Consider the following 230,686-nt stretch of genomic DNA (forward strand, 5'->3'; position numbering starts at 1 on the left):
AATCAAACTGCAACCTTAATCCAAGCCATCAAAAAGTAATGGAGGGAACAAATTGAAGCTTAGTCACGTATTTGAGCAATTCCCTACTTTGGAATCCGAGCAATTATTACTGAAAAAGATTGAAGTCAGCAACCTTAATGAGGTATTTGGGATATATAGCAATGATCAAGTGTTTGAGTACTGTGGGATTATTCCGAAACATAATAAAGATACAGTCAAGAATATGATCGGCCATTTCGAACGTGATTTTACCAAAGGGGTGAGAGTGAAATGGGGGATTTTCCTCAAAAATAACCCTTACATACTGCTAGGTATCATCGAAGTTATGGATTTTAATCAAAAGGTGGATATGGTGACGATCGGTTACTTTTTGGCGGAACCTTATTGGGGCAAAGGGATTGCAGCTCAGGCCATTCAGTTAGTGGTGAAATATTTATTTGAGACTGCAGAAGTCAATCGAATTCAAGCTGAGGTTATGCCCTTTAATGAACGATCGAAGCGGGTGCTTTTGAAAAATGGCTTTACGAAAGAAGGCACGTTAAGGCAGGCGCATGTATGGTCAGGTAAAGGGCTGGTGGATCTGGAGATTTACAGCATTTTGGCAGAGGAATATTTTGCAAGCATCGGTAAGCCAAGAGTAAGCAATAGGATGTAATCCTGGTGAAAGAAGGGGAAAACATGGGCACTATCGTAGTTATTGGCGGGGGAGAGTTAATCGAGCTTGAAACGCTGGAAATTGATCGTGAAGTTGTGCAGCTAACTCAAAAGGCTAAGCCGAAGGTGTTATTTATTCCAACAGCCAGTAGTGATGCGCCGGGGTATTGTGATACTTTTAGCAAAGTATATGGCGATATTCTCGGATGTGAAATAAGTCACTTATTGCTTGTGAGCCAAACCTACACTCAGGATGAGATTACAGATTTAATTACAGCTGCTGATTTGATTTATGTTGGTGGAGGCAATACCCGAAAGATGCTGGAGATTTGGAAAAATACAGGGGTAGATACGCTTTTGAAAGAAGCTTATTCCTCTGGAACCGTATTGGCCGGGCTTAGCGCAGGTTCCATCTGTTGGTTTGAATATGGGCATAGTGACTCTGAAGCGTTCGACGACCAGGGGGAATGGCAGTATATCAAGCTTGCAGCCATGGGGATTCTGCCGGGCATTCATTGTCCGCATTATAATGAGGATATTCGGGTTGAAGATTTTACACGCATGGTTAAAGGTGGAGGTCTGCCGGGAATCGCGGTGGATAACAATTGTGCAATCATCTATAAAGATAAGGAATATAAAGTGATGTCGACCAGAGAAGAAGCTAAAGCCTACCGTGTGATTGACTCCGAGCAAGGTGTTGTCGTAACGGAAATAGAAGAACATCCAAGCTACAGACCTCTTTATGAACTGTATGGCGCGTTATGATTATTTTTGAAAAGCAAGAGATCAGACTGAGAACACTTGAGTTAAACGATGCCGCATTACTTGTAAAATGGCTCTCAGATCCCGTTGTACTGGAGTTCTATGAAGGCCGTGATCGCCCGCATGATTTGGAGCTGGTGAGGGAGCATTTTTACGACGAGCAAGCAGAAGTCACGCGGTGTATAGTGCAATACAAGGAGCGGGATATAGGTTATCTCCAGTTCTATCTTATAGATGATGAAGAATTAGAGGTGTACGGCTACGTGGGATTCAAAGGTCAAATCTTTGGGATGGACCAGTTCATTGGCGAGCCTGATTTATGGAATCAAGGAATTGGTTCACGGCTCATTAAAGAAACGGTTAAGTATCTTATCGAAATAAAACAAGCGGACAAAATTGTCATGGACCCGCAAGCCTGGAATAAGAGATCCCTTAGAGTATATGAGAAGATTGGCTTTGTGAAGAAGAAATACCTTGAACAGCACGAGCAACATGAAGGAGAGCTAAGAGATTGTTGGTTGATTGAATACACGAAGCAGGCGAGACAATAAATATCTTTTTAACAATCGGATAAGGAAGGTGCACTTATTAAACTACTGTTTGTCTGCAGCCAGAATCGCTGGCGGAGTCTAACTGCGGAGAAGATCTTTCAAGGAATTGATGGTCATGAAGTGAGATCTGCAGGGACTGAAGATCATGCCAGAATCAAAATTTCTGAAGGGCATTTGGGTTGGGCGGATGTGATTTTTGTGATGGAGAAGAAACATGTTCGAAGAATTCAAGATAAATTTAGAGGTTGTGTAATTGGCAAAAAAATAATTTGCCTGAACATAGCTGATGACTATAAGTATATGGATGAAGATTTGATCGGCCTTCTGGAATCCAGTGTATCCGAATATTTTCTGGAATGGAGCAACAAAAATGAGAATTAGAACAGAAACTGTGGCAGACTATAATGGAGTATTTCAAGTGAATGTTAAGGCTTTTGGTGATCGGGAAGATGAAGCGCGGTTGGTCGAAAACATTAGAAATTCGCAGGGGTTTATCCCGGAGCTCTCGATTGTAACGGAAAAGGATAATGAGATTGTAGGACATCTACTGTTAAGTAAGGCTGTAGTTCAAGATGGGGAGAAGTTATCTGATGTGATTGCGTTAGCCCCATTAGCTGTTCTGCCGAACGTTCAGAAGCAAGGAATCGGCAAGGCGCTGATCCAAGAAGGGTTAGAAAGATGTAGAACGCTCGGATATGAGCTTGTCTTTTTGATCGGGCATCCTGAATATTACCCGAGATTCGGATTTCAACCCGCAGGACTACATGGGCTTGAGTTGAAGCAATTTGAGGTACCGGAGAATGTCTTTATGGTCTGTGAGCTGAAGGAAGGCGTACTGCAGAGGATTAAGGGAGAGTTGAAATACCCGGAAACCTTTTTTTGAACTACTTCTTATATGTTCTTGTGAATCATGTTTGGCTGTGAACCAGTCGACATGATTTTTTTATAGGTAATTGACAAACATATAGAAGGTAACTATACTAAAGATAGTTAATTTGTAACTATAACAGTTACAGCGCGATTAGGAGGAATTTATAATGAAGACTAAAACAATACTTCAACCAGACACTCAGATCGGTCTGGTGCAGATTAGAGTAAGCAATTTGGAGCGTTCGCTCACCTTTTATCAGAATGTTGTGGGATTAAGCGTTTTACGGCAGACTGGCCGCGAAGTTGAAATGACCGCTGACGGTCAGAATGTGTTATTGATTTTGCGGGAGATTGAAAATGCGCGGGTGATCCGTCCTAATTCTGTGGCTGGGTTGTATCATTTTGCTATCCTTGTTCCAGATCGTCCCAGCCTTGGATTGGTTGTGCGTAATTTGATCTCTTCGGGGATTGAGGTGGGGCAGGGCGATCATCTGGTCAGTGAAGCACTGTATATTCAGGACCCAGACAATAATGGGATTGAAATTTATCGAGATCGTCCTAAGAATGAATGGAAATATGATGCGGAAGGGCATGTAATGATGTCCACTGATCCAGTGGATGTAGATGGACTATTGGCAGCTTCTGAAGGTTTATCATGGAACGGGCTGCCAGCAGGAACAGTGATTGGGCATGTACACTTTCATGTGGGGAATTTAAATAAGGCGAAAGCCTTCTACGTCGATTTGCTTGGTTTTGAACTAACAGCCAATTATGGAAGTGCTGCTATGTTTATCTCTGCTGGTGGTTATCATCACCATATCGGGCTGAATGTTTGGGCCGGACAGGGTGCACCTGCGGCTCCAGCTGATACTGTAGGGATTGATTATTTCACTTTAATTCTTGCGAATGAAGAGGAACGTAACGCTGTGGTGGAGCGAGTTCGGCAGGCTGGTTACGCAGTTACAGAAGTGAATGGAAATCCTACATTCCAAGATCCATGGAACATTGGAATCAGACTTGTTTTAGAAAGATAAATCTATATCCATTTTCGTCCATTTATTTTATAATATTGGAAATAGGTGGGCGGAAGGGTGAAGTTTGTTGGAAGCATTCAAAATGGCGTATATAATTCTCTGTCATAAAAATCCGGAGCAGGTCAATATGCTAATCGATAGTTTAACTAACGAGTCCGTAGAGTTTTTCCTGCATGTCGATCAGAAAAGTAATATTGAGGCTGATATTATTCATCGTAACGATATTCATTTTGTGGAAAAGCCTATTGATGTGCAGTGGGGGCATTACAGCCAGATTGAATGCATTTTGAAGTGCTTTTCGCTGATCAAAGAACATGGGGATTTCAATTATATTCACATCTTAAGCGGTCAGGATCTGCCTCTAGCTTCAAATGAAGTGATTCTAGATTTCTTTAAGATGAATGAGGGTAAGGAATTTGTGAAGTATTTGCAACTGCCTAATGCAGCGGAAACTTGGGGATGTTACGAGCGGGTCTCAGTTTATTATCCTAGGTTCCTCATCTCAAGGACCCGGCGTATGACAGCGATCAGAATGAGGTACATTAAACTAATTATGAGCGTTCCGTTTCTGCAAAGAAAATTAGGCGCTTTGCCGAAAGGTTTATATAAAGGCTCGAACTGGATGTCAATTACAGGTGAATGTATGGAATACATCTTGGATTTTACAAAAAGCTCTCCGGAATACGTCAGATTTTTTAGGAACACTTTATGTGGAGATGAAATCTTTTTCCATACGATAATTTTGAATAGCGTTTATAAGATGCATGTACTGAATGAAATTAAGCGGTATACAGATTGGGAAACAGGACCGGATTATCCTAGAACACTAACGATAGAAGACTATGATCGGATCACTCAACGGGGCACGGAATGCTTTTGGGGGAGAAAATTTGATCTCGATATCGATAGAACCATCGTTCAGGAGCTTCTTGATATAAATACTAAAGCGAAAACATCGTAAACTCAGGAGGACAATCATATGAAAATCGCAGTTGTTGGAGCAAGTGGAAAAGCTGGAAGTCGAATTACGCAGGAAGCGTTGGATAGAGGTCATGAAGTTACAGCGATTGTACGGGATGCATCTAAAGTAACAAATAGGAAAGCGAATGTCATCGAAAAGGATGTATTTGCGCTTACCACTGAAGATTTGCAGGGGTTCGACGTGGTTGTGAATGCTTTTAGTGCGCCGTTTGGACAAGAACATCTGCATGTGGATGCCGGGAATGTGCTTATTGAAGCTTTGAAGGCTTCGCCCGATACAAGATTGATTGTAGTTGGCGGTGCAGGAAGTCTATATGTAGATGAAGCCAAAACGCTTAAAGTAGCGGATACGAATGACTTTCCTGACTTCATTAAGCCAACAGCGACGAATCAAGCTAAGAATTTGGAGATACTACAAGGAACAGATTCACTCTCTTGGACCTTTGTTAGTCCATCTGCTAATTTTGCCATTGGCACAAGAACGGGCTCTTATGTAAAAGGTAAGGATAATCTTCTGGTGAACTCCAAAGGCGAGAGTTATGTCAGCTACGAAGACTATGCCGTTGCTATTGTTGATGAAATCGAACAGCCGCAGCATATTCGTGAACGGTTTACGGTGGGTTCAGAGTCTTAAGTGATAATTAAGAATAGCGATCATATATGAAAAAAGAAGACAGAGCCGGATTTCAGGCTCTGTCTTCTTTTGTACAATTACAGCTTTCCTTTTCCTTCTGCTAGTTCAGCAATACGTCTGTTTGCATCTCCGCGGTAGAGTCCGCCGTGATAACAAATGACCGTATCGATCTCATACTCAGAGAACTTGGTCAGAGAGGACAAAGCCAGCTCCATGTCAGGTGTGGCGGAAGGAGTGGGACCCTGTAGCTCGCCATTCTGAACGGTCAAGGCATCGGCAGCAATAAGTGTACGGCTATCATGATGGTAAAGACTGAGATGCCCTGGGCTATGGCCTGGGGTATGGATCACCGTAATTCCACCGGCAAAAGGTAACTTTTCTCCATCCACAAGCGTTTGATCCACTTTTCCTTTAGGAGGATGGGCTAATACAGAGAGGAAGGCACGCCGCCACTCCTCAGGTACATGAGCTGGGATCATAGCCGCTGCCGCCGCTAATGCTTCGGGAGTGTGCTTAAGGAGCATTCGCTCTCCTTGAATATAGGGCTGCTCAATTTCATGAGCCAGAACAGTAAGCTCTAGATCTTCTTCAGCCAATAGGGCAGGGAGGCAACCAATATGGTCTAAATCCTGATGCGTGATAATAAGGGTGCGGAGCTTCTGCCAAGGCACATCCGCTTCTTTTAGAGCCTCTTTGAAATTAGAGAGTAGACCCGGGAATCCGGTATCGACGAGTACGGCGGCATGTCCATCCCAGAGTAGCGTGGGGTAAATCGTGTCTTTTCCACCCATAACCTGCGCTGTAATCTCGAGCATTTCTATTCCTTGAGCAATGTACATAATATCCCTCCGTGATTGATAATAAGAGCGACGCCGTGAGGCTAATGCATATATTACTCAAAACTATAAACGAACACAATAGGTAAATATTTTATTATAACACAAATAAATATTTATGTCAATATATACCTGATGGAATTTTTGTGGAATTTGTAGGGGATTTTATTATTGAGAATCTTTTGCTAGATTTTGCCCTTGCCTAAAGCTTTGCGATATAATAATCAAATAAAAAAAAGGGAGTTGATGTGGTTTGGAGACATTTCTAGTTGTACTCGTCCTACTTGGGCTTATCGCAATATCCAACATCATAAACCGATTCATTCCCTTCGTGCCGATACCCTTAATACAAATTGGCTTGGGTGTAGTGGTCGTACTATTGCCTTTGGGTATACATATGTCACTGGAGCCAGAGTTGTTTTTCGTGTTATTTATTGCGCCGCTTTTGTTCAATGACGGAAAGCGAACACCAAGAAATGAGTTATGGAACCTGCGTGCTCCAATCTTAATGCTGGCACTAGGCTTGGTATTTGCTACAGTGCTTATCGCTGGATATTCCATTAACTGGATGATCCCCACCATTCCACTCGCAGCTGCTTTTGCGCTGGCAGCGATCTTATCGCCGACAGATGCTGTGGCGGTAAGCGCAATCGCTGGGAGAGTACATCTTCCCAAGAGTATTCATCGTATTCTAGAGGGTGAATCATTGATGAATGATGCCTCTGGTCTTGTTGCGTTTAACTTCGCTATTGCAGCAGCTGTTACAGGCATATTTTCTTTGCCGAAAGCCTCCATTAGCTTTGTGATTATTGCTCTAGGTGGACTAATTGTCGGAGCAATACTCGCGTTCCTCCTGATTCGGTTCAGCGTATTTATTCGCAGACTGGGGATGGAGGACATCACAGTGCATGTGCTGCTGCAAATCCTGACTCCTTTCATTGTGTATCTGATTAGTGAAGAAATTGGGGTATCCGGTATTTTAGCTGTGGTTGCAGCAGGCATAATTCATGCGGTCGAGAAGGACCGTGCAGTTTCGCCACAGTATAAGCTACAGCTGGTGTCCGCCAGCACATGGTCTGTGCTGCTCTACATCTTGAATGGCTTGGTCTTCCTTATTCTCGGGTTGTCGATTCCAGATGTTATTGAAGTGATCTACCGGGATACAGCTGTGGACAATCTTATGGTGATTGGTTATGTATTAGCGATAACGTTGCTGCTTTTTGTGCTGCGTTTTATATGGGTGTATGTGTTCTCCCTGGCTGGCGCCGGCCTGCAAAAAATGGAAAAGTCGTCTATTAAGTCTATGCTAATCCTGACAATTTCAGGAGTGCGAGGCGCGGTTACTTTAGCCGGTGCCTTCTCGATTCCTTTTGTGTTAGGGGATGGCTCACCTTTTCCTGAACGTGATCTAATTATCTTTATCGCTGCGGGTGTGATTCTGATGTCACTGCTGATCGCTAGTATCTTTTTACCAATTCTCGCAGGTAAAGAAGAGCCGGTTGCTGAACCGGGTGATACTGAGGTTGAGCAGGCGGCCAAATCTAAGGTTGTTGCCGCCGGGATAACCTTGCTTCAAAGTATGATGACAGAAGAGAGCAAGGAATCTGCATTGCCAGCTTTGAGTGAGTTTAAAGAAAAAGTTTATAGTCTTAACCGCGAAGATCAGGCGAATGACCCCGCATTGGAGAACTTCCGCCGACTTGGGGTTGAAGCAAGGATTGTGGGTCTGCATGCCGAACGCAAAGAGCTGAGCCAATTGCTGGCCAACAATGAGATTCCTGCCTCAGTGGCGCTGAAGATGGAAGAATTCTTGGATCATAGTGAAGTCTTTCTAGCCAGAAGTCTAAACTCTCAGATCAGAATCTCCATTACGGAGATTAGACGGCTGTTTGCGGGGATGTTCTCTGGCCAGAATGAAGGGGAAGCTAGTCAACTGATGCTGCAACAGGCTGAGTGTGCCAGAAAAGCTAAGATCTCTATGTCTCATGCAGCGATTGCTGCTATTAATGCAAGTAAGAATGAGAACAACCGTAAAGCAGCTGAGAAGGTCGCAGACAGTTACGAAAAGCTGATCTCACGCCTCCAGCAGGGACAAGGCTGGACTAAAGATGGTCTTGTTGATGATCAAAAGCTGGAATTGAAACTGAAAGCTATTCAGGAGCAACGGGATAAGGTCCAGCAAATGTACCAGGATGGAACCATTAACCGCAAGCTAGCCGGTAAATTACGCAAGTTCGTCGATCATTTGGAAACATCCATTTGGGAGGATTAGCTGTGTTGAACAAAGTAATGGGAGAAAGTTTGTTATTCACTGAAATTCGCGAAGAGCATCTGTCGGATGTACTCGATATTTATAACTATTACGTGCTGAACACTACGGTTTCTTTTCATACCGAGCCTTTAAGTTTGGACGAAATGCGGCAATCAGTGATGAATGATGATCCGCGGTTTAAATCATACGTTATATTATCCTGGGACAATGTTATTCAGGGCTATGTTCTGATTGCTAGACATAAGAGTAAGCCGGCTTATGATAGCTCTGGGGAGATCAGCGTGTATTTGAAACTGGCTTGTGTGGGTAAAAGAATAGGACAGCATGCCTTACGCTTTATTGAAGAGAGAGCTGCCGAACTGGATTTCCATGTGTTAGTAGCTACCGTTTGCGCAGAGAATGAACGCAGTCGCCAGCTTTTCTCAAAGAATGGATATGAACAATGCGCCTACTTCAAGGAGATTGGCTGTAAATTTGGTCGAAGACTGGATATCGCCAGCTATCAGAAAATCTTAGGGGGAACTCAAATATGAAACTTGCGGAAGCATTAGTGAACCGAAGTGATCTTACTCGTAAAATCGCGCAGCTAAAGCAGCGGCTCGATCGGGTCGTTAAGGTGCAGGAAGGGGAAGAACCGGCAGAGCAGCCGGAGGCTCTTTTGCGTGAGCTGGAAATAGCTGTTAACGAGCAGACGATTTTGATTCGAGCAATTAATCGAACGAATTCATCTGTGGCCTTCAATGAGAAGTGGAGTATTGCCGATGCCCTAGCCGAACGGGATAAAATGCTTCAGCTGCGGAAGCTTTTTAGCGATTTGCTTGAGCAAGCATCGATCACTCAGGATCGGTACAGCCGCTCTGAGGTTCGTTTCCAGAGAACGGTGGATGTCGCCCAGATTCAGAAGCAGATTGATGAACTGTCTAAGTCTTATCGGGAGTTGGATTTTAAAATTCAGGAGAAAAACTGGACGGTAGACTTACTTACACCGTAATAAGCTAAGCTTTATCACAGCAGAAGGTAACTGATCTTCATAAAGGCGAGCGCAACCCGCCAACAGGGAAAGTTGGACAAATTGACAGATGCCGGGCCAAATCTGACCAAATCATAACTTAGCCCCGTACTGTAACAACTGTAAAGAGTACCTATTAATGTAACTACCAAGCGCTGATTTATGTAAGAACGGTGAGGGCGGGGACGGGGATATTTTTGCTGTGGTTAGGCTTTTACATAACATGAAGTGGCTCTATTAGGATAGGTATATTCGTCATACATAATGTGAAATAATGTCGAATAAAGTTGAAAAAAGATGAATAAAATTTGCATTATCGTCCTGTTTTGCCTATCTTATCGCTCGTTATCTTGTATAATTTACGAATACGCACGAGGACTTCCTAAACCGCTGGTCTATTCGTATGTTGATTGTACAGGATGAGAGAGTGATTCATTGGCCGAGAAGGTTTAGTGGCCCTTGTCTCTTCAAACATTCTACTATTCCTTTCATGAAAGAGAGAAGTGACAAGTGACCATGAAATCAATTGCCTGGGTAACCGACAGTACATGTACAATCGATCCTGAGTTCGCCAAGAACAACCATGTGTATATTGTTCCTTTACGTCTGATTATTAACAACGAGTGTTATAAAGAAAATATAGATATTACGATCGATGAGTTCTATGAGAAAATGCGTCAGCATGATCAAGTAGGCAGCTCACAGCCGCCAATCGGTGAGTTTATCGAGTTATACGAACGGTTGAAGGAAGAATATGACGAGATTATTGCTGTGCATCTTTCGACAGGGCTTAGCGGAACATACAATGCTTCCATGCAAGGTGCTGAGATAGCGGAAGCTAATGTTATTGGAATTGATTCCAAGGTTGGCGCTTATCCGATTCGGGAAATGATCACGCGAGGTATTCATTGGCACAAGATGGGCTTTACTGCCCTAGAAATTAAAGAAAAGATAGAGAATATCATTCAAAATATGTCCTTCTACTTAATCCCTGCAAGCTTGTCCCAGCTTCACCGTAGTGGGCGTGTTTCTGGTACACAGGTAGTGCTTAGTCAATTATTGCGGATAAATTTGCTGCTGCGTTTTGACGAGGGTAAGGTCATTGTTGTGGAAAAAATCCGTACGATGAAGAAGACGAAGCAGGCGCTGTTAGATATCTTTAAACAGGATGCTGGACTTGTTAGCGATGTGTGCATCATGCATTCCAATAATTTAGAAATGGCGCTGAAGCTAGAAGAAGACATCAAAGAGATGGCACCTGATTTACGTACGGAGATTATGACTTACATTCCTGCCGTGGCTGTTCATGCGGGTGAGGGTACCGTAGGACTTTCTTGGATTAAAAATAACCGGATCAATAGTATTGATTCGGAGGTCGAACCTGTAGCAGTACTTGTGTAGATAGGACAGTAAACAAAGAAATCGCTTCTTGGAAGAGGGACGGATGATCCTCATTATACCAAGAGACGATTTCTTTTTTTTGAATCTATGAGATGACGTTGGTTGTATGAAGATTATGCTTTGCTTGCACGCCGGCGGAACATTTGTCCGATAACTTCACTCAGTACAAGTCCAGCTGCAATTGCGCCAGAGAGCATTAATGCCCGAACAGCGATTTCTACAGCCAGATTATAGTTTTCTTCCACAAATCTGCGCATAGCATCGTAAGCAAGGCCACCCGGAACAAGTGGGATAATACCGCCTACACTAAAAATAATAACCGGCATTTTGAAGGATCGGGCAAACAACTGGCTGACGATGCCCACAACTACAGTAGCTGCAAACGTAGCAACAACAGGCCCACACTCTACATCAAGGATCACATACACCATCCAGCCTACCATTCCAGCAAAACCACACTGCAGTAGAGCGCGCTTAGGCGCATTAAATAAAATACAGAAGGTTGCCGCGGCGATAAAACTGGTTATAAGTTGCAAAATCATGAAGGGCTAACCTCTTTCACATGGAGAATTAAAATAGTGATAGTACAAGCCCAATGCCTGTACCGATTGCAAAAGCAGTTAGAAAGGCATCGGCTCCTTTGGATATGCCTGAGACCAGATGACCGGCCATCAGATCACGAACGGCATTTGTAATGAGTAGACCGGGTACTAGAGGCATCACGGAGCCGATGATGATTTTGTCCATTTCTTGACCTATACCCAGCTTTACAGAATAGAAGGCTAGAAGTCCGATCAGGAAGGAAGCAGAGAACTCTGCAAAAAATCTAGTCTGCACAAGACGATGCAGGTAGATAACCGCAGCATAACCTAACCCGGAAATCGGCAATGCGGGGAGAGCATCCCACAAGCTGCCTTTAAACATAACGGTGAAGCAAGCGCCGGTAAGTGCCGCAGCTATGATTTGCAGCCATACCGGATACGCATGTGCGGCATCATCGACCTCTCCTAATCGTGTCCGAGCTTCCTCGGCTGTAATCTGACGCTCGTTCAGACGCCGCGAGATATCATTAACCTCCGAGACTTTCTGCAGATCTGTGGTTCGCTCGGCAATCCGATATAACTTAACGGGTTCCGTTCTATTTGTGGTGAACATAATAACGGTTGGCGTCACATAACTGTGTGCCCCTGGAAAACCGAGAGAAGCAGCCATACGTGTCATTGTATCTTCTACTCTGTAGGTTTCTGCACCGTTTTGCAGCATGATCTTGCCAGCAAGAAGACAGAGATCAACGATTTCATAATAGGTAGTGTTAGTGTTGCTCGTGCTTTCCAACTTCTCCGGTCCTCCCCTGGAATGTTACATATCTATGTGTATATACTTATGATTGTCGCTTCATTGTGTGAAAATAACAACCTCAATATAGCATTATAAACGATATGGGATATATTTTAATATAGTTTAAGAAATAAAATGTATAAAGATGCACTGTTTATTTATAGTGCCCGCCAATTTTTCCGGATCTGTCCTTAAGTTGTCCGGCATCTGTGAACGATGCGGCGCGTCCAATGATCGATTCTCCGTATTTATTCTTCAGCGCATCAGTGGCCCGTTCGAGCTCGCGGTAGCGGGGGCGCGACTCAAATAAGGTTAGCTGATATTGGCTTTCGTCAGACAGATTGGACAGGCTTAGATGAATTCGGCGCACAGGCTGACCTTCCCAATGCTGTTTGAAAAGAGCGAGGGCGGCCTCGTATACCAGCTGGGTTGCATTCGTAGGATCGCTCATCGTAGTCTGCCTCGAGAAGCCGCTGGGGTCATCAAAGCTGGCGCCTTGGCAGCCAACAGACACGACTGCACCATGCACCTTTAGTTTGCGGCTGCGCCTGCACACCAGCTCTGAGAGCTCCAGAATGATGGTCTTGATCTCTTGCAGTGTATAGTAATCCCGTGGCAGTGTCATTTGGTGCCCGACGCTCTTGGGTGCTACTTCATAGGTAGCGGGACTTACAGGGCTATCGTCGATGCCATTGGCAATTCGCCAATACAGCTCGGCATCGATATCGCATTTTTTATGGAATTTCTCCCGCATGCGCCATTTCAGCTCGCTTAGCGGCATCTGTGCCAAATGGCCTATCGTTGTGAGGCCCATGCTTTGGAAGTGCGCGGACATGCGGCGGCCTACCATAAACAACTCACTAATGGGCAGCGGCCAAAGTACATCTGGAAGCTCTTCCTGAGTGAGAGTAAATAGACCTTCCGGGTTCTTCTTGGCCCACAGGTCGCAAGCCATTTTGGCGGTAACCTTGGAATAACCTATACCGATACGTGCGCGCACACCTGTATTTCTGCGGATTAAGTCCTGAATGGTCGCAGCGATCTGTCTTGGGCTTCCGAATAAGCTGAGGCTGCCGGTGATATCAATAAACTGCTCATCGATGGAATAAGGTTCTACGAGGTCACTGAATTTGCGTAGAATGTCCGTGATTTGGGAGGAAACATCGATATATTGCTGCATATGCGGTCTGACGACGATTACTTCGGGGCATTTCGCGAGTGCTTCCTTCAAGGTCTCGGCGGTAGTAATGCCAAAAGATTTGGCTAACGGACAAGCGGCAAGCACAATCCCGCTTCGTCTAGCCGGATCTCCGGCGACAATAAGCGGTTTGTTGCTATATTGCGGATTAGAGGCCTTCTCCACGGAGGCGTAAAAGCTCTGACAATCGGATAACAAAATAACACGCTCTTTATTCATAGATTCACACTCTCCAGGTGAGGTAGAGATACGGTAGATGATTTTCTTATTATTATAATACGAACATATGATCGTGTATATTCATATTTTTTTCCATTTCTCTTCAGTCTCCAAGGTGCAGAGACCTGTGGCCACACCCCCAGCGATAATCGTGAGGATGGAGTGGAAGAAGGTTTCTTTGGAAATCAGGAGTCCCCCCGCGCCGATAATTATGAAATCTGTCAAAAAAATGATGAGTCCAAGATTAAGCGGGAGATACCTTTTGATATATTGAGCAAGCAGATCCGTTCCGCCTGTACTGGCTTTGAACCGCAGCATAAGCCCAAGACCCGTTCCCATTAAAAAACCGCCAATAATGGCGCTGGAAATGGAGCCGAACTCAAAATAATACAGAAAGTGGTACTGCAAAGGACCGAGAAGCTCAATCAGAAACGATGAGGTCAATAAACCTAATACACTATTGAAAAAGATATCGCGTTCCTTCAGCCAGGCTAACAGGAAAATCGGAAAGCTGCAGAGAAGGACAGCTATACCGATTTTGGCATCGGATAAATAATTGATGATGAGGGCTATTCCTATTATTCCCCCATCTAGGATTTTATATGGGACAAGAAAAAAATTAGTTGCTGCTGCAATGAGCAAGCTTCCGATCAGGATGATCGCGTATCTTAATAATGACTGCATATTTAACATCTCCACATTAAAGGCATGTCTTATAAATATGCTTGTCACTTCCAAAAAATTGCAGTGAAGCAAAAAAACTGATTTCGGGCCTAATCATGCGGACCCAGGAGACCCTATTAGGCAGATATAAGGCATTTTTTCGAGCTAACGGACCCAGTTGCAGCTATTCCCTCAAATATGGTTCAATTGCGGGCAAATTATGGGCAATAAGAGTTATGCAGTCCGAAACTTCCGCAAAATGGACGGAAAATCACAAATAGGTGCAGTGTGTTCCGTTAAGCTCAACAGATTTAAGTAACTCCCACCCATACATCACGCTAAGCCTCACCTTAGATCTCACCCCAAAATAGCTGCAATCCGATCCGTTGCGCTCAACAGACGTTAAGTTACTCTCAACAATACATTATGTGAGATCCCACCCACAAATAGGTGCAGTGCGGTCCGTTAGCTAAACAGACATTAGAGTAACTCACCGCCCAGCCTCCATGCGGACCCAGGAGCCCCTATTAGGCAGATACAAGGCATTTTTTCGAGCTAACGGACCCAGTTGCAGCTATTCCCACAAATGTGGTCCGATTGCGAGCAAATTATGAGCAATAAGAGCTATACAGTCCGAAACTGCCGCAAGATGGGCCGAAAATCACAAATAGGTGCAATAGGGTCCGATAGGATCAAGATCGAGCAAAAGGTAGCTGATTTCGAGATGTAGACAGCTAGGTTGTGCAACAGGTAACAAATTCTGCGCACGGAGTAGATAGGTTAAGCCATAGGTATCTAATTCCGCACGGAGTAGATAGGTTGAGTAACCGGTAGCTATTTCCGCACAGTGTAGATAGGTTAAGCCATAGGTAACTAATTCCGCACGGTGTAGATAGGTTGAGCCATAGGTAGCTAATTCCGCACGGAGTAGATAGGTTGAGCTATAGGTAGCTAATTCCGCACGGTGTAGATAGGTTGAGCCCTAGACAGCTAGTTTAAGCACTGGGCAGCACGTTTAGGAGCAAATTTGGCAGGCGGCGTTCTTTTCAGCAACTGTTCGGACTCAGTTGCCCTTATTTCCATGATTCCGCTCGTTTTGTCACACTATCGGACTCAGTTGCAGCTATTCGCTCAAATGCGCTCCTTTTCTGCGCAAATCAAGGGCAATAAGAGTCATACAGTCCGAAACTGCCGCAAAATGGGCCGAAAATCACAAATAGGTGCAATAGGGTCCGATACGATCAAGATCGAGCAAAGGTAGCTGATTTCGAGACGTAGACAGCTAGGTTATGCAACAGGTAACAAATTCTGCGCACGGAGTAGCTAGGTTAAGCCATAGGTAGCTAATTCCGCACGGTGTAGATAGGTTGAGCTATAGGTAGCTAATTCCGCACAGTGTAGCTAGGTTGAGCCCTAGACAGCTAGTTTAAACAATGGGTAGCACGTCTAGGATCAAATTTGGCAGGCGGCGTTCTTTTCAGCAACTGTTCGGACTCAGTTGCCCTTATTTCCATGATTCCGCTCGTTTTGTCACACTAACGGACCCAGTTGCAGCTATTCCCACAAATGTAGTCCGATTCCGAGCAAATTATGAGCAATAAGAGCTATACAGTCCGAAACTGCTGCAAAATGGATCGGAAATCACAAATAGCTGCAATCCGGTCCGCAACGGGGAGTGCTATGAATGGATGATTAAGCAGACGCGTCTCCGGGGGATACAGAGAGTAGTGTGATGGCTATACGGTGAGTTACTTGCTGATAAGCTTTGGAGGGTCGAGCCGCATAATCAGCGTTGACCTATGGTAAGTATGAGTGCGCCACGCCTAGGAAGGTAAACTGGTAAAATTATTGCAAGAAGCAAGAAGCAAGAAGCAAGAAGCAAGAAGCAAGAAGCAAGAAGCAAGAAGCAAGAAGCAAGAAGCAAGAAGCAAGAAGCAAGAAGCAAGAAGTACGAAGTAAGAGCAGCAGAAGGATTTAGGACGGATCACGGGTACACAATAAATGTGCCAATCGGAGTACTGCTCCATCACAATAGTTACCTAAGTTTCTCCGAGCTAGAGGAGCATCTCGCGTCCAATTAATCCAAAGCTGATCACGTAAGCCAGCAGCACAGAAGAAAGCCAGCAGCACACAAGAGAGCTACAGCAGCGCATCGCATTAACAACGAAAACAGCACGCCTCCAATTATGAGACATGCTGTTTTTGCCGTTATCGGGAATACCGCTTGCGGAAGCGAAGCGGAGAGATTCCGATCTGCTGAGTAAAGCGACGCGAGAAGTAGGCGGTGCTCTCGAAACCGATACCTTCTGCGATCGCAGCTATAGGCATCTCTGTCTTAAGCAGAAGCAGCTTGGCCTGTTCCAAACGGTAATCCGTTAAATACTCCATCGGAGTCAGTCCATATACGCGTTTCATGCAGCGGGCAAGGTAGTTATAATGAAAATGCAGCGCATCCGCAAGAGAGGCATTGGAGAGAGGCTCCGCGTAATGATTGCGGATATAAGTCTCTGTCCTCTCGGCGATCTCTACCGCATGACTTTCTGAAGTATCATGCTGCGCTAGATCCATCATCCGCAGCATTTCTTCAAAAATCCTTTGCTGCTCCCAAACTGCACTGGAACGTCTTCCAGTGGACAGCTGTAAAAGCTTCTCAGCTTGTCCACTCCGTTTAAAGGGATCAGGAAGGGGACCAAACTGCGGGATGCGAATGGTATATGGATGAGTAAGAAACTGCCGGAAATGTGTCTCTCGGTTGATATACACGGGCTCGCCATCAGAACTTGACCAATCTGCGAGGGTATGAAAATGAATCCAAATAAACGAAGTCAGCTCCTCGCAAGACTTAACGGAATAATGATAGCGGTCAGGCAGCAGAAGCAGCGTATGCCCAGCCGCAACCTGCCATTGATTATGCTCTTCACCGATAAATAGGCAACCTTGCTCTACAATAATCAGATCAAATAAGCCGATATGGCTTCTATTTGGATGCTGCTCTCCGGGTTGATATACAGTGTGATTGCATTCCAGAAAATATGGAAAAGGCGGCGCTGCGAAATGTACATAGGAAGGACTCACGGTGTTCTACCTCTCTTTTTATCGTAGTGCGAGCTCAAATTGTCCTTGAAAATAGGAGTGTGAAATAGTACAAAAAAGGGGTTGCTTCTGATTATATTTTTTATCTATTGTACGCTCTATAATTGTAATTAGCGAGTATAAAATAAGGCTAAGGGGAAGATGATGATGAATAAAACGATCCAGGATCAGCAAGTTGTAAAAGATCAATCCGTTAGCATTAAAGATGATTTCTGGGGAAGTTATATAAAGCTGGTTCAGGATGTTGTAATCCCGTATCAATATGAGGCATTGCACGACAAAGCAGCGGGAGCTGAGCCCAGTCATGCCATTGCTAACTTTGAGATTGCTGCGGGCCGGAAAAGCGGCGAATTTTACGGCTGGGTTTTTCAAGACAGTGATGTAGCCAAGTGGCTGGAGGCCGTAGGTTATTCCTTAAGCATCAAACGTGATCCCGAGCTGGAGCGTCAAGCGGATGAAGTGATTGGCCTCGTTGGAGAAGCGCAGCAGGAAGACGGGTACTTAAATACTTATTTTACGATAAAAGAACCCGGCAAACGCTGGACCAATCTGAACGATTGCCACGAGCTGTACTGTGCTGGGCATTTCATTGAGGCAGCCGTTTCTTATTACGAGGCTACAGGCAAAAGAAAGCTGCTCGACATCATGTGCCGAATGGTTGATCATATCGATTCTGTGTTTGGTCCGGAAGAAGGGAAAATGCGGGGATATGATGGCCATCAGGAGATTGAGCTTGCGCTCGTTAAGCTGTATCGGCTCACAGGTGAGGAGCGGTATTTGAAGCTCAGCAGCTTTTTTATTAATGAGCGAGGTCAACAGCCGAATTTCTTAAAGCAACAATGGGATAATCTGGGGAGTATCAATTTTTTCACAGGTCAGAAGGAGAATTTAGATTTAAAATATTACCAAAGTCATCTTCCGGTAAGAGAACAGGAAGTGGCTGTAGGACACGCTGTGCGTGCGGTTTATATGTATACTGCTATGGCTGATCTAGCCGCACTTACGGGAGATGATACCCTTCGCGAAGCATGCGAGAGACTGTGGAATAACATCACTACTAAGCAAATGTACATTACTGGCGGGATCGGATCTACGCATCGGGGTGAGGCTTTCACCTTCGATTATGATCTGCCTAACGATTCGGTGTACGCAGAGACTTGTGCATCTATTGGGTTGATCTTTTTTGCACAGCGGATGCTGAGAATATCGCCGGATGCACGTTATGCCGACGTCATGGAGCGGGCGCTTTATAACAATGTGTTGGGTTCAATGGCACAGGATGGTAAGCACTATTTTTATGTGAATCCACTGGAAGTATGGCCTAAGGCATGCAGCTGCAACCCAGATAAACATCATGTGAAGTCCGAGCGTCAAGGCTGGTTTGGCTGCGCTTGCTGTCCTCCGAATGTGGCGCGTCTGCTGACTTCGCTTAATCAATATATCTATACGACCCATGGTGATACGCTCTATACGAATTTGTATATTGGCAGTGAGCTGACAACAAAGCTGGGTGGAACAGATGTTGCGATTCAGCAAGAGAGTAACTATCCATGGGAAGGTACAGTCTCGTTGAAGATTAATCCTGCAGCGGAAGCCCAGTTTGGGATTGCCTTGCGGATTCCATCTTGGAGCCAAGGAATGGAGATCAGAGTCAACGGTGAAGTAATGAATACTGCTGAGAACATCGAGCAGGGATACCTCGTTATCCGGAGACTGTGGAGAGCAGGAGATGTAATCGAAGTACATGACCCTATGGAGGCACATCGTATCTACGCACATCCGAATTTGCGTGCAGATGCTCAAAAAGTAACGATTCAGCGTGGACCTCTTGTGTATTGTCTTGAAAGTATCGATAATGGTGAGCCGTTAAGCTCGATTTCTTTAAAAGAAGGCAGTGAACTTACTGCGGCTTTTGATGAGACATTGCTCGGCGGCGCTGTTGTTGTCGAGGCAGAGGGGCTGCGTGTAGATAAAGAGGGCTGGAATGGTGGACTTTACAGCAGAGTAAAAGCACCAGTTCAAACCGTTAAGGTTAAGGCGGTTCCGTATTACTTATGGGGAAATCGTGGCAGTGGTGAAATGAAGGTATGGATTCCGGAAGCCAGCGTTTAAGTTATCGGTAGACATAGATCTCGGGAATGACTGTGTTTTATCAGTATTTTCCAAGGGGGACAGCTGTAATTTACAGCCTGTCCTTTTCTTTTTGCAAAAAGGAGAACACACGCGAAATGGCGAAATTAGAAGAAACATAGAAATATTCTTAAATCCTATAACAGTGGAGGCGGGCTATATTTATAATCATGCTCCAGAGGGTTATACTTGTCCCTTTTGTTTGTTGGTTTCGGGCATTGAAAATGAACATGTGCGTTCTAAGCAAGCGGATATTATTTATCAAGATCATTACATAACGGCTTTTATTGCTTCTCATTGGTATCCGAATAATGAAGGGCATGTTCTAATCATCCCTAATCAGCATATCGAGAATATTTACACATTGGATGTTGAGATCTCAAACCGGATACATGAGCTGGAAATTGAAATTGCTAAAGGTCTTAAAGAAGTTTATAAATGTGATGGCGTTTCTTCTAGACAACATAATGAGCCGGATGGCAGCCAAGATGTATGGCATTATCATCTACATATGTTTCCAAGATATCATGGGGATGATCTGTATGGTACTTATGGGAAGTTATCGGATGAGACAGCAAGAAAAAATTTCGCCCAATTATTAAGCGGATATTTGAGCAAAAATAAGAACATTGGGGCTTATTAAGTTGAGAGGGGGAGAAGTATGAAGCCAAACTTTTTCGAAAAAGTTATAGAGTCAGAAGAAGAGTTAAGGTCTTTATTTGGGTACCCAAGCGAATTGGTTAACAACAAAACCATAACTTTTATAGATCATCATTGCCGTGATTATATCTCAAAATCCCCAATGCTTTTTATGGCTACAAGCGGTTCGTCCGGTGCTTGCGATGTCTCTCCGCGCGGGGACGCAGAGGGTTTTGTTCACGTGTTGGATGATAAACATTTAGTGATCCCTGAACGCCCTGGGAATAGACGGTTTGATTCTTTGCGGAATATACTTGAGAACCCAAAAGTCGGTTTGATATTCATCATTCCCGGACTTGAAGAAACATTAAGAATAAATGGGCACGCGAGTATAGTTAAGGATGAAGAAATATTGAAACCTATGGAAGCGCATGGTAAAGTCCCGGTCATTGGAATAGGCGTGGAAGTTGAAGAATGTTATATGCATTGTGCAAAAGCCTTTAAGCGGTCACATTTGTGGGATGACGATTATTGGCTTGCGAAAGAAGTATTGCCTAATCCATCAAAAATACTGGCGCAACATGCCCGCAAACTTGGAGTTACTCCAGAGGATATCTCGAAATCACTAAAAGAAAGCTATGAAAAACGGCTATATTAACATTTTCGACTTAGAAATGGAATGGGATTTGCCCTTCATTGTATGCTATATTTGATCTGGATAAGGCAACTGATCATTTTACAGATAATATTGGAGGCATCACAATGAGTAAACGTTATCGAATGACAAGAGCAATGCAGAATGATGGAGATTCAGCACCAACCCTATCTTTAGAAGAGTGTAAGCAATATTTCGCATCCAAACCTGATTTCACCTATACATCAGTTTTTACAGTAACAGGTGCCACTACCATGTCGATTGAGGGAGATTTCTTTATGTGGAGCTATGGTGATACAACAATCCCATTTAGACATTATCAGGGCGATATTTATGTTTCTGGCGCCAATGAAGCCGTGATTCCTAGAATGCTTGAGGTTGCGAGTGATTTAAGAGCAGATATTGTGGAAGGGTAAAAAAAGATGCCCCCTGAATCCTTCAGGGGGCATCTACTGTTAATTTTAGATCCGCTCCGCTCAATCGTTCAAACGAACGGTTGAGCGGATTTTTTATATTAACCCAGTTCTACAACTACTTGGTGTACAGCACCGTCTCCAACAGGAGTGATGATGTTACCTTCTACAGCTGCGCCATCCAAGGTAAGACTAGCTACACCTTTGGATACATGGTTCGGGTTCTTGATTTGAATCACATAAGTATCTCCACGGAAGACACGGGTGATTTCAAAGCTGTCCCACTCTGTAGGAATACAAGGATCGATCTTCAGACCATTGAAGTCCGCTTGAATACCAAGGATAGATTGTGTAATCGCTACATAGTTCCAAGCAGCAGTACCAGTCAACCAGGAGTTTTTAGCTTCCCCGTGGCGAACGGCATCTTTACCTGCGATCATTTGCGAGTATACATAAGGTTCAGTACGGTGAATTTCGCTGATATCCTCCAAGTAAGCAGGAGCAATTTTAGCGTAAATTTCAAACGCTCTGTCGCCATGTCCAAGTACAGTTTCAGCGATCATGATCCAAGGGTTATTGTGGCAGAAAATACCAGCATTTTCTTTGTAGCCCGGAGGGTACGTAGAAATTTCACCCAGGTTCAGATAGTACTTGGAATATGGTGGCTGTTGCAATACGATACCGTATTTAGTATCCAAATGCTCTTGCACGGAAGTCAGAGCTTTTTCAGCTTGACCATCTTCCACACCGATACCGGCCATAACACAGATACCTTGTGGTTCGATGAAAATCTTACCTTCTTCGTTTTCTTTGGAACCGATCTTGTCGCCATAGTGGTCATAAGCGCGCAGGAACCAGTCACCATCGAAACCGTGAGTCAGTGTGATTTCACGCATGTTGTCAATCTTAGCTTCTGCATCCGTAGCTACATCATTAAGTCCGCGCATCCGGCAGATTTCTGCATAGTCCGGTCCAACGAAGACGAACAGACCCGCGATAAATACGGATTCCGCTACGCGACCTTCGATGTTGGCAGTAGTTTGGAAAGATTCGCCCGGCTCTGTAGAGAAGCAGTTCAGGTTCAAGCAGTCATTCCAGTCTGCACGACCGATCAGCGGCAAGCCGTGAGGTCCGAGATTGTTAGTTACATGCTCGAAGGAGCGTTTCAAGTGCTCAAACAGAGTAGCCGTGTTATCCGGATTGCTGTCAAAAGGAACCTGCTCATCGAGAATCGAAGTATCGCCAGTTTCTTTGATGTAAGCAGCTGTGCCAAGGATCAACCAAAGCGGGTCATCATTAAAGCCGGTACCGACTTCATTGTTACCTTTTTTAGTGAGTGGTTGGTATTGGTGATAGGCACTGCCGTCTTCAAATTGTGTAGCGGCAATATCGAGAATACGTTCTTTAGCACGTTCAGGGATTTGGTGCACAAATCCGAGCAAGTCTTGGTTAGAATCCCGGAAGCCCATACCACGGCCAATACCGGATTCAAAGTAAGAAGCGGAGCGGGACATGTTGAAGGTAACCATACATTGATATGGATTCCAGATGTTAACCATACGGTTCAACTTGTCGTCGCCACTTTGGATTTGATATTTGGACAACAGGTTATCCCAGTGTGCAGCCAGTGCAGCCAAAGCGGCGTCCACTTGAGCGTCTGTAGCAAATTGCTCGATCATAGCCTCTGCTGGTTTTTTGTTGATTACGTTCAGAGATTCCCATTTGTCTTCTTCTGGGTTTTCAATGTAACCAAGGACAAAGATGAAGCTTTGCTCTTCGCCTGGCTCCAGAGTAATGTTCAGGGCGTGCGATCCGATAGGGGACCAGCCGCTCGCTACGGAGTTAGTTGGTTCACCTGCAGCAACAGCTTGCGGGCTTTCCAGACCATTGTACATCCCTACGAAAGCTTCGCGGTCAGTATCAAAGCCGGCGATTTCTTTGTTAACAGAGTAGAAAGCGTAGTGGTTTCTGCGCTCACGGTATTCTGTTTTGTGATAGATAACGGAACCCTTCACTTCAACCTCACCAGTGCTGAGATTGCGTTGGAAGTTAGTCATATCATCTTGTGCATTCCAAAGACAGAATTCTGCAAAAGAGAACAGCTTAACGGATTTCTTCGCGGAACCCGTGTTTTTCACTACAAGACGATGTACCTCAGCATTATGACCCATAGGTACAAAAGCAAGCTGGTTTACAGAGATGCCGTTGCGTTCACCAGTAATGGAAGTGTAGCCAAGACCGTGACGGCATTCGTAGAAGTCCAGATCACGTTTTACTGGCATCCAGCCTGGAGTCCAGAAATCACCATCATCATAAAGATAGTAGTAACGGCCGCCAGCATCCATTGGGATATTGTTGTAACGGTAACGGGTCAATCTTCTGAGACGAGCGTCTCTATAGAAGGTATAGCCACCAGCAGTATTAGAAATAAGTCCGAAAAATTGTTCATTACCAAGGTAGTTAATCCAAGGGTAAGGTGTTTTTGGTGTGTTAATTACATACTCTTTACGAGTGTCGTCAAAGGTACCGAATTTCATGTGAGAAAGTCTCCTTTCGATTGTGAACGCGCGTTTATAAGTTTCGGGAAAAATTCCCTCGAGGGAAGGGATTCTTTCCGTTGTTTCTAAAAGATAGTATTAGGCAGTGATTTCGAGAACCAATGATAGCAGCTTCACAGAAAAATATGTATTCTTCAGTGAATGATGAATCTGTGCTACTTCTTCGGCGGTTGACAGGAATCTCTCTCCACTAAACGAGCTGGAAAGCTGATCGTGCTGAAAGTCGGCTGCTGCGAATCACACAGCTCGATTACTTTTTCCACTGCAGCCTTGGACATTTCATAAATCGGCAAGCGTACAGAGGTCAGCTTAGGCTGAATACGGGATGCCAGCTGAATGTCATCAAAACCAGCAATGGAGATATCCTCAGGGACAATGATTCCGTGTTCGGAGAACGCTTCCATCGCTGAAATAGCCATGTCATCGTTGGAAGAGAAGAAGGCAGTCGGCAAAGGTTCACCAGAAGCAAGCAGCTTCTTGACCTCTTCATAAGCCGTCTCTTTCAGAAAATCACCCTTTAGGATAAACTTCTCATTCATAGGAAGACCATGTTTTTTTAGCGTATCCTCATAGGCCGTGTAGCGTTCTCGACCAGAGTACGTATTCATTTGCCCGCAGATGATGCCGATCTCTTGATGGCCTAGGGAGATTAAATGTTCAATCACTTCTGTGGTGCCCTCGTAATCTTTGGAGTTCACAATGGCCAGATGATTGCGGTCAAGATGCTCCGACATAATCTCTGAGATATCATAATCAATCAGTACAAGCGGAGAATCGAGTCCCACCATTTCGCGGACGATATTAATATCCTTCTGAGTGCCGACAATTATACCACCGTCAATCCGTTTTTGCAGAAAAGCTTGTTTTACCTTCAGAAAATCGTCCGGAGAGTATACCGTATGAATCAGAACGTAACATCCGCGGGCATTCGACGTGTCGACTACGGCATCGACGAATGGTGCAAAGTAATTGTTCTGATAAATTCGGGTAGTGTTCTCTTTCTCGTTCATACTGATGGCGAACAATCCGATGGTATCGGTTTTCTTACCGGCCAGAGCCCGTGCAAAGCTGTTCGGTTCGTACTGATGTTGCTCAATCACCCGCAGCACTTTAGCCCGGGTTTCTTCAGGAACATTGGAATAGTTGTTGATCACGCGGGATACCGTACTTCGGGAAACCCCGGCCAACTTAGCAATATCTTCGCTGCGCATGTTTCCCCTCTTTTCATAAACGCGCGTTTATGAGTTTATTGTAAGCGAAAGCATCGTATAAATCAATCGTAAAAAAAGAAATTTTGCGATCAAGTTAATAAAGGGTGACCTATTTTAAATAGAAGAAGAATCCTACCAAATAATGATAGAGCAGAATAACTAGAAATAGTTTGTATAAGTTTTTTGCGGAGAAAGTGCATTGAAAGCTATGAAAGTCATGCTACTATTGTGATAAAGGTTATTGAGAATGATAATCAATGACAATAAAGCATAGGAGTGAAGGGATCAATGGCAAGATGGGGTCAGAAGTTTTTGTGGGCAGCGGTACTTATAATGGCAATCACCGCGCTGGCAGCATGCGGAACGAATAACAATACTGCGAAAGAAAACGTTGCTAAGACAGAGAATGCAGAGGAATCTACCTCAGCGAGCACTAGCGCACCAACTGAAGGAAGTGGAAATGCCGCAGAAGAGGGTGCAACCCGGACGATTGCCGGGGAATTCGGGGATGTTGAAATTCCAGTTAAACCGCAACGGGTAGCCGGGATCTATGTAGAAGATTATTTGAAGGCATTGGGCATTACCCCGGTGGTTCAGTGGTATCATCCAAGCTGGGGCAAACAGGATTATTTAAATCTGGATGTGCCAGAATTCGATATCACGGGTAGCGTGGAGGCATTATTGGAAAAAGACCCCGATTTGATTATTGTGGACGGAGGCGCTGATGCGGCGAGGTATGAACTATATTCCAAGATAGCACCAACTTATCGTCTACCTGAGTCGGTGTTGCAAGACTCAAGACAAATGCTTACAGCTATTGCAGATGCCCTTGGTATTCCGGAGAAGGCGGAATCCGTCCTTGCAGCGTATGATCAGAAGGTGGCAGAGGGGAAAGCTAAGCTGCAACAGGCCCTGGGTCAGGAAAAAGTAGCGGTGATCCGGCTTAACGTAGCGGATAAAACCTTTGCTCTATTTGGTGTTAAAAACCGCTATACCGGTGTGATTTATGATCAATTTGGGCTGACACCCGTGCCTATGGCGGCAGAAATGACCGAATTTCAATCTGTTATTTCTGAAGAGCTTATTCCTCAGCTCGACGCGGATCATATTATTGTGTTCCCTGATAATGGGGGCTGGGATACTGAAGGGAATCAGGAAGCGATTCAAATACTTGAGGGTCCATTGTGGAAGAGTCTGCCTGCGGTGAAGAACGGGAATGTCTATAGAATGGAACGTTCCCACTGGCAGTCCGGTGCCATCACAGCCAATTCGATGAAGCTTGATGACTTGCTGAAAGCTATGGTGAAATAAAACGGTAGCCGTCGTAAGGAATAGCATAAAGAAGGTCTATCAGCATAGTTGATAGACCTTCTTTTTTATTCTAAACTATAGTAAAGTGAATGAAAATGGTTCTCAATTGGAGGGCGCTAGAATGGCAGAAGATTTACAAGACAGCAATAAAAAGAGGCTATTCTATAGCTTGATTAACATAGAAGCCCAATCCTTATCGGTGAACGGACAGACCTTAGTGTTTCAAGATCATACCCTGATCATTGTATCGGAAGGACAGGGATGGTTAGAAGCCGAGGAGAAGCGTTTTCCCCTGGAAAAAGGTGTCGGGTTCTTGTTCGAACCGGGGCTTATAAGCAGAATCAATGCCGAGGAGCGAGGACTTAGCTTTTATAGGCTTACTTTTGAAGTAATCGAAACCGGGGGAAGTAAGCAGAGTGGAATGGAAAAGGGGACTAGAGAAGGAATTCTCCGGTCTGGTCCGCTAAGCTGCAGACCTTTTTCACAATGTGCACTACTGCTTGAGGCTATCTATCATAGTCGCAGAAGTACGGAAGAGATTGAATGGTTCGCAGGCCATACCCGCTTTCAAGAGTTACTGCTGCTGATCATGCGGGCAAATTCCTCTGTCATCCAGATGAAAGGAGCCCATGAGGCGGTGCAGCGTTCCATCCGCTATATGCAGGAACATTATAATCACGCCATAACCGTCGATCAATTGGCTGAAGTGGCAGGCGTTACACGTGCACGCTACACACAGATTTTTAAAGAAGTGACAGGGCGGATTCCCTTAGAGCATTTGAACGGACTTCGTATTGAAAGGGCTCAGCAGCAGTTGCTGCTTACGAATGACCGTATGCATGATATCGCGTTATCCGTAGGATATAGCAATGAGTATTATTTTAACCGGCGTTTCAAAAGATCGGTGGGCGTTACGCCCGGCCAATACAGAAGCTTCCATCAGGAAGGGCTGCGGGTGTTCGCTCCTTTTCTGGAAGACTATCTGCTGGCTCTGGATATTACACCGGTGGCGCAATATTCTCACGCTCAGTGGGGGAAGCAGGAGTATCTGTCCCTCAACGATGTGCCTGCGGTTGATATTTCAACTGGCGATTGGCAGGAGCTCTCCCAGTACATGCCCGAACTGATCCTGCTGGATGATGGCTTTCAGCGTTGGCACCTGGATGAGTGCAGCCAAATTGCTCCGTTGTTCAAGCTGCCTTTTCATCAGGAGGATTGGCGTGCCACGTTATTTTCTGCAGCAGCCGTCTTTGGCAGAACGGACCGTGTCCAGGAAGTGATCGGCAATTATGAGCATCGGGCGCAGCAAGCCAAACGAGTGCTAAACCGTTCTGTCCAAGGGCAGACTGTAGCATGCTTAAGAATATCTTCCTACGGAATCAATCTCTATGGATGCGGGCAATTGGGTTATACAGGTAGCGTACTCCATCATGATTTAGGTTTGCAGCCCCATGAATTGGTTCCGAAGTTGACCCGTGGACAGAAGCGGGTGAGCCTAACAAGAGAAGAGCTTGCGAGCCTGACTGCAGATCATTTGTTCATTACCTTTGATCGGCAGGAAGGAGAAGGACGGGAACTGCTGGATACACCGCTTTGGCGCAGTCTGCCCGCTGTGCGTAGTCGCTGTGTATATGAGGTGGATTTTATGGCCTGGATGAATTACGGGGTATTGTCGCATCAGCGCAAGATTGAAGATGTGCTAAGAGCGTTAGGGTAAGTGTCAGAAACTAGTCCAGATAAAAACGAGGATAATAAGTGCCACTATACTGCTGAGGCGAGTCATTAATAAATAGGCATCACTGGGCTCTACATCGCCTTTCATCATCCAGCCATAGCGCATGTACCATCCCAAATGAGGAAAGAAGATATTAAGCAATGCTAACAGTACAAAGAGGAATATAAAAATGCCCATGATTTATCACTCCTTTATCTAATGTATACGCCAGACTATACGGAGCGTTCCCCAATTTATAAGTGAGTTTCCATATATTATTTAAGCATACGCACGCGGTACGAGTCAGTGCAAGGCAGGTCAGAGGAGATTTAAGCCTGAGAAATATTGTAAGGGATACCCTAGCCACCTTGACAGGTGGTTGGGGTATTTTTGTGGCACTATTCAAGGCTGTGTTATCGAAGGCGAATGTTTAGAGGCGTGCTTGTTGTGTTTACATAACAAAGAGTTCGGAAAATATAAAAATGTATTTCTAAAAATAAAGGAGGAATTGATCGATGTCTAACCAATATACGATGCAAGATCCTACCACTCAGTACACTAAGGCTGGACCGGAATTTCAGCAGCAACAAGAGGAGCCGGGTTTGCAGAAGAAAATGAATCCAGTACCTGATACAGGAGAAGATACCTATAAAGGAACCGGGCGTCTGACCGGACGTAAAGCGTTAGTTACGGGAGCGGACAGCGGTATAGGTCGTGCTGTTGCTATTGCTTTTGCGCGCGAAGGTGCAGATGTTGTTCTATCTTATATGCCTGAGGAAGAGGAAGATGCAAAGCAGGTGCTCAAGCTAGTGCAGGAAGCGGGTCGTACTGCAATCGCCATTCCAGGTGATCTGAAGGATGAGGCATACTGTGAACAACTCGTCGATACTACGGTTAAGGAGCTAGGTGGAATTGATATTTTAGCCAATATCGCGGGCAAACAGCAATTCGTCCCAGACATCGCTGATCTCACTACGAAGCATTTTGACGATACATTTAAGACGAACGTGTATGCCATGTTCTGGCTGTGCAAAGCTGCAGTGAAGCATATGCAACCGGGCAGCACCATTATTAACACTTCTTCTATTCAAGCTTATAATCCCTCGCCGATCCTTTTGGACTACGCGACTACCAAGGCGGCTATTAATACATTCAGTAAGTCTCTCGCTCAGCAAGTAGCCGATAAGGGAATTCGCGTCAATGTAGTGGCGCCAGGTCCTGTATGGACACCTCTTCAAGTTGTGGGTGGGCAACCGGAGGAAGTGCTGAAGGAGTTCGGTGCGAGCACACCACTAGGTCGTCCGGGACAGCCTGCGGAGATGGCTCCGGCATATGTATTCCTGGCTAGCCAGGAATCTAGCTATATCAGTGGCGAAACACTGAATGCGAACGGCGGAACACCAACTCCATAAACCGCTCAGCGGAATGTTGATATTGTAAATACGGCGAATCATTCAAAAGTACCCTGCTAATTTTAGTGCGGGGTGCTTTTGTTTTTATATATAGAAAAGAGTATTATCGAATTCGAGGCTTTTTCTCCCATTATTTTCATAGAATATGATCTATACTGATCAAGATTGTCGAATACATAGGTTTCCTGCGATTACCCAAGAAATAATTTGAACGGCTCTAAGTTTTAGGGGAGACCACAGAAAGAATTAGGAGATGTATGATGCGAAAAAAGAAACTAGCAATCCTCACAATTTGCTGTGTCTTATTCATGGCGTGTTTTCAATCGGGATCTGTCCTTGCGGATAAAGGAAACGGAACAGTAGTAGATAGTGGAACCAAGGAAAGGCTGATGGAGAAGTATGATCTTGTAGAGCCTGAACCCGCAAATCCAGCAGCGCATGGGAGTCAATACGATTTTGGAATTAGTAACCCTATTTCTTTATTGGTCAGCATCAGTAGGCTGTATTTGTATCCATATGTTTTTGCAGCACAGGAAATAATTAATCATTTGATCGATCAAAGCGAAATTAGTTATTAGTTACTTGTATGTCCTTCAAAATATAATCCCAGCTATCATAATCGTTCATATCCTCAGGAACTTCTAACACACAAATATTATTAATATTCCAACTTAATTCTTGTACCGAGGTTGCTTCACGAACGGGATTAAGAATAAGAATAATAAATTCGTTCGGTTTTAATAAACCAGATAAAATCGATTGTAGCTCTACAGCCTGTTCATATGAGGCGGACCATCTAATGAATAAAGTTTTTTTACTGGTGATTAACTTGTCCCAAAATCTATTAATTCGTAATTCCAGCTTCGCTTTATACGAAGGATAGGTTGTAGACCAGTGTTTACCTTGGTGGATTGGAAAATCATGAACGGAGATAATGTTATATAAAGTATCCTGAATAAAATAGGATTTCACTAATGCATTTTTGTTCCAATTAGGATAGACTGGTATTCCATCCTCCAGAAAAAAATGTGTTTCATCAAGGATTTGCAGATTTATTAATTCCATGAAATTTTGAAATCTATTCTTATACAGTCTATTTACATCAGCTAATGAATAAGAAACCATCCAGTCGAGTGGCATGGAGAATTTCCTCAAGCTATTTCTTTGCAGATTTATAGCAGGAGCACAAGACATCCCTAAGCTTACTATTAAATCATAGCTTTTTTTCACAGCTTGTAATTTCATGGACGCACCCATTTTCAATCAGATTCAGTTCCTAATAAATTATATACACCATTTTCTAGGAATGATTGGACTTTAAGTGTAATGAGATACACAGAAAAAAGAGAGCAGCAATTTCACTGCCCCCTAAACCTATTAGTTACGTTGTAACAAAATATATCCGCTAATGTTTGAAGTCTTTTTACGAAATACTACTTTAAAACCAACATCGTTGTCTAATAAGCAAGCCAAAGCGGTGTTAAGCAATCCATTGGGTCTCAAGCTAGGTCTGCAAGGCACGGCATTTCCAATAACACGCGCGGCAATAATCCTACGTGCTGATCCAGGAACCAAAGGATTTCTGCTCCAACTGATCAACACTAAATCAGGCTGACGAGTAGCCATGGAAGATCTACCCCTTTCTATTAAGTTTCTTTATATAAAATGCACCATAGATTTTAATGTGCTAAACCATAGCGGAGTAAGGAATACATAGGATCGAGTATTGAGAGGGGCGAATAATATGGACAAGGTGTTACATAAGATAGCTAATTTGATTAGCGGTGAGGCTAATAGAGTCATCATTGGGATCTCGGGTCATGGTGCATCTGGAAAAACAACGTTTGCTCATAATCTTTTAAAGCTTTTGCAGCAGGATGATGTGAATTATATTAATACAGACCCCTATATTGTTGAATCTAGTCTTAGAAAATACACTTCTATCGACTATGAATATAAGAATGAACATTACCACGATAAAGTGACAGCTTGTCATCCTGCTGCTCATTATATATCTGCTTTAGAGAGAGATATTCATATGTTGAGGGATGGGTTGGATTTTTACACCATTGGCACGGACTATACAAAAAGTATGTTCATATCTTCACAAAACAAGATAAATATTGTAGAAGGCATGAGCGTTGCTTTTACTGACCCAAATTTGTATGATCTGAAAATCTACTTATATACGGATGGAGAAACCGAGTTGGTGAGAAGGAGTATACGTGATGTTTCTGAAAGAGGAACGGATATAAATTATTTAAGAAAATCCCATGAACAGCGTAGGATGCAATATGAGTTGTTTATGCATTCTTATCATCATAAATTTGATATCGTTTTAAAAAACTCCAATGAAGAGTATGTTCTTGAAAAGGGAACGTTGTAAAGTCAACTTCATTCTCGTGGAGTAAAAACAGTGAACAGCGAATCAGGCAATATATTGTGTTGGTCCAGTCGGATATCAATAAAAAACACGGAAGCCGCTTTACTGGCTTCCGTGTTTTTGGAACTGTGTAGATGAACAGACGCTATTTATTTACCGCTGAGTCACCTATTGGAGTGAATGTATTCTCCACAGTAATGTTAGAGAACTTAGCATAGTTCAGTTGCTCAATCTTATTGGCAACATCATTACTGTCAACGGCAAATCCGACATATACCGAACCATCCATAGCAATAGTTCGCTCGCCAATTAGCTTCCAGTCTTTTCCGTCCGTTGATCCGTAAGCATAAAAAACATCTCCCTTACGGCCAAGTTTGAGCCAATACCCTTGCTCCACACCATTTATTTTGAACGGAATATCTGGAACAAGTTGAATGCCAGCTTTTTCAGCAGCTGATACGCTGTCTAAAGTTTCAGTTAATTCATCAAATCCTCCGCCCTTAATGTTTCTGCCCGTCAGATAAGATGACCAGCTGGTTTCTTTGGACAACTTCACATAGGAGATACCAAGGGCCGCCGCGGCACTGTCTTTATTCAAGTCATCGCGGATCATTAGCCCGGTGAAGGCATGGTTGTCAACGGCCCCGATTTCTTCGAGCTTCGCGGTAAATTCCATATCTCCGTTCATTTCTTTATACACGAAGTGGAAGTCATCTTTGGTTGCATTGTTCGCTTCAGAACGTTCTGTGCCACCTTCACTTTTTCCAAGCTTTCCGTTGCCTTTAACGGTAAGCACATCATTTGTCATACTTCCGGAACCCTTAATGTACGGATCACCGATATCTGCTGTAGTCCAACTCTTTCCAGCCAGGGAAGAGGTAGCGGTATTGACATGAATGTTAGCAGCTGTGGTCTGCGTCTCATTTCCTTGGGTATCGGTCACTCTTGCAGAAATATAGTAGGAAGCATCCGTTAAATTCTTGAGGGTATACGTATATGTGTTGCCTTTTTTGACTGCTTCCCCAAGATATTTAGAGCCATTATATACAGCAACTTTTTTTATTTTGTTTCCGGATTTAGGGGAAGCGTTAATTTTAACTTCGACCTCTTTCCCGGTAACAAATTGTGCATTGTTTTCTGGCGCCAAAAGCTTAGCAGCAGGGTTGTCGGCGACGTGTTTCATATCAACTAGACCGTTAATATAAAGCTCAAGCCAGGTGTAACCATTTTTAGTAACCGTTTTGTATGCATCCTTGATGCCCCAAATTTTATTTTTCTTTTCCCACTTGTCGTCTATTCCGTTTTGATTAGTGTCAAATTGCTTATCATATTGTGCCTCGATGACGCCAAAGTCTGAAATGTAACCCCCGACTTCATGTTCAGTGTTGATATATCTTCCCGAGTTCTGCTCGACTTCTGCCACAATTCTTGCATCGATCGCATCGCGACGCGGATAGGTAGCTCCGGCTTGTTGCAGAATGCTTTTTAATAGTGATTCATTTGCTTGCTTTACGCCGGTCTTAACATAATTATCAAATGCTTTATTGGTAATACCATGGTTAACTCCAGTACTGTCCGCGGAAAGATATGGTGTGGCTGCAAGGGTCGTCTTTTGTTCACCACTCTGTACACCGGAAAATTTCACATAATCTGAAGAATCATTCAGTAAGCCTGTGAGCTTGCCGTTAATTCTGTTTCCAGCGATGTAGAAACCGCCCAGCTTGGTAGCTTCACCGGCATCAATGACTCTGTTAGTTACATTATCTCTTGTACCTGGACCGGCAATTTCGATATTGTTCATAAAGTTAGTAAAAGTAAAACCTCCGCCATAAGTGCCGTTAAAGCCCCAATTGTAAATTACATTGTTCGAGAACTGAACAACCGCCACATGATCAGCATCTGCAGCACCTGCGTAACCGCCGCCTAGTCTTGGGTTTCGCGAGGTATGGTTCGCATACAGATTGTGATGGAATGTTGTTTTGTCTCCGCCTGAAATACCACCGTAGCCATGTCTTCCTTTGGAATGCCCGGATAGAGTCAGACTTTCGGAAATAATGGACCACTGGATCGTGCCATTTTCGCCTCTATATAAAGATAGAGTTTCATCTGTGTTCCAACTGAAGGAACAATGGTCAATGAGGAAGTAGCTGTTGTCTCTCCCCCAAAGCGCATCCATTGAATCGCTGCCATTATACACATTAGTGGCACCCGGACGGAAAGAGGTGTAGCGTATGATGATATTCTCTGAATTGCTGATATTGGTATCCCAACCTGCAATGGTAATTCCGTTGCCTGGAGCGGTTTGCCCAGCGATGGTCAGGTTTTTAATATTATTGAGACTTAACGTGCTCTTCAGTTCAATCGTTCCGGAAACATGAAAAACAATTGTACGACCCTCTTTAGGAGTAGATAAAATCCCATAGCGAAGGGAGCCTGCAATCGGTTTGTCTTTTACAGCGTAATCTTCAAGGGTAGTTACGATGTATACATCGCCTCCTCGACCACCGCTCGTATAGGCGCCGCCACCTTCCGCGCCAGGAAAAGCAAGAATAGAGGCACCCGCAAAACTTTTGTCTCCGTCTGTCTTCCCTGAAGCTGCAAGTGTGTGACCTCCTAAAAATGAAAACGCTACCAAAAAACTCAATAAGACACCCATAACCTTACCTGATTTTTTACTCTTCCATTTCATCTTTTTGACGTATAACATGGATACAGTCTTATCGCTGAATGCTGTTCCTGTTATACTTCCTCCTCTCAGTGAAATGTTACTGGTCTGCGACAAGTAGCTTACTGGTAATACTTTAAAACTTTTAGGGCGTATTTACCTGCCAAAAAAATCTTTTTTTGTGCCAACTATTGCTCTTTAGTTCTTGCGCAAACGAACAAATTCATATTATGTTCTTAGTATTACAGCAGCTATAGTGCTTGGCATTCCATGACGATAGGGAGAAAACCATGAATATTAAATATCAGCATCGTGACCAGGCGTTTCACTCCTTTATTTCTACCAATAACACTTATCCTCTTCATCTACACAAAAATGTAGAGATAACAATGGTTTTGTCCGGCAAAATCAATATCAACATCAATGGAAAAGAGTATGATTTGTCTGAAGGAGACATAGCGATTATTTTTTCCAATCAACCTCACAGCTACAAAACCATAGAGAAAAGCCAGATCCTGCTGTTCTTTTTTGACGCCACGTTTCCGGGGGATTTTGCGGGGGATTTGCTTAATCATGTTCCGGATAACCCTATAGTTTCGAAACAAAAGGTGCTTCAAGATCTGCTGGCAACCTTGTATAAACTATATAAAGAACAATGTGATGTTCGTCTGCTCAAGGCTTATACCTCTGTAGTATTAGGGCACGCTCTGCCGTTACTGCTAATGAAAAAAGTAGACTACAAAAAAGAAATGGATCTCGTCCCCAAAATCCTTGCTTACATCGACATGCATTTTTTAGATCACATAAATCTGGATACGCTTTCAAGAGAGCTTGGCATTAGTAAATTTATCATTTCCCGAATCTTTTCTGAGCAGTTTCATATTTCATTTCGTGATTACATCAATGGCCAACGGGTAGCCTTTGCTCATATGCTGCTGTTATCCACTACCCATCCGGTCACGGATATTGCGTTTGATTCCGGATTCAACAGTTTGCGCTCTTTCTATCGTGTTTTTAAAAATGAATACGGGATAACCCCCAATGAATTTCGCCGAAAAGTATCGAAGGAGTGTGTAGAATGAAAATGCTGAAGATGGCTTATATTCTATTTGACGGGATGACTACGTTAGATTTTGTTGGTTTTTACGATGCGGTTACCCGGATGGGAGTTCTAAAGGCGATAGAAAATGTATCGTGGGATTTTTGTTCCAACAAGGAAGAAGTCACGGATGATCGAGGATTGACGTTGAAAATAAACCAGGTTTCCCCGGATCTGTCAGCCTATGATTTGATATTTATCCCTGGAGGGTTATCCACTCGACAACTTAGATTCGATACTGATTTTATAACATGGATTCAGACTGCTCGAGAGGTTGAATACAAGGTGTCAGTGTGTACAGGGGCTTTGATTTTGGGAGCTGCCGGTTTCTTAAATCAGAAGAAGGCGACTACCAATCCTTCTGCATATGAACTATTAGCACCTTATTGTTCCGAAGTAGTTAAGGAACGGTTCGTAAGGGATGGAAATGTTTTTACTGGGGGAGGAGTAGCAGCTTCGATTGATCTGGGTTTATATTTCATAGAATCGCTTACTAATGAAAATGTAGTTCGAGAAATTCAAGAGAAGATGGATTACCCATATTACAAGACAAGTAACCCTTCCAAAGGGAAATCATAACTATAATATATGGGAATTAATGATATAATATCCATATGGTACTTTTTGATGGCAGGGACTTCAGCTGTTGTTAATGTAGTGTCAGTAAATAAAAGAAGAATAGTAATACAAAATATGAGCGGTCAAAATACAGTCACAATCCCAAAAGGGATATATAAGTTAATAGATGTAAATGAGGAGTACTTTATTTCATATAATAGTAGAATAGGGCAAAAGCCATTCTTAACCTCAATAGAACCAAGTGCGAAATGATAATTTGAAAAATCGGCTGTAAGTATAAAAAGCATAAAGATGGTGGGATTGTTTTGCGTGCAGTTAAGCCTATAATGTTATGGTTTATTTCGACGATTTTATTCACCCTGGCAGCCTTTGGATTGGAGCTTTGGGAAGGAAATAAAATAAGTACAACAGAATATTTCGGTTTTCAAAACATTGGGTTTGCTTTTATTTTTCTGATGTTCCTTTTTTCAGTTCTTCTTTACCCGGTTATACTGCTTCCTTTATCATGGGTTATTCGAAAGATAGCTAATCCTTTAATAAGCCGCATAATGATATTCTTATTGAGTGGTATTGCGGGATATGGTTTCTTTTACGAGGTGTACGATGAACGCTTTATACGGGAATACCATTTGAATAGTAGTACAGCTATTGTTTTTTTCGGAATTGCTGGTTTCATTTATGTTCTGGTGGATTACTATTTTGAGTCGCAAGCCATTAAAGCCGAACAAAATCCCTGCTAACCGTGGCGGCCGGCAGGGATTTTATTTTTAATCTAAGAATTGGGTAATTTGTCAACCTCATCAGTAAAGGCTTCCAAGTACTGGGTGAATATTCCTGTATCTATTTTGGTGGTTGCATCATTTGCAATAGGAGGCGTATCTTGGATTTGTTTGTACATACGATCCATCTCACCCGTGAGCTTAGTCCAGATGCTTTTAACTGAATCATATTTTGCATCAAGGTTGTTGATATAATTATCGTACTCCATTTTTTGGTTCATCGCTTTTGCTAATTGCTCGATTGTAAAATCTATATCTATTGTTTGACCCGTAGAGCCAGTTCCTGAACCTGCATACCAGCTGATATCAACAAATCCATCATTCCAAATATCTGAAACGACAAAATTACTGATTTCTTTAAGCGTCGCTTCAGGAGACTGTTCAGTTGTACCTGCATTACCTGAATCTGAAGTATTAATTACAGGTTCCTTAAAGAGTTTCCTCACTGCGTTAAATGCATCCTTGTCCTTGTCATTAGACGAATATCCCCAACCAACTTTATCATCCTTAATAAAAATGATAAGTTCGCTATTGGAGGAAGACTTCTCACCTTGGATAAGCACGAGTTTATCTTTTCCGCCATCTTTGTCCGTATAATCAGCTGTTTCAATTACTGTAGGATTCTTAAGTTTATTATTCTCGGGTGTCTCAGTAGATTCAGCCATTTGGAAAATGGGTTGTACATCTGGAAGTATATTTTCGGATACGAATTTCTTTTTCGCTTCGATATCTGAACCATTGAGGAAAATCTCCACATAGTTGAGAGCCAGTTTCTCGGAAGCTGTAAGTTTCTTTTTTGGCTCAGGAGTGGGCTCTGAAGGGCTGGCTGTTGCTTCGGACGGTGTAACTCCTGTAGACGTTGTATTTTTTTTCTCTGAATTTGTTGTGGAACTACCACATCCTGAAAGGATTACAATAGTTGCCACGATACATAAAAAAGCTTTTTTGTTCAATCTTATATCCCCCTAAATCTGCTAATAATTGCTAGTTGATTCTACCAGATATAGGAATAGTAATCTATGAATTTTAATTTATGACGGAACCAATATATTAGATTAGCGTGTTTTATTTTTCGGAGGTGAACATTTTGCTGAAAGTACTAAGGGTGTGCGGTATTTTATTCAGTGCAGCAACAATCATTCTGGGAATCACATTTTTCCGCGGTCAGGATCAAGTGATAATCTCTTGGACTATGCTGGGGATGTGCGGAGCTTTAATATTTAATGGAGCGGCATTGTATTTGAAAACTAAAGATAAAATGGCTGTGCTATCCTCGATTGTTGGGATTGTACTGTTAATAGTCTCGCTTACTCAGTTTCCTTTTTGAAAATTAAAAACAACCTCGTCAACCTTAATGGGTCGGTGGGGCTTTTTTACGTTATTTTCCTTTATATTTATTTCTTTTTCTTCTTTGTGGGTCCGATCTGGCGTCTTACCTTATCGTTCTCATCTACCTCAATAATATAAATCTCCTTCACTGTACCGGAGAGAGTAAACCATTCACGCATAGCTTCAACCTCAGTCATCGGTCCTAATATTCGTTTCCCCCTATAACATATAAAAAACACTCATACTCCTTAGTTTGTTTGCGGAAATGCAATAAATGCTTATAAAACAAATTATAAACCTGAGCGATGACTTTGTATGTAATAATTCATGCCTGGCGGGATATTTTTACATTGATTAACGAACGTACGTTTGGTTATAATACAAACAAATGTTCTTATCCTTGGAAGGTGAGTAATTATGCAAATAAGAATCGGTCAAACCATTGAAATAGTGTACCAAGATAAATCAGGTAAGATATCTCAACGTAAAATTGAAGTGAAAGGGATTCGTGGAGAATATATTCGCGCAACTTGCTTATCAACCGGAGCTCCGCGCGTATTTCTGGAGGCTAATATTCTTGCTTGGCAGCCTGTGCAAATGAAGCGACATGCTTAGTGACACCGCCCGAAAGCTACTAATGATCATGCGCCACTCTGCCGTGCATCATGCTCATATGCCAACTTTACAGGAGTTAGAAATCAAGAGTGGACGGACACCAAGTAAGATCATTAGTGGGCTTAGGGAATTAGTTAACGAAAAATATATAGAATGGACCCCGCACACTCCACCAGAGAGCGCCCGAATTATTGAAGGCTGGGAAAGGATTGACCCTAGGTTTAAAAAGAGAAAGTCAGAGCCACAAGAGCTCCAGTGGGGGATAGATGGTAGTAAAACGAATTACTGGACGGATTATTAGGAGGGCAACTTCATGATGAAAAAATTAGAGAACGTATGGGAGTGTAGCAGAATGATATTGCCGGAACATAAAAACCGGATTATAGATGACAATAATGAGCAGGAACGTCGTGAAAAACCCACTCTAGATCTACAGGAGATAGAGCGCTTTGAAAAATTGTTATATCGTTCTATGGAAGAGCACAGCCCGATTACACTCACTCTGTTTGATCCCATGGAGAATATATTAAAACGAGGTATCGTGATGAAACTGGATAAACAACAGGGAATTAAACTCCGCTGGTCGGAGGATGAGTGGGATTGGTTCAAGATGGAGGATGTTATTGCAATAACTACATAATTCACTTAATAAAAAACAGGTTAGGAGCAATCTCCTAACCCGCGCTGTACTTCTGATATTAATGTTCTGCTCCGTGGAATAAGACCACTGGTGAGGTACTTGGCAGTGCTGGCGCAATGCTGACGATAGTGAGGACCAACAATAAAGAGACGGCAAATTTTTTCACAGAGACTCAACCCTTTCTTTGAAATTTATTATTTTCTCTTCAAAATCTTTAATCTGAGTAGCATCAGCACATGAACGTAATGATTCGAAGTATACTACTGCTTGTTTAAAGATTTTATCAGAGTTTGTGACCTCTGCAGAATCTAATAATTTCATGCTATATTTGATAGCTGTATTATAATCTTGAATTTTTGTTTTATATCTGATCATATTAATAAAAAAAGTTTCTTGGTAGGAATTTATTATAATTTCATCAGCAGCGGTATCCTCAAATTTTGAAATTCTATTAGAGAAAAGAGCTAAATGAGATTCAATGTTTAAATCAAAATTAGTAGCTGCCTTTAACAAAGTTATTAGTCCTGGTAGAACTTCTTTAGAGTTGGATAAAAGGAACGAAACATAGCGATCTATGAATTGAATATTTCCAGAAAGCACTTCTACTTCTAAAAGATTTGGTTCTGATATGTACTTATAATAGGCTACCTCATTTAATCCTTCAGCATCTAATCCCTTGAACCAACTCAAATCGCTATAAGCTTTAATGTAAGTTCGAGCTTTATCATAATTTTCAATTTCTTTGTGGGCTAGTCCCAACATAAGCAAGCTGTATCCATAATAATAAATTAAAGGTCGTTGGTGTTTTAGTTCCAGTTCATTATTATGTGTGTAATTATTATAAATTTGAGTTATTCGGTTGAAAAAGGTATCTGCTAGTTTTAGAAGATTGGGCCAGCTTTCAAAAGAATATATCATTTTAAGAACTTTTACGGCTGGATCAAGATCTAGAAGATTTATATCTAAATCTAAATCGATATTTCCATCCAACAGCCTCACCTGCCTTTATTTTACATAATATACCTGTATTATACAATGTAATCAATAGATGGTCAATTAAGTGCTCCATATAAAAAATAGATGATTAATAGGGACCAATAAAGTAAATCTATCCATTGTTGCGCCATGATGTGTGCCTGGGTAAGCTTTGGCCCGATGGCACTGACACGTACTGCGTATGGCCAAAGTTTATTAAAAGAAAGTGAGGCGATCGGTGGAAATCAACTGTCTAGCGAACATATCGTCAGTTTGGGAGAGCCCGCGACCCATGCGGTCGCGCTCCCGTATTTCCGAGTTATTTTCGTCGAGGTATTGAAGTAACGGAAACGGAACGTTGGGCTGGTGAGGTTTGGTAGTAGTAGAATTACCGCTCTAGATGACCACATAAAAAGTCATATAGATTATGTAATGCTTCAAGAATAGCAGCAGCTACGACATAAACTAAAAGGTTGCTATTGATTAAATCATTTACCGTATTATGTTTTGTAAGTACAAACTGGAAGAATGTGTACATCGCAATTGTTGCATATGCAGCAACCTTGGAAATATTAAATAACTTATCAAAGATCATTAACAGTGCGTCCACCTCCTTAAGGAATAAATATTATCAATAAATACCTAATTTGAATATCTGTAAACAGAAGCTCAGAGCTGCTGGCAGAAGGCGGTTAAGCTCGATCCGGAATCGGCTGTGTCGAGATTTTATCTAGCTATCTTTTCGGTAAAGAGGTGTTAATTTACTGGTTTCAAAAAAAGAGGCTAGGAGAGTCTGTCTAGCCCTCTACGTTTGGAAGATGTGACAACAGTTGCTCTACTTAATACACAGTACGCATTTAGTTGAGCAACGTGAAGTAAATAAAAGGCCTACACCATAAAAATGTAGGCCCACCCATTAAAAGTTACTCTGTTACTAATTTTGAGAAAATGCTTAAATCAATAAACTTTCCTTTGGACATTTCGCACTTTCTCATTGTTCCTTCGAATGTATAGTTTAACTTTTGCAAAACTCTTATGGAATTATTGTTTTCGGGTTCGACTTTTGCTTCTATCCTGTTGAAATTTAAAGTGTTGAACGCATAATCCATCAGAGATTGAATGGCCTCAGGAGCATATCCCTTGCCCCAATAATCTTTACTAATATCGTATCCAATCTCTGCTTTAGCGTTTGAAGAATCTATAGAATTATAACCGCAGGAACCAATTATGCGATTTGATTCTAACTCGATTATGGAATAACGAATAGCTTTGCTTTCCAAAGACAGGTTATTAAGAATTTTAATCATTTCTACTGCTTGGCTTTCATCAGTGAAACTATTGATATTCATAAACTTTGTAACCTCAGGATCAGACCAAATGTTAAACAAACTAGCAGAGTCAGATAATTTCATTTTTCTTAATTTTAGTCTTTTGGTTTGTATTTCTGTAATCAATATATTACCTCCATTATCTATTTATTTTGGGGTTAAGATATCGATATCTGCGCATAGTTCAGTCCCTTCAATATTTAATTCAACACTATTATAACGTAAGAGTTTTTTTATGTCACAGTACGAAGATACAGATCATTAAAGGAGTAGGAGTATCCCTCCAAAGGTTATGACGAAGTAGACGTATATTGCGAAGTATAGATGCTATCTAGCGGTAATGCAGCCTATTTCTCTTTTGGCAGAAGTAATGTTCTTATAAAAGCGCCAATACAACCAGAAAGAATAATAATCATTACAACATTTAGTGATCTAATAAGTACTGAAGATGAAAAAATTAATTGAAGGCCTTTTTGTACGATGATAATTCCAAATACCAAAGACATGGTGATTAAGAATGTTTGGATAGATATTTTCATATCATTAATTCCTCTCTAAACAAATTACCAAAATCTAAATTTAGTTTAACAAAAAATGATTGAGTGAAACGTAGTACGAAGATACATGACATTAAGGGATAGAGGAGGTTACAGCAATCCTCTCCCAAAGGTTATGAAGAAGTAGCAGCCTATTGCGCATCAGGGAAGAGAAGGTCGTCGTTTTGATAACGAAATGATGTTTTTATCCTTATCATCACCATGGTCCGCATTTTCTTCTATCTCTTTTTTCTCATCGTGAAATTCAACAGGAGATTGGGCCGTGATGTAGTCAAATGGAGTGTAATTATTATTTGGTAATTTACTTGTAAGGATTACCTTTACAATGATGATTCCTAATGAGAGATAGAAAATCGCGCCTACTCCAGCCAACATGAATAGTACTAATCTCATTGTTAACACCGCCTTTGTTTGATTTTATAATCAAATGGTAATATTTACAAGAATCAGGCTGCTGAGTACTATTCATTCGACTGAGATTTGATGCACAGTAGGAAATTCTTGGGCCACTAGATTTTACAAATGGTGGAACCTTCGAACATACGAATGAAGTGTAGCACAATAGTCATACCTACACATGAAATGATTTGACAGTTATAAATATTAATTACTTTAAAGCATCACAGAAAGGTTGTTTTACAGACACCATACTCATATGGATATCCGATCTCATCTTTAAATGTAACCTCTGCACCATATCGACAGATACTGCTCTTAGAGACAGAACCTTTAATGTTGTATATTTCATCTACTGTGCTTCTTGGTAATAAGATAGGTTTTTAGATATATCAGTTTCTAACGGTAAGACCAATTTTTATGTAGTTACTACATTGAATAATAATGGAAAGTTAAGTTTCAAACGAAGCATCAGCTACCCCTCAGAAGGCAGATCAACCTGAACCAGAACCATCTGGTGTTCGCGCAATACTCACAATTACATTAATAACTGGTCTTGAAAAAGTCAGTGTGGCGGCGGTGCCCCGACTGCTGTATTTCTGTAACGTTTCCGCTTAATTGGCTTTGTCAGAAGCTTCATAGATTAGGCAACGAAGGGTCTGATCGGGATAGCGGAACTCCGCGATATAGCTACTTCCATCTTCCAACAACAGTTTAACATCCACCATTCCGCGTTTGTTGTTAAACTCGGTGTCGGTTAGATAAGCTTTGACAATGGTTCTTGTTTCTCCCTGTTTGTCCGTGATGACCTGCACGGCTTTATGAATCCAACTGGCATCCTTCTGGATGGTGCCGGCTGCGTCGTCGTCGATGGGAGTTCTCTTCAGTGCCAAATTAATGGCTGTCGTATCCTCTACGGCACCGGTTGTTGCATTAATCAACACATCATATTCCCAGAATACCTCGCCTGATCCGAGCAGGGTAAGATTCTTGTAAGGAGCAAAATGAACTGTCCAGGTTGGACGTTTGTTTATTCCCAGCTCAATCAGCATTCTCGATATTTTTAGCTTGGACACGTCGGCATCGAACAGCTTGCGCACACTGTCAGAGGCTAGTGCCTCAGCTTCAACCTGGCTGATTTTCTGAGGCTGAAGCTGAGGCACAGGCGGATTTCGTTTTGACACGAAGTAATTCAGCCGGTAGTACCAGTCAATCAGCTGTAACAGTTCCTCATCAGTCATACTCCTCTCCGGGTAGGTGTACGTATTGGTTTCTAAATCTAGATACATATCTGCTTGTCCAGCCTTTAACGGCAGCTGCTGCTTGGGGCGGAGGCCGTCATACACATACTTATCGTCCAACACTTGTCTGCGGTTGATTTCGGATTCGGTTTGTTCCCGACCTGAAATATGGGGATCTTCTGCCTTGTCTATAAAGTCATAGATTTGCTGGATTTGCGCCGCTGTCATCTGTTGATACAGGTCTTGTTGTATGGTGGATACCGGCGCCGGCGCCTCCACCTTTAGCACGGGTATCGTGCTTTCGCTCAAAGCCAGCCGGTTACTGCCCTGAATTGACGAACTGTTCTTGGCGAAAACTACGGAATTCATCAGGCTGGGGACGATCAGAGCACTGGCTGCAAGCACACCAGCTGAAAACAGGATAACAACTAATGTAGCGAACCGCTTTTTCTTGTTCAATCGGATTACCTCCATTGGGATCTAAGATGATGAATCTTTATACATCTTAACACCAAGTTATTATAGAATTAGGAGGATAGTTGTTATGGAGTTGTAAAAAGATCGGATACTTCCCCTTTCACCAAGGACAGTCAGGAGTTAATCTCAATTTTGTCCACGTTCTTCTTCAAGAGCCACAGCTACAATGCAAGAAGTGTCTTTACAATAAAAATGTGCCAGAAGCGGGAAGTGTTTACTTAGTGTCGTATTTACATCGATGTGATTAGTCATAACTTTTCACCTAATTGTAAGTATGATTCGTGGGATAATTACATGAACAACAATAAAGTTATTAAGAAGGACTTTAAAGCAGAAGAACGATTGGTTGCGAAGAAATAGATAGTTCGGAGAACAAGCAGTTTTTGTACTGATGAACAATAAAGATTTTCAATACAGAGAGACATACTTTATTGTGGGGAATCCAGCAACTCTATGGATACTCATACTTGGATTGGTTTCGTTTGGAACAAGATCCAATAGGTCATCTTATGGATTATGGTGGGATTGTAGAGGGGGATACACCGGATCTATTAAACTAGCTGGATCTCATTTTGTTTGGGAGTGATTTGAATTTAGAGCATGCATTAAATAACCTACGATATCACACTTCTTTAATCCGTTTGATCGCCCAAGAAGGAAAAGAAAATAAACCACTCTTAGTTCTTATTGTGAAGTAACCTGAAGAGTCGCTCTCCTGACAAAAACCAACATATGTCTCTCCACTGACTAAATGTATTTGTAGTTGTAATTCTGTTTCAATTGCGTGAAAAATCAGTGTGAGATTCATATTAAAGCCCCCTTGCATAAGATGATTATATTCATAAAATACCCACTTCATTGTTAATGAACGCAAAATAGTTGACAATTGACAATGTTGTAATATTTTAAGCGTGATTTTGGCATAAGCATGTCTATAACAAATACCCCGTCAATCACTTAAGGTTGATGGGGTATTTGTTATATTGATGAAAACTAACGATCCTTACCAGTGTTATAGAGCAGCATATATACTTCCCAATGAATTATATTAAGTTTATACAGTAAACTTTAATTCCTTTAGAATGATATTCAGGTGATTCCTAACGGATTTGTTTAATGGTTGTAAAGGCAAGGGAAGACTAGGACTTTTAATTAAGCCAATTATTTCAGCAGCTGCTGAAATCACTCGAAGGCTACCGTAGCTATTGAATAACTTCCAGATCGGTTCTAGTAATTTTGAAAGGTGTTGTGCTTCTTCTAAATGGCCACTTTGAGTCATTCTTGTGATATCTAGACATAACCTCGGAAATAAACCACCTAGCACTGAGTACCATAAGTCACAACCTGCACTCAAGCCTAGATATGCGGATGGATTCCCGCTTATTCCAAACGTAACATGGAGTGGAATGACAGCTCTGAGTTTTTCTACACGTAACTTGGCTTTATCAGATTCTGACGGTATGACGGGAATCTTAATGGAACAAACATTAGGTAACCTAGCAATTTTGCTGTGCAGCTCATCACTGAAATGGAAATGTGAAGTGACGGGATTATCATAAACACAAAGTGGAATGGAGAGTGAACTTGTCACATGCTCGTATAGAAAAAACACCTCTTCATCTGTTAGTGCCTGATAGGAGATAGGAGCCAAGAGTACTGCACTTGCCCCAGCTTGTTGTACATCTTCCGCTAATCGAAGTACTTCTGAAGTTCGAATCGCTCTTATGCTTGTCATCACGGGAATCCCTTCAGCAGAACTAACAGCAAGCTCAAGGACACGCAAACGCTCCCCTCTACTAAGATGCGCATAGTTTCCAGTTGATCCCAGTACACCAATTGAGTCTACTCCTGCCTTTACCAATTCTTTAATAAAAAAAGGGACCAATTTTAGAGGCTAGGTGTTGTTAGAAATTATGAGTTGCCACGTTTGTCCCGTAGCGATTTAGATTCAGAACAAACATAAAATAACCTGTCAAGCTTATGCCTGAAGGGTCTATTAGTGCTTATACGATAAACTCTGTAAATACTGGGCTTCGAAGCATGCCAGATTTGGTCCAGTTCCTCATTCTTACTTTTGCTTGTAGCCGGGACTCCAGATGTACAAACTCCGTATCCTTACCTTTGTATATCAAGATATCAAAGATGGCGTAATACGCTGGGAGTGTCCCAGTGAGTTGAGTTATTTTATCAGTTCGTCTCGCTTGAAATCGGCTCATAACAGATTCAAAATCGGATACTCACAGTACGAAGATACATGGACAGAGAGGGTTAATAGCCCTCCTCTCACAAAGGTTATGAAGTAGTAGATACATATTGCGACATGAAAAAAGATAAAAATGCTTATGCATCCTTATCTTTTTCAAGTAATTCTATTATTCTGTCTAATTTTTTCTCTATGCTAGTAGTTTTATCTGAAACCTTGTTTTTGGTTCCATAATCACCTTTTAACAGTAAAACCAAGGGAATTGCCAAAACAAATGCCAACGGTATTAAAAAAAAATATTGCAAGATAACACCTCATTAAAAGTTTTTATTTAATTATAACAAATTTCAAAAAAAAGACTCTCTCCCACAAGGAGGATATAAGAGATAGTTTGGCTGTACTGAACTTATAAAGGGGATGGATAATCTTCATTTCTTACCCATTAAAGATATACCATAGTAATCCATAAGCTATTCCGAAGTAAGCAATGACACCCAGTAAAGAGATGGATAAAAGAATAGTGATAACTTTCTTACCGTTCATAAAATTCACCTCTTATTTAATATATCACGGATTGAGGGAGGAACTGACGTCAACGTGGATTGAAATTATTTTTTGCTTTTATCGCTATCCTATCTTTTATTTCAGCAGCTGACAAAGAATCTATTCTTTACAAGCAACGTGGCATGCAATATGCAGCAATATGTGTTGCTTCAATTATCGCACTAGCTGCAGACATTATTTTTTCATAAAACCCAAATTTGAGAGGAGTAATTATAAATGAAAGTTCAGATAGCAGCACATTTCAATAAGCAAACGAAGGATTCCAAAAAGGAACTTTTATAGTTCCACGTAAAGGGTGATACATCCTCTGAAAACTCCTATGAATTCTATCGGAAGGCAGGATCAGATGTAATCTTGGAAATCGCTGAATCTCAAATGAGCATTGAAGAGTTCCGAGGTGATGACGATGAAGAGGATCGTGAGGAGTCAAGAGAAGGCGTACGAGGAAAGGTTAATCCAGAAGGTACGATTGAATTGGAAGACAAGGATCAACTAACCATTGAGGTGATCGCTGCCGCTGGTGAAAACGGTCCGCCGATACCTGAAGGTGACGATGATCTACCGTTCTAAGATGGTATACTCCCCGGCTTCGGTCGGGGGATTCTTAACAAAGGGGGGGATTGCCCGGTGCAACAAAGCTTCCTGCCAGAGATAGATAGAGAACGGACGCAAGCTGCGGTTGAAGCGGCTTTTGATAAGTATCGAGAGAATAAATTCCTAACTTTTGAGGAACGCGAAGCAGCCACGACAGCAGCATGGTCAACTACTCCGAGAAGCGACACGGGAACAACTTCGGACCAGACCGCGAATATTGCCATACACAATGTTGATAGTTTAGCAGCACGTAAGGAGTACTGGGAGAGAATTGAAAGGATTGTAAATAGGCTTCCACGAATGGAATCATTTTTGATTAAAGAAAGATATATAATAACCGAATATGATTACATCACGGATCAGAAGATATAGGCAAAGCTTCCCGATGACACTCCGCCCAAAGCATGTAAAGGAAATAATGAAATTGAGTCAAGCTAAGTTATATGAGTTTTTAGGGGACGCACATTTCATGTTGCAAAAGCAGGAAGGGAATTATATATCAGTAAAGCGGTATTTAGGAATTGGCTAGAGGGTAGAAGTGATGATATTTTCCCGGAGGACCTAGCGAACTGATATGAAAAGCAAATAACGATTCGTATCAAATTCGTATCATGAAGGATTTCAATAGAATGATAAGTGAATAGAAAACAAAAAAAGCCTTGAATATCAAGGCTTTCACGTATAGGACGGATGGGGTTCGAACCCATGACCCCTACCCTGTCAAGATAGTGCTCTCCCGCTGAGCTACCGTCCTGCGACGAAATTTATAATACCATATGAGAGAGTAGGATGGCAATTCTTTTTTATAATCAATATAGATGTAGAGTGGTGTTTTCTCTTATCTCCTCCGACTAAGTAGTTAATAGCTAGAAAGGGGATGACCCATCATCCCCCTGCACCGAGTCAGATAAAAAACGGGAGTAGAAATAGACTGCTTATTCCGAAAAAAGGGATACGGCGTGGATAGAAGCGGCGTCTTGGGTAAAAACCGGGCTGGAACCCGAATTGTCTATAGTTCGATTGCTCAGCAGCCATTCCGTTCATACGATCGACCATTTCGTTGCTGGGAACCGCAAGGGTGATATAGTTCTGGTCCACGTGAGCGATGAAGCCGTCAAAGGATTGACCATCAGTCGTTACTATACCTACATATTTATTCATGCAATTCCAAGCGACCTGTTGATGAAAATTTGTATTTGATTCCATGGATATCCTCCTCGAATGTTTCAATCCTGATAACAGTCTATGGTCCTTAGCCTACAACGTTCACGGCGTTTGCCTATATGTAGGAAGGTTAATTTTCAGGGATAATCACTGAGGAGGATTCGATTAGTTCTTTAATCAATACACATGCTTGTGCTGTACTTTCTAATCAGTATTATTCTTGGAGTTATTGGAATGAGCTTCAATGGAGTAGATAACTTCTTTTTTGCCAGTAAGCGGGGAGTCATTTATAAAATACAATTTGTCACCGCTCCGCTTTACGAATTTCAAAGTATCTCCTTTAAAAGGAACATCGTTATTTTCCGCGTATTCCTGATCCTTTGCTGTGAGTAGCTCCTTATACAAAAGGGTTCGCTCGCCTGTTTGGCGGTCGATTAAGGTAAGCAATCCATTCTGATTTCCACGAAGCAGTAAGATTTCTTTATCAATGCCTTCTACATAGTAAGCATCTTCCTCGCCACCCAGCTTTACAAGATCAAGAGTATCTATTACATTGCCCGTGCCGTCTTGGATGAAACGTAAGGTATTACCATCATGCAAGATTAGGTTGCCATCATAAGGTTTGAAATCCGTATCTCCTCTGAACTGGTAAGCGAATGTGGCCTTGCGTAGTAATGCACCATTTTTGAATATGAGTGTGATTTCGCGTGTATTAATATGAGGCTCTCCATAGGAATCAATAATCTTAATGACTAGCAGCCCCCCCCGCCGTTTTCTCGATCTTCATGCCTGCCCAGTCAAAGTTTGTTTGGAGTGAAGTGAGTTTTATCACCGTATCCTTGCCTTGTGAGACATATAAATCACCATTAGCCTTGACCAGCGTATAGGTACGCCCTCCATAGGATTCTGTAAAAACATTGTAGGTCTTCAGATTATCCGCTAAAAGTGTATTCGTTGTGGAGTCCAGACGGAGATGACTGCCTTCGAAAGCCTTAACGATAAAACGCGCCGGCACATATATCCCATCTTCTTTGGATTTAAAAGGTATTCCTCCTAGATCTACCGCTTTCCCGTCAAGCACGCCAGTTTGACTCCCGATTCGAACAGCAAAACTTTTAGTCCAGCCTTTGAACAGAGCACGTTTGCCGGATTTATCCCAGTCCATTTTTAAGCCAGCTTGCTCAGCGATCCCCCGAACATCTACGTAGATTACACCATTTTTGAGCAGCGCAGGTCCGCCAATGTTTCCGCCTGGAACGCCAAATTGGTAGTATACTTGCGAAGTATTAGCAAAGGAAGCTTGGGCGAGCGCAGGCGACTCCGATACAGTTAATGAAGAGTTTGCTGACACGGTGGCAGGGAGTAGAAGTGTTGAGAGCATTAAGACGGATAATCAAGCTTTGGAGTGAAAAGAGAGCATATGAACCAACCCTTTCTTTATCTGGCAGTAAAATTTATCCAAGATAGTTGGTTTGACGCTGAAACGTTTCTAAAAGTTGCATCGTATACATTCGGAAGGACTCTTTGTTGAAATACTAGCAGTTTTTTTAAAATTGAAAGATAAAGGAGCTTGTGATCTTGCCGCAAATGCAAAATGAGCAGAAAAAGAATACTTCTACTCCGCTGAAATGGTTGGGAGGCGGAGCCGCTATGCTCCTGTTAAAAGGAAAGGCGATTTTGTCTCTGCTGAAAATAGGTAAAATTGCCGGGCCGTTAATTTCCATGATGGTTTCGATAGGGGCATATGCTTTAATTTATCCGTGGGGGTTTGCCATAGGTATCGTCCTGCTTTTGCTTGTTCATGAATTGGGACATGTTATAGCCGCTAAGCGCATCGGGCTACCCGTCAGCGCTCCGCTATTTATTCCTTTTTTAGGCGCGTTAATTACTATGAAAAAACATCCGCTGGATGCGAAGACAGAAGCGTATGTAGCTTTTGGCGGACCGATTCTGGGTACTATTGGGTCTACTGCTGTTTTTGGAGCGGCATATTATATGGATAGTCCGCTTCTTTATTCCCTGGCTTATATAGGCTTTTTGCTTAATTTGATTAACCTGCTGCCAATCCATCCGCTAGACGGTGGACGTATCGCTACCGCGGTTACGCGCTGGCTGTGGCTTGTGGGTCTGGTCGGTGGCTTAGCTATAATCGTTTACTTGCGTTCGATTTTGTTCTTTATCATCTGGGCAATGTTTGCTTACGATCTGTATAACAAATTTGTGAAAAGACGTAACAACAACCGGCCGCAGTCTGTGACTAAGGGTTTCTTAATTCCAGTGGAGCCCTTGAGAGAGGCGGGTTACATGATTCCAGGAGCTGAGCATCGCCGGGATTTACCTTTTACCACCTACAGTGATCTAGAGAGACAGCAGTATGTTGTGGTGAGATGGGATCAGCTGAATTATTATGGCAAAGCTACACTGCCACAGCAATGTATTATTGAAAAGGTAAGAATTTCGCAGCTGGAGCAAGTAACGTTAGAGAATGGTCTTCATTTAAAAATGCATTGTGACATCAGCTATACAGTCCATGATAATGATAAGTATTACGATGTACCAGCCAGTACACGTTGGAAATATGGGACAGCTTATTTTGTTTTAGCAGGCTTTCTGGTTGGGATGATGTATTTAGTCCATTTGGTTGGAAACGTCAATCTCTAAGAGGGCAACTGGAATGAATAGCTCCTATTGTTTATAAAGCTCCTGAATCGTCAAAGCTGTAGTGAGTATAACTGCAGCTGCGGTGAAAGGAGCTTTTTTAATGTCTAAAATTGTGAAATGGGAAGTCGGCGTTTGCCTAGTGTTACTACTGGGTGTAGTGGGATGTTCTACGGCGAAACCCACAAAAGTTATGGAAATCAATGAGATGACCAATCTGGATGGCAAATCTAAAAGTCAGTATCCTCCGTTATCACCTGTGATGAAAGACGTATATAACCGTTCGATCCCTGAAGAAGTATATTCTGTGGATTAGTCTACTGAGAGGTTACGGATTCCATATGTAGGCTTTTCTTTCTAGTCATTATTTTATATAATAGACAACTATCGTTGGCTACATAGAGAGAGGAGTTTGCAACTAACATGGCGGCAGAAATCTTACGGGTAACTACAGAGGAACAGCTTCAGATGGGGCTGGATATCCGCACTAAAGTATTTGTTGAGGAACAAAAGGTACCGGCCGAGGAAGAAATTGACGAATACGATGCCATCAGTCCGAATGCGCACCATATTCTGATTATAGATGAAGGGGTACCTGTAGCAACGGGGAGATTGATCTATTACAAAGCAGGTACTGCTAAAATGCAGCGCATCGCCGTATTGAAAGACTATCGGGTCAAAGGATACGGACGTGTCTTGTTGCTGGCTATGGAAGAGCTTGCTCGGGAGCTTGGACTGGAAGCTTCAATTTTAGATGCTCAGTGTCAGGCAGAGAATTTCTATAAGAAACTCGGCTATGAAGTTATTTCTACGGAGCCATTCTATGATGCAGGTATATTACATGTACGGATGCAAAAAATGCTTTAAAGATTGGCGCACATAATTATTGGACTCTTTACGCAAGCTAGGATGTGCCGAATGATGGCAAATCCAAGTGCAAGGGGCGAGCTAAAGTGCCAAATAACGAACGAGAATCTTTCGTAGCTGTTCAAAAAAATGGGGATGGCGATTTGACAAGCTTCCAGACCTCTACAGGACGTGTGCTGGCGTATGACCAAGCCCTGCAAGAAGTACAGGCCGGAAATATTGCCGGAGTGAACGCTTTTAAAGGTAAGGATGGAGAAACTTATATCCGCGGAGATGCGGATGGAGATCCGACTAACAATCTGGATAATTTGCCGACATTTTCATAGTTCAACACGAAAAGCCGTACATACGTCAACAGACGTTTATGTACGGCTTTTTTTATATGCAAAGATCAGAGCTTATAATTCACATGCTGCTCTAAAAATTCCATCTCTCCTGTAAGTCCGACGAAATCTGGTTGTTCATCGCTATAATGCATGAGCTTGATCCGTTCGCGAACATCTTTAGGCAGAGACATCAGCTCTTCCAGCGTAGTGTGAACAACGCCTGTTCCGCCTAATTGGCAGTCATGCAGGATGATCCGGATCCCGCGCTCCCGCACAAGGCTAATCAGTAGATCCGGCTGAAAGGTCATGTCCGCACTATAAAAAATCTCGTTATTTATTAGAAGGGAATAACTGTTTTTGCCGGGAATATGCGGTGTTTGTACGATCTCTAATGAAAGAGTAGGAGAGAGGTTGTAGGTAATTTCAGGCTGCAAGGGCTTAACTTCGAAGATATCAGATAAGGAAGATACAGCATCTTCTTGGTACAAGCCTCCCTTTAATGTATTGTTCCACAAGGGCTCTATAAGTGTCTCAGGAAGCAGCAAGGTCATTTTTTTACCGTGCACATGCTTTAAGGTTAGCGCAAGCTCTTCCAGCCCTCCAACGTGATCCGCATGAATATGTGTAATGAGCGTAGCATTTACGTCATTGAAGGATTTTCCAAGTCTATGCATGGCAAGCGGGGCTGTTATCCCGCAATCAATCAGCAGGGTGTAATTTTCATCTAGCAGCAAGCCATTGTTGTTAAAATATTTTTTCGCAAAAGCATTGCCTGTTCCTAGCATTTGTAGGCTTAGACTCATAAGAAAGAACCCTCCTGAAATCGGTTATAGCTAATGTTTCTGCTTCGAATAAGACCATAATATCATTTTTCGCAAGATCAATGAAATATTTACCTAAAATTAGCGCAACTTGCTGAAACAAAGTAAGTATATATTAACAGCATGAATTATCTGGAGGGTCTCAAATGAATAGATGGAAAAAAATCACTTTGTGCGTGTTTGCTTTTTCCTTAATGGGTGGCTCATTATTATTCGCCGATTCCGTTAATCAGAAAATTAGAGTATGGAGCAACGGAAAAGAAATTGTAGACGGCGGTTATCTAATTGATGGAAAAACGTACATTCCTGCTAGAGAAACAGGCGGGGTTGTTACTTGGGACGGTTCTGGGAAAGTTACGATTCTTAAACCTAATGTCCATATTGTACTTTTTAAAGGGGATACGGTTTTTGGCAATGTCAACGTAGGCAAGCTGAAAATTAAGATATTAACACAGGTAGATAGCCTGACTGAAGAGATTTCAGCTGTGAAAGTAGCCATGACAGATCCGTCTGGTAACGTTAAGGATATTCAGTCGCAGGTGCTTGAAGGCTCACAGAAGGATAATTTCTGGTTTCCAACCTCTGAGTTTACTTATGACTTTAAAGAAGCGGGCAAATATCGGGTAGGCTTCTATATTAAGCCATCCAAAAATGCAGATTACGTACTTGTGTCGGAGAAGGTAATTACAGCGTTAAATTAGGTGTTCTAAATTGACCTGAACTAATCTAACGTGGTACGATACCAGATGTAGGATAATACAATTCAAAGTGAGGTATTACAATGAGCGATCACAAACATGAGCATGGTGAAGCATGCGGTTGCGGGCATGATCACGACCATGAGCACGAGGAGTTTGTGCTGACCTTGACGAACGAGCAGGGCGAAGATGTGGAAATGGTGCTTGTAGAAACGTTCGACATAGGCGAGAAATTATATGCTCTGTTGTTAGAGCGCGAGAATCCAGAAGCAGACGGCATTATTCTGCGTATGGAAGAAGAAGACGAAGAAATGGTATTGTATAATATCGAAGATGAAGAAGAATGGAAAGCTGTTGAAGAAGCTTACAACAATCTGCTTGCTCAGCAAGAATAGATTCTAGCGACTAAACTTAAGCTGTTCTATGTGAATGGGACAGTTGATGCTTATATACAGAAACCCGATACTCATTATGGTATCGGGTTTTTGTATAAATGATTGAAGTTTTTTAGGAAAAGATGGATCTTAGGATATAGGATCGGCTTCAACAATCACCTTAACATTAGTGATGCTGCGGTCCTCAGGACCTTTAACCGGCAGACCGATTTCGACGTGGTCGATAATGTAGTCGATATTATCCTGAGTAATGACTTCGCCAGGGAGGAGAATCGGTATCCCCGGTGGATATACATAGATAAACTCTGCAATGATGTACCCGGCAGATTCGCGGAACGGAACTAACTGAGTGTCAGCATAAAAAGCATCTCTTGGAATCAAAGCAAGCTGCGGGATTTCTGGAACCTGAACCTTCAGTTCATAGATTTCACCCTTGCTATAATGGATGGCGGACAACACCCGCAAAGCAGCTAATAATTTATCTACTGATTCTTGAGTATCACCTGGGGTAATAAGGCAAAGAATATTATACATGTCACTCAGTTCAACTTCGATGTTGTATTTCTCACGCAGCCAGTTTTCGGTTTCGTAACCTGTGATCCCTAAATGGCGAACATGAATGTTAAGTTTGGTTGGATCTAGATCGAAAGTTGCTTCAGTTCCAAGTATTTCTTTACCAAAACTGTACAAGCCTTCGATAGTGTTAATGGTCTCGCGTGCGTAGTTGGACAATTGGATCGTTCTTTCCGCCATTTCATGTCCGTTCAGCGCGAGATTACGTCTAGATGTATCGAGAGACGCCAATAAAATATATGAGGTTGATGTTGTTGTCAGCATGCTCATAATGGTCTGCACCCGTTGTGGGTTAATCAGCCCAGTCTTCGCATTTAGATTCAGTACCGAGCTTTGCGTCATGGAACCACCAAGCTTATGCACACTAGTGGCAGCTATGTCCGCACCGGCCTGCATGGCCGATACCGGCAGATCCTCATGAAAATGAATCAGTACTCCATGTGCCTCGTCCACCAGTACGGGTACCCCGTAACGGTGAGCCAGGTCGACAATCGAACGCAGGTCGGCACATACGCCGAAGTACGTTGGATTGATAACTAGAACTCCTTTAGCGTCTGGATGACGCTTTAACGCTCGTTCCAGCGCACTGGTGGTTATGCCGTGATCTATCCCGAGATTCTCATCCTGTACAGGCGAGACGAACACAGGCTTGGCTCCGGAGAAGATAATGGCCGACATTACGGATTTATGAATGTTACGCGGCACAATTATTTTTTCACCCGGTGAGCAGACAGAGAGGATCATCGTCATGATGGCATTGCTCGTGCCCTGTACGCTAAAATACGTATAGTCGGCGCCGAAAGCCTTCGCAGCCAGCTTTTGAGCCTCCTGGATTACGCCAGTTGGCTGATGTAGATCATCAAGCGGTGCGATGTTGATTAGATCTATGGATAGAGCGTTATCGCCGATAAACTCACGGAATTCGGCATCGGTTCCTAGCCCCTTCTTATGCCCGGGAATATGAAATTGAACTGGATTGCCGGCGGCATGCTTTTTTAGAGCTGTGAAGAGGGGAGTACGGTGTTGATTCATTTAATGCTGTCACAACCTTTCGCGAATAGTTAATTTTTAAGGCAAGCATCAGTATAACAAAACAATCTTCAGAATACTAGGATTTGGATGTGATAGAATGTCCACGAAAGCTGAACAACGGATGAATATTAGTTTAGCATCACCATTTATTGTGGAGATGTGGGTAATTATTTTTTTAGTTGAATTTGTTAAAGGTTCGCTGCTTGTTGCCTTGTTGCCAGTGTATATGGAGAATATACTGGGCCTGTCGGTGACAGTAGTGGGATTCGCTTTTGCCCTACAGTATTTGGGGGACAACGTCTTCCGCAGCCCTTCAGGCTGGGTTATGGAGCGCATAGGGTTCCGCTGGACGATGACAGGTGCATTGTTGCTGATTCTAGTAGCCATTGGCTTGATAATCTATGCCAAAACGGCCGTTGCGTTATCCATCGCCTGTCTCATTCTTGGGATCGGGACATCTCCGCTTTGGCCATGTGTGATGACCGGAATTACCGAACTCGCCGGATCAACCAAAAGCGGCAGCAGTGGTGCGGCCATGGGCGCTGTTGAGATGGCCTCTCTCGCAGGAACAGGAATCGGTCCAATTGTTGTGAATTTTTTAATGGATCAGGGTGGACAGAGTTATCATGTGGCTTTTCTGGTCTTGTTAGGTTGTGCTGCCGCTGTAGTTGTAGTAGCCCTTTTCTTACCTAAACGAATCTCTTCCAGCGGGTCTCATGCTGTCGTGAGGGACATGCATGGACTTGGCGGAGCAATGGATCGTAAAAAGCTTAGTCCGATAGAAAGTATAAAAAGAACGCTGCATCAGGTGAGAACTACCCTGAAAGTCAGCAGATGGCTGTACCCGGCGTTGTTCCTACAAGCCTTCGCCATTGGCTTGATGACGCCTGTAGTTACCTTGTTTGCACGTACAGAGCTGCATGTTAGTCCCAATCAATTCAGTTTGCTCCTCATTGCAGGGGGAGGGATTACAGTTCTTGCACTTATTCCCGCAGGCAAGCTGGTGGACCGCATAGGGACAACGGTGTTTCTGAATATAGGTTTTTTGTTAGCTGCCTTTTCACTGGCCTTTTTCTCTCAGGTTCGCTGGCTGCCACTTGCCTTTATCGCGGTGGCACTGGTCGGTATAAGCTACGCGCTTATCCTCCCGGCATGGAATGCCTTTCTGGCTAAGCAAGTACCTAAGGGAGAACGAGGGACGGTCTGGGGGTTGTTCCTGACACTCCAAGGATCAGGAATGGTAGCGGGGCCAGTATTGTCAGGAAGATTATGGGATCATGTAGGACATGGTGTCCCATTCCTGGCAAGTGCCATTGTAATGCTGCTGCTCTTCGGGCTGCATCTGCTTATTGTGCATAGAACGAAACAGAAATTTAAGACTAGCTGAGGAAAATAAAGAGCCGCTGATAACCGAAGAATGATCCGGTATATCAGCGGTTTTTTTAGAAAATTAGAAGGACATAAGATATAACGGAAGTAAGTTTCGAAGGTCTTCTGTATGACACTGTGCAGCTGAAGGACTAGAACGTCTATGCTCCAAAAGGACTAAAAGGCATTAAAATTCTCGCTCAGCGTTTGGAGAAAGGCTGTTGCGGGTAAAAATAGTCAATAAACCAAGTTACCGCTACATAAACTGAAGTATAAAATAAGATTAAGACGAACGCAAAAAGGAAGTTAACTCAAGAAGAGGTCCGGCAGCCATGATTACTCTGGAATTGAACTAATGAAGGCTGGCTTTACAGATGTGAAGCTGTTAGGGGGGAGTGCCGTGAACAAAAACGACGAGGTGGAATATTGTAACCTGGAACTGCGGTTCGACAGACAGCATATCCAGGACCTGATCAAGGATTTGATTCAAGAAGGTTATTCCCTATATTGGAGCGAGAATGAACAGGTCTTTGTGATTTCGGTCCGTACGGGTCGTAAGTTAGTGAAATTGCGGTTTCAAAGGATTAAAGACGGCTATAAGCTTGTGGGCGATTATATGATCCGTGATGCTCGCTTGTCAGAGTGGATGGAGAAATTAATTGGGGATATGCGCGGGCATGCTATCGTTAAGCGTTTCCGGGATCGGCAGATTATTATTGAAAATATTCTGTTTGGCGAAGTGATTCGCCTGGTTGAAATTTCTGGTTATCAGCAGCGTGTGTTATATCAGAAGGGACCTATGCTCACAGATGAGGAGCTGACAAGACTCTTTTATTCTATTGAAGGGGAAGAACGGGTTCGCCAGCGGAGAATTGAAGTGGATGAACAGTTGGATCGGTTAAATGATGCATTAAAGGCTGGAGATACGGTTCGCGCGGACAAATGTCGAGCTGAGCTTGCCTTTTTGACCAAGGAATTGTTTATGTTAGAATGGTAAGCAAGTGCCGGGCAAATGTTCTTTCAAGGCACCCTGTTCCTCGGGGTGTCTTATATTTGTATTGGAACTTGCAGACAGGGGTTCACTTCTGACGTTAAAAACGTTAAAATAGTCATTGTGATCATTTCTTGGTCTGAATTTGTCAATGAAATTGATCTCTATTCGCAGGGCAGGCTTTGCTGTCTCTGATAAAGGGTGGTATTCTTATACTGCGAGAAATGAATTTCACAAAAATATAGGGTGCAAAGGGTGGAGGACCAGATGGCAAAACAACAAATCGGCGTTATTGGCTTGGCGGTAATGGGCAAGAATTTGGCTCTAAATATCGAAAGCAAAGGTTTTTCCGTATCCGTATTCAACCGCTCCCCGGAGAAGACACATGATCTTCTTGCTGAAGCGGAAGGTAAAAACCTCGTAGGCACATTTTCTGTTGAGGAATTTGTAGCTTCGCTGGAAACACCGCGCAAAATTCTGATCATGGTTCAAGCTGGTAAAGCTACTGATGCTACCATCGAGCAACTGCTGCCGCATCTTGATCAAGGCGACATCATTATCGACGGAGGGAATGCTTACTTCCCTGATACAGTTCGTCGCAGTAAAGAGCTGGAAGAAAAAGGTTTCCGCTTTATCGGTACTGGAGTTTCCGGTGGTGAAGAAGGTGCTCTTAAAGGTCCTTCGATTATGCCAGGTGGTCAAGAAAGTGCGTATAAACTTGTAGAGCCTATCCTAACGGCAATCTCAGCCAAAGTGGACGGAGAGCCTTGCTGTACATATATCGGACCTGACGGTGCAGGACACTATGTTAAAATGGTGCACAACGGTATCGAATATGGTGATATGCAATTGATCTGTGAAGCTTATCAGTTGTTGAAAGATGTTCTAGGTCTGGATGCAAAAGAACTTCACAATATTTTCAAAGAGTGGAACAGCGGCGAGCTCGACAGCTACCTGATCGAGATCACTACTGATATCTTTGCTCAATATGACGAAGAAACCGGCAAACCTATGGTTGACGTTATCCTTGATTCCGCTGGCCAAAAGGGTACTGGTAAATGGACAAGCCAAAGCTCACTAGATCTTGGTGTACCTCTGTCCATGATTACCGAATCCGTATTCTCCCGCTTCCTGTCTGCTATGAAGGATGAGCGCGTAGAAGCAAGCAAAGTGCTTAACGGACCAGAAGCAATAACATTTGAAGGCGACAAAGCCGAATTCATCGAGAACGTGCGTAAAGCATTGTTCGCGAGCAAAATCGTATCCTACGCGCAAGGTTTCGCTCAACTTCGCGTAGCTTCCGACGAATATGGTTGGGATCTGAAATATGGCGAGCTGGCTAAAATCTGGCGCGGCGGCTGCATTATCCGTTCCCGTTTCCTACAAAACATCACAGATGCTTATGAGAACAATGCAGAGCTTAAGAATCTGCTTCTTGATCCTTTCTTCAAGAATGTTATGGACAATTACCAATCTGCATGGCGTAAAGTCATTGCTTCTGCGGTAACTTTGGGTGTTCCAGTCCCTGGATTCTCCAGCGCATTGGCTTACTATGACAGCTACCGTACAGAACGTTTGCCTGCTAACTTGCTTCAGGCTCAACGTGATTACTTTGGCGCTCACACCTTCAAACGCGTGGACAAAGAAGGCGTCTTCCACCACAACTGGATGGCAGCAGAATAATCTAATTGACTGAATGACAAGCGGCCCGGACGGCTTCACCAGAAATGGGGAGCCTTTCGGGTCTTTTTTTACTGGAAGAAGCGGATTGTCTAATGTTTTGACCCTGTGTTATGATATGACAAATATCGCGGTTGGAGGATAGTCATGGCTGGGGATACAGAAGAACTAAAAACGATGAGTCAGGAAGATAAGAACAAAAACATTATTTTAGTAGGGATGATGGCGACTGGTAAGTCAACTGTTGGTGCTATTTTGGCCGAGGAGCTGGGCTATGAGCTGGTTGATTTGGATCATGTCATTATTGAGACTGAAGGCAGAAGCATTGCAGAAATCTTCGCAGAAGATGGTGAGGAATACTTTCGAAGCGTAGAAACTGCGGTTCTAAAGCAAATGCTAGAGTCTGAGAATAAATTAATATCCACTGGTGGTGGCGCGGTATTGGCGCCGGGGAATACAGCCTTAATGCTGAGTAAAGGGCATGTGGTTGCGCTAACGGCAACTGAGGAAGAGATTATTGCACGTGTTAGCGGGGATGAGAATCGTCCGCTGCTCGCCGGCAATGCAGAAGAACGGGTCAGACGAATCATGGAAGATCGCCAGGATGCATACCTATTCGCGCATTACACGGTCGATACAACGGGACTGACTGCGGCAGAAGTGTCGCAACATATTTTAATGCATTACCGCGGTTGAGCTTTTAAGAGAGTGTCTCATTCCATTCAATCATACCGCCGCTAAGGTTCGCAGCGTTATAACCAAACTGCTGTAGATATTCGCAGACACGTTGGCTGCGGGCACCGGAACGGCAAATGAAGATCACTTTGGCGTCGCTTGGAATATCCTCAGTACGGTGTGGAATTTCTCCCATAGGGATATGTTGTGCACCTGGAATCATCCCAGAGGCCACCTCTTCGTCTTCGCGAACATCGATGAGTACAAGGTCTTCACCTGTCTCTATACACTGCCGTAATTCTTGCGGTGTGATTTGTGGTACATTATGCATGGGTTTGACCTCTTTTCATCAGAAGAATGGTTTAATGATAACACAAGAACAGAATACCCTGTCAAACGAGCATTACATACCCACTACATCTACTAAGGAGAGTTTATATTATGGACGTTATTGTTAGGCCAACGCCATCTCTACAAGGAGAATTTGGAGCCCTCTCTTCCAAAAACTATACGACACGTTATCTGCTGGTTGCGGCATTGTCTGAAGGAGTAAGTACGATTTATCATCCTGCACATAGTGAGGATAGCGACGCGATCCGTCGCTGCATAGCAGATTTGGGTGCTGTGCTTACAGAGGATGAGGAAAAGATTGTGATTCAAGGCTTCGGACGTCATCCAAAAGACGTTAAAGAACTTAATGTAGGAAATGCCGGAGCGGTGCTGCGTTTTCTTATGGCTGTGGCCGCGTTAAGTCCTGAGGTTACTTTTGTAAATACGTATCCAGACTCATTGGGCAAACGTCCGCATGACGACTTGATTGTGGCGCTGGAACAGCTAGGTGTTCAGGTGGAGCATAATGAAGGGAAATTGCCAATCACGATCCGTGGGGGTAAACCGGTTGGAGGCAGAATTACTGTCTCTGGTGCAGTAAGCTCCCAGTTCTTAAGTGCTCTATTATTCCTGACACCATTGCTTGAAGAAGATAGTGAAATTATTGTCCTCGATGATTTGAAATCGAAGGTTGTCGTGGGCCAGACCTTGGAAGTGTTGGAGCAGGCAGGTATTGTGGTGCACGCTGCGGATGATTACATGTCCTTTAAAGTTCCAGGTCGTCAAGCTTATGCAGCTAAGTCATATACTGTTCAAGGTGACTACCCAGGCTCTGCGGCAATCCTTGCGGCGGCTGCCGTTACAAAGTCGGATGTGAAAATCCACCGTCTTGCAGAACAAAGTAAACAAGGTGAAAGAGCCATTGTTGATGTGCTGCGGATGATGGAAGTTCCTCTTACTCATGAAGAGGGCACAGTACATGTCCAAGGGAACGGTATCCTAAAAGCTGTTGAATTTGATGGAGATGCTGCAACCGATGCGGTATTGGCCATGGTGGCTGCCGCAGTATTTGCAGAAGGCACCTCCCGATTCTACAATGTTGAGAATTTGCGTTATAAGGAATGCGATCGCATTACCGATTACTTAGCAGAATTAACCCGTGCCGGAGCTAAGGTAGAAGAACGCCGCGATGAGATTATTGTTCACGGCATGCCTGAAGGTGTCGAAGGCGGAGTCACCATTAATGCGCATTATGATCACCGCGTAATTATGGCACTATCCGTAGTGGGCTTGCGTGCGCGTAAACCTCTTTTGATTAAGGATGCACATCATGTGGCAAAATCTTATCCGCAATATTTTGATCACTTGCGTGCGCTTGGTGCGAATGTGGAGTGGGTACAATAGGAATAAGGGAGCTAGCGTATCTAGCTTCAGTTAAACAAGGATCAGTAAGTGTAACTATGGAAAGGGGCACTACTTATGAGCTTTGAGAATCCAAGTCGGGAGCAGATCGGAGATATCCTTGCTTCCGCAGGTAACATTGCTGTTGTCGGCTTGTCAGACAAAACAGACCGTACCTCTTATATGGTCGCGGGCGCCATGCAAAGCCGGGGATATCGGATCATTCCCGTTAACCCAACGGTGGATGGTGAGATCCTGGGAGAAAAGTGTTATCACACTTTAGCAGAAATTCCGGAGCCAGTGGACATCGTCAATGTATTCCGTCGAAGCGAACACTGCGCAAAGGTCGCGCAGGAGGCTGCTGACATTGGCGCACGTGTGCTGTGGCTCCAGCAGGGTATAGTTAGCGCAGAAGCCGCTGAAATCGCCGCTGAGCACGGTATGATCGCCATTATGGACCGCTGCATCAAGGTCGAAGAAGCGATCACAATGCATGGGCGTAGCCGGCAGTAGGGTTGGTCATATACTGTTGAACTGAACACTGAGTTAAGTGTGTGGTGATTACAGTTATCGTTGACCAACGGACGTAACAAGGAACTGACGAATAACGAACTAGCTGGTGAAGAATGAACTAGCTGATGAAGAACGAGCTAGCTGGCGAAGAACGGACTAACTGGTGAAGAACGAACTAGCTGGTGAAGAACGAACTAGCTGGTGAAGAACGGACTAACTGGTGAAGAACGAACTAGCTGTTATGAATGAGCAAAAGTGCAATAAACTAACTAGGTTTAAATTTATGACGCTGAGGTTATAGCAAACTTAGATGATGGAGATCAGCCAAAGTAAGAGGTATTGTGTAACAAAAGGTGCGATTTTTAATGTAACTCGCCTGTTGAGCTAGTTATAATGAGATTAGACGAAGAACGTCCTTTAACCGCTTTTTGCGGTGAAGGGCGTTTTTTTATTTTGTAGGGGAGGCTATAGGTTATGGAGTTTGAAGAAGCGCATGGTTTGTTTATCGACCAACATATGAAATCAAGAACAGGTGAAAGAAGAGGGAGGCTGGTTAGAGGCAATAATTTTGCGGAAAAGCTATTTTTGCAGAATGTATGGTGGCCTATGTTTGAGTCCCTAGACGATTTGCATCCAGAATACGAAGTATATGACTGGAATCGCAAATCACAATTTTTGGACTTTGCTTTTCTTCCGCAGACGGGCAGCAGCTTTGGGATCGAGTGTGATGGATATCAAAGCCATGTGAAAGATATGGACCGCGAGAAATTCAACTATTCAGTAAATCGGGACACTTTTTTGACTGGGATGGGCTGGAGGATGATTCATTTTTCTTTTGATGATATCCAGCAACGTCCCGAGGTCTGCCGGATGCTGTTACAACTGGTGCTGGCGCCTTACTTGGCGCGTAAATCTGCTAGCGTAGCTATTTTATCTGAGGAAAAAGAGGTTCTGCGTTTCGCTTGGCGTCTAGGTAAACCGGTTCGTCCAAAGGATGTGGCCACGCATTTCTGCATTAATTTCCGTACGGCGCGTCGATTGCTGCAATCATTAAGTGAGAAGGGGTTGCTGAAGCCGGTTAATCAGGGAGAAAGAATTCGGTATTATGAGGTGAAGGCTCTCAGACCAGATCAAATGTGGTAAGAGGATCTTTAGAGTCTGCGCAAGGGAATAATTGCACTTTGTACAACTAAATCGCCGAAATAGTTATCTAAATGCGAAATAGTTGTACTTTGTACACTTAAAACGCATCAAAGATTAGGTTAAGTGGGAAATCACTAAAAATAGTTGTATGAAGTGCAGTTAAAAAGGTGCTTAGAGTAACGTCGATATGAATAGTTGCACAAAGTACACTTAAACTCAGGTGGAATTCCTAACTGTGAGTTTAGGGTGTTGGAGATAGCTAATGGGGGGAGAAAAGTTCGATGTTATGAAGCGAATGCTCTGGGATCAGATCAGTTCAGACCAGACTAGACCAGACCAGACCAGACCAGACCAGATCAAATCCAATCCAATCCAATCCAATCAGGTATGCTAGGGACATCTATGGGATAGCTGCGCAAGGGAATAATTGCACTTTATACAGCTAAATCGCCGAAATAACTATCTAAATGCGAAATAGTTGTACTTTGTACACTTAAAACGCATCAACGATTAGGTTAAGTGGAAAATCTCTAAAAATAGTTGTATAAAGTGCAGTTAAAAAGGTGCTCAGAGTAACATCGATAGGAATAGTTGCACAAAGTACACTTAAACTCGATTCTGACTCTGTAATATTAATAGTCCCACGTAAATACCAGCCGTTCTATGGATTCTAATGAATAAATGTTTAGTGGAAAGTGAGAATATTTGTTTTAAAAATGTAACGTGAAGATCTCATGAGTTTCTTTTGACAAAAATCCCCGCAGCGCTTACCATTCAATATAGAAAGAAAGGAGAGGGTAGCCTTGAATTGGCTCGGATCATTGCAGCAATTGGGCAGAGCCATAATGCTTCCTACCATGGTACTGCCGGCGGCAGCCATTTTGCTGAGTTTGGGCAGCTTACCTTGGTCTGCATGGGGACTTTCTTCGGTGTCTGAAGTGGCTACTTACGCGGGGCAGGCAATATTTTATTATATGCCTTATTTGTTCGCTGTAGGTGTAGCATGGGGGTTATCCAATCAAGCCGGAACGGCGGGTCTTGCAGCGCTGGCTGGGATGTTCACTTACGACCGAATTGTCACCCAAATGGGAGACGGGCTTGTACAACCTGCAACACTAATCGGAATTTTGCTGGGGATCGTTGCCGGTGTCGCGCAAAACCGGTTTAAAAATATTAAGCTTCCAGAGGCGATCCAGTTTTTTGGAGGGTCGCGTTTTGTTTTGCTGTTCATGGGCTTATTTTCTGCCGGGTTCGCGTGGGTAATGTTAGGAATATCTCCGCTGCTGCAGATTGGGCTGGATAATCTTTTTCAGGGAATATTGCAGACGGGCGGGTTTGGCGTTTTTATCTATGGGGTCCTATATAGGGTTCTGACCGCTTTTGGACTACATCATATTCTTAATAATGTGTTTTGGTTTCAATTTGGGAATTTTACGACTCCTGATGGTAGTGCTGTGGTTCAGGGGGATTTGCCGCGTTTTTTTGCAGGCGATCCTACGGCGGGGATTTTTATGGCGGGGTTGTTTCCGATTATGATGTTTGCGCTGCCTGCCATTGCTTTTGCAATTATTCAGGAAGCGCGCGAGGATTTGAAGCCCAAGATTAAAAAGACTTTTGTGCGTGCGGCGTTGGTTTGTTTTCTGACCGGGGTTTCGGAGCAGATCGAATTTGCATTTTTATTTGCTTCTCCGTATTTGTTCGCGGTACATACTGTAATGTCCGGTCTCGCAATGGTACTGACCTACATGCTGGGAATCCATCACGGGTTCTCCTATTCGGCTGGAGCCATTGATTTCTTCTTGAACATGCATTTGTCACAGAGGGCTTGGCTGCTGATTCCGATTGGTATCGGCTATGGGATTGTATACTATAATTTATTCCGCTGGGCGATTCGCCGTTTTCAGATCCCGACACCGGGGCGTGAAGAAGGTTCAGAGCTTGGGGATTGGGCCGGCAATATCCCTTATCAGGCACCGCTAATCTTAGAGGCGCTTGGGGGCAAGGAGAATATTGTACAAGTGCAGTCCTGTATCACCCGTCTGCGGCTTACGGTTCATAATGACCGATATATAGATACTGGAGCGCTTAAAGGTTTGGGTTCCGCAGGGATTATCAAGCTGGGCGGCGGAAATGTCCAGGTAGTATTTGGCACGTATTCTGAACTGATCCGCGAGGAGATTAACAAGCTTATGCTTCGTGATTTGCCGCAGGTGCTGTTCAGTTCGCCAATGCAGGGCAGAATGATGCCTATCGAGGAAGTGCCTGATCACATTTTTGCAGCTAAGCTAGTGGGCGATGGGGTTGCATTTTTGCCGGAAAAAGGGGAACTTACTTCACCCGTATTCGGGAAAGTTATGCACGTCTATCCTACAATGCATGCCGTGGGTATTTCGACGCCGGAAGGGCTGGAAGTACTCATGCATATAGGGATCGACACTTCACAGCTCAAGGGACCCTTTGAGGCGGTTGTAAAAGAAGGCGACAGCGTGGAGCCAGGTCAATTGCTTGTTAAATTCGACCTCGCTTATTTGCGTGAACATGCGGCCTCATTGGCTACACCGATGGTGATCACGAATCCTGATCGGGTCAAATCATGGAGCTATGCTCCATTTAAAAATGTTAAAAAGGGGCAATCATCAGTAATGTCCGTAGTCTTACACGAAAGTAACGTTGGAGGGATTGAAGGATGATACAAGGCATAGGCGCAGCAGCAGGTGTAGCTATCGGGAAGGCCTTTGTCTTGCCGAACTGGGAATGGAGCTTACCGGATACACAAGTGAACCCAGTGGATCTAGCTAAGGAGTTTGAGCGTTTATACGAAGGTATCCGTACCTCTAAGGACGAGATTGAATTCATCAAAAAAGAGTTCAGAGAAGTGGTAGGTCCGGAGGAATCGAGTATTTTTGATGCTCATCTGGCGATCTTAGATGATCCTGTGTTCATGAGTGAAATCCGCGGGATCATTGAACGCCAGTACAAAGCGGCAGAAGTAGCTGTGAAAGAAGCGATTGATCATTTTGTAGCGATGTTTGATCTGCTAGACGATGAGTACATGAAGGAGCGGGCGGTTGATATCAAGGATGTCGGAAACCGTCTTTTAAAACATCTTTTAGGCGCTCCAGAGGTTACGTTACCATCGGATACACAGCCATATATTCTTGTTGCGAAGGAGTTGTCTCCTTCCCAGCTAGCTCACTTGAATCCAACTTATGTTCTAGGTATTGTCACCATGATGGGCGGTAAAACCTCACATTCCTCCATTATGGCTCGTGCGCTAGGCATTCCGCTTGTAGCGGGCTTGGAGAATAATCTGTCTAATCCTATTCAGACCGGGGACATGCTTGTGATCGACGGCGATACCGGATCTGTACAAATCCATCCAGATGAACTTACGATAAATGAATATGTAGCGATTCGGGATAAACAGCATAAAAAGAAAGAGCAGCTGGAACTGCTCGCCACCGTGGAGGCTGTCACCAAGGATGGTGTGAACCTGCGACTTGCCGGCAATATCAGTTCAGTTAAAGAACTCAACATAGCACTTAAGTATGGTGCTGAAGGTGTAGGCCTGTTCCGTACAGAGTTTCTTTATATGGACCGCAGATCTTTCCCAACTGAGGATGAACAATTTGAAGTGTATAAACAGGTTGTCGAGAAGGTGGGCAATAACACTGTAGTGATTCGTACGCTGGATATTGGCGGGGACAAGCAGTTGGATTATATCCAGCTGCCTGAAGAACAGAATCCTTTCCTTGGTTATCGGGCGATTCGCATCAGCTTGGATCGATTGGATATGTTCAAAACCCAGCTAAGTGCCATTTTGCGGGCAAGTGCATACGGGAATGTAAAGTTAATGTTTCCGATGATTTCTTCCGTAGAGGAAGTGCAGGCGGCAAAAGCTGTTTTAGAAGAAGTGAAAGCTGAGCTGGAGCAACGAGATATCCCTTTTAACCGGACTCTTCCTGTGGGTATTATGATTGAAGTTCCGGCGGCGGTTATGATTGCGGATTTATTGGCTGAGGAAGTTGACTTTTTCAGTATCGGCACTAATGATTTGGTTCAATATGTGTTAGCGGTAGACCGTATGAATGAACAAATTGCTCATATGTATCATCCGTACCATCCAGCGGTTCTGCGAATGATCCGTATGACGGTAGAAGCGGCACGTAATGCCAAGATTGATATCAGTGTATGTGGTGAAATGGCGGCGGATGAGCGTTCTTTGCCTCTTTGGCTGGAGCTGGGAATTAGAGATCTCAGCATGTCGCCGCAGGCGCTGCTGAAGGTTAAACACCGCACACTGAACACATTGGCCAAGGATGCCAAAAGAATTGCCAAAGCGTGTTTCCATCATCGTACAAGCTCAGAGACGGAAGAAATGTTAACTGCGTTTGCGCAAAAAAGTGGCCTTACGCTTGGATCAAGCGGAGAACTACAGGAGAAAGCCTCATCCTAAAGTTACTGTAACTTTTATTCAATTCATATCAAGGTTCGGCATTCTTGCCGAGCCTTTTTCTATATTTATGACATACTTTTAAAAAAACAAAACCGTTTACCCTGCAGCGCAGTCAATACATAGAGAGAGTTACACAGAACCGATTTAGGAATAAAGGCAAGGGGGGAGGCAGGCCGAAAATGGATCACATTATAAATGATGAAATGGAAATGGCCGCTACGGACGAAGAGCTGTTTTATGAGCAAGTGGCTGGACAGAAAAGAAAACTTTATAGCATTGCCTACAGCTATTTGCGAAATGAAGCGGATTCGCTGGAGGTTTTGCAGGAGGCAACCTGCCGCGCATGGATTAAACGAAAGAGCTTAAAAGACGCGGAGCGGTTCGCTCCTTGGTTAACACGTATTTTGATTAATTGCTGTAATGATGAGCTGAAGCGCCGAAAGAGGAACACAGTCGCAGAAGCTGCTCGAAGTGATGAGGGAATCATGGAGATGAAAAGTGACCGCAGACTGGACATGGAACAAGCGCTGGATGGAGTGAAACCCAAATATCGCCAAGTGCTGGTGCTCAAATATTACAAGGATATGACCCTTGCCGAAATTGCAGAGGTGCTGGATAAACCAGAGGGTACAGTGAAGACATGGCTGAATAAAGGATTAAAACAACTGCGTGACAAAATGAAGCGGAAGGGGGAGCTGTTTTATGGCTGAGTCTGAAGAGAAGCTGCTTAAAGATTATTTTCAGAAAATCGATGCGGAGGCAGAAGAACTTCTGGATGTAAAACTGGACACCGCGATCCGCAGGGGGATGCAGCAAGGGAACCGTACACGTTTGTCTTTTAGTAAAAGGTACGCTGTTGTTGTATTGGTGGTCTTGGCATTCGCCTTACTTATAATTGTGCCTTGGGCAAATCAGATGATAAATCCCGTACGTGCACAATTACCTCCAAAAAGCTGGGGCCAGCTTGAAGTGTTTAGACCCGTTATTGCTAATAATCTGACGATTAAATCAGCACTTGATGCAGGGATGATGAAGGAGGTAAGTATCTCTTCTTCTGAGGTGGATGGGATAACATGGACTGTTAACGGAATCATTGCAGATCGAAGAGGCATTGCAGTGCTTTATACAATCCAGAATAATACGGATCAGAAGATGCGTCTTTTTGGCTTGTCTTTGAAAAAGACTCCAGAGGATAAATACCACCTTAGTGGATACAGCGGGTTTAGCACTTCTAATGCACAAGAGGTTGGGTCCCCTGGGACGACTCGTATGTATGAGCAAATCGTCTGGGATAAATATCAGGATGAGATACCAGAGGAGTTGAATATCACATTATCGCTTTTTCCAGATGCTCTTAGTCAAGTTTTTAATAACAAGGATATAAAAGAAATGGGTGTCAAAATTCCACTGGAAGCCGATAACAATTATTTTCAAGGAGAACTTGTTGATTTGAAGGATAGTCTGTCTATCGGTGGACAGAAAATTATAATGGACCAGGTTTATATTGGACCTACGGGTATTTATATGCGGGAAACCTTTGGCAGAGAGAATACAATGAGGATTTTTAGTTTGCTTTCACCTAAGCTTGTCCTCGGAAAAGGGGGTCATCAAGAGGAACTAATGCGGGCAAGTGGATCGAATATTTACCACAATGACAATATGAGACCTAATGATCCAATCAAACTTGAAGTTGAAGGAATCTCTGCTCTAGATCAATCAGAGGTCGAGCTTGTGATTAACACGGAAACGCAGCAAATTTTAAAGGCACCGGATAACTCTCTCTCGATTTCCAAACGGACCGCGGACGAAGAGCAGGGGATTATAGTATTGGATTTATTGATTCCCAAAAAAGTTGAGGAGTTGCATGAAGCAACCGATTTTGGGATAGACGATAATTTTGTGGATAGCGCTGGAAGCGGACATTGGCTTGTACATGATAATTACTCCGGATATAGAGAGTATAGAGAGGATGCTAAAGGAACTACAATAACTTATCTTCTTAACGTGGGTAAAGAAAAGCTGCCTCAACCTTTGACCTTTAGGTTTACAAATTATCCAAATATGATCATGGAGACGGATTCTATGCGGATCAGGTAATAATTTGGAATTTTAAACGCCTCAAATCAAAAGCCCTGCTCCTCAAATTGTGAGAAACAGGGCTTGTTTGATTTTAAACTATATACCTATTGTTTATTCCCCAGCAAGTGCATCGCAAAAGGCTTTGCCGTATGGCGGAAGATCTGGCGGGCGGCGAGCGGAAATGATATGTCCATCCGTAACTACAGCCTCATCCTTCCAGATGGCTCCGGCATTCTCCATGTCATCACGGATGCCCGGCGTGGAGGTGACGGTTACACCTTCCAGAATTTTAGCAGAAATTAATACCCAGCCTGCATGGCAGATCTGCCCAATTGGTTTTTTAGCCGCATTAAAATCCTGTACGAGCTTTAGAACGGCACTGTATCTACGGATTTTATCAGGAGCCCAGCCGCCTGGAACCAAAATCCCATCATAATCTGCGGCATTAAGCTCGTCCCAGGAGTATTCTGCTTTAGCAGGTACGCCATATTTACCGATGTACGTCTTATTTTTTTCCAGACCTGCCAAGTGAACCTCGGCACCTTCTTCTCTCACCCGATACACGGGATACCAGAGCTCCAAATCTTCAAATTCATCGTCTACGAGTGCTATGACCTTTTTACCGGCTAGTCTCATTTAGTTAAGCTCCTTTCTATTCCCATGATTCTTTCATTATTCTATCAAATTTAAAATATGAAGTCATCTTTAGGGATGTAAATTATAGACAAATTGCCAATTTAATCATTATATGCAATAAAGGAGGGTTTTAATCGAGTGGAGTCGAATATAGAAGTTGAAAAAGTCAAACTTTGTGCTTTATTAATTTTGTGCAAGAGGTGTAGAAGATGTATAAAGATAATTTGATGGAGAAGTTGTGCAGTTGTGGTGGCCTCATGAACTTACATATGCATTCTTTGATTTTTAATACGAAGATGAAGATTACGCATGTTCCTGTCTATACCTGCCCAGAATGCGCTAGTTATGAACCTTTGCAGTTTATTAAAGCAGATCTAGGCAAATTAGTAAAAGAACTCAGTGGAGATGATCCGGGAAAAGATTTTTTGTTTACGGAGAGAAATGAATTGGCCAGTGTATTAAAAGAATCCTTGTCAGAAACTATAATAGGGGGAATATTAGAACTAGAGGCGATAATCCGAGAGAGGATTCAGACCCGAGTCGATATGCTTCTCGATATCTATCGTTTAGCTGAGAAGCTGTCAGACCAACACTGGATGGAAGAAACTAGTCGAAGATTGTCTCAATTAACCTTCCAAATGACTGAAAATGAAGATTATAAAAAAATTGTGTGAAAATAATGAAAATTTTTCACGGAATGTTGGATTTTTCACTCACTTTTTGTTACGATAGATAGAAGTTACATTATTGATGCTCTTGGACAGGTTAACCAGCACTGGTCACAATTTTAATCCAGGGTGACGTTTTCAGCCTTGAAAGAAATTTTGAAAGGAAAATGAAGCGTTATCATTGCACAAATGTACAAAGTGTCGTATCATATTTTTAATTAGTCGAACGATAAAATTTATCGCAATGGAGAGAGTAATTTGACGGTAACCATTTACGATGTAGCTCGAGAAGCAGGCGTATCTATGGCTACGGTATCACGGGTTGTGAATAATAACCCTAACGTGAAACCGCAGACCCGGAAGAAAGTTTTTGAAGCGATTGAACGTTTGGGATATCGTCCCAATGCCGTGGCAAGAGGTCTTGCCAGTAAGAAAACGACAACCGTTGGGGTTGTCATCCCTGATATTTCAAACTCGATTTTTGCAGAAATTGCACGCGGGATTGAAGATATCGCGAACATGTATCATTACAATATCATATTGTGTAACGCGGATAAGCGTAAAGAGAAAGAAATTCGTGTCATTAATACCCTTTTGGAGAAACAGGTCGATGGTCTGCTCTTCATGGGGGGTACAGTAACTGACGAACATATTCAAGCTTTCCAGACTTCTGCAGTTCCGATTGTTCTATGTGCTACACGGGATGAGAAGGGAACTTATCCTTCCGTTGACATCGATCATGAAACCGCTGCTTTTGATGCTGTGAACACATTGATTCGTCACGGTCATCGTGAGATTGCTATGATCAGTGGCACACTGCAGGATCCTGCAAATGGATATGCACGTTTCCATGGTTACAAGAAAGCACTGGAACAGGCAGGAATCGAGTACCAAGAGGATTTGGTACGCATCGGTAACTACCGCTATGAATCTGGTGTAGAAGCAATGAAGTATTTCCTTGGACTCAAGAAGAAACCAACCGCTATTTTTGCGGCAACGGATGAAATGGCTATTGGCGCCATTCACAGTATTCAAGATGAAGGTCTGAAGGTACCGGATGATTTCTCCATCATTAGTGTGGATAACATTCGTATGGCTTCGATGGTTCGTCCTTTGCTGACAACTGTAGCTCAGCCTATGTACGATTTGGGCGCGGTTGCGATGAGACTTTTGACCAAGCTTATGAAGAAAGAAACCGTTGAGAATCCGCGGGTTATCCTGCCTCATGAAACGATTCTCCGCTTGTCGGTTAATCATCTGAATAAGTAATTTAAGAACTGAACAGTTATTCCGTAAAAAGCTCCTTATGGAGCTTTTTATGTTTTTATTTATTAAACAAATCATCAAAGGAGGCATTTGCTGTGAGTGAAATCATCGGATTAATCGGAGCGATGGATGAAGAAATTAAGCTGCTTCTAGAAGGCATGGAGGACAAGCGGACAAAAGTTAAAGCAGGTATACAATATTACATAGGAAATATATTAGGCAAATCCGTAGTGCTCTGTAAATCTGGGGTGGGTAAAGTAAATGCAGCAGTTACGACTCAGCTTCTAATTGATAATTTTGGCGTATCCCGTGTGCTGTTTACGGGGGTTGCTGGTGCTGTACATCCTGAATTGAATATTGGAGATATTGTTATATCGTCTACATGTGTACAACATGACATGGATGCTACGGGGCTTGGGTTCGCAAGAGGCGAAATTCCTTATCAGGAGACTTCCGTCTTCCAGGCAGACCCTGCGTTAGTACAGCTTGCTGAGAAGGCATGCAATGAGTTAGGTCAAAAGTACTTGATAGGCAAAGTGTTATCTGGTGATCAATTCATTTCTAATGCGGAGATGGTAGCTGAATTAAGAGAGCAAATGGATGGAGCTTGTGTGGAAATGGAAGGGGCGGCGGTTGCCCAAGTCTGTCATATGAACGCCACGCCCTTTGTCATCATTCGCTCGATGTCAGATAAGTCTGATGGATCAGCTGAGGTGAATTTCAGAGAATTTACAGTACAATCTTCACAACGCTCGCATTCCATATTAGAATTTATGCTGCAGCATATTTAATGCTCAATACATGAAACGTTGTCTAAAACGTACTCTGTCAAAGGTCTCCTGAGAGGACATGGGCACCTCTTGTCCAATGCGAACCATTAGGCAGTTAGCGGGATGTGAACAGATTTCCGGATCATCCGTAGCATACCAAACCATATTAACGGTCTTCATCAGGCGTTCCATCATTTGGCGATAGGCCCACACGTCCAGCCCACTGCCTTTTAAATCCCAGTGCCAATAATACTCTGTTGTAAAAACAATACAATTCTCTAATTGCTCCCGTTCAAAAGCAGTAGAAATCAGCAGCCGGCCTAGTCCGGCCCCTCTATAATCATTACTCACCTCTATCGCTCCAAGCTCAATAAGATCCTCCATCCCACCCTGTGACCATAACTCCATTTCATCTGGATAATGGAAGGTCACATAGCCCACTATGACATCATTCTCTACCGCAGTAATCACACGGCCTTCTGGCAAGCTGGCGATCTCTACGAGCGCCTCTTGCTGCTCTAATGGCCTGCGAAAAGCATCTAGATCCTGATGCATATGCAGGGCTTCAAGGTCCTCAGGAGATCGGGGTCCGCTCACAGTTATCGTTCTACCCATATAGGAGAGAGTATGGGAAATAGGGATTTTGCGATGCTCCATGATAGTGCTCCTTTCAGATCAAAAAAATGGTATGTAAACGCTTGCTATGGTATACTAATTCAGACATAAAAAATTCACATTCACTGCATTGACATCATTATTTAAAACATGAGTCTTACCCTTAAAGCTTAAATCAAACGAGTGAGGGAGGCAAGAGTGATGGGTCAAGTCCATAGCGAAATTTTGCCGGGTCGTGTGCAGAGCTCCAATATGTCTGATTATGCGGAGGCAGTAGCCAATTTTGAGTGGGAGGATGTTGAACGTAATTTCTCATGGTATGAAACCGGCAAGGTTAATATGGCCTATGAAGCCGTTGATCGCCATGTTGATGAAGGGCGGGGAGCGGCAACGGCCCTACTCTACAGTGACACTGTACGGGAAGAATCCTATACATTTACCGATCTGCAGGAACGGTCGAATCGGTTCGGAAATGTATTGCGTAAATATGGCATCGGTAAAGGAGATAGGGTATTTATTTTTATGCCTCGCCAACCGGAACTGTATTTCAGTCTGCTAGGTATTCTCAAAATCGGAGCCATAGCAGGACCCTTGTTCGAAGCCTTCATGGAAACAGCAGTTAAGGATCGTTTGGAGGATAGTGGAGCCGTTGCGCTGGTAACTACGCCTGAATTGCTGCATCGGGTCAAGCGAGAAGAGCTTCCGGAGCTTCGTCATATTTTTCTAGTAGGTGGAGCAACAGATATTGAGCAAGGAAACTTAGGATTCGCAGAAGAGATGGCTAACGTTTCAGCTGATCTTAATTTAGAATGGCTTGATTTGGACGATGGCCTTATTATGCATTATACATCTGGTTCTACAGGAAAGCCCAAAGGCGTTTATCATGTGCATAGAGCAATGATTCAACATTATTATACAGGCAGAGTAGTGCTAGATCTACGTCAAGACGATATATACTGGTGTACGGCAGATCCTGGCTGGGTGACCGGAACTTCATATGGGATATTTGCCCCTTGGTTAAACGGGGTAACGAATGTAGTCAGAGGCGGCCGCTTTAGTCCTCAGGATTGGTATAAGACAATCGAACGGAATAAGGTATCTGTATGGTACAGCGCACCTACAGCTTTTCGTATGTTGATGGGTGCAGGGGAGCACTCTTTACAGGGGATTGATTTAAGCAGTTTGCGCCATGTTCTATCGGTTGGTGAACCGTTAAATCCGGAAGTGGTGCGTTGGGGAGATAAATTTTACAATCAGCGTATACATGATACTTGGTGGATGACTGAAACAGGGGCACAATTGATTTGTAATTATCCGGCAATGGATATCAAACCAGGCTCAATGGGCCGTCCGTTACCGGGGATTGAAGCAGCGATTCTGGATGATCGGGGAAATGTTCTTCCGCCGTTCTCTATGGGGAATCTTGCGATAAAAACTCCGTGGCCGTCCATGATGAAAACGATCTGGAACAATCAGACGAAGTATGAGGAATATTTCCGGATTCCTGGCTGGTACATTTCTGGCGATTCCGCTTATATGGATGACGAAGGATATTTCTGGTTTCAGGGACGAATTGATGATGTTATCAACTCTTCTGGTGAGCGTATTGGGCCATTTGAAGTGGAGAGCAAATTAGTGGAACATCCGGCAGTGGCAGAAGCGGGTGTAATCGGCAAACCGGATCTTGTGCGGGGTGAGATTATTAAGGCTTTTATCTCGCTTAGAGAAGGTTATACTCCAACTGCTGCTCTGAAAGAGGAGATCGCCGCTTTTGTCAAAGCAGGCCTGTCTGCACATGCTGCGCCGCGAGAAATCGAGTTTAAGGATAAACTACCGAAGACACGATCAGGTAAAATCATGCGGCGTGTACTGAAGGCATGGGAGCTGCATCTTCCGACAGGAGATCTATCCACGATTGAGGATTAGAATGAATTGTAAAAAAACACCGTTCCCGGATGAATCCATGGGAACGGTGTTTTGCTCTGTAAAGTTATTTATTAATCTTTGGGCTAACGTGTCCCTGCATTATTACCTGCTGTGGGATTATTACTGCCCCCAGTACTGTTACCTCCACCGGCTGGTGTTTCCGTCGGTAGCGGGAGAATGTTACCTGGATCCTCAATAAAGTCTCCTGGTGTCGTCTCAGGCTCTGTAGGCGGCTCTGTGCCAGGTTGTTGATCAGGTGTAGGAGTTGCTTCTGGTGTTGGTGTAATCCCTCCAGCAACGCTGCCAGAAGCCGTCTCATTACCTGCAACATCCACGGCGGTTACATAGAAGGTTGCATTAGCACTTGCCGGTGTACCCGGCGTGAATACCTTGTTCTCATCTGCCATGAGTATAGATTGCTTCTGGAAAGAACCTCCATTTAATGAACGATATAAGCGGTATCCCACAACATCTGCCGAGCTGCTAGCGGAGAAGCTGATGACCGCTTTACCAGTGCTATAAGAGACGTTAACATTTCCAGGAGCAGCAGGGGAAGCCCCGTCGTCCACTCGTGGATCAACTTCTGTTGGGAAATCCGTCTTGGCATCGGCTGGCATATAATACTCCAGTGATTTATGATCCTTCATCTTAGGGAAGGCAGCCAGGAGTTCTTTGACGAGTTCCTGTATCGGCTTCTCACGTTTAACGACGATTTTTTCCTTTAGGAACTCCTCTGGAGTACCTTCCAACGGGATATAATTGACGCCTTTGTAAGTAATATACTTGGCTTTGGAAATCCCGTCGTCGCTCTCTTTTGGCACATATTTTGTATTAAATATATCCGTTGTGAATTTATCAGTCAGAGATGTTGGCAGTTTGCCGCTATATGCTGAAACTGTCTTTTTGATAATTCCTTCAGGCTGTGCAAATTTGTCTGTGACGAATAGTTCCGGCTGCTTATCAATGACAGCATTCAATACTTTTGCCCATAATGTTTGGGCTTGACGTTTTTGTGTATCTCCCGTAAGGGTGTTGATTTGCTCTTTGTAACCGACCCACATTCCCAATGTGACATCAGGAGTGTAGCCCATAAACCATACGTCCCCATAATTCTGGGTAGATCCAGTCTTACCGACAATCGGAATTTCTTTAGAGTGTTTGTATGCTCTTTTTACGGTGCTGGCTGTACCCTCTGTAATTACAGTTCGCAGCATATCTGTCATTAGGTAAGCTGTTTGCTTAGAGAATACTTGCTCAGGATTAACCTTGTGCTGATAGATAATTTTGCCCTCTGAATTGACGATTTTCTCAATCATGTAGGCATCATTAAAGGCTCCCTGGTTGCCGATAGCGGAATAGGCATTGGTTAACTCTTCTACGGATACACCGTATTTGAGACCGCCTATAACCCCAGTCTGCGCGCTGTAATCATCATCTGTGAGGGTGGTGATCCCCAGTTTTTTAGTAAAGGCCCAAGATTTCTCTATTCCGACCTTTTCATTAAACAGCTTAAGCGCAGGCAAGTTGAGCGATTTGTTAAGTGCGTAACGGGCAGTGACCAGACCTTGATAGCGGTTATTGGCATTCTTGGGAATATGGAATCCTTTTCCGCCGTCTTTTAGGATAATTGGCGCGTCATCCACAATCCCGGCAGGCTGAATCAGCCCTGCATCTAAGGCTGGTAAATAAGCTGAAATTGGCTTCATAGTTGATCCGGGCTGACGGATCATTTGGGTAGCATAATTCATCTGCTCAATATTGAAGTCGCGGCCCTCAATCATGCCGAGAATGGCTCCCGTTTTGTTATCAATTAACATGCCAGCCGTCTGTTCCATACCTTTGGTTTTGCTGTCTTTAGTAAAATTATTGCTGTCTTCTGAGACACTATGCATTGCATTGTAAACTTTTTTATCAATGGTTGTGTAGACTCGATAACCGCCGGTCATGAGCTGCTGTCTTGCTTCTTCAAGTAACACGGCATTGTCAGTAGTGCTATTGGCATCCGTTGTGCCATTTTTCTCTTCATTCAATGATAGAAGGATCTCGGATGCTTTACGCTCAGTCTCCATCATCAGGTATGGATATGTAGCATAGGCTTTTTTGGTATGTGGCGCCAGAGAACTCTTGATATCAAATTTAAGGGCTTCATCATATTGAGAGGTAGTGATCTTATTCTCCTCAAGCATACGACGAAGTACAAGATGTTGACGGTCCATAGCTCTGTTGAAAGCTTTTTCGTTGAATTCACCTATGCCATTAAATGCAGAATAAGCAGAAGGGAGCTGCGGAAGACCAGCCAAATAAGCTGCTTGAGCGACATTCAATTTGTCCAGATCGTCTAGACCGAATATCCCCTTGGCTGCTGCTTTAATCCCGAAAACATTGTAGCCATTCGAACCATTGCCGAAAGGAACCTTATTCAGATAAGCCGTTAATATTTCTTGCTTGGTCAAGAAGCGTTCCAATCTAAGAGAAAGTAGAATTTCTTTTACTTTACGATCTTCTGTCCGATCCAGATTCAGGAATACACGTCTTGCGAGCTGCTGGGTGAGTGTACTGCCTCCGGTCTGAACGGATTCATTGAGAAGCTTTTGTTTGACGGCACGCAAGGTGCCTTTGAAATCCACGCCATTATGCTCATTAAAATTATTGTCCTCTATTGCGAGAACTGCATCGATAATAAGCTGGGGGATATCGTTGAATTCAATGAGCCTTCGGTCTTCTTCTGTCCGAAGCTGGCCGATCGGTGCGCCGTCTCGGAAATAAGCGAATCCGGTGATCGCATTTTGACTGACCTGCTGCTGAATCATTTCTTCGGAGCGAACAGGTTCATCCTTCACAATGGAAGCGACATAGCCTGCTACAGCACCACCGGCAAATAGAACGCCTATTATTCCAAGAATAAACATCCACTTAACTACAGAACCGAACCTGCTTAGGGCGGATCTGCGGGGTGAAGGCTTCTTAGCTTTTTTTTTCTTGTTCTCTTGAGCCATCGACGATAATTCCTCCTTTTAACGGAATTATTATAGCATAAATTGGCGTTTTTGAATGCGCTTCTACCTGATTCTCATGGTCTTAAGATTCGACTTTTGTGCAAAAATTATAAATAAAGTAATTTAGGGTATGATTTGCGAAAGTGTAATAGGCAACAAACGGCTTGGAATTTAGAATATAGACATAACAAAAAGCCCCCGGATTAATCCGGAGGCTTCGGTCATACCCGCTAAAAGCGAGATATTAACGGTTGTAGAACTCGACGATTTGTTTCTCATCGATATCCTGGGAAAGCTCGGAACGTTCTGGCAAACGGATATATTTACCTTCGAAAGATCCTTCAGCATATTCCAGGTAAGCTGGAAGGTGGTTACGGTTAGCAAGAGCTTCTTTGATGGAAGCCATGCCTTGGCTCTTCTCGCGAAGACCGATAACGTCGCCCAAGCTTACACGGTAAGAAGCGATGTCGACTTTTTTGCCGTTTACAGTTACGTGTCCGTGGGATACCAACTGACGTGCTCCAGCACGGGAGTTAGCAAATCCAAGACGGTAAACTAGGTTGTCCAAGCGGCTTTCAAGCAAGAACATGAAGTTTTCGCCCGCAAGACCTGGAAGTTTTTGTGCTTTAGCGAAGAGAGTACGGAATTGTTTCTCTCCCAAGCCGTACATGTGACGCAGTTTTTGTTTTTCCAAAAGCTGCATTCCGTAGTTACTTACTTTTCTGCGTTGGTTAGCGCCGTGTTGTCCTGGTGGGAAAGGGCGTTTCAGGTCTTTGCCTGTACCGCTAAGGGAAATGCCCAGACGGCGGCTGAGTTTGAATTTAGGTCCGGTGTAACGTGCCATGTTATAGTAGACTCCTTTATATTTGAAATTTCAGGTTAGGGCTCTATTTGCGCCGCATTTCGTATCCGTGATTAGCATTATTGGCTTCCACACTACCAGGGAAGTTCAGCCGCTGCCCTGGCAGTAACGAAATGCGTGAGGGTGACACAACGTTACGCCCAAGTAAGACTTGTTACAGTCTTGTTCAACAATAAATATTATATGAAAGTAGTATATAAAGTCAAGCGCATATTAAAAGAGTTTTTGTCATTCTTTGTCGTTAGTTCTTAGGTCCTAAAAAAAATCCCGGAAATAAGGAAAATATAATGCAATACACAAAGAAAGGGAGTAAAATATAGTTAATTAGATGTTAATTGGGAAGGTTTTTTTTCTTAATTGAGAAGCAAAGGGGATCTTCGTTATGTCAGAACAGAAAGCATACGCTTATAAAGACAGTCGTATGCTGATACAGGACAAATTGCACGCTAGTAGAGATTCCGAAGATCCCACCGCCTGGCTTAGGGAAACGGAAATAGTGTCCCATGACTTCCCATATTTGGCCAATCTGATTGCAGACAGCTTCGAGGAATGGATCGATGGGCTAGAGGCACTACCGTTCGCTAAATCATGGGATTGGTGTGTACTGAATTTTGAAGGCAGATATTTTGCTAATATTGCCGATCAGCAAGAACGATGGAGGCACCAATGGGAGCAGGCGGCGGCAGCTAGTTTACTTTCCGGCACAACCTCATCTGTTCAACTGACGGTGCATGGTCAGGATATGAGCTTTTTTACTATACCGCTCATCACTCGCGTTGACAAAGAAATTTTTGCTTTCCTGGGCTGTGCTATGCCGACACAACAATATTTAATGGGTGGACGAGATACTGCTGAGGCTATATCGTTGCAGTACCGGACCATTTTCTATCATAAGTTTGAACATATTTTTGTAACTGATCTTGCGAGTGTTCATCTACATGCTGAACGTGAGAGCAATCGCCGCTCCTTGTTATTTCAGATCGTTCAGCGGATGCATGACAATATTGATGTGAACGCCGTGCTTACGGAGGTTATAGATAGCATTTCTGCAATGTACCCTGGTGCCAGGCTTGAGTTGTTTATGTCGCAAGATCACCGCAGCACTCATCCGCAGGTCAAACCTTTACCGTTTCAGATGTCCAGTGATGATGTCTGCGCTAGAGCATTTAAAGACGGCCGTGTTGCTCTGAACACCAATACTGAAGATCAACACATTGTAGAAATTGGTCTTCCGCTAGGCGGGAAGCAAGGGGTTTATGGCGTATTCCACATGGTGATGGATAACTCGATCTTTATGGATGTAGATTTACGGTTTCTCTCGATGGTGGCGGATACCGCAGGTACTGCTTTTGAGAATGCCAAGCTGTATGAACGCTCCAATCAGCTCATTCGTGAGCTGCGTATGAGTAATGAACTTACACAACGGCTGAATCAGAGCTTGCGTTTAGGGGATATTTTTCAATTTGCGTTTGAAGAGCTGCTTGAGATGTTTGGTGCAGACTACTGCTGTATTTTACATATGAACGAAGAAAAGGGCGGGCTAGAGGTTATTGCTTGCAATCATTCTTCCTTGCAAAATGAAATTTTAGAAGTAGGACAAGGTTTAGGCGGGAAGGTCTATACTACTGGGGAATCATTAATCATGTCTAACTACATAGATAATCCTAATACTACTTCTCGTTTAATGAATGCTACCGGGTCGCAGTCGCTGATTGCCACACCTTTAAGTGTAGGTGGTGAAGTGCGTGGTGCCATCATGTTGGCGCATCGCGATGCCCATTATTTCTCTTATGACAATTACAGATTGCTTCAGGCGATGGCGGGGCATATTGGACTTGCTGTAGGGAACGCAAGGCTGCATGCCGAAGTTAGACGTCTAGCGAACAGAGATAGCCTAACTGGACTTTATGCTCGTCATTATCTGGACGAAGAAATAAAGGAACGGCAGTCTACAGATTTTTGCGGTTGCTTAATCGTTGTGGATATCGATCAGTTCAAGATGGTGAATGATACCTATGGTCATCAAAAGGGTGACAAGATTTTAAAAGAGGTCAGTGAAATTGTGAAGTCCTCCATCCGTCAAGGTGATATTGCTGCGAGGTGGGGCGGAGAAGAACTGTCGGTCTATTTACCATTAATGGGAGTAGAACAGGCAGTAAATGTGGCTGAGCGTATTCGCAAGCGGGTGATGAACGAAACCGAACCTAATGTAACAGTGTCCTGCGGTATAGCAGAATGGAGCTGGATGGACGAACGTGTAAGCGTGGAATCCCTGTTCTATCGAGCGGATATGGCACTGTATAAAGCTAAGAACAATGGGCGTAACCAGGTGATCGTTGACACTAAAGAGAATGGCAGTGGTGTGAAGGGATTGCCTCATAAGTAAAAAAAGATAGCAGAGCAGCGGTTCTCCCCTTATTGGAGAGTCGCTGCTTTTTGTTTTGGCAGATGGCTGGCTGCTTCGACTGTGTATCTATCATCCTGCTGCGATGCATCGGACTCAGATGACGTTATTTGCGTGATTTTAGCCATTGAAGCATGTTTTCGGACTCCGGAGACGCTATTCCTTAATAAGAGGGGCATATCGGGCGCATTTCGGATCAATAGCTGCAATGGAGTCCGTTGGCATACGAAATATCGCAAAATACTGTAATTAAGGTCAGCTGTGTCCGAAAGCGACAACGGTGCGGCGACTGGCAGCGGTAACTTCGTGAGTCTGAAGGTGGTATGTACTGACATTCGAAAGCAAGCGACGAACGCGCATAAGTTAGAGCAATGTATGGAAAACGATAGCAGCAACGTATTTGCATCTGTATAAGGCGCGCAGGAAGGGAGAACCCTATAGTGGGCTGTAAAGTAAAATACTCCAAGAAAGGCCTGATGACCGTGAGAAAGTCATTGTTACTAAAGGGGTTAGTTCTTATGATTTTTACCTTGTCCTGCGTGTTCAACAGCGGTTGCAGCGTTATTAGAGACAAACCAGCCAAGAAAGATCTAAGTTTGGTGTTAGCGGGTATAACGGGCAGCGATGGGGTTACTTTTAAAGGGTCAACCATGCTTACAAAAGGTGGAAAGACCGTTCCGGAATCCATGATATTTTACGAAGGCACAGTACAGGACCATAAGAAGGTCAATCTGTATACACTGCTTCCTGATAAATCCTCATCCACAAAAAAAGCAGCTAATAGCGCTAAAGATTTAAAAAGCGGCATCACTTCTATGAAAGCTTTCCATAGTCAGCTAGAGAAAAAAGAGGGGGAATGGGTAGCGTTGACCACTGAAGGTTCATCTGAGGACGGAAATCCGCTTGCTTTGCTTAATCCGTTAAAACAGCTGGAGGAGCTGCAATCCATGGAGGCTAATGTGACTGAAGATGCGGGTGCAGGCAGAGGGACAAATGTGCTGCGGATCGAGCTGACGCCTGCTGAGGCCAGAAAGCAGCTGACTGCTGAATTGGAAAAAGAGATGCAAGACCTTCGACCTGAAGCACCTGATTCGGCTGGAAAAATAACAAAGAACGATCAGGCGGTTACGCAAGCTTTAGTGGAGCTGTGGGAGAAGAAAAATAATGAATTACAGCAAAAGCTGAAACAAGCTAATGTTGAGACTGTCTACCATTTAACCGTTGATACAAAACATAATCTGCCGAGAAAGCTCACCTTAAATCGTAAGGTTACCTACTCGGAAGCGGGGAATAAATCTGATAATGAAACTTATGTATCACAGGTGAATTTTTCAGGCTTTCGTTGATTTTCACATTATCCTACAGGTCTTGCGCTCCATACAGGGCGTGCTACAATAGAAAAGCTTGCTTATTTTTTAGACAGAGGAAGGAAGAATACACAATGAAAGATCCCAGAATTCAAAAGCTGGCGGCTAACCTAGTCGGTTATTCCGTAAATGTCCAGCCAGGCGAGAACGTGCTCGTCGAAATGATTGGCAATGAAAGAGATTTAATTAAAGCAGTTGTAGAGGAAATCGGCAAAGCCGGCGGTCATGCTTTTGTACAATTAACAGATCGTACAGTCCTGCGCAGCATGCTTAAATACGCAACTCGTGAGAGTCTTCAGACATGGGCTGAAATTGACTTGAACCGGATGAAGCAAATGGATTGTTATATCGGGATTCGTGCAGGTGAGAATGTGAATGACCTGTCTGATGTTCCTGAAGAAAATATGAAATTGTATAACTCGTTGTACTCCCATCCAGTGCACAGTGAACAACGTGTGAAGCACACGAAGTGGGTAGTGCTGCGTTATCCGAATGCGAGCATGGCTCAGCTTGCGAATATTAGCACTGAAGCGTTTGAAGACTTTTATTTCGAAGTGTGTAATTTGGATTACGCCAAGATGGACAAGGCTCAGGATGCTTTAGCTGATCTCATGCGCAGAACGGATAAGGTACATATTTTGAGTGCTGGAACAGATCTTAAGTTCTCGATTAAAGGAATCGGTGCAGAGAAATGCTCCGGGCAAAAAAATATTCCGGATGGCGAGGTTTACAGCGCCCCAGTTCGCGATTCTGTAAATGGAACGATCAGCTATAATGCACCGTCAGTATATAATGGAGTGACCTTTGAAAATATCAAATTCAAATTCGAGAACGGAAAAATTGTTGAAGCCACCAGCAATGACTCCGCCCGTTTGAACGAGATTTTGAATTCAGATGACGGCGCACGTCATATTGGCGAATTCGCTATCGGGTTTAACCCTTACATTCTTCACCCGATGAATGATATTCTTTTTGACGAAAAAATCGCAGGCAGCCTGCACTTTACGCCAGGACAAGCATATGATGTTACAGATAACGGTAACCGCTCCTCCATTCACTGGGATCTTGTGTTGATCCAACGTCCAGATTATGGCGGCGGAGAAATTTATTTTGACGATGTATTGATCCGTAAGGATGGAATTTTTGTGTTGCCGGAACTCGAAGGTCTGAATCCTGAAAACTTGAAATAAAATGTAATAACAAGAAAACTCCTTGCACAAGTAAGCGGATTCAATGTATCATAAGAAATGATAACAAAAGACTAAAGTTTTATAATCAAGTTGCGGAGGGATTTCTATGTCCAGTAACAATGCGGCAATTGTCGATATTGCCCAAACGGCAGGCCAGTTCAACTCTTCAATCGTTCTTCAAGCGGACAACAAGTACATTGATGTTAAAAGTATCCTTGGTTTGTTCACTACTTTGGTATCCAGCCAAAGCTATGAGCTTCATGTTCATGGGGCAGATGCTGAAGAAGCTAAGAAGGCAATGACTGAAGTGTTTGCAAAACACGGTTTGAAATTCACAGTTGTTGCTGAGTAATAGTCGTGCTAAAAACGTCCTACCGGTTTTCGGTGGGGCGTTTTTTCTAGAAGTAGATATGAAACTTGATAGGATAACGCAGCAGGTTCTTTTAAATATATGGTTAGTATAAACTGAATTGTTGTATTGATACCGGATTTCGTCTAATATTAAGTAAAATAGTAAAAGCAGCTTAACTTTTGGACATGGGGGGGATAGAGGCATGACTTCATCGGAATTACAGGAACAGTATAATCTTAAAGCAATCAATCTTCTACAAGAAGATGCCGATAAAATTCAGCAACTTATAGAAGTGCAGATGGAGAATCTGGCAACACGCTACTGCCCTCTCTATGAGGAAGTGCTGGATACCCAGATGTACGGTTTCTCCAGAGAAGTGGATTTTGCGGTTAGAGCAGGTTTGGTCCCAGAAATTACTGGTAAAATGGTACTAAGTAAGTTGGAGCGTAACTTAGCAGTACTCTACGAGGCTTTGAACAACAAAGCGAAAGAAGAATAAATATCGGTTTCTTAAGTATTTATAGAAGCGCACATGAGGACGAATCGCTCATGTGCGCTTTTTGTTGTGTACAATGGTTAATAATAATTATACGAGATAGAAGGAGACTCCTAAAATCAGGTAAACAGTTAATAACAAGAGGCCCTCATACCAGTTAGTCGAGCCGTCCTGGGTAATTGATTTGGCAATAAAGACGGCTACACCGATGGCGACAATCTCAATGGTCGTAAAAACAATGTCCATTGTATCACCCATGAAATAACTGGCGAAGATTAGGACAGGTGCTACGAACAGGGCGATTTGGAGACTGCTTCCAACTGCAATTTCTACGGCTGCACCGATTTTGTTCTTCATGGCCAGCATAATGGCTGCACTGTGCTCTGCGGCATTACCGATGATGGCTACGAGGAACGCACCTACAAACAGCTCGCTGAATCCGAAACGTTCTGTTAAAGTCTCTAACGTACCTACCAGCCACTCACTCACGAAGGCTACCATTACGGTGGCAAGCACGAGATAAAGGATGGATTTGTTTCTGGACCATGCAGGGGCATGTTCATGGGCTAACTCTTCTTTACCCTCTTCTGTAACGTCCTCTAGATGTTTCTTATGCGTGATCATGGAGAAGATTAGCCAAGCAATGTACGAAGCGATGAGCAGCCCGGCAACGATTAAACTGAGCACATCTGTATCTTTCTCCGTAATAGAGTGGGTGGTAAAGAACATAGCGGGAACAAATAAGGCAATGACGGCAACGATCATCAAGGAGCCATTCATTCCGGCAAGGGTTACGTTAAAGTTCTGAACTTTGAACTTCATCCCGCCGGCGAAAATACTCAATCCTAGAACAAGCAACAGGTTGCCGATAATAGAACCGGTAAGACTGGCTTTGACCATGTCGAACAATCCTTCCTTGACCAGGAAGAAGGCAATGATTAGCTCAGCAGCATTGCCGAAGGTGGCGTTAAGGAAGCCGCCCAGTCGCTGTCCGGCATAATGAGCTACACTTTCAGTAGCCCGGCCGAGAAATCCAGCCACAAACACCACAGCGATTGCTGAGAGAATGAACTGCAGGGTATGATCCCAATCGGCATAATGGCCGATTGCACTAAGGATAAAGGTGATACCCATCAGTGATGGTGAAATCCATTTTTTCAATGTAAAGGACACTCCTATCTATGTATTTAGATTGAATTCATAATCAATATACCCAAATTGTTCCTAGGTGTAAACGAGAAAGCGATAAAGTGATTTGCTTTTTAGCCTGTTTTGGAATTACAATAATTGATAATGAGTGTAGGGGGGATATGGCATGGCAGAACAACTTCAACTGGAAATGGGAAATATACGAATTTCAAATGACGTCGTCTCAAAAATTGCCGGTTTGGCTGCCTTGGAGACTCCGGGAATTGCAGCCATGTCTGGTGGCCTGTCAGAAGGCTGGGCGAAACGTCTAAGCGGTAAGAACGTTCAGAAGGGCGTTACCGTTGAAGTAGGACAGCTGGAAGCAGCAGTAGATCTACGAATTATCGTTCTCTATGAAACACCGATCCACGAAGTGTGCCGGATGCTTCAGCAGAACGTACGTGAAGCTGTGGAGAGCATGACTGGACTTCATATTGTTGAGGTAAATGTCAAAGTTGAAGGCGTAGCTTTCAAGAATGATGAAATCTCTTAAAAAACTTGTACACAAAAAAGCAGTCCAAGGTTAATTCCCTGGGCTGCTTTTTTATGTGTATATCCCCTAACCTCCGGCTTTATAAAGCTTACCGGGAACGAACCTGTCTAACCGTTGTTACAGATTTCGTTACTTCCTCTTTGGCAGGAAGGTTGGTTTCTCTTGAGATGCTTAGCATAATTCCCATGCACAGCATGCTGACAAGGAGTGAAGAGCCCCCGTAGCTGATAAACGGCAAGGTAACGCCGGTAAGAGGGATTGTATTGGTTACACCGCCGATATTGACAAAGGCCTGAATGGCTATGAGGCCCATAATCCCAATTCCGACGAGCGTACCAAAGGGATCCTTACACCTTAAAGCGATTAGAATACCCCGCCAGATAAAATACAGATATAACATCAAAAATATGGAGGTCCCTAGGAAGCCGAACTCTTCACCAATTACGGGGAAGATAAAGTCCGTATAAGGGTATTTTAGATAGTCCAGCTTTTGAATGCTTTTGCCGAAGCCGGAACCACTTACTCCACCTTGGCCAAGAGCGGTTAAGGATTGAATAATGTTATAACCATCACCCTCAGCAACCTGATAAGGATCTAAAAAGGCAACGATACGACCTTTTCTATAATCCTGAGTGTCAGTGGCTTTATCGGATGGAGATAAGGAATCAATCGCTGCTTTGGCGCCTATAACTAGTCCTACACCCAGCACTAGCAGTGCTATAGAGCCCAGAATATGCTTCATGCTGGCACCACCGGCATAAATAACAAGTCCGCTGGTAGCTACGAGAATGAGGCAAGAACCTAAATCCGGCTGCATCATTATAAGTCCGGCAACAATACCCACGATAACCATTACAGGGATATATCCTGTACGGAAATCTCTAAACCGTTCACCTTTTTTGGTGATGAGTGCTGAGATATACAGGATAATGGATATTTTGGCTAATTCGGTGGGTTGAATTCCAAGTTTCCCGATACTAAGCCAGCTCTTGGCACCATTAATTTTTTCAGAGAAGGCTACCACGAGCAGAAGAATAACGGTGATGATAAAAATAGGTACATACCACTTCTTAAACTTACTGTAGTGAATGTTCATAGCTATAAACATAACAACGGTTCCGAGTACGATCCAGATCACTTGGCGTTTAATGAAATATAGAGGGTCATTACCGAACTTCGAGCTTGCTAATGTTAAGCTTGAGCTAGCACTGAAGACCATGACTAGACCGAAACCCACAAGTAGTAGTGTTAAGATAAGTAGTTGGAAATCGGGTGTTCCTCTTTTGGGCAGGCTGACATTTTGTTTCGTCGTTCCCTTTCTGTTACTCAAGCCTCTAACAGCTGCTTTAATTCAAGAATCCGCTTAGCAGCAGTGTCCAATACTGGTTTTGGCACCGGAGATTCATATTCCAGGCCATGAGGGAAGGTTGCTTTTCCTAAGTATACGGCTTCAATTGCAAGTACGGCATCAGACTTCTCTAGCTTTCCCTCGACAGCGCGAGTGTTAATGCGTAGGAAGTATTCGCCACCATCCTGTGGGTCTTCAATTTTGCAGTCGTAAGTGGCACGATAGTATTCCCATTGCCAGCGGATGAAGCCAGCTTTTGTGGCACTCTCGTCCAGATAGAGAAGATCACTCTTCAATCCTACGAGGCCCGTGTTCTCAAAAATCATAGCACGCATATCCCCCTTATGAAGTATAATGATGAATTTCTGATCCGATTGCTGATGTTCTACCTCATGATAGTATGTTTCTAAAGGTTGTGCAAGAGTAGGCAGTGCCTAACAATACCCAGTTTTTTGCGTTTCTGCTACAATAAAAGAATTATAGTCGTTCGCGGCTGGAACAAAGTGAACAGGACTGCTATCGCTTGCTATGGATGCGGGTTTATCGAGAAGGGGATGGAGAACTTATGAAGAGCTTAGCGGTTGATTCGCTCATGCCGGAGATCGTGGAATGGAGACGCCATTTGCATCGTCATCCGGAGTTGTCTTTTCATGAAAAGGAAACGTCAGCATTTATAGCAGATAAGTTAGCCAAATTCGGAATTGAAGTCAGAAAAAGCGGGACAGGGTATGGTGTGCTTGGCATATTACGGGGGAAGCGGCCGGGGAAAACCGTTGTTCTTCGCGCGGATATGGACGCCCTACCTATTAAAGAGGAGAACAAGAAGGATTACGTTTCGCAAAATGAAGGGGTAATGCATGCCTGTGGACATGATGGCCACACTTCCATACTGCTCGGTGTAGCCTCTTACTACAGCAGCCGGCTTGAGGAGCTGGAAGGGGAGCTGCGTTTTCTTTTTCAGCCCGCAGAGGAAGTATGCCCAGGAGGGGCGCAGGGGATGATCGCCGAAGGCATGTTAGAAGGAGCGGATGCGGTGTATGGTCTGCATCTGTGGACTCCATTGCCTATGGGAACTGTAGGGAGTGCTCCGGGACCGTTGATGGCGTCTGCGGACGAGTTTTTTATAGATATCATTGGCAAAGGCGGACACGGCGGCATGCCGAACCGTACCATTGATAGCATCGTGGCGGGAGCGGCGCTGGTGACCCAGCTCCAGAGCATTGTAAGCCGCTCTGTGAACCCGCTGGAGCCTGCTGTACTCAGTGTAGGAACCATTCAAGGGGGATTCGCCCAGAATGTCATTGCCGAGCAATGCCGGATCACAGGGACAGTGCGGGCATTCGACGAGGAGACACGGCATTTGATACGCCAGCGAATCGAAGAAATGACCGTTTCTATAGCCAGCGCTTACGGGGCAGAAGCTAAGATAGATTACGTAATGGGATATCCTCCCCTCGTAAATCACGATGGTGAAGTGCAGCGGTTTTTCGAGGTGGCCCCAGCGGCTTTAGGAGAATCTGTTGAGGTGATTCGGATGGAAAAGCTGATGCCAGCTGAGGATTTTGCCTATTATGTTAAGGAGATTCCAGGCTGCTTTATGTTTGTGGGTGCAGGAAATCCGGATAAAGAGGCTGACTATCCACATCACCATAGCAAATTTGATTTTGACGAAGATGCCATGCTGCACGGAATGAAGCTGCTCATTGCTATGGCGAATTCCTGTATGCGTGAGAACACAATCGTATAATTTCGTTTCATAGAGGAGAACCTATTCCCATAACATGGAGACCATGATTAGGAGGGTTCATTCTTGAAGACAGTGAAAGAGGTTATGACGAAGGAGCCTGCAACGGTTACGCTGCAAGATAATGTGTATGAAGTTGCCGTGAAAATGCGAGATTATGACACTGGATTTATACCTGTTGTTGATAATGAAGAACATAAGACACTGATCGGCGTAATTACTGACCGCGATCTCGTGATTAGAGGTTATGCGGCTAAACATCCTGGTTCAACCTCAGTGGAAACTGTAATGAGTAAAGAGATTCAGACCGTCTCGGAGAATACTTCAGTAGATGAGGCTGCAGAGTTAATGGCTGGCTGGCAAATCCGCAGGCTGGCGGTGACACGTGACCAGAAGCTGGTGGGCGTAGTGTCGATTGGAGATCTGGCTGTGCGCGACATTTTTGCGGATGAAGCTGGTGAAGCACTCCATGATATTTCGCAGCAGCATTTACATTAAATAGTCAGATAGGGAAGCTCATGACCGTTATGCGGGGATGGGCTTCTTCCTGTTATATGAAAATAAACAAAATTACATAGCGCAAGCTTAAATTACATGAACACTAGGGAGGAAAAGCTATGAATGGATCAGGAGCTTGCATCGTGCGCAGGGACCGGACAATTTTACTGGAATGTGCTCATCCGGATTTTGAGGTGTCAAGGAAAAAGCTAGGGACCTTCGCGGAGCTGATAAAAAGTCCTCCTGCTTACCATACCTACCGAATTACCCCGTTATCTCTTTGGAATGCGGCTGCGCTTAATTATACTGCTGAGGAGATTATCACTAGCCTGCATCACCTTGCACGCTGGGGTGTTCCCACAGGACTGGAGGAGGAAATCGAAACTCTTTTGTCCAGATATGGAAAGCTGACTCTTCATGGCCAAGAGACTCGGAATGAGGTCGTTATGTTAAGAGCGGATGCTCCTGAGCTTTTGGATGAATTGAGTGATGAACAAGGTCTAAAAGCGTTGGGTCTACTGAGAATAAATCCTCTGGAATGCTCGTGTCCTGCGGAGAATAGAGGGCTTTTGAAACAAGAGCTGATGAGATTGGGTTATCCAGTTCTCGACTACGCCGGATATCATGAAGGACAAGCGCTTAGCTTGACCTGGAAGGAGAATCTCGATGCCTGCAAGGCTGATACGGCAAACGATTCATTTGGCTTACGTGAATACCAGCAGGAGGCCGTTCAGCTGTTTCAAGGGACAGAAGGACAAGGGGGAAGCGGTGTGGTGGTGCTGCCTTGTGGCGCAGGAAAGACAATTGTAGGAGTAGCAGTACTTGAAAGTCTCCAATGTGAAACCTTAATTTTAACTTCAAATACAACATCCGTAAGGCAATGGATGGATGAACTGCTGGAGCGAACAGATTTGGCCGGGGAGGCAGTGGGAGAATATTCCGGTGAAAAAAGAGAAGTGCGGCCAGTTACCATTGCCACCTATCAAATATTAACCCATCGTTCGTCCAAAGACGGTCCGTTTCTCCATATGAAGCTGTTTAACGAACGCAATTGGGGCTTGATTATATATGATGAGGTTCACCTGCTTCCAGCGCCTGTATTTCGGGCTACAGCAGACATTCAGGCTACACGTCGACTGGGGCTTACAGCCACTTTGGTTAGAGAAGACGGGAAGGAAGGGGATGTGTTCTCTTTAATCGGACCGAAACGCTACGATCTGCCTTGGAAGGAGCTGGAGCAGCAGGGCTGGATCGCTGAAGTGGAATGTGTAGAGATCATTGTGCCCATGAATCCGGAGCTTAAACAAGAATATATGTACGCGGCGGCAAAAGAAAAATTTCGTATGGCTTCATGCAATCCTGCCAAAGCTGAGATTGTAGCCAAGCTTCTAAAGGTCCATGCAGGCTCTTCGGTACTGGTTATTGGACAATATCTCGACCAGTTAAGTGAACTGGCTAACAGGATCGGGGCACCTTTAATTACCGGCAAAACGAAGCAGCGTGAAAGAGACGAGCTATATGCGGCTTTTAACGAGGGAGATATACAGGTACTGGTGGTGTCAAAAGTAGCGAATTTCGCGGTGAATTTACCTGACGCGTCGATTGCTATTGAAGTCTCGGGAGCTTATGGATCCCGGCAGGAGGAAGCTCAGCGACTAGGTCGAATCCTCCGTCCAAAAGCGGGGGAGAATAAAGCCTATTTTTATACACTGGTATCTGAAGATAGCCGGGAACAGGATTTCGCTTTGCGCCGCCGGATGTTTTTGACTGAGCAGGGTTATGAATATGTCGTTAAAAAGATGCCGAGTGGAGAGGAGCGAACCATTCATTGAACCAGCTATCAACAGAAGCATTAGAGGTATTAAAGCGGTTATGTGCAGCTTATGCTGCCCAGCCGTTTGAAGAAGGGAAAGAAGAACGATTGCGCCCTGTGGCGCTTTGTCGTGCTGAGCAAAAGCTTGCAATGAACGAATTGCGCCGCGAGGGGCTGTTAACTGCAAGGCATAAAATTTTGGGCGAAAAGCTGTATCAGATTCCTGTTGATCAGCTGCCGGCAATTGAACAAGAATTTTTCCCGTATCAGCCGCAATACGTTGCCGGGCATTTAGTGAGTCTTACCATGGAGGCGGGGGCCGGACTGGCGATAGATCTGTTTCGGGCTTTGCTGTTCACCGCTTGGGAAGGATTGCCGCTGACAGCCAAGGGGATTATTCATAAAAAGCATCTAAACCGCTTAGCGGCGCAGCTCTCTTTTGGCGAGGAGCATTTGCAATGGCTCTCCGTGGGTTCTCTTTTAGAGGAACAGAAAACTCTTTCTGTCATTGCGACGGTGGATATCCTGCTGTGTCTTGGACTTATTCGCAGGCAGAGCGCCGGGTACACGCTTGATATGGAGCTATTGGATCGTTGGCTGCAGCTTCCTGAAGCGACGATGAGTGACATTCTCTATGGAATTGTAATTAATCGCTGCGGATGCGTGGGACCTGCCGATCAACATTTTCGTTATATAATCTCAAATGCAGATTTTATCCCCGGGAAATGGATAATGCTGCCCGCGCTATTAGACTGGATGATGGATGCTAATCTCACAGGTACCGTTGCCCGTAATGAGCTTGAACAATCAAGCTTGAACTGGTTACGTTGTTTAACAGGCTTTGGCTGGTGCGAGCTGGGAGAAACCGCTGAGGGTATGTTGTGTTTTTGCTGGACCGCTGCTAAGCCAATGTTATCTGCTGAGAGGGGATCATTCGCTGCTGTTGGGTCTGGAGATACACAGGAACAGTTTATTGTGCAGCCGGATTTCGAGGTGCTGGTTCCACCGGAGGTCCCCTATTCTGTACGATGGACACTGGCGGGCTGCGCTGAGCTCCAGCAAAGTGATACGATATGGAGCTTCCGGCTGACGAAAGAGAGGTTGGAACTTGCAGCTGAGCGTGGAATGTCACCGGATGACATCATCTCATGGATAAGTGAGCATGCACTAGGAGGACTTCCTTCGGTGGTTCAAATGTCTCTTGAGCAATGGGCAAAAAGCATTGGCCGTACCTCACTCTCCCAAGTAATTATTTTGACCTGTCAGACGGAAGCAGATGGAGCTGCTATCGCAGCTCACCCGCGTTTACAGGAGAACCTTGAACGTATCGGTCCTTTACATTTCATAGTGGACCCGCAATGTATGGAACAGATACGAAAAGAGCTGTACTCCGCGGGGTTAGCGCCTTCCAGAATCATTGGAGGACAGGTAGAGGAAACAAACCTAGGGTGGTGTTTGTTTCCTCATGAAACAGGAAACCCCGAAGCAATGTATGTTCTTCCAGAGCTGAATGTAGAACTAGGATTGCTGTCCAAAGGGAATCCTTTTCTTAACCTGCCGGTTATTGCTCCTGAACAGGAGGAAGAGATTCTCTTCGGTGGAGAAAATGTACCGCAGATCTGGAGCAAAGAATGGCGGCATTATCATAGCTCGACTGCACAAAAGGTGATGGAGCAAGGGTTAAGATGGGGAGTCAAGGTGCGTTTTGCACTAAAGGATCAGATGTTAGATTTTATCCCTTCACGCATAAGTGGGAATCCATGGAGAGTTTCCGGACAACTGCTCTTTCATGATGGTGAAACGGTTGAAGATATAGAGCTCACTCCGGAAGACTGGAAGGAAATGAAGTTAGTTATTCCCAAAGGACGAAGAAATTCCTCTTCTGCTCAAGCGAGTGATTATGGTATGATAGAAAAGTCTACTGAATCGGTAGATCATTAACGAAGAAAAGAGCTGAGTTCATGAGCGTAGCTGAAATAAATACGGTCGATATGGCTGAAGTACTGACATACGCCTATGAATTAGGCGATATGATTAATCAATCCGCCGAGGTGTCGGATTACTTATACTGGAAAGGGCGGGTTGATACGAACCCCGAAATTCAGGCCATGGTCAAACGACTTCAGACTAAGAAGGAGCTGTTTGAAGAAACACAGCGTTTCGGACATTTCCACCCGAATTATCATTCAGCAAAGGATGAGGTTTCGGCAGTAGAAGCGGAACTGGAGCAGTTCGAAGAAGTTGTTCGTTTCAAGCTGGCAGAGAAGACCCTTGACGACATTCTGCATTCCATGTCGGAAGCGATTGCTTTTTCAGTATCAGATAGCATTAAAGTACCAAGTAATGATCCTTCCCCTAAAGGTGGATGCGGCAGCGGGGGAAAATGCTCCTGCGGATAAGCTTCCCTTAGGATTTAGAGAGAGAAAGGCGGTTTAGCTTATGTTTGCGGAACGGACAGGATACATCATTTGGGTAAGTGACGTTAAAGCGGCACGTAACCTTGAGAAATACGGAACATTACATTATGTTTCTCGGAAAATGCATTATGCAGTTATGTATGTAAATGCAGAACGGGCCGAGGAAGTTATGAAGAATGTCCGCAGACTCTCCTATGTACGAAAGATTGAAAGATCTTATCGTAACGAAATTAAGACAGAGTATACTAGTAATGGACCGGACAAGTCCCGTAATTACAGTATGTGATTCCAGGAGATAAACAGGCGCTTAAACAACGCCTGTTTTTTTTATGCTTATTTACAAAAAAAAGCCATTACTCTCAAGGGGAGAAACTTGTACAAGTTTCGGCAATGAGGTAAGATGACAACATTAAGTGCATACTAAGACCCTTATGGTGGAGTGTGATGATGATGCGCAACAAGGGGATGGATTGGCCCAGCACTTATGAGCCCTTCCACATCATGCTGAACGATTACAGGGTCGCCGACATCGTTATAACAAATCATGCGAAGAGCCGTTATATGGACCGCATCAGCAATGGTGCAAGCAATGCCGAAGAGGTCGCTGCATGGATGTGGCAGTGCCTAATGCAGAATCGGATCAAGCCCTTTTCAAGCAGTGATTATAACGCATATTTAATTGACGATGACTCTGTAGTAATCGCTGAGTTTACGGAATTGACAGGTGAGAGAGATCTCTCAGGCCAGCCATTATATTCTATGATCATCGTTTCGTTTCTTGGTAGAATCTCGGTGATGCCACAGCTGAGAGATTTAAAGACCTATTTTTCACTGCTGCGTAATTCTCACCGTACAAAGCTGTCGAAGAAGAAGCGAAGACGCAAATAGTCTATAAAGAAACGGGCAAGAGGCATGCGGCGAGTCTGCATGTCCTTTTTGAAAATATAAGAATTTATATACTGCACAATTATAATATTCTTAGATTTCTACGGGAAACGACTGTCGTCTTTAAAGGACGGCAACGACGTTTCTTCTTGTAATATAAGGAGTTGCGAAGCATGAACTTTCACCAGCTGCATATTTTTTATACGGTCTCCGAGCGGGGAAGCTTCTCGGCGGCGGCGCAGACTTTACATATGACTCAACCAGCTGTGACCATGCAGGTACAGGCGCTGGAGGATTATTTTGGCACCAAATTGTTTAATCGTTCCACCAAAAAAATCGTACTCTCTGAGGCAGGGCACACTCTAATGCCATACGCGCTACGCAGTATTCAGCTGATGCGAGAGACGGATCAAGCCATGTCAGCATTCACACATATGCTGGAAGGGAGATTGCAGCTTGGGGCGAGTCTTACGATAGGAGAATACGTGCTGCCACGGCTGTTAGGCCCTTTCGGAAAGCAATATCCTAACATTTCAATTATGATGAAAGTGATGAACACCTCGCAAATTATGGAGGAAATCCTCAAGCATCAACTGAATTTTGGTTTAATTGAAGCCCCGGTCACACATCCGGACATGGAGATCGAGCCCGTGATGGGGGATGAGCTGAAGTTGATCGTGCCATATGATCATCCACTTGCGGAGCAGCAAGAGGTTACCTTGGAGCAAGTGCTTCATCATCCTTTTGTATTGCGTGAGCAGGGCTCAGGAACGCGGCGTGTGATGGAAGAGCAGCTGTTCTCCAAGGGACTTGATCCGGGAACAATGAAGATCGTGATGGAGCTTGGAAGTACGGGAGCTGTGAAATCTGCGGTGGAAGCAGGTCTTGGCATAACGATCATATCGACCTCTTCGGTTAAGCATGAAGTTGCGCTTGGACTGTTGAAAATTGTGAATATCTCTGATGCCTCTTTTAAAAGACAATTCTACGCCATTCATTTAAAATCAACACTGCTGCCAATTTCTGCAGTAACCTTCCTGACTTATTTGCGTGAGCATTCGAATGAAATCTGATAGTTAAAGCGGGGGATATCACAATGTCAATTGTTCTACGTGGAGAAAAGCTAGTATTGCGCGATATTACAGAGGCTGATTTTCAGAAGCTTTATTATCACTATCATGAAGCTGAAGACCGTGAACACTTGAAATGGGATGGTCCTTATAAATCTTTGGCACATCAAAGATTCGAAAAGTTTACCGAGGACTACATAGGTCATTTGGCGTTAGTTGAGACGGAAACCCCGCGTAACCTGTTGATCATAGAAATAGACGGCAAGGTAAAGGGGAAAGTAGGACGCTACTGGATATCGCAAGAAACCAACTGGATGGAGATTGGTATAGTAATCTTTGATTCTAGTTATTGGTCAGGTGGTTACGGTACGGAAGCGTTTAAGATGTGGATAGATTATTTATTTAATTCTCTTGATACAGTCCGTCTTGGAATAGGCACCTGGTCAGGGAATAAAAGAATGATCGGGTTGGCAGCGAAATGTGGCATGGTGGAGGAAGCTCGCGTCCGTAAAGCACGAATCGTGCGAGGAGAATACTACGATGCCATAAAAATGGGGATTCTGCGGGAAGAGTGGGAGAATGCAGGCAACCTACCTGCGAAGGATGTATGCGACCTCCATACCCATACTCAAGCATCTGACGGCATGCAGCCACCAGCGGAGAATGTACGACTTGCTAAGGAGAAGGGGCTAAGCGCTGTTGCCATTACGGATCATGATACAGTGGCTGGCGTGAAGGAAGCCTGTGAAGCAGGGGATAAGTACGGAATAACCGTTGTGCCTGGTGTAGAGATCAGTACGCGTGCTGGTGGCAAAGACATTCATGTGCTGGGCTATTATGTTGATCCTGAGAATGAACAATTTCTCTCACGTTTGGAAGGGCTAAGAGATACCCGGGCACTTAGAAATGAAGCGATAATTACCAAGCTGCAAGACCTTGGGATTGCGATTACCTTGGAACAGGTTATAGCGGGGATCGGGCGGGAATTGAAGCCTGATGAAAGCATCGGCCGGCCACATATTGCCGACGAGCTGGTTCGGCTTGGGGCAGCTACCGATATGAGAGATGCCTTCAACAAGTATTTGGCCGAGGGTGCAGCGGCCTATGTGTCACCTCCTAGAATCACACCGGAGGAAGCTTGCGAGTGGATCATTGAGGCAGGAGGGTCTCCAGTATTAGCCCATCCGGGTTTGTACGGGGATGACCTTCTGGTGCGAGATATTCTGGAGCAAGGCGCTTTTAAAGGGATTGAGGTCTATCACTCTGATCATGGACCTGCGGAAGAAGAACGTTATCAAGTTATGGCTGAGGATTATAATCTGTTAATAACCGGAGGTTCTGACTTTCATGGTGCCCGTCAAGGCGTGATTTTTCACGGGGATATCGGCAGTGTTACGGTTTCTACAGAAGTACTGAAGTATTTAAACAAAAAGGCATGAAATTAGTCAATTTGCGGAGCGAATCATAAAAACCTCCAGCTTTAGATGTTCAACATCTGCAGCTGGAGGTTTCTTTATATCTAGTATTTAGCTTCTCAAAGTATTTGGAAGACTCTTAATTCTTTCCTCATTGGGTGTGACGAACAGTGTCTTTTGATGATCATAGATTACAAATCCCGGCTTGGAACCGCTTGGTTTACGTACATAGCGGATCAATGTACAGTCCACAGGCACACTGCTGGACTGTTTGGCTTGGCTGAAATAAGCGGCAAGCTGAGCGGCTTCTTCCAGCGTTGCATCTCCAAATTGCTCACTTCGGATGACCACGTGTGATCCGGGGATGTCCTTGGTATGCAGCCAAGTATCATTCGGAGAAGCCAGTCGATTGGTGACGTATTCGTTCTGCAAATTATTTTTGCCGACATAAATATCGATTCCTTCTGAAGAGGTGAAGACCTGTAATGTGGGTCTGGTGGCCTTTTTCTTCTTTTTGCCCTTTTTGCTCCGGTCTCGCAGATAACCTTGGCTTACAAGCTCGTCGCGGATCTCCTCAATATCGTTGAGGGAAGCGTGGGCAAGTTGCTGCAGCAGACTCTCCATATACAGAATTTCCTCATGCGTCTTCAAAAGCTGTTCATTAATGACAAGCAGGCTGTTTTTATATTTGTTGTATTTTTTGAAATAACGTTGTGCATTGTCCGAAGGATTTAATAACGGATCGAGCGGAACCACCATTTCCGCCTGATTTTCATCATAATAATTGACCAAGGAGACTTCTTTATCCCCTTTGGATACCGCGTGTAATGAAGCGAAAAGCAACTCACCCCAAATGCGGTAACGATCCGCATCCTGAGCTTCGTCGAGATCCTTCTGCAAATTAGCGAGTTTCTTAACGTTTTTGCTCCGTTCATTGCTGAGGAAGCGGATCAAATCACTCACCCGTTGCTTTACAGTATCGCGCTCGGCTTTATCCCCGTAATAATCCTCCATACATTCACTGATGGAGTTGTAATGTTTCGCACTCTCACCCAGAAGTGTTAAGGGGATCGCAGAAAAAATCATCTTACCTTTTGCGTTTGCACCTGCAACAGGAGAAAATTCGTTATCGCGTACGGATCCCATTACAGAATGGAAGGCAACCCATAATTGTGTCGGAAATGCTGCTTCGGATTCTGTGACTTCGCCTTTATCCAGGGTGTTTCTCAGACGAAGAGCAATTTCACCAGCAATCAGTGGGCTCATTCCGCTGAAAGCATGTACCATCCAGCCCACGGGGTCAGCTGAGGGAGAAGGACCGCCAGAGCCGTCAGGTTTTTGCTCTACTGCATCTTTTGTGATCAGATTAGCAAGCTCACCCTCAATGATTTCTTCTGGCTCAGTCTCCTCCTCAACATCCTCTATCAGTGCAGCTTCTTCAGCAGCCGAGATTAAATTGAGAAATTGCTCCTGACCAATCTCCAAAGGGTTCAGCTTATGTTGCTGTGGCGGCTCTGTATAGGCGATGCCGGGCATCACAATCCGATAGCTGCTGATCGATGGAGTTACATGATGAATGCCGTCTATGATCGTTCCAGAGCTGAGATCAGTAAGAATGATGTTACTGTGTCGACCCATGAGTTCTATGATGATCTTTTTGGCAAAGACGTCACCAAGCTCATCTCTAGTCTTGACGTTTATGTGAATAATTCGTTCCATACCTACCTGCGTAATACTTTCAATGGTCCCTCCCTCACAATGCTTCCGCATAAGCATGCAGAACATGGGTGCTTCCGAAGGATTAATGCTGTTTCTTTCGGTAAAATGCACCCGAGGATACGTTGGATTAGCAGAGAGCAGCAGCTTGCCGCCGCCACCTGCGCCGCGCAGGTTAAAAATTAAATCGTGATTGTTCGGTTGATATATTTTTCCTATACGTGCACCTATGAATGATTGCAATTCGTGCACGATAGCTCGGGTAACAATGCCGTCTAATGCCATGATAAAGCTCTCCTGTCGCCGTGAAATGAATTTCTTAAATATAAGAAAGTAAAAGTTTCACACAATACTTATATCTTATATTTCTCGCTCAAACGCTTACCTGTCCTTATAAGGACGCCGAAGACGTCTATGCTCACCTCTCTATGATGCCATACTTTAGGACATTCGCGCAAAAGGGGAATTGGATAGGGGTGATATTATTGGACGACCTTGAATACATTTGTCATGAACAGGTGGAAAAGCTGTGCGCCGCCGGAAGTAAAGAAACGACCGGGAGGGAAAGAAAAGTCATGGAACAAAACAGTTGGCACCGTCTCGGTGCAGAAGAGCTGCAGAAAATGTTCAATGTCCAGCCAAGGACGGGCCTCAGTGATGAGGAAGCCGCGGAGAGACGAAAGGAGAACGGGTACAACGAGCTGTCGGAAGGAAAGACAGTATCTCCGTTTACCCTGCTGTTGAACCAGTTCAAGGATTTCATGGTGCTTGTGCTCATGGGTGCAACGCTTGTATCCGGGTTGCTAGGCGAATACTTGGATGCCATCACGATCATCGCGATTATCCTACTGAATGGAGCGCTTGGATTTGTTCAGGAGTTTCGCGCCGAACGTTCGCTAAGAGCTTTAAAGCAACTCTCCGCACCTTCTGCCAAAGTGCTACGTGGAGGGAATAGCGAGATTATCCCAGCCAAGATGTTGGTGCCAGGTGATATTGTCTTGCTGGAGAGTGGAGATCGGATTCCTGCCGATGTACGTTGGTTGGAATGCAGTGCTCTATATGTGGAAGAATCCGCACTTACTGGGGAATCATTGCCTGTCTCGAAGCATTCGGAAGCGATCCGTGCAGAAGAGATTCCGCTTGGTGATCAGAAGAATTTAGGCTTCATGGGCACTATGGTGACCAGAGGAACAGGGCGAGCTGTTGTAATCCGTACCGGTATGAACACGGAAATGGGTAAGATAGCGGATCTAATCCAAAATACGGATTCTCAGGAAACACCTTTACAGCATCGGCTTGAGCAGCTAGGAAAGATTCTGATCTACGTATCTCTGGGATTGACAATTGTAGTTGTGGTAGCAGGTATTCTGCATGGACAGCCTGCCACCTCCATGTTCTTAGCTGGTGTGAGCTTGGCAGTTGCCGCGATTCCGGAAGGTCTCCCCGCTATTGTAACTATTGCGCTTGCGCTAGGCGTGCAGCGGATGATCAAACGCAAGGCTATCGTTCGTAAATTGCCGTCAGTGGAAACGTTGGGCTGTGCCTCGGTAATCTGTTCAGACAAGACAGGAACATTAACGCAAAATAAAATGACGGTGACCCGATTATGGACGGGTGGACGTGGTCTTGAGGTAACAGGTGAAGGGTATGCTCCAAATGGACAGGTTCTGGAGAAAGGCAAAGCAGTGGATCTAAAACATGATCAAAGCTTACGGCGGATGTTGCAGGTTGGCGCATTATGCAGCAACGCGGAAATTATTGAGACCTTCCAGTCTGAAGTGCGGGGCAAACGAAAAGGGAAGGATAAGGATGCTGTTCTTGAAAAGTCTGCAGACAACACTTCCGTTTGGGAACTGAAGGGCGACCCGACAGAAGGAGCGCTCGTGGCACTGTCAGGAAAGATGGGACTGACCGCTCAGACGCTTGCCGTAACCTACACTCGTGAACAGGAATTTCCGTTTGATTCTGAGCGGAAGCTGATGTCTGTGATCGTAGGCCATCCGGGAGGACGGATGGTATGTACCAAAGGTGCGCCCGATGTATTGCTGAATCGCTGCGCATATATGCTTTGGGAGGGCGGTGTTGTGCCTTGTACGCCAACTTTGCGGCAGAAGGTGCTTGATGCCAATGAGCAAATGGCTTCAGGAGCCCTTCGTGTGCTAGGTATGGCTTACCGGGATATGCGTCCAAATGAACATGTGAATAGTGAAAAGGATGCGGAGAATCAATTAGTCTTTATTGGCTTGGCAGGAATGATCGATCCGCCACGTCGTGAAGTCCGCGATGCCATCAGTGTCACACGCCGGGCAGGGATTAAGACGGTTATGATTACTGGTGATCATGGAACAACTGCCGAGGCAATTGCTCACCAGCTGGGAATTCTGCAGCGTGGTGGAACGGTGCTGACAGGCGCTCAGTTAACCCGGATGGATGATGATGAGCTGGATAAGATATCGGACAATGTGTTTGTATTCGCCCGCGTATCTCCAGAACATAAGCTTCGGATCGTTAAATCTCTACAACGTCACGGTCACGTAGTGGCTATGACCGGAGATGGAGTGAACGACGCTCCAGCCATTAAGGCTGCAGATATCGGGATATCCATGGGGATCACAGGTACAGATGTGACCAAGGAAGCATCGTCACTTGTTCTCGGGGATGATAACTTCTCAACGATTGTTGCTGCCATCGAAGAAGGCAGAAATATCTATGAGAATATTCGTAAATTCATTCGTTATCTGTTGGCATCCAATGTGGGAGAGATTCTGACTATGTTTTTTGCCATGATGCTGGGTCTGCCTTTACCACTCGTTCCGATCCAAATTCTTTGGGTCAATCTAGTGACGGACGGACTGCCAGCGATGGCACTTGGAGTGGATCAGCCCGAGAAGGATTTGATGGAGCATAAACCTCGTGGTGCGAAAGAAAATATTTTTGCCCGCCGCTTAGGCTGGAAAATTATAAGCCGTGGATTCTTGATTGGTTTATGTACGCTAGGAGCATTTTGGCTAACCTTACGTATAGCACCAGAGAATCCTGCACAATTGATTCGGGCACAGTCCGTTGCTTTTGCAACACTAGTTATGGCACAGTTGATCCATGTTTTCGATTGCCGCAGTTCGCGTTCAGTGTTCCACCGCAATCCGTTCCAGAATAAGTATCTAGTGCTTGCCGTGTTGTCATCAGTCTTACTGATGCTGGCCGTAATGTACGTGCCTGTGCTCCAGCCTGTCTTCAAAACAGTGCCGCTCAATTTCCGCGAATGGTGTCTGGTGTTTGTAACAGCGGGGATCCCGACCTTCTTGATGGGTGCCGGCAGTGTTTGGGGTGGCAAACGTAATCGTGGACGCAGCGGCAGTAATCCGATGATAAAAAGTACAAAAATTTCAGCATAAAGTCAATACTAATGCTCCATTCCTAAAGGTATACTTGTTGCAGTTAACCGCTCATATGCTTGCGAAATGCTCAATTACACAGAACTTTAAGCTTAAGCGAATGCTAACATAACATAACCTTTAGGAGTGGACTTTTAATGGAATTCACAAAAATGCACGGCCTCGGTAATGACTTCATCGTTGTTTTCGGCGAGCAAGAGCTGCCAAGTAATGCAGCGGAGCTTGCTGTAACCCTATGCAACCGGTTCTTTGGAATCGGTGCTGACGGACTGGTATATATCCTGCCTTCTGAGCGTGGCGATTTCAAGATGCGTATTATGAATTCTGATGGTTCGGAGGCGGAGCAGTGCGGAAATGCCATTCGCTGTGTCTCTAAATATGTATATGACCACGGACTGGTAAGCTCAGAGCAGATTGTAATAGAAACGATTGGTGCCGGAGAACAAAAGGTTACTTTAAACGTGAAAGACGGTGTTGTGGAGACTGTAACCGTAGATATGGGCGAACCTGTATTGTCCGGTCTGCAAATTCCAGTATCTATTGATGCAGAGCCAGTGCTCGCTCAGCCGATTGAAGCGGACGGAACCGAATTTAAGTTCACAGCGGTATCCATGGGAAATCCTCATTGCGTGATTTACGTAGAAGATGCAGTGAATTTTGATCTTGCCACATGGGGACCTAAGCTTGAGGTACATCCTTTGTTCCCGAGAAAAGTAAACGTTGAATTCGCAACGGTACTGGATCGGGGCAGAGTGGATATGCGTGTCTGGGAACGTGGGGCAGGACCTACGCTTGCCTGTGGCACTGGAGCCTGTGCAACCCTTGTCTCCTCTGTACTGAATGATCTTACAGACCGGGCAGCTTGGATTAGTCTAAAGGGCGGCGATCTCTATATTGAATGGAATGAAGAGGATAATCATGTGTATATGACTGGACCTGCTGAGGTCGTATTCACGGGCAGTGTAGCAATATAGAAAAATAATAAAAAGGCAGTCCAAGAGCACATTCTTGGACTGCCTTTTTTGTGTTTCTAACCTGAGGTGACTTTAAGCAGCCGAATAATGGAAGGAGTAACCGAGAATAATACTACAATGTTTATGAAAAAAAGGAGGGGAGCTTGTTGAACATCAACGGGTTAACTAAAAAAAATAAATCCGGTAAGGGACAGCAAGCTGACCCGGCAGGTCCAGGTTCTGGAGTGAGATTAACCATTCATCTGGAGCAGACGCTAAACAATATCATAACCGAGCTGGGAGATAGTCCGGATCTTAGAATCCGCCAGGTAAAGCTTGGTGAGGAATCCGTTGTTGAGGCTGCTGCGGTACATCTTAATGGTCTAGCTAAGACAGAAACCGTGAATCAATTTGTAATGGGTTCATTGCTCTCCATAACAGATGAGATGCTTAAGGAAAGTAATACTGCAGCAAATAATAATCTGAATGACCTCATTTTAAACCGTGCCCTGGAAATAGGTGAAGCGCAGCTGCAGGAGGATTGGAACGAGGTGCTGCTCGGAATTCTTTCTGGGAAGACACTGATTCTCATTGAAGGTTATGACAGTGGCATCATGTGTGAGACTGAAGGAGGGGAAGCTCGTTCTGTCACTGAACCCTCCACTCAGCTAGTTGTGCGTGGTCCAAAGGATAGCTTTGTTGAATCTTTGGCTACGAATGTCTCATTAATACGCAGAAGAATAAGATCACCCAAACTAAGACTCGAGCATGTGAAGATCGGGGCGGTAACTCAGACCGATGTGGTTTTTATGTACATCAAGGATACTGCGGACGAGAAGCTGGTTGAAGAAGTTAGAAAACGGCTGCAGCAGATTAATGTAGATGCCATCATGGAATCCGGTTATATCGAAGAGCTGATTCAGGATAAGACCTTTACCCCTTTTCCGACCATCAATAACAGCGAGCGGCCAGACGTTGCTGCAACGAATCTGTTAGAAGGGAGGGTAGTGATTGTCGTTGATGGTACCCCCTTTGTATTGATTTTGCCTGCAGTTTTCACTCTTTTTTTTCAGTCAGCTTCGGATTATGCGCAAAGGTTCGATATTGCAATTCTGATGCGAATTATTCGGTATATCAGTTTTATCGTGCTTATTCTAGGGCCTTCCGTGTATATAGCTTTGACGACGTTTCATTATGAGATGATCCCTACGACTTTGCTGATCAACCTTTTATCGCAACGGGAAAATGTGCCTTTCCCCGCTTTTGTCGAAGCTATTCTAATGGAAGGTGCGTTTGAGATCATCCGGGAAGCGGGAGTAAGAATGCCGCGTGCAGTTGGGCAGACCGTATCTGTAGTAGGTGCTCTGATTCTTGGTCAGGCTGTGGTAGAGGCTGGAATTATTACGCCCGTTATGGTGATTGTGGTCGCGTTGACCGGGATTGCGAGCTTTGCCATTCCAGCGTATAACATGGCGATTGCGGGCAGAATTATCCGTTTTGGTTTTTTGATATTGGCTGGTATGTTTGGTTTTTACGGGATTACACTGGGTTTAATCGTACTGGTTGCACATATGAACAGTCTGCGGACTTTTGGCGTTCCTTATTTGTCTCCAATAGTGCCTTTGTCATCCAGAGGTCAGAAGGATGCCGTCTTAAGGCTGCCTTTGTGGGCGCTTGGCACAGCAGAACCAGCTCCTGCTACTGCGCAGCAAGGGAACATTTCAGAAGGGAAGGAGATCACAACCGGACATGAACAGAACCTATCTCCAAAAATTCTTGATAAGACTAAAGGGACACAGCCGCATAAGAAAGGAAAGCAAGATTCTGAGTAAATGCAATTTTTTCTTAGCAGGACTTTTACCTTGCGTATTGATCTGTCTTAGTCTCACAGGCTGCTGGGATAGTGTGGAATTAAACAGAAGAGCCATCGTTTCCGGTGTGTCCATAGATAGAGGACCTACAGAAGAAGAGAAATATGTATTATCCTTTCAGGTTATCGTTGCTGACGAAATCTCTGGGAAGAACGCTAGAGGGACTTCACCTGTTTCGGTTTATAAAGGTAGCGGCCGCACTATGTTTGAAGCATTAGCTAATGCCTCGCGTCAGACTGCACGTTTTTTGTCTTTAGGACATATTAGGGTGGTCATCATTTCCGAGAAGTTCGCTCAAGAAGGCATCAAGGATATCATGGATGTGCTGGAAAGGGAAAGCGAAACCCGGCTGACAAGCCTGATTTTTATTTCCAAGGGACAGCCTGCAAGTGAATGTATGACGACTATGACCGTGTTCGGAAGGATTCCAGCCAATGATTTGGTGGAGAAGCTGCAGACAACCTCTAAACAATTCGGATATAACTATCGGATGGAAGTGGATGATATTATCCGGGGGATTCAGGTTCCTGGTGGGGGGCCTGTGATCAATGGCGTGCTAGTGACTGGAGATTTGGACCAGAGGGAGAGCAACGATAATTTAAAGAACATAAGTCCGAAGACCATAATAAAGGTTACCGGTCTTGCAGCTTTTAAAGAAGACAAGCTTAAAGGATGGCTGCTCGGCGAAGAGGCGATCGGTACCGTTCTACTTAAGAATAAAATATCTCAGATGCCGGTATTGGTCTCGATAGGGGAGAAGGACTATATATCGTTTAATGTGTATTTATCACAGGTACATATCCACGCTGATGCGAAAGATATAGAGCATCCTATCTTCACGGTTAATGTCACTCAGCAGGCTGGATTAAAGGAATCGCCCAATGGCTTGGATCTAACAGATCCAACAGTGTTAAACGATCTTTCGAAGCTTTTGGAAAAGAATATTCAAGAACAGATCCGCGCTGCCATAGCAACTGCCCGTTCATTAAAAAGTGATTATCTAGGTTTCGGTGAAGCAGTAGAAAGAGCTAATCCACGTGGCTGGAAACAAGTAAAAGATCATTGGGAGAGTATATTTGAAACCTGCCAGATTAATATCGAGGCTGATGCTGTGATCAGGCATACGGATATGCGAAGTGATTCCTTTCAATCCAAGAATAAGTAATGACAATAAAGGAGGGGCAGCTATGGGAAAGATAAAAATAGGACTACTCCAATTTTTCACGTTGACTTTGTTGTTTGAGCTGGGAACAGCGCTGGTAGTGAATCTTGGGATGGAGTCTGGTAAAGATGCGTGGATTTCCATACTCCTCGGAAATTTGATCGGTTTGATTGTATTTTCGGGGTACACTTATTTGTACAGAAAGTTTCCGGATCTCCCCTTAACGGCTTATACCCGCAAGCTATTGGGAAAATCCTTAGGTACGGTGATTTCCGTTCTCTACATTACCCTATTCCTCAATTTAGCGGGTCGTGATTTACGGGATGGCAGTTCCATGCTGGTTATGGCTACTATGCACCGCACACCTTTGTTTATTATTTCAACGTTGATGATCTTATCTTCTGCGTATGTTTTGCATAAAGGAGTAGAGGTATTATCCCGAACTTCATTGGTATTCGCAACTCTTGTAATGCTGATAGGAATATTTTGCTCGATCATGCTGATGTTATCGGGCTCAATTAATTTGAATCGATTACTTCCTATTTTTGAGAATGGGTTCCAGCCTGTGATTGATTCTGTTATTCGCCAGAACTATATGTTCCCTTTTGGTGAAATGATTTGTTTTACCATGCTAATGCCCTATCTGAACAATGTTAAAAAAGGTCCTTGGGTCATCGCCGCAGGGATATTTGTTTCAGGTTTGCTCTTAAGTCTGACTATGATGCTGAATATTTCCGTGCTTGGCACAGATATAGTGAAACGGTCACCCCTCCCTCTGATGCCCACGATTAGCAAGATTTCAATCTCCGATTTTATTCAACGTGTGGATATTCTAATTGTTATGGTGCTGATTATCGGCGTTTTTTTCAAAATGTCTGTGTTTTTTGCGGCCGCACTTATAGGAATTTCGGAATTGTTCAAGATTCCTTACCGGAGAATGGTCTATCCCTGTGCTCTGATCATTCTGTTCAGCTCGATGTTGAATGCGCGGAGCTTTACTGAACATATTAATGAGGGGGGGAGATTGTTATATACGATTTTTCCCTTCTTTATGGTGTTGATCCCTGTAATTCTTATCATCGTTGCGGCGATAAGAAGTCATCTTTCCCCGCCACGTTCTGGTTGATGTCCTGTTTTCCAGTAATAGATATCGGGGATGAACAAGCAGAGCAGCAAAATACAAACAGTTGCTTTCTCAGAGGCAGTGTATAACAGGTAATTAAGGATATATCCAATGTTACCCAGCCCATAGCCATACAGCCAATCTAGCAAATAAATATACAGCAAGCAGAGAGTGGCTAGCAGTAAAGTTACAGCGTATTTTCGGATCAGAAACTTTCTTGTTTTTTTCTTCAAAGTATTCTCTCCTTTATGGAAATAACGGCATTAACGTTAGTATGAAGCTTTTTACATATGAACATGCATGGTGATATTTTGGTCTAAATGCTTTTCTTTTGTAAAGCTTATCATCCATACCGATTTATGTTACATTAGTATGAAACTAAAGTTAGAAACTAATGTGGCAGGGGAGGATCTTGTTGTGAAGCCGGATTTACGTTCCGCATGGGGAAATAAAGTATTAGTCGGAGACGGAGCGATGGGGACCTACTTATATCAGAAGGGTTTCCCGGTCGGCATTTCCTATGAAGAATTAAATTTGACCTCTCCGGGGGTAATCGAAGATGTTCATCGCAGCTATATTGAGGCAGGGGCAGTGCTGCTGGAAAGCAACACCTTCTCGGCGAACTATGACAGGCTGTCCAAATATGGTCTAGAATCCAAGGTTGAGGAAATAAATCGAGCCGGGGTTAGAATCGCTCGCCAGGCTGCTGGAGATCATGGGTATGTATTAGGAGCTGTAGGATCTATTCGTGCGGGCAAACGTGCGAATCTCTCTTCCACAGAGCTGAAAAAATATTTTACACAGCAGATTGCTGCATTGCTAGAAGAGGACGTAGATGGCATTATGCTGGAAACCTTTTACGATGTTGAGGAACTGCATTTAGCTCTAAGAACGCTCCGCAAGATCAGCTCGCTTCCTGTAGTTTGCCAATTAGCTGTCGATGAAACGGCACGCACATTAGATGGATTAACTTTGCCAGAAGCCTTTCGTATTCTGGAAGGCGATGGCGCTGATGTTATCGGATTTAACTGTAACACAGGCCCGAACGGAATGAAGCGAGCGCTCAAAGCTGTACAAGGGAATCTGGTTCTGCCAGCCTCTGTGTATCCAAATGCGGGTGTGGCGGATTATGTAGACGGAGAATATCGGTACGGGGCTTCACCAGAATATTTTGGCCAAATGGCACAGACTTTCGCGGAGATGGGCTGCCGGATAATCGGTGGTTGCTGTGGTACAACTCCGCAGCATATCGCAGAAATCTCCTCTGCACTGAAGAATTATGTACCGCAACCGCTTCCTAAACCGTTGCCACCTGCAGTGGAGCGTGTATCGCTGCAAGAGAATTTTGGCGATGAGGATAGAGATGGTAGAGAGCCGAACCTGGTTGATCTGGTAAAGGAACGACATACGGTTATTGTTGAGCTTGATCCACCTCGTGAATTGGATATTGCAAAGTTTATGCAGGGCGCAGAAGTTCTGAGAAGAGCAGGCGCGGATGCGCTGACACTCGCCGACAACTCCCTGGCTGTCACACGGATGAGCAACATGGCTTTGGGACATTTGGTGCACGCTAAAACTGGACTTCGTCCGCTAGTGCATATTGCTTGCCGGGATCGTAATTTGATTGGTACTCAATCCCATTTGATGGGTTTTGATGCGCTTGGAATTGATCATGTGCTGGCTGTAACAGGTGATCCTGCGAAATTTGGAGATCTTCCCGGCTCAAGCTCGGTTTATGATTTAACCTCTTTTGAGATTATTAGAATGATCAAGCAGCTGAATGACGGGATTTCCTTCTCAGGTAAACCTTTGAAACAGAAAGCGAATTTTGTAATCGGAGCTGCATTTAACCCGAATGTTAAACATTTGGATAAGGCAGTGCAACGTCTGGAGAAGAAAATTGCCTCTGGTGCCGACTATATTATGACCCAGCCTGTCTATGATCAGGAACTTATCGTGAAGATAGCTGAGGCAACAGCACATCTGGAAATCCCCGTATTCATTGGTGTTATGCCACTGGCAAGCGGACGTAATGCAGAGTTTCTACATAATGAGGTTCCCGGTATTCAGCTTACGGACGATGTCCGCAACCGCATGAAGGGACTTGAAGGGGAAGCTGGAAGAGCAGAAGGTGTCGCTATCGCTAAGGAACTGTTAGATGTTGCTACTGCCCATTTTAATGGAATCTATCTGATGACTCCGTTCATGTTCTATGATATGAGCGCACAGCTAATGGAGTATGTGTGGGAGAAATCAGGACGCAAATTGTCCCCCTTGTTTCGCTAGTAATAATCAATTACAATAGTGTAATGGATGTGATTCCGTTGTCATTTAGCATGACCGGATACGGTCAATCGTCCCTGCAATTCGGCGGCTACAAGATTATGTTCGAAGTGAAATCGGTGAATCACCGGTACTGCGAAGTTGTACTGCGGATGCCCCGGGATTGGACGGGTTATGAGGATGTGTTGAGAAGAAAGGTTCAACAGCACATCAAACGGGGAAGAATAGATGTTACCATCAATAGAGAGCACGATGAGTCGACAGTTAGACCGGTTCTGAATCACTCTGCTGTAATGACCTATCTAAAGGCAGCAGAGCAGCTTAAGAACGAATATGGTTTGACTGGTGAGTTGACTTTACGTGATATACTTTCTATACCCGGTATTATGGACAGCAAAGACGAGGCTGCGGGTGCCGTGTCTGCGACATTAGAAGACTACTCCGAAGTATTGGAGGCGGGACTTGAGCAGTGTTTGCAGTCTCTGCTGGAGATGCGCGCCCGTGAAGGCAGTTATCTAGCCGCAGATATTGAACAGCGCCTGAACCATCTTGAGAACATGCATGCTGAAATGGTTGAACTTGCACCTGTCGTAATCATTGAATATCGTGAGAAACTTCGACATCGATTGAATGAACTAAATGATGGGACGTTCGCTTTTGATGAGCATAAATTCGGGATGGAGATCGCTATTTTTGCAGATCGCTGTAATATTGATGAAGAGTTGACCCGGTTGTATAGTCATTTCGAGCAATGCAGAGCCCTCCTGAAGGGGAAAGGACCGGTAGGACGCAAACTGGATTTTCTCATTCAGGAGATGAACCGTGAGACGAATACAATCGGATCGAAATGCAATCATCTAACTCTCGTGGGTCTTGTGCTAGATATGAAAGCAGAACTGGAGAAGATTCGAGAACAAGCTGCGAACATAGAGTAATCGGGAATAGGTAATAGCATAGAACTTTATGGGGGGAACTACCGGAACATGGCAATCAAACTTATTAACATTGGCTTTGGAAATATTGTGTCTGCCAACCGCATTATTTCTATCGTCAGTCCGGAATCTGCACCAATCAAACGTATTATCCAGGAGGCACGTGATCGGCATATGTTGATCGACGCCACCTATGGCCGACGGACTCGTGCCGTAATCATTACAGATAGTGATCATGTCATCCTATCGGCTGTACAGCCGGAGACTGTGGCGCATCGCTTATCCAGTAAAGATGACGACAACGACGAATAACAACTAAATGGAGTGTATTATGTCAAAAGGATTGCTCATCATATTATCCGGACCTTCCGGCGTGGGTAAAGGTACTGTTTGTACTGCACTACGTCCGAAGATGCCCGAACTTGTCTACTCAGTTTCTGCTACTACTCGCAGTCCGCGTGCGGGTGAGGAAGATGGCGTCAACTATTTTTTCAAAAGCAAAGAGGAATTTATGACAATGATCGAAGCCGATCAATTGCTTGAATACGCGGAGTACGTAGGTAATTATTACGGTACTCCCCGTGATTTTGTAGAGAGAACTCTCAATAGCGGCAAAGACATTATTCTCGAAATTGAGGTTCAAGGAGCTCTCAAAGTCAAAGAGAAATTTCCTGAAGGGATTTTTGTGTTCCTTCTTCCTCCATCCATGGACGAGTTGAAGGACCGCATTCGCGGACGGGGTACTGAGCATCCAGATGTGATCGATCACCGCATGACTGTAGCGGAAGATGAGATCAACTTAATGCAGCATTATGATTATGCTGTTGTGAATGATGAGATTGATCTGGCTTGTAAGAGAATAGAAAGCATTATTATCGCCGAACATTGTAAAGTCAGATAATTTATGCTGAAGGTCAAATGGTATTAACAGTAAACTATGAAGAGGTGTCCCAGTGCTATATCCATCCATTGATGAAATGATGACTAAGGTTGACAGTAAGTATTCGCTCGTTGTCGCTGCTGCACGTCGTGCTAGACAATTGCGTGAGGGTGGCAAGACAGATGTGAAGAATCCTAGATCGCATAAATTTGTTGGTGTTGCTCTTGAGGAAATTTACGAAGATCGCATTACTCTAACCCGCGGTGAAGAGTAGTCTCAAGCATAAGTAATAATGACCTATTGTAGAAACGGATGCCGCCTATTTGTTTTGAGGCGCTGCCGTTTCTTCTTGGGTTATGGAGCATTTACGGGTCTTAAATTTATGATGAAAGCCCAGAACCGGGCTCTTTATGACAACCGGAAGGTTGTTATTTTTTTCTCGTCGTAAAGATAGCCATTCGTTGTAAGAGTAGGGAACAGGGGGGAGATCATGTTGAAGAGCTTGAAGGGGAAGACTATTTTACTTGGGATCACAGGAGGAATTGCTGCTTATAAAGCGGCGTCCTTGACCAGTAAGCTTGTCCAAAAAGGAGCCGAGGTTCATGTCATTATGACAGCTTCGGCGAAGCAGTTCATTACAGAATTAACTCTACAGTCACTATCGAAGCAACGAGTATATAGCGATACATTCCAGGAGAGAGATCCATCCTCCATTTCACATATTGATCTGGCAGATGCTGCGGATCTTGTGCTGGTAGCACCCGCAACCGCAAATATAATTGCCAAAATGGCACACGGTATCGCCGATGATATGTTATCTACTACACTGCTTGCTACTACGGCTCCTATTATGGTTGCACCAGCTATGAATGTTCATATGTATCAGCATCCAGCTGTACTTAATAATTTGAATATTCTCGCTAGCCGAGGCATTCATTTTATTGAGCCTGGTGAAGGACTGCTGGCATGTGGATACGTTGGCAAAGGTCGGCTAGAAGAGCCAGAGGCTATTGTGAGTGTGGTTGAGAATTTTTTTGCACACCAAGCTAGCGTCGCATCCAAACCTCTTGCGGGTAAAAAAATCGTCATCACAGCGGGTGGAACGGTAGAACGGATTGATCCAGTGCGTTATATCTCCAATGATTCATCCGGTAAAATGGGCTTCGCGCTAGCACGTGCTGCACGTGCAATGGGTGCTGAGGTAACGTTGATTGCTGCGCGTACAGATGAGGCTCCTCCACAGGAACCAGAGATTTCAGTCATTCGTGTTCAATCTGCACAGGAAATGTATGAAGCAGTTACCGCACTGTGGGACAGCTGCGACATTATGATCAAGGCGGCTGCTGTATCGGATTACCGTCCGAAGCATAGTGAGCCTTCCAAGATTAAAAAAAGCGGAGAGACGATGACGCTTGAGCTTGTGAAGACAACGGATATTCTGGAAACACTCGGTAAGACCAAAAACAAGCAGTTTTTGGTCGGCTTTGCTGCGGAAACGGGCAATACGGAATTTTATGCTAAGGACAAGCTGGTCCGCAAAAACTGCGATCTCATCGTTGCTAACAATGTAGCGGCTGCAGGAGCCGGATTTGGAGCGGATACGAATATCGTTTCGATATATGATGTGAATGGATTGGTGCTTGAATTGCCACAATTGTCGAAGGATGAGGTTGCTCGTCATTTGCTGACGCTCGTGGCAGAGCGGATTACTGGAGCTTCATTATAATGGATATCGCCAAGGTCATTGTGGATGTGCCTGTACGCAGCACTGACCGGCCATTTGATTATAGTATTCCAGAATCCCTGAAGTTATGGATTGAAGTGGGCAGTCGGGTAGCCGTTCCGTTTGGGCACCGGACAGTCCAAGGTTTTGTAGTATCTTTAGAATCAGGCGAGACCCTAGTGAGTCCTAGCCTGAAGCCTATTCAAGAAGTGTTGGATTTGCTTCCGCCTTTATCTCCTGAATTAGTTGAGCTTGCGGACTGGATGAGTAAAAGATATGCATGTAGACGAATTTCAGCACTGCAGGCGATGTTGCCCACCGCTCTAAAAGGGAAGGCAGAACGGCTGATTTCACTTGGAGATGTGCAGGAAGAGACAGCATTTCCAGAGGATGAATTGTTCCCAATGTTTGCCGACACAGGGGATGAGGAACGACTAATCACAGAATTTATTGGACGTAGTGGCGAAGTTTCCATGAAGCAGCTTACTCGTGCATTTCCTGAGGCTGCTGAGACGGTGAAGTTCATGCTGCGGCGTGGAGTACTTATAGAGAGTCAATCCATTAAGGATAAAATGGGTAAGAAAAAGCTCAAGGCAGTCGATCTGGCGATAGGTGTCACTGCTGCCCGTGAGGCATTGAACAAATTCCCGAAAAAATCCGCACGCCAGAAGGAAGTTCTGAGCTTTTTAGTTGATATGGAAGCTACACTCCCTATGGCCCTTAAAGAAGTTTTGTCTGCACTCCAAGTAACGGCAAGTACTGTAAAGGCCTTGGAGGAAAAAGGTTTTATCGAGATCAGTGAAATTGAAGTCTATCGCGATCCTTATCAAGGGCGAGATTTTAAACCTACCACACCTCTACCGCTTACTGCGGAACAAGAGGTCGTATATACAAGAATTTCTCGAACCTTAGAGGAGCAGCTTCACGAAGTATTTCTGCTTCATGGAGTTACGGGTAGTGGTAAGACAGAGATCTATTTGCAATGTATTAAACGCTGTTTAGATCAGGGCAGACAGGCTGTTGTTCTTGTGCCAGAGATTGCTTTAACACCACAAATGGTGGAGCGGTTTAAGGGGCGGTTCGGCAGCGGTGTCGCGGTTATGCATAGCCGGCTGTCTGTTGGTGAGCGATACGATGAGTGGCGTAAAATCCGTGAAGGAAAGGCCACAGTCGCTGTAGGCGCAAGATCGGCCGTGTTTGCTCCTTTCTCCAACCTAGGGTTGATTATTATGGATGAAGAACATGAGACCTCTTATAAACAGGAGGAGAATCCGAAATATCATGCCCGTGATGCTGCTATTCGTAGAGCGGAACAGTGTGGGGCAGCTGTGATTCTAGGTTCTGCTACGCCTTCGCTGGAAAGCTATCATGCTGCAAGATCGCAGAGTGATATTCACTTTTCACCGGTACTGCTAGAGATGCCTACCCGTGCACTTGGAAATGAACTTCCAAAGGTGAACGTAGTAGACATGCGGGAAGAGCTTAAAGAAGGCAACCGTTCGATGTTCAGCCGAAAGCTTCATTCAGCACTGGAAGAGAGGCTGGAACGCGGAGAACAGACGGTGCTGCTACTTAACCGTAGAGGTTTCTCAACCTTTGTCATGTGTCGTAGCTGTGGTTACGTAGCCGGTTGTCCAGAATGTGATATCTCACTAACGTATCATAGCCGTAGTGACAATTTGCGTTGTCATTATTGCGGACATGCTGAACCAGCACCTAAGCTTTGTCCGGAGTGTGGGAGTGAGCATATCCGGTTTTTCGGAACGGGTACACAGCGGGTGGAGGAAGAGCTTGGTAAGCTGTTCCCAGGCATACGAGTGATTCGTATGGATGTGGACACAACAACAGAAAAGGGCTCGCATGAGAAGCTGCTGAACCAATTCCGAGACAAAAAAGCGGATATTCTCCTGGGCACTCAGATGGTAGCAAAGGGACTAGATTTTCCAGATGTCACTCTTGTTGGTGTAATCACAGCAGATTCAGCTTTGAACCTGCCCGATTTTCGCGCAGCAGAGAAGACATTCCAATTGCTTACACAAGTTGCAGGCAGAGCAGGCCGGCACCAGCTTCCAGGCGAAGTGGTCGTTCAGTCCTATACGCCAGAGCATTATTCTATTATTCATGCCAGCGGACATGACTATCTCTCTTTTGTACGTGAAGAGCTGAAGCATCGCAGAGGCCTCCATTATCCGCCATATTGCAGACTCATCCTGGTCACATTGTCTCATGAACAGCTGCCGCTTCTACTGCGGATGGCAGAGAATTATGCTCTGAATCTTCAGGGAAAGGCCAGACAGCTAAGGTGGTATGGAAGTCTCGATAAGCTAACCAGCGATGTGTTAGATCTGTTGGGTCCTGTGGCATCACCTATCCCTCGATTAAAGGGTAGATATAGATTTCAGTGTATGATAAAATGGCGCGGCGCCATCGATGTGATTGGACTTGTCCGCCAAGTGGCTGAAGAGTTAGAGGATTCTGTGCGGGATACCGGTCTTCAGATCAGCATTGATGTGGATCCGCAGATGTTGATGTAAATCCGTATCATGTTACAATGTAAAAAAAGAGCTTTATCAATTGACTTTAAATATAGAAATGTTCAGAACGGGAAGGTGTTTTGTAATGGCTATACGTTTGATCGTTAAAGAACCGGATGAAGTATTGCACAAAAAAGCTAAAGAAGTAGCTGTAGTTACTCCTAATGTTAAAAAATTGCTGGATGATATGGCACATACGATGTATGACGCTGAAGGAGTAGGGCTGGCGGCACCCCAAGTCGGAATTTTGAAACGTTTAATTGTGGTGGATGCGGATGAAGAGCATGGATTGATCAAAATGATTAACCCTGAAATCATCAGCATGGAAGGTGAACAGCTAGGACCAGAAGGATGTCTTAGTATTCCTGGCTTGAATGGTGATGTTCGCCGTGCGGAGACTGTAACTGTACGTGGCCTTAACCGTGAGGGAAAAGAGATTACGATAACCGGCAGTGGTTTACTTGCCCGGGCTTTTCAGCATGAGATTGACCATTTGAATGGAGTTCTATTTACAGATATCGCTGAAAAAGTATACGAGATGACTGCTAACGAGACTGAGGAGTGAGGAATATGAAGATTGTATTCATGGGAACTCCAGCTTTTGCGGTGCCAAGCTTGCAAATGCTGGTAGATGAAGGCTATGAAGTTGTAGCTGTCATCACCCAACCAGATCGTCCGCAGGGGAGAAAAAAGATCTTGGCTCCTTCACCAGTTAAGGAAGCCGCATTAGCTCTCGGATTACCTGTGCTTCAGCCAGAACGCATGCGTCGTCCTGAGGCAGTCGCCGAGCTGGCAGCTTATGAGCCGGATTTGATCGTCACGGCTGCTTATGGTCAAATTTTGCCTAAAGCTGTGTTGGACTTACCGCGGAATGGTTGTGTGAATGTACACGGTTCGTTGCTTCCTAAATATCGGGGAGGTGCTCCGATTCAGCGCAGTATCATCAATGGTGAGAAAGTGACCGGCGTTACTTTGATGTATATGGCTGAGGGGCTGGATACCGGTGACATGATCTCTCGTGTCGAAGTGGCTATTGAGGATGAGGATACCTCTGGAACTCTTTTTGAGAAGCTGAGCCTGGCTGGACGAGATCTGTTAAAGTCTGAAATGCCACGTTTAGTAAGCGGAAAAGTTCAAGCTGTTCAGCAAGACGATAGTGAGGCAACTTATGCCCCTAACCTTAATCGCGAGGATGAACGCTTGGATTGGAACGCTAGCTCACGTGACAACTATAATCGAATTCGTGGATTAGTTCCTTTTTCCGGCGCATTTACGCTCTGGAATGGTGAGACCTTTAAAGCTTGGGCTTCTAAGCTGCCTGAAGCGCAGAAAGCAAGCGATAGTGCTCCAGGAACGGTGCTTTCTGTAACTGAACGAGGTGTCGAAGTGAAAACAGGTGACGGAAGTCTGCTGCTGACAACGGTTCAACCTGCTGGCAAAAAAGCAATGAGTGCGGCCGATTTTAGCCGTGGTGCTGTTATGAAGCTAGGGACGGTGTTAGGTTGAGCGGCGGTGGAAATGGTGTTGGCCGATCAGCAGTAAATCCTAGCGCTGGTAAGAGACAGGGGAATAACTCTAAAGCAGTTGGCAACAACGGCAGAGCTGGCAACAAGGGTAAGGTTACCCCTGCTTCTGCCCGGGAAATCGCGCTTGATATAATGGTTAAAGTTGAGCAGCAAGGTGCTTATAGCAATTTGCTGCTCAACAGCAGTCTACAGAAGGCAACGCTTAGCAGAGAAGATGCCGGATTGGTCACAGAACTTGTCTATGGCTCTATTTCGCGGATGAACACCCTGGATTATGTGCTTGAAGGATTTGTTAGTAAAGGGATAGCCAAACTGCAGCCATGGGTCCGTAATTTACTGCGGTTTAGTTTATATCAAATTATGTATCTCGATCGTATACCGTCCCATGCAGCTGTAAATGAGGCTGTTAATATAGCGAAGAAAAAAGGCCACCAGGGAATCTCAGGGATGGTTAACGGCGTGCTGCGCAGTGTATTGCGTGCTGGTGATCTGCCAGTTCTGCCTGAGGGACTAAGTCAAGCGCAGCGGATATCGATATTATATTCACATCCGTTGTGGTTAGTGGAACGTTGGATTACCGAGTACGGTGCCGACACGGCGGAAGCTATTTGTGCATCAAACAATGAGCCGCCTGCGGTCAGTGTACGCGTGAATACAACGATGATCAGTCGTGAAGCTCTGCTGAACCAGATGATTGAACAAGGTCTGCAAGCTTCAGCATCTGATGTTAGTCCCTATGGCATTGTTGTGAAAGGCGGCGGAAACCTGGCACTCACCTCCTGGTATCGTGATGGATATATCTCCGTTCAGGATGAGAGTTCTATGCTTGTAGCTGAAGCGGTAGCTCCGGAGCCTGGCATGAGAGTGCTTGACTGTTGCGCTGCTCCTGGGGGCAAAACAGCACATATGGGCGAGCTCATGAAAGATGAAGGATCGATTTATGCTAATGATCTGCATTTGCATAAAGCGAAATTGATCTCAGATCAAGCAGAACGTTTAGGTCTTGATTGCGTATCTACAGGCAGTGCAGATGCGCTGGAGCTGGAGCACACTTTAGAGCATCAATCCTTTGATAGAATTCTTCTCGACGCACCTTGCTCTGGACTCGGCGTAATTCGCCGTAAGCCAGACCTCAAATGGCGTAAGCAGCCGGAAGATGTGGCTAGCGTAGCGTCATTGCAACGGGAATTGCTGCAGTCGGTCTCTAAACTGTTGAAACCGGGTGGCATTCTGGTATATAGTACCTGTACTACTGAACAAGCAGAAAATAGTGAAGTAGTAGCTGAATTTTTGAAGCAGAATCCTGACTTCACTGCTGTAACTTTTGCCTCCCCATTATGGGACAGGCTGGAGGGTACTGCGCTGGCTGAGGGTGAAGGAATTCAGCTGCTGCCTCATCATTATGGGAGCGACGGGTTCTATATTTCCAAGCTTCAGAGAGTCTTGTAATATAGCAAATTTTCTGACAATTGTAGTATCCTCCGCCCGCCGGGCTACCGTACGGCGGGCGTTTTCTTTTACCGTCTCTGAAATTTGTGTTAAAATAGGAAGAATGAGAAATAATACGCATATCCTTATGAAAGAACAGGTGTAGATAATAATGAAACCTTTAATATATGATTTTTCTTTAGAAGAGTTACAACAGTGGGCGAAAGACAATGGTGAGCCTGCTTTTCGTGGTGGACAAATTTTTGATTGGCTGTATGTAAAACGTGTAAATGACTTCGAAGCAATGAGCAATTTGTCCAAAGGGCTTCGCCAGAAGCTGAATGAACAATTCTCTATTGCAGCGCTAACTGAAATTACTAAAATGGAATCTAAAGATGGAACTGTAAAATTCCTGTTTGGATTGCATGACGATCATGCTATCGAAACAGTTATCATGAAACATAATTATGGCAATAGCGTTTGTGTAACAACCCAAGTAGGGTGCCGAATCGGCTGTACTTTCTGCGCTTCCACACTAGGTGGATTAAAACGGGATTTGACAGCGGGAGAAATTGTAGCTCAGGTAGTTCGTTCCCAACAAATCCTGGATGCGCGCGGCGAACGTGTCAGCAGCATTGTTATCATGGGTACTGGTGAGCCGTTTGAGAACTATGATGCAACAATGAGATTCCTGCGTCTAATGATTCATGAGAAGGGCCTAAATATCGGACAACGGCATATTACTGTTTCCACCAGCGGTATTGTACCGAGCATTTATAAATTTGCAGAAGAAGATACCCAGATTAATCTGGCGATTTCAATTCATGCGCCTAACGACGCCTTGCGTTCAAAGCTAATGCCTGTTAACCGCCGTTTTCCGTTTGATGATGTAATTGAATCCTTGCGTTATTATCAAGCTAAGACGGGACGACGTGTCAGCTTTGAATATGCCTTGATCGGCGGGGTAAATGACCAACCGGAGCATGCTGAGGAATTGGCTGGGGTGCTTAAGAGCATGCTGTGCCACGTCAATTTGATTCCGGTAAACCATGTGCCTGAGCGAAAATATGTACGTACTTCACGCAATGATATCTTTGAGTTTCAACGTATTTTGGCTGATAACGGGGTGAATGTTACTATTCGCCGTGAGCAAGGCCATGATATCGCGGCCGCATGCGGACAGCTGCGTGCCAAACATATGGAGTTGGGGTGAGGATATTTGATCAGAACAGTTCATGCCAGCGATATTGGCCGAGTGCGCTCTGTCAATGAGGATTCGGTCTGGATCGGCGCGACGCGCCACGGTTATACACTTGGCATAATTGCCGATGGGATGGGTGGACATCAGGCTGGTGAAACCGCAAGCAGGCTCGCTTTGGAGACAATGAGGAATAACCTAGACGGGTTAGAGTCTGGCCTTCAAGACGAAGCTCTGCGTGATGCGTTGTCAGCTGCTATTTTGGAAGCTAACAGCACTGTGTTCAGGGAGGCTTCCGGTGACGATAAGTATCATAATATGGGTACTACTGTCGTTGCTGTTCTTTTGAATGGATCAAACGGATATATTGGCCATATCGGAGACAGCAGAGCCTATTTAATAAAAGACAGTGCGGCAGTTCAACTAACCGAGGATCATACGCTAGTCAATGAGCTGTTCAAGAACGGTCAGATCAGTGTGGAGGAATTGGATAATCATCCGCGTCGTAATGTGCTGACGAGGGCACTTGGAACAGATGCTGAGGTTGAAGTTGATATGGCGCCTATAGCTCTGCTACCTGGGGAAATTTTGCTTCTATGCAGCGATGGTTTAAGCAACTTTGTCACAAATGAGCATTTAGGCAAAGTAGCAGGTATACATGAGATATCGTTAGAGGAAAGAGCGGACCGTTTACTTCAGCTGGCACTGCTCGCCGGCGGTGGCGATAATATTAGCGTCGCTTTGTTAGAACATCATGGAGAGGCCGCTGTGCCCGAAACAAAGGAGTGGGATTGATGATCGGTCACGAATTGGGCGGCCGTTACCAAGTCATCGAACGGATCGGCGGAGGTGGAATGGCGCTCGTCTATAGAGCACATGACATTCTTTTAAACCGAAATGTCGCCATCAAAGTATTGCGCAATCAGTTTGTGCATGACGAGGAATTTATTCGCCGTTTTAGGCGTGAGGCGCAATCTGCCGCATCTTTGTCTCATCCGAATGTCGTCAGCATATACGATGTAGGACAAGAAGACGAAATTCATTACATTGTCATGGAGTATATTGAGGGTCAGAATCTTAATGAAATTATAAAAGAACGAGCGCCATTACAGGTTGATGAATCCGTACGGATCGCTTCACAAATCTGTGATGCCCTAGATCATGCGCATCAGAATCAAATTATTCATCGTGATATAAAACCACATAATATCCTGATCGGACGCAACGGCCGGGTGAAAGTAACCGACTTTGGGATTGCCCGCGCAGTTACGTCAACAACCATTACACAGACCGGTTCTGTGGTTGGTTCAGTACATTATTTCTCGCCAGAGCATGCCAAAGGTGTCTCTACAGGAGAAAAGTCTGACTTGTATTCATTAGGTATTGTACTTTATCAAATGCTTACCGGAAGCCTGCCCTTCTTGGGAGAGAGTCCGATTAGTGTAGCTTTAAAACATCTGCAAGAAGAGTTTGAAGAACCAAAACTTCTGAATCCACTCATTCCGCAAAGCGTTGAGAATGTAATTCTGAGATCAATGCGTAAAAATCCGGAGGAGCGGTACGACTCTGCCAAAGAAATGTTGCAGGATTTGGAAACATGCTTATTGCCGGAGCGCCGCAGTGAGGCGAAGATTCTGTTCAACGATGAAGAAGATGAGGATCGTACGCGGGTTATCCCGGCGATAAAACCGATTCAAAGAAGCAATGGTAATCGTAATCATCGTGAGGAACGGATGGTTCGTGATGAAGATGATGAACCGGTGCCTTCAAGCAAAGGTAAAAAACAATGGGCAAAACCCACATTATGGATTGGGCTTACCTTGCTGTTGCTGTTGGCTATGGCCAGTCTCGTATGGTACGTTAAATCACAGCTAGTTGTTCCTGAGGTTTCCGTTCCTTATGTAGTAGGTAAACAGATAGAACAAGCACAAACTGAGCTTGAGGATTTGGGGCTTGAGGTTGCTGATCCTATTCTGTATGACTACAGTCCGAATTTTGAAGAGAATGTGGTCATTAAGCAAAGTAGGGAAAAGGATGCCAAAGTGAAAAAAGGAGCGTCCCTAATACTCACTGTGAATACGGCTAAGCCACTACCCAAGATGCCAGATGTAGTTAACAAGAGCTTTGATGATGCGGTTAAAGCATTGATGGCGCTGGGTGTAGCCCAGGACCGGATTGATAATAAACCTCTCTATGACGAAAATACAGATGAAGGTCTCATTGTAAAATCTGACCCTGCATTAAATACAGAATTCGATCCTGAGACGGTTCAAATCACCCTTTACGTTAGTAAAGGAGAAGAAAGTGTACTGTTGCCAGATCTCATCGGTAAGACGGAGAGTGAGGCAAAGGCGCTGCTGGAAGGTGCCAAGCTTGTTCTTGGAGAAGTTAAACAAGAATCCAGCTTCAGCATTGAAGAAGGTAAAGTAACAAAGACTTGGGCATTTGATAAGGGGACAGGTACTTCTGTTCCACCTGGAACAGCGATTACGATTTACTTAAGTACAGGTTATCCACCTGAAGCCCTGAATTATACCTTTAATGTGCCAGTCGCTCCTGCTCAGGATGGGAAAAAGAGCAAGATTCGTATCGAATTCGTGGATGCGCGCAATAATGGAGAGAAGCAGGATTGGGGAACACGTACCATTGGAAAGAGCCAAGTGTTATCTGTGAATCTAGTATTGGCTCCTAATAAAGATGGTTCAGTTATTGTTACCCGTGACGGTGTACTTTTGGATACTTATGTCATTCCTTATATCGATGCTAAGAACGGAACCGTTCAGGAGCCTGAACCACCAGTTATAGCAACACCACAGCCAACTCCAACACCTTCTGCTGAACCTACGCCTACAATTGAACCTACGATTGAACCGGAGATCTTGCCAGGTTCAGGTTCAGAGAATGACGGAGGGAATAACGGGGCGGTGAATCAGACAGGTTTCGTAAACAATAGTTCTATAAATAGTGAATCGACTAATAATGGCAATAATAAGCACAACAATAAAGGCAAGGATAAATCTAAAGATAAAAACAACAACTAAACAGGATTTAACCTGAACGGTTGGCGTAGCGAAATGACCCGGGGATATCAGACTTGGGTCATTTTCGCAAAATCAGGAGAGGAAGGCTCACTATGTATGCCTGAAGGTATAATTGTTAAGGCGTTAAGCGGTTATTATTATGTGAAACCGCTCCGCGAAGGATTAATTGCGACTGAAGAGCATTCTGTTCAATGCAGAGGCCGAGGAATTCTCAAGAAAAAAGGGATCGCTCCGCTAGTTGGAGATCGGGTTATTTATATACTTACTGAGCATGGAGAAGGAATGGTGGATGAACTTCTACCTAGAGAATCTGAACTGATTCGTCCACCTGTAGCGAATGTTAAGCTCGCAGTCCTTTTATTCTCCGTTCGAGAGCCCGATATGAACCTGAATCTGTTGGACAAGTTTCTAGTTCATATTGAGCATTCGGGTCTGGAACCCCTAATTGTTCTGACTAAACAGGATTTGGCGGATGATGATGGTGAAGCTACTCGTTATGTTAAAGAACTTTATGAGGATATCGGATATGAAGTGATGGTCACAAGTTCACTTACTGGTGCCGGAAGCGATGAGCTAAGACAACGGCTTACTGGTGGTATTAGCGTATTTGCGGGTCAATCGGGGGTTGGTAAGTCCACCTTATTGAATCGTATTGTTCCAGGGCTTAAACTGGAGACTGGAGAGATCAGTTTACGATTGGGACGTGGTCGCCATACGACCCGTCATGTGGAGCTGATGGATATTGGTGGTGGAGGTTTTGTTGCAGATACCCCAGGTTTTAGTCAGCTTGATTTCTTAGAGCTTGGTGTAGAAGAGCTGTCCACTTGTTTTCGTGAATTTGCTCAATATGCATCCGATTGTAAGTTCCGGGGCTGCAGTCATCAGCATGAACCAGGCTGCCGTGTAATAGAGGCTTGGAAAGCAGGGAAAATTGCGGATAGTCGCTATGATCATTACAAACTGTTTTTTAATGAAATGAAAGATAAAAAGCGGAGGTACTAACATCATGATACGAATAGCACCATCTTTATTGTCGGCGGATTTCGCGCGTTTAGGTCCAGAAGTAGCAGAGGCGGAAGCCAGTGGTGGAGATTGGATACATGTGGATGTAATGGACGGTCATTTTGTGCCGAATATCACATTGGGTCCACCTATTGTAAAAGCTGTATCGTTACATACCAAGCTGCCACTTGATGTTCACTTGATGATTGAGTCACCAGAACGTTATATCCCTGATTTTGCTGCAGCAGGTGCAAGTGTGATCACCGTTCACGCTGAGGCATGCGTTCATTTGCATCGTGTGGTTCATCAGATCAAGGAGCTGGGGCTGAAGGCAAGTGTAGCAATTAATCCGGGTACTCCGGCTTCAGCGGTGCGTGAGGTGCTGGAGGATGTGGATATGATTCTGGTGATGACCGTTAATCCAGGCTTTGGTGGTCAAGCATTCATTCCTAACACTTTGCGCAAAATCATTCAAATTCGAGAATGGGCGAATGAAGTGAATCCAGATTTATTGATCGAAGTAGATGGTGGAGTCTCGGAAGAGACAGCACCCTTAGTTGTGGCAGCTGGAGCCGATGTTTTGGTAGCGGGGAATGCAGTTTTTGGCCGGAGTGATCGTGCTGCGGCGATCCGCGGAATTCGAGAAGCAGCCGAATCTGCACTGCGTTAAAAAAATAGGCTATTGAGACTAGAGGTATAGGCCAAGTCCTCGGTGCATAAATATGGTTACATGAGCAGAAATCTCATGTAGCCTTTTTTGTTTTGGCAGGGAGGACTGCAGTTCGTTTCCGTTATTGACAAGAGGAAAGTCTCCTGCGTACGGCATGAATTGATGGGAGGGTAAATCATGAAATTTTACACGTTTAAGCTGCCAAGGTTTTTGGGAGGTTTTGTTAAAGCAATATTGAACACATTTCAGAAGAGTTAAGCCGCTAACAGAAAAGAAAACATGAAAAAAAGCACCTTACAAATGTAAAGGGTGCTTTTTGCTTCATATAAGTTATCGTTCGGTCTTAAAATTGCTAAAGACTAAACGCGTTCAACTTTACCGGCTTTCAAAGCACGGGTGCTGACGTACACGCGTTTTGGTTTACCGTTCACGAGGATACGGACCTTCTGAACGTTAACTCCCCAAGAACGACGGTTGCGGTTATTAGCGTGAGACACGTGGTTGCCGCTGCTCGGTTTCTTGCCTGTTACTGCACATTTGCGGGACATAGATTACACCTCCTTATTCCTAACACCTGCATAAACAATACTTATCTATAATATCACAGCAAATTTTGCTACGTCAACCGATTCAAAAACATTTATTTCTTTTAATACTTATAGTACAATGTAAATTAGTGCATTATGTCCTGTTAATCATAGAATGATTAGGCATGAAGTTAGGAAGGGGAATTCTCAATTGAGTAAGCGTTCTATAAACGGAACAGATTTTACCGCTATGGTATTGGCTGGAGCGGATAAGCTGCAACAGCATGCAGAACACGTCAATTCCCTAAATGTTTTTCCGGTCCCAGATGGAGATACCGGCACAAACATGAATTTGACGATGACCGCAGGTGCGAATGAATTAAAGAAAAATAACACCATTTCTGTGGGCCAATGTGCAGGTGTACTCTCCAAGGGCTTATTAATGGGAGCTCGTGGGAATTCCGGCGTTATTTTGTCCCAGTTATTCAGAGGGTTTAGCAGGTATGCGGCTCAACATGATGAGCTTAATACACAGCAGTTCGCTGCTGCGCTGCAAACCGGAGTGGACGCTGCGTATAAAGCAGTTGTAAAGCCCGTAGAGGGAACTATTCTTACTGTAGCTAAAGAGGCTGCAAGACATGCTGTTTATTATGCCCGCCGTACTACTGACGTTGTGGAGCTGATGACAGAGGTATTAGCCAAAGCAAAAGAAGCCTTAGCTTATACGCCTGAGCAATTGCCTGTATTGAAGCAAGTCGGTGTTGTAGATTCTGGCGGCCAAGGTTTGGTCTACATTTATGAAGGGTTTCACCAGCATCTGACGAATGGAAGTACTACCGGTCTGTCTGAATCTGTGCAAGGACAAACCCACACACCCGTTGCACCAGCGCCTAAACCCGTATTAACGAAACCTGAAAGTGAACTGTTTTCTGTACAGTCTTCTGCGCAGTCACAGCTATCTACTGAAGATATAGAATTTCTATATGATATGGAGTTTTTCATTAATCGCCAGTTAGGCGTTAACGTGAGAACCAATTTTGATGAGGAAGCTTTTAGGAAAGCGTTGTCAGTTAATGGCGACTCCATTATTGTTATTTCGGATGATGAGACGATTAAAGTGCATGTGCACTCTAAGGCTCCAGGTGAAGTGATGAACTTGGCTCTTCTTTATGGGGAGATCACGCAGATTCACATTCTTAATATGCGAGAGCAGCATCGTGACCTGCTGACTGCGGGCATGGATATTGCACCAATGCCTGATGTATTCGCTGATATGCCGAATGAGAAGAGCGCAGTGCAAATGTCTCCTGCTGAACCACCGGCTGATGATTTGGCGCCTTACGGCTTCATCGCGGTATCATCTGGCGCAGGTATTGCTGACATTTTCAAAAGCCTTGGAGTGGACGTAGTCCTAGCTGGTGGTCAGACAATGAATCCTAGCACTGAGGATTTCGTGAACGCGATTTCTTCCATATCTGCGAAGCATGTTTATATTTTGCCAAATAACTCGAACATTGTTCTTGCCGCTCAACAAGCTAAAGATCTTCTAGAGGGCGAACGTGAGATTACGGTGATTCCAAGTAAAAGTATTCCGCAGGGAATAGCAGCAGCTTTTGCGTTCCAAGAGGAAGATGCAGTGGAGACTAATTCTGAGAATATGCTGGAAGCAATCTCTCATGTGAAGTCCGGACAAGTAACGAACGCTGTGCGTGATACAAGCTTTGATGAGCTGGAGATTAAATCGGGCCAATTTATTGGGATTTCTAATTCCAAAATTGTTGCTGCTGCAGATGATCTTTTGGCTGCAAGTCAGGCGCTGTTATCCAATATGCTGGAGAATGGCGACGAAATCGTTACGATCCTTATTGGTGCAGAAACAGAATCCGAGGCTACTGATTCTTTGAGTGAGTGGCTGGAAGAGACTTATCCGAATGTGGAAGTTGAGATTCATGAGGGTGGCCAACCCCTGTATTATTATCTGATCTCTGTAGAGCCATAGGTAGGAATTAATGGTTCTTTAACAATGGAGTAGAAATTTGTTATTGCGTAGTTGGCAAAATTATAGCTTGGGGGAGAAAATCCATGAATCGTACCATTATCGTCACCGACAGCACTTCAGATATCCCGCCAGCAATGGCGGAAACGTACGGAATTGAGGTAGTACCGTTGACCTTAATGTTCGGCGAAGAGGCTTTTAGGGACAATCTGGATATGACTCCGGAGCAGTTCTATGAGCGTCTTCCCCGTACCTCACAGCTGCCGACTACTTCTCAACCCTCACCGGTTGAATATATGAATGTGTACCGCAGTATTCTGGAGCGTAACCCGGGCTGTTCTATCCTTTCCTTTCATATTTCTTCTGGACTGAGCGGGACTTATCAATCTGCATTGCTGGCTAAATCGATGCTGGAGGAAGAGGGAGAAGGGATCACTGTTGTGGATTCTCTCTCCGCTTCTTATGGTTTTGGATTTATGGTAGTGGAAGCTGCCAGAATGTCTGCTGAAGGCAAAGGACCTGAAGAGATACTTGAGGCTGTAGAAAGCCTACGTCAATCGCGTAAGCTTTACTTCTTAGTAGATACACTTGAATATTTACAAAAAGGCGGGAGAATTGGAAAAGCCTCCGCTATTCTGGGGACACTTCTGAATATTAAGCCGATATTGTCCATTGATGCAGAAGGTATTATTTATGCGGTGGAGAAAGTTAGAGGCCGTAAGAAGGCTGTCGCCCGTATGATTGAACTGTTCAAGCGGGATCTGCAGGGTGTAAACAAAATCAATGTGGCCGTGGGTCATACGGCTGAACCGGCTTCCGGCGAAGAATTCTTGAATGAGCTTGCGGGACACTTCACCTTGGAAGAAAAAGTGCTGACGAACGTCGGCCCTGTCGTGGGCAGCCATGTCGGTAACGGTACATTAGCTGTGTTCATTTGGCCTGCAAAATGAGGGATAAATATGACACTGGCATTAAATCAAATTGAAGTAAAAAACATAACTGGCGTGAGTGCTCAAAAGCAAAGCGAGCTTCACGCCTTTGGCGTCTTTACAGTAAAGGATTTATTAGAGTATTATCCGTTCCGCTACGAGGATTATCGGCCCCGCTCGCTGAGTGAGACTAAACACGGGGATAAAGTGACCGTTGAGGCAAAAGTAATCGGTATCCCTGTACTGCAGCGTTTTGGCGGCAAGTCACGTCTTAGCTGTAAGATGGTTGCAGAGCCATGGATGTTCACAGCAACCTGGTTTAACCGCCATTATGTAAGAGAGCAACTCACTGTGGGACGGGAAATTGTACTGACCGGGAAATGGGATCAGAAGCGCAATCAGATTACAGTGACTGATTATGAATTTCCGGATCGTGGTGAAGGGAAGACGGGAACACTGCAGCCAGTCTATTCGGTAGGTGGTAAGATCACTCAGTCCTGGATCAGGAAGGTTATTAATCAGGGACTTCAGCAGTATGGGGATCTGATTCCGGAGATTTTACCGCATTCTATTATGAGGGAATATGACTTCATGCCGCGTAAACGGGCCATTGCCACTATCCATAGGCCTGAGGACACTCGTGAGGGGCAACAGGGGCGCCGTAGGATGGTATATGAGGAACTATTCCTGTTCCAGTTGAAGATGCAAGCGTTCAGGGTTCTGAACCGCGGGCGGATGGATGGGGTAGTCCACACAGTGGATAACGCGACGGTACGCCAGTTCGTTCGCAGTCTGCCCTTTGAGCTTACAGATGCACAGAAACGTGTAGAGCTGGAGATTTTACATGATCTGCGTTCACCATATTGCATGAATCGTCTGCTGCAAGGAGATGTTGGCTCGGGTAAAACAGTGCTTGCGGCTGTGGCGCTTTTTGCTACGGTAAGATCTGGTTTTCAGGGCGCACTAATGGTGCCCACAGAGATTTTAGCAGAACAGCATATGCGTTCACTTACCAGGATGTTTGAGCCGTTTGGGATTACTGTAGGACTCCTGACGGGCAGTGTGACTGGCCGAAAACGTAAAGAATTATTGGCCTCGTTGCAAATGGGGATGCTTGATATCGTGGTAGGAACACATGCTTTGATTCAGGAGGATGTATTTTTCCGTGATCTGGGTCTTGTGGTAACTGATGAGCAGCATCGTTTTGGTGTGAATCAGCGTGGTGTATTGCGGCGTAAAGGATATAATCCGGATGTACTGACGATGACTGCGACGCCTATTCCACGTACACTTGCGATCTCTGTTTTTGGCGATATGGATGTATCTACTTTATCTGAAAGGCCGAAAGGCCGAGTTCCTATAACTAGTTATTGGGTAAAACATGATCTCATGGATCGTGTGCTGAATTTGATTAAGCGTGAAATTGATCTCGGTCGTCAAGCTTATCTGATCTGTCCGCTTATTGAAGAGTCAGAGAAGCTGGATGTGCAGAATGCTATTGATTTGCATATTCAGATGAGCCAAGCTTTCCCTAGCTATAAAGTTGGGCTTTTGCATGGGAAAATGACTCCCGCTGAAAAAGATGAAGTGATGCGGGCGTTTTATAACAATGAGCTGCAGCTGCTTGTGTCCACTACGGTGGTGGAGGTTGGTGTAGACGTTCCTAATGCTACATTGATGATCATTATGGATGCGGATCGTTTTGGTCTGTCACAGCTGCATCAGCTGCGTGGACGGGTAGGAAGAGGGCAGCATGCCTCTTTTTGTGTGTTGGTAGCTGATCCAAAATCTGAAATCGGACGTGAGCGAATGACTGCCATGACCGATACGGATGACGGATTTGAGATTTCCCGAAGGGATTTGGAGCTGCGTGGACCGGGGGATTTTTTTGGGACAAAGCAGAGTGGATTACCGGAGTTTCGGCTGGCAGATATGACGGCTGACTTTGAAATTCTGGAGCAGGCGCGGGATGATGTCGCAGAGCTGCTTAAGGATGAAGCTTTTTGGACATCACCTGAATATGCATCTCTTCGGCATTATTTACAGAGTGAACAGATCTTCCAAGGAGAATTAATTGACTAACTAGGCACATGTAGCACCGAAGGCTCATATACTGTGAAAGATTGGATATGACGGGAGGTGCTACACTTGGGTTATCAACAATTCGGAATTAGCCCTCAGTTGGTGGATCGCATCAAGCTGAAGATGAAAAACTCGACTGTGAAGGATCGTATCAAAAGTATGATTGAGGGCATCTCGAAACAGGAGCTGCAGGATCCTGCGGTTGTTCGCAGATTGGTACGGAAAGCGTCAGGTGTATTGAACGAGAAACTGACCTCGACACAGGAAGAACAAATTGTAAAGTTTATCATCGCGCAGAAAATCGATCCGAACAACACCTTTCATTTAATCCGCTTGTGGGGAATGTTCCGTTAAGTAGCGGATTAAATGAAAAGTAGGGGTTGTCCATGGGTGTTTTTTTCATCGTATGTGACAGTCTGCAAGCAGCGATCCTCCTATTACTGGAGGATCGCTGCTTTGCGTTTTTGGCCGTAGTTACGGCATGCTGCAATATGTCTCTAATCCGGATAAACCGATGCCACCGAATCATAGCTCTCCGCTTATCCGATACTGCTGAATCACTTTCATCCATCGTCCGATGTCACCGAATCACATTCATCCGCCGTCCGATGACGCCGAAATATGATCATCCGCTGAGGTATTCGGACTCCAATGACGTTATTCGCAAATATATCGCCTTTGGAGCAAGGTTTCGGACCCCAGTGCAGCTATTCATAAGAAATAGGCTCGTAGTTGGCGTTTTTTGTGCCAATAGGGGCTATGCGGTCCGAATGCATTCAGAATACCGGGAAATTCTGCATATAAGGTCCGCTGTGTCCGATACCACCGAATCATAGTCAACCGCCGTCTGATGCCACCGAATCATAGCTCTCCGCTTATTCGATACCGCTGAATCACTTTCATCCATCGTCCGATACCGCCGAATCACATTCATCCACTGTCCGATACCGCCGAAATATGATCATCTGCTGAGGTATTCGGACTCCAATGACGTTATTCGCAAATATATCGCCTTTGGAGCAAGGTTTCGGACCCCAGTGCAGCTATTCATAAGAAATAGGCTCGTAGTTGGCGTTTTTTGTGCCAATAGGGGCTATGCGGTCCGAATGCATTCAGAATACCGGGAAATTCTGCATATAAGGTCCGCTGTGTCCGATACCACCGAATCATAGTCAACCGCCGTCTGATGCCACCGAATCATAGCTCTCCGCTTATTCGATACCGCTGAATCACTTTCATCCATCGTCCGATACCGCCGAATCACATTCATCCACTGTCCGATACCGCCGAAATATGATCATCTGCTGAGGTATTCGGACTCCAATGACGTTATTCGCAAATATATCGCCTTTGGAGCAAGGTTTCGGACCCCAGTGCAGCTATTCATAAGAAATAGGCTCGTAGTTGGCGTTTTTTGTGCCAATAGGGGCTATGCGGTCCGATGTCATCCAAAATTCGGGATAATTCCGCATTTAAGGCCCGCTGTGTCCGATAGCTGCCTCAAGCGCGTAAACTTGTTCGAATAAGCTGAGTTTGAGGCCTCGATCAAGAAGTTTTGGGTCTCAAACAAAAAAATGGAGTCTTCGTTCAAGAAATTAGGCCTCGCTCAGAAAAATTGGTTGCGATCAAAGGCTAAATTCAAAAAGAAGGGAGCGCTCCAGCCATTTTCATGGCTTAAGGGCGCTCCCTTTTTTTATTCGTGTAAGCGTGTTTGTCTATGATCTTTAGTGGCTGATCTGAACACGATTTGGCTCTCTGAATCACACTGTAGAACGATTGCCCGAAGATAATCTTCTTCCATTCTGTTTGTCAGACAAAACAACGTGCTAACCTCTCCATCTTGCCCTGAACCTTCGGCAATCGCAGCTTCTCGGTTTAGAGAGGTTGCGATTGCTTGCTGAATGTCCAAACATCGGCTGCTGGTAATCCAAGCAGTGCGGGAGTGGGATAATCCCCGTAGTGAGATACGAACACCTTCGAAAGCCAGCAGGTAGGCAATAATAGAATACATTGCTTGCTCCCAACCGAACAATGTACCTGCAAAAAGCAGAATTGCACAGTTCAGGATCATAATGACGACTTCCGTTGATTTTGGAGGTCCGCCGCTTAGCAGAGAATACCCCTGGTCACTGGCTTGTTTATTTACACCGCCGAATCTCACAGATATTCCAATACCTACTCCAAGACAGATGCCTCCTGCCATTGCGGCAGGTAAAGGATCGCTAATCACAGCAGGAAAACGATGCAGCGCAAGAGACGCGATGGTTAGGCAGGTTAATCCCAAAACAGTGTAAAGAGCAAAGCGGAGATTTACTTGTTTTCGCGACATAAATATAAAGGGCAGATTGAATAGAAATAGAAACAATCCAAGCTGCATTTCAGTAGTATGAGCGAATAATGCGGATAAGCCTGTAATCCCGCCGACAACAAGGCCATGTGGCATTAAAAATAATTCCAATCCTACAGCAGCAAGCAATGCGCCGGCAATGACGGTAAGAACTCGGAAGGTAGAGCTTCTTTGTAGCTGTTGACGTTGATTTATTTTGTTCTGCATAGTTTTTCCTCCTTCAACAGGGGAAACGACCTTACTCATTTTCAGTGGCTATGGCAGATTTTTTGGATATTCGTGCATCATGTCGTTTCTCAAAGTTGAATACTTTATCCATTATTTATAAATCTATTTAGATTCCTTCGTCAGACAATGTCCAAGGAGAACAAGGATCAGCACGTAAATGGCTGCAAATATCTGCAAATGTCTGCGAAAGGCTGCGAAAGGCTGAAAATGGCTGCAAATAGCTGTAAAGGGCCGCAAATGGTTGCAAATGACGGAGAATGTTGCAAAGGCTCCAAGTGGCTGCGAATGGCTACAAATAGTGAAGAATAGCCAGCACTCCGCAATGCTTTACCCAAATTGGCCATAATTATTGAAAATTCATCCCGCGCGACTATGGGCATCCAATGTTGGATGATGAAGCATGAAGGCTGTGACCAACGCTACGTCCGGCCAGCAAGCCTGCAATAAAGTTGCCATTTAGCGTAACGATAACTGCTGCAAGGGAGTACCAGAGCGCCTCACTGCCTAAGGTGAGTGGATCTATGTCAGTCCGAAGCTGAAGCAGAAGATGACACTGAAGAAATCACGAAACAGGATCACCAGATTTATCAATCCGTTTCACATGTTCGGTTTCAGCGAGGACAAGTCCACTAGTAGTGCGCCAATAACTTCTGTCTGCTAGATGAATGGTCTCGGAGAATCCAGCAATCAGGAATAGTGCTGCGAATATTACTAATGCAAAAAGCTCACCGGAAGAGATATTCAGGACACGTTTCAGCCAAAATACTTGCTTTCTTCCGGTGGAGGATGAGCAATGCGAGCATGTATACCAACCGGTAAATCCGCTTCTCTATAATTCATGAATCATAAGATTATTTATCAATCGAAGTTCTAAAATCCCTTCAGCAGACATTCAATTAGGGCAGAGGTGAACTTCGCTAGGGGAGTGATATTAGAAAATGAGAAGTGAATTTTAACAGGTACAGCCGAAGTCGAAGCAGGAATTTATAAATCACTGGACGGAACAGTAAAGAAAGTACAGGGAGTATTGCAGCTACCGCAATAGACTTCGTTCCCCACTGTTCAGCTATTTTGATGGCTCCTACCTGAGGGGTTATTTGAGGTGCAATCCTTACGGGAGGTGTAAACTTTCGCTCGTAGCGTTCATTTTCGGATGTCGTTGATTCTTGCTCCGTAGTGAATGATCCTCCAGACCAGGCAGGTGGAAAAGAAAATATCATCCCCAGAATTAGGACTATACGAAGAAACCAAAGTAGTGACAAACGCGCTATATATTGCACCGAAATAACACCTCCCAACTGCATGTAGTATAAAAAGCATACCATACCTTTTCCTTTGAATCCAAATTGTTTTGTGAAAAAAATTCATATATAGATGATGAAAACATGAAACCGAACGGGAAAAATGACGTATTTCGCAGCATAGATAACTTTTATTATCTTGTTTCAGTCAGGAGGGATAAATTTGAGCGAATGGCAGGATTTTAACGGTTTTGATGAGCGCAGCTTTTTCGGAAGTTTCATTCATGAGATGACACTGTTTTTTAAATTATTTGCTTTGCTTTTTCTTGGCCTTTTTGTTTTTATAATTGTTAAATCAGTGAGAATCTGGATATCCAATAACGCAAGTCCTTTGATAAAAGCAAACTGCACAGCGGTCACCAAACGAACCGAGGTATGGGGGGGATCCGGTGAATCGAGAGCAAATACTAGCTATTTTGTTACGTTTGAGTTTGCCGATGGCTCTCGATTGGAGTTGCAGGTAAGAGATCAGGATTTTGGTCTGATTGTGGAAGGGGATCGAGGCGAACTCCTGTATCAAGGGACCAGGTTTAAAAGCTTCAATCGCGATTTGAAGAAAGAACATCTAAATTTCTAAAAAAGTACATACCATTCAAGAATCACCATGCCTATTTTGGGTAAAACTCATATGAGAGGTTTTACCAGATCTCAATTCTGGAAGGAGGCTATGGTTTGAATTCAAATAATCCACAATCGCAAGGGCTGGTACCCTTCCATACACTGATCGAGGAAGAAGTGCTGAATAGGCTGGAAACTCGGAAAGAGGGTTTATCTTCCGATGAAGCGTCCAAACTTGTGGAGCGATATGGGAAGAACGTACTTCAAGAAGCGAAGACCAAATCGCTATTAGGAAAGTTTATCGAACAATTTAAAAATGTAATGATCTTTATTTTGCTAGTAGCAGCTGTATTGTCAGGAGTCTTGGGGGAATGGACGGATACGATCATTATTTTGCTTGTAGTCATTTTGAACGCGGTGCTTGGAGTTATTCAGGAAAATAAGGCTGAGCAAGCACTCGATGCGCTAAAAAGTATGTCCTCTCCACACGCCAGAGTAAGACGTTCCGGCCAGGTTACTGAGATAAAAAGTGAAGACCTTGTGCCCGGGGATATCGTATTGCTGGAAGCTGGAAATGTAGTTCCGGCGGATATAAGACTTTTGGAAGCCGCTTCGTTGAAGACGGAGGAAGCCGCGCTTACCGGAGAATCATTGCCCTCTGAAAAGCGGGCCGGTGTGCTTGAGGGTAGCGACATTGTAATCGGCGACCGCACCAATATGGCTTATATGAGCAGCAGTGTAACTTATGGCCGAGCAATTGGTGTAGTTACAGCTACAGGAATGCAGACGGAGGTCGGTAGAATTGCCGGTTATATCTCGGAAGAAGATACAGATGTAACACCGCTGCAAAAAAAGCTGGATGAGCTAGGTAAATATTTTACCTTTATTATTCTTGGCGTCTGCGTGATTATCTTTGCCGTTGGGATCTTCGAAGGAAGAGAGCTGCTGGATATGCTACTTACCTCGATCTCACTCGCGGTAGCGGCTATCCCGGAAGGGCTGCCAGCAATTGTTACGATCATTCTCGCGCTTGGTGTGCAGCGAATGGCGGGACGAAAAGCGATTATTCGCAAGCTTCCCGCCGTGGAAACACTTGGAAGTACAGAGATTATATGCTCCGATAAGACAGGTACTTTAACATTAAATAAAATGACTGTCGAAAAAGTGCATGTCAACGGAAAGACCACTGATTCCAGTGCAGGGCTTGAAGGGATTCCTGGTGGCGAGTTATTGCTTCAAGCTATGACGCTTTGTAATGACTCCAGTATTGACGAAGGAAAGACTCCTAGTGAACCTGAAGCAATAGCTGGAGCTAAGGACCCACAAACCAAGAGCGGAAAAGCAATCATCGGCGATCCGACGGAGACTGCGTTAGTCGATTATGCGCTTAGTATAGGCACTGACAAAAGGGAGCTGGAAAAGAAATACCCACGTAAAAATGAGCTGCCTTTTGACTCCGATCGCAAGCTGATGACAACGGTTCATGAGGTCGAAGCTGGACGTTATCGTGTGCTGACAAAGGGTGCACCAGATGTACTTTTGTCCAAATGCAGCCATATCTATGTGGATGGAGAAATTGTAACTCTACAAGACGAACATAAGCGGAATATCATGGAAAGTAATAAATTACTTGCGAATGATGCACTTCGAGTCTTGGCATTTGCTTTCCGAGATGAGGAGCAGCTGCCGACCGATCTCTCACCAGATACCACGGAGAAAGAGTTAGTATTTATTGGTTTGGTCGGTATGATTGACCCGCCGCGTGAGGAAGTACGGGATGCGGTAGCTATCTGCCGTAAAGCGGGAATTAGACCTGTAATGATTACAGGCGATCATCGTGATACAGCAGCGGCTATTGCCAAAAGATTAGGGATTATTGAAGATGAATCAGGTGTATTAACGGGTAGTGAGCTGGATAAATTCAGCGAAGAGGAATTTGCGGAGAAGGTTACCGATTATTCGGTTTATGCACGCGTCTCTCCTGAACACAAGGTTCGTATCGTTAAGGCTTGGCGACAAAAAGGAAAAATTGTGGCGATGACCGGAGATGGTGTAAATGATGCTCCTGCACTTAAATCATCCGATATCGGCGTGGGCATGGGAATAACCGGAACGGATGTTGCCAAGGGTGTATCAGATATGGTGCTTGCCGACGATAACTTTACGACTATAGTTGTTGCCGTAGAAGAAGGACGGAAGGTTTACAGCAATATCCGCAAGGCTATCCAGTTCCTTCTCTCCGCTAATCTTGGGGAAGTGCTGACATTATTTATTGCCACTATGATTGGCTGGCGTATTCTAGAGCCGATCCATATTCTGTGGATTAATCTCGTTACGGATACCTTACCTGCACTTGCCCTCGGACTTGAGAAAGCCGGCGAGGATGTAATGGCGAAGAAGCCGCGTAAAGCAAGCAGTAGCATCTTTGCGGGCGGCGTGGGGATCGGGATTATATATCAAGGGATTATAGAAGCGGCGCTTACGTTGATCGTGTATCAATGGGCGCATACGCATTACAATGAAGGTATAGCCGTTACAATGGCCTTTGGTACATTAGGATTACTGCAAATCGCTCATGCTTTTAACGTCAGATCCAATAAAAAATCGCTATTCCAGATCGGTTGGTTCAGCAATCGCTATATGTTATGGGCTTCGCTGATCTCTATACTAATGCTTGTGCTTGTGATCATCATCCCGGGCTTAAACGACTGGTTTGGTGTTTCACATTTAAGTGGATTACAGTGGGGAATAGTATGTGCAGCGGCCGTAGCGATTATTGTTATAGTTGAACTTGTAAAGCTGTTTGTCCGGATGAGCGGAAGGGGCAAGAGCTGGGATTAAGAAACTGGATAAAAGTTATAGTCAAAAAGCCTGAACCCCTTCAATAGGGATTCAGGCTTTTTGAATGATTTCTTTTAAAGTATGGGAAGCTTATAAAACACGTTGCATATGGAGGATTACATTACTCCAATAACCTGAGTCGAGCTCACTGATCTGAACTCCGGGCTCACCCCAGGTGTGTATAAACTTTCCGTCTCCAATGTAAATACCGACATGACCAGGTATAGCATCACTTTCAAATCGACCGGGAACGGTAAAGAAGATAAGATCTCCTACATCCAGTTCGCTTCGACTTACACGGGTACCTAAATTGTCCTGATCTTTAGCTAAACGAGGTAAGCTGACTCCGAATTTTTTGAATACATGCCTTGTAAAAGAAGAGCAATCAAATTTTTTGGTTTCTTCATAAGATCCAGCGCCAAAGTCGTAGGGAACACCCAAGAAATTTTTGGCAAAAGAGATTAACTCCTTTTTATCCGCTTCAGAAATACTTTGAATGCGTAAAGATTTAGATTCACTCGTGGATTCGACTGTCGATAATTTTTCGATAGTCTTACGTTCGGACGGTGTAGCAATGTTTATCTCACCCGACTGGGGATTCCAGCCTACTTCTGTTTGCAAAAATTTGGACAAGGCTAAAGGGGTGATATAGATTTGCCCTTCTTGCCGTCTAGGGGCTTGTGGCAGTGTGATTTTTTCCCCAAGTGAGAATACCTGTGGAGAGCCAGGGCGCAGCATATACATAACATCGCTATAACCGATTTTAGTGTATCCATCACTAGAACCATCATCCTTCATCCGATATCCGAGCGAAGTAACCGCAGGCTTGAGTGGAATCCAGTACTTTCCCTGAGCGTCAGTAATTGCAGATTGTTCATAATAACTGGAGGCATTTTTACCATCAGGAGTTAGCGCGTTAACCTTAGGTTTTTGCGATTGAGAAGAATAACCGCAGGATGAACTCGTTAAAGCGACAGCAAGCAATACAGTAGCGGTGGTTAGTAGTCTTTTGTGATTATTAGCCATTTAACACGCTCCATCTTCAAACTGTAAATTAAGTTTGTGCAGGGCGATTTTTTTTATGTAAAAGAAACGAAGGCAATCGCTGTAAGAGACAACCAAGCATTACCTCTTTTGATGTCATATATTCTTCAGAATTTGAAATCTATGGAAATATGATAAGTGATTGACGGATAAACAACCTCCATATAATATAGGTTTAATAGATTTCTATCATTAATGTGAGGTACGTGTAAGCTTATGCTTTAATGCTTTTATCGATAAAAGTGATAATGCTGAGTCGCTCACCTTGATGTATGCGTTAATAAACTAATGAAATGGGGTACTTTGATGAAAAAGAGAAACATTTTGGCGGGATTAAGCTTATGCTTCATGCTCGTAGCAACTGGTTGTGGCAACAATAACACTGCTGGAAACTCAGGAAATGCAGCGAATTCCGGTAATTCCCCTACGAATGCAGGAGCAGCAGATTCAAAAACGTACAAAATTGCGATCTCGCAATATGTGGAGCACCCCTCACTTGATGCTACACGCGAAGGAATTCTCGCTGCTTTGAAGGATGCAGGAATCGTTGAAGGCGAGAACCTGAAGGTTGACCTTGAGAATGCTCAGGCTGACCAAGCGAATAACTTGTCCATTGCTCAAAAAATTGCCGCTGACTCAAATGATTTGGTATTGGCAATTGCAACGCCTTCCGCTCAATCAATTGTTCAAGCACTCAGCAAAGCAAGTAAGGATACACCGATTTTGTTCGCAGCAGTAACTGACCCACTCGACGCGAAGATTGTCACGGATCTGGAGCATCCAGGTGGAAATGTATCAGGTGTATCGGACACCAATCCCGAAGCGATTAACAGATTAATGCAATTTATAGCTACCCAATTTCCTAACGTGAAAAAGCTGGGCATCGTTATTAATGAAGGTGAACCCAATGCAGTAATTATGGCTGAGATTGCTAAAAAAGAATTGGATAAGCATGGAATCGAGCTAGTGAAGGCTGCCATCACGAATACCTCTGAAGTCAAACAAGCTGCGGAATCACTTGTGGGTCGTGTAGATGCATTCTACATTACTTTGGATAACACAGTCGTAAGTGCAGTGGATACCATTATTCAAACGGCTAATGACAAGAAAATCCCGTTCTTCTCCAGTGACCGTGATACGGTTGAAAAGGGCGCTTTTGCCACCGTTGGTTTTAAATATTTCGATCATGGTTATCAAGTGGGTCAAATGGCCGTGGATATCTTGAAAAATGGTAAAAAGCCAGCTGATATGAAAGTAACCATGCAAGAAAAACTTGATCTCATTCTTAACCTGAAATCTGCAGCAGCACAAGGCATAGAAGTGACTGATGCAATGAAGGCAGAAGTTGCCGATCAAGCTAACAATATTATTCAATAAGCCATTATATAGGGGCGATTTCGTGAGAACGCCCCTTTCCGCTCGAAGGAGGAAGTCATCTATGTTAAATTCGATGCTCGGGGCCGTTGAAATGGGTTTGCTTTACGCATTTATGGCTTTAGGTGTATACATTACCTTTCGTATTCTTGATTTCCCTGATTTGACTGTAGATGGGAGCTTTACCACTGGTGGCGCCATTGCCGCTGTTATGATTACTAACGGTTATGCACCATGGCTTGCTACCTTGGCCGCTATTGCTGGTGGAATGCTGGCAGGAATGTGCACGGGCCTATTACATACGAAAGGCAAGATTAATGGACTGTTATCCGGTATTTTGATGATGATTGCACTCTATTCCATTAATCTGCGGATATTTGGTGGCAAACCCAACTGGTCTTTAATGGGCGACACTACCTTGTTCACTTCCATTGATCCTCTGCTCGTACTGCCGTTTGTAGTTATTTTTGTGAAAATAGTAATGGATTTATTCCTGCGTACGGATCTTGGACTTGCGCTGCGGGCTACCGGAGATAATGCAAGAATGATCCGTAGTCTGGGTGTAAACACGGATAATACCACTATTCTTGGTGTCAGTTTATCCAATGGAATGGTGGCGCTCTCGGGAGCGTTAATTACTCAGTATTCTACTTTTGCGGATTCCTCCATGGGTATTGGGATGATTGTAATCGGGTTAGCTTCGGTGATCATCGGTGAAGCCATATTTGGTGCCAAAAATGTATTTCGGGCCACACTGGCTGTTGTGCTCGGATCCATAGTTTACCGGATCGTAGTTGCACTTGCCTTGCGGGTACCGTGGCTTAAAGCTTCGGATCTTAAGCTGATCACAGCAATTATCGTTATTTTCGCTCTTGTATTCCCGTCGATTCAGCGTTTCCTGAAGCAGAAGAATATGGCGCGGAGGCGTTCCGTTGAATTAGCTGAGCAAGCGCTAAGCAGCAAGAGAGGAGGCACCATCGATGCTTAAACTGGAGAACGTATCTAAGCTGTTCAATCCCGGAACACCAGATGAGAAAATAGCGCTGCTCGGCATTGACTTGGAGCTTCTTCCCGGTGATTTTGTCACCATCATTGGAAGTAATGGAGCTGGTAAATCTACGTTGATGAACATTATTTCCGGTGTCATGAAGCCGGATCTGGGTACAGCCAGCATTGAAGGAAATTCAATCAGCCATTTGGCGGAATTTCAACGGAGTCGCTGGATCGGCCGGGTCTTTCAGGACCCAATGGCGGGTACGGCTCCACATATGACGATTGAAGAAAATTTAGCTATGGCTTATAAAAGAGGCAAAAGCAGAGGGTTAGTCTTTGGCGTAAATAAAGCAAAAAGAGCCTTGTTTCGCGATGAGCTAAGCCGTCTGGGGATTGGGCTGGAGGATCGCCTGCGGGCAAAAGTAGGGTTGTTGTCAGGTGGAGAGAGACAAGCGCTAAGTCTGCTAATGGCGACCTTTACTCAACCGCAAATTTTGCTTTTAGATGAACATACAGCAGCCCTTGACCCTTCTCGTGCGGAGCTGATTACTAAACTGACAGAGTCCATTGTCCGTGAGATGAAGTTAACCACCCTAATGGTTACCCATAACATGGAGCAGGCCATTCGTCTTGGCAATCGTCTGATCATGATGGATAAGGGCCGTATTATTTTGGATATCGACGAGGTTCGTAAAAAAGATCTTACCGTAGAACGGCTGCTCGGAGAATTCGAGACAATCAGCGGACATAAATTGGCAGATGACCGAATGATGCTTGGTTAGTCTGTTGTAGGTGTGAAGGTAGCTCAATATAAGGGCTTGAAGTGAACTCTGATTCTGGATTTCATTTCGAGCCCTTTTTTACATAGGATTTTTTTCGCCGAGCCATTATACTATCCTTATCTTTCAGTTCACGTAAATTTACCCAAATGGAACATTATGGTTTATAATGGAATTATAGTGATAATAAATGAAAATTATCATATTTAGGGAGCGGAGAAAACAGATGATTTGGAAAAATGTTAGCGCTTACAGAAGTTCGGGCATTTTCAACAAAATGATACTGATTATTTCCTTTTTGCTTCTACTTTCCTTTTTATTCTCGTTGACCGTTTTGCAATATGTGTATCGTATCTATGACAAGCAAATTTATGAAAAGGCCTCTGAGGTACTGGGGATGTCCTCTATAAGCATCGAAAATGCCCTAAGAGAATTGGATCAGCTTTCTTTTACAGTGGTGTCTGATGAGCAAATCCAAGAATGCCTGCGCCAATTGCAGAATGATCCACAGCCTTATGAAAGACAAGTTCTACATAACAAGATCATAAACAGGCTGGTTGCTTTTGCAGGGGCAGAGAAATACGTTTATTCCATGATGCTGATGGATACGAGTGGCGGAGTAATGACTGCGGGCAATCGTGAAGGGGTATCACAGGATCTGCAGGATCAGTTAAAGCCGTTAGCTGCGGAAGCTAGCGGGAGTATAGTGTGGTATCCGCAAGGAAACAGAAATTCACTTTTGGCGGTTCGGCAGATTAAATCTTATACAGGGTCAACGTTTACGCTGGATGATCTGGGAACACTCGTGATCCGTATTCGGATCGATCTAATCATTGCGGATAGTACGAGCGATACCGACCAATTAATAGCTGTTGATGCCACGACGGGACAGGCGATCTATCCTGAAGTACCGATTCTTTTGCCAGAAGAGCTTAAAGAAGAGACAGAACGTCCGGAGCTATATCGCACGGCCAAATATCAAGAAGGTACTTATTTTATAACCAAGACGAAATCATCTTATATAGATTGGATCTACATCAATGCAACTCCATTTAATGAGATGTTCAAACATATTACTTTTGTCAAAAAACTGGTCGTCATCATATTCGCACTAATCTTATTAATTGGTCTCCTTTTAGGCTACAGGCTTGCTCGTAGTATTGTACGTCCGATCTCTAAGCTGACCAAAAAAATGAAGCAAATCGAGAAGGGCGATCTGGACAATCTGGAGGAACAGTCATTAGGTGTGGTTTCACAGACTGCGCAGGACGAGGTTAGTCAGCTAAACCGGACTTTTAAAATGATGATCCGCAGGATCAGAGAGCTTATTGATGAGAACTATGCGAAGCAGCTGATTATTAGAGAGACCGAGCTGAAAGCATTACAGGCACAGATTAATCCGCATTTTTTGTACAATACACTGGAATCGATCAATTGGTTAGCCAAAATGAACAAACAAGCCAAAATCTCAGAAATGGTAGAAGCGCTCGGTTACTTGTTCCGCAGCTCTATTGGTCTCAAGGATCCGCTAATTACACTTGAAAAAGAGATCACTATCGTGCGAAATTATGTCATTATCCAGAAAACACGGTTTGATGAGAGGCTTGATTTCCGGATGGATGTACCTGAAAATCTGCATGATGCATTAATTCCGAAGCTGACCTTGCAGCCTTTAATCGAAAATGCTATTCGCTATGCGCTAGAGCCTAATATTGAGCCGTGCACCATTTCTATAACAGTTAGTGAAGAAGATCAGGGCCTCGATATCAAAGTCAGTGATAATGGACCGGGGATGAGCGCTGAATTTATCAAAGATTTACAGATGGGGAGAGTTAAGACACGTGGAGAAGGCATCGGCTTAGCTAACATCGCGGAGCGTATTCAAATCGTCTTCGGCCCTGAATGGGGCACAGTCATAGAAAGTGAGCCGGGTCAAGGAACAACTATACATGTGCGTATACCTTACTTAAAAGGAGTGCTAGAGAATGTATAAACTGCTGCTGGTGGATGATGAACGCTTGATTCTGGAAGGGATATCGCAGGTTGTGGACTGGGGACGAGCGGGAACAGAGCTTGTAGGCACGGCACGGAACGGGATTGAAGCTTTGGTGAAAATTGAGGAGCTTAACCCTGAAATTGTGATCACGGATATTTCTATGCCTGGTCTAGATGGCCTGGGACTGGTGCAAAAATGCAGTGAACGATTTCCAGACGTGAAATTCGTTATGCTGACTGGTTATAAGGATTTTGATTATGCTTGTATTGCTATGCAGAACGGGGTCAAACATTATCTTTTAAAGCCGTGCAATGAGAATCAGATCCATGAAGCACTGATTGAGCTGGTAGCGGAACTCGATGAGCAGAAGAGCAGAGGCGAATTCGTAAATCGTATGAAACAACGTCTTCAGAAGGTATTGCCCCATGTGAAAGAACAATTTTTGAAGGAATGGATCTCTAATAAAACTTATGGAAGTCAGGATCTAGAGTATTATCAGGAACTATTCGGCATTGAACTTAATGACAAAACGGTGCGCTTGCTCCTGTTCCGACTAGAAGGTTCTTACGAATATGAGCAATTGTTCGCTCTGCAAAATATTGCCCAGGACGTACTTCAGGAAACACTCCTGAGTGCGACGATAGGTGGTCATTTATTAATATTACTGGAAGATGAAGGGAATACGGTGCAGAATAGCTCCCTGCTTAAACGTATCGCTGAAGTAAGAGAGGTATTCTGCAAGTTTTATAAAATGGATGTGACAATCGCGATTAGTGATGCTGACCTTATGATTCATTCCCGGAGATTGTATCGTCAGACCTTGCAGTGCCTGAACCATCGTTTTTATTTGGAGGCGGGCGGTTTGATTACCGGGAGTGATATCCCAAGTGATGAGCTAAGTGGAAGAAATGATATCGAGCTAGATGAAGAGCATATTTGTCTACTTATAAAAGCAGGCGATCAAAATACGGTTGAGCTGGAATTGGAACGATTATTCAACTTGCTCGCAGATGAACGGTCAGATATTAACGTGACGCGTTCTTATGTTTTACAGTTATACTCCGCTATGATTCGTTTAGCAGTCCCTGATGAAAGAAATAGCTTCACATCAGGCTTGGCGGAGCTTGCCGAAATTAGAACCTTGGGAGGTTTAAAAGCATACGTCAAAGAGGCAGCGGTTCGCTTAACAGCGATGTATGACCGACATTTTAGTTCCCGGCAATCACTTATTGTAGACAAAATGTTCAAAATTATCGCAGAGGATTACAAGAATGCAGAGCTGTCACTTAGCTCGGTCGCTGCTGAAATGTTATATATGAATCCCGACTATCTCGGCAAAATATTCAAAAAAATTACCGGGGAGAAATTCTCGAATTATGTAACCAATTACCGGATTGCTAAAGCATCGGAGCATATTTTGAGAAGTGGGGATGTGAGAGTATTTGAGCTGGCTGAAATGTTCGGCTTCGGTGGAAATGCACAATATTTCAGTCAGGTTTTTAAAAAAGTAACCGGCCAGACCCCTACAGATTTCATGAAACCCCCTCAAGCGAACTGATTATTGAACAAACAAGACGGTTTTTTGTATTCAATAATCACGGAATATTTGAGAAAATTTAACCAATGAAAGCGCTACCTAAAGGGATCAGAGCCTTTACACTATCATAGGAAAAGGGGACATGAAATTGAAAAAGAGATTCGCTTTACTAGCCGTACCATTATTGCTGTCGTCGATGTTAGCTGGTTGCGGTGGAGGTAACAACAATAACAATGCTACTGCTACGGATTCCGCTACAAATACTCCTTCGGAAACGAAACCTGCGGCCACGACCTCAGCAGAACCAGTAACCCTGCGTATAGCATGGTGGGGTGGAGATACAAGACATTCTTATACACAACAAGTTATTGATATGTATGAAGCCAAATATCCGAATGTAACCATTGAGCCTGAATATGCATCCTTTGATGATTACTGGAAAAAGCTTGCTCCGCAAGCTGCTGCAAATAGACTTCCTGATATCGTTCAAATGGATATTTCTTATATTAATCAATATGGATCTAACGGACAGCTCGAAGATTTAAAACCTTATTTGAACTCTCAGATTCAAGTCGGCGATGTGAATGAGAACGTGCTGAGTACTGGAGTGATCGGTGATAAGCAATACGGAATTCCGTTAGGGGTTAACGTACTTGGTTTTCAATATGATCCAGAATTGCTGAAAAAGGCAGGTGTAGATTCTATCCCAGAGAACTGGACTTGGGATCAATACAAGGAAATCGCCGCGAAAGCTAAATCGGCTGGACTGTTTATGGACGGTTCCATGGCAGCAGACGTGTTCTTCAACTATTATCTGCGTACAAAAGGGCTGGCACTCTATAACAATGATGGTTCCGCACTTGGTTATGAGGACGATGCGTTGTTCACTGACTTTTTCGGAATGTTGTCTGGTCTGATTAAAGATGGAGCGGTCCCATCACAAGACAAACTGAGCCAAAATAAAGGGGTTATTGAAGAGTCGGATATTGTTAAAGGGACAGGTATCGGTGTATGGCAATGGTCGAACCAATACGTTGCTTTGCAAATCGCTGTAAATCGTCCTATGGAGCTGGCACAAATGCCTGGTCCAGATATGGATAAAGGGCTTTACATGCAGCCAAGTATGTACTGGTCAATTACCTCTAACTCTAAAGTGAAGGAAGAAGCAGCGAAGTTCGTTGATTTCTGGATTAATGATGTGGAAGCTAACAACCTGATCAAAGGCGAACGCGGAGTACCGATTTCAAGCAAAATCAAAGAATCTGTAGCTACACAATTAACTGATTCCGGTAAGCAAGTATTTAAGTTTGTTGCTGACATGGAGCGTACTACTTCACCTATGAGTCCACCGGTAGGTTCCCCAGAGGTTGTAGCCCTGCTTACAGACCTTGCTGAACAAATGAACTTCGGAAAAATCGACCCAGCAGCAGCAGCGGCACAGTTCCGAAAAGAAGCGAACTCTATTCTCTCCAGCCGTTAATCGTAGGGTAACAGATAACTATACTGCGTCTCACATGGGAAACGGCATGCCATTTCGCTAGGCGGCATCCCGTTTCCCATATTATTCACATAAAAAGGAGTTGGAGACCCTTGGCATTAACGAATCCCCTACCTTCGAATCCATTGGCTGTTAAGAAAAAGAACCTCACCGGCCGGCGGTTACGAAGCAACCTTACAGGATATGCCTTCATCAGTCCGTTCGTCATTGGCTTCCTTTGCTTCACACTGATCCCGATGATCATTTCGCTGTATCTTTCTTTTACCAAATACAATTTATTCGCTCCACCTAAGTGGATTGGATTTGATAATTACATCAAAATGTTCTCAAATGACCCGAAATATTTGCATTCACTAAAGGTAACGCTGCTTTACGTATTTATCGGTGTGCCTTTACGTCTAACCTTCGCATTATTTGTGGCCATGATTCTAAATACGAAATCACGTATGGTAGGAGCCTATCGGACAACTTATTATTTACCTTCTATTATAGGTGGCAGTGTGGCGGTCTCCATCATGTGGCGTAATATTTTTAGTGATACTGGAATTATTAACGGCATGCTTGGCTTTTTCGGAATTGGACCGGTAAGTTGGTTTGGCAATCCGAACGCTGCGCTTATAATGTTGATAACTCTATCTGTGTGGCAGTTTGGCTCATCCATGTTGATCTTTCTGGCAGGTCTCAAAAATATTCCTGGTGAAATGTATGAGGCAGCTAGTGTGGATGGAGCCGGATTCTTCAGAAAGTTCTTCAAGATTACTATGCCACTCTTAAGTTCAGTGATTCTGTTTAATCTAGTTATGCAGACGATCAGCGCATTTATGACCTTTGTTCCAGCTTATATTATCTCTAAAGGTGAAGGCGGACCTATGGACGGCACTATGTTGTATTCTCTCTATTTATTCCGTCAGGCTTTTATGTTTAATAATATGGGTTATGCTTCGGCTATGGCTTGGGTGATGTTGTTGCTTGTCGGCATCATGACCGGAATCTTGTTCAAGACATCCAAATCGTGGGTCTTCTACGAGTCGGAAGGAGGAAAATAATCCATGGCGAAAATTAAACTGAAATGGCCGCTTTATCACATCCTTATAGGTGGCCTCGCTATCGTTATGCTGTATCCGATTCTGTGGATGATCATGAGTTCTTTTAAAGAGAGCCGGCTAGTATTTGTTACAGCACAGCACCTTATACCTGATCCATGGGAATGGGGGAACTATGCTAAAGGCTGGGAAGGTGTTGCAGGTTACTCCTTTGGTGTCTTCATCAAGAACTCTTTTGTAATTGTCATTGTCGCAACACTGGGCGCAGTCATTTCATCTTCACTGGTTGCCTTTGGTTTTGCCCGCAATAAATTTGTAGGCCATGGCTTATGGTTCGGAATCATGATGATGACCCTGATGCTTCCTTCCGATGTGGTGCTCGTCCCTCAATACATTATCTATGCCAAATTGGAATGGCTCGACAGTATCAAACCGATCGTTGTTCCACAGTTCTTCGGTGTCCCGTTTTTCATTTTCCTAATGCTGCAGTTTATTCGGACCATTCCTGTTGAACTTGATGAAGCGGCTACCATCGATGGTTGTGGGAAATTTGGACTTTATTTCAGAATTATACTTCCGCTTATCCGTCCTTCTATGGCTACTGCGGCAATCTTTTCCTTCTATTGGCGTTGGGAAGACTTGCTTGGACCGGTATTGTACTTGAACTCACCTTCTAAATATACAGTTTCGATGGGGCTGAAAATGTTCCTGGACAGTGAGTCCGTATCCAACTGGGGTCCAATGTTCGCCATGTCTGTTCTAAGTTTGGCACCAGTCATGATTATCTTCTTTATCTTCCAAAAGCAGATTGTAGAAGGAATCAGCACCAGTGGTTTGAAAGGTTGATTTCAGCAAATGAATATAAATGTTTTAAATCTCTAATTAAGAAAGGTGCGGCTGAATTTGGATAGCTATCGTTTTGATTTTGGGATTAAGGAAGCTGAGCCTGGCTACACCAAAATTCGGCCGGACACATCTTATTCTAAGGAAATAGGGTATGGTTTCACTTCTGATTCCTCTGTCTTTGGTCGTTTCAGAGGGGGAACAGATATACTGCGAAGCGATTGCTGCATCCCACAGAAAGCAGTTTTTCTTCTGGATCTCCCGAATGGGGTCTACCGTGTTACGCTGCTGTTGGGTGATGCTCTGGCAGAGACCAGCACATTTATCAAAGCTGGAGAAGGCAAGTTCGTATTGGACACTCTAAATGTGCCTGCGGGCCAATATTTACGCGAATCCTTTGCAATTAGAATAAAGGATGGGCAGCTAAAGCTATCGTTCTCGGGTGCGGCACCGCGTATTAACGCCTTGGACATTCAGATGGACAATGAAGCGCTAGTCTTGTTTCTGGCGGGAGATTCCACGGTGACCGATCAAGGGGAAGAAGGTTATCCCTATGCGGGGTGGGGTCAACTGCTGCCACGCTGCTTCAAAGCGGGAATAGTTGTTGATAACCGAGCACTTTCTGGGCGCAGTTCCAAGAGTTTTATTGAGGAAGGGCATTTGGAGGGCATTGCCGCAGATATCAGACCCAGAGATTATCTGTTCATCCAGTTTGGACATAATGATTCCAAAACTGATGATTTAAGACATACCGAGCCCTTTACTACATATAAAGAACATTTGCTCCGGTTGATTACAGTCGCCCGAGAAGCGGGGGCCTATCCGGTTCTTGTGAGCTCTGTACATCGGCGAAGATTTGATAGTGAAGAAGCAATTGTAGACACGCATGGAGATTATTTAATCGCCATACGGGAACTCGCAGATACCGAGCAGGTTTCACTGATTGATTTAGCCGAGAAGAGCCGCAAGCTCTTTGAAGCTTATGGCTCAGAGGGCTCAAAAGATTTATTCATGTGGAGCTATCCAGGAGAATTTATTGCGCATCCAGGTGGCGTGCAGGATAATACACATTTTCAGATTTTAGGGGCTCGTCTTCTAGCTGAGCTTATAGTGGAAGGGATCCGGGAAGCCGGATTAAACGATCTCATCATTCATCTTCGTCAGGGAGAATAATAATCCTAAAGGAAAAGTAAATATCTGTCGGTTCAACTTCTGTATGCAAGGTTAAGGTTAAGGAAAGAACTTAACTGGAAGACTTGCATGATAAGAAGGAGGATATCACGATATGGCAGATAAAAAGCTTGTAGGTAAGGTTGCAGTTGTAACCGGAGGCGGCTCAGGAATTGGCCGGGCAACCGTGCTTGAGTTCGCACGTAACGGAGCCAAAGTTGTATTATTGGACAGAACTGTGGAGAACGCTGAAAAGGTTAGACAGCAAGTGGAGAAAGAGGGCGGAGAAGCCCTAGTTATCGAATGTGATGTTGCTGAACCACCACAAGTGGAAGCGGCGATAAACAAGGCGGCCGCGAAATGGGGTCGTCTTGATGTTGTTTTTGCCAACGCAGGGATTAATGGGGCGATGACGCCTATTGAAACGATGGATATTGAAGCTTGGGATCAGACCATTCATATTAACCTGCGTGGAACCTTCGCGACTGTAAAATATGCGATACCGCATCTAAAAGAAAGCGGAGGCAGCATCCTGATCAACAGCTCCATTAACGGAAATCGTGTGTTTTCCAATGTTGGTTTTTCTGCTTACAGCACGACTAAGGCAGGACAGGTTGCTTTTATGAAAATGGCGGCACTGGAACTGGCTCAATTTCAAATCCGCGTAAATGCGATCTGTCCTGGGGCTATAAAGACCAATATAGATGACAACACTTTTCCATCAGAGGATCTGAAAGAAGTGAAAATCCCAGTAGAATTTCCTGAGGGAGATCAACCGCTGGAAGAAGGTCCGGGGCGACCTGATCAAGTAGCTAAGCTGGCTCTGTTTCTGGCGTCGGAAGATTCAGATCATATTACGGGGACGGAAATTTATTGTGACGGTGCAGAGTCGCTTCTGCATGGTTAATTTTCCAACATAATCTTGACCTCTCATAACGGATTCCATCCTCGTCGCTATGCCGGACCACACGGGTCGAAAGAGCATATGCGCTGAGGATGGATATACCGTTTTTTGTTGTAAAATAAAGCTAATCATTATCTCCAATTTCCGTTATAATGGAGTATCTCTGGAGAAAGGAGATTGCGATATGGATTTTCAATTGGAATCATTAATGAAGTTACTAGTGGCCATGCTGTTCGGGCTGTTCATCGGGATTGACCGACAGATCAAGCAGAAACCGCTGGGGATACGGACCAGTATGGTCATAAGCATTGCGAGCTGTCTTGTCACAGTGGTGTCTATCCATGCCTTTGACAAGTTCGCAGGGCCAGAGCATCCAAACATGGACCCAATGAGGCTTGCGGCTCAGATTGTCAGCGGGATTGGTTTTTTGGGTGCGGGTGTTATTCTGCGTAGAGGCGGAGATGCCATTTCGGGCCTTACTTCGGCAGCACTCATCTGGACAGCTTCTGGAATTGGTATAGCTGTGGGTGCGGGATTCTATATTGAAGCAGCATATGCGGTTATTCTGCTGATGTTTGCTGTGAATTTAGTTCCTCATTTAATCCGCTCGCTAGGACCAGAAGTACTGAATAAACATGAAGTTTCAGTGAGGATCATTATGGAAGCTAATTTCGTGCTTACAGAAGTGATCCAAAAAATCGAGCGGCCTCAGGTCAGCTCGCAGCGTAGTACTAGAGGTCCATCCCGAGCGATTCGAAGAATGAAAATTAAAGATTTGGAAGATGGCAGACAAATGATCGATATGGTGATCTCAGCCCCGGATCGAGATTACGCAACAGAAATTTATTACGATGTGAAGAAAATTGAACATGTAATGAGCGTAGAAGTGGAGCAATTGTAAAAAGAGCATGTCACCTCATGACTAGATGTGGTAATCTATCAAGTGGAGACAATTATCAGACACTGGAAGGGAGAACAATATATTATGTCAATCACAGCGTATGAAGGACAATATGAAGGAGAAGCAGCTATCTGGTTGAACGCCGGTCGTTATGAGGCAGCTATTCTGCCAGGCATTGGCGGCAACCTGATCTGTTTCCGTGATACCGAAAACGGATATCGCTTCCTGCATGAGCCTGGAGCTGAAGAAATGGAAGCCTTCAAGGCAAGTCCGGGGATTCACGGAATTCCTGTATTATTTCCTCCAAATCGTTATGAGGATGGTAAATTTCCATGGAATGGTCAAACTTATCAATTCCCCGTAAATGAAGTTGCAACGGGCAACCATTTACACGGATTTTTACATACTGCAGCTTGGGAAGTCGAAGAATTTGGCAGCGGTAAGACTGAAAGCTTCGTAACCGTATTCATCAAGGTGGATGAGAATCATCCTTCTTATCAATATTTGCCACATAAGTATACGATCAAATTGCGTTATACCCTCGGCGAAGGAGGATTATCGCAACAGGTGCTGGTACACAATGATGGAGATGACGTGATGCCTTGCTTGCTGGCATTCCACACTGCCATTAACGCACCATTCGCACCAGGAAGCTCGGCACAAGATTACCGCGTAAAAGCTACTATTGGCGAGCGCTGGGAGCTTAACGACCGCATGCTGCCAACAGGCAAATTCCAGGCGTTGGAGCCAGGAGAAGTTCAGCTTCGTGAAGAAGGTGTGAATCCATATTTTGCATCGATGGACAATCACTACACGGCTGTACCTCAGAACGGACGCAACCGGATGGAGCTTACCGATAGCAAAGCTGGAGTAACCTTGGTGTACGATGTAGGGACTTCGTACAAACAATGGATGATCTGGAATAACGGTGCTACAGAACAGTTCTTCTGCCCTGAGCCACAAATTAACTTGGTGAATGCGCCAATGGTAGACCTTCCTGCTGATGATATCGGCTTGTTCAGCCTGAAACCAGGCGAATATTGGGAAGAAAGCAGCCGCCTGTACGTAAAATAGAGTTCATGTGAATATGAATAGGTTATAAAGAAGGGGCTGTCTCAAACGTAGTTTTTCTACGATTAGACAGCCCCTTAAATTTATCTCTTACTAATAATCTCTTCATTAATCTGTTTAATGATGTCTTGGATACTCTTCGAACCAAGATCACCTTCACCACGTTTTCTTACAGAGACAGTGTCGGAATTTTTTTCGTTCTCCCCCAGTACGAGCATGTAAGGTGCTTTTTCAAGCTGAGCTTCACGAATTTTGTAGCCTAACTTCTCATTTCGAATATCTACTTCGACACGAATGCCAGCTTTCTCCATTTGATGCTTCACTTGCAGTGCATAGTCAACATAGTTCTCAGAGACTGGCAATAACTTCGCATGAACAGGTGCGAGCCACAGTGGGAAAGCTCCAGCGAAATGCTCAGTAATAATCCCCATAAAACGATCGATCGATCCATACACAGCGCGATGGATTACGACCGGGCGATGTTTAAGATTATCTTCCCCGATGTAAGTAAGATCGAATTTCTCTGGCATTTGCCAATCTAGTTGGATTGTTCCACATTGCCAGCTTCGTTTTAGCGCATCTAAGATATGGAAATCAATCTTAGGTCCATAGAACGCGCCATCCCCTTCATTCACTCGATATTCGATCCCGAGATTGTCTAATACATTTTGTAAAGATTGTTCAGCCTGATCCCATAATTCTTCAGATCCCATATAATCTGCCGGCCGAGTAGATAATTCAATCTTATACTCAAAGCCGAACACTTGATAAATATGGTCAATCAGTGAGATTACCCGTCTTATTTCATCCTCGATTTGCTCTGGCAAAACGAAGAGGTGAGCATCATCCTGGCAGAAAGTGCGGACTCTCATCATCCCGTTAAGTGCTCCAGAATATTCATGGCGATGCACTTGACCGAATTCCGAGATACGGATAGGCAGTTCCCGGTAGGAATGCAGATTGTTTTTGAAAATTAGCATATGCCCAGGGCAGTTCATCGGCTTAAGGGCAAATTTTGTTTCATCTACATTTGTGAAATACATATTGTCCTTGTAGTGATCCCAGTGCCCCGACTGCTCCCAAAGCCGATTGTTCATCATCAGCGGTGTACGAACTTCATCGTAATCTCTCTGTCTTTGTAATTCCCGGGCAAAGTTCTCAAGCTCTGTACGGATTGTCATTCCCTTGGGAAGATAGAAGGGCATGCCTGGCGCTTCTTCAGAGAACATGAACAACTCAAGTTCTTTGCCGAGCTTACGGTGGTCACGTTTTTTAGCTTCTTCAAGAAACAGTAAATGTTCCTCTAACTGCGCTTTTTTAGGAAAGGCAGTTCCATAAATACGTTGCAGCATTTTGTTATTGGAATCTCCACGCCAGTAGGCACCCGCTACATTCAACAGCTTAAAGGCTTTGACCAAGCCAGTAGAGGGAAGATGTGGCCCACGGCAAAGATCGGAGAACTCACCTTGATCATAAATAGTTAATACTGTGTCTGCCGGCAGATCATGAATAAGCTCCAGCTTTAAAGGCTCATTCAACTCTTCAAAAAGTTTAATGGCCTCTGCGCGGCTCACCACACGGCGGACAATCTGGTGATTCTCTTGGATGATTTTCGCCATTTCTTGTTCGATTGCAGCAAGATCATCAGTGGATAGAGGTTTCTCAATATCAATGTCATAATAGAAGCCGTCTTCGATAACAGGACCTATGCCTAGCTGGACAGCTTTATCTCCATATATACGTTTTATGGCCTGCGCCATGATATGTGCAGTACTGTGTCTATAAACCTCAAGACCGTCTTTGCTATCCAACGTAACAATATCGAGCCGGCAATCATGTTCGATCGCTTGGTTTAGATCAACAGATTTTCCATCAATTTTTCCAGCTACAGCATTTTTTTTCAGACTGGTACTTATGGCACCTGCTGCTTCTTTAATCGTTGTTCCTTGCAGTACCTCTCTAATTGTTCCATCTTGCAGTGTTACCTTGATCTTCATGATTTTAGCCTCCGTTTCTCAAATATTGTTAGTTGTGAACGCAAAAAAACGCATCTCTCCCAGAAAGGGACGAGTGCGTTCAGCTCGTGGTTCCACCCTAATTCGACCTGTCACATGGACAGGACCTCATTGGTATCCGATATCGGGGATAAATCGGTGCCGCATACTACCGAAAAACAAAGTTCTACGGATTCAGCGTCACGGCTACAAAGGGGTAACTTCACAACCGGTAACTGGAGAAGCTTGCAGCCCGGACTTCTCTCTCTGGACAGTTCGTGTAGGAAATCATGTCTTTGATCATTGCCATATTCTGTTGCTAGTTAATATTACTCAATAGTATTCGATAAAGTCAAGGGGGGAGGTGCACAGAAAGCGGATGATCGTTTCTCCGCGTTCTTCATTTGCTTATTGGTAAAGGAAATGAGGAAGGGCTTGGCGAATTTATATTTCAACATGCTTAAGGAGGATTGTAATGCAGATTATTGCCATGCTGACGATGCTAATCGACCATATTGGCTATATCTTTTTCCCGGAGAATCTTGCTTGGAGATATGTAGGGAGAATAGCTTTTCCGATTTATTGTTATGGGCTTGTGCAGGGACATATCCATACTTCATCCAGACCTAAATATTTATTACGGTTGCTCTTGATAGCGATTATTGCTCAGATTCCCTATAATTTAGCGCTAAATTCTGGTGGCTGGAACGTGGTGTTTACGTTATTGCTGTCGGCAATCGTACTGGTTATTTTGGACAAACTGCCTTCACTATGGCTAGGTATACCTGTGGTAATTGCTGCTATAGTGTTAATGGATTATTACCCTATAGATTATAACGCGTACGGTTTGCTCTTAGTATTGATTTTTCGTTATACGAAATCGTACTGGCTTATTGGAGCCCATTTGGCACTGAATCTATTCTATATGTTTTATAATTATTGGGTTGTACAGATGCTAAGTATTTTACCTACCTTGCTGATTGCTTTTACGCCTTTGATTTGGAATCGCTTGGAGCGGCATCGGGTTCCGCGCTGGGTGTGGTGGTCATTTTATCCTGCACATTTACTGATGTTGGCAATAGTTAAGGCTGTAATTTACAAGGAATGGGCTCAGATCGAATGGCGAAGTTTGTTGAATATTTAAACATTTTACAATAAAAGGAACTTTGATTTACAAAACTTACCTTAGCTGAGATAATGGATTGATTTCACAAAATAAGATGAAGGAGACATGCTATGAGTAGAGTTAAAGCAAAAATGAAGTGGTTTTTGCCTTTTGTCGCACTGATGCTAGTTCTTGCCGGCTGTCAGTCGGTAGGGGGGTTCGATGTTAATAAGGCGTTGATTGGGGATGTTGATGTTAAATCATCAGAATCCAGTATGACTTTTTCCATGAATGCTGAGCCCATAGAGGGAATTAGCGCGGAAGATAAGGAAATGGTTGATCTTATTAATTCTTTTTCCTTGAATATTAGTAAAGCTAAGTTACAAGATAATGGGAGTTTATCGGCCCAAGGAACTGTTGGTTATAAACAATTGGATATTCCATTCACCTTGTTTATGGACAAACAAACACTTGCTTTTACAGTTGAAGGAGCAAAACAACCGTTCTACTTCCCTGTACAAGGATACGATGAAATCTTAGGTGAAGTAGGCTTGGATACGGCAAAAGCTGAAGATGTCAGTAAGCTGTTGACGAAATTCGTTGTTAAGAATCTTCCTAATCCTGGCGTAATCAACATTACACCGGTTAGTGATGCTGTGTATGGCGAGCAGTTGAACATGACGAAGCTGCATGCAGAAGTGACGGGTGATGAGCTTCCTGCACTGTTAAAAGGCTTCCTGAAGTCTGTCTCCAAAGACACAGAAGGTTTTACTGAATTGGTAGGTGGTCTTTACGACTATCTGTACCCTGTGATCAAAGCTATGGATGAAGACGGTTCTGGCGATATTTTCAATCTTGGATTCGGAGATATTCCACTGGATGATAAAGAAGCTGTCGTAACTGTATTGCATGATGCTGCCAAATTGGCTGTTGATGCATTGCTGCTAGTATATGACAATCAAGTGGACAGTCTTTACAAATCAACTCCTGAGATTAAGACTGTGTTGAGTAAGGATACGAAGTTATCTGTTGATATTTTCGTTGATAGTGCTCTGCATGTGCGTAAACAGAATGTTGATCTGAAAGTGGCGCTTCCGGGTACCGAGGATTTCCCACTGAAGAGTCTCTCGCTTAAAGCTTCCAGTCAGGTTTGGAACATTGGCGGTGCTGTAACTGCTGATCCAATCAGCACTGAAGGTGCACTTGATATTTCTTCCGGGCTTACACCTGGAGAGACTTTGAGAAACTTTGCCCCAGATTCTGATGTATATCGTATATTGAAGGATGATCTGGGCATTACGAAGAGAACCATTGTTATCGAACCTGATGACGAATATTATTACCCGATTGTAGACAAGAACACTACTTATATCCCACTGCGTTATTTGGCAGAAGATTTAGATGCTACTGTAGAATGGGATACTGTCAATCGTGCAATTAACGTTACTGATGGTGTGTACGGAGATAAACTGGTGTTCAAAATCGGTTCTTCCGAAGCCTTGATTAACGGCACGGCTGTAAAGCTTGCCCAACCTGTATTTGTTGACGAGTATGGCGATGCATATGTATCCTTGCGTCTGCTGGCTGAAGCGCTTCATGCTACTGTGTCGGTAGATGAAGATGGTTGGATTACTATTGTACGGAACTAGTTGCATCTTAACGATCAATTAACACAATAAACCCAGCTTCCATCTGACGCATAAATGCGAGTGGAGGCTGGGTTTTTTATATGAAATACATAAACCAGTTATTGCTTCGTTAATACCACCTCTAAAGCTATATTACTAAGCTCTTTATCCTCTGTCATACTTTGGATGTATCCACCTAAGAAACCTTCTTGTAGGCCTTCCCAAAGCTTGTAACCTGGCATCGCTTTAATATCTTCTGAGGAGCTGCCGGCTGTCCCCGCGAAGTATCTTACATTTAGCTTGGCCATTACCTCTGCCATCGATGCCTTTTCAGACTGCGTAAAGGAACTCTCCTTTAGACCATCCATAGCTTTGTTATAAGAGTTTGTAGCAAAAATATCCTCAGCATAGGTCTTAAAGTTTAAAAGATTCTGATCTGTAATGCCATTAGCTTTAGCCCATCCTTCTACATTTAAGGGCATTGCTTCATAATTGACGGTTCTGCTCAGAGGATCGAAGGTCATCGCTCCATATTGATGTGGATAAACAGCCATTGCACTTGTTGCGATATCATAAATTGGCATTACTTCCGAAGAAGTTGCCGGGTCTACCCGGATGTCCTGCATATGGATATGGCCTGACAAGACTAAATTAAGTTCATTTTCACGAAGTAACTTTATTGTTTCCTGACTGTTGTTAAGTTTAAAGCCTGAAACAGACATAGAGGTGTGGCTTAGTAGGTTGTGGTGCATAACCGTGAGGACAGAAGCATGCTCCTTGGCAGCTAGTTTAACAGAATTATCTATCCATGATAGGGTAGAGGCGGTCAGGCGTCCGTCCGTTTGGGGGAAACCGTATTTCTGATTGTTATGATATTGGCTGCTGTCAATCATAAGGAGCCATAAATTTGGAGCTGCTTTAACGATGTAACTTAGCGATTCTTTATCACGTGATACAGCCTCTTTGTAGCCGAAATTCTCATACATCTTGGTAAAGTCTTTGTCTGTAATAGAATCCGTAACGAGCTGCTTATCCCCGCTGAAGGATCTGGCCCAAGGATTAAATAAATCATGGTTGCCTGGAATGACATAAACAGAGGTTCCCTGCGCTTCAATTCGCTTTAGTTTTTGGGTTAGCTCCTGATGGCTGCTGCGTTCTCCGTTATTTGTTAAATCTCCACTGAGGATGAGAAAATCAGGCTTCTGCTGCTCAGTATCATAAACCAAGGTTTCAAGGATTTCATCACTGTAAGGCAGCATTTTTCCATCACCGCCAGTTACATATTTCTGAAAAGCTGTACCGCCATCCTGAAGCTTCTTATCTAAGAAGTGAGTATCCGTTGCCACCCAGAAAGTGAGGGGGTGAAGATCAGTCGGATCTAGTTCTGTAAAGGTCAAATTAGACGAATTTGTGTCTTTACAGCTAGTTAGAGCCAAGCTCAGGAAAAGGAGCAGCAACAAAGAGGTAAAGACTGATTTTTTATGTCGAACAAGGGCTTTCTTGCTCAGAAAATTCATGATTATAACCTTCCTTCTATACATTTGCTGCACTATTGTAGCGCATTTTAGCTCGTAGTGTATATCGGAAAAGGAAGAGGGCAGTTTCTAGCCCGCATGAATTGATTAATGATTAATAGATCAGGTGCATAATTAAGCCCATAAATGCGACAATAAGAGTTGGCAACGAATATATCCGACAAAATAAGTTGTGAATAACTGTTGTGTTTTCAGAAAAAAGGTGCTAAGATATATAAAAGTAAGTTACTAAAATTAATGGAGGTAGTTATTTTATGTCTAACAATTTCTTTGAAGCAGTAAAAGGAAGACGTTCCATATATGCCATCAGTAAAGAAACTACGATTTCGGATGCACAAATTGTAGAAATCGTTGAACAAGCGGTGCTACATAGCCCAACTTCATTCAACTCTCAAAGCTCAAGAGCCGTTGTTCTTCTTGGTGAACAACATGATAAGCTATGGGATATCACTACAGAAACATTGCGTAAAATCGTTCCTGCCGAACAATTTGAAGGAACAGCGCAAAAATTAGCGTCTTTCAAAGCAGGTTACGGTTCCGTACTATTCTTCGAAGATCAAACGGTAGTGAAGAGCCTGCAAGAGAACTTCGCTCTATATGCTGAGAACTTCCCAATTTGGGCTAACCAATCCTCTGGTATTCTGCAATTTGTAGTATGGACAGCACTTTCTGAAGCAGGTGTAGGTGCATCCTTGCAGCATTATAATCCACTGATTGATGATGAAGTAAAAGAAGCATGGGGGATCCCGCAAGAATGGAAATTGATTGCTCAATTGCCATTTGGTAAAACCGTTACTCCTGCTGGTGAGAAACAATTCCAACCGGTTGAAGATCGTGTTAAAGTCTTTAAATAAGTGAGATAAGCGTTTGAAACCTCCTTAACCAGGCTAAGTATGTATATAGACTGGTTAAGGAGGTTTTTTGTATGCCATGGAACAAAGAGGATTATCCAGAATCATTAAAGAACTTCACAGCACCTGTTCGCAATAAGGCAATCGATATTGCGAATGCGCTCCTCGAAGATGGTTATGAGGAGGGGCGGGCGATTTCAATTGCCACAGCGCAGGCGAAAGAGTGGGGGGAGAACCACGATAAACAAATCCGTAAAAAAGGCCATTAATGCTTAATCAAAGGCCTGAACATAGAAATAAAAAAAGCAGGACAGCGTTTATTAACGCTTGTCCTGCTTTTTGACGGGCACAATTATTTAGTAGATTCATTTCCTGCTGCTGCGCTTGCAGCTGGCTCAGCTGTTGCAGCTGCATCTTCTTTAGCGTCAGTAAGTGTGTTCGTAATTTTTGCTTTTTCAGTTGTTTCTGACAACCAAGTGGAGGACAGAGTGGAAACCTTTTGCGAAACTAGAGTTTTACGAATTTCATCTTTCTTTTCTTCCAGTGTATAGTCTTTAGCATCTTTATGGTCGGTTACTTTAATGATGTGATAACCATAATCGGATTTCACAGCATCACTGGTTTCACCAACTTTTAGCTTAAAGGCTACATCAGAGAATTCAGCTACCATATCGCCACGTTTGAAGAAGTCTAGATCTCCGCCATTATCCTTGGAACCCGTATCAGAGGATTTTTCCTTGGCAAGAGTAGCGAAATCTGCGCCTTCTTTCAATTGTTTCAGAATTGCATCTGCTTCTTCTTTAGTCTCAACGAGAATGTGGGAAGCGCGAACTTGTTCTTCTTCACTGAAAGTAGCTTTATTTGTGTCATAGTATTCTTTGATTTCATCATCCGTTACAGTGACTTGTGGCTCAAGGATTTTACGCAGCTTTACTTGCAGCGGCATTTGCTTTTTCAAGTCGTCTACAGTCATTGAGCTTTGGGACAAAGCAGCATTAAAGGCAGCCTCTCCGCCGAATTGTGCTTTAAGATCTTCAAGTTCAGTGTTGATGTCTTCATCTGTAACAGTTACGTTGGCTTTTTTAGCCTCTTGATCAACAAGCTCAGTAGTAATCATAGATTGCAGCGTGCTTTCTCCGCCTGCTTCGATCAATTTATCATAAAGTTGTTCTTTTGTAATTTTTGTTCCGTTTACTGTTGCAACAGCTTTTTTGCTGTCGTCTTTTTGGACGACCAGAACAATGATTAGTGCTGCAGCTAATACGATAGAGGCAATCATCCAAGCTTTATTGCTTCTAGGAGCAGTCGGAGGTGTAGGAGGCGTAGCGTTGTTCGCACCGACTTTGTTCATTACTGGAATACTGTCTGCTTTTGTTGTATTCACAGGTTCCTCAGCAGCTGCTTGCGCTACTTCAACCTCTTCATTGATAATCTCGGAAGTGTTCAAATCTTCTTCCGTGGTTCCGTTGTTTTCTAAGTTCTCATTTCCATTCAGATCTTTTTTGTCCATTATTAGTAATGACTCCCTTCAATATAGGTGTTGCTTGTCTATTTACAACTTTAACAGAAATCCTAATCCTAAACCTTAAGAAAGTATAAAAAAAGGCAGGATCTTTTTAAGTTTCTATTAATAAAAAGCAAAAAGCCGGAAATGGCATCAGTAACATGCCCTTCCGGCTAATGGGAATAAGATGTCTACTTCAGTCCTTTCAGAAGATGACGAATGCTTTCTTGTTTTCGTCTTGGGACACGTACGTTTTTAGCATACAGGCCCATTTCACCGAAATAAATGCAGTCATCTGCGATAGAGCTGATCTTGTTCAGGTTGACATAACAGCCACCGTACACATGATAATAACTTGAATTGGACAACAATCGATTTAATTGCTCGGCAGTCATTCTCTTTTTTATGTTATAGTTTCTGCCGTGAAAAATGACCAAATCATGGTCCCCGACCTTAAAGAACAGAATGTCTGTCTCCACCTCGAAGTCCTCGTACACATTTCTGGCTTCCAGCAGGATGCTACTCATTCATGTTCCCCCTTTATACGGAATAAAAGACTAATGTTAGCGCTTTCATTATATCACAACAGTTAATCGTTGGAAAGACCCATTTTTGAATTGTTTCGTACATTTCTAACTTTATCGTTTGTAATTAACGTTTAAAAATTGTAGATTATATAGATGATCACATCTAATGAGTGTGAAGTAGCAATACTTTGAGGAGGAATATAGAGATGAATGAGCAGAATAAGTTATTGCTGTTTACAGGTTCTTATGCAAGTGCCGCAGAAAGCGGAGTGCAGGTGTTTGAATTCGATGGAGCTGCAGGTGGTACGCTAAAGCTGCTGGATTCGGTGCAGGGCTTAACTAATCCTACCTTTGTTAATGTAGATGCCGCAGAGAAACGTCTATACGCTATAGGAGAAAAACCGAATGGTGAGGGTGGAAAAGAAGGTGAGGTTATTTCCTTTGCTATTGATCTAAAGGACGGGAAATTGAGTGAACTGAAACGCATTCCCTCCATGCCTGCCTCTGGCAATCGTCAAACAACCACCTGCCATATCAATAGAGATTTGAATGATGAATACGTGGTTGTATGTAGTTATCATGGTGGAAGTGTTGGCTTGATCAAATTAAATGAAGATAAAGCTGCAGATCAATTAGTTGATGTGGCCGTACATTCAGGTCATGGCCAACATCCTGAACGGCAGGACCGCCCTCATCCCCATTCCGCTATTTTCAGTCCGGACGGGCAGTATGTGTTTGTATCTGATCTTGGGCTTGATTTAATTCGGGCCTATAGAATCAATAGAGAAACCAACAAACTAGAGGTACATGGTGATACGGCGTTGCATCCAGGAGCGGGACCACGCCACTTCACTTTCCATCCAGACGGAAAGTCTGCTTATGTAATTAACGAGGTGGATTCCACCATTACATCGTTTACATATGACAGTGCCGCAGGCACTCTGCACACTGTAGATACAGTGCCGACACTGCCTGATGATTTTGACGAAGAGAATACATGCGCTGAAATCGCTATTTCCAAGGATGGGAAATATCTGTACGCTTCAAACCGTGGGGCTGATAATATTGCCGTATATGCGGTGGATAATGCTTCTCCTAAGCTTACACATCTTGAATATGTATCTACTCGTGGAGGACATCCACGTCACTTCGCATTGACACCAGATGGAGCTTATCTTATAGTAGCGAATCGTGATGCGAATAACCTGGTTGTATTTTCAATAGAAGCGGCTAGTGGCCGACTCGAATTTACTGGAAATACAGCTGAAGTATCCAAACCGGTATGTGTGAAGCCCGTAATTGTTCCTGCATAAAGTTACTCCGCTTGAAGAGTGAATAAGTGATCTTGGGAAATGCTAAAGGGAACACCGGATATAAAGTCCGGTGTTCCCTTTTTTTGAAAATAAAAGCCTGTGATTATCTGGTTGATGAGGTGAATGAGGGAGAAGACTATTTGAGCGAAACGGGCTTAAGAGGTACAATAGTGGATACTGCAGATTTGAATAGCACATTTTGCCTGCCATCACCTTGACCTTGTAAAGTGATTGTGAAAGCATCGTACGAGGTTACGAGCCCTTGCATTTTCACACCATTCGTCGTAAAAATCGTCACAGGCACCTTTGTGGAAATGAACTGGTTCAACAATCGTTCTTGCAATTTTAAACTCTCCACTTTGGCAGCACTCCATCTTCTGTGAATTTTTTTCTCTCAATAATTATAACATGGGTTAGTCCCTCACTGGAAATGAGATCAACAGTCACCAGAATAGACATGGAGGTATTTATGCTTTATTATCAGAACTGGTCTAGAGCTTTTCGCTTTTTTTTAGGTTTTGCTGCGTGTTTCGCCGTTATAGCTGTCCTTGTAAGTATGAATAAGGTATCAACCTTTGATAACTATATTATTGATTGGGTACAATCAGCGGAATCACCGGGGTTGACCTCATTCGCCAAAGGTTTATCTCTAATTGGTTCCTCTAAGATCGCTATTGGCATATCTATCGTTACCATGGCACTGCTCTATTTTTTGCTGAAACACCGATTTGAATTAATCTTGTTCCTATGGGTTGGATTAGGCTCACAGCTCTTGAATACAATAATGAAGTTATGTTTTCACAGAGAACGTCCGAATTTACATCGTATTGTCGAAGAGATTGGTTATAGTTTTCCGAGCGGGCACTCAATGGCAGCCTTCTCTTTGTACGGCGTTATTGCCTTTATACTGTGGCGTCATCTGCGGCGGAGGCATGAACGGGTCTTATTAATAATGTTCGCTGTATTCATGACCGTGGGGATTGGCTGGAGTCGTATCTATTTGGGTGTTCATTATCCGAGTGACGTTATTGGGGGATATATGGCTAGTGGCGCTTGGCTGATGTTGTCCATTTGTTTATTTCAAATCTACAAGAGCTCGCGTACGAATTAGGATAGATACAAAAACGGATATCTTTCATAGCGCATGAAGATATCCGTCTTTATGTGGAAGAAGATTGGTTAAGGGGTCGTCACATGTTGTTCAGATGTTTTGCGATCCTGGAATTGTCCCATTTTGCTTATTTTTTGCTTCAGCATCGCAGGAAGTCCTGCTTTAAGCTTTTGGGCTTCGTCTTTTGTCAGACGTCCTTCGGTGATGGCTTGATCCAGCCGTTGGTTTGCCGATTCGCAGAGCTTCTGAATATATTGATCTTCCGTCCAGCCTTTTTTCTCAAGAGCAAGCTGCGGGAGCGTTTTGCCTGCTTTCAGGCTATTGATTAGCTCTGTACGATCCATTTCCAGCAGTTTAGCCGTTTCAAAAATAATGAAATGTCCACCAGCCCTAACCTTTCCGTCTTTTCCTGGATGGTGACCGTGACCTTTCTCTGAAGGGTGGGCACCAGGTGCGGTGGCTGTGGGGGTTACTTTCTCAGCAGAAGCACTTCCAATTGGCGCAAGAGCTGGAGACAGGCTGAGAAAAATAACGGTTGTGAAAGTCATTAATCTTTTGATATGGTTATTCATTCACTCACCTCGTATGTTATGTGATAGGCACTACTCGGATTAGTATTCCCTGAAAGCTGAAAGAAACATGAGTGAGAGCTTAAATGTTCTTAAAATTCATCAACTCCAGGCTGGGGTAATTAGAAGTACGAGGGTTCGCTGATGTTCATATTGTAGCGTGGGCTAATTTTTAGGAGGGATAGGTTTGGCTTTAGGAGCTCGCATATTTAAAACAGGTTTGGCCGTTACGCTAGCCCTGTATTTAGCTGTAATGCTTCAATTTCCTTCTGCCGTGGGTGCAGGGATTGCGGCGATTTTCGCTATGCAGCCCTCTATTTATCGCTCTTGGCGTTATTTTCTTGACCAGCTCACGACTAGTACAATGGGGGCCGTTCTGGCTTTACTCGGAGGGATGCTGTTATCCAATAGCCCAATAGCAGTCGGTTTGGTCTGTATTCTAGTCATTATGATCAGTATGAAAATCAACCGGGCGGATACGATAAGTCTTACGTTAGTTACTGTAATAACAGTGATGGAGGCTTCGGGTGAATGGCAATTCGCACTTAATCGCTTTTTATTAACTTTGACAGGTATTGTTTCTGCATTTCTAATCAATATTATTGTCGTTCCTCCAAAACCTCGTAAGCAATACATTAAGCAAATTGAGAATGTTTTTTCAAGCCTCTCTTTATTGCTGAGAACAGCGGTTTCTCATGAGATGAAGGAAAGTGTATTTCGTGATGAAAAAAATGCCTTACATTCATCCATAAAATCGTTGGCGGATAAGTATGCATTGTTTGAGGAGGAGCAGAAGCAGTTAAAACGGGCCAAGTATAGCCAGACTAGACAAATGGTTGTGTATAAGAACCTGTTAGCTTCTTTGCAAAAAGGTTACGATGTTCTCGAGGCTGTAGATCGGCATTATTTCCAGGCGGATCGGACCGAACATACAGATGCTCTATTTGATAATCATTTGGAACATTTAATCAAATATCATCAGCACATCTTACTTAAGTTTGAAGACAAATTAAAGCCCAATGCCAATGATTCCGAACCCTTGGGAGAAGACAATGATGATTTTCTGAATACCGCGATTTTGGGGTATAATGCAGAGAAAATAGGTCAGCTGCGTTTATATGTTGTGGCAGCGGCGATTTATGATTACGGATATCAATTGGAGCGCTTAGATAAAGTGGCCGATCAGATGAATCGTATAGCAGAGGAGAAAGAATCTGTGCACGAAGCCTAAACATAACCTTGTGAAGAGCAACATATAAGCTTTGTAACAGTAAAAAAATCCGGTTCCTTAGGGACCGGATCATCTATTTAAGAGAATACTTGAAATCTCAACTTGTAATTGCTAAAATGAGAAGATATCGAATAAACATGCATTTAAAAACATAAATATGCAAATTTATCATATCACGATTCAAATGGAATGTCAACCTTCCAAAAGGGGATGAAATGTAGTGGATAACAATGAAAGTCAGTGGAAAGAGGAACAGCAACGGGTTGACGGAGTAACCAAACTTCTGTCAGCCCATATTCGCCATTTATCAGAGGAGCTTGGACTTCATCGCAGTGATGTAGTGGATATGCGGAAAGACTTCTGGGAAGAGGTAACCGTAAACTTCAGTAGCCCGGATGATTTGGGAGAAACCTCAACAAGTCTTCGCCAACAGTCCCAAATCCTAAATGAACGGGAACGTCATCATTTGCAATCAAGCAAAGCGCTGAAAAAATATAAAAAGCTGGTTGTCTCTCCTTACTTTGGCCGAATTGATTTCACCGAGGAACCAACTGGCGGGCTGGAAAAGATTTATCTAGGAATTGGATCATTGATGGAGGATGATGGTACCTTTTTGATTTATGACTGGCGCGCGCCTATTTCCAGTCTGTATTATGACGGAGCCCCTGGTCCCGCTGCTTATGAAACACCTGGAGGATTAGTCTCCGGAACAATGAACCTTAAACGCCAGTTTGTTATTGCTGACGGTGTAATTGAAGTTATGTTTGACACTGGGGTTACGATCGGGGATGAGCTGCTGCAGCAGGTGCTAAGTCATAGCGCTGACGATCGGATGAAAAGTATTGTTGCTACAATTCAGAAAGAGCAAAATGCGATAATCCGCAACGACAAAAGCAGGATGCTAGTTGTGCAAGGAGCAGCGGGAAGCGGGAAAACGTCTGCTGCATTGCAGCGGGTAGCTTATCTTCTATATAAATACCGTGAAGTATTATCAGCAGATCAAATGCTGCTGTTCTCACCGAATCCGCTGTTTAACAGCTATGTATCTACAGTGCTCCCGGAGCTAGGCGAAGAAAATATGCAGCAAACAACGTTTCAAATGTATTTGGAACATCGTCTTGGCCATGAATTCCAGCTCGAAGATGTCTTTAGTCAGACCGAAAGTCTACTAAATGCTCCTGATGGTCCTGAGGTGGCTATACGCAGAGAAGGCATTGCCTATAAATCGTCTGTACCTTTCCTAGATGTGATTCGGCGATATGCTACGTTGCTGGAACAGGAGGGCATGCTTTTTAAACCTTTAATGTTTCAAGGGAAAGCAGTGGTCAGTAAAGAAGAAATGGAACGCCAATTCTACGCGTACGATCCTGCCATAAAGCTTGCGAATCGTGTGGATTTGATGATCCGCTGGCTGCTTAAGAAGATCGCAGATTTTACCCATGAGGAAAGAAATGCACAGTGGGTTGAAGATCAGATCGAGCTGCTGGATTCCAGCGATTATCACCGTGCGTATCAGATGTTGCGCCGGAAGAAGAAAGCTTCGCAGGATAGCTTTGACGATTTTGATACCGAAAAAGAAGTGTTATCTCGTTATGTAGTCAGCCAGCGGCTCAAACCACTGCGTGGTTGGACTAAACGGGGTCGATTTGTGGACGTTAAGGGCTTGTACAGCACGTTATTTACAGATCGCGAACTTATGGAGCGCCTCAATGGTGATTATCCTTTACCAGAGGTGTGGGATGATATCTGTGAGCAGACATTGGAATCTATTGGAGTGAACGAGCTTGCTTATGAAGACGCTACGCCATTCCTTTATCTGAAGGAGTTAAGCCAAGGCTTCCGGACCAACACACTGATCCGCCATGTGATTGTAGATGAAGTACAAGACTACTCTCCATTCCAATTAGAGTTCATGCGCCGTTTATTTCCAAGAGCAAAAATGACCGTATTAGGCGACCTGAACCAGGCCATTTATGCACAAGGTGAGGTACTGGGGGATTTGTCTAGTCTCGTAAGTATATATGGTGAAGAAAACACAGAAGTGATCTCGTTAACCCAAAGCTACCGTTCAACTTATGAGATCGTGGAGTTTACGCGGTCAATGATCCCTGGAGGAGAACGAATCGTACCGTTTAATCGGCGGGGAGAAGAACCCAAGCTAAGTGTGGTATCCAGCGAGAAGGAGCTTCTGAATGCTGTAGAACAGGATATCCGGAAGCTGCATTCTGAGGGATATCATTATGTAGCTGTCATCTGCAAAACAGCGGAGGAAAGCGCAAGGGTTCATGCTGAACTGAATCGTAGCCTGCCGGTAAGACTTGTTACAAAGGAAACGCCGAATTTTCAGAAGGGGACACTGGTTCTGCCTGCTTATTTAGCAAAAGGTGTGGAGTTTGATGCGGTCGTCATCTTTGATGGCTCGGCTGAACAATATGGCAGAGAAAGTGAACGCAAATTGTTTTATACGGCTTGCACTCGGGCTATGCACTTACTGCATATTTTTAGCCTGGGTGAACCTAGTCATTTTATTCCGTCCGCTAATGTGGCATCTTTAAGCGCCGGATCGCTGTAACCATAGATCTCTTCATTTTAAGATCGTCCTTTTCGCAGCAGCGGAGGGACGGTTTTTTTGTTTTCATGAATAAAGAAGGGCGAACAAACCACAATAAAGAATGTTGTACACAATGACAAAGGTGGTCAGTTCATGAAGGAAAGAAAATGGGATCTGCTTGCCTTAGCATCAATCCCACTAATAATGACCCTCGGTAACTCCATGCTGCTGCCTATTCTGCCGCAGATCTCCAAAGAACTAGGCATTAGTGCTTTTCAAGTCAGTATGCTGATTACCGTGTATGGATTGATGGCAATTGTAATGATCCCTATTGCAGGTTATCTGTCAGACCGTTTTGGGCGAAAGAAGGTTATTCTTCCTAGTTTAATCATTGCCGCAATTGGTGGTGCCGTCTGCGTGGTAGCTGCTTGGTTTATGAAGGGGGTTAGCGCTTATTGGGTGATCTTAGCGGGGCGTCTGTTGCAAGGAATTGGTGCAGCGGGTGCTTTTCCAATTGTAATACCCTTTGTAGGCGATTTGTTCAAGGAAGAAGAGGATGTGAGCAAAAGTCTGGGAATCATTGAGACCTCCAATACGTTTGGTAAAGTACTCAGTCCAATTCTTGGTGCCTATCTTGGGATATGGCTCTGGTTTGCTCCTTTTATTGCGATTCCCATTCTATGTCTAATTTCATTTTTGTTAGTTTTATTTCTCGTCCGAAAGCCCGAAGCGAAGGATGAACCTGAGAAACAGGAAATCCGAGCGTTTTTAGCTGGAATTGTGAGTGTTTTACGTAAAAAAGGGCGTTGGCTGTATGCTATTTTTGCCATAGGCGGCATTTGTATGTTTGTGACCTTTGGTGTCCAATTCTATTTATCAGAAATGCTGGAAACTAAATATAAAATGCACGGGGCGACGAAGGGGTTTGTGCTGGCGATACCGCTTGCCCTCTTATGTCTGTCCTCCTACGGCACAGGAAAGATCATTGGTCAGAATAAAACGCTAATGAAATGGCTGGGCTTTGGAGGAATGGTGTTACTGACTGCGGCCATGATTTGTGCGGGATTCAACAAAGGCATTTATTTTTTAGTAGGATTTATGGGTTTAGGCTGTGTTGGAATCGGGATTGTACTTCCTTGTATGGACGCTTTAATCACGGAGGGGATTGAGAAGGAGAACAGCGGCACGATAACCGCTCTTTATAGTAGTATGAGGTTTATAGGGGTAGCGTTGGGACCGCCGGTGGTATCGCTGCTGTTAAGCAGTGGGCATTGGGTATTGTTCGCGTTGATGGCTACAGTAGGGGCAATTGGTGGATTGCTGACCTTATTTGCGGTAACTCCGAGTAAGGGGGAAAAGGGAGAACCAGGCGTTAAAGATACAGAGAAGATAATTCCTCCGATCTGGCCGAAACGTGTTCGCCAAACCTCTGCAATGTCTCTGGATGGAAAAAAGGGCTATCCCTAAGCTGCGTTGCCGCAGCTTGTGGGATAGCCCTCTTGATAAAAGAATAAAAGATATTCTTATGCTTGTGGAACGGATTCCCAATCCTTCAAGAAACGTTCAATACCGTTATCTGTCAGCGGGTGCTTCCAGAGGGTTGGCAGAAGTGAGCCTGGGATTGTAGCGATGTGAGCACCAGCAATAGCTGCTTGCTCAACATGTGCAATGTTGCGGATACTTGCTGCAATGATCTCGGATTTCAAGTTGTAGTTAGTCAGGATAGTCTTCAGATCCTTGATCAGCTTCATTCCATCAACACCGATATCATCCAGACGACCTACGAAAGGAGAGATATAAGTTGCGCCTGCTTTAGCAGCCATCAAACCTTGAGCCGCGGAGAATACTAGTGTAACGTTAGTTTTGATGCCTTTTTTAGTAAGCTCATAACAAGCTTCCAAGCCATCTTCAGTCATAGGGAGTTTAATTACAACGTTTGGAGCCCATTCAGCAATTTCGTATGCTTCTTTAAGCATTTCTTCTGCTGTAAGTCCGATTACTTCTGCGCTTACAGGTCCTGGAACGATTGCAACGATTTCTTTGATAACATCCTTGAACAATCTTCCTTCTTTAGCGATCAGCGAAGGGTTAGTCGTTACGCCATCCACTAGTCCCAGGCGAGTAATACGTTTGATTTCTTCAATGTTTCCGGTATCCAAGAAAAACTTCATTTTAAATTTCCTCCCTTGATTTCCATATGGATTGACAAGCAACATTCATATTTACATTATGAGACATGCAAATCAAAGTTTCAACTGTTATTTTGAATATTTCAAAATAACTTTATAGAACCAGTATTACCTGTATGCGCTGAATTTCAGATAATATAAGATTGGCTTAGGCCTCCCTCCATGATAATATATAACCGGAATTGTTATTTTGGAGTGGGGGGTGGGGATGGGATGATGTATGCGATATTGCTTATTTTACTTGTGCTTGTGCTGGCAGCAGCGGGATTCCTTGCCTACCAGAACAGCAAGTTGGTGTCTAATCAGAAGAAACTCGGTACTGCATCAAGTGATCCTTCCCTTATGTATTCTATCTTTGACCAATCTAGTGCAGCTGGTGTTGAAGAACCTGAGGCCATTCCGTTATTTCAATACACTGTATTTGCGCGGTCGAATGGAGCGGTTGTTGGGAACAAGCCTGTAGCTATGATTATTCTGTGCAGAGTTGCTGCGGGTAAAGGTGATTACTTACTGGCCGATGTCGAGCGTAATATGCTTGACAAGATTAGTAGGCCAATGCCTTTGAATGCGTATTCTGAGCATAAAGCCTACTTACACAGGACGGCTAATCACACAGAAAAAGAGATGGTTCTCAATCTAGAGGATGCAGTGAATTTACAATATACATAGAGTAGGGTGAAAGATATTGATTTTTTGCTCTGCGCAAAGCATAATACAAATTTGGATATAAAAAAGAATCAAACAGCCGGAATGTTAAACACGGCTACCGGCCCAGTGATTGATTATTAATGGATGCCAGTCAGCACTTAGGCATGATATCTCCCTACGGGTGCATTAAGCACCCATTCCAGCATCATGATCATATCTTCAACTCTAGTGAGCTGAGTTTGTAGGTTATCTTGCTGTGGACTGTCTTCTGTTAATGAAGCTAATCTTGATTCCAGAGATCTGCGCTGCAGTGTCAATTCGTTGATTTTAGATTGAATTTGGTTTTCGGTTCTCATCCGGAATCCTCCTGAACAATAGGTGATTTCAACATCATCATAGATCATTATAACGGATAACATGGGGGTAATAAAATGAGTATCAATGTTAAACAATTAGCCGCGGAAAAAGCAGTGGAATTTGTAAAAGATGGCATGAAGATCGGCCTTGGCACTGGCTCTACTGCCTATTGGGCGATCAACAGACTTGGTGAGCGCGTCAGTGAAGGTCTAAAGATTACCGCTGTAGCAACCTCCCGTGCTTCCGAAGAACAGGCGCGTGAACTTGGGATTCCAATCGTAGCTTTTGGAGATATTGATAGTCTGGACCTGACCATTGACGGAGCGGACGAGCTGGATAGTAGTCTACAGCTTATTAAAGGTGGCGGCGGCGCGCTGCTTCGGGAGAAAATTGTTGCGAGTAACAGTACTCGTATGATCGTTATCGCCGATGAGAGTAAAGTGGTAAATACACTCGGCAAATTCCCGCTGCCTGTAGAAATTGTTCCTTTTGCATGGGAATGGACTGTGGCTGAACTTGCCAAGCTGGGTTGCAATCCTGAATTGCGTCGTAGTGGAGAAGAGCTGTACAAGACAGATAACGGCAATTACATCGCAGACTGCCGGTTCGAAGCGATTGAGTCCGCACCGAAGCTGGCACTGGCCATCCAAAGTATTCCGGGAGTTGTAGAACACGGCCTATTTATCGAAATTGCAGCTATGGCTATTGTGGGTAAAAAAGATGGAAGCATTGAAATTATAGAAGTTAAACCGGGCAATTGATCGTTCGTAGATCTAGAGAATCTAGCAGTTTACGGAAGCTGAGAGCATTGACACGGATAGGGCTGACTCTGTATAGTGCTACTGTTATCTATTGGATGTTCATCGGTTTTGGGCGTGAGATTCATACAGGTGGCCCGCTTCAGTACAATTTGATCCCATTACGTACGGTGTCACTTTATTTCGACATGAATAACGGGTTATCGCTGATCAGCCGGTTTGTGAATCTGCTTGGAAATGTTGTTGTGTTTATTCCATTTGGTATACTAATTCCACTTGCAAAGACACGGCCAATTTCTTGGATAAGAATCTCTTTATATGCTGTTCCTTGCATCCTGCTTTTGGAGTCTCTGCAAATGCTGCTGCATGTGGGAAGCTTTGATATTGATGATTTATTGTTAAACATGTTAGGGATATGGACAGGTTACGGTATGTTTCGAATCGGGTACAGAAGCAACAGAGAAGGAGGAATGTGAACAATGTTGGTAGATCTTAAATCCCTTATTGGTTCGCCTGAGGTGAACGAGCTGTTGACGTATGCGGTCATTGATGACCCCAACGCTTTGGAGCAGACTTCGTCTGAGTACAACGAACAAGCCGGGCTGCAGTTATATGGCTGGGAAGAAGAAGAACTCCTGCTTGGTCTTGTAGGCTTCGAAGAAACCGAAGACGGTTCTTTGGACATTCGGCATATTGCCGTATTGCCAGAGAATAGAGGGAAAGGTTATGCACGGGGGATGATTCTGGAGCTGCTCGCTTCTCGTCAGCCGCGTTATCTGGTAGCTGAGACTGAGGATGAAATCGCCGCAGATTTTTATCGCAGTCTAGGGTTCATGGTGTACAGCTTAGGAGAGAATGAAGCCGGAATTGAAATGTTAAGATGTGTATACGAAGTTGAAGAGACCGAGGATGAGGACTAAAAAGTCTTTGGAGGTCATAAAATGGCAGGTCGAGAGAAATCTCGGCCTGTTTTTTTGTGCATTTCTCCTTTAAATGCCCGAAAAAAAGCCAATTGACTTTTATAAAAGCAGGTATTATAGTTTGACAATGAAACTGTTCGACAGTTGAACTATATTTTGGAGGTAGGAAGCTTTGGATAACGAAGTGCAACATTGGATCAATCGCTACATGGATGCTTATTTGATTGTGACCAGACAAGTAGCAGCAAGAATTAAAGATAGTATTGCTGCGGAGACAACGAATGATCAGTATCAAATTCTTCGGTTGATTAATGCTCAGGAACAATGTACGTCTACATATCTTGCTGAATCTTTTTGCGTGGGTAAAAGCTCCATTACTGCAATCATTAACAGATTGGTGCAAGCGGGTATAATCGAGCGAACTCGTGACGAGAATGATCGCCGCCAGGTGTATTTGTCGATGTCTGAGCATGGAAAAAAAGTTTTTGAAGCAGCGGAGACGCAGGTACATGAAGTGATTTCCCCGTATTTGTTTCATTTTGAAGAGAAAGATATTGAAATGTTCGTCATGATGTTCGAGAAGCTGGCGAATTTAATTCAGAATGATGATGGAGGGAAGAATCCATGAAGACGATTCTAAAAGCAAGATGGGCGGTTATCGCAATCTGGCTCGCTGTGGCCGTAGTTTTGGTCATGACGGCCCCTTCGTTCTCTGATCTTGTACGTGAGAAGGGGCAGGTTACTGTACCTGATGGCTATTCCTCATCTAGAGCGGCAGAGATCTTAAAGGAAGCGGCGAATGACAAGGGCGGAGAGACATTGCATCAGGTAGCTCTTGTATTCAATAATCCAGAGGGAATCGGAGCCGATGAAACAGCTAGTATCCAGCAGGGCGTTGAGAAGTTGGCTGCGAATAAGGAGACGCTGCAGATCGATTCCATCACCGATCCTTTTTCACAAAGTGAACTTAAGGATACGTTGATTGCCAAAGATGGCAAGACGATAATGGTGGCGTTGTCTATAAAGGGCGGAGGAGAGTCTGTCACCGCACTTCCTGATAAAGTGGATGAATTACTTTCAGATGTTAAGGCGGATCATTATTTAACCAGTGAGGGTTTGATTACTGAGGATATGATTGCTAGCTCGGAAGCCGGGCTTAAGAAATCGGAATATATTACGGTAGTATTTATTTTACTTATCCTGTTCGTGGTGTTCCGTTCGTTCGTGGCACCGTTTGTTCCGCTACTGACCGTAGGACTCAGCTATATTGTTTCTCAGTCTGTTGTGGCTTTTTTAGTAGACCGTTATGATTTTCCATTATCTACGTTTACTCAAATCTTTATGGTTGCGGTCATGTTCGGGATTGGTACGGATTATTGTATCCTGTTGATCAGTCGTTTTAAAGAAGAAATGATGACAGCAGAAGATACCAAAAGTGCTATTATTGCAACCTATCGTAAGGCTGGTGGAACGGTGTTCTATTCCGGACTTGCGGTATTCGTAGGTTTTGTAGCGATTGGATTATCCAAATTCATTCTGTATCGCTCGGCGGTAGCCGTTGCCGTGGGGATTGCGGTTATGCTGCTGGCGCTTGTAACCATTGTTCCATTCTTTATGGCGGTACTTGGCAAAAAGCTCTTCTGGCCTTCACGCGGCAAGCTGGAGCACAGTGAGAGCCGTATTTGGGGAGCAGCAGGTTCTTTTTCCTTAAAAAGACCATGGGCCGCGCTGCTAATTGTTGCAGTAATCGTAGCTCCGTTCCTTGTTACCTATAGCGGAAAGCTGTCCTTCAACAGCTTGGAGGAAATTGGCTCAGAATATGCCTCGGTAAAAGGATTTAACATCATTTCGGATAGCTTCGGGCCGGGTGAATCCATGCCTGGCAAGATCGTAATCAAAAATGATGACCGGATGGATACTTCAGAATATCTTGGACTTGCAGAAAAAATCAGTCGCGAGCTGAAAAAAGTGGACAGCGTAAAATCGGTGCGCAGCATGTCTCGTCCAACGGGAGAGCTGATCAGTGATTTCTTAATCCCGAATCAGGTGGGGACTTTATCTGACGGTCTGGATCAGACCAGTGAGGGACTGACCAAGATTCAAACGGGATTGTCTGAAGCAAGTAAACAGCTGAGTGAAAATGCACCTAAGCTTACAGAGGCTGCTCAAGGCAGCGCTAAGCTGACGGAAGGCACAGCAGAGCTGAAAGATGGTATCGTCGCGTTAGGTGATGGGCTGGCACGTATTGAGAACGGAATAAAAACCGGCTCAGCAGGTGCAGGAGAAATCAAAGCAGGACTTCAACAGGCAGCTGCTAGTGCTAAGCAGCTTGCGGATGCCAATACGAAGCTGCTGGAGGGCTATAAAAAAATCGGCAGCGGTTTAACTGCGTTGGATCAAGGGCTTGGGCAGCTTCCGCAGCAGCTGCAAGGTGTGGCAGAAGCATTGAAGGGACTGGATGGTTCTTTTACGGGTCTTGAGAGCAGTTATCCGGAAATTCTGCAGGATGTTAATTACCTGACGATTAAAGGCACCGTAACGCAGAGTGGTACTGGGGCAGCGCAGCTGGCGGCGGGTCTCGGGCAGATCTCAGAGCAGCTTAAAGGAGCAGCAGCAGGCTTAAACGAGGCGAATGCTGGTTATGCCAAAGCTTCGGCAGGGCAAAGCGCACTCGCACAAGGTTTAGCTAAGCTCGTTGCGGGCATCGGTCAGCTGCAATCTGGGCTGGAGCAGGCCGCAACAGGCCAAGGACAGATCGTAGATAAAATTCCATCCATTGCTAGTGGCCTAGATCAATTGCAAGGTGGACAGCAGCAGCTTGCGGATGGTTTTGGTCAATTAACAGGGCAGATAGGAGCCTTAACTACTGGATTAAGCGACAGTGCAAACGGCTTGAAACAAATTACCAGTGGGCTGGTTTCCGCACAAGATTATTTGAATCAGATTCAAGCGGCTAAGGATGATGAGCTGAGTGGATTCTTTGTACCGGCTGAGGCTCTTGAAGCTGAAGGCATAGAGCAGGTATTCGATACCTACTTGTCTGATGACCGTAAGGTGATGACGCTGGATGTGGTATTCACTGAGAATCCATATAGTTCAGAAGCTATCGACAGTGTTGATGATATTCAAGCAGCAGTAGATCGTGCAGTGAAAGGAACGAAGCTGGAAAATGCGGAGTCTGCAATCAGCGGGGTTACAAGCAGCCAGAACGATTTGCGTAATATTTCCAACGAAGACTACACACGTACAGTAATCTTGATGCTGGGTGGGATCTTCATTATCTTGGTGTTGCTGCTTCGTTCAATCGTAATGCCGATTTACCTTATTATTTCTCTTTTGATTACTTATTTTTCAGCATTGGGTGTTACAGAGGCTATATTCGTTCACCTTCTGCACTTTGAAGGGATTACCTGGACAACGCCATTCTTCAGCTTTGTTATGCTGATTGCACTTGGTGTAGATTATAGTATTTTCTTAATGGCCCGCTTTAACGAATATAAAACATGGGATGTTCGAGAAGCGATCCTGCATGCCATGCGCAATATGGGAACAGTCATTCTTTCAGCGGTAGTTATTTTGGGCGGCACCTTCGCATCGATGTATCCTTCAGGCGTATTGTCGATGATGCAGATTGCAACAGTGGTGCTCGTAGGGTTGGCCTTGTATGCGCTAATCTTCTTGCCATTTTTTGTCCCTGTTATGGTACGGATCTTCGGCCGTGGGAACTGGTGGCCATTTGCGGTCAAACAAAGTGGAGAACCCACTAAACAAGATGTAAACATGTAATCACTCTACACAGCAAAAAACCTCTAGTGTTCGCCTAAATAAATAGGCGGCTAGAGGTTTTTTGGTTGAAATATAAGTGCAAAGGTTATTTCATCTTGGCAAAAAAGCTACGTAACGCCCAGCCGCGTTCTTGCCGTTTTTTATATTTGGGTAGCGAACGGTAGATGGCGGTGGATTCGTCGAAAGCACGTTTAGCATCCTCGGTTCTGCCCAATGCTTTGTACATGGAGCCGGCTAAATAATAGGCTTCACTAGAGGAAGACTGAATCTCTTGAAATTGAGTAACGTAATGCAACGCTTTATCGTGATCTGTATGGCGAAAGGTTTCCGCTAACCGAAGATATGGCTGACCATATTGGGCCTTTCGGTTGATTTCTAGACCACGAAGCATCTGATCTTCGCCTTCTTCAAAAGCGCCCAGCTTAAGATTCACATGACCCAGCTCTACCCAATATTCGGCAGACTGTTCGTAACGGTCTTCGATCTGTAGCAGAATATCTTTGGCTTCCTTATACTTTTTACGTTCTGACAGATTCCGGGCTAAATCAAATTTAGCAGAAACATCATTTGGATTCAAAGATACCGTTGTGCGCAGCTTGGAGATTTGCCGCACTCGTTTGAAGGGCTTTGTAATACTAGGGAAGATCCCCACGTATCGCCGATCTAAGAAATACAAGATAACAAGCAGGATGAATAAAGCCAGAAAAGGGTTGCCCACTAATCTGAAAAGCATCATAATACCTATAAATTTAAGCATGATTTCCCTCCATGATCATTTGGTTCCGGTATTGCGGTTGAATAAGAGCAGATCTAAGGCAGCGTAATTATATCATAATTCAAACCAATCTGAATCCCGGGATTTAAGATAAAGTACAACTTTTGTCAGCTTTATAGCGTCTTAGTGTAATAGAAATAATAATTACAATAATATCATAAGAAGGGAAAATCAAGATGCACTTATTTGCAAGGAAGCTAAGGCTGCTTAGTTTGTTGGTTTGTTCAACTCTGGTGACTGCATTGTCTGTCCCTCAAGTTATAAGTGCAGCTCCATCACCTGCGAAGTTGAGTGGGATTAAGGAGATTGTTGCTTCGCCAGGTTTCTGGGGTGGAAGCTCCTTCGCAGTGAGAACTGATGGAACTGTTTGGTCATGGGGGAGTAATGTTTTTGGTCAATTTGCTAATGGTGCCGCCGGGCCTGAGGGTTGGACGATTACTCCCCATAAAATAGCTGGGCTTGAACATACGAAACAGCTGGCGATCGGCGAAGCGTACTATGTAGCGCTGAACGAAGACGGCACGGTTAAGGCTTGGGGAGATTATCGGGATAAGAGTGTTGCAGAAGCTGGCAATGGGGCAAGTGCTAAACAACACAAGGTTCTGCTTCCTCAAGGGATCTCTGGAATGACAGATGTGGTTAGTATAACGTCAGGATTGCATAGTGCATTAGCTTTGAGAAACGATGGAAGCCTTCTCCAGTGGAATCCTCCAGAAGCTTCAGATGTGGGCTATACAGAGCTGCCTGCTGCCACTAAGGTACAGGGTTTAAGCGAAGTGAAGTGGATCGGAAGCAGTATTTATCATGCCGCCATTCGAACTAACGGTACCCTGTGGATTTGGAGTGCTATCCCGCAAACAGAGAACACGAACGTGATGAAGAAACCGACCCCAGTTAAGGATTTATACCATGTGAAGTCTGTTTCCATGAGCGATCGCAGTATACTGGCTTTAAGCGAGAGCGGGAGCGTCTGGGGAACAATTGACAGCAATAATTATAACGAAGTCACGATGAGCAAGATGCCAGGTCTTACGGATATTGTATCTGTCCAGACGAAAAACGGCTTCAACCTTGTTGCCAATAAAAAAGGAGAATACTGGGTATGGAAAGCTGGTACCTCACTACAAGGTCTGCAAAAGATTACAGCCGTAAAATCGATCTCGAAACTTACGCTGGATTTAGGCAACTTTGTAGCTGTTAAAAAAGATGGCACCGTGTGGACTTGGAGTACCCAACCTACAACCGACAACCGTTTGGTTTTTACGCAGCCTAAGTTAATAAAAGGACTAAGTGATCCTGTTTCTTTTGCCAAGGGTGAGAATAGTAAGTATGCAGTCCTGAAGGATGGTACAGCTGTGGCTTGGGGAACGAATATGTTTGGTCAACTCGGAATTAGTGCTGTTGATTCACGTCCTTTTGCTATATCTCCTATTTTAAAGCCTGTTACTGTAATTGTAGATGGTCAAAAAATTGACTCCGTACAGTCCGCTATTTTTAAGGATGGTAGTGTAAAAGTACCGATTAGGGATGTAGCAGAAAGTCTGGGATATACCCTCTCTTTGGAGGGGGAACTGACGTTGACGAAAGCTGGGAAGAAAATTTCATTACCGTCAGCAGAATCCATAAAAGTAAGCTATACTTCGCTAGTTCCAGCAGCAGCTTTGGCTAAAGCTCTAGGTCTTTCTGCGGAGTGGAATAGTACGCTGTACCAATTAACATTACAGACAAAAAGATGACTTTCATTTAACACCTATATTAATATTCTGAGGTACAATAAGTGAATTAATCTCAATTGCACCATAATAACCAGTCTGGAGTGATAGGAATGGCTTTTACAATATGCGTGTTTGCCGGATCGAATCCAGGTCTTAACTCTGAATATACGGAAATGGCTAGGGAATTAGGTTATCATATAGCGGCACAAGGCTGTAGGTTGGTCTATGGAGGTTCGCGGAATGGCCTTATGGGACAGGTTGCGGACGGGGTACTTGCGAATGGCGGCGAAGCTGTAGGAATTATGCCAGTGGATCTTTTTCAAGATGAAATCAGACACTCCGGATTGACGAATTTGATTGAGGTCTCCAGTATGCATGAACGTAAGGCGGTAATGAGCGGTATGGCGGATGCTTTTATTGCTTTGCCGGGAGGTCTTGGAACCTTTGATGAGCTGTTTGAAATTCTGTGCTGGATGCAGATTGGTATTCATCAGAAGCCTATAGGGCTGCTGAATGTTCGAGGTTATTTTAATCCATTGCAAGCCTTGATTTCACATAGTGTGGCTGAAGGTTTTGCACCAAAAACTGCACTCCAAATGCTGCATACGAACTCAGATCCCGAATATTTGCTTGAACTGATGCGCGGTCGGATTGATCATAGTAATGAAACGAAGGGGAAAGCAAGGTTCCCGTCACAACGCTAGATTCAAGGTTTCCACTGCTCTAAGGTGCGAATAATTGGTTTAACACACTATTCACAATAAGGACGCAAACACTTCACGGTGTCTACGTCCTTATTTTTTATTTTCTTTTTGTTAAATCATTCAGTAATAGGGGGAAGGTTTATGATTCGAAAATTAGGCTTTGCGGCTGACGACCGTCTGTTAATAATTAATGCCGACGATTTCGGAATAACTAAAGGAACTAATGAAGCTATTGTTAACTTATTTGAAGGAAAAGCTATAACATCTACATCTATTATGATGCCTTGCACAGAATCAAGTGACGCTATGAAGATAATTAATTGGAAAGGAATAAAGAATATTGGAATTCATCTAACGCTAACGAGCGGCGAGAAATATCCGTATTAACCAGTATTCAAAGAAAAAATCTTGAGTAGCTTAATTACGGATGAAGGGTATTTTCATCAAGATGCCACTCTTCTGGAAAGAAACGCTGCTGATGACGAGATTAGAATAGAGTTAGAATCGCAAATCCAAAGTGCAATCGTACAAGACATTGATCCAACTCATCTGGATAGTCATGGGGGGAGTATTATGGGGTTATACACTGGGCGAGATTTTTTAGAAATAATATTTGATTTGTGTGAAAAGTACCGCTTACCCTTTAATTTACCTATTAGGATATTAGAACAACCCTTTTTTAATAATGATCAGTTGAGATTGTTTCAAAAAAGAATTTCTTCAGCAAAAGAAAGGGGGATTTTCTTAATCGATGATATAATTTCTCTTCCTTACTGTTTTTACCCTGCTGCGGAATATAGCAAAATGAAAATGAGATTAACTGAATTGTTAAAGAATTTAAAACCTGGAATAACACAGTTAACTATACATCCATCTAAAATAACAGATCAATTAATAGCAATGACGAAATGTTATACAGAAAGAGAATTGGAATATCGTCTTCTAAATGATATTGAAATTAAGCAATTGATTATCAATGAGGAGATTAAACTTATTTCGTGGAAAGACATACGTGATTTACAAAGATGTATTTAGCATATTGTAAAGAGTGCACTTTTTCATTTTTTAATATGAATCTGATAAAACTGTTTAAATTTTGGCGAAGCTGGGTAAATAAGCCGTAAGTAATTAAGCAGAAATGCAAAATTCAGGAACATCACGGAAGGAGGTTGAAATCCAATGAATGTGATCGTACATAATCTTATGGCTTACAATCATCAGTTTTTTAGACCTCAACCCGTGGTCAATCCCAAGCAAGGGAAAGCAGACAAGAAGAGAATGAGTTTCCAGGAAGTTCTGAATGAGAAAATGAAAGTGTACAGCACCTACAACAAAAATTAAGTATGAAAGCTATAACCTATGTTTGTTAAAGAAAGCCGGAACGCGATGATCTTAGAGATCATTGCATTCCGGCTTTCTTTAGGGTCTGACCTCAAAAAATTCGCAGCTCTTGCGAGAGTAGTAAGTCAGATCACTAACTCTAGATTGAATAACAACATCGAAATCAGTGAAGCGGACAACGGTAGCTCCTGAATTTACTAAATGATCGTCCTGAAATACACGAACAGGTAATTTGCGGTCAACGGCTTCTTGGAAATCGCTGTCGGTTAGCAGCGGGCGATTAATTGGCATGGGGAATAACTCCTTTGATCATGTAATGAAGTAAGAAATAAAAATAGTATACCTGCGGAAGCACAAGAAATCCAATTTAAGATGAAGTACATGTATCCTGTGAGGAACATAATTGGACAAAATTCTATACTCCCTCCTTAGCAGGTATAGGCCTGTACGAAATATTTGTTTGAGCTTTTCTGCGTTTCGTAATTATTTCCACCATAAATCGGAAGTTTACCTCCTCAAAAAAAGAATTTAAACCCTGTACACTAATTCTTGTAAGAGAAACCTTTGAAAGGGGTACAGGGGAATGAATAAAGTAAAACACTTGGCGCTATCGTTAGTCGCTATCATGCTCGTAGGTTCACTGGCAGCATGCGGAGGCAACAACGCCGAGAACAACAACACATCGAACAAAAATACAGGTAACAACGCAGCAAGCACTAGTGAACCCACTAAAGATGAGGGAACAGAACCGGCTGAGAAAATCGAACTTTCTTTCTGGACGCTGGGCAACGTGAACTACGAGGATTTAGCGAAGGAGTACACTAAGGAACATCCAAACATTACGATCAAAGTGCAAAATACCGGTGACCAAACCGCTCACCATAATAATTTGACCACTGCTTTGTCGGCAGGATCGGGTGCACCTGATATTTTCCAACTTGAAATCGGTTTCATGGAACGTTTCATCAACGCTCAGGACAAGTTCTATAACCTGAATGATCTGGGTGCCAAAGATATTCAAGCCAACTATCTGGATTGGAAATGGAAACAAGCATCTTCCGTAGATGGCAGCTTCCAGCTGGGTCTTCCAACAGATATCGGCCCAACGGTCGTATATTACCGCACAGATTTGGCTGAAGAGGCTGGACTGCCAAGTGATTCCGAAGGATTCGGCGCTGCTATTGATACTTGGGATAAGTTCGCAGCTGTTGCCAAAGCTTTCAAAGAAAAAACAGGCAAACCATTTGTAGACCTTACGGATCTTACCTTTAATGCTTTGCGTGACCAATCTGCTGATGAAATCTATTTCAGCAAAGCTGATGGCAGCTTTATTGGAGATACCAATCCGCAAGTCAAAAAAGCTTATGATTTCACGGTTAAAGGTATTCAAGAAGGCTGGATCAGCAATGTTATGCTCTGGTCTCCTGAATGGGGTCAAGGCATGAACGACGGTTCATTTGCAGTAGTTATGGGACCAGCTTGGATGGCAGGAAATGTTAAGAGTAATGCTCCAGACTCCTCTGGGAAATGGAAAATTGCTCAGCTCCCTGAAGGTGCTGGTAACTGGGGTGGTTCGTTCCTGACGCTGCCAAAAGAAGGCAAACACTCGAAAGAAGCTTATGACTTTATCGCATGGATGGATAACAAGGAAAACCAACTGGAATCGTTCAAAACTAAAGGACTTATGCCTTCCATTCCTGCACTGTATGAAGATCCTGCATTCGTAGATTTCAAAGATGATTTCTTCGGTGGACAACAAACCGCTGTAGAATTCGGTAAAGCAGCAAACCGGGTAAAACCTGTATACTACGGTCCGCTTCATGACCAAACCGATACTTTCTTCAAAAACGCCTTGAAAAATGTGTTGGAGAAAAAAGCAGATCCGACCAAAGAATGGAACGAAGCAGTAAAACAAGCGAAAACATTGGCTGAACGCAGCTAAGATTTCAAGCTTATGAAATTTAATTTCTAGAAGGTCCGGATTCATAGAGTGAAACATTCTCTGTGAATTCGGATTTACACGTTAGATTACCTGGAGGTGTGACATGGCACAACCTGTTATTTCAAGTCCGCATGCCGAGAGCAAGCGCCGCTTTTTAACTGAACAAAGAAGGAGCCGCATCACTGCGTACACATTTATTTCGCCCTTTTTTATTCTGTTCTCGATATTTGGACTATATCCGATCTTTTTCACGATCTATCTCTCGTTCTTTAAATGGGATGCCCTGAATCCTATGAAATTTGTAGGGTGGAAAAACTATGATCTGGTCACAAGTGATCCGACTTTCTGGATTTCTTTTAGCAACACCTTAATTATGGGGCTTATGGGTACTGTTCCACAGATATTACTAGCTCTATTGATTGCTGTTTTGCTGAATTCAGCGATGACTCGCTTTAAGAAGACTTTCCGGGTTTTATTTTTTATGCCTAATATTACGTCTATCGTTGCGGTTACGCTCGTGTTCAGTACACTGTTTGGCAACAACGGAATGATCAACTGGATTCTAAACGGCTTGGGATTAGATAGTATGGCCTTCAACTCTGGTTGGTGGGGCGTTAAAATCGCGATTTCTACGATGGTAATGTGGCGCTGGACGGGGTATAATGCCATTATTTTTCTATCAGGATTGCAAAGCATCCCTACGGATCTTTATGAAGCGGCTCGTATTGATGGTGCGAACAGAAGACAACAGCTAACCTTTATAACGTTACCGCTATTGAAGCCATTCATTGTATTTGTTACCTTGCTTTCTACTATAGGTGCCTTGCAGCTGTTCACTGAGCCTTATGTATTTTTGGGCCAAGCGGGAACTGGATCTACACGTCAGGAAGGAATCACTATGGTTACTTATTTGTATAGCGAAGCATTCCGTAACGGATTTTTTGGTACGGCAGCAGCTACGGCAGTCTTGCTGTTCCTGGTCACGATTATTTTCTCTGTCCTCAATATGCTGGTCTCAAATCGCATGGGTGGAGATACGGGAGGGGGTAAAGCGTGAGTACGCTGCGTGTATTTAAAAAAGATCCGGATGATCTAGGGATCATCGGCAAGTTAGGATTTTATCTATTGCTGATTGTTGGTGCGCTCGTGTCCATCTTTCCTTTTTACTGGATGTTTGTAGTTGGCACTAATGACAGAGGCGCAGTATTCCATGTGCCACCTTTACTTACGGTTGGAGACCAGTTTTTTGAGAATTTCCAGCGGGTACTGGACAAAACAGACTTCTTTCAAGCCTTGGGCAACTCTTTATTTGTCTCATCTATGGTTACAATATCGGTCGTGTTTTTCTGTACACTGGCAGGTTATGCCTTTGCCAAATATGAATTTCCGTTTAAAAATTTTCTGTTCTACTTTGTAATTGCTACATTATTTGTGCCTCAGCAGCTTGGTGTATTACCTACTTACGTAATTATGGCCAAGCTCCACTGGATTGACTCTTTCAAGGCACTTATTGTCCCAGCGATGGTTAATGCCTTCGGGATCTTCTGGATGCGGCAGTATATCACTACAGCTGTACATACGGAATTGATTGAAGCAGGTCGGATCGATGGCGGCGGACATTTCCGGATCTTCTGGAACATCGCTATCCCGGTCATTACTCCAGCTATGGCAACACTAGGTATACTGAATTTTATGACCGTTTGGAATGACTTCTTCTGGCCTTTAGTGGTACTGAAGAATCAAGAGCATTTCACAATTCAAATTGCGCTCCAGCAGCTGTTCTCCAATCGCGATGGTCTAGACTACGGAATGATCATGTCAGCAACATTTACGGCAACCTTGCCACTGCTGATTGTATTCCTGTTATTTAGCCGCTGGGTGATTGCTGGACTTACTTCTGGGGCTATTAAGAGCTGATCTTACTTTTTGATCTTTACAGGGAATAGGCGGTTTTGTGAAGAATACTAGAGGACAGAGACAGCAGGGGGAAGGGGAATATCATGAAACTCCGCCGTAAAATCTTGTTCGCTATTATTCTTCTCGTCTTTATTCCGGTTATTCTGATGGGGATCGTCACTTACGTTAATTTTTCTAATGCAATGGAGAAAAAATCAAGCAACTTCTACTGGATTTCACTGCTTGAAACGGATCGAAAGCTTAAATTCGCGCTTAGTGAAATCACCTCGATCACGAATTCAAAAATTACGCAGCCGGTTGTTCAGCAATCACTGAAGCAGAAGAACTTTGTAATCACTTATGATCGAAAGCAGGAGCTTAGCAGTTATCTTATTGATCATCCGATGATTACTTCATTTAGTTTTTATAGTAAAGATCGTTTAATTTATCAATACAATGCATCGATGTCCTTTGAGGACTTGAAAAGACAAAGCTGGTTTGACGCGATGGAAGGCGCCGAAGGGCGGCCCGTGTGGTCAGGACCGGGAGAAAATGGCTCGGAGATCTCCGGCAATCCGGTACTTGTACAAGCAAGAGTAATCAAAGATTCATATTCTCTCGAAGATATCGGATATCTGGTTGTTAATGTAAAACCTGATTTATTGGATCAGATTTTCTGGGAAGCAGCAACCCTCAAGAAGGGGGATATTTTGCTGGTCAACAAGCTAGGGAATATTGTTTTTAATAAATCCGGTGAACATATTGGACAACGCACAGATTTCCCCTTTTTACAAAATGATTATGCTAAAGAACATGACTATTACATCGACAACTATCAGGGGGAAAAATCACTTATAACCTTCCTACCTTCTCATAATGCAGCCTGGTATTTAGTAGCCATTACACCTATGAATCTAATCTCGTCAGAATCTGTATCCATCCGAAATATTGCGATTATTTTAAGTACTGTTTCGCTGTTGTCCGCCATTTTGTTCGACCGCTATTTCGTACGGAGGCTCGTTCATAGTATTAATAGTGCGGTTAACGGGATGAAGCGGGTGAAGCAGGGGATATTTACACCGATCACTACACCCTATCGTGCTGATGATGAAAGTGATTTGCTGATTGATGGCTTTAATCGGATGAGCACGCAGATCAATGAGCTGCTTGTGCAGGTGGAGACTGAGCAGGGACGTAAGAAGGAAGCAGAAATGCAAGCGCTAATGGCGCAGATTAACCCTCATTTTATTTATAATTCACTTGAATCGATTAATTCGATGGCAGTGTTGCAAGGCAATAAAGATATTAGCAAAATGGTCATCTCACTCGGCAAGCTGCTGCGAATCAGCATCAGTCAGAATCAGGAGCTGATTCCGCTGCATATGGAGTTCGAGCATGTCCGTCATTATTTGGATATCCAGAAGTTTCGTTTTGAAGATAAATTCTCGTATATCATAGATCTTTCGGATGGTCTTAAGACGTTCATGACACAAAAGCTGATCGTTCAGCCGATTGTAGAGAATGCGCTGTATCATGCGATTGAGCAGATGGAGGACCCAGGGATCATTGAGATTACGGCCTATGAAATGGGCACGGATATGATCATTATCGTAAAAGATAACGGCCCCGGCTTTGACCTTGCCAAGATGATGAGTCTTTGGGATAACGAGGGAAGTGCTCAGAAGAAATACAGTGATAGCGGCGTGGGGCTTAAAAATGTGCATGAACGCTTGAATATTCGATTTGGCAGTCCATACGGCATACTAGTGTGTTCTTCCCCCGGCTTTGGTTCAACCATCCGAATCCGAATACCAAAAATACTGCCGTAATCGACCGTGCGGAAAGAAGGGGGAGATTGTTATCAAAAAATGGTTATTGAAATGGGGCTGGATGTGGTTATATCTAGTGCTGATTTCGGGTGCTGTTTTATTTATAACTTTAGGAAAGCAAGAACCCATTGAAGATGATTCACCAGAAAAAATCACATTAACTTTCCGTCATTTCTGGATTAAAGAGCATGATCGGCCACTGTTGACTATTTATGAAGATATCGTGGACAAATATCAATCAGAACATCCAAATGTGAAAGTTAACTTTGAAGGTTTAGATCAGACGTTGCACCGTGATCAAAAGCTGAAGAACGAGATGGTTACTGGCACCCCGCCAGATATGTTTGTTTTGTTCGGTGGAGCGGAAATTGAGCCATATGTGCGCTCTAAGCGCCTGATTGATCTGACTGATTTCGTCAGGGAGAATGCGCTGACCAATCAATTCAAGGATCTGGATCTCTGGACCTTTGACAACCATATTTATGGCTTGCCTATTGAAGGGAATGCTGAACCCTTATATTTTAATAAAACCATATTCGAAAAGCTGGGTTTGAAGCCGCCAGAAACGCTGCAAGAGCTTGATGCTGCCATACTAAAGCTGAAGTCGGCTGGGTATATTCCATTTGCACTTGGCAACGAGGATCGTTGGCCCGCAGGGATTTTTGCACATTATTTAATGGATCGTTATGCCGGCGCCGACTTGATCGAGAAACTAATTACTGGTGAAGATCAAGCCAGCTTTCAGAATGAGGTCTATTTAAAGGCTTTTCAGCACTTGGAGCAATGGATTAAAGAAGGTGCCTTCAGCACGAAATCAAATGTGTTATCCACAGAAAATGCGGTGGGACTATTTACGAGCGGCAAGGCTGCGATGTATCTAAACGGAAACTGGGATATCAATTTATTTGCCGGCGCAGCTGCTCCTACGGATTTTCAAAATGAGGTAGGTGTTATTCCTTTTCCCACATTGAAGAAGGGGGAACAACCTTCGATAGCCGGCGGTTATACATTTGGCATCGGCCTTTCCTCCGAACTAAGCGGAGCGAAGCGGGAGGCTGCACTCGATCTCATGAAAGCTTTTTACACCCAGGAGGTTCAGACACGGATTGTATATGAAGGGTTGAGAATTCCGTCCATGCGCATCGCCTTTGATCCTGAGAAGACAGGACCCGTATTCGCGCAAGTCATGAATATGATGGAAGTTAACCGCAAGAGCTTTGTCCCTTATGATAATGTATTGTCACCAGAAGTGAAAAAAACGTTCCTGAGTGTTATAGAACAGATGATTAACGGAGAAATGTCTGCTGAGCAAGCGTTAAAGCAAGTGCAGGCATCCTCCATTCAATATTGGAATTTGATCCAAAGCTCAAGTGTACAATGATCCTGGAGGTGCAGGAAATGGATGAGTTACAAGAGAAATATAAAGTAATAATCGTGGATGATGAGCCGATTATTCTTCGTAGCTTAAAAGCAGCCATTCCATGGAATGATCTTCAGATGGAGATTGTGGGAGAGGCACGAAATGGAGAATTAGCTCTTCGCTTAATAGAAGACACTTCACCACATATCGTGATTAGTGATATTCGCATGCCCGTAATTGACGGGATTACGTTGATGAAGGAAGTATTGTCTAAAAATCCGAAGCTGGTGTTTATTTTTATAAGCGGGTACGGAGAGTTCGAATATGCAAGAGAAGCATTACGTCAAGGCGCATTTGATTATTTATTGAAGCCGATCGATCATGATGAACTGGTTGAAATGTTAAACCGCGCGAGAACCAAGCTGGATGAACAGAAGCAAAATGATCAGCTGATTCATTCTGTGCAGATGCTGTCACTGCTTGCACGTGAACGTCTGTTTGCAGAAATCACTTTGGGAAATGCAAGGCCGCTTGAGCATCTGAAATGGCTGGAGAACAGTGAACTGGAGAGCGGATATTTCATGGCTGTTGTCCAGTTAGATGATTACTCCACACTGAGCAATCAATGGAGTGTAGAAGAAAAACGGCTATGGCTGTTTGCAATCCGCAATATTGTGGAAGAATGGTCACTGGAACATGGAGTGCTGACGGTTTTCCCGTTTCATAATGGAGAGTGGATACTACTGTTCCCTGGATCTTTAAGCGCCAGCAGGAGAGAACTTGGTGAACATTTGATAGCGGGGATCAAGAGATACTCCAAGCAGTCTTGTTCCGTAGGCATCAGCCGCACCACACAAGGCATTGATCAATTAAGTACGGTTTACCCTCTGGCTGCGAAGGCCTTATATCAACGGTTCTATTCGGGTCTTGCCGGGGTCTTTATTGATGAAGAGATATCGTTCCCTAGCAGTAAAGAGGTGAAATACCCCAAAGAGCTGGAAACCGCGCTGATTGAAAGTATACGTACCTTAAATAGAGACCGGATGTGGTCTTTATTTGATGAGCTTGCTTTATTTATTGAGTCACAAGCTGTTCCTAAGGATATGGCTGAACGTCTTCTTGTTGAAATGATCGTTGTGTTGTATAGAAATTATGAGTATTTGAATATAAATTCAGATTGGTCTTTACATGGATTGCTTAGCAAGATGCACAATCTTGGCACTTTAAATGAAGTGATCTCTGCTCTGAAAGAAGAGTTTGGTGTGCGATTGGAGCAAGGGAACAAGCCTGTGAATCGCGAGGATACGCGTAGCGCCATCGAGAAAGCGAAACGTTATATTGAGAGTAATTACCATAAAGATTTGAGTATTGAGGAAGTAGCGGAGCTGGCTGATCTCAGTATCAGTCATTTCTGTACTTTATATAAACAAATAACGGGCTATACCTTTTTGGAGTATGTTACACACTGCCGGATGGAGAGGGCGAAGTATATTTTGCAGAGCAGCAACGTAAAAGTGTATCAGATAGCTCCTCTCGTCGGTTATCAGGACCCGCGTTATTTTACACAGGTTTTTAAAAAAGCTAGTGGTCAAACACCAACAGAATACCGAGAAGAGCATACTAAGCAGATCCATTAAAGAGGAGGTAAGGGATGGAATTTCATTTGGAGATGATTGTTAAGTGTTTAACGAACCACAAGCTGCAGAAATATTGGAAAGGATTCGAGGCTGTTTCTTTTGCATTTTATAATAAGGATAACGTGTATCTGTACAATCATCCCAAATTTAAAACGGTAGGATATCATCCACATTTGCTTCCTTGGAGTAATGAATTCTCAGGAGATACAATCATTTTATATGAGGATCACCCTACAGCCATCGTTAATCTGGAATTACATGAAGAATTCGAAGACTTGTACGCCATTTGTGTACACGAATTATTTCACGGTTATCAATTCCTGATGGGAGATGAACGTTATGCAGATGAATTATTGATGATTACCTACCCTTTATCCCTCGAAAATATGGAATTGCGGATTCAAGAAAGACATCATTTATATCTTAGTGTAATGGCAGCTACTATTGAAGAGCGTAATCAAGCAATGTACAGATTTATTGCCTTACGTCAACAAAGAGAACAGCTGCTCGGGGAGTACGTGCTAAATGAATATCTTATTGAAACGCTGGAAGGACCCGCTTGGTATGTTGAATTAAATGCCTATGCCGAGAAATCCACACTTCCTAATGAGGAGGTATTGCAGAAGTTCAGTTCGTATTTAATAGATGAACTTGAATCATCGGCAAATATTAGAAGAAGCTGCTATGGTTCTGGACTGTTTATATGTTTGCTGCTGGATGAGCTTCGCACCGATTGGAAAGAAGAGTTTATGAAGTCGGAGTTAAGTTTATATGCGTTTTTTAAGCAATTTGTGGATCAAGTCATCATTCCCTTCGAGGAGATATCCATCAGCAAAGAAACGGAAGATATTATGCAATCGGTCAAAACAATCAGGGAGAAGGAATTCATTGATTTTATCAGCCTTGAAGGGTACCACCTGTATATTGAAGGAGATATAAAATCTACGGGTTTTAATCCTATGGGTATTATTGGTGGAGATGAGAAATGTATTCATAAGAATAATTTACGAATCCAAATCAATGATGCGGAGTATTTTCTGGAAAAGCCAGTGATTAGCTACTATACAGCTGACCTTCGAAATATTAATAAACTGCACCTAGTACTAGATGAACCTCCAACTTTTAATAAAGATTCGTTAATCCTTAATGGAATTGGTGAGATCAAAGGTCAATACGAAGTGAAGGAAGATGGATGTTGGCTGCAATGCTGACGGAAATTGATTAGAATGAGAGTATGACATTTGTCATACTCTCTACTTGATGTTTATGACTTATAGGATGATACTTCATCGCCTATACTTAGAGTAGATGAAAAGATCCTTAGCCGGACACATCAAGGAGGAAACGATATAGATGACTACAAAACAGACATCACAGCTCTCCAGCCTTAAAAAGAGTGTAGCCCCTTACGAGAAAAATGACCGCAACGCAAGTATAAGACAGCTCATCAATACTTTAGGACCACTTGTGCTGTTATGGGGCGGAGCTTATTTCTCTTTATCCGTTTCCTATTGGCTCACCCTTCTGTTAGCTATTCCTGCAGCAGGATTTGTAATTCGAACTTTTATTATTTTTCATGATTGCACACATGGATCGTTTTTTAAGAATCGTAAAGCGAATGATATTATCGGAACGATCACAGGTGTACTGACACTGGTTCCTTATCGGCAGTGGAAACATAGTCATTCCATTCACCACGCCAGCTCCAGTAATCTCGATAAAAGAGGGATCGGCGATATTTGGATTATGACGGTCGATGAATACGCAGCAGCTTCCTTCTGGAAACGTCTATATTACCGGATTTACCGCAATCCCATCGTGATGTTTGGTCTTGGACCGATTGCTGTTTTTATGATTCAGTATCGTTTTAATGTTAAAGGTGCTAGACGCAAAGAGCGGATGAATACCTATTTGACGAATATTTCAATCGCAGCCCTTTATGGCTTGCTGATATGGGCTATTGGCTGGCAGGCATTTCTTATGGTGCAGCTGCCTGTAGCATTTGTATCAGGGTTTCTCGGCATATGGTTGTTCTACGTCCAACATCAGTTTGAAGACTCTTATTTCGAGAATGAATCCGAATGGAGTTATGTGATGGCCGCGGTTGAAGGCAGCTCATATTATAAGCTGCCGAAGGTGCTGCAATGGATTACGGGCAACATCGGCTTCCACCATGTGCATCATTTAAGTCCAAAGGTGCCAAACTATAATTTGGAAAAAGCGCATAACGCGACTCCACCGCTACAAAAAGCAACAACGATTACGATTGGTACCAGCTTGAAGGCTCTTCACTTCCGTCTTTGGGATGAGGAAAATAAACGTTTCATCAGTTTCAAAGAGATGAAGTCCATATTAAATAAACCTAAAACAGCAGGCGAGGTCCTGCAAGTTCATAAGCCCAGACTCCAGGGAGAATAATGGTCCACATTGTAATCAAATAGCAGCAAAATGGAAGGTTAGAGCCGGAGAACTCATTCGCGCTCTAATCTTTTTTCTCTTTATCGTTGTGGTTCACCGGATTTTACCGGATTTATGCTAGAATAGGGTGAGTGGCATATGGCAAAAAGGAGAGCGAACATGCAGAAGTGGCATCATATTTTTCATAAAAGTACAGGTCTTAGCCCTTATGTATGGGTCGTATTTTATATTCTACCGTTTTATTTCATCTTTCGGTCCTCCTCTCCCTACCAGGTAGTTTCGGGAATCTTGATGATCGCTGTGTTTTTTGTTTGTTATGTGCTTTCTTTTGTCTCCAAGGGTTGGTTAGTTTATTTTTGGACGAGCGTGCAGATACTTGTCTCTATAACGATGACGTTGTTGTTTGGATATATGTATTTTGCGCTTTTTTTAGCCTTTTTTATTGGGAATATCCAGAATCGAGTAGGGTTTTTCACCCTATACTCCATTCATTTGCTGACTACGATTATTACGATCAATTATGAGCTGCTGTCGCGTAATCCCGTATTTATCAGCCAGCTTCCGTTTGTGCTTGTCAGTATGATTGCAGTGATCCTGCTGCCAATCAGTACCTATAACCGCAATAATCAAGGGAAGCTGCAAGACCAATTGGAGGATGCTAATAAGCGAATCTCTGAATTGGTTAAACTCGAGGAACGCCAGCGGATTTCACGTGATCTACACGATACATTAGGTCAGAAGCTTTCGTTAATTGGTCTGAAAAGTGATTTGGCAGGAAAGCTTATCGACAGTAATCCGACGCAAGCAAAAGCCGAGATCAATGATGTACGTCAGACGGCAAGAAGTGCACTGAAAGAGGTCCGGGAGATGATTACGCGAATGCGCGGCATTCGGCTTGAGGACGAGCTCGTTCATATTCAGCAGTTTCTTGCGGCTGCGGAGATCGATTATGTTTTGCAAGGCAATCCTAAACTTTCTAACACTTCATTGATTACGGAGAATGTGCTCAGCATGTGTATTAAGGAAGCTGTCACAAATGTTGTGAAGCATAGTAATGCACAGTCCTGCTCAATTATCATCGAACCTACGCGTACAGATCTGATCATTAAAGTGAAAGATGATGGAACCGGCATCCCGGGCAATGATCTTTATTTTAAAGGACATGGGCTGCAAGGCATGCGGGAACGTCTTGAATTTGTGAATGGCTGTATGGATATCGTGCAAGATGGGGGAACTACGATCGTGATTAAGGTCCCTAATGCATTTAAGCATCCGGAACAGGAGGTAACCTTATAATGATTAAGATTGTAATCGCTGAGGATCAGCGGATGCTCCTTGGAGCGCTGGCATCTTTGTTGGATTTAGAAGAGGATATGAAGGTAGTGGGCCGGGCAAGCAACGGGGAAGAAGCTGTAGCGATGGTTCAGCAGCATAAGCCGGATATCTGTATTATGGATATTGAAATGCCAGCGATGAGTGGTCTCGACGCTGCGGAAGCGCTGAAGAATAGCGGCTGCAAAACGATGATATTAACCACCTTTGCCCGTGCGGGATATTTCGAACGTGCGCTCAAGGCGGGAGTTCATGCTTATTTGCTGAAAGACAGTCCTAGCGAAGAACTGGCACTTTCGATACGTAATGTGATGGCAGGCCGACGCATGTATGCACCGGAGCTAATGGATGAAGCCTACAGCGGTGAAGTGAATCCTCTGACTCAGCGGGAGAAGGAAGTACTTGGACTCATTGCCGACGGTAAAAATACAAAAGAGATCGCCAGCCAATTGTACATTACCACGGGAACAGTCCGGAATTACATCTCTGTTATACTAGATAAGCTGGATGTAGGTAACCGCATCGAGGCAATCACTCGATTTAAGGAAAAAGGTTGGTTTAAATGAGCGTGGGTAAGAAACGATTAGTTGGCTGAAGCAGCTTGTAAACGTAAACGCTAATCACTGATTGCTGATCGCTGATCGCCGATTGCTAATCGCTGATCGCTGATCGCTGATCGCTGATCGCCGATTGCTGATTGCTAATCGCAGAGCGCTGATTGCTAATCGCTGATCGCAGAGCGCTGATTCCTAATTTATGCTCACCAATCGCAAATAGATGTATTTCCTACAACTATATGCTATAAAATGCTCGTCAGATGCGATTTAGTTGCATTTCTTACATCTAAAAGTTCGCTTAGAGGGCATTTCCATTATTTTGCGGGGAAATAGTTGTAGAGAATGCAGTTAAAGAGTTGTCTAAGCAGAAAATATACTTATAATTGTACTGAGTGCAGCTATTTCTTTTATTAGCATTAGTGAAATTCAATATAATCCGCTAAAAATAAAATTTTTAATGTTATTTTGATGTTAACACTCGCCAAATGTTCCCGCGCCGTATATCATTAATTATCGGCCTATTATCCACAATAGGACAGTTAATCAAAAGGAAGTGTATTTTCTGATGTCAAGAAAGCTAAGAGCCGGCATAGTTGGCGGCACAGGTATGGTAGGACAACGTTTTATTGCCCTTCTAGAGAATCATCCTTGGTTTGAAGTAACTGCGATTGCTGCCAGTGCTAGATCTGCTGGAAAAACGTATGAAGAATCGGCCAAGGGCAGATGGAAGTTATCTACTCCAATGCCTGAGAACGTAAAGAATATTATGGTCCAAGACGCTTCTAAGGTAGAGGAAGTAGCTGCGGATGTAGATTTGATCTTTTGTGCTGTTGACATGAAAAAAGATGAGATTAAAGCGCTCGAAGAGGCTTATGCTCGCACCGGAACGCCAGTAATCTCCAATAACTCAGCGCATCGCTGGACGCCTGACGTGCCTATGGTCATTCCTGAGATTAATCCGGAGCATCTTGAGGTTATTGCACAGCAAAGAAAACGTCTGGGAACAGAGACAGGGTTCATTGCAGTTAAACCTAACTGCTCCATTCAAAGTTATGTGCCTGCACTTCATGCGCTCAAAGACTTCAATCCATCTAAAGTGGTGGTCACTACCTACCAAGCTATTTCTGGTGCAGGAAAGACTTTTGCGGACTGGCCAGAAATGCTGGATAACGTGATTCCTTACATCGGTGGCGAAGAAGAGAAGAGTGAGCAAGAGCCTTTGCGGATCTGGGGAAGCGTTGAAGAAGAGGGTATCGTAAAGAGTGAAGCGCCAACGATTACTTCGCAGTGTATCCGTGTGCCTGTAGCGGATGGACATATGGCTGCTGTATTTGTTTCTTTTGAGAAAAAACCGTCCAAAGAAGAGATTCTGAATCTCTGGAAGAGCTTTAAAGGACGTCCTCAGGAGCTTGAACTGCCTAGCGCACCTAAACAGTTCATTACCTATTTTGAAGAGGACAATCGTCCACAGACCAAGCTGGATCGTGATATTGAGAACGGAATGGGCGTATCGACGGGCAGACTTCGCGAAGATGCCCTCTATGATTACAAATTCGTAGGTCTCTCCCATAACACCCTGCGCGGAGCAGCTGGCGGTGCTGTGTTGATCGCTGAGCTTCTGAAAGCAGAAGGTTATATTCAACCGAAATAAGTCCATACATGAGCTGCACAGCTGATGTGAATAGACACCTCATCAAAGCTTAGTCTTTGGTGGGGTGTTTTTATTTTAATTTTACATTTGGTAAAATAAGTTATGGAAGGAGAGGATACCTTTGAATAAATATTTATTAGCTTTTATTTGGTTACCATTAATCCTGTTTACAAGCGGTTGTACATCGTCAACTCAAGAGGAACAAGAGTATGGAGTGTCATCTATAAATGCTGAAATTCCAATTCCGAAGAATGCCAAAGAAATCGAAGTGATAACAAATTCAAATAACCCTAATATAAAAATTGGAGCAAAGTACGAGTTGGATAATATAGGGGGAGAACAAGGTCTTTATCGGCCTGACAGCTATTTTAATAAATTAAGCGATGATGGATGGATAGAGCTGGAGGACAAGCGGTTAGGGCATGTGCAATTTTTTGAAAAAAAGGACACCGTCATCGCCATCGAAATACATGAGGATAGCTTTGATATTCATGAAATGAATAAAGATGCTAAATTCTAAACAGTGGCTAGTTAGATGAAGCATTTGTTATTACTTAAACAGAAAGGTTGAGAGTGTGGTAAGATAGGTAAAGTGTATAAACTATACGAATTCTGAATGACTGACGGAGTGATATAATGGGTGCAAAAAGTAAAGGTGGCGGCACAGGCAGAGGTACGGGGAGTAAAGGCTGGACACGCTGGAACAAAACAGCAAAACCAGTTAAACCTGCTAAAGGTGACCCAACGACGGGTCCAGGTGCTAAAGGTGCAAGTGGAAGCAAGGGCAGTAACGTGAAAAAAAGCGGAAGCACCAAATAGCTCCAATAAACTGGGTTATTCCTGAAGGTTAACATCTGATTTTGATCGTTAAAATCAGGTGTTTTTTTATGACCAGATGTAAGTATATAGAGAGAAAGTAGGATCAGCAGTGAGAATCGATAAATATATAAGCGAAACAGGCTTTTGTTCCAGAAGGGAAACCAAACGATTAATTGCTGCAGGTCGAATCGCTGTGAATGGTATCGTCTGTGATGCGAACATTCTTATAGAGCCAGAGGATATCGTATGGATCGATGGGGAGCCGATAACAAGCAGTAAAGGGGAGCCAGTGTATCTCGCTTTGAATAAGCCGATAGGCATTACCTGTACAGCAGCCCCACATGTAGCTGGGAACATTATTGATTTTGTAGGGTATCCTTCAAGGATCTTTGCGATCGGCAGATTAGATAAAAACTCGGAAGGCCTCATTTTGTTAACCAACGATGGAGAGATCGTAAATAAAATGATGCGTTCCGAGAATGGGCATGAAAAAGAATATGTAGTTAATGTAGACAAACCGGTTACGTCAGAATTCTTACAAGCGATGTCTAGCGGCGTGAACATTCTTGGAATCACAACGAAACCTTGTGAGGTCTATCGGATCACAGAATGTCAGTTTAGAATTATCCTAACTCAAGGTCTTAATCTGCAAATACGCAGAATGAGCAAGGAGTTAGGATATAGAGTACTAAAGCTGGAGCGCATAAGAATTATGAATATTACATTAGACGGCTTGGAGCTAGGACAATGGCGGCATTTAAGCAGTGAAGAGCTGAATGAGCTTATGTCCCGCTTAAACTAACTTTGTCAACAAAGCCTCTGGCAGTTGGGGTAATGTCTACAGCTCCGGTAATCGCTGAGATAACAGAGATCCCATCCGCACCGGCTGCTAATACAGGTGCAACATTTTGCAGCGTGATTCCCCCAATGCCAACCAAAGGGATGGTAATGCCTTTATTTCTTAGTTCTTCAATAATCGCAGTGCCTTGAACAGCTTTGGCATCCTCCTTGGATGACGTAGGATAAATGGGACCCACGCCCAGATAGTCGGCTCCATCGGCAATCGCTTGCTGAGCTTCAACGAAAGAGTGAGCGGATACACCAATGATTTTATTCTCTCCAAGTAGCTGGCGGATTGCCAATGCAGGTGTATCCTCCTGTCCTACATGAATTCCGTCCGCATCAAGCGCGATCGCTAAATCAATGTCGTCATTCACGATAAAGGGCACGCCATTGGCATGACAAATCTTTTGAAGTCGTCTCCCAAGATTAAGTCGAGCCTTATCGCTTAAGGAACCGGTACCCTTTTCACGGAATTGAAACATGGTTATGCCCCCAGCAACCGCTTCCTGCAGCACCTTAACTGGAGCTTTACGGCAATTTACACTGCCCATAATGAAATAGACTTTTAATAGATCTCGCAGATGTTCACTGTTCATTCGTTGCACTGTTAATCCCTCGCAGTCTGTTTTGATAAGCAAAATGATTGGTTGGTCCATGTCCAGCCCCTATGCCCAGCTCGTCTTCAATCGCCGCTTGTATAAACGCTTTGGCAGTTTGAATGGCCTCAGCTACGGATTTGCCTTTGGCTAGCTCGGCGGTGACTGCTGCTGAATAGGTGCAGCCTGTACCATGCGTATGTCTGGTCTGAATCCGGTTACTCTCCAATAAGGTATATTCGTCACCATCATATAGAAGATCGGTTACTGCTGTGGTCGAGGTATCATGTCCCCCTTTTAGCACTACATATTTGGAGCCCATGCCATGAATGATTTTGGCCGCTTTTTTGCGTTCTTCGATGGTGGTGATCGTCATCTTTGTGATTATTTCGGCTTCGGGAATATTGGGTGTCGTCACCAATGCTAAGGGCAGCAGATGGCTGACTAAGGATTGAACTGCCTCCTGCAGCAGCAGTGTGGACCCTCCTTTAGCGACCATCACAGGATCAATTACAAGATTAGACCAGCCGTAATGCTTAATTTTATCTGCCACAATGCGGATGATGTCACTGTTAAATAACATCCCGGTCTTTACGGCATCTGGTTGCAGGTCAAATCCTATAGAATCAAGCTGCTGAATTATGGCGTCCAGAGTCACTGGATAAACCCCTTGGACACCCAGCGTATTCTGCGCTGTCACAGCTGTGAGGACGGACATGCCATAGACAGAAAGCTCCTGAAAGGTTTTTAGATCGGCCTGAATGCCAGCACCACCGCCGCTATCGGAGCCGGCAATGGTTAGAGCTTTGGATATAATCATCGAATTCACTCCTTCGAGGGTCATTAACTGAGCTGTTTGATGCTGGATCTTTCTAGGAAGACTTCTGGCGTGACCCATGTCAGTTGATTTAGAAACTCAACCTGAAAACTTCCCGGCCCTTGACCAGTCGTTAGTTCAGCGGCGATTTCAGCTGCTACTCCATAGAAGGAGAGGGCTTCCACTGCGGCCTCCAACGAGGCACCTCCACTTACCGCGAGAAATGCACCCACAACAGCGCTGAGTAAACAGCCAGTTCCTGTAATCTTCGTGAGAATAGGGTGACCGTTGCTGGCAATAAAAGTGTTTTTTCCATTCGTGATCACATCGTCTTTTCCAGTTATGATGACCACACAGCTTAACTTCCTCGCAGCAGCTTCAGCCAAAAGGACTACATCGCCTTCACCTTCGCCAGCATCCACCCCTTTAATGGACCAACTCTCCCCAATGACATTAGCGACTTCAGCCACATTCCCCCGCAGTGCGGTGATTTGCATCTCATTAACTAGCTTTTGAGTGACAGCGGTCCGATAAGAAGTTGCGCCTGCACCTACCGGGTCAAGCACTAGGGGAACCCTGTGTTTATTAGCGGATTTACCAGCGAGCAACATAGATTGAATAGCGTAGTCATTGAGTGTGCCGATATTTAGAACTACAGCAGACGACATAGCGGCGATGTCGATCACTTCTTCGTGGGCATCCGCCATAAAGGGAGAGGCGCCAAGCGCCAATAGACCGTTGGCTGAGAAATTGGCTACCACAATATTAGTGATGTTGTGGATCAACGGGTTGGATTCCCGTACTTTGGCTAAATAACTCATTATAATTCCTCCTCAAGCTTGTATGAACAACTAACTAAACATTACAGATTGATAAAAGCTTCCTGTGCTTTAATATCCTCTGGTAGAAGATTGTTGGTGGATAACCACTGCTGAACCTTTTCCCAAGATGTCGGGTCTTGATATCCAAAAGATTGATCGCCAGCATTCATCAGCGGCAGCAGAATCTCAAGACTTTTTTTCTCAATCTCCTTGTCGAGCGGTGAAGTTGCATCTTCATGTGCAACCAGTAAATCCAGGGCTTGTTCAGGATTCTGCTCCACAAATTCCTGTCCTTTTGTAATGGCATTTAGAAATTTTTTAAAGTAGGCTTCAGAATTTTGCAATCCTTGTTCGCTGGCCACCAGCACAAGCTCATAATAGTCAGGTACTCCGTAATCCGTTGGATTAAGCGAAGTGACCGGATGTCCCTCTTTTTCAAGGATTAGTTGTTCATGGTTGATGAACCCGCCCATTATTGCGTCTACTTGTCCAGTAGAGATCGCAGGGATGAGGTCAAAACCTACGTCAATCAGCTTGGCGGATGAAGGATCGCCTCCATCACTCTGGATCATTGTCCGAATCACCGCTTCATAGAGCGGAATGGAGGAATAGCCGATTTGTTTTCCCGCGAGCTCTTTTGGACTATGAATACTGCCAGCCTGAGGAACCATCAGATGATTCAGTGGATGCCGCACGATTGCTGCAATCGAACGTACAGGGATTTTCTCGCCGCGTGCCATAAGTACCTGAGGTTGATAACTGAGCGCTAGATCAATTTGATTCGCTGCAACAAGCTTTAGGGAATCATTGCTGTCCGCAGGCATTTTGATCTCGACATCCAAACCTTCCTCTTGGAAAAAACCTTGCTGTTGCGCAGCGTATAGAAAGGAATGAACGGCATTGGGATACCAATCAAGCATAATCGTCAGCTTGTGTGACTGCTTATTTTCGGTATTGGAGGGATCGGTTTGGGAGTTGTTATTTATCTTGTCTGCCTTCCCGCAGCTGCTTAAGAGCAAAAGTGTGCATACTAGAAATACAGAAATAAGTCCTCGTTGTGGGGATTTTAAATGATTCATTGGTTTGATCCTCTTTTCTTTAAAAATAATTGTTCGAGTAAAGCTATCGCCAGAAAAAGCACCACACCAAGCGCGGACAGCAGAAATACAGCCGCGAACATTTCATCGCTCTGCATATTTCCGGCCATTCTGCGGCTGAAGTAACCGAGTCCTTTACTGCCGCCGAGCCATTCCCCGATAGTAGCTCCGATGACGCAGTATACAATGGACAGCTTTAAGCCAGAGAAAAAAGCAGGCAACGCCAGTGGAATTTGGGTTTTGACAAGCAGCTGCCAGCGGTTTGCACCAAATGTTAATAATAAGTCCTTGTAAGTCTGGCCACTTGTACGAAGTCCATCATATGTACTCACTACGACTGGAAAAAAAGCCGTCAAAAACACCACAGCCACTTTGCTCCACAGCGAATATCCGAACCACATAATAAAAATGGGGGATAGCGCAATTAATGGGATCGTCTGGCTAATGATAAGAAAGGGATAGATGGCCTTTTCTATGGGGCGATACAGGAACATTCCAGTGCCCAGCAATACACCACAAATAACAGAAAGGACAAAACCCACCAGTATCTCCTGTAACGTCGCCAATAAATGCTGTCCAAATAATAATTGCCTGTGCTCGATCAATGCGATTCCAATAGAGGAAGGTGCAGGGAGAATAAAGGCTGGAATCATGTGAAGGCGAACAGCCGACTCCCAGATTACAAGAATGAGCAGTACCAGAAGAAGGAAGGGACCATAGTTGTCTAGATGTTTTTTAAAAGGTATAGGTTGCATGCAATCTTCGCTCCAACTCTTCCCGTAGTGCTATAAACCGGGGTTCATAGTTCATCTTATAATGTCTTGGCCTTGGTAGATCCACAACGATCTCCTGTAATTCGCTGTGCGCACCGCCAGATAATAAATAAATCCGGTCACTGAGCAATAGTGCTTCTTCCAGATCATGAGTGATGAGCATAATCGTCTGATTCAATTCACCCCATAACTCCAACAGCCAACGGTGTATCTCGCGTTTGGTCATGGCATCGAGAGCGCCAAAGGGCTCATCCAGCAGCATAAGACCACTTCCGCCTCCAGCCACTAAGGTGCGCAGAAATGCGACTCGCTGTTTCATTCCTCCCGAAAGTTCATGGGGATAAGCCTTCTCTACATCTGCTAAGCCGAAGCGGGTCAACATTTCCCGAATCTGAGTGATCGTATCCTGTTTACTAAATCTGGGCTTGATCTCCCAAGGCAAAAGGCAGTTGTCGAGCACTGTCCTCCAAGGCAGCAATAAATCCTGCTGAGGCATATAAGCGATCTGGCCTAAACGACTAGCGGTTGACGGGTGCGTAGAGAGTTTTATTTTTCCGTGAGTAGGTTCGAGTAAACCGGCAATCGTTTTGAAAAATGTACTTTTCCCGCATCCGCTAGCACCTACTACGGAGACGAATTCCCCTTGCCTGATATCCATGGATAGATCTGCGAATACAGGGGGTTGCTCAGATTCCGGAAAAGAGTAGGTTAGGCCTTGAATAGATAAAATGGTCGTGATGATCTAACCTCCTAAAATTTTTGTGGAGCGCCTAAACAAATAAAGACCCATCCATTTCCAGAGGAAATGAATGGGTCAAAAAGTTCATTCTGCATAATAACACTTAACATGCTTGATGAAAATTCTGCTCCACTTCCCTCCGCTGGTATGATCCAGATCAGGTTCCAAGGGTCCGGAGCTTGAAGCTCCGTCTCAGTCGGCCGACTCCCCTAGTGAAATAACAGGTCCATATTAATTTGTTTATAAATATACCATATCTTTCTGAGAAGTAAAGAGAGAAAGAAGTGAAGGATTAATCCAAGATTGGGTAAGATATAGGTAGGAATCTAGTTAATATTATAATTCCGATGTATATAATCGGAAAAAAGTATTGACGATCATGTGATGGCAGTGTACTATTCAATTTGCCGGAAAAAAACCGGATAGAGAGAGGGGATTTAATAATGAAAAAATGGAGTTTAACTATTATATTGGCGTTAACCGTGGTCCTTGTAGCGGCTTGCGGCAATAATTCGAATACCAATACGGCTGCTGAACCAACAGCTGGAACGAATGGTGGAACAGCATCTTCAGCGCAAAACAGTTTGGAGGCTGTGAAGGCCAGCGGCAAATTGCGGATAGGTACAGAAGGGACTTATGCACCTTTTACTTATCATGACACTGCGGGGAAATTGACTGGTTTTGACGTGGAAATTGCTGAAGAAGTAGCCAAACGTTTAGGTGTCAAAGCTGAATTTTTTGAAACTCAGTGGGATGGTATTTTTGCTGGGATGGATGCGAAACGGTTTGATGTCATTTTCAATGAAGTTTCCATTAACGAAGATCGCAAAGTGAAATATGATTTCTCTGAACCCTATATCGTATCCAAAGCAGTATTGATCGTGAGCGAAGACAATGAGGATATTAAGACCTTTGCCGATCTTAAAGGTAAAAAAGCCGGACAATCCCTGACAAGTAATTTATCCGATATCGCTCGTGAGAACGGTGCTGAAATCGTAGCTACAGATGGTTTCAATCAAGCGATGGACCTGCTGACTTCGGGACGTATTGATGCAACTGTGAATGATGGCTTGTCTTATCTGGATCTAAAAAAACAAAAACCAGATGCAAAAATTAAAGTGGTTGATGAGATTCCTGAAGGATCACAAAGTGCCGCGGTATTCCTGAAAGGTAATGATGAGCTGGTGAAAGCGGTCAGTGATGCGATTACAGAGATGAAGAGTGATGGAACGTACTTGAAAATTTCCGAGAAATACTTTGGAGCTGACGTTTCAAAATAATACAAGGCTAGCAAGGCTAATTAAGCCTGGAAGCTAAAAAGGATGTCTGAATAATGGATGACCGCAAAATACAAATTTTCTTAGACACACTGCTACCCCTGCTAAAAGCCGGGGTGGCTTTTACCATTCCGTTGGCGCTACTTTCCTTTGTGCTTGGATTGATTTTGGCGATCCTAACCGCGCTGGCACGTCTTTCTCCGTGGGTAATTCCGAAGCTAATCGCCCGTTTTTATGTGTGGGTTATTCGAGGAACCCCATTGTTAGTGCAGCTATTTATTATATTTTATGGTTTGCCGGCTGTTGGTATTGTACTCGACCCCTTCATTGCCGCCACCATTGGATTTACTCTTAGCGTAGGGGCTTATTCATCGGAAATCGTACGCGCTGCTATCCTGTCGATACATAAAGGCCAATGGGAAGCTGCCTTCTCAGTCGGGATGACTCGTGGGCAGGCTCTGCGCCGCGTAATTCTGCCACAAGCTGCGCGCGTTTCTGTACCGCCGTTATCCAATTCCTTTATTAGCTTGGTTAAAGATACTTCGCTTGCAGCGATCATCACCTATACGGAGATGTTTAGAACCGCACAGCAGGTAGCCTCTACCACTTATGAGCCTCTGCTGGTATACTCCGAAGCAGGATTGTTTTATTTAGTGTTCTGTTCTGTGCTGTCGGCGCTGCAAAATTACTTGGAGAAACGACTCGATCGTTACTCTGCGACCTAAAGGAGAGATACTTGTGATTGAAATCATTAATTTGCATAAATCCTTCGGCGCACTCCAAGTGTTAAAGGGTATTGATCTGAAAATGGAGCATGGAAAGGTACTTGTCATTATTGGGCCATCTGGCTCCGGGAAGACTACACTGCTGCGCTGTTTTAATCTGTTGGAAATCCCGGATCAAGGCAGCCTGTCGCTCAGTGATATCACCATCAATTTTACAGATCATAAGAAAATTCCTCAGAATTCCGTATTGGCCCTTCGTCAGAAAACAGGGATGGTCTTTCAATCGTATAATTTATTTCCGCATATGACTGCGCTTGGCAATGTGATGGAGGGACAGGTAACTGTCTTGAAACGATCCAAGGAAGAAGCGCGCAAGCGGGGGCTTCAGCTGCTGGCTAAGGTGGGTTTGGCAGATAAAGCTGATAACTATCCACATCAGCTGTCAGGTGGACAGCAGCAGAGAGTGGCCATCGCCCGGGCTATGGCAGTAGATCCAGAAGTGTTATTGTTTGATGAGCCCACTTCGGCGCTCGATCCTGAGCTGGTAGGGGAAGTGCTTAAGGTTATCAAACAATTAGCGGCAGAAGGTATGACTATGGCGATTGTGACCCACGAGATGAAATTTGCCGCCGATGTAGCGGACCGGATCATTTTGATGGATGGTGGTCATATCTTAGAGCAAGGGACTCCGCAAGAAGTGCTGGAGCATCCGAAGAATCCCCGGGCTCTGCAATTTCTGAACAGACTGAATGGTGAAGAAGAGTAGAAAGACAATATACACGAAAAAGCAGCTCGGGAATCATCCGGAGTTGCTTTTTCATGTGTAGATTATTCAAATGAGAAGAGTATCTGAAATTTGGCTTATACTCCAGTTTTCAGAAATTCCAAAGCGTTGTAGAGCATAATCGCTGCTTCGGCGCGGGTGAGTTCGCTTTTTGGATTAAACTTTCCGTTAGCATCCAGGCTATTGATCTTGTATTTCAGGGAGCGCTGAATACTGCCTTGATACGCAGGAGTCAGAGAAGCTTCATCAGCGATATCTACTGGAACGATATTGATCATCGGCAGATTGCCAACGCCTTCGATCGCTTGCACTAGATAGTTAGTGAATTGCTCTTTGGTCATAATGAGGTTAGGATCAATGTCTTTAGGAAGCTTAACTTCATTGTAATAAGCATTGATAAAGGCTTCAGCGTACCAGGCTTTGTCTTTTACTTTTGTGAACAAGCCGCTGGCAACAGGAGCTTTGTTAAAATCAATGGCCGCGAGGCTAAGCTGGAGACCGCCGGAGATAAACTGAATCCCTTGGGCTGTAGTTACCTTAGAGCCAGGGAGAAATTGAGATTCGCTGACACCTTTAATTAACCCTTGATTTTTTAAAGAAATGATTTTTTCTTTGCCGTTTATGTTATCAATATCCTTAAAGGTGTTCCCAGCTGCAAACATCTGACCACCCAAAGAAAAGGAGAAAATGGCTACGGTTGTGATCGCTGCTAGTGTGCTTTTTTTCATGTTCATGTCTTTTCACCTCGTTGTATGGATAGGCTCCTTAGCCTTTGTCACTCCTTTAACGTTGTAAATTATGGAAAGGTTGCGGTCTAATCTGTATTATTTCACGAAAAAGTAGATTTTAATAGAAATATGGGCCAGATTGGGGTGTAGTACTTTGGATAAGTGGCATGAAATGATATAATGATGTCAGGCTCTTTTCATTCGTGGTTAATTTTGTTATGATTATATCGTAACGATTACTATTTATGGTTTGTCCAAACTGCATAAATAGGAGCGTCTCAGAGGGTACGGATGTTAAATCGTTCCGGGAAGGTAGGAGACCAAATGGATCAAATATCAAATATCAGTCAATTGTTTGCGGCGCAAAAATATAAATTAACGCCTCAGCGTGAAGCTATAGTGAACGTTCTGCTCGACAATGAGAAGGATCATCTAAGCGTAGAAGAAGTATATATGCTTGTTAAGAACAGCTATCCACATCTGGGCCTGGCAACGGTATACCGTACACTTGAGCTTTTATGTGAGCTACACATTGTAGAGAAGATGAACTTCGGAGACGGAGTTGCCCGTTACGATTTGCGCGGGAACGATCATTCGCATATGCATCATCATTTGATATGCAGCGTATGCGGTCGGTTGGAGGAAATTAAGGACGACTGGCTTGTGGAGCTGGAGAGAAGAGTGGAACGTGAATATGGCTTTAACGTCACGGATCACCGCCTTGATTTCAAGGGTACTTATGGAACATGTAAACGTACAGGCTGCAAAAAAGCAAAAGCAGAAGCAGATAAAGCAGTCTCGTAAGATCGCTTTCTAACCTAAAGACACAGGCTCCAAGCCTGTGTCTTTTTTGATTACTACGTTTTAGGAAGTCTAGCTTCGAGTAGGTACAAAGGATTTGATCCACGTTCCGAAGCTGCCAGGGTTACGGCTCTGAACGAGAATTACACCTTCTCCACGAAAGCGGCACACAAGTGCTTCACCACTGGTTATGCTGTTTAGCCAGCCAGAGGCTGCCTTTTCTACCTTATAGTCCATATAATCTGGCCATGCTACGAGGTGTCCGTTATCGATAATCATTTCTTCACCAGGTCCTAAATTAATCGCATGGATAGCACCGAAGGAAGACAGGAACACCGTTCCTCTGCCACTGATTTCTACAATGAAGAAGCCTTCACCGGAGAAGAGCCCTCTGGTTAAATTCTGCATTTTGGTATTTACTTGAATGCCTTCAGTTCCGGCGAGAAATCCGTCTTTTTGAACTAACAGTTTATACGATCCGTCTAATTCTATCGCCTGAATATCGCCGAGTGAGCCAGGTGACAGCAATACCTCACTTTGACCACGGGTCGCTCTAAGTTCTTGAAAGAAGAATTTCTCACCGCTCAGCATTCTCCCGAGACCGCGCATTAAACCACCATCCACGGTTCCTTTTAATTCTACGTTAGGTGACATCGCGACCATTGCGCCCATTTCAGCCTTTACGCTTTCACCGGGATTTAGTTGGACCTTTAACATAGCAAAAGCACCTTCATACAAAACCTGGTAATTCATCCTTTAAACCTCCGCATCTATTTAGATAAGATAGAATACTAGCTTTGCTCTAAGTGTAACGGAATTCTTGCTTCGCTCATAGTCTGGAATATGTTAAAATGAAGTTGTCTTATAGATGTAAGATCAATAATCATTCACCCATGAATAGGAGAGTGGTGTCACATGGCACGAACCAAGACACAAAAAGCCTTGCGTAAGGCAGAGCGCTCCGGAGCCTGGTGCGCAGCACAAAGTCGTAGATCGAATAGTGATTATGGAGCCATTTCACAGCATGTACGGTTAACACCAAGCAAGCAGGAACAATTGAATAAGAATAGATATAAGGGGCAGATCTTCCAAGATGATGCTCCTTTTTTATTGGCTATTTGATAAGAGAACATTGCTCAGCGTATAGTAATTGAAGAAATAATATATAGGAGATGTATCCATGATGAAACAAAATAAATATGACGATTCGAATTTCTTCTCAGCCTACCAGCAAATGCCTCGTTCTATTGGAGGACTAGAAGCAGCAGGTGAATGGCATGTATTAAAGGCGCTTCTTCCAGACTTACATAATAAAAGTGTGCTTGATCTGGGCTGCGGCTTCGGCTGGCATTGCCTGTATGCCCGTGAGCAGCAGGCGAGTTCAGTTATAGGTGTGGATATCTCTGAAAAAATGCTGCAACAGGCGCGTGAAAAAACGAACGATCCTGCTATAACTTATATCCAGCTGCCGATTGAGGACATTGATTTTACGAGCGAGCAATTTGATGTGGTCCTCAGTTCATTGGCTTTCCACTATATTGAATCTTTTACAGCCATCTGCCGCAAAGTCCATGCGTTTCTTAAGCCTGGCGGAAGTTTTATTTTTTCAGTGGAGCATCCAATCTTTACCTCACGGGAAGAGCAAGACTGGTATTCCGATGAGCAAGGAAAACGTCTGCATTGGCCCGTAGATCATTATCAATCAGAAGGACTTCGTGAAACTAAATTCTTAACAGAAAATGTGATTAAATACCATCGCACGATTTCCACTTACTTCAATGACCTGATTGAAGCTGGCTTTACTATTAAAGCGGTTAAAGAACCAAAGCCTTCTGAAGAAATGAGTAATGATCCATGGATGAAGGATGAGGAGCGTAGACCGATGTTCCTGATCATTTCGGCTGTAAAAGAATAATTTCATTCTCATGTTTCTTCATTTACACCTGTTCTCTGCTGTGCACACGATATTCTCTTGGTGACATACCAAAACGGCTTCGGAAGACGCGGTGAAAATAGGTATAGTTCGCAAAACCACAAGTTTCTGCTACTTGCTCCAGCGGCATGGGACTGAAGGTTATCCGTTCTCTGGCCATTTCCAGTCGGACATCGTTTACATATTTAATAATACTGGTCCCAAAGGCTTCTTTAAATAAATGAACGGCTCGCGAGACGGATATACCCACAAAACCTGCTACATCCTCCAATAGAAAGGGTACGGTTGCGTGCTCCTCAACATATTGCTTCATTCGGTATGCCAAATAACCTTTTGGAGTAATTGCTGGCTGGTCTGTAATTAGCCGGTCGATTTCCATACATAGAATTTGCAGATAGCAGGCAGATATTTCTGGAGAGAAGTCGGAAAGTCGACGGTGCTCCAGAATTAACTGGCGAAACAAGCCAAGAAAATTCTCACTAAGCGGCACACTTAGGCGAGTGGGTCTTTGTGAACGTTGCCACCATTCATCAATCCATGTTCCCCCGCAAAAAATATGATAATCTCCGCTTTCAATACGTGGCTTGCCTACAGGGTACTCTTCTTTATCTATGATCAAATAGTAAGGATCATTTGGAGCGAATAACATAATATCCCCGCTTTCCACAGGTGACATCACACCATCGATCAATGCACGGCTTCTTCCTTCCGTTTGCAGACGTATAAGAAAGTTCTGGTTCCCTTGACTTTGAGACATATGAAAAGGCTTGCGATGAAAAGAAAATCCGGCTGATAATACGTGACAGGTAGCAGAATGAGTCATAGGTCCTCCTAGGTGTATTGAAATGATAAGCAGATTGTTCATGTTTTAATCATATTCTTCATTTTAATATATACGCTTTCATATTACTATGTAGCTAAGCAATAAAGAAAGAAATCGACCATCAACGCTAGAAACAGTCGGTATTAGCTGTGCTTACAAGAATGACAGTTTAAGGAAACTGATGAGAATCAGATTAGTCAATTCTGTTACAGCATTATTGTTCAAGTGATTATCACTACAGAAAGCTAACTTTAAATCCAATTGGAGTGATTCGAAAATGCTGAAGATAGGCCTGCAATTGTATACGCTCAGAGAAGAACTGGAACAGGATTTTGAAGGGACACTGCGTAAAGTGGCTGCCCTTGGTTATAAAGGCGTGGAGTTTTTCCATTACTTCGGCCGTAGCGCAGCAGAAGTCAAACAACTGCTTGATGAACTAGGATTAGTAGCGCTGGGCGCACACCGTCCCTATGACACGTTGTTAAATGATACAGAGGCAGAGATTGCGTACAACCTAGAGATTGGAAATCATAATCTGATTGTGCCGTATCTGTCAGAAGAACAACGTAACTATGAAGAAGTTGCTGCGAATCTGAAGATCATTGGAGAAAAGTGCAAGGCGCGTGGAGCGGTTCTTTTGTACCATAATCATGACTTTGAGTTAACTGATCGATATGGTGACCGTACAGCGTTTGACGGTTTGTTTGAAGAAGTGCCAGCTGATTTGCTGCAAGTTGAAATGGATACATGCTGGGTACATCACGCAGGTTATGATGCCGTAGAATATATCAACAAATACGCTGGTCGGTTGCCGATCATCCATCTGAAAGATTTGAAGAAACATGAGGATGGTTCACCGGAAACGGTTGTTCTAGGCGAAGGAGAAGTAAACCTTACAGCAATTCTTGATGCAGCTGTACAGGCAAAGGTAGAGTGGGCGGTAGTGGAGCAGGATTATTGCAGCCGTTCACCATTAGAAAGTGTAGAAGATAGTTTGAAATGGGTAAAAGCATACGCTAATCAAGGGGGAAATGTTCATGTCTAAAAAGTTGAGAATTGCTATTGTCGGTTGCGGTGGAATTGCTAATGGAAAACATATGCCAAGTTTGTCACGTCAAGCAGATGCTGAAATGGTAGCCTTCTGTGATATCGTCGAAGAACGTGCACAGGAAGCAGCAAAAACCTATGGTGCTGAAGGCGCGGCTGTATATACAGATTATCAAGAGCTTTTGAAAGCCGGAGGATTCGATATCGTGCATGTATGTACACCGAATGACAGTCACTCCGTGATCACAATCGCAGCATTGGAAGCTGGCAATCATGTAATGTGTGAGAAGCCTATGGCGAAGACTACAGCTCAAGCACAGGAAATGTTAGAGGCTGCTAAACGTACAGGCATGAAATTGTCTGTAGCTTATCAAAACCGTTATCGTGCGGATAGTGAATACCTTAAAGACGTTTGCGAAAACGGTGAGCTTGGTGAAATCTATTATGCAAAAGCGATCGCAGTACGTCGTCGTGCGGTTCCTACATGGGGCGTATTCCTGGATGAAGAAAAGCAAGGTGGGGGTCCACTGATCGATATCGGTACGCATGCGCTTGATCTAACATTATGGATGATGGACAATTATAAACCGCGTAGTGTTATGGGCTCGACTTTTCATAAGCTAGGTAACCGTAAAAACGGCGGAAATGCCTTTGGTCCATGGGACCCTGAACAATTTAAAGTAGAAGATTCAGCATTTGGATTTATTACCATGGAAAATGGTGCTACAATTGTACTGGAATCAAGCTGGGCTCTTAATGTATCGGAATTTGGAGAAGCGAAGACGCTCCTCGCAGGTACAGAGGGTGGCGCAGATATGAAGGACGGGTTACGCTTAAATGGTGACCGTGGTGGCCGTCTATACGAGACTAAAATTGACTTGTCCGCAGGGGGAGTAGCTTTCTTTAACGGAGGACAAGAGAGTGAATCCGATCGTGAAGCTCGCTTGTGGCTTGAGGCAGTTAGGGAAGATAAAGAACCAGTAGTTAAACCTGAACAAGCCCTTGTCGTTACCCAAATTTTGGAGGCTATTTACGAATCTTCCCGTACAGGTCGTGCTGTGTATTTTGACGGAACATCAGATAACTAAACGAGAAGCAGGTGTGAAGTTCATGAGTTCAAACAGACATTCTGTAGTCATTGTTGGTTTTGGAGGAATGGGAAGTTATCACGCAGGATTGATAAAAGAGACCTCTACCTTAATCGTAGTTGGAACGTACGATGTGCTTGAAGCACGTCGTACCAATTCCAACGACGCTGGCTACAAGGCGTACCAAAGTTATGAAGAAGTATTGGCAGATTCTTCGGTCGAAATTATTCTAATTGCCACACCGAACGATGTGCACAAAGAAATTGCGATTCGTGCATTACAAGCTGGCAAACATGTCATTTGTGAGAAGCCAGTTACTCTATCGAAGGTTGAATTTCAAGAAATACTGGCAGCCGCTGATGAAGCTGGACGTGTGTTTATGGTGCATCAGAACAGACGTTGGGATGAAGATTTTTTAACCATCAAAAAAATGTACGATGAGGAGACGATTGGATCCCTATTCCAGATCGAATCCCGCGTGCATGGAGCAAACGGAATTCCTGGAGACTGGCGTCATGTTAAGGCACAAGGCGGAGGGATGCTGCTGGATTGGGGCGTTCACTTATTGGACCAGCTATTATTCATGATTGATAGCAAAATCACCAGTGTGAGCAGTAGTCTAAGCTTTATTTTAGGAAACGATGTCGATGACGGCTTTGAAGCTATTCTGCAATTTGAGAATGGAATTAAAGCGATCGTAGAGGTTGGGACGACTAACTTTATTACATTGCCAAGATGGTATGTGAAGGGTATCGAAGGTACTGGAATTATTGAAGACTGGTCATTAACCGGAAGATTGGTGACAAGAAATAACGCAGGTGAAAAAATCGAACCGAAGCCGATTCGTGCAGGTGTAGGACTAACTAAAACTATGGCACCTCCATCGGAGGGGGCAACGATCACTGAGGAATTACCTCAGCCGTCGGAGTTAAGCTCTAGCTTTTATGATAATTTCGCTGCTGTCATTGAGGGTACTGCAGAACCTATCGTTAAGAACGCTGAGGTTATGCGGGTACAGAATTTGATTGAAGTTATTTTTGAAGCTGCTGAGAGTAATCAAGTGGTGAAGAATTTTGATACCTACGGTAAATAATAAGTGAACTATTTCCAAGAGGAGGTGGCCTACAATGAAACTTGGAGTATTTATGGTCTTGTTTGGAGGTCGTAAGCTGGAGGATGCTCTTGATTATGTAGTATCCAAAGGGCTAAAGGCGGTAGAAATCGGTACGGGAGGCAATCCTGGCAACAGCCACTGCGACCCTAAAATGCTGCTGGAGAATGAAACAGCCTTACAAGAATTCAAACATGCTGTGGAATCTCGCGGACTTACAATCAGTGCTTTGAGCTGCCACGGTAACCCATTGCACCCGCAAAAAGAACTTGCTCAAAAGGATCATGAGGATTTCGTAAACTCGGTCAAATTGGCGCAGAAGCTAGGGGTTCCGGTTGTGAATACCTTCTCTGGATGTCCTGGAGATCATGAGGGTGCTAAATATCCGAACTGGCCTGTAGCTCCATGGCCCAATGATTATCAAGAAATTCTGGACTGGCAATGGGAGAACAAGGTTATTCCTTATTGGAAAGAATGGGGTGCCTTTGCCGCTCAGCACGATGTAAAGGTAGGTCTTGAGCTGCATGGCGGATTCTCTGTACACACACCAGGTACTTTGCTGCGGCTGAGAGAAGCAGCAGGTGAAGTGATCGGTGCGAACCTTGATCCGAGTCACATGTGGTGGCAAGGAATTGATCCTGTGCAAGCGATTCATATTTTGGGACGCCAAGGTGCAATCCATCACTTCCATGCGAAGGATACCGTTATTGATCCTGTGAATGTCAACATGCACGGATTAACTGATATGCAGTCGTATACCAAGATGCTTGACCGTGCTTGGCAGTTCCGTTCTGTCGGTTTTGGACATGATCTTAAGACTTGGGCTGACATTATTAGTGCACTTCGTTTGGTTGGGTATGACTATGTGGTTAGTATCGAGCATGAAGATGGGCTGATGTCTATTGAAGAAGGTTTCTCTAAAGCTGTAAGTAATCTTCAACAAGTATTGATTGAGGAGCCACTGACAGAAATGTGGTGGGTTTAAACGAAATGGAGAGCTTCACGAAAGTTAAATTAAATGATGAACAGCTGGATATTTTGGTGAAAGCGGTTTTCGGTTCAGAAACTGCAGTTAACCTTAGTTCAGAACTTACCGGAGGCTTTTTTAATACAGCCTATGATTTGGAACTTAGCACTGGGAAATCTGTCATTCTAAAGGTTGCCCCTGCTGTAGAGACAGATACGTTAAGTTACGAGAAGAACATTATGCGAACTGAAGTGGAAGCTCTCCGAATGGTTGCAGATAAGGGTGTCGTGCCCGTGCCTGCCGTCTACCATTATGATGAAAGTCTGCTGCTCATTCCTATTCCGTATTTCTTTATGGAGAAGGTGGAGGGCCAGCCCTACAGTGATGTGAAGGAGAGTCTTTCACTTCCGGAGAGAGATGCTATCGAAACTGAGCTGGGGCGTTACAATTGCATAATCAATGAGATACGCGGAGAACGTTTTGGCATTTTTGGAACGGATTCAGAGGAGCCAAGAGCCTCGTGGAGAGAGACCTTTTCATGCCTGATGGAAAGTGTACTTGCTGATGCCAAGAGGCTGAATGCACAGCTCCCTGCGTCCTATGAAGAGATTATGCAGGAGGTTTCCAAGTATCTCCCTGCATTAGATGCTGTAACCGAGCCACGACTGGTGCATTGGGATTTATGGAATGGGAATGTATTTGTGAAGGATGGAGTCATCGTATCGCTGATTGACTGGGAGAGAGCCCTGTGGGGCGATGTGCTGATGGAGTATTATTTTAGGCATTTTGAGAATTCTGCCAGTTTCTATAAGGGGTACGGAACAACCTACGACAGTCCAAACGAGATTCAGCGGAAGAAGCTTTATGATCTTTATCTTGATCTTATTCTTGCTATTGAATGTTATTCACGCAAATATGCAGACGAAGGTTATGTCCGTTGGACGCACGATAACTTGACTGAGGGTTGGAACCGTTTCAAAGGCAGCAGTGAATGAAGGTTATAGGTGTAAAAAATGACGTGCGAAAGCACGTCATTTTCCTGTATCTAATTAGATTGGAGGATTACCATGCAGCCGTTAAAAATACCGAGAGAACATAAGCTTCAGATTACAGCCAGTATTCAAGAATATTTTGATACAGAGCTGTCTAACGAAATTGGTCAATTAGCCAGCGAGAACCTTCTCGATTTTATGCTCAAAGAACTTTCGCCTTATATTTACAATCAAGCGTTGGCAGATGCACGAAAAGTGATTGAGCAAAAGATGATTTCTCTGGAAGAGGAAATGTATGCTCTCGAACAACCCTTATCCTCAGGCAGAAGATAATCCAAAAACACGATAAATTTTAGCGCAGATTTATAACAGTTACGTCTGGATCAGTATCAGCTTCGTAATCTACACCTTCAGTCTCGAAGCCAAATAGCTGGAAGAATTCCTGTTTATAGCTATGCAGATCCGTTAGGTCGTAGATATTGTCTGAAGTAAGCTGGTCCCAGATTTCGATAACTTCTTGCTGGACTGCCGGAGACAATTCCCAATCATCTATACGGATACGGCCTTCTTCATCCACAGGAGTTCCTTTCGCTGCATAGAGATGTTCAGCAAACAACCGATAGGTCTGCTCAATACAACCTTCATGAAGACTGTGCTCTTTCATGACTTTGTAAAGGGCGGAAATATAGAGAGGCACTACAGGAATCGCCGAGCTGGACTGTGTGACAAGACCTTTTGTGACCGCTACATAAGCTCTACCGTGAGTAACAGATAACGCTTCGTTAAGTGTTCTCGCCGTAGCTTCAAGATGGTCTTTAGCAAGTCCAATGGTTCCCTGGCGATATACCGCTTGAGTAAGCTCTGATCCGATATACGAATAAGCAATAGTGGTTGCGTGATCTGCTAATACTCCGGCTTGCTGGAGTGCTTCTATCCATAGCTGCCAATCATCACCGCCCATCACCCGTACGGTATCATGAACTTCCTTATCGGTCGCGGGTTCAATGGAGATTTGACTTACCTCACCGGTGTGAAAATTTACAGTTTTGTTGGTAAAGGTGTCGCCAATAGGTTTGAGAACAGAGTTATATACTTCACCTGTCTCCGGATCTGTACGGCGCCCAGAAGCAACACTGTAGATGACCAAATCGACTTGTCCTAATTCGCTGCGGATCAGCTGGATAGTTTTTTCTTTGGTCTCTTTGGAGTATGCATCTCCGGTAACGCTGTAGGATTGCAGGCCTGCAGACTCCGCAAGTTGTTCGAAGGCTGCAGAATTGTACCACCCAGCAGAGGCTGTACGGGTTCCATTGCTGCTGCTCGGCCGATATACGCCTACTGTGCTGGCTCCAGCCCCAAAGGCGGCTGTAATCCGTGAGGCGAGGCCGTAGCCTGTGGATGCGCCAATGACTAGCACCTTCTGTGGTCCTTTGATCTCGGGTTGTGCCTTAATATACTCAATTTGCCGCTCGACTTGACGAGCGCAGCCTTGCGGATGTGCGGTTGTACATATAAAGCCACGTGTTCTAGGTTTTATGATCATAATAATAGTTTCCTCTCTTTCATGAAAAGCAGCTAATGATACGTGTTATTTCTAATTTTAACAATTTTCATTCCAATGGAGAAGGATTGTTTATATTTCTTGTATCTAATACAATAAATCCTGGGCTTTTAAAAGGTTGGATTTTTGCATTTACTTAACTCTGTATGGTGGTGAAGTCTTGGAAAGTCAGACTAAAACAAAATTGACGGTTAAGCAGCAGGACATCCTGGTGGGTGCTGCTTTTGGAAGCCATGTGAAAATCATTCAAAGTACGGAATTGACGGGAGGTTATTTCAACGCAGCTTATGACCTCCTATTGTCAGATGGCAGGGCTACGATTCTTAAGATATCGCCATCTGATGAGACAGACACGCTAAGTTACGAGCACGATATCATGGCTACAGAGGTTGCGGCAATACAGCTAATGAAGTCTAAAGGAACGGTACCTGTGCCTGAGGTATACGCTTATGATAACAGCAGAAATTTAATATCTAGTGACTTTTTTTTCATGGAGAAAATAATCGGCCAGCCCTATAATGAAATTAAGGAAGAGCTTAGTCCGCAGCAAAGAAGTTGTATTGAGGAAGAATTAGGTCGTTATAGCCGGATTATTAATGAGATTCAAGGGGATCATTTCGGATTATTTAATGTATCCTCGAAGATAAAGGGGACTTCTTGGCGGGAAACCTTTCAAAATTTAATTGGCAACCTCCTTGATGATGCTCGGCGATTAGATGCAAAGATGCCCATTCCTTTAGAAACGATTGAGGCGGAGATCAACAGCCGTATACATGTGATGGATGTGGTGACTGAGCCACGTTTAGTTCACTGGGATCTATGGGATGGGAATGTGTTTGTACGAGAGGGAAGCATTGTTGCTTTAATCGATTGGGAACGGGCGTTATGGGGCGATCACCTTATGGAATATTATTTTCGCTATATTGAGAATTCTGAGTATTTCTGTAGAGGTTATGGGGACAGCTTTGATAGCCCTAATGAATGTGCACGCAAAAAGCTCTACGACTTATATATCGATTTAATTTATTTCATTGAGTGTTATTCGCGTAAATACGATAGCCAAGGCCATTTCCAGTGGGCACATGATAATCTGCTGGAAGGTTGGGACCGTTTCATGGGTTAGGACATTTTCAGCAAGATCACAACATAAGAAGGTAAGGAGGCTGAGTAGGAGAAGGGAGAGGATTCACATGCTTGAGTGGCTAAGTGTACATATAGATATCGTAAGTTTGCTGTGGCTGTTGCCGATCCTATTTATGTTTCATGATTTTGAAGAAATATTAACGATTGAAGCATGGGGTGCAAAGTATAGAACCAAGTTAGAGGCTGCAATTCCTTCGTTTATGCGCAAGACATATCATTCGATGTTACAAATGACTACACGTAATTTTGCAATGGACGTATTATTCGTGTATATTTTTATAGTGACGGTAACTTGTATTGCAGTTTTCTTTTCTAATTATTTATTGTACCTGGCAGTGCTTGCGGTATTTTTCTTACATGTATTTACTCATCTAGGACAGACGATATATTTAAAGGTATATGCACCAGGGGTAGTTACAGCAGTACTAGTAGTTCTTCCCTATTCTCTTTATGCGTATTATCGACTATTGAATGACAACTTGGTATCCCTTGGAGATATCGGATGGTCTCTACTGTTAGTTCTTTTGCTGCTTCCGCCAATATTGTGGTTGTTAGTGAAGAATAGAGCTCGCATTAATCAGAACTAGTACATAAGGCTGCTGCTGGCCATATCTTTTTCAGAAAAATCTTGACTAGAACCCTTAGAACTAGATAAAATAATACTTATTGCTTACAACTTGGTGAGAATCATTATCATAATTGACGAGGAAATGAGAGGGTGACAAGATGGAGCGCCTTTTAGAGGTAAAAGATCTAGCGATATCATTCAAAACACACGGTGGAGAAGTACAAGCGATCCGTGGTGTTAGCTTCCATGTAGATAAAGGTGAAACTCTAGCGATTGTTGGGGAATCCGGTTCCGGTAAAAGTGTAACTTCACAAGCGGTAATGAAGCTAGTTCCAACGCCGCCAGGAGAATATAAACGTGGACAAATTTTATTTGATGGACAAGATTTGATCGGTAAGACTGAAAAGCAAATGCAGAAGATTCGTGGTAAAGAGATCGGTATGATTTTTCAGGATCCGATGACTTCCTTGAACCCGATGATGAAGGTCGGCAGACAAATAACTGAAGTACTGCACAAACATGAGAAAATCTCCAAAGAAGCTGCAAATAAACGTGGGATTGAGCTGCTTACGCTAGTAGGTATTCCTTCACCAGAGCGCCGCTTCAATCAATATCCACATGAGTTCAGTGGCGGTATGCGTCAACGTGTCGTTATCGCAATGGCACTTGCAGCAAACCCAAAGCTTCTGATTGCGGATGAGCCAACTACAGCGCTCGACGTAACCATTCAGGCACAGATTCTTGACCTGATGAAGGAATTACAGAAGAAGATTGATACGGCGATTATTTTTATCACCCATGATCTTGGTGTTGTAGCAAGAATGGCGGATCGTGTAGCGGTAATGTATGCCGGACAAATTGTTGAAATGGGAACTGCAGAAGAGATCTTCTACGATCCAAGACATCCTTACACTTGGGGATTACTTGCATCCATGCCAAGTCTTGAGAGCAAAGGTTCTTTGCTTACCGCGATTCCTGGTACACCTCCAGATTTGATCAAACCGCCTAAGGGTGATGCCTTCGCACTTCGCAGCACCTATGCTATGCAAATCGATATGGAGAAAGAGCCTCCAATGTATAAGGTTTCGGATACCCATATGGTGAAATCTTGGCTAATGCATCCGATGGCTCCTAAGGTGGAACCACCAACAGTTGTTAAGAATAGACAACGTGTGCTTAAGAACGCTTATCCAGAGCCTGTTTTAGTGCAAGAAGGCGCTAAGTAAGCAACTTGTTTTAACTAAATAATAAGAGGAAACGTTAGGCCATTTAGTTGGCTTAGCGTTTTTTTTATTTTCTAAAATGTTCACTATTATTTAAATAAGTATGAATTAATACGAACTTAATTAAATAAAAGGGTTGACTATTTATCGTTTTCATCTCAAAATGAAAAGGCATACATAGGGGGTATAACGATGAAGAAGATAATTATTACTACTTTACTTAGTGTTTCATTATTAGCTGTAACCGCATGCAACAACGACACGGCTAACTCTGGCAACACAAACAGCGGACCTGAGCCTGTTCAGCCTGTCTTTAAAAATGTTTCTGTACATGATCCATCCATTATTTTGGCTGATAATAAGTACTATGTGTTTGGCTCTCATTTGGCTTCTGCTAAATCCGACGACCTGATGTCCTGGACTCAATTGTCCTCTGGAGTTGTTGATGGAAACGTACTCATCCCGAATGTCAAAGAGGAATTAAAAGAGGCCTTAACCTGGGGAAAGACGGACACCTTATGGGCTCCGGATGTCATTCAATTGGCGGATGGCAAATATTATATGTATTACAACGCTTGTAAAGGCGATTCCCCATTATCAGCACTCGGTATAGCCGTGTCAGACCATATTGAAGGACCTTATAAGAACAAAGGGATCTTTCTGAAGTCCGGTATGGTGGGCGCAGGGGATGACGGAGAAACTTATGATGCCACACAAAAGCCGAATGTTGTAGATCCGGATGTGTTCTTTGATAAAGAAGGCAGATTGTGGATGGTGTATGGTTCTTATTCTGGTGGTATTTTTATTATGGAACTGGATACAAGCACAGGATTCCCACTGCCAGACCAAGGTTATGGCAAAAAGCTTCTAGGCGCAAATCATGCGCGGATAGAAGCTCCCTATATGCTGTACAGTCCTGAGACGGATTACTACTATCTGTTCTTATCCTACGGAGGTCTGGCTGCAGATGGCGGATATAACATCCGTGTAGCTCGCTCGAAGACACCTGATGGACCTTTTGAAGATTCTGAGGGCCAGGATATGATCCATTCACAGGGCACAGCTGGCGTATTGTTTGATGATCCTGCTTATGCTCCTTACGGAGTTAAACTCATGGGGAATTTCGAATTCCTGAATAATGACGATGAGCTCCCAGTAAGTGGGGAAGGATATGTATCACCAGGACATAACTCCGCATTTTACGATGAAGAGACTGGCAAGTATTATTTGATCTTCCATACACGGTTCCCGAATCGTGGTGAAAAGCATGAGGTTAGAGTACATCAAATGTTCATGAACGCTGATGGCTGGCCGGTGGTCGCACCACACCGTTATGGCGGCGAGACCATTGATAAATATACGAAAGAGCAAATCGCAGGCGAATACAAATATGTAAATCATAATAAAAAGATTACGGCTGATATCGTGCAATCAGAGCTAATTCAATTGACGAAGAGTGGTAAAATCAAAGGCGCGGTTAAGGGCAAGTGGAAGCTTATCGACGATCATACTGCAGAGTTAACGATAGGTGGTTTTAATTATAAGGGTGTGTTCCTGAAAGAGTGGAATGAAGCTACAGCCAGTAATGTTATGACGTTCACCGCGGTTTCTAATGAAGGGATCTCTATCTGGGGAAGTCATGTATCACCTTCGGAATAAGATAGTTTAAAAGGATTAACAGCAGAAGGGGTTTCAACTAGTCATGTGTAATGGCTAAGTTGAAACCCCTTTTATAATGTAAGATTAGTCTACGAACTTTCGGATCACAATAACAGCATTATGGCCGCCGAAGCCAAATGAATTGGAGATGCCTATTTCGAGATTAGCTTTTCGTGCATTGTTAGGTACGTAATCCAAATCACAGATGGAATCAGGCGTGTCCTGATTGATGGTAGGAGGAATGATTCCTTCTTGGATACTCTTAACTAACGCAATGGCTTCTAAGCCGCCAGCGGCCCCCAAAGCATGTCCAGTCATGGACTTATTAGCGGTTACGGGGATGTGGTACGCATGCTCGCCAAATAATTTTTTAATCGCTAGTGTTTCAGAGTGGTCTCCTACTACTGTACTTGTCGCGTGCGCGCTGATTACATCTACATTGTGGGGTTGGAGATTAGCTTCATTTAGCGCTAACTTCATAGCTTGATAGGCACCAATTCCTTCTGGATGAGTGGCAACCATATGATAAGCATCAGAGCTAGCACCATACCCGATCACTTCGCCGTGAATCTTGGCGTTTCTACGCTGAGCATGGGAGAGTGACTCTAGAATGACTATGCCGCCGCCTTCACCGATTACAAAGCCATCCCGTTCTCCATCGAAAGGACGACTCGCTTTCGTAGGCTCCTCATTTCGTGTAGATAAAGAGGTGGCATTCCCAAAGCTGGCCAGCGAGATGCCAGTAATAGCAGCTTCAGAACCCCCGGCTATAACGATGTCCGCACCGCCATAACGAATTAAACGGAAAGCCTCGCCAATCGCAGTATTGCCAATAGAACAAGCTGTTACTGGAGACATGGTCGGGCCGAGAGCTCCAAATTTAATGCTGATCATTGCCGCAGCCATATTGGAGATCATCATGGGAATTAAGGTAGGGCTAACTCGATCAGGACCACGATCCTTCAGGACCGTACCTTGATCCATCAAGGTCTGAATTCCTCCAACGCCAGATCCTACATAAACGCCAAGTCTCTCCTTGTCAATCTTATCAAGCTGGAGACCAGATTGTTTCCAAGCCTCTTCAGTAGCTGCGAGGGCAAACTGACTGAATCTGTCCATTCGGCGTGCCTCTTTACGGCCAAATCTGCCCTCTGCATCGAAATCACGTACTTCGCCAGCAATCCTCGTCTTAAAACCTGTTGTATCAAATGAAGTGATCGGGGATATACCCGACTCACCAGAAATTAGCCGATCCCAAAATTGCCCGATTGTATTCCCAAGTGGTGAGATTAAGCCCATGCCTGTAATCACTACGCGTTCCATAATGAACCTCCTCAGCTAGTGTATACTAGTATTTTTTCATTTTACTTATCCTATTACAAGTTATCGTTTATCCTAGTATAATTTGTACTATACTAAAGGAACAGGAATCCCAAAGTGGAGGTAGCTTATGGCTAATCAAACAAGATTACAAGCATTATCCGATTTTTTGAAAGCACGTCGTGCGGCCATTTCACCAAGCTCTGTAGGCTTGCCGGAAGGCACACGCAGAAGGACGCCAGGACTCCGCAGGGAAGAGGTTGCACAGCTTGCAGGGGTAAGCAGCACCTGGTATACGTGGCTTGAACAAGGCAGAGATATAAAAGTCTCGTCATCTGTTTTGGACTGTATTGCCACTGCACTTAGGCTGACTAAAGACGAGCGGAAGTATCTTTTTGCACTGGCTTTAGAAACTGGAACCGGCACCACACCCTATCCGCAAGATGAATCTTCTGTAATTAGTCCTTCGCTGCAGAAAATTTTACAGGAACTCAAATATTGTCCTACGATAATTTCTGATAGACGTTGCGGGATCGTCGGTTGGAATGATGCTGCCGCGCATGTTTTTCTTGATTTCTCAAAGCTGCCCATCGAAGAGCGGAATATGATCCGATTGTTATTTGTTCGTAAGGAGTTCAGACGCTTAGCGGTGAATTGGGAACAGTTCGTCAGCGGTTATCTTTCTATCTTCAGAGCGTATTACGGACAGTATGTAGAGGATCATTGGTATGATGAATTTATAGAGGAATTGAAAGAATTGCATCCGGCTTTTAATGAGATGTGGGAGCAAAGTCGGGTTAGTTCGGCCCCGGATGTGTTACTAGAATTCAGACATGCCAAGGCGGGGAAAATGTTATTTCATCTTACCTCTTTGCAGGTTCATGGCAGTGCCGATTTACGATGCAGCATCTATACTCCTGCGGGAGATTCGAATACTGAAACCAAGCTAAAGCAGCTTATGGAGCAGCATACAATAGAAGGATTAAGCTAGATTCACATAGAGAAGCATCCCTAGCTGAACTTTCAGCTAGAGATGCTTAATACTACACTATTAGAAATCTGATGTTGAAATTTCAATAGTTCCGAATGTGGTGCCAGCAGGAGTGCTTAAGAGTGCAGCTACCAAAAGGGCATGAACTGCAAGCGTAAGGCTATTGAACGCTGGAATCGTGTATGTGATAACTGGAGCATTCACACGAGTGATTACTAAATCTACTGGGAAGTTGGAGTTATTGTTCACAGTAACAGCAGCGTTAATACCACCTGCAAGGTTTTCATAATAAGATTTACCAATGACAGGGGCTAAATTGAAATATTGAATCGGTAATACGATGGCCATAGTAACGACCTCCTTTTCGTTTGATAGGATATTCTATGTTGAAAATCTATTAATGCTAGAGCGAATGCCATGGTGAATTAGCACTTTTTGATAGAAAAAACCGGGGATGTCCTATAGCCATTTAGAAAGTGGCTGGGACAACCCCGGTTTATTTTGGTACACTTATTCCGTTTTTTTTCGATAAATCAGATACAGTATCAATCCGAACAGCATGCCGACAAACGACATCGCGGAGATCGTTAAGTAAAGAGCTTTACCCCCAAAGGCATCATATAATGCCCCGCCAGCATAAGAAGCCAGGATACCTGATACACCGAAGAACAACAGTGCAAGTACGGTCTGGCCTGTAGCACGCCATTCCTCGGGTACAATACTGTACAGGTATTGAATAGCAGCCGAGTAGAACACAGGGAAGGTAAGAATTTGCAGAATCTGCAAATAGGCTAATAAGTGTGGATCAGTGATCCAAGCTGAAATAAAGAAACGAAGGAAATAGAAGCCTCCGGAAATCGATATGATGATCAGTTCTTTTCCTTTACGCAACCACCAGAAGCTTAATGCAAAGACAATGATTTCACTCATTGCCGCGAGGAAAAACGATTGGCCTACCAATTGAGGACTGCCACCAAGCTCACGAATATAAACTCCAATAAATGTATCGTTCATTCGTGCGGGTACAGAGCTAATAAATATGAGCACCAGAAACATCAATGTCTTTTTGTTGCCAAAAAAGTGCTTGAGACTATTCAGCGTGACCGGTTTACCTGTGACGGGGGCATCTGGCATGTTCCAGCTTACTATAAAGCTTATAAGGCAAATGGCAACAAACAGAAGAGCTATACCATGAGAGCCGAAAAAACCAAGCACATAGCCAGTAATCAAAGCCATTACACCATAACCAAGCGCACCATATGTACGGATAGAACCATAGCTAATTCCAGCCACCTCAGAGACTCGGAAATTCAAGCTTTCTGTCAGCGGATCAATGGGCATCAAGAAGAAATACAGCAGCATAGCAAAAAGAATGAGAACAGCATAACTGCTGGAATCGAACAAAAAGTATCCGGTCACCGCTGAGCATAACAGCAGAGCTAACAGCACTTTGCGGATGGTTTTTGTTTTATCACTAATCATCCCCCATAAAGGTTGAGCAATGATGGTAACAAAACCACCAGTTCCAATAATGAAGCCGATTTGCGATGGGCTTAGACCTTGTTCACTTAGATAGACTGGCAGAAAGGGAATAAACATGGCCAGCAGAGCAAAATACAAAAAGTTAAACCCTCGTAAAAGATTTGGTGCATTCATAAGTTTTTTTACCTCACGTGTTAGAAAATTTGTATAGAGTCAATTTTGCTATTGTATCATGGATAGTAAATGATTAGGATATAAATCTATTCGCGGAATTGCTCAAGATGACCCTAATCCTCTATAAATTTCTGGTCGTTATATGATAAACTGGTTACTATCAAAGCAAAATGCAAGGAGAAACGTTAATGATAAAGTTGGTATCATGGAATGTGAATGGCCTTCGGGCCTGTGTGAAAAAAGGGTTTGATGAATATTTTAAGGAAGTAGAAGCAGATATTTTCTGTGTTCAGGAGACAAAGCTGCAAGAAGGGCAGATTGTTCTGGAACAGGGTGAAGAATACAATCAATATTGGAATTATGCAGTGAAAAAAGGGTATTCAGGCACAGCTATATTCACCAAAATCAAGCCGATCTCTGCGAGATACGGAATGGAAGAGGATGAAGAAGCGGAAGGCCGGATTATTACGCTGGAGTTCGAACATTTTTATCTAGTGAATGTGTATACACCAAATGCCAAACGAGATCTGGCTAGATTGGATTACAGAATGGAATGGGAGGACCGCTTCCGCAATTACCTTCTGGAACTGGACAAGCTAAAACCAGTCGTTGTATGCGGCGATATGAACGTAGCCCATCAGGATATTGATATCAAAAATGCTAAAGCTAACCGCGGAAACTCTGGCTTTACCGATGAAGAAAGAGGAAAAATGAGTACGCTGCTGGAGTCCGGCTTCATAGATACCTTTAGATATTTTCATCCAGAGCTTGAAGGCGTTTATTCATGGTGGTCTTATATGCCGAAGGTGAGAGAACGGAATGTAGGCTGGCGGATTGATTATTTCCTAGCTTCTTCTAGACTTGCACCTAATCTGCTGGATGCCCAAATTGATTGTCACATTATGGGGAGCGATCATTGCCCGGTCATCCTCAAGCTTGCTGATTTCACAGACTAGGATCGAATATTTAAAAGGCCGCTAAGTCTCTTTAAAGGACGAAGCGGCCTTTTTTATTCATTAAGAATTATAGTCTGCCAATGATCTCAGGGAATTCAGTCGGTCCCATATTCACATTAAACTTTTGTTTAAGAATTAGCTGCTTCTCTAGTAAGATTATTTCAAGAGTTATGCAAAAAGGCATTTCAATAAACAATAAAGTGAGCTGTAGCTGATCATCAGCAACCCAAGTAAAGCTGGACATGATTCGGTTCAAGGAAGCATCAATGACCTGTGCGAAGCTTTCGAGCCATTCCCCTCGACCAAGACAGATCGCAGAATCCTCTCCAGTCTTAAATTGTAAAGTAACTGCAGCTTCGTTGTTATTGAAAGAGATAGAGAAGGTGTCCAAGGCAAATTGGTTGTCATCGAGCTTATAGGTTAAGCTGTTTATTCGATCTTCTTGTGATGAAGATGGCTGCAGTTGTGGCGGTTGGATAGATAAATATTTTAATTGTTCAACCAAGTGGGCAGAAGCAGCAGGCTCTAATGGCAAGGGTGCTTGCTCCATCGCGGGAAGCAGATGTTCCCACACAGCATTCAACATTCCTTGTATACTGTCTGATGCAGCAGTAGTAATAATTACGGCATCTTGCTCCGGAAGCACGACACAGAGTTGACCGAAGGCGCCATCTGCCCGGTAGGCACCGTGCTGGCATTGCCAGAACTGATACCCATATCCCATTGCCCAGTCATGATCGCCTTCGCCATTGGAAATATGTTTGGAAGTAGCCTCATTAATCCACTTTTCAGGCAGAACCCGTTGATTATTCCAGATTCCTTTTTGTAAGTATAGCTGGCCGAATTTAGCGATATCCTCGGTTGTAATGTTTAAGCCAAATCCCCCTGTGTTAATTCCGCGTGGACAAGACTCCCACGTTGCGCCGTGAATGCCCAGAGGAACGAAGAGGCGTGGTTCTAAATATTCTAGCAGTGTTTGGCCAGTAACCCGTTGAAGGATCGCGGCCAGCATGTAAGTAGCACCGGTATTATATAGGAAATGTGTACCTGGTTGTTTCTCGACCGGGACGGAGAAGAAAGCCTTCACCCAATTCCCGTCTGCACTTTTGCGAAGTGTGTCCATAGTATCCACGACATGTCCGGTACCCATCATCAATAGATGTCTGATTGTCATATTGGTTAGATTGTCTGTGATTGGATCAGGAGCATCTTCAGGGAAAAAGGATAGGACAGAATCATCGAGGGTGACGAGTTTCTCTGTAACAGCAAACCCGATTGCGGTTGAGGTGAAACTTTTGCTAAGTGAAAATAACATATGCGGAAGATCGGACCTGTAAGGGGCCCACCAGCCTTCAGAGACCACATAACCATGTCGAAGTAGCATAAAGCTGTGCAGGCCTAAATTTTGTTCCTCTACTGCACTAATAAAGCTGGATATTGCGGTTGATGAAATGCCCTGTTCTTCTGGAAGACTTCTAGATAACCGCAAGCTGCTTGTAGTTTCCATACGCTCATCTCCTAAATTTTGAGAATGCTCACCTCCTAATTCTATAATAATTTCCAATGTTAAAATACCCTTTAAAAAATAACTAGTTTAGCTTTCTACAGGGCTGTTGCGGGATACATCAGATTGGAGCCGTTTCTCTGGCCAAGAAATAACATGAGAAGTTTGACTTAGTTTCTCATATATTAGCTGAGTTTCTTTTTTGAATATACTAATGACTAAATGAATAAAGAAAGCCAAGTCTATCAATAGAACAAACAGATGAATAAGCATATTCCATACGGAGGAAAGATGCCCTAGAAGGGCGGAATCAAGCAAAAGAGAGTGAATCCCAAGCAGCAACCAATATAGCAGGCCATATCTGAGCATCAGAGCCCAGAAAAAAGCATGATTCCCGCTGCTCTTCACCCGAATCCGCACCATCCATTTCCCTAAGGTCCGTCCGCCCGTGAGAGCCGGAACAAGCATGAAGTAAATACCAGTTACAATCCAGAAGGCAGCTTTTATATCGAATCCGAAGAGTACCCCAAACCCGATGCTCCACACCATACTATCGATTAGAAAAGCTATTCCTCTGCGGGTATAGGAGACTCTTTTGGCAGAGCGGTCAATGTTTGTAT

Annotated in this window: 226 protein-coding genes, 1 tRNA gene, 3 pseudogenes and 1 riboswitch (1 of these 231 cut by a window edge); of the genes and pseudogenes, 161 read left to right on the plus strand and 69 right to left on the minus strand. The window is 43.9% G+C overall.

Features of this window, described 5'->3' with window-relative positions; all coding sequences use genetic code 11:
- Positions 1 to 52: 52 nt before the first annotated feature.
- The 8 genes from MKZ16_RS12780 to MKZ16_RS12815 all read left to right on the plus strand — a co-directional run bounded on the left by MKZ16_RS12780 (position 53) and on the right by MKZ16_RS12815 (position 5,486).
- On the plus strand, positions 53 to 655 hold the full coding sequence (locus MKZ16_RS12780; protein ID WP_051491425.1) for a GNAT family protein: 603 nt from the start codon (positions 53 to 55) through the stop codon (positions 653 to 655).
- Between the two features lie 23 nt (positions 656 to 678).
- Positions 679 to 1,419: a peptidase E gene (locus MKZ16_RS12785; RefSeq protein WP_076105505.1), complete on the plus strand. Its 741-nt coding sequence runs from the start codon at positions 679 to 681 to the stop codon at positions 1,417 to 1,419.
- Positions 1,416 to 1,967: a GNAT family N-acetyltransferase gene (locus MKZ16_RS12790; protein ID WP_076105506.1), complete on the plus strand. Its 552-nt coding sequence runs from the start codon at positions 1,416 to 1,418 to the stop codon at positions 1,965 to 1,967. Before MKZ16_RS12785 ends, MKZ16_RS12790 begins: the two co-directional genes overlap by 4 nt.
- A gap of 36 nt (positions 1,968 to 2,003) precedes the next feature.
- Positions 2,004 to 2,348, plus strand: coding sequence for a protein tyrosine phosphatase (locus tag MKZ16_RS12795; RefSeq protein ID WP_076100670.1), 345 nt, complete (start codon positions 2,004 to 2,006; stop codon positions 2,346 to 2,348).
- On the plus strand, positions 2,338 to 2,850 hold the full coding sequence (locus MKZ16_RS12800; protein ID WP_076105507.1) for an N-acetyltransferase: 513 nt from the start codon (positions 2,338 to 2,340) through the stop codon (positions 2,848 to 2,850). The genes MKZ16_RS12795 and MKZ16_RS12800 overlap by 11 nt, the downstream gene beginning before the upstream one ends.
- Before the next feature lie 154 nt (positions 2,851 to 3,004).
- A complete protein-coding gene (locus tag MKZ16_RS12805) occupies positions 3,005 to 3,871 on the plus strand; it encodes a VOC family protein (RefSeq protein WP_076105508.1) in 867 nt (288 codons plus the stop codon).
- A gap of 82 nt (positions 3,872 to 3,953) precedes the next feature.
- The gene (locus MKZ16_RS12810; RefSeq protein ID WP_076105509.1) at positions 3,954 to 4,832 is read left to right on the plus strand and encodes a beta-1,6-N-acetylglucosaminyltransferase; all 879 of its coding nucleotides are present in this window, start codon (positions 3,954 to 3,956) and stop codon (positions 4,830 to 4,832) included.
- A gap of 18 nt (positions 4,833 to 4,850) precedes the next feature.
- The gene (locus MKZ16_RS12815; RefSeq protein ID WP_076105510.1) at positions 4,851 to 5,486 is read left to right on the plus strand and encodes an NAD(P)-dependent oxidoreductase; all 636 of its coding nucleotides are present in this window, start codon (positions 4,851 to 4,853) and stop codon (positions 5,484 to 5,486) included.
- 77 nt (positions 5,487 to 5,563) lie between these two features.
- Here the strand turns inward: MKZ16_RS12815 and MKZ16_RS12820 are convergent, their stop codons facing one another.
- Positions 5,564 to 6,325, minus strand: a complete 762-nt coding sequence (locus tag MKZ16_RS12820; protein WP_076105511.1) for an MBL fold metallo-hydrolase — start codon at positions 6,323 to 6,325, stop codon at positions 5,564 to 5,566.
- Between the two features lie 250 nt (positions 6,326 to 6,575).
- Between MKZ16_RS12820 and MKZ16_RS12825 the strand changes: the two genes are divergently transcribed.
- The 4 genes from MKZ16_RS12825 (at position 6,576) to MKZ16_RS12840 (ending at position 11,004) form a co-directional block, all read left to right on the plus strand.
- On the plus strand, positions 6,576 to 8,594 hold the full coding sequence (locus tag MKZ16_RS12825; protein WP_036685967.1) for a Na+/H+ antiporter: 2,019 nt from the start codon (positions 6,576 to 6,578) through the stop codon (positions 8,592 to 8,594).
- A 2-nt stretch (positions 8,595 to 8,596) separates the two neighbouring features.
- Positions 8,597 to 9,127, plus strand: coding sequence for a GNAT family N-acetyltransferase (locus tag MKZ16_RS12830; protein WP_256715509.1), 531 nt, complete (start codon positions 8,597 to 8,599; stop codon positions 9,125 to 9,127).
- Positions 9,124 to 9,585, plus strand: a complete 462-nt coding sequence (locus MKZ16_RS12835; protein WP_038570144.1) for a DIP1984 family protein — start codon at positions 9,124 to 9,126, stop codon at positions 9,583 to 9,585. Before MKZ16_RS12830 ends, MKZ16_RS12835 begins: the two co-directional genes overlap by 4 nt.
- Positions 9,586 to 10,119: 534 nt before the next feature.
- The gene (locus MKZ16_RS12840) at positions 10,120 to 11,004 is read left to right on the plus strand and encodes a DegV family protein (RefSeq protein WP_076105516.1); all 885 of its coding nucleotides are present in this window, start codon (positions 10,120 to 10,122) and stop codon (positions 11,002 to 11,004) included.
- A gap of 113 nt (positions 11,005 to 11,117) precedes the next feature.
- On the opposite strand, the gene MKZ16_RS12845 is transcribed toward MKZ16_RS12840, so the two are convergent.
- The 5 genes from MKZ16_RS12845 to MKZ16_RS12865 all read right to left on the minus strand — a co-directional run bounded on the left by MKZ16_RS12845 (position 11,118) and on the right by MKZ16_RS12865 (position 17,497).
- Entirely contained in the window at positions 11,118 to 11,546 is a 429-nt protein-coding gene (locus tag MKZ16_RS12845; protein ID WP_036685970.1) for a threonine/serine exporter family protein, read from the minus strand.
- A 28-nt stretch (positions 11,547 to 11,574) separates the two neighbouring features.
- A complete protein-coding gene (locus tag MKZ16_RS12850) occupies positions 11,575 to 12,339 on the minus strand; it encodes a threonine/serine exporter family protein (RefSeq protein ID WP_051491428.1) in 765 nt (254 codons plus the stop codon).
- 157 nt (positions 12,340 to 12,496) lie between these two features.
- Positions 12,497 to 13,759, minus strand: a complete 1,263-nt coding sequence (locus MKZ16_RS12855; protein ID WP_036685972.1) for a DNA polymerase IV — start codon at positions 13,757 to 13,759, stop codon at positions 12,497 to 12,499.
- 81 nt (positions 13,760 to 13,840) lie between these two features.
- Positions 13,841 to 14,443, minus strand: coding sequence for a YitT family protein (locus MKZ16_RS12860; protein ID WP_038570150.1), 603 nt, complete (start codon positions 14,441 to 14,443; stop codon positions 13,841 to 13,843).
- A 2,187-nt stretch (positions 14,444 to 16,630) separates the two neighbouring features.
- Positions 16,631 to 17,497, minus strand: coding sequence for an AraC family transcriptional regulator (locus MKZ16_RS12865; RefSeq protein WP_076104767.1), 867 nt, complete (start codon positions 17,495 to 17,497; stop codon positions 16,631 to 16,633).
- A 162-nt stretch (positions 17,498 to 17,659) separates the two neighbouring features.
- Between MKZ16_RS12865 and MKZ16_RS12870 the strand changes: the two genes are divergently transcribed.
- The 4 genes from MKZ16_RS12870 (at position 17,660) to MKZ16_RS12885 (ending at position 21,355) form a co-directional block, all read left to right on the plus strand.
- Positions 17,660 to 19,627, plus strand: a complete 1,968-nt coding sequence (locus tag MKZ16_RS12870; RefSeq protein WP_339815938.1) for a beta-L-arabinofuranosidase domain-containing protein — start codon at positions 17,660 to 17,662, stop codon at positions 19,625 to 19,627.
- Positions 19,628 to 19,718: 91 nt separating this feature from the next.
- Positions 19,719 to 20,288, plus strand: coding sequence for an HIT family protein (locus MKZ16_RS12875; protein ID WP_256715478.1), 570 nt, complete (start codon positions 19,719 to 19,721; stop codon positions 20,286 to 20,288).
- Positions 20,289 to 20,306: 18 nt separating this feature from the next.
- On the plus strand, positions 20,307 to 20,942 hold the full coding sequence (locus MKZ16_RS12880; protein WP_036685984.1) for a pyridoxamine 5'-phosphate oxidase family protein: 636 nt from the start codon (positions 20,307 to 20,309) through the stop codon (positions 20,940 to 20,942).
- Between the two features lie 104 nt (positions 20,943 to 21,046).
- Entirely contained in the window at positions 21,047 to 21,355 is a 309-nt protein-coding gene (locus tag MKZ16_RS12885) for a hypothetical protein (RefSeq protein ID WP_076104769.1), read from the plus strand.
- A gap of 98 nt (positions 21,356 to 21,453) precedes the next feature.
- Here the strand turns inward: MKZ16_RS12885 and MKZ16_RS12890 are convergent, their stop codons facing one another.
- Positions 21,454 to 23,889: a glycosyl transferase gene (locus tag MKZ16_RS12890; RefSeq protein ID WP_036685988.1), complete on the minus strand. Its 2,436-nt coding sequence runs from the start codon at positions 23,887 to 23,889 to the stop codon at positions 21,454 to 21,456.
- Between the two features lie 176 nt (positions 23,890 to 24,065).
- A complete protein-coding gene (locus tag MKZ16_RS12895) occupies positions 24,066 to 25,121 on the minus strand; it encodes a LacI family DNA-binding transcriptional regulator (RefSeq protein WP_036685989.1) in 1,056 nt (351 codons plus the stop codon).
- A gap of 288 nt (positions 25,122 to 25,409) precedes the next feature.
- Here MKZ16_RS12895 and MKZ16_RS12900 point away from each other — a divergent pair, with 288 nt between their 5' ends.
- Together MKZ16_RS12900 and MKZ16_RS12905 are read left to right on the plus strand one after the other, a co-directional pair.
- On the plus strand, positions 25,410 to 26,432 hold the full coding sequence (locus MKZ16_RS12900) for an ABC transporter substrate-binding protein (protein ID WP_076104770.1): 1,023 nt from the start codon (positions 25,410 to 25,412) through the stop codon (positions 26,430 to 26,432).
- 121 nt (positions 26,433 to 26,553) lie between these two features.
- Positions 26,554 to 28,149, plus strand: coding sequence for a helix-turn-helix domain-containing protein (locus tag MKZ16_RS12905; protein WP_076100654.1), 1,596 nt, complete (start codon positions 26,554 to 26,556; stop codon positions 28,147 to 28,149).
- A 3-nt stretch (positions 28,150 to 28,152) separates the two neighbouring features.
- On the opposite strand, the gene MKZ16_RS12910 is transcribed toward MKZ16_RS12905, so the two are convergent.
- Positions 28,153 to 28,344 carry a DUF6199 family natural product biosynthesis protein gene (locus MKZ16_RS12910; RefSeq protein ID WP_036685995.1) on the minus strand — a complete coding sequence of 64 codons (192 nt, stop codon included), beginning with the start codon at positions 28,342 to 28,344 and terminating at the stop codon, positions 28,153 to 28,155.
- Between the two features lie 317 nt (positions 28,345 to 28,661).
- Between MKZ16_RS12910 and MKZ16_RS12915 the strand changes: the two genes are divergently transcribed.
- The gene (locus tag MKZ16_RS12915; protein WP_038570168.1) at positions 28,662 to 29,558 is read left to right on the plus strand and encodes an SDR family oxidoreductase; all 897 of its coding nucleotides are present in this window, start codon (positions 28,662 to 28,664) and stop codon (positions 29,556 to 29,558) included.
- A 308-nt stretch (positions 29,559 to 29,866) separates the two neighbouring features.
- Positions 29,867 to 30,136, plus strand: coding sequence for a hypothetical protein (locus MKZ16_RS12920; RefSeq protein WP_141240302.1), 270 nt, complete (start codon positions 29,867 to 29,869; stop codon positions 30,134 to 30,136).
- On the opposite strand, the gene MKZ16_RS12925 is transcribed toward MKZ16_RS12920, so the two are convergent.
- Positions 30,126 to 30,803, minus strand: a complete 678-nt coding sequence (locus MKZ16_RS12925; protein ID WP_038574383.1) for a DUF1796 family putative cysteine peptidase — start codon at positions 30,801 to 30,803, stop codon at positions 30,126 to 30,128. The two genes, MKZ16_RS12920 and MKZ16_RS12925, sit on opposite strands and share 11 nt — an antisense overlap.
- 163 nt (positions 30,804 to 30,966) lie before the next feature.
- On the opposite strand from MKZ16_RS12925, the gene MKZ16_RS12930 reads away from it, so the two are divergent.
- Positions 30,967 to 31,173: a hypothetical protein gene (locus tag MKZ16_RS12930; RefSeq protein ID WP_339815788.1), complete on the plus strand. Its 207-nt coding sequence runs from the start codon at positions 30,967 to 30,969 to the stop codon at positions 31,171 to 31,173.
- Between the two features lie 129 nt (positions 31,174 to 31,302).
- On the plus strand, positions 31,303 to 31,944 hold the full coding sequence (locus MKZ16_RS12935) for a phosphoribulokinase (protein ID WP_076104771.1): 642 nt from the start codon (positions 31,303 to 31,305) through the stop codon (positions 31,942 to 31,944).
- A gap of 142 nt (positions 31,945 to 32,086) precedes the next feature.
- On the opposite strand, the gene MKZ16_RS12940 is transcribed toward MKZ16_RS12935, so the two are convergent.
- A complete protein-coding gene (locus MKZ16_RS12940; protein WP_076104799.1) occupies positions 32,087 to 34,630 on the minus strand; it encodes an Ig-like domain-containing protein in 2,544 nt (847 codons plus the stop codon).
- 266 nt (positions 34,631 to 34,896) lie between these two features.
- Between MKZ16_RS12940 and MKZ16_RS12945 the strand changes: the two genes are divergently transcribed.
- From MKZ16_RS12945 to MKZ16_RS12960, 4 genes are all read left to right on the plus strand, one after another.
- Positions 34,897 to 35,688 (plus strand): AraC family transcriptional regulator, encoded by a 792-nt coding sequence (locus MKZ16_RS12945; RefSeq protein WP_036686005.1) that lies wholly within the window; start codon positions 34,897 to 34,899, stop codon positions 35,686 to 35,688.
- A gap of 5 nt (positions 35,689 to 35,693) precedes the next feature.
- Positions 35,694 to 36,284 (plus strand): DJ-1/PfpI family protein, encoded by a 591-nt coding sequence (locus MKZ16_RS12950; protein ID WP_076104800.1) that lies wholly within the window; start codon positions 35,694 to 35,696, stop codon positions 36,282 to 36,284.
- A 9-nt stretch (positions 36,285 to 36,293) separates the two neighbouring features.
- On the plus strand, positions 36,294 to 36,536 hold the full coding sequence (locus MKZ16_RS12955) for a hypothetical protein (RefSeq protein ID WP_218642170.1): 243 nt from the start codon (positions 36,294 to 36,296) through the stop codon (positions 36,534 to 36,536).
- Between the two features lie 74 nt (positions 36,537 to 36,610).
- Entirely contained in the window at positions 36,611 to 37,024 is a 414-nt protein-coding gene (locus MKZ16_RS12960; protein WP_076104801.1) for a hypothetical protein, read from the plus strand.
- 32 nt (positions 37,025 to 37,056) lie between these two features.
- Here the strand turns inward: MKZ16_RS12960 and MKZ16_RS12965 are convergent, their stop codons facing one another.
- Positions 37,057 to 38,016: a hypothetical protein gene (locus MKZ16_RS12965; RefSeq protein WP_076104772.1), complete on the minus strand. Its 960-nt coding sequence runs from the start codon at positions 38,014 to 38,016 to the stop codon at positions 37,057 to 37,059.
- Between the two features lie 134 nt (positions 38,017 to 38,150).
- On the opposite strand from MKZ16_RS12965, the gene MKZ16_RS12970 reads away from it, so the two are divergent.
- Positions 38,151 to 38,390, plus strand: coding sequence for a hypothetical protein (locus MKZ16_RS12970; protein ID WP_036686008.1), 240 nt, complete (start codon positions 38,151 to 38,153; stop codon positions 38,388 to 38,390).
- A 67-nt stretch (positions 38,391 to 38,457) separates the two neighbouring features.
- Here MKZ16_RS12970 and MKZ16_RS12975 read toward each other — a convergent pair whose 3' ends face one another.
- Positions 38,458 to 38,589 (minus strand): hypothetical protein, encoded by a 132-nt coding sequence (locus MKZ16_RS12975; RefSeq protein WP_256717407.1) that lies wholly within the window; start codon positions 38,587 to 38,589, stop codon positions 38,458 to 38,460.
- Positions 38,590 to 38,806: 217 nt separating this feature from the next.
- Between MKZ16_RS12975 and MKZ16_RS12980 the strand changes: the two genes are divergently transcribed.
- Genes MKZ16_RS12980 through MKZ16_RS12990 form a run of 3 tightly spaced genes read left to right on the plus strand, consistent with a single transcriptional unit; the run spans position 38,807 to position 39,647 of the window.
- Complete coding sequence (locus tag MKZ16_RS12980) at positions 38,807 to 39,007, plus strand: hypothetical protein (protein ID WP_036686009.1); 201 nt, start codon at positions 38,807 to 38,809, stop codon at positions 39,005 to 39,007.
- A gap of 58 nt (positions 39,008 to 39,065) precedes the next feature.
- Positions 39,066 to 39,308 (plus strand): hypothetical protein, encoded by a 243-nt coding sequence (locus tag MKZ16_RS12985; RefSeq protein ID WP_143759041.1) that lies wholly within the window; start codon positions 39,066 to 39,068, stop codon positions 39,306 to 39,308.
- A 12-nt stretch (positions 39,309 to 39,320) separates the two neighbouring features.
- Positions 39,321 to 39,647, plus strand: a complete 327-nt coding sequence (locus tag MKZ16_RS12990) for a YolD-like family protein (protein WP_036686011.1) — start codon at positions 39,321 to 39,323, stop codon at positions 39,645 to 39,647.
- A 162-nt stretch (positions 39,648 to 39,809) separates the two neighbouring features.
- On the opposite strand, the gene MKZ16_RS12995 is transcribed toward MKZ16_RS12990, so the two are convergent.
- From MKZ16_RS12995 to MKZ16_RS13035, 9 genes are all read right to left on the minus strand, one after another.
- Complete coding sequence (locus MKZ16_RS12995) at positions 39,810 to 40,637, minus strand: hypothetical protein (protein WP_038570183.1); 828 nt, start codon at positions 40,635 to 40,637, stop codon at positions 39,810 to 39,812.
- A 373-nt stretch (positions 40,638 to 41,010) separates the two neighbouring features.
- Complete coding sequence (locus MKZ16_RS13000; RefSeq protein ID WP_141240305.1) at positions 41,011 to 41,232, minus strand: hypothetical protein; 222 nt, start codon at positions 41,230 to 41,232, stop codon at positions 41,011 to 41,013.
- 313 nt (positions 41,233 to 41,545) lie between these two features.
- Positions 41,546 to 42,076 carry a GNAT family protein gene (locus MKZ16_RS13005; protein ID WP_036686017.1) on the minus strand — a complete coding sequence of 177 codons (531 nt, stop codon included), beginning with the start codon at positions 42,074 to 42,076 and terminating at the stop codon, positions 41,546 to 41,548.
- A 572-nt stretch (positions 42,077 to 42,648) separates the two neighbouring features.
- Complete coding sequence (locus MKZ16_RS13010; protein WP_076104774.1) at positions 42,649 to 42,900, minus strand: hypothetical protein; 252 nt, start codon at positions 42,898 to 42,900, stop codon at positions 42,649 to 42,651.
- Positions 42,901 to 43,517: 617 nt separating this feature from the next.
- A complete protein-coding gene (locus MKZ16_RS13015; protein ID WP_256715480.1) occupies positions 43,518 to 44,603 on the minus strand; it encodes a hypothetical protein in 1,086 nt (361 codons plus the stop codon).
- Positions 44,604 to 44,747: 144 nt separating this feature from the next.
- Complete coding sequence (locus MKZ16_RS13020) at positions 44,748 to 44,873, minus strand: hypothetical protein (protein ID WP_256715481.1); 126 nt, start codon at positions 44,871 to 44,873, stop codon at positions 44,748 to 44,750.
- Between the two features lie 370 nt (positions 44,874 to 45,243).
- A complete protein-coding gene (locus tag MKZ16_RS13025) occupies positions 45,244 to 45,429 on the minus strand; it encodes a hypothetical protein (protein WP_038570197.1) in 186 nt (61 codons plus the stop codon).
- Between the two features lie 246 nt (positions 45,430 to 45,675).
- Entirely contained in the window at positions 45,676 to 46,506 is an 831-nt protein-coding gene (locus MKZ16_RS13030; RefSeq protein ID WP_081393384.1) for a dihydrodipicolinate synthase family protein, read from the minus strand.
- A 455-nt stretch (positions 46,507 to 46,961) separates the two neighbouring features.
- Positions 46,962 to 47,129, minus strand: coding sequence for a hypothetical protein (locus MKZ16_RS13035; protein ID WP_254924592.1), 168 nt, complete (start codon positions 47,127 to 47,129; stop codon positions 46,962 to 46,964).
- A 634-nt stretch (positions 47,130 to 47,763) separates the two neighbouring features.
- Here MKZ16_RS13035 and MKZ16_RS13040 point away from each other — a divergent pair.
- Together MKZ16_RS13040 and MKZ16_RS13045 are read left to right on the plus strand one after the other, a co-directional pair.
- Complete coding sequence (locus MKZ16_RS13040; RefSeq protein ID WP_143759042.1) at positions 47,764 to 47,958, plus strand: hypothetical protein; 195 nt, start codon at positions 47,764 to 47,766, stop codon at positions 47,956 to 47,958.
- 57 nt (positions 47,959 to 48,015) lie between these two features.
- A complete protein-coding gene (locus MKZ16_RS13045; RefSeq protein WP_076104777.1) occupies positions 48,016 to 48,354 on the plus strand; it encodes an ArpU family phage packaging/lysis transcriptional regulator in 339 nt (112 codons plus the stop codon).
- Positions 48,355 to 48,664: 310 nt separating this feature from the next.
- On the opposite strand, the gene MKZ16_RS13050 is transcribed toward MKZ16_RS13045, so the two are convergent.
- The 4 genes from MKZ16_RS13050 to MKZ16_RS13065 all read right to left on the minus strand — a co-directional run bounded on the left by MKZ16_RS13050 (position 48,665) and on the right by MKZ16_RS13065 (position 50,497).
- A tRNA-Val gene (locus MKZ16_RS13050) sits at positions 48,665 to 48,736 on the minus strand.
- Positions 48,737 to 48,885: 149 nt separating this feature from the next.
- Positions 48,886 to 49,188 carry a phosphatidylinositol kinase gene (locus MKZ16_RS13055; RefSeq protein ID WP_076104778.1) on the minus strand — a complete coding sequence of 101 codons (303 nt, stop codon included), beginning with the start codon at positions 49,186 to 49,188 and terminating at the stop codon, positions 48,886 to 48,888.
- 162 nt (positions 49,189 to 49,350) lie between these two features.
- Positions 49,351 to 49,746, minus strand: coding sequence for a hypothetical protein (locus MKZ16_RS13060; RefSeq protein ID WP_076104779.1), 396 nt, complete (start codon positions 49,744 to 49,746; stop codon positions 49,351 to 49,353).
- Positions 49,747 to 49,891: 145 nt separating this feature from the next.
- Positions 49,892 to 50,497 (minus strand): copper amine oxidase N-terminal domain-containing protein, encoded by a 606-nt coding sequence (locus MKZ16_RS13065; protein WP_178944257.1) that lies wholly within the window; start codon positions 50,495 to 50,497, stop codon positions 49,892 to 49,894.
- A 236-nt stretch (positions 50,498 to 50,733) separates the two neighbouring features.
- Here MKZ16_RS13065 and MKZ16_RS13070 point away from each other — a divergent pair, with 236 nt between their 5' ends.
- From MKZ16_RS13070 to MKZ16_RS13085, 4 genes are all read left to right on the plus strand, one after another.
- Positions 50,734 to 51,807 (plus strand): site-2 protease family protein, encoded by a 1,074-nt coding sequence (locus tag MKZ16_RS13070; RefSeq protein ID WP_036686564.1) that lies wholly within the window; start codon positions 50,734 to 50,736, stop codon positions 51,805 to 51,807.
- A gap of 100 nt (positions 51,808 to 51,907) precedes the next feature.
- The gene (locus MKZ16_RS13075) at positions 51,908 to 52,120 is read left to right on the plus strand and encodes a hypothetical protein (RefSeq protein ID WP_036686109.1); all 213 of its coding nucleotides are present in this window, start codon (positions 51,908 to 51,910) and stop codon (positions 52,118 to 52,120) included.
- Between the two features lie 107 nt (positions 52,121 to 52,227).
- Positions 52,228 to 52,671, plus strand: coding sequence for a GNAT family N-acetyltransferase (locus tag MKZ16_RS13080; protein WP_036686111.1), 444 nt, complete (start codon positions 52,228 to 52,230; stop codon positions 52,669 to 52,671).
- Positions 52,672 to 52,757: 86 nt separating this feature from the next.
- Positions 52,758 to 52,997, plus strand: a complete 240-nt coding sequence (locus MKZ16_RS13085; protein WP_036686113.1) for a DUF3892 domain-containing protein — start codon at positions 52,758 to 52,760, stop codon at positions 52,995 to 52,997.
- A gap of 65 nt (positions 52,998 to 53,062) precedes the next feature.
- On the opposite strand, the gene MKZ16_RS13090 is transcribed toward MKZ16_RS13085, so the two are convergent.
- A complete protein-coding gene (locus MKZ16_RS13090; protein WP_076104781.1) occupies positions 53,063 to 53,800 on the minus strand; it encodes an MBL fold metallo-hydrolase in 738 nt (245 codons plus the stop codon).
- A gap of 164 nt (positions 53,801 to 53,964) precedes the next feature.
- Here MKZ16_RS13090 and MKZ16_RS13095 point away from each other — a divergent pair, with 164 nt between their 5' ends.
- Both MKZ16_RS13095 and MKZ16_RS13100 read left to right on the plus strand, forming a co-directional pair.
- A complete protein-coding gene (locus tag MKZ16_RS13095; RefSeq protein ID WP_036686116.1) occupies positions 53,965 to 54,519 on the plus strand; it encodes a copper amine oxidase in 555 nt (184 codons plus the stop codon).
- 80 nt (positions 54,520 to 54,599) lie between these two features.
- On the plus strand, positions 54,600 to 54,911 hold the full coding sequence (locus MKZ16_RS13100; RefSeq protein ID WP_036686118.1) for a DUF1292 domain-containing protein: 312 nt from the start codon (positions 54,600 to 54,602) through the stop codon (positions 54,909 to 54,911).
- A gap of 129 nt (positions 54,912 to 55,040) precedes the next feature.
- On the opposite strand, the gene MKZ16_RS13105 is transcribed toward MKZ16_RS13100, so the two are convergent.
- On the minus strand, positions 55,041 to 56,516 hold the full coding sequence (locus tag MKZ16_RS13105; protein ID WP_036686120.1) for an aminotransferase class I/II-fold pyridoxal phosphate-dependent enzyme: 1,476 nt from the start codon (positions 56,514 to 56,516) through the stop codon (positions 55,041 to 55,043).
- Positions 56,517 to 56,613: 97 nt separating this feature from the next.
- Between MKZ16_RS13105 and MKZ16_RS13110 the strand changes: the two genes are divergently transcribed.
- The 4 genes from MKZ16_RS13110 (at position 56,614) to MKZ16_RS13125 (ending at position 61,251) form a co-directional block, all read left to right on the plus strand.
- Positions 56,614 to 57,903, plus strand: coding sequence for an MFS transporter (locus tag MKZ16_RS13110; protein ID WP_036686122.1), 1,290 nt, complete (start codon positions 56,614 to 56,616; stop codon positions 57,901 to 57,903).
- Between the two features lie 381 nt (positions 57,904 to 58,284).
- The gene (locus MKZ16_RS13115) at positions 58,285 to 58,881 is read left to right on the plus strand and encodes a hypothetical protein (RefSeq protein ID WP_036686566.1); all 597 of its coding nucleotides are present in this window, start codon (positions 58,285 to 58,287) and stop codon (positions 58,879 to 58,881) included.
- Between the two features lie 261 nt (positions 58,882 to 59,142).
- Positions 59,143 to 60,558, plus strand: a complete 1,416-nt coding sequence (gene gndA / locus MKZ16_RS13120) for an NADP-dependent phosphogluconate dehydrogenase (protein WP_076104782.1) — start codon at positions 59,143 to 59,145, stop codon at positions 60,556 to 60,558.
- 144 nt (positions 60,559 to 60,702) lie between these two features.
- On the plus strand, positions 60,703 to 61,251 hold the full coding sequence (locus MKZ16_RS13125; protein ID WP_235219530.1) for a shikimate kinase: 549 nt from the start codon (positions 60,703 to 60,705) through the stop codon (positions 61,249 to 61,251).
- Positions 61,252 to 61,255: 4 nt separating this feature from the next.
- Here the strand turns inward: MKZ16_RS13125 and MKZ16_RS13130 are convergent, their stop codons facing one another.
- Positions 61,256 to 61,561, minus strand: coding sequence for a rhodanese-like domain-containing protein (locus tag MKZ16_RS13130; RefSeq protein WP_038570249.1), 306 nt, complete (start codon positions 61,559 to 61,561; stop codon positions 61,256 to 61,258).
- 110 nt (positions 61,562 to 61,671) lie between these two features.
- Between MKZ16_RS13130 and aroA the strand changes: the two genes are divergently transcribed.
- The 8 genes from aroA to MKZ16_RS13170 all read left to right on the plus strand — a co-directional run bounded on the left by aroA (position 61,672) and on the right by MKZ16_RS13170 (position 71,170).
- A complete protein-coding gene (gene aroA, locus MKZ16_RS13135; protein ID WP_036686127.1) occupies positions 61,672 to 62,964 on the plus strand; it encodes a 3-phosphoshikimate 1-carboxyvinyltransferase in 1,293 nt (430 codons plus the stop codon).
- A gap of 75 nt (positions 62,965 to 63,039) precedes the next feature.
- Complete coding sequence (locus MKZ16_RS13140) at positions 63,040 to 63,474, plus strand: CoA-binding protein (protein WP_076104783.1); 435 nt, start codon at positions 63,040 to 63,042, stop codon at positions 63,472 to 63,474.
- A 474-nt stretch (positions 63,475 to 63,948) separates the two neighbouring features.
- Positions 63,949 to 64,617: a hypothetical protein gene (locus MKZ16_RS13145; protein WP_076104784.1), complete on the plus strand. Its 669-nt coding sequence runs from the start codon at positions 63,949 to 63,951 to the stop codon at positions 64,615 to 64,617.
- A 262-nt stretch (positions 64,618 to 64,879) separates the two neighbouring features.
- Positions 64,880 to 65,011 carry a hypothetical protein gene (locus tag MKZ16_RS13150; RefSeq protein WP_339815793.1) on the plus strand — a complete coding sequence of 44 codons (132 nt, stop codon included), beginning with the start codon at positions 64,880 to 64,882 and terminating at the stop codon, positions 65,009 to 65,011.
- Between the two features lie 409 nt (positions 65,012 to 65,420).
- Complete coding sequence (locus MKZ16_RS13155; protein ID WP_036686132.1) at positions 65,421 to 67,307, plus strand: glucose PTS transporter subunit IIA; 1,887 nt, start codon at positions 65,421 to 65,423, stop codon at positions 67,305 to 67,307.
- Positions 67,304 to 69,073, plus strand: a complete 1,770-nt coding sequence (gene ptsP / locus MKZ16_RS13160) for a phosphoenolpyruvate--protein phosphotransferase (protein WP_076099558.1) — start codon at positions 67,304 to 67,306, stop codon at positions 69,071 to 69,073. The genes MKZ16_RS13155 and ptsP overlap by 4 nt, the downstream gene beginning before the upstream one ends.
- 179 nt (positions 69,074 to 69,252) lie before the next feature.
- Entirely contained in the window at positions 69,253 to 69,783 is a 531-nt protein-coding gene (locus MKZ16_RS13165) for a sigma-70 family RNA polymerase sigma factor (RefSeq protein WP_094902125.1), read from the plus strand.
- The gene (locus tag MKZ16_RS13170) at positions 69,776 to 71,170 is read left to right on the plus strand and encodes a DUF4179 domain-containing protein (protein WP_076104786.1); all 1,395 of its coding nucleotides are present in this window, start codon (positions 69,776 to 69,778) and stop codon (positions 71,168 to 71,170) included. The genes MKZ16_RS13165 and MKZ16_RS13170 overlap by 8 nt, the downstream gene beginning before the upstream one ends.
- Before the next feature lie 93 nt (positions 71,171 to 71,263).
- On the opposite strand, the gene MKZ16_RS13175 is transcribed toward MKZ16_RS13170, so the two are convergent.
- On the minus strand, positions 71,264 to 71,788 hold the full coding sequence (locus MKZ16_RS13175) for a type 1 glutamine amidotransferase domain-containing protein (RefSeq protein WP_038570273.1): 525 nt from the start codon (positions 71,786 to 71,788) through the stop codon (positions 71,264 to 71,266).
- A 209-nt stretch (positions 71,789 to 71,997) separates the two neighbouring features.
- Between MKZ16_RS13175 and MKZ16_RS13180 the strand changes: the two genes are divergently transcribed.
- From MKZ16_RS13180 to MKZ16_RS13190, 3 genes are all read left to right on the plus strand, one after another.
- Positions 71,998 to 72,462, plus strand: coding sequence for a hypothetical protein (locus MKZ16_RS13180; protein WP_076099561.1), 465 nt, complete (start codon positions 71,998 to 72,000; stop codon positions 72,460 to 72,462).
- A gap of 252 nt (positions 72,463 to 72,714) precedes the next feature.
- A complete protein-coding gene (gene ccpA / locus MKZ16_RS13185) occupies positions 72,715 to 73,725 on the plus strand; it encodes a catabolite control protein A (protein WP_036686140.1) in 1,011 nt (336 codons plus the stop codon).
- A gap of 92 nt (positions 73,726 to 73,817) precedes the next feature.
- Positions 73,818 to 74,513 carry a 5'-methylthioadenosine/adenosylhomocysteine nucleosidase gene (locus MKZ16_RS13190; protein ID WP_036686141.1) on the plus strand — a complete coding sequence of 232 codons (696 nt, stop codon included), beginning with the start codon at positions 73,818 to 73,820 and terminating at the stop codon, positions 74,511 to 74,513.
- Between the two features lie 3 nt (positions 74,514 to 74,516).
- On the opposite strand, the gene MKZ16_RS13195 is transcribed toward MKZ16_RS13190, so the two are convergent.
- Positions 74,517 to 75,149 (minus strand): GNAT family N-acetyltransferase, encoded by a 633-nt coding sequence (locus tag MKZ16_RS13195; RefSeq protein WP_036686143.1) that lies wholly within the window; start codon positions 75,147 to 75,149, stop codon positions 74,517 to 74,519.
- 159 nt (positions 75,150 to 75,308) lie between these two features.
- Between MKZ16_RS13195 and acsA the strand changes: the two genes are divergently transcribed.
- Complete coding sequence (acsA, locus tag MKZ16_RS13200) at positions 75,309 to 77,033, plus strand: acetate--CoA ligase (protein WP_036686145.1); 1,725 nt, start codon at positions 75,309 to 75,311, stop codon at positions 77,031 to 77,033.
- Positions 77,034 to 77,116: 83 nt separating this feature from the next.
- On the opposite strand, the gene MKZ16_RS13205 is transcribed toward acsA, so the two are convergent.
- Both MKZ16_RS13205 and rpsD read right to left on the minus strand, forming a co-directional pair.
- Complete coding sequence (locus MKZ16_RS13205) at positions 77,117 to 80,029, minus strand: transglycosylase domain-containing protein (RefSeq protein WP_076104787.1); 2,913 nt, start codon at positions 80,027 to 80,029, stop codon at positions 77,117 to 77,119.
- Positions 80,030 to 80,273: 244 nt separating this feature from the next.
- A complete protein-coding gene (gene rpsD / locus MKZ16_RS13210) occupies positions 80,274 to 80,873 on the minus strand; it encodes a 30S ribosomal protein S4 (RefSeq protein ID WP_036686147.1) in 600 nt (199 codons plus the stop codon).
- Between the two features lie 400 nt (positions 80,874 to 81,273).
- Here rpsD and MKZ16_RS13215 point away from each other — a divergent pair, with 400 nt between their 5' ends.
- The gene (locus MKZ16_RS13215) at positions 81,274 to 83,277 is read left to right on the plus strand and encodes a sensor domain-containing diguanylate cyclase (RefSeq protein ID WP_076104788.1); all 2,004 of its coding nucleotides are present in this window, start codon (positions 81,274 to 81,276) and stop codon (positions 83,275 to 83,277) included.
- Positions 83,278 to 83,306: 29 nt separating this feature from the next.
- On the opposite strand, the gene MKZ16_RS13220 is transcribed toward MKZ16_RS13215, so the two are convergent.
- A complete protein-coding gene (locus MKZ16_RS13220; protein WP_143759043.1) occupies positions 83,307 to 83,630 on the minus strand; it encodes a hypothetical protein in 324 nt (107 codons plus the stop codon).
- 183 nt (positions 83,631 to 83,813) lie between these two features.
- Here MKZ16_RS13220 and MKZ16_RS13225 point away from each other — a divergent pair, with 183 nt between their 5' ends.
- The 4 genes from MKZ16_RS13225 (at position 83,814) to MKZ16_RS13240 (ending at position 86,703) form a co-directional block, all read left to right on the plus strand.
- Positions 83,814 to 84,641 carry a hypothetical protein gene (locus tag MKZ16_RS13225; RefSeq protein ID WP_076104789.1) on the plus strand — a complete coding sequence of 276 codons (828 nt, stop codon included), beginning with the start codon at positions 83,814 to 83,816 and terminating at the stop codon, positions 84,639 to 84,641.
- A gap of 95 nt (positions 84,642 to 84,736) precedes the next feature.
- A complete protein-coding gene (locus MKZ16_RS13230; RefSeq protein WP_036686152.1) occupies positions 84,737 to 85,852 on the plus strand; it encodes an aminopeptidase in 1,116 nt (371 codons plus the stop codon).
- Between the two features lie 106 nt (positions 85,853 to 85,958).
- Entirely contained in the window at positions 85,959 to 86,204 is a 246-nt protein-coding gene (locus MKZ16_RS13235; RefSeq protein WP_036686154.1) for an HPr family phosphocarrier protein, read from the plus strand.
- A 202-nt stretch (positions 86,205 to 86,406) separates the two neighbouring features.
- A complete protein-coding gene (locus MKZ16_RS13240; protein WP_036686156.1) occupies positions 86,407 to 86,703 on the plus strand; it encodes a YlaN family protein in 297 nt (98 codons plus the stop codon).
- Between the two features lie 87 nt (positions 86,704 to 86,790).
- On the opposite strand, the gene cax is transcribed toward MKZ16_RS13240, so the two are convergent.
- Entirely contained in the window at positions 86,791 to 87,861 is a 1,071-nt protein-coding gene (gene cax, locus MKZ16_RS13245; protein ID WP_038570286.1) for a calcium/proton exchanger, read from the minus strand.
- A 154-nt stretch (positions 87,862 to 88,015) separates the two neighbouring features.
- Between cax and MKZ16_RS13250 the strand changes: the two genes are divergently transcribed.
- Positions 88,016 to 88,381, plus strand: a complete 366-nt coding sequence (locus MKZ16_RS13250) for an Asp23/Gls24 family envelope stress response protein (protein WP_019911482.1) — start codon at positions 88,016 to 88,018, stop codon at positions 88,379 to 88,381.
- Positions 88,382 to 88,469: 88 nt separating this feature from the next.
- Here MKZ16_RS13250 and ftsW read toward each other — a convergent pair whose 3' ends face one another.
- Positions 88,470 to 89,711, minus strand: coding sequence for a putative lipid II flippase FtsW (gene ftsW / locus MKZ16_RS13255; RefSeq protein ID WP_080742469.1), 1,242 nt, complete (start codon positions 89,709 to 89,711; stop codon positions 88,470 to 88,472).
- A complete protein-coding gene (locus MKZ16_RS13260) occupies positions 89,708 to 90,055 on the minus strand; it encodes a YugN family protein (protein WP_036686159.1) in 348 nt (115 codons plus the stop codon). The genes ftsW and MKZ16_RS13260 overlap by 4 nt, the downstream gene beginning before the upstream one ends.
- Positions 90,056 to 90,294: 239 nt before the next feature.
- Here MKZ16_RS13260 and MKZ16_RS13265 point away from each other — a divergent pair, with 239 nt between their 5' ends.
- The 10 genes and pseudogenes from MKZ16_RS13265 to MKZ16_RS13310 all read left to right on the plus strand — a co-directional run bounded on the left by MKZ16_RS13265 (position 90,295) and on the right by MKZ16_RS13310 (position 99,595).
- Positions 90,295 to 91,476: a M20 family metallopeptidase gene (locus MKZ16_RS13265; protein ID WP_076099565.1), complete on the plus strand. Its 1,182-nt coding sequence runs from the start codon at positions 90,295 to 90,297 to the stop codon at positions 91,474 to 91,476.
- A gap of 63 nt (positions 91,477 to 91,539) precedes the next feature.
- Complete coding sequence (locus tag MKZ16_RS13270) at positions 91,540 to 91,971, plus strand: CBS domain-containing protein (protein WP_036686162.1); 432 nt, start codon at positions 91,540 to 91,542, stop codon at positions 91,969 to 91,971.
- Between the two features lie 119 nt (positions 91,972 to 92,090).
- Positions 92,091 to 93,803 (plus strand): DNA repair helicase XPB, encoded by a 1,713-nt coding sequence (locus tag MKZ16_RS13275; protein WP_076104790.1) that lies wholly within the window; start codon positions 92,091 to 92,093, stop codon positions 93,801 to 93,803.
- Complete coding sequence (locus tag MKZ16_RS13280) at positions 93,800 to 95,725, plus strand: helicase-associated domain-containing protein (protein ID WP_076104791.1); 1,926 nt, start codon at positions 93,800 to 93,802, stop codon at positions 95,723 to 95,725. Before MKZ16_RS13275 ends, MKZ16_RS13280 begins: the two co-directional genes overlap by 4 nt.
- A 20-nt stretch (positions 95,726 to 95,745) precedes the next feature.
- On the plus strand, positions 95,746 to 96,183 hold the full coding sequence (locus MKZ16_RS13285) for a YlbF family regulator (RefSeq protein WP_036686168.1): 438 nt from the start codon (positions 95,746 to 95,748) through the stop codon (positions 96,181 to 96,183).
- Between the two features lie 40 nt (positions 96,184 to 96,223).
- Positions 96,224 to 96,487 (plus strand): YlbG family protein, encoded by a 264-nt coding sequence (locus MKZ16_RS13290; RefSeq protein ID WP_036686170.1) that lies wholly within the window; start codon positions 96,224 to 96,226, stop codon positions 96,485 to 96,487.
- Between the two features lie 164 nt (positions 96,488 to 96,651).
- On the plus strand, positions 96,652 to 97,089 hold the full coding sequence (locus tag MKZ16_RS13295) for a hypothetical protein (protein WP_036686574.1): 438 nt from the start codon (positions 96,652 to 96,654) through the stop codon (positions 97,087 to 97,089).
- Between the two features lie 170 nt (positions 97,090 to 97,259).
- Positions 97,260 to 98,159 carry a selenium metabolism-associated LysR family transcriptional regulator gene (locus tag MKZ16_RS13300; protein ID WP_076104792.1) on the plus strand — a complete coding sequence of 300 codons (900 nt, stop codon included), beginning with the start codon at positions 97,260 to 97,262 and terminating at the stop codon, positions 98,157 to 98,159.
- Between the two features lie 23 nt (positions 98,160 to 98,182).
- Positions 98,183 to 98,635: pseudogene (locus tag MKZ16_RS13305) on the plus strand (GNAT family N-acetyltransferase); the annotation flags it as partial.
- A gap of 72 nt (positions 98,636 to 98,707) precedes the next feature.
- On the plus strand, positions 98,708 to 99,595 hold the full coding sequence (locus tag MKZ16_RS13310; RefSeq protein WP_051491464.1) for a PHP domain-containing protein: 888 nt from the start codon (positions 98,708 to 98,710) through the stop codon (positions 99,593 to 99,595).
- A gap of 87 nt (positions 99,596 to 99,682) precedes the next feature.
- On the opposite strand, the gene MKZ16_RS13315 is transcribed toward MKZ16_RS13310, so the two are convergent.
- Positions 99,683 to 101,572: an NFACT RNA binding domain-containing protein gene (locus tag MKZ16_RS13315; protein ID WP_038570301.1), complete on the minus strand. Its 1,890-nt coding sequence runs from the start codon at positions 101,570 to 101,572 to the stop codon at positions 99,683 to 99,685.
- A gap of 290 nt (positions 101,573 to 101,862) precedes the next feature.
- On the opposite strand from MKZ16_RS13315, the gene MKZ16_RS13320 reads away from it, so the two are divergent.
- The 5 genes from MKZ16_RS13320 (at position 101,863) to MKZ16_RS13340 (ending at position 109,794) form a co-directional block, all read left to right on the plus strand.
- A complete protein-coding gene (locus MKZ16_RS13320; RefSeq protein ID WP_036686174.1) occupies positions 101,863 to 104,682 on the plus strand; it encodes a calcium-translocating P-type ATPase, SERCA-type in 2,820 nt (939 codons plus the stop codon).
- Positions 104,683 to 104,819: 137 nt separating this feature from the next.
- Positions 104,820 to 105,656, plus strand: a complete 837-nt coding sequence (gene dapF, locus MKZ16_RS13325) for a diaminopimelate epimerase (RefSeq protein ID WP_038570307.1) — start codon at positions 104,820 to 104,822, stop codon at positions 105,654 to 105,656.
- 146 nt (positions 105,657 to 105,802) lie between these two features.
- The gene (locus MKZ16_RS13330; RefSeq protein WP_076104793.1) at positions 105,803 to 107,467 is read left to right on the plus strand and encodes a spore germination protein; all 1,665 of its coding nucleotides are present in this window, start codon (positions 105,803 to 105,805) and stop codon (positions 107,465 to 107,467) included.
- Positions 107,385 to 108,671, plus strand: coding sequence for a Ger(x)C family spore germination protein (locus MKZ16_RS13335; protein ID WP_080742471.1), 1,287 nt, complete (start codon positions 107,385 to 107,387; stop codon positions 108,669 to 108,671). Before MKZ16_RS13330 ends, MKZ16_RS13335 begins: the two co-directional genes overlap by 83 nt.
- A 22-nt stretch (positions 108,672 to 108,693) precedes the next feature.
- Positions 108,694 to 109,794: a GerAB/ArcD/ProY family transporter gene (locus tag MKZ16_RS13340; protein WP_036686178.1), complete on the plus strand. Its 1,101-nt coding sequence runs from the start codon at positions 108,694 to 108,696 to the stop codon at positions 109,792 to 109,794.
- Here the strand turns inward: MKZ16_RS13340 and MKZ16_RS13345 are convergent.
- Entirely contained in the window at positions 109,767 to 110,024 is a 258-nt protein-coding gene (locus MKZ16_RS13345) for a hypothetical protein (protein ID WP_076104794.1), read from the minus strand. The genes MKZ16_RS13340 and MKZ16_RS13345 overlap by 28 nt on opposite strands.
- 184 nt (positions 110,025 to 110,208) lie before the next feature.
- Between MKZ16_RS13345 and MKZ16_RS13350 the strand changes: the two genes are divergently transcribed.
- From MKZ16_RS13350 to spoVM, 16 genes are all read left to right on the plus strand, one after another.
- Complete coding sequence (locus tag MKZ16_RS13350; RefSeq protein ID WP_076099571.1) at positions 110,209 to 112,077, plus strand: bifunctional homocysteine S-methyltransferase/methylenetetrahydrofolate reductase; 1,869 nt, start codon at positions 110,209 to 110,211, stop codon at positions 112,075 to 112,077.
- Positions 112,078 to 112,115: 38 nt separating this feature from the next.
- Positions 112,116 to 113,009, plus strand: a complete 894-nt coding sequence (locus tag MKZ16_RS13355; protein ID WP_036686185.1) for a YicC/YloC family endoribonuclease — start codon at positions 112,116 to 112,118, stop codon at positions 113,007 to 113,009.
- Between the two features lie 48 nt (positions 113,010 to 113,057).
- Complete coding sequence (locus MKZ16_RS13360) at positions 113,058 to 113,318, plus strand: DUF370 domain-containing protein (RefSeq protein ID WP_006209218.1); 261 nt, start codon at positions 113,058 to 113,060, stop codon at positions 113,316 to 113,318.
- A gap of 19 nt (positions 113,319 to 113,337) precedes the next feature.
- Positions 113,338 to 113,907: a guanylate kinase gene (gmk, locus tag MKZ16_RS13365; RefSeq protein ID WP_036686186.1), complete on the plus strand. Its 570-nt coding sequence runs from the start codon at positions 113,338 to 113,340 to the stop codon at positions 113,905 to 113,907.
- A 52-nt stretch (positions 113,908 to 113,959) separates the two neighbouring features.
- The gene (rpoZ, locus tag MKZ16_RS13370) at positions 113,960 to 114,160 is read left to right on the plus strand and encodes a DNA-directed RNA polymerase subunit omega (RefSeq protein ID WP_036686188.1); all 201 of its coding nucleotides are present in this window, start codon (positions 113,960 to 113,962) and stop codon (positions 114,158 to 114,160) included.
- Positions 114,161 to 114,376: 216 nt separating this feature from the next.
- Positions 114,377 to 115,612 (plus strand): bifunctional phosphopantothenoylcysteine decarboxylase/phosphopantothenate--cysteine ligase CoaBC, encoded by a 1,236-nt coding sequence (coaBC, locus tag MKZ16_RS13375; protein WP_038570318.1) that lies wholly within the window; start codon positions 114,377 to 114,379, stop codon positions 115,610 to 115,612.
- A complete protein-coding gene (gene priA, locus MKZ16_RS13380; RefSeq protein WP_076104795.1) occupies positions 115,612 to 118,143 on the plus strand; it encodes a primosomal protein N' in 2,532 nt (843 codons plus the stop codon). Before coaBC ends, priA begins: the two co-directional genes overlap by 1 nt.
- Before the next feature lie 85 nt (positions 118,144 to 118,228).
- Positions 118,229 to 118,708, plus strand: a complete 480-nt coding sequence (gene def, locus MKZ16_RS13385) for a peptide deformylase (protein ID WP_036686193.1) — start codon at positions 118,229 to 118,231, stop codon at positions 118,706 to 118,708.
- 5 nt (positions 118,709 to 118,713) lie between these two features.
- Positions 118,714 to 119,649 carry a methionyl-tRNA formyltransferase gene (gene fmt, locus MKZ16_RS13390; RefSeq protein WP_076099573.1) on the plus strand — a complete coding sequence of 312 codons (936 nt, stop codon included), beginning with the start codon at positions 118,714 to 118,716 and terminating at the stop codon, positions 119,647 to 119,649.
- A gap of 137 nt (positions 119,650 to 119,786) precedes the next feature.
- Complete coding sequence (rsmB, locus tag MKZ16_RS13395) at positions 119,787 to 121,118, plus strand: 16S rRNA (cytosine(967)-C(5))-methyltransferase RsmB (RefSeq protein ID WP_256715482.1); 1,332 nt, start codon at positions 119,787 to 119,789, stop codon at positions 121,116 to 121,118.
- 151 nt (positions 121,119 to 121,269) lie between these two features.
- Positions 121,270 to 122,310, plus strand: a complete 1,041-nt coding sequence (gene rlmN, locus MKZ16_RS13400) for a 23S rRNA (adenine(2503)-C(2))-methyltransferase RlmN (protein ID WP_036686196.1) — start codon at positions 121,270 to 121,272, stop codon at positions 122,308 to 122,310.
- Positions 122,311 to 122,316: 6 nt separating this feature from the next.
- Complete coding sequence (locus MKZ16_RS13405; protein WP_076099575.1) at positions 122,317 to 123,090, plus strand: Stp1/IreP family PP2C-type Ser/Thr phosphatase; 774 nt, start codon at positions 122,317 to 122,319, stop codon at positions 123,088 to 123,090.
- The gene (pknB, locus tag MKZ16_RS13410) at positions 123,090 to 125,336 is read left to right on the plus strand and encodes a Stk1 family PASTA domain-containing Ser/Thr kinase (RefSeq protein WP_036686199.1); all 2,247 of its coding nucleotides are present in this window, start codon (positions 123,090 to 123,092) and stop codon (positions 125,334 to 125,336) included. The genes MKZ16_RS13405 and pknB overlap by 1 nt, the downstream gene beginning before the upstream one ends.
- A gap of 96 nt (positions 125,337 to 125,432) precedes the next feature.
- The gene (rsgA, locus tag MKZ16_RS13415) at positions 125,433 to 126,338 is read left to right on the plus strand and encodes a ribosome small subunit-dependent GTPase A (RefSeq protein ID WP_036686201.1); all 906 of its coding nucleotides are present in this window, start codon (positions 125,433 to 125,435) and stop codon (positions 126,336 to 126,338) included.
- Positions 126,339 to 126,342: 4 nt separating this feature from the next.
- Positions 126,343 to 127,008 (plus strand): ribulose-phosphate 3-epimerase, encoded by a 666-nt coding sequence (gene rpe / locus MKZ16_RS13420; protein WP_036686202.1) that lies wholly within the window; start codon positions 126,343 to 126,345, stop codon positions 127,006 to 127,008.
- 177 nt (positions 127,009 to 127,185) lie between these two features.
- Positions 127,186 to 127,266 (plus strand): stage V sporulation protein SpoVM, encoded by an 81-nt coding sequence (gene spoVM, locus MKZ16_RS13425; RefSeq protein ID WP_020431362.1) that lies wholly within the window; start codon positions 127,186 to 127,188, stop codon positions 127,264 to 127,266.
- Positions 127,267 to 127,367: 101 nt separating this feature from the next.
- Here the strand turns inward: spoVM and rpmB are convergent, their stop codons facing one another.
- A complete protein-coding gene (gene rpmB / locus MKZ16_RS13430) occupies positions 127,368 to 127,556 on the minus strand; it encodes a 50S ribosomal protein L28 (RefSeq protein ID WP_036686205.1) in 189 nt (62 codons plus the stop codon).
- 190 nt (positions 127,557 to 127,746) lie between these two features.
- Between rpmB and MKZ16_RS13435 the strand changes: the two genes are divergently transcribed.
- The 4 genes from MKZ16_RS13435 (at position 127,747) to MKZ16_RS13450 (ending at position 132,896) form a co-directional block, all read left to right on the plus strand.
- A complete protein-coding gene (locus MKZ16_RS13435) occupies positions 127,747 to 129,534 on the plus strand; it encodes a DAK2 domain-containing protein (protein ID WP_076104797.1) in 1,788 nt (595 codons plus the stop codon).
- Positions 129,535 to 129,617: 83 nt separating this feature from the next.
- The gene (locus MKZ16_RS13440) at positions 129,618 to 130,481 is read left to right on the plus strand and encodes a DegV family protein (protein WP_036686209.1); all 864 of its coding nucleotides are present in this window, start codon (positions 129,618 to 129,620) and stop codon (positions 130,479 to 130,481) included.
- Positions 130,482 to 130,490: 9 nt separating this feature from the next.
- Entirely contained in the window at positions 130,491 to 132,542 is a 2,052-nt protein-coding gene (recG, locus tag MKZ16_RS13445) for an ATP-dependent DNA helicase RecG (protein WP_036686210.1), read from the plus strand.
- Between the two features lie 66 nt (positions 132,543 to 132,608).
- Positions 132,609 to 132,896 carry a stage VI sporulation protein F gene (locus MKZ16_RS13450; RefSeq protein ID WP_036686212.1) on the plus strand — a complete coding sequence of 96 codons (288 nt, stop codon included), beginning with the start codon at positions 132,609 to 132,611 and terminating at the stop codon, positions 132,894 to 132,896.
- Positions 132,897 to 134,235: 1,339 nt separating this feature from the next.
- Here MKZ16_RS13450 and MKZ16_RS13455 read toward each other — a convergent pair.
- On the minus strand, positions 134,236 to 135,096 hold the full coding sequence (locus MKZ16_RS13455) for a YitT family protein (protein ID WP_076104996.1): 861 nt from the start codon (positions 135,094 to 135,096) through the stop codon (positions 134,236 to 134,238).
- A gap of 147 nt (positions 135,097 to 135,243) precedes the next feature.
- Between MKZ16_RS13455 and MKZ16_RS13460 the strand changes: the two genes are divergently transcribed.
- Positions 135,244 to 135,426, plus strand: a complete 183-nt coding sequence (locus MKZ16_RS13460; RefSeq protein ID WP_170914228.1) for a hypothetical protein — start codon at positions 135,244 to 135,246, stop codon at positions 135,424 to 135,426.
- Positions 135,427 to 135,440: 14 nt separating this feature from the next.
- On the opposite strand, the pseudogene MKZ16_RS13465 reads toward MKZ16_RS13460, so the two are convergent.
- A pseudogene (locus MKZ16_RS13465) lies at positions 135,441 to 135,874 on the minus strand (cation/H(+) antiporter); the annotation flags it as partial.
- 160 nt (positions 135,875 to 136,034) lie between these two features.
- Positions 136,035 to 136,397: a hypothetical protein gene (locus MKZ16_RS13470; RefSeq protein ID WP_038570328.1), complete on the minus strand. Its 363-nt coding sequence runs from the start codon at positions 136,395 to 136,397 to the stop codon at positions 136,035 to 136,037.
- Positions 136,398 to 136,581: 184 nt separating this feature from the next.
- Here MKZ16_RS13470 and MKZ16_RS13475 point away from each other — a divergent pair, with 184 nt between their 5' ends.
- Entirely contained in the window at positions 136,582 to 136,995 is a 414-nt protein-coding gene (locus tag MKZ16_RS13475) for a DUF2500 domain-containing protein (protein ID WP_256715490.1), read from the plus strand.
- 125 nt (positions 136,996 to 137,120) lie between these two features.
- Entirely contained in the window at positions 137,121 to 139,817 is a 2,697-nt protein-coding gene (locus MKZ16_RS13480) for a cation-translocating P-type ATPase (RefSeq protein WP_076105029.1), read from the plus strand.
- Positions 139,818 to 139,907: 90 nt separating this feature from the next.
- Here MKZ16_RS13480 and MKZ16_RS13485 read toward each other — a convergent pair whose 3' ends face one another.
- Positions 139,908 to 140,843 carry an NlpC/P60 family protein gene (locus tag MKZ16_RS13485; protein ID WP_076104997.1) on the minus strand — a complete coding sequence of 312 codons (936 nt, stop codon included), beginning with the start codon at positions 140,841 to 140,843 and terminating at the stop codon, positions 139,908 to 139,910.
- A 324-nt stretch (positions 140,844 to 141,167) separates the two neighbouring features.
- On the opposite strand from MKZ16_RS13485, the gene MKZ16_RS13490 reads away from it, so the two are divergent.
- From MKZ16_RS13490 to MKZ16_RS13545, 12 genes are all read left to right on the plus strand, one after another.
- Positions 141,168 to 142,238: an ABC transporter substrate-binding protein gene (locus MKZ16_RS13490; protein ID WP_076104998.1), complete on the plus strand. Its 1,071-nt coding sequence runs from the start codon at positions 141,168 to 141,170 to the stop codon at positions 142,236 to 142,238.
- Between the two features lie 61 nt (positions 142,239 to 142,299).
- Positions 142,300 to 143,223, plus strand: a complete 924-nt coding sequence (locus MKZ16_RS13495; protein WP_036686219.1) for an ABC transporter permease — start codon at positions 142,300 to 142,302, stop codon at positions 143,221 to 143,223.
- Complete coding sequence (locus MKZ16_RS13500) at positions 143,216 to 144,010, plus strand: ABC transporter ATP-binding protein (RefSeq protein ID WP_076101657.1); 795 nt, start codon at positions 143,216 to 143,218, stop codon at positions 144,008 to 144,010. Before MKZ16_RS13495 ends, MKZ16_RS13500 begins: the two co-directional genes overlap by 8 nt.
- Before the next feature lie 223 nt (positions 144,011 to 144,233).
- The gene (locus MKZ16_RS13505) at positions 144,234 to 146,000 is read left to right on the plus strand and encodes a sensor histidine kinase (protein WP_036686222.1); all 1,767 of its coding nucleotides are present in this window, start codon (positions 144,234 to 144,236) and stop codon (positions 145,998 to 146,000) included.
- The gene (locus tag MKZ16_RS13510) at positions 145,993 to 147,561 is read left to right on the plus strand and encodes a response regulator (RefSeq protein WP_076101660.1); all 1,569 of its coding nucleotides are present in this window, start codon (positions 145,993 to 145,995) and stop codon (positions 147,559 to 147,561) included. The genes MKZ16_RS13505 and MKZ16_RS13510 overlap by 8 nt, the downstream gene beginning before the upstream one ends.
- Before the next feature lie 121 nt (positions 147,562 to 147,682).
- On the plus strand, positions 147,683 to 149,020 hold the full coding sequence (locus tag MKZ16_RS13515; protein ID WP_076104999.1) for an extracellular solute-binding protein: 1,338 nt from the start codon (positions 147,683 to 147,685) through the stop codon (positions 149,018 to 149,020).
- Positions 149,021 to 149,163: 143 nt separating this feature from the next.
- Positions 149,164 to 150,084 (plus strand): sugar ABC transporter permease, encoded by a 921-nt coding sequence (locus MKZ16_RS13520; protein WP_076105030.1) that lies wholly within the window; start codon positions 149,164 to 149,166, stop codon positions 150,082 to 150,084.
- Positions 150,085 to 150,087: 3 nt separating this feature from the next.
- The gene (locus tag MKZ16_RS13525) at positions 150,088 to 150,927 is read left to right on the plus strand and encodes a carbohydrate ABC transporter permease (RefSeq protein WP_076105000.1); all 840 of its coding nucleotides are present in this window, start codon (positions 150,088 to 150,090) and stop codon (positions 150,925 to 150,927) included.
- Between the two features lie 57 nt (positions 150,928 to 150,984).
- Complete coding sequence (locus tag MKZ16_RS13530; RefSeq protein ID WP_076105001.1) at positions 150,985 to 152,097, plus strand: rhamnogalacturonan acetylesterase; 1,113 nt, start codon at positions 150,985 to 150,987, stop codon at positions 152,095 to 152,097.
- A gap of 112 nt (positions 152,098 to 152,209) precedes the next feature.
- Positions 152,210 to 153,001, plus strand: coding sequence for an SDR family NAD(P)-dependent oxidoreductase (locus MKZ16_RS13535; RefSeq protein WP_076105002.1), 792 nt, complete (start codon positions 152,210 to 152,212; stop codon positions 152,999 to 153,001).
- A 181-nt stretch (positions 153,002 to 153,182) separates the two neighbouring features.
- Entirely contained in the window at positions 153,183 to 153,899 is a 717-nt protein-coding gene (locus MKZ16_RS13540; RefSeq protein ID WP_036686231.1) for an MgtC/SapB family protein, read from the plus strand.
- Positions 153,900 to 153,983: 84 nt separating this feature from the next.
- Positions 153,984 to 154,973 (plus strand): aldose 1-epimerase, encoded by a 990-nt coding sequence (locus MKZ16_RS13545; protein ID WP_076105003.1) that lies wholly within the window; start codon positions 153,984 to 153,986, stop codon positions 154,971 to 154,973.
- Between the two features lie 80 nt (positions 154,974 to 155,053).
- Here MKZ16_RS13545 and thrS read toward each other — a convergent pair whose 3' ends face one another.
- On the minus strand, positions 155,054 to 156,967 hold the full coding sequence (thrS, locus tag MKZ16_RS13550) for a threonine--tRNA ligase (protein WP_038570353.1): 1,914 nt from the start codon (positions 156,965 to 156,967) through the stop codon (positions 155,054 to 155,056).
- A gap of 472 nt (positions 156,968 to 157,439) precedes the next feature.
- Here thrS and MKZ16_RS13555 point away from each other — a divergent pair, with 472 nt between their 5' ends.
- Together MKZ16_RS13555 and MKZ16_RS13560 are read left to right on the plus strand one after the other, a co-directional pair.
- Positions 157,440 to 158,108 carry a TraX family protein gene (locus tag MKZ16_RS13555; protein WP_076105004.1) on the plus strand — a complete coding sequence of 223 codons (669 nt, stop codon included), beginning with the start codon at positions 157,440 to 157,442 and terminating at the stop codon, positions 158,106 to 158,108.
- A 92-nt stretch (positions 158,109 to 158,200) separates the two neighbouring features.
- Positions 158,201 to 159,718 carry a copper amine oxidase N-terminal domain-containing protein gene (locus MKZ16_RS13560; RefSeq protein WP_051491446.1) on the plus strand — a complete coding sequence of 506 codons (1,518 nt, stop codon included), beginning with the start codon at positions 158,201 to 158,203 and terminating at the stop codon, positions 159,716 to 159,718.
- 98 nt (positions 159,719 to 159,816) lie between these two features.
- On the opposite strand, the gene MKZ16_RS13565 is transcribed toward MKZ16_RS13560, so the two are convergent.
- Positions 159,817 to 161,214, minus strand: coding sequence for a metallophosphoesterase (locus MKZ16_RS13565; RefSeq protein ID WP_076101666.1), 1,398 nt, complete (start codon positions 161,212 to 161,214; stop codon positions 159,817 to 159,819).
- 272 nt (positions 161,215 to 161,486) lie between these two features.
- Between MKZ16_RS13565 and MKZ16_RS13570 the strand changes: the two genes are divergently transcribed.
- Positions 161,487 to 162,086 (plus strand): nitroreductase family protein, encoded by a 600-nt coding sequence (locus tag MKZ16_RS13570; protein WP_038570356.1) that lies wholly within the window; start codon positions 161,487 to 161,489, stop codon positions 162,084 to 162,086.
- A 71-nt stretch (positions 162,087 to 162,157) separates the two neighbouring features.
- Positions 162,158 to 162,352: a hypothetical protein gene (locus MKZ16_RS13575; protein WP_036686240.1), complete on the plus strand. Its 195-nt coding sequence runs from the start codon at positions 162,158 to 162,160 to the stop codon at positions 162,350 to 162,352.
- Between the two features lie 83 nt (positions 162,353 to 162,435).
- On the opposite strand, the gene MKZ16_RS13580 is transcribed toward MKZ16_RS13575, so the two are convergent.
- Positions 162,436 to 163,593, minus strand: a complete 1,158-nt coding sequence (locus MKZ16_RS13580; protein WP_076105005.1) for a peptidylprolyl isomerase — start codon at positions 163,591 to 163,593, stop codon at positions 162,436 to 162,438.
- Positions 163,594 to 163,778: 185 nt separating this feature from the next.
- Complete coding sequence (locus MKZ16_RS13585) at positions 163,779 to 164,114, minus strand: hypothetical protein (RefSeq protein WP_036686243.1); 336 nt, start codon at positions 164,112 to 164,114, stop codon at positions 163,779 to 163,781.
- Positions 164,115 to 164,320: 206 nt separating this feature from the next.
- Between MKZ16_RS13585 and MKZ16_RS13590 the strand changes: the two genes are divergently transcribed.
- A complete protein-coding gene (locus MKZ16_RS13590; RefSeq protein ID WP_076105006.1) occupies positions 164,321 to 165,427 on the plus strand; it encodes a lactonase family protein in 1,107 nt (368 codons plus the stop codon).
- A gap of 136 nt (positions 165,428 to 165,563) precedes the next feature.
- On the opposite strand, the gene hfq is transcribed toward MKZ16_RS13590, so the two are convergent.
- Complete coding sequence (hfq, locus tag MKZ16_RS13595) at positions 165,564 to 165,785, minus strand: RNA chaperone Hfq (RefSeq protein ID WP_036686247.1); 222 nt, start codon at positions 165,783 to 165,785, stop codon at positions 165,564 to 165,566.
- A 198-nt stretch (positions 165,786 to 165,983) separates the two neighbouring features.
- Between hfq and MKZ16_RS13600 the strand changes: the two genes are divergently transcribed.
- The gene (locus MKZ16_RS13600; protein ID WP_256717292.1) at positions 165,984 to 166,538 is read left to right on the plus strand and encodes a phosphatase PAP2 family protein; all 555 of its coding nucleotides are present in this window, start codon (positions 165,984 to 165,986) and stop codon (positions 166,536 to 166,538) included.
- A gap of 68 nt (positions 166,539 to 166,606) precedes the next feature.
- On the opposite strand, the gene MKZ16_RS13605 is transcribed toward MKZ16_RS13600, so the two are convergent.
- Positions 166,607 to 167,110: a hypothetical protein gene (locus MKZ16_RS13605; RefSeq protein ID WP_076101670.1), complete on the minus strand. Its 504-nt coding sequence runs from the start codon at positions 167,108 to 167,110 to the stop codon at positions 166,607 to 166,609.
- 184 nt (positions 167,111 to 167,294) lie between these two features.
- On the opposite strand from MKZ16_RS13605, the gene MKZ16_RS13610 reads away from it, so the two are divergent.
- The 3 genes from MKZ16_RS13610 to MKZ16_RS13620 all read left to right on the plus strand — a co-directional run bounded on the left by MKZ16_RS13610 (position 167,295) and on the right by MKZ16_RS13620 (position 172,356).
- Positions 167,295 to 168,338: an aromatic acid exporter family protein gene (locus tag MKZ16_RS13610; RefSeq protein WP_038570371.1), complete on the plus strand. Its 1,044-nt coding sequence runs from the start codon at positions 167,295 to 167,297 to the stop codon at positions 168,336 to 168,338.
- Positions 168,339 to 168,558: 220 nt separating this feature from the next.
- Positions 168,559 to 170,910 (plus strand): RNA polymerase recycling motor HelD, encoded by a 2,352-nt coding sequence (gene helD / locus MKZ16_RS13615; RefSeq protein WP_076105007.1) that lies wholly within the window; start codon positions 168,559 to 168,561, stop codon positions 170,908 to 170,910.
- A 132-nt stretch (positions 170,911 to 171,042) separates the two neighbouring features.
- Positions 171,043 to 172,356: an MFS transporter gene (locus MKZ16_RS13620; RefSeq protein WP_081393389.1), complete on the plus strand. Its 1,314-nt coding sequence runs from the start codon at positions 171,043 to 171,045 to the stop codon at positions 172,354 to 172,356.
- Between the two features lie 56 nt (positions 172,357 to 172,412).
- Here the strand turns inward: MKZ16_RS13620 and fsa are convergent, their stop codons facing one another.
- A complete protein-coding gene (fsa, locus tag MKZ16_RS13625) occupies positions 172,413 to 173,060 on the minus strand; it encodes a fructose-6-phosphate aldolase (RefSeq protein WP_036686257.1) in 648 nt (215 codons plus the stop codon).
- A gap of 231 nt (positions 173,061 to 173,291) precedes the next feature.
- On the opposite strand from fsa, the gene MKZ16_RS13630 reads away from it, so the two are divergent.
- The gene (locus MKZ16_RS13630) at positions 173,292 to 173,747 is read left to right on the plus strand and encodes a hypothetical protein (protein ID WP_038570375.1); all 456 of its coding nucleotides are present in this window, start codon (positions 173,292 to 173,294) and stop codon (positions 173,745 to 173,747) included.
- 137 nt (positions 173,748 to 173,884) lie between these two features.
- On the opposite strand, the gene MKZ16_RS13635 is transcribed toward MKZ16_RS13630, so the two are convergent.
- Positions 173,885 to 174,082: a hypothetical protein gene (locus MKZ16_RS13635; RefSeq protein ID WP_036686261.1), complete on the minus strand. Its 198-nt coding sequence runs from the start codon at positions 174,080 to 174,082 to the stop codon at positions 173,885 to 173,887.
- Between the two features lie 81 nt (positions 174,083 to 174,163).
- Between MKZ16_RS13635 and rpiA the strand changes: the two genes are divergently transcribed.
- The 5 genes from rpiA to MKZ16_RS13660 all read left to right on the plus strand — a co-directional run bounded on the left by rpiA (position 174,164) and on the right by MKZ16_RS13660 (position 179,547).
- A complete protein-coding gene (gene rpiA, locus MKZ16_RS13640) occupies positions 174,164 to 174,844 on the plus strand; it encodes a ribose-5-phosphate isomerase RpiA (protein ID WP_143758722.1) in 681 nt (226 codons plus the stop codon).
- Positions 174,841 to 175,317, plus strand: coding sequence for a VanZ family protein (locus tag MKZ16_RS13645; protein WP_141118495.1), 477 nt, complete (start codon positions 174,841 to 174,843; stop codon positions 175,315 to 175,317). Before rpiA ends, MKZ16_RS13645 begins: the two co-directional genes overlap by 4 nt.
- A gap of 3 nt (positions 175,318 to 175,320) precedes the next feature.
- Positions 175,321 to 175,761 carry a GNAT family N-acetyltransferase gene (locus MKZ16_RS13650; protein ID WP_076105008.1) on the plus strand — a complete coding sequence of 147 codons (441 nt, stop codon included), beginning with the start codon at positions 175,321 to 175,323 and terminating at the stop codon, positions 175,759 to 175,761.
- Positions 175,762 to 175,933: 172 nt separating this feature from the next.
- A complete protein-coding gene (locus tag MKZ16_RS13655) occupies positions 175,934 to 176,389 on the plus strand; it encodes a MarR family transcriptional regulator (protein WP_038570382.1) in 456 nt (151 codons plus the stop codon).
- Positions 176,386 to 179,547, plus strand: a complete 3,162-nt coding sequence (locus MKZ16_RS13660) for an MMPL family transporter (RefSeq protein ID WP_076105009.1) — start codon at positions 176,386 to 176,388, stop codon at positions 179,545 to 179,547. The genes MKZ16_RS13655 and MKZ16_RS13660 overlap by 4 nt, the downstream gene beginning before the upstream one ends.
- An 85-nt stretch (positions 179,548 to 179,632) precedes the next feature.
- Here MKZ16_RS13660 and MKZ16_RS13665 read toward each other — a convergent pair whose 3' ends face one another.
- On the minus strand, positions 179,633 to 180,304 hold the full coding sequence (locus tag MKZ16_RS13665; protein ID WP_038570388.1) for a tetratricopeptide repeat protein: 672 nt from the start codon (positions 180,302 to 180,304) through the stop codon (positions 179,633 to 179,635).
- A 251-nt stretch (positions 180,305 to 180,555) separates the two neighbouring features.
- Here MKZ16_RS13665 and MKZ16_RS13670 point away from each other — a divergent pair, with 251 nt between their 5' ends.
- The 4 genes and pseudogenes from MKZ16_RS13670 to MKZ16_RS13685 all read left to right on the plus strand — a co-directional run bounded on the left by MKZ16_RS13670 (position 180,556) and on the right by MKZ16_RS13685 (position 184,082).
- A complete protein-coding gene (locus MKZ16_RS13670) occupies positions 180,556 to 182,058 on the plus strand; it encodes a hypothetical protein (protein WP_339815807.1) in 1,503 nt (500 codons plus the stop codon).
- Between the two features lie 89 nt (positions 182,059 to 182,147).
- Positions 182,148 to 182,741 carry a TIGR00730 family Rossman fold protein gene (locus tag MKZ16_RS13675; RefSeq protein ID WP_036686273.1) on the plus strand — a complete coding sequence of 198 codons (594 nt, stop codon included), beginning with the start codon at positions 182,148 to 182,150 and terminating at the stop codon, positions 182,739 to 182,741.
- A 141-nt stretch (positions 182,742 to 182,882) separates the two neighbouring features.
- A pseudogene (locus tag MKZ16_RS13680) lies at positions 182,883 to 183,776 on the plus strand (polysaccharide deacetylase family protein).
- 144 nt (positions 183,777 to 183,920) lie between these two features.
- The gene (locus MKZ16_RS13685) at positions 183,921 to 184,082 is read left to right on the plus strand and encodes a hypothetical protein (protein ID WP_169744764.1); all 162 of its coding nucleotides are present in this window, start codon (positions 183,921 to 183,923) and stop codon (positions 184,080 to 184,082) included.
- 78 nt (positions 184,083 to 184,160) lie between these two features.
- Here MKZ16_RS13685 and MKZ16_RS13690 read toward each other — a convergent pair whose 3' ends face one another.
- Positions 184,161 to 184,373: a hypothetical protein gene (locus tag MKZ16_RS13690; RefSeq protein ID WP_036686275.1), complete on the minus strand. Its 213-nt coding sequence runs from the start codon at positions 184,371 to 184,373 to the stop codon at positions 184,161 to 184,163.
- A gap of 292 nt (positions 184,374 to 184,665) precedes the next feature.
- Between MKZ16_RS13690 and MKZ16_RS13695 the strand changes: the two genes are divergently transcribed.
- The 14 genes from MKZ16_RS13695 to MKZ16_RS13760 all read left to right on the plus strand — a co-directional run bounded on the left by MKZ16_RS13695 (position 184,666) and on the right by MKZ16_RS13760 (position 200,325).
- Positions 184,666 to 186,024, plus strand: coding sequence for an extracellular solute-binding protein (locus MKZ16_RS13695; RefSeq protein ID WP_036686277.1), 1,359 nt, complete (start codon positions 184,666 to 184,668; stop codon positions 186,022 to 186,024).
- A 103-nt stretch (positions 186,025 to 186,127) separates the two neighbouring features.
- Positions 186,128 to 187,081: a sugar ABC transporter permease gene (locus MKZ16_RS13700; protein WP_036686279.1), complete on the plus strand. Its 954-nt coding sequence runs from the start codon at positions 186,128 to 186,130 to the stop codon at positions 187,079 to 187,081.
- Positions 187,078 to 187,941 carry a carbohydrate ABC transporter permease gene (locus MKZ16_RS13705; protein ID WP_038570403.1) on the plus strand — a complete coding sequence of 288 codons (864 nt, stop codon included), beginning with the start codon at positions 187,078 to 187,080 and terminating at the stop codon, positions 187,939 to 187,941. The genes MKZ16_RS13700 and MKZ16_RS13705 overlap by 4 nt, the downstream gene beginning before the upstream one ends.
- A gap of 83 nt (positions 187,942 to 188,024) precedes the next feature.
- Positions 188,025 to 189,749, plus strand: a complete 1,725-nt coding sequence (locus tag MKZ16_RS13710) for a sensor histidine kinase (RefSeq protein ID WP_036686283.1) — start codon at positions 188,025 to 188,027, stop codon at positions 189,747 to 189,749.
- 61 nt (positions 189,750 to 189,810) lie between these two features.
- A complete protein-coding gene (locus tag MKZ16_RS13715; RefSeq protein ID WP_038574400.1) occupies positions 189,811 to 191,130 on the plus strand; it encodes an extracellular solute-binding protein in 1,320 nt (439 codons plus the stop codon).
- A gap of 17 nt (positions 191,131 to 191,147) precedes the next feature.
- Positions 191,148 to 192,746, plus strand: a complete 1,599-nt coding sequence (locus tag MKZ16_RS13720; protein ID WP_036686284.1) for a response regulator — start codon at positions 191,148 to 191,150, stop codon at positions 192,744 to 192,746.
- Positions 192,747 to 192,760: 14 nt separating this feature from the next.
- Positions 192,761 to 193,957: a hypothetical protein gene (locus MKZ16_RS13725; RefSeq protein WP_076105013.1), complete on the plus strand. Its 1,197-nt coding sequence runs from the start codon at positions 192,761 to 192,763 to the stop codon at positions 193,955 to 193,957.
- A gap of 142 nt (positions 193,958 to 194,099) precedes the next feature.
- Positions 194,100 to 195,164, plus strand: coding sequence for a fatty acid desaturase (locus tag MKZ16_RS13730; RefSeq protein ID WP_036686288.1), 1,065 nt, complete (start codon positions 194,100 to 194,102; stop codon positions 195,162 to 195,164).
- 159 nt (positions 195,165 to 195,323) lie between these two features.
- Positions 195,324 to 196,460, plus strand: a complete 1,137-nt coding sequence (locus MKZ16_RS13735; protein ID WP_036686290.1) for a sensor histidine kinase — start codon at positions 195,324 to 195,326, stop codon at positions 196,458 to 196,460.
- Entirely contained in the window at positions 196,460 to 197,062 is a 603-nt protein-coding gene (locus MKZ16_RS13740) for a response regulator transcription factor (RefSeq protein ID WP_036686291.1), read from the plus strand. Before MKZ16_RS13735 ends, MKZ16_RS13740 begins: the two co-directional genes overlap by 1 nt.
- A gap of 556 nt (positions 197,063 to 197,618) precedes the next feature.
- The gene (gene asd, locus MKZ16_RS13745; RefSeq protein ID WP_038570412.1) at positions 197,619 to 198,704 is read left to right on the plus strand and encodes an aspartate-semialdehyde dehydrogenase; all 1,086 of its coding nucleotides are present in this window, start codon (positions 197,619 to 197,621) and stop codon (positions 198,702 to 198,704) included.
- Between the two features lie 121 nt (positions 198,705 to 198,825).
- The gene (locus tag MKZ16_RS13750) at positions 198,826 to 199,224 is read left to right on the plus strand and encodes a hypothetical protein (RefSeq protein ID WP_076105014.1); all 399 of its coding nucleotides are present in this window, start codon (positions 198,826 to 198,828) and stop codon (positions 199,222 to 199,224) included.
- Between the two features lie 116 nt (positions 199,225 to 199,340).
- Positions 199,341 to 199,523, plus strand: coding sequence for a DUF3934 family protein (locus MKZ16_RS13755; RefSeq protein ID WP_038570418.1), 183 nt, complete (start codon positions 199,341 to 199,343; stop codon positions 199,521 to 199,523).
- A gap of 109 nt (positions 199,524 to 199,632) precedes the next feature.
- Positions 199,633 to 200,325 (plus strand): pseudouridine synthase, encoded by a 693-nt coding sequence (locus MKZ16_RS13760; RefSeq protein ID WP_076101683.1) that lies wholly within the window; start codon positions 199,633 to 199,635, stop codon positions 200,323 to 200,325.
- On the opposite strand, the gene thiE is transcribed toward MKZ16_RS13760, so the two are convergent.
- From thiE to MKZ16_RS13790, 6 genes are read right to left on the minus strand one after another with little or no spacing between them, the layout of a single operon-like run.
- Complete coding sequence (thiE, locus tag MKZ16_RS13765; RefSeq protein WP_038570424.1) at positions 200,306 to 200,962, minus strand: thiamine phosphate synthase; 657 nt, start codon at positions 200,960 to 200,962, stop codon at positions 200,306 to 200,308. The two genes, MKZ16_RS13760 and thiE, sit on opposite strands and share 20 nt — an antisense overlap.
- On the minus strand, positions 200,952 to 201,782 hold the full coding sequence (gene thiD / locus MKZ16_RS13770) for a bifunctional hydroxymethylpyrimidine kinase/phosphomethylpyrimidine kinase (protein WP_176462624.1): 831 nt from the start codon (positions 201,780 to 201,782) through the stop codon (positions 200,952 to 200,954). Before thiD ends, thiE begins: the two co-directional genes overlap by 11 nt.
- Positions 201,783 to 201,805: 23 nt before the next feature.
- Complete coding sequence (gene thiM, locus MKZ16_RS13775; RefSeq protein ID WP_036686302.1) at positions 201,806 to 202,600, minus strand: hydroxyethylthiazole kinase; 795 nt, start codon at positions 202,598 to 202,600, stop codon at positions 201,806 to 201,808.
- A 41-nt stretch (positions 202,601 to 202,641) separates the two neighbouring features.
- Positions 202,642 to 203,679: an ABC transporter substrate-binding protein gene (locus MKZ16_RS13780; RefSeq protein ID WP_076105015.1), complete on the minus strand. Its 1,038-nt coding sequence runs from the start codon at positions 203,677 to 203,679 to the stop codon at positions 202,642 to 202,644.
- Positions 203,676 to 204,452: an ABC transporter permease gene (locus MKZ16_RS13785; RefSeq protein WP_081393391.1), complete on the minus strand. Its 777-nt coding sequence runs from the start codon at positions 204,450 to 204,452 to the stop codon at positions 203,676 to 203,678. The genes MKZ16_RS13780 and MKZ16_RS13785 overlap by 4 nt, the downstream gene beginning before the upstream one ends.
- Positions 204,433 to 205,128 carry an ABC transporter ATP-binding protein gene (locus MKZ16_RS13790; RefSeq protein ID WP_179090010.1) on the minus strand — a complete coding sequence of 232 codons (696 nt, stop codon included), beginning with the start codon at positions 205,126 to 205,128 and terminating at the stop codon, positions 204,433 to 204,435. The genes MKZ16_RS13785 and MKZ16_RS13790 overlap by 20 nt, the downstream gene beginning before the upstream one ends.
- 198 nt (positions 205,129 to 205,326) lie before the next feature.
- Positions 205,327 to 205,430: riboswitch (TPP riboswitch) on the minus strand.
- Between the two features lie 222 nt (positions 205,431 to 205,652).
- On the opposite strand from MKZ16_RS13790, the gene MKZ16_RS13795 reads away from it, so the two are divergent.
- The 3 genes from MKZ16_RS13795 to MKZ16_RS13805 are packed head-to-tail and all read left to right on the plus strand — an operon-like array spanning position 205,653 to position 207,977.
- Complete coding sequence (locus MKZ16_RS13795) at positions 205,653 to 206,489, plus strand: amino acid ABC transporter substrate-binding protein (protein WP_076105017.1); 837 nt, start codon at positions 205,653 to 205,655, stop codon at positions 206,487 to 206,489.
- A gap of 53 nt (positions 206,490 to 206,542) precedes the next feature.
- Positions 206,543 to 207,211 carry an amino acid ABC transporter permease gene (locus MKZ16_RS13800; protein ID WP_036686309.1) on the plus strand — a complete coding sequence of 223 codons (669 nt, stop codon included), beginning with the start codon at positions 206,543 to 206,545 and terminating at the stop codon, positions 207,209 to 207,211.
- 13 nt (positions 207,212 to 207,224) lie between these two features.
- Positions 207,225 to 207,977: an amino acid ABC transporter ATP-binding protein gene (locus tag MKZ16_RS13805; RefSeq protein WP_076105018.1), complete on the plus strand. Its 753-nt coding sequence runs from the start codon at positions 207,225 to 207,227 to the stop codon at positions 207,975 to 207,977.
- 95 nt (positions 207,978 to 208,072) lie between these two features.
- On the opposite strand, the gene MKZ16_RS13810 is transcribed toward MKZ16_RS13805, so the two are convergent.
- A complete protein-coding gene (locus MKZ16_RS13810; protein WP_038570438.1) occupies positions 208,073 to 208,729 on the minus strand; it encodes an S-layer homology domain-containing protein in 657 nt (218 codons plus the stop codon).
- A 318-nt stretch (positions 208,730 to 209,047) separates the two neighbouring features.
- Here MKZ16_RS13810 and MKZ16_RS13815 point away from each other — a divergent pair, with 318 nt between their 5' ends.
- Complete coding sequence (locus MKZ16_RS13815; RefSeq protein WP_036686314.1) at positions 209,048 to 209,527, plus strand: transcriptional repressor; 480 nt, start codon at positions 209,048 to 209,050, stop codon at positions 209,525 to 209,527.
- 69 nt (positions 209,528 to 209,596) lie between these two features.
- Here MKZ16_RS13815 and MKZ16_RS13820 read toward each other — a convergent pair whose 3' ends face one another.
- On the minus strand, positions 209,597 to 210,277 hold the full coding sequence (locus MKZ16_RS13820; protein WP_036686316.1) for a TIGR00266 family protein: 681 nt from the start codon (positions 210,275 to 210,277) through the stop codon (positions 209,597 to 209,599).
- 162 nt (positions 210,278 to 210,439) lie between these two features.
- Between MKZ16_RS13820 and MKZ16_RS13825 the strand changes: the two genes are divergently transcribed.
- Together MKZ16_RS13825 and MKZ16_RS13830 are read left to right on the plus strand one after the other, a co-directional pair.
- Positions 210,440 to 210,646, plus strand: a complete 207-nt coding sequence (locus MKZ16_RS13825; RefSeq protein ID WP_036686317.1) for a hypothetical protein — start codon at positions 210,440 to 210,442, stop codon at positions 210,644 to 210,646.
- Positions 210,647 to 210,707: 61 nt separating this feature from the next.
- Positions 210,708 to 211,439, plus strand: coding sequence for a class I SAM-dependent methyltransferase (locus MKZ16_RS13830; protein WP_076105033.1), 732 nt, complete (start codon positions 210,708 to 210,710; stop codon positions 211,437 to 211,439).
- Between the two features lie 22 nt (positions 211,440 to 211,461).
- On the opposite strand, the gene MKZ16_RS13835 is transcribed toward MKZ16_RS13830, so the two are convergent.
- The gene (locus tag MKZ16_RS13835; protein ID WP_036686319.1) at positions 211,462 to 212,280 is read right to left on the minus strand and encodes an AraC family transcriptional regulator; all 819 of its coding nucleotides are present in this window, start codon (positions 212,278 to 212,280) and stop codon (positions 211,462 to 211,464) included.
- A gap of 277 nt (positions 212,281 to 212,557) precedes the next feature.
- On the opposite strand from MKZ16_RS13835, the gene MKZ16_RS13840 reads away from it, so the two are divergent.
- The 6 genes from MKZ16_RS13840 (at position 212,558) to MKZ16_RS13865 (ending at position 217,818) form a co-directional block, all read left to right on the plus strand.
- Complete coding sequence (locus tag MKZ16_RS13840) at positions 212,558 to 213,325, plus strand: sugar phosphate isomerase/epimerase (protein WP_076105020.1); 768 nt, start codon at positions 212,558 to 212,560, stop codon at positions 213,323 to 213,325.
- Positions 213,318 to 214,415 carry a Gfo/Idh/MocA family oxidoreductase gene (locus tag MKZ16_RS13845; protein WP_036686323.1) on the plus strand — a complete coding sequence of 366 codons (1,098 nt, stop codon included), beginning with the start codon at positions 213,318 to 213,320 and terminating at the stop codon, positions 214,413 to 214,415. Before MKZ16_RS13840 ends, MKZ16_RS13845 begins: the two co-directional genes overlap by 8 nt.
- A gap of 22 nt (positions 214,416 to 214,437) precedes the next feature.
- Positions 214,438 to 215,508 carry a Gfo/Idh/MocA family oxidoreductase gene (locus MKZ16_RS13850; protein WP_076105021.1) on the plus strand — a complete coding sequence of 357 codons (1,071 nt, stop codon included), beginning with the start codon at positions 214,438 to 214,440 and terminating at the stop codon, positions 215,506 to 215,508.
- A 34-nt stretch (positions 215,509 to 215,542) separates the two neighbouring features.
- Complete coding sequence (locus MKZ16_RS13855; protein ID WP_076101695.1) at positions 215,543 to 216,511, plus strand: sugar phosphate isomerase/epimerase; 969 nt, start codon at positions 215,543 to 215,545, stop codon at positions 216,509 to 216,511.
- Positions 216,499 to 217,488 (plus strand): aminoglycoside phosphotransferase family protein, encoded by a 990-nt coding sequence (locus MKZ16_RS13860; RefSeq protein WP_051491449.1) that lies wholly within the window; start codon positions 216,499 to 216,501, stop codon positions 217,486 to 217,488. The genes MKZ16_RS13855 and MKZ16_RS13860 overlap by 13 nt, the downstream gene beginning before the upstream one ends.
- A 72-nt stretch (positions 217,489 to 217,560) precedes the next feature.
- Positions 217,561 to 217,818, plus strand: a complete 258-nt coding sequence (locus MKZ16_RS13865; RefSeq protein WP_076105022.1) for a DUF2164 domain-containing protein — start codon at positions 217,561 to 217,563, stop codon at positions 217,816 to 217,818.
- 19 nt (positions 217,819 to 217,837) lie between these two features.
- Here MKZ16_RS13865 and fabV read toward each other — a convergent pair whose 3' ends face one another.
- Positions 217,838 to 219,028, minus strand: coding sequence for an enoyl-ACP reductase FabV (gene fabV / locus MKZ16_RS13870; RefSeq protein ID WP_036686328.1), 1,191 nt, complete (start codon positions 219,026 to 219,028; stop codon positions 217,838 to 217,840).
- A gap of 178 nt (positions 219,029 to 219,206) precedes the next feature.
- Here fabV and MKZ16_RS13875 point away from each other — a divergent pair, with 178 nt between their 5' ends.
- From MKZ16_RS13875 to MKZ16_RS13890, 4 genes are all read left to right on the plus strand, one after another.
- Complete coding sequence (locus MKZ16_RS13875) at positions 219,207 to 220,169, plus strand: aminoglycoside phosphotransferase family protein (RefSeq protein ID WP_076105023.1); 963 nt, start codon at positions 219,207 to 219,209, stop codon at positions 220,167 to 220,169.
- 67 nt (positions 220,170 to 220,236) lie between these two features.
- The gene (locus tag MKZ16_RS13880; protein ID WP_076101698.1) at positions 220,237 to 220,776 is read left to right on the plus strand and encodes an HXXEE domain-containing protein; all 540 of its coding nucleotides are present in this window, start codon (positions 220,237 to 220,239) and stop codon (positions 220,774 to 220,776) included.
- Positions 220,777 to 220,915: 139 nt separating this feature from the next.
- Positions 220,916 to 221,983, plus strand: coding sequence for an ABC transporter ATP-binding protein (locus tag MKZ16_RS13885; protein WP_036686331.1), 1,068 nt, complete (start codon positions 220,916 to 220,918; stop codon positions 221,981 to 221,983).
- Positions 221,984 to 222,172: 189 nt separating this feature from the next.
- Complete coding sequence (locus MKZ16_RS13890; RefSeq protein WP_076105024.1) at positions 222,173 to 223,639, plus strand: family 43 glycosylhydrolase; 1,467 nt, start codon at positions 222,173 to 222,175, stop codon at positions 223,637 to 223,639.
- An 84-nt stretch (positions 223,640 to 223,723) separates the two neighbouring features.
- Here MKZ16_RS13890 and fabF read toward each other — a convergent pair whose 3' ends face one another.
- Positions 223,724 to 224,962 (minus strand): beta-ketoacyl-ACP synthase II, encoded by a 1,239-nt coding sequence (gene fabF, locus MKZ16_RS13895; RefSeq protein ID WP_076101699.1) that lies wholly within the window; start codon positions 224,960 to 224,962, stop codon positions 223,724 to 223,726.
- Between the two features lie 127 nt (positions 224,963 to 225,089).
- Here fabF and MKZ16_RS13900 point away from each other — a divergent pair, with 127 nt between their 5' ends.
- Positions 225,090 to 225,950 (plus strand): helix-turn-helix transcriptional regulator, encoded by an 861-nt coding sequence (locus tag MKZ16_RS13900; protein WP_036686336.1) that lies wholly within the window; start codon positions 225,090 to 225,092, stop codon positions 225,948 to 225,950.
- A gap of 60 nt (positions 225,951 to 226,010) precedes the next feature.
- On the opposite strand, the gene MKZ16_RS13905 is transcribed toward MKZ16_RS13900, so the two are convergent.
- Both MKZ16_RS13905 and MKZ16_RS13910 read right to left on the minus strand, forming a co-directional pair.
- A complete protein-coding gene (locus MKZ16_RS13905) occupies positions 226,011 to 226,298 on the minus strand; it encodes a hypothetical protein (protein WP_036686338.1) in 288 nt (95 codons plus the stop codon).
- Positions 226,299 to 226,460: 162 nt separating this feature from the next.
- The gene (locus tag MKZ16_RS13910) at positions 226,461 to 227,606 is read right to left on the minus strand and encodes an MFS transporter (protein ID WP_076105025.1); all 1,146 of its coding nucleotides are present in this window, start codon (positions 227,604 to 227,606) and stop codon (positions 226,461 to 226,463) included.
- A gap of 191 nt (positions 227,607 to 227,797) precedes the next feature.
- Here MKZ16_RS13910 and MKZ16_RS13915 point away from each other — a divergent pair, with 191 nt between their 5' ends.
- Entirely contained in the window at positions 227,798 to 228,562 is a 765-nt protein-coding gene (locus tag MKZ16_RS13915) for an exodeoxyribonuclease III (protein WP_036686601.1), read from the plus strand.
- 67 nt (positions 228,563 to 228,629) lie between these two features.
- Here MKZ16_RS13915 and MKZ16_RS13920 read toward each other — a convergent pair whose 3' ends face one another.
- Both MKZ16_RS13920 and MKZ16_RS13925 read right to left on the minus strand, forming a co-directional pair.
- Positions 228,630 to 230,069 (minus strand): serine hydrolase, encoded by a 1,440-nt coding sequence (locus tag MKZ16_RS13920; protein ID WP_076101701.1) that lies wholly within the window; start codon positions 230,067 to 230,069, stop codon positions 228,630 to 228,632.
- 87 nt (positions 230,070 to 230,156) lie between these two features.
- A protein-coding gene (locus MKZ16_RS13925; RefSeq protein ID WP_256717962.1) for a VanZ family protein crosses the window boundary here: on the minus strand, positions 230,157 to 230,686 show its final stretch. It continues 568 nt past the right edge of the window; the window shows 530 of its 1,098 coding nt (coding positions 569-1,098); its start codon lies beyond the right edge, outside the window; its stop codon occupies positions 230,157 to 230,159.

The organism is Paenibacillus sp. FSL R5-0928 (genome assembly GCF_037970385.1).
Taxonomy (GTDB): Bacteria; Bacillota; Bacilli; order Paenibacillales; family Paenibacillaceae; genus Paenibacillus_AQ; species Paenibacillus_AQ odorifer.

What these genes read in the sequence shown, in the direction of transcription:
- MKZ16_RS12785 (WP_076105505.1), top strand. Translation starts at nt 679, where the DNA reads ATGGGCACTATCGTAGTTATTGGCGGGGGAGAGTTAATCGAGCTTGAA.
- MKZ16_RS12790 (WP_076105506.1), top strand. Translation starts at nt 1,416, where the DNA reads ATGATTATTTTTGAAAAGCAAGAGATCAGACTGAGAACACTTGAGTTA.
- MKZ16_RS12800 (WP_076105507.1), top strand. Translation starts at nt 2,338, where the DNA reads ATGAGAATTAGAACAGAAACTGTGGCAGACTATAATGGAGTATTTCAA.
- MKZ16_RS12805 (WP_076105508.1), top strand. Translation starts at nt 3,005, where the DNA reads ATGAAGACTAAAACAATACTTCAACCAGACACTCAGATCGGTCTGGTG.
- MKZ16_RS12810 (WP_076105509.1), top strand. Translation starts at nt 3,954, where the DNA reads ATGGCGTATATAATTCTCTGTCATAAAAATCCGGAGCAGGTCAATATG.
- MKZ16_RS12815 (WP_076105510.1), top strand. Translation starts at nt 4,851, where the DNA reads ATGAAAATCGCAGTTGTTGGAGCAAGTGGAAAAGCTGGAAGTCGAATT.
- MKZ16_RS12820 (WP_076105511.1), bottom strand. Translation starts at nt 6,325, where the DNA reads ATGTACATTGCTCAAGGAATAGAAATGCTCGAGATTACAGCGCAGGTT.
- MKZ16_RS12835 (WP_038570144.1), top strand. Translation starts at nt 9,124, where the DNA reads ATGAAACTTGCGGAAGCATTAGTGAACCGAAGTGATCTTACTCGTAAA.
- MKZ16_RS12840 (WP_076105516.1), top strand. Translation starts at nt 10,120, where the DNA reads ATGAAATCAATTGCCTGGGTAACCGACAGTACATGTACAATCGATCCT.
- MKZ16_RS12845 (WP_036685970.1), bottom strand. Translation starts at nt 11,546, where the DNA reads ATGATTTTGCAACTTATAACCAGTTTTATCGCCGCGGCAACCTTCTGT.
- MKZ16_RS12855 (WP_036685972.1), bottom strand. Translation starts at nt 13,759, where the DNA reads ATGAATAAAGAGCGTGTTATTTTGTTATCCGATTGTCAGAGCTTTTAC.
- MKZ16_RS12860 (WP_038570150.1), bottom strand. Translation starts at nt 14,443, where the DNA reads ATGCAGTCATTATTAAGATACGCGATCATCCTGATCGGAAGCTTGCTC.
- MKZ16_RS12870 (WP_339815938.1), top strand. Translation starts at nt 17,660, where the DNA reads ATGATGAATAAAACGATCCAGGATCAGCAAGTTGTAAAAGATCAATCC.
- MKZ16_RS12880 (WP_036685984.1), top strand. Translation starts at nt 20,307, where the DNA reads ATGAAGCCAAACTTTTTCGAAAAAGTTATAGAGTCAGAAGAAGAGTTA.
- MKZ16_RS12885 (WP_076104769.1), top strand. Translation starts at nt 21,047, where the DNA reads ATGAGTAAACGTTATCGAATGACAAGAGCAATGCAGAATGATGGAGAT.
- MKZ16_RS12890 (WP_036685988.1), bottom strand. Translation starts at nt 23,889, where the DNA reads ATGAAATTCGGTACCTTTGACGACACTCGTAAAGAGTATGTAATTAAC.
- MKZ16_RS12895 (WP_036685989.1), bottom strand. Translation starts at nt 25,121, where the DNA reads ATGCGCAGCGAAGATATTGCTAAGTTGGCCGGGGTTTCCCGAAGTACG.
- MKZ16_RS12900 (WP_076104770.1), top strand. Translation starts at nt 25,410, where the DNA reads ATGGCAAGATGGGGTCAGAAGTTTTTGTGGGCAGCGGTACTTATAATG.
- MKZ16_RS12905 (WP_076100654.1), top strand. Translation starts at nt 26,554, where the DNA reads ATGGCAGAAGATTTACAAGACAGCAATAAAAAGAGGCTATTCTATAGC.
- MKZ16_RS12910 (WP_036685995.1), bottom strand. Translation starts at nt 28,344, where the DNA reads ATGGGCATTTTTATATTCCTCTTTGTACTGTTAGCATTGCTTAATATC.
- MKZ16_RS12915 (WP_038570168.1), top strand. Translation starts at nt 28,662, where the DNA reads ATGTCTAACCAATATACGATGCAAGATCCTACCACTCAGTACACTAAG.
- MKZ16_RS12920 (WP_141240302.1), top strand. Translation starts at nt 29,867, where the DNA reads ATGGCGTGTTTTCAATCGGGATCTGTCCTTGCGGATAAAGGAAACGGA.
- MKZ16_RS12925 (WP_038574383.1), bottom strand. Translation starts at nt 30,803, where the DNA reads ATGAAATTACAAGCTGTGAAAAAAAGCTATGATTTAATAGTAAGCTTA.
- MKZ16_RS12930 (WP_339815788.1), top strand. Translation starts at nt 30,967, where the DNA reads ATGTTTGAAGTCTTTTTACGAAATACTACTTTAAAACCAACATCGTTG.
- MKZ16_RS12935 (WP_076104771.1), top strand. Translation starts at nt 31,303, where the DNA reads ATGGACAAGGTGTTACATAAGATAGCTAATTTGATTAGCGGTGAGGCT.
- MKZ16_RS12940 (WP_076104799.1), bottom strand. Translation starts at nt 34,630, where the DNA reads ATGAAATGGAAGAGTAAAAAATCAGGTAAGGTTATGGGTGTCTTATTG.
- MKZ16_RS12945 (WP_036686005.1), top strand. Translation starts at nt 34,897, where the DNA reads ATGAATATTAAATATCAGCATCGTGACCAGGCGTTTCACTCCTTTATT.
- MKZ16_RS12955 (WP_218642170.1), top strand. Translation starts at nt 36,294, where the DNA reads ATGGGAATTAATGATATAATATCCATATGGTACTTTTTGATGGCAGGG.
- MKZ16_RS12960 (WP_076104801.1), top strand. Translation starts at nt 36,611, where the DNA reads ATGTTATGGTTTATTTCGACGATTTTATTCACCCTGGCAGCCTTTGGA.
- MKZ16_RS12975 (WP_256717407.1), bottom strand. Translation starts at nt 38,589, where the DNA reads ATGACTGAGGTTGAAGCTATGCGTGAATGGTTTACTCTCTCCGGTACA.
- MKZ16_RS12985 (WP_143759041.1), top strand. Translation starts at nt 39,066, where the DNA reads ATGCCAACTTTACAGGAGTTAGAAATCAAGAGTGGACGGACACCAAGT.
- MKZ16_RS12990 (WP_036686011.1), top strand. Translation starts at nt 39,321, where the DNA reads ATGATGAAAAAATTAGAGAACGTATGGGAGTGTAGCAGAATGATATTG.
- MKZ16_RS13010 (WP_076104774.1), bottom strand. Translation starts at nt 42,900, where the DNA reads ATGAGATTAGTACTATTCATGTTGGCTGGAGTAGGCGCGATTTTCTAT.
- MKZ16_RS13020 (WP_256715481.1), bottom strand. Translation starts at nt 44,873, where the DNA reads ATGACTAATCACATCGATGTAAATACGACACTAAGTAAACACTTCCCG.
- MKZ16_RS13025 (WP_038570197.1), bottom strand. Translation starts at nt 45,429, where the DNA reads ATGAATCTCACACTGATTTTTCACGCAATTGAAACAGAATTACAACTA.
- MKZ16_RS13040 (WP_143759042.1), top strand. Translation starts at nt 47,764, where the DNA reads ATGAGCATTGAAGAGTTCCGAGGTGATGACGATGAAGAGGATCGTGAG.
- MKZ16_RS13055 (WP_076104778.1), bottom strand. Translation starts at nt 49,188, where the DNA reads ATGGAATCAAATACAAATTTTCATCAACAGGTCGCTTGGAATTGCATG.
- MKZ16_RS13070 (WP_036686564.1), top strand. Translation starts at nt 50,734, where the DNA reads ATGCAAAATGAGCAGAAAAAGAATACTTCTACTCCGCTGAAATGGTTG.
- MKZ16_RS13075 (WP_036686109.1), top strand. Translation starts at nt 51,908, where the DNA reads ATGTCTAAAATTGTGAAATGGGAAGTCGGCGTTTGCCTAGTGTTACTA.
- MKZ16_RS13080 (WP_036686111.1), top strand. Translation starts at nt 52,228, where the DNA reads ATGGCGGCAGAAATCTTACGGGTAACTACAGAGGAACAGCTTCAGATG.
- MKZ16_RS13090 (WP_076104781.1), bottom strand. Translation starts at nt 53,800, where the DNA reads ATGAGTCTAAGCCTACAAATGCTAGGAACAGGCAATGCTTTTGCGAAA.
- MKZ16_RS13095 (WP_036686116.1), top strand. Translation starts at nt 53,965, where the DNA reads ATGAATAGATGGAAAAAAATCACTTTGTGCGTGTTTGCTTTTTCCTTA.
- MKZ16_RS13100 (WP_036686118.1), top strand. Translation starts at nt 54,600, where the DNA reads ATGAGCGATCACAAACATGAGCATGGTGAAGCATGCGGTTGCGGGCAT.
- MKZ16_RS13105 (WP_036686120.1), bottom strand. Translation starts at nt 56,516, where the DNA reads ATGAATCAACACCGTACTCCCCTCTTCACAGCTCTAAAAAAGCATGCC.
- MKZ16_RS13110 (WP_036686122.1), top strand. Translation starts at nt 56,614, where the DNA reads ATGTCCACGAAAGCTGAACAACGGATGAATATTAGTTTAGCATCACCA.
- gndA (WP_076104782.1), top strand. Translation starts at nt 59,143, where the DNA reads ATGGCAAAACAACAAATCGGCGTTATTGGCTTGGCGGTAATGGGCAAG.
- MKZ16_RS13125 (WP_235219530.1), top strand. Translation starts at nt 60,703, where the DNA reads ATGGCTGGGGATACAGAAGAACTAAAAACGATGAGTCAGGAAGATAAG.
- MKZ16_RS13130 (WP_038570249.1), bottom strand. Translation starts at nt 61,561, where the DNA reads ATGCATAATGTACCACAAATCACACCGCAAGAATTACGGCAGTGTATA.
- aroA (WP_036686127.1), top strand. Translation starts at nt 61,672, where the DNA reads ATGGACGTTATTGTTAGGCCAACGCCATCTCTACAAGGAGAATTTGGA.
- MKZ16_RS13140 (WP_076104783.1), top strand. Translation starts at nt 63,040, where the DNA reads ATGAGCTTTGAGAATCCAAGTCGGGAGCAGATCGGAGATATCCTTGCT.
- MKZ16_RS13145 (WP_076104784.1), top strand. Translation starts at nt 63,949, where the DNA reads ATGGAGTTTGAAGAAGCGCATGGTTTGTTTATCGACCAACATATGAAA.
- MKZ16_RS13150 (WP_339815793.1), top strand. Translation starts at nt 64,880, where the DNA reads ATGGGGGGAGAAAAGTTCGATGTTATGAAGCGAATGCTCTGGGATCAG.
- ptsP (WP_076099558.1), top strand. Translation starts at nt 67,304, where the DNA reads ATGATACAAGGCATAGGCGCAGCAGCAGGTGTAGCTATCGGGAAGGCC.
- MKZ16_RS13165 (WP_094902125.1), top strand. Translation starts at nt 69,253, where the DNA reads ATGGATCACATTATAAATGATGAAATGGAAATGGCCGCTACGGACGAA.
- MKZ16_RS13170 (WP_076104786.1), top strand. Translation starts at nt 69,776, where the DNA reads ATGGCTGAGTCTGAAGAGAAGCTGCTTAAAGATTATTTTCAGAAAATC.
- MKZ16_RS13175 (WP_038570273.1), bottom strand. Translation starts at nt 71,788, where the DNA reads ATGAGACTAGCCGGTAAAAAGGTCATAGCACTCGTAGACGATGAATTT.
- MKZ16_RS13180 (WP_076099561.1), top strand. Translation starts at nt 71,998, where the DNA reads ATGTATAAAGATAATTTGATGGAGAAGTTGTGCAGTTGTGGTGGCCTC.
- MKZ16_RS13195 (WP_036686143.1), bottom strand. Translation starts at nt 75,149, where the DNA reads ATGGAGCATCGCAAAATCCCTATTTCCCATACTCTCTCCTATATGGGT.
- acsA (WP_036686145.1), top strand. Translation starts at nt 75,309, where the DNA reads ATGGGTCAAGTCCATAGCGAAATTTTGCCGGGTCGTGTGCAGAGCTCC.
- MKZ16_RS13205 (WP_076104787.1), bottom strand. Translation starts at nt 80,029, where the DNA reads ATGGCTCAAGAGAACAAGAAAAAAAAAGCTAAGAAGCCTTCACCCCGC.
- rpsD (WP_036686147.1), bottom strand. Translation starts at nt 80,873, where the DNA reads ATGGCACGTTACACCGGACCTAAATTCAAACTCAGCCGCCGTCTGGGC.
- MKZ16_RS13215 (WP_076104788.1), top strand. Translation starts at nt 81,274, where the DNA reads ATGTCAGAACAGAAAGCATACGCTTATAAAGACAGTCGTATGCTGATA.
- MKZ16_RS13220 (WP_143759043.1), bottom strand. Translation starts at nt 83,630, where the DNA reads ATGTCAGTACATACCACCTTCAGACTCACGAAGTTACCGCTGCCAGTC.
- MKZ16_RS13225 (WP_076104789.1), top strand. Translation starts at nt 83,814, where the DNA reads ATGATTTTTACCTTGTCCTGCGTGTTCAACAGCGGTTGCAGCGTTATT.
- MKZ16_RS13230 (WP_036686152.1), top strand. Translation starts at nt 84,737, where the DNA reads ATGAAAGATCCCAGAATTCAAAAGCTGGCGGCTAACCTAGTCGGTTAT.
- MKZ16_RS13235 (WP_036686154.1), top strand. Translation starts at nt 85,959, where the DNA reads ATGTCCAGTAACAATGCGGCAATTGTCGATATTGCCCAAACGGCAGGC.
- MKZ16_RS13240 (WP_036686156.1), top strand. Translation starts at nt 86,407, where the DNA reads ATGACTTCATCGGAATTACAGGAACAGTATAATCTTAAAGCAATCAAT.
- MKZ16_RS13250 (WP_019911482.1), top strand. Translation starts at nt 88,016, where the DNA reads ATGGCAGAACAACTTCAACTGGAAATGGGAAATATACGAATTTCAAAT.
- MKZ16_RS13260 (WP_036686159.1), bottom strand. Translation starts at nt 90,055, where the DNA reads ATGATTTTTGAGAACACGGGCCTCGTAGGATTGAAGAGTGATCTTCTC.
- MKZ16_RS13265 (WP_076099565.1), top strand. Translation starts at nt 90,295, where the DNA reads ATGAAGAGCTTAGCGGTTGATTCGCTCATGCCGGAGATCGTGGAATGG.
- MKZ16_RS13275 (WP_076104790.1), top strand. Translation starts at nt 92,091, where the DNA reads ATGAATGGATCAGGAGCTTGCATCGTGCGCAGGGACCGGACAATTTTA.
- MKZ16_RS13285 (WP_036686168.1), top strand. Translation starts at nt 95,746, where the DNA reads ATGAGCGTAGCTGAAATAAATACGGTCGATATGGCTGAAGTACTGACA.
- MKZ16_RS13290 (WP_036686170.1), top strand. Translation starts at nt 96,224, where the DNA reads ATGTTTGCGGAACGGACAGGATACATCATTTGGGTAAGTGACGTTAAA.
- MKZ16_RS13295 (WP_036686574.1), top strand. Translation starts at nt 96,652, where the DNA reads ATGCGCAACAAGGGGATGGATTGGCCCAGCACTTATGAGCCCTTCCAC.
- MKZ16_RS13300 (WP_076104792.1), top strand. Translation starts at nt 97,260, where the DNA reads ATGAACTTTCACCAGCTGCATATTTTTTATACGGTCTCCGAGCGGGGA.
- MKZ16_RS13310 (WP_051491464.1), top strand. Translation starts at nt 98,708, where the DNA reads ATGGGGATTCTGCGGGAAGAGTGGGAGAATGCAGGCAACCTACCTGCG.
- MKZ16_RS13315 (WP_038570301.1), bottom strand. Translation starts at nt 101,572, where the DNA reads ATGGCATTAGACGGCATTGTTACCCGAGCTATCGTGCACGAATTGCAA.
- MKZ16_RS13320 (WP_036686174.1), top strand. Translation starts at nt 101,863, where the DNA reads ATGGAACAAAACAGTTGGCACCGTCTCGGTGCAGAAGAGCTGCAGAAA.
- dapF (WP_038570307.1), top strand. Translation starts at nt 104,820, where the DNA reads ATGGAATTCACAAAAATGCACGGCCTCGGTAATGACTTCATCGTTGTT.
- MKZ16_RS13335 (WP_080742471.1), top strand. Translation starts at nt 107,385, where the DNA reads ATGAACAGAACCTATCTCCAAAAATTCTTGATAAGACTAAAGGGACAC.
- MKZ16_RS13340 (WP_036686178.1), top strand. Translation starts at nt 108,694, where the DNA reads ATGGGAAAGATAAAAATAGGACTACTCCAATTTTTCACGTTGACTTTG.
- MKZ16_RS13360 (WP_006209218.1), top strand. Translation starts at nt 113,058, where the DNA reads ATGGCAATCAAACTTATTAACATTGGCTTTGGAAATATTGTGTCTGCC.
- gmk (WP_036686186.1), top strand. Translation starts at nt 113,338, where the DNA reads ATGTCAAAAGGATTGCTCATCATATTATCCGGACCTTCCGGCGTGGGT.
- coaBC (WP_038570318.1), top strand. Translation starts at nt 114,377, where the DNA reads ATGTTGAAGAGCTTGAAGGGGAAGACTATTTTACTTGGGATCACAGGA.
- priA (WP_076104795.1), top strand. Translation starts at nt 115,612, where the DNA reads ATGGATATCGCCAAGGTCATTGTGGATGTGCCTGTACGCAGCACTGAC.
- def (WP_036686193.1), top strand. Translation starts at nt 118,229, where the DNA reads ATGGCTATACGTTTGATCGTTAAAGAACCGGATGAAGTATTGCACAAA.
- fmt (WP_076099573.1), top strand. Translation starts at nt 118,714, where the DNA reads ATGAAGATTGTATTCATGGGAACTCCAGCTTTTGCGGTGCCAAGCTTG.
- rlmN (WP_036686196.1), top strand. Translation starts at nt 121,270, where the DNA reads ATGAAACCTTTAATATATGATTTTTCTTTAGAAGAGTTACAACAGTGG.
- pknB (WP_036686199.1), top strand. Translation starts at nt 123,090, where the DNA reads ATGATCGGTCACGAATTGGGCGGCCGTTACCAAGTCATCGAACGGATC.
- rsgA (WP_036686201.1), top strand. Translation starts at nt 125,433, where the DNA reads ATGCCTGAAGGTATAATTGTTAAGGCGTTAAGCGGTTATTATTATGTG.
- rpe (WP_036686202.1), top strand. Translation starts at nt 126,343, where the DNA reads ATGATACGAATAGCACCATCTTTATTGTCGGCGGATTTCGCGCGTTTA.
- spoVM (WP_020431362.1), top strand. Translation starts at nt 127,186, where the DNA reads ATGAAATTTTACACGTTTAAGCTGCCAAGGTTTTTGGGAGGTTTTGTT.
- rpmB (WP_036686205.1), bottom strand. Translation starts at nt 127,556, where the DNA reads ATGTCCCGCAAATGTGCAGTAACAGGCAAGAAACCGAGCAGCGGCAAC.
- MKZ16_RS13440 (WP_036686209.1), top strand. Translation starts at nt 129,618, where the DNA reads ATGAATCGTACCATTATCGTCACCGACAGCACTTCAGATATCCCGCCA.
- recG (WP_036686210.1), top strand. Translation starts at nt 130,491, where the DNA reads ATGACACTGGCATTAAATCAAATTGAAGTAAAAAACATAACTGGCGTG.
- MKZ16_RS13455 (WP_076104996.1), bottom strand. Translation starts at nt 135,096, where the DNA reads ATGCAGAACAAAATAAATCAACGTCAACAGCTACAAAGAAGCTCTACC.
- MKZ16_RS13460 (WP_170914228.1), top strand. Translation starts at nt 135,244, where the DNA reads ATGTCCAAGGAGAACAAGGATCAGCACGTAAATGGCTGCAAATATCTG.
- MKZ16_RS13485 (WP_076104997.1), bottom strand. Translation starts at nt 140,843, where the DNA reads ATGGCTAATAATCACAAAAGACTACTAACCACCGCTACTGTATTGCTT.
- MKZ16_RS13490 (WP_076104998.1), top strand. Translation starts at nt 141,168, where the DNA reads ATGAAAAAGAGAAACATTTTGGCGGGATTAAGCTTATGCTTCATGCTC.
- MKZ16_RS13495 (WP_036686219.1), top strand. Translation starts at nt 142,300, where the DNA reads ATGTTAAATTCGATGCTCGGGGCCGTTGAAATGGGTTTGCTTTACGCA.
- MKZ16_RS13500 (WP_076101657.1), top strand. Translation starts at nt 143,216, where the DNA reads ATGCTTAAACTGGAGAACGTATCTAAGCTGTTCAATCCCGGAACACCA.
- MKZ16_RS13505 (WP_036686222.1), top strand. Translation starts at nt 144,234, where the DNA reads ATGATTTGGAAAAATGTTAGCGCTTACAGAAGTTCGGGCATTTTCAAC.
- MKZ16_RS13510 (WP_076101660.1), top strand. Translation starts at nt 145,993, where the DNA reads ATGTATAAACTGCTGCTGGTGGATGATGAACGCTTGATTCTGGAAGGG.
- MKZ16_RS13515 (WP_076104999.1), top strand. Translation starts at nt 147,683, where the DNA reads ATGAAATTGAAAAAGAGATTCGCTTTACTAGCCGTACCATTATTGCTG.
- MKZ16_RS13525 (WP_076105000.1), top strand. Translation starts at nt 150,088, where the DNA reads ATGGCGAAAATTAAACTGAAATGGCCGCTTTATCACATCCTTATAGGT.
- MKZ16_RS13535 (WP_076105002.1), top strand. Translation starts at nt 152,210, where the DNA reads ATGGCAGATAAAAAGCTTGTAGGTAAGGTTGCAGTTGTAACCGGAGGC.
- MKZ16_RS13540 (WP_036686231.1), top strand. Translation starts at nt 153,183, where the DNA reads ATGGATTTTCAATTGGAATCATTAATGAAGTTACTAGTGGCCATGCTG.
- MKZ16_RS13545 (WP_076105003.1), top strand. Translation starts at nt 153,984, where the DNA reads ATGTCAATCACAGCGTATGAAGGACAATATGAAGGAGAAGCAGCTATC.
- thrS (WP_038570353.1), bottom strand. Translation starts at nt 156,967, where the DNA reads ATGAAGATCAAGGTAACACTGCAAGATGGAACAATTAGAGAGGTACTG.
- MKZ16_RS13555 (WP_076105004.1), top strand. Translation starts at nt 157,440, where the DNA reads ATGCAGATTATTGCCATGCTGACGATGCTAATCGACCATATTGGCTAT.
- MKZ16_RS13560 (WP_051491446.1), top strand. Translation starts at nt 158,201, where the DNA reads ATGAGTAGAGTTAAAGCAAAAATGAAGTGGTTTTTGCCTTTTGTCGCA.
- MKZ16_RS13565 (WP_076101666.1), bottom strand. Translation starts at nt 161,214, where the DNA reads ATGAATTTTCTGAGCAAGAAAGCCCTTGTTCGACATAAAAAATCAGTC.
- MKZ16_RS13570 (WP_038570356.1), top strand. Translation starts at nt 161,487, where the DNA reads ATGTCTAACAATTTCTTTGAAGCAGTAAAAGGAAGACGTTCCATATAT.
- MKZ16_RS13575 (WP_036686240.1), top strand. Translation starts at nt 162,158, where the DNA reads ATGCCATGGAACAAAGAGGATTATCCAGAATCATTAAAGAACTTCACA.
- MKZ16_RS13580 (WP_076105005.1), bottom strand. Translation starts at nt 163,593, where the DNA reads ATGGACAAAAAAGATCTGAATGGAAATGAGAACTTAGAAAACAACGGA.
- MKZ16_RS13585 (WP_036686243.1), bottom strand. Translation starts at nt 164,114, where the DNA reads ATGAGTAGCATCCTGCTGGAAGCCAGAAATGTGTACGAGGACTTCGAG.
- MKZ16_RS13590 (WP_076105006.1), top strand. Translation starts at nt 164,321, where the DNA reads ATGAATGAGCAGAATAAGTTATTGCTGTTTACAGGTTCTTATGCAAGT.
- MKZ16_RS13600 (WP_256717292.1), top strand. Translation starts at nt 165,984, where the DNA reads ATGAATAAGGTATCAACCTTTGATAACTATATTATTGATTGGGTACAA.
- MKZ16_RS13605 (WP_076101670.1), bottom strand. Translation starts at nt 167,110, where the DNA reads ATGAATAACCATATCAAAAGATTAATGACTTTCACAACCGTTATTTTT.
- MKZ16_RS13620 (WP_081393389.1), top strand. Translation starts at nt 171,043, where the DNA reads ATGAAGGAAAGAAAATGGGATCTGCTTGCCTTAGCATCAATCCCACTA.
- fsa (WP_036686257.1), bottom strand. Translation starts at nt 173,060, where the DNA reads ATGAAGTTTTTCTTGGATACCGGAAACATTGAAGAAATCAAACGTATT.
- MKZ16_RS13630 (WP_038570375.1), top strand. Translation starts at nt 173,292, where the DNA reads ATGATGTATGCGATATTGCTTATTTTACTTGTGCTTGTGCTGGCAGCA.
- MKZ16_RS13635 (WP_036686261.1), bottom strand. Translation starts at nt 174,082, where the DNA reads ATGAGAACCGAAAACCAAATTCAATCTAAAATCAACGAATTGACACTG.
- MKZ16_RS13650 (WP_076105008.1), top strand. Translation starts at nt 175,321, where the DNA reads ATGTTGGTAGATCTTAAATCCCTTATTGGTTCGCCTGAGGTGAACGAG.
- MKZ16_RS13660 (WP_076105009.1), top strand. Translation starts at nt 176,386, where the DNA reads ATGAAGACGATTCTAAAAGCAAGATGGGCGGTTATCGCAATCTGGCTC.
- MKZ16_RS13665 (WP_038570388.1), bottom strand. Translation starts at nt 180,304, where the DNA reads ATGCTTAAATTTATAGGTATTATGATGCTTTTCAGATTAGTGGGCAAC.
- MKZ16_RS13675 (WP_036686273.1), top strand. Translation starts at nt 182,148, where the DNA reads ATGGCTTTTACAATATGCGTGTTTGCCGGATCGAATCCAGGTCTTAAC.
- MKZ16_RS13685 (WP_169744764.1), top strand. Translation starts at nt 183,921, where the DNA reads ATGAATGTGATCGTACATAATCTTATGGCTTACAATCATCAGTTTTTT.
- MKZ16_RS13690 (WP_036686275.1), bottom strand. Translation starts at nt 184,373, where the DNA reads ATGCCAATTAATCGCCCGCTGCTAACCGACAGCGATTTCCAAGAAGCC.
- MKZ16_RS13695 (WP_036686277.1), top strand. Translation starts at nt 184,666, where the DNA reads ATGAATAAAGTAAAACACTTGGCGCTATCGTTAGTCGCTATCATGCTC.
- MKZ16_RS13700 (WP_036686279.1), top strand. Translation starts at nt 186,128, where the DNA reads ATGGCACAACCTGTTATTTCAAGTCCGCATGCCGAGAGCAAGCGCCGC.
- MKZ16_RS13710 (WP_036686283.1), top strand. Translation starts at nt 188,025, where the DNA reads ATGAAACTCCGCCGTAAAATCTTGTTCGCTATTATTCTTCTCGTCTTT.
- MKZ16_RS13715 (WP_038574400.1), top strand. Translation starts at nt 189,811, where the DNA reads ATGTGGTTATATCTAGTGCTGATTTCGGGTGCTGTTTTATTTATAACT.
- MKZ16_RS13720 (WP_036686284.1), top strand. Translation starts at nt 191,148, where the DNA reads ATGGATGAGTTACAAGAGAAATATAAAGTAATAATCGTGGATGATGAG.
- MKZ16_RS13725 (WP_076105013.1), top strand. Translation starts at nt 192,761, where the DNA reads ATGGAATTTCATTTGGAGATGATTGTTAAGTGTTTAACGAACCACAAG.
- MKZ16_RS13730 (WP_036686288.1), top strand. Translation starts at nt 194,100, where the DNA reads ATGACTACAAAACAGACATCACAGCTCTCCAGCCTTAAAAAGAGTGTA.
- MKZ16_RS13735 (WP_036686290.1), top strand. Translation starts at nt 195,324, where the DNA reads ATGCAGAAGTGGCATCATATTTTTCATAAAAGTACAGGTCTTAGCCCT.
- MKZ16_RS13740 (WP_036686291.1), top strand. Translation starts at nt 196,460, where the DNA reads ATGATTAAGATTGTAATCGCTGAGGATCAGCGGATGCTCCTTGGAGCG.
- asd (WP_038570412.1), top strand. Translation starts at nt 197,619, where the DNA reads ATGTCAAGAAAGCTAAGAGCCGGCATAGTTGGCGGCACAGGTATGGTA.
- MKZ16_RS13755 (WP_038570418.1), top strand. Translation starts at nt 199,341, where the DNA reads ATGGGTGCAAAAAGTAAAGGTGGCGGCACAGGCAGAGGTACGGGGAGT.
- thiE (WP_038570424.1), bottom strand. Translation starts at nt 200,962, where the DNA reads ATGAACAGTGAACATCTGCGAGATCTATTAAAAGTCTATTTCATTATG.
- thiD (WP_176462624.1), bottom strand. Translation starts at nt 201,782, where the DNA reads ATGATTATATCCAAAGCTCTAACCATTGCCGGCTCCGATAGCGGCGGT.
- thiM (WP_036686302.1), bottom strand. Translation starts at nt 202,600, where the DNA reads ATGAGTTATTTAGCCAAAGTACGGGAATCCAACCCGTTGATCCACAAC.
- MKZ16_RS13780 (WP_076105015.1), bottom strand. Translation starts at nt 203,679, where the DNA reads ATGAATCATTTAAAATCCCCACAACGAGGACTTATTTCTGTATTTCTA.
- MKZ16_RS13785 (WP_081393391.1), bottom strand. Translation starts at nt 204,452, where the DNA reads ATGCAACCTATACCTTTTAAAAAACATCTAGACAACTATGGTCCCTTC.
- MKZ16_RS13790 (WP_179090010.1), bottom strand. Translation starts at nt 205,128, where the DNA reads ATGGATATCAGGCAAGGGGAATTCGTCTCCGTAGTAGGTGCTAGCGGA.
- MKZ16_RS13795 (WP_076105017.1), top strand. Translation starts at nt 205,653, where the DNA reads ATGAAAAAATGGAGTTTAACTATTATATTGGCGTTAACCGTGGTCCTT.
- MKZ16_RS13800 (WP_036686309.1), top strand. Translation starts at nt 206,543, where the DNA reads ATGGATGACCGCAAAATACAAATTTTCTTAGACACACTGCTACCCCTG.
- MKZ16_RS13810 (WP_038570438.1), bottom strand. Translation starts at nt 208,729, where the DNA reads ATGAACATGAAAAAAAGCACACTAGCAGCGATCACAACCGTAGCCATT.
- MKZ16_RS13815 (WP_036686314.1), top strand. Translation starts at nt 209,048, where the DNA reads ATGGATCAAATATCAAATATCAGTCAATTGTTTGCGGCGCAAAAATAT.
- MKZ16_RS13820 (WP_036686316.1), bottom strand. Translation starts at nt 210,277, where the DNA reads ATGAATTACCAGGTTTTGTATGAAGGTGCTTTTGCTATGTTAAAGGTC.
- MKZ16_RS13825 (WP_036686317.1), top strand. Translation starts at nt 210,440, where the DNA reads ATGGCACGAACCAAGACACAAAAAGCCTTGCGTAAGGCAGAGCGCTCC.
- MKZ16_RS13830 (WP_076105033.1), top strand. Translation starts at nt 210,708, where the DNA reads ATGAAACAAAATAAATATGACGATTCGAATTTCTTCTCAGCCTACCAG.
- MKZ16_RS13835 (WP_036686319.1), bottom strand. Translation starts at nt 212,280, where the DNA reads ATGACTCATTCTGCTACCTGTCACGTATTATCAGCCGGATTTTCTTTT.
- MKZ16_RS13840 (WP_076105020.1), top strand. Translation starts at nt 212,558, where the DNA reads ATGCTGAAGATAGGCCTGCAATTGTATACGCTCAGAGAAGAACTGGAA.
- MKZ16_RS13845 (WP_036686323.1), top strand. Translation starts at nt 213,318, where the DNA reads ATGTCTAAAAAGTTGAGAATTGCTATTGTCGGTTGCGGTGGAATTGCT.
- MKZ16_RS13850 (WP_076105021.1), top strand. Translation starts at nt 214,438, where the DNA reads ATGAGTTCAAACAGACATTCTGTAGTCATTGTTGGTTTTGGAGGAATG.
- MKZ16_RS13855 (WP_076101695.1), top strand. Translation starts at nt 215,543, where the DNA reads ATGAAACTTGGAGTATTTATGGTCTTGTTTGGAGGTCGTAAGCTGGAG.
- MKZ16_RS13865 (WP_076105022.1), top strand. Translation starts at nt 217,561, where the DNA reads ATGCAGCCGTTAAAAATACCGAGAGAACATAAGCTTCAGATTACAGCC.
- fabV (WP_036686328.1), bottom strand. Translation starts at nt 219,028, where the DNA reads ATGATCATAAAACCTAGAACACGTGGCTTTATATGTACAACCGCACAT.
- MKZ16_RS13880 (WP_076101698.1), top strand. Translation starts at nt 220,237, where the DNA reads ATGCTTGAGTGGCTAAGTGTACATATAGATATCGTAAGTTTGCTGTGG.
- MKZ16_RS13885 (WP_036686331.1), top strand. Translation starts at nt 220,916, where the DNA reads ATGGAGCGCCTTTTAGAGGTAAAAGATCTAGCGATATCATTCAAAACA.
- MKZ16_RS13890 (WP_076105024.1), top strand. Translation starts at nt 222,173, where the DNA reads ATGAAGAAGATAATTATTACTACTTTACTTAGTGTTTCATTATTAGCT.
- fabF (WP_076101699.1), bottom strand. Translation starts at nt 224,962, where the DNA reads ATGGAACGCGTAGTGATTACAGGCATGGGCTTAATCTCACCACTTGGG.
- MKZ16_RS13900 (WP_036686336.1), top strand. Translation starts at nt 225,090, where the DNA reads ATGGCTAATCAAACAAGATTACAAGCATTATCCGATTTTTTGAAAGCA.
- MKZ16_RS13905 (WP_036686338.1), bottom strand. Translation starts at nt 226,298, where the DNA reads ATGGCCATCGTATTACCGATTCAATATTTCAATTTAGCCCCTGTCATT.
- MKZ16_RS13910 (WP_076105025.1), bottom strand. Translation starts at nt 227,606, where the DNA reads ATGAATGCACCAAATCTTTTACGAGGGTTTAACTTTTTGTATTTTGCT.
- MKZ16_RS13920 (WP_076101701.1), bottom strand. Translation starts at nt 230,069, where the DNA reads ATGGAAACTACAAGCAGCTTGCGGTTATCTAGAAGTCTTCCAGAAGAA.